We start from the raw sequence: 228,979 nt of genomic DNA on the forward strand, positions 1-228,979 counted from the left end.
TGCGAGGAACTGCTCGCGGTGCTGGACATCGCCGAGGCCGGTGACCGCGCGGTCTCCACGTACAGCGCCGGAATGAAGAAGAAGATCGGCCTGGCCGCGGCGATGATCCACTCGCCGCGGCTCCTCGTGCTCGACGAGCCGCTGGAGGCGGTGGACCCCATGTCCGCCCGCACCATTCGGCACCTTCTCGAGAGTTTCGTCGCGCGGGGCGGCACCGCGATGGTGTCGAGTCACTCCATGCCGCTCATCGAGCAGATGTGCTCGCACGTGGCCATTCTCGCCCGCGGCTCTCTGCTGGCCGCCGGCACGATCGACGACGTGCGTGCCGGCGGCACCCTCGAGGGCGCGCTGTTCGACGCGGTCGGCGGCGGTGACCAGGCGGCCGAGTTGCCATGGCTGGGCTCATGATCAGCGCGCCGGTCCGCACACTGTTGTCGTTGGATCGCGAGATACGCAGAGCAGCAACCGGATCGGGTGCCCGCATCGCGATCGTGATCACCGCGATCGCGTCGCTCGGGGCGATGTACGCGATCACGCTGAGCGCACAGCCCTCGGCGCGTGCCACGCTCGCCGCACTGTGCGCCGTGGTGGTGGTAGTCCTCACCGTCGTCGCTCCCCTGCTGACCGGAGTGGGCGATCGTGGACTCGTCCCGGCACACGTGCGCCACCTACCGGTGCGTGCCGACGTTCTCCGGAGAGCCCTCGCCCTCATCGGTGCGCGCAGCGGGGTGACCGTCTTCCTCGTCGTCGGACTCGCCCTCACGCCCGTCGCGGTTCCGGACGTCTCGCCCGTGGCACGCATCGTGACCGCCGTGATCGCCCTGCTCACCGTCGGTGTCGCGCTCGCCGTGTCCCGTGTCGCCGTCCTCCGCCTGGATGCGGCATCGCGCACTCCCCGCGGCCGCATCCTCTCGACGATCGGTGGCACCGTCGTCGCCGCGGCCGCGTACGCGGCCTTCCTTCTGCTGGGCAACGTCTCGACGTCGTTCGCCGACAACACCTTTCTGCGCACCGCGGTGCGCGTCCTGCCGACGGGATGGGCGGCGGTGTCGAGCGAGGCAGTCGACGACGGGAGGTGGTGGGTGCCCGTCCTCGTCGCCGTCGCGCTCGCCGGACTCGGCGCACTGGTGGTGCGGTGGTGGACCTCGGCGGTGTCGGCCGCGCTCGACAGCACGCCGCCCCGCTCCCGGACCGACCGCCGTCGGACGACGACGTTCCGTGCGCGTGGACCGATGATCACGGCCATCGCCGCCGAGAGCAGGTTGCTGCTGGTCGATCCGCGCCGAGTGGGACTGCTGACGATGCCGGGGGTGTTCCTGCTCGTCGGAGTCGTGCTCATGGCCACCTCGACCGACATCTACGGCCTGCAGTACGGCGCACCGATCGTGATCCTGCTGACCAGCAGCATGTTCGCCAACTCGTACGGCCTCGACGGCGCAGCGGCGTGGCGCGTCACGTCGGTGCCGGGTGTGGCGCGACGCGTCATCGACGCGCGTCTCGTCATCGCGGCGGTGGTGGCCGTGGTGTTCGGCGCCGTCGGGACTGTCCTCGGTCGCCTCGTCGGCGATCCGTCGCCGCGCACTCTCCCCGTGGCGGCCGCCGTCGTCATGGCCGCGTCCCTGGCCACCGCCGCGGCCGGCGCCGTGCAGTCGGCGGCCAGCCCGTACGTCGTCGCAGGACAGACCGCGGGGAGCGCGTTCAATTCCCGCGGGTCGATGACCGGCCGTGCGATCGGGTGGACGCTCGCCGTGATGGCCGGGGGTGCCCTCCTGTGCCTGCCGGGCGTCCTGATCGCGCTGGCCCTCCCGGGCGTCCTCGTCTGGCTCGCGCCCGTCGTCTCCCTGCTGCTCGGCGGATGCATCGTGGTGGTGGCCCGGCGTCGAGCCGTCGCTCTGGTGACCAGCCGCGGCCCGGAGATCTTCGCAACCGTCAGCGCCTGATCACGATTCCGTGCACGATGTGGTCCGGGGAGCCGAGAGCGAGGAACACACAGGCATGACCATGCACGAACCGTCGACGCACGTCGTTCGCAAGACCAGCACCACCCTCGCCGACGGTCGAGAGTTGCTGTACTTCGACGACTCCGAGCCCTGGGTGTCCGGGGAGAAGACGCGGGACCTGGTGGACACGCGCCCCCTCCCCGCGTCGGAGTCGTTGTCGCAGATGCGACTCGACGTGCTCACCGGCGACTGGGTGGTCATCGCCGCGCAGCGGATGGACCGCACGTTTCTCCCACCGCCCGACGCGTCCCCGCTCGCGCCGAGCCGCCCGGGACGCCCACCCACCGAGATCCCCGCTGCCGACTACGACGTCGTGGTCTTCGAGAATCGCTTCCCCTCCCTCGCGCAGTCGGCAGCGGCGCAGCACCTTCCGTCGCACGTCGACGGCGAGGAGCTCTGGCCGCTCGCTGCCGGCACGGGCCGGTGCGAGGTGGTGTGTTTCGCCAGCGACCCCGACGCCTCCTTCGCCTCGCTCGACCTGCACCGGGTGCGCACCATCGTCGACGTGTGGGCCGACCGCACCGAGGCACTGTCCGCCCTCCCCGGGGTGCGCCAGGTGGTCTGCTTCGAGAACCGGGGGCGGGAGATCGGGGTGACCCTCACTCACCCGCACGGGCAGATCTACGCCTACCCCTACCTGCCGCAGAGGACCGACGCGATGATCCGGCAGTCCCGGCTGCACCGGGAGCGCACCGGTCGCTCACTGCTGTCCGACGTACTGGACACCGAGCTGCGGTCCGGCCGCCGCATCGTCGTCGACACCGAGTACTGGGTGGCCTACGTACCGGCGGCCGCCCGCTGGCCCGTCGAGGTGCACCTCGCCCCGCGCCGCGCCGTTCCCGATCTCGCTGCGTTGTCGACGGCCGAACGCGACGCGTTGGCCGGTGTGTATCGCGCTCTGCTGCGTGCCGTCGACGACTTCTTCGAGGGCGTCGACGAGGTGCCCTACATCGCCGCGTGGCATCAGGCGCCCGTCGGTGCGGACCGTGACCTGGGGAGTCTGCACCTGCAGCTGTTCTCGATGATGCGATCGCCGGGGCGGATGAAGTTCCTGGCCGGATCCGAGTCCGCCATGGGCGCGTGGATCAACGACACCACACCCGAGGCCATCGCGGACAGGTTCCGGGAGGTGCTCGCGTGACCGCGTGGCTGCCGGTCGTCGACGAGGCCGAGCTCGCCGACGGTGCCGTCGAACGGTTCCGCACGACCTTCGGCGGCGAGCCGGACGGCGTCTGGATCGCGCCGGGACGAGTGAACCTGATCGGCGAGCACGTGGACTACGCGGGCGGGCTCGTCCTTCCCTTCGCGTTGCCCTACGTCACCGCCGTCGCGGCCCGCCGACGCGACGACGCAGTACTGCGGGCGGCGTCGACAGGCTCCGACATGCACTGGGGTATCGCACTGTCGGCCATCGCTCCCGGCAGCCCGGACGGGTGGGGCGCGTACGTCGCCGGCGTCTCGTGGGCGCTGGGGCTCACGATGGGCGCGGACATCGCGGTGCACTCGTCCGTCCCCGTGGGCTCCGGCCTGTCCAGCTCGGCTGCTCTCGAATGTGCTGTGGCGGTCGCACTCCGGGACCTGTTCGATCTCGACGCCGACCGGCGGGCACTGATCGACGCGTGCATCCGCGCCGAGAACGAGATCGCCGGCGCATCGACGGGCGGGATGGATCAGTCGATCGCGATGCTCGCGGAACCGGGCCACGCGCTGCTGCTGGACTGTCTCGACTTCTCCTCCCGACAGATTCCGCTCGATCTCCCGGACGCGGAGATCCTCGTCATCGACACGAACGCACCGCATCGGCTGGTCGACGGTCAGTACGGCCGGCGGCGCGCGTCGATCGAGAAGGCGTGCGCCGACCTCGGCGTGTCGACGCTGCGCGGTCTCGACCCGGAGGCGGCGGCGTCCGCGATGACCGACCAGGTGTCGGCGGCACGCGTCCGGCACGTCACCAGCGAGATCGTCCGCGTGGAGCAGGCGGCCGAACTCCTGAACGCCACACCCGATCTCGCGGCGTTGGGGGCGCTGCTGACCGCATCGCACCGATCACTGCGTGACGACTACGAAGTGAGCTCGCCGGAACTGGACTCCGCCGTCCGGGCATCGCTGGGCGCCGGCGCGTTCGGCGCCAGGATGACCGGCGGCGGGTTCGGCGGTTCGGCCATCGCCCTGGTGGACCGGACGCGCACCGAGGCGGTCGCGGACGCGGTCACCGAGGCGGCATCGGCAGCCGGGCTGCCCACCCCCACCTTCCTCACCGCCACCCCGTCCGGGGCAGCGCACCGTCAGCGCTGAGAACGCCGACCCGAGACGACGAGTAGCGCCGCACCCAGAACCAGACCGACACCCCCGACGGACCACAGCAGCACAGGTCCGCGGTCGGTGAGCCACATCAGCTTGGTGGCCGACTCGCGGGCGCGGTCGAGCTGCTCCTTCTGCCCGTCCTCGTCGAGCCCGAGGGTCGCCTTGAACACGGTGACCTCCGGAACGGCAGGGTCGCGCGCGAAGTACTGGTAGGGCTGCTCACGACCGCCGACGAGACTGCCGCTGCGCGGCTCGACGTAGATGTCGCGGACGGTGGAGTAGTACCGCTTCATGGTGATCGACTGCTCACCGAGCCCCTCGAGCCCCCACTTCGACGCGGGCAGCGTCACGGAGTTGATCGGCGACTGCGTCGTCTCGGAGAGATCGGCACCGGTGACCTGCGTGCGGAAGTGGTAGATCGGGAGCCCGTCCATCGAGATCTCCTCGACGAACTCTGCAGGGAAGCTCGTCCAGGCCGTCGCGTCGTAGACCGAGTACGTGATCGGCTGGGTGTCGAACGGGAAGCGCTGCTGATATCCGGTCCGCGGCACCGGGATGGCCGGCTTGCCGACGGTGGTCTGCAACGACGCCACCGGATCGACCGGCTGCGACGTGCGTCGATCGACGGTGACCCGGTCGACCGACGCGGTCAGCAGACCGGCATCGCCCTCCCGGTCCGCACGGCGCACGGTCGCGCCGGACTGGAACGTCACGCGATCCGCGTCGCTCGGATCCTCGGTGGTGATGAAGCGCTGCACCACCAGCGGGACCCCGGTGGCCACGGACAGCGGGCCGGGCCGCGTGATGGACGTCGCGTCGAGCACGTCGCCGCCGGTTCCCGGATCGGTGACCGCGACCGTCGTGGTGCGGATGTCCAGGGGCGTCACCGCGAGTCGATGCTCGACGTAGGTGGGCAGCATGATCGCCCCCACCACGGCCGCACTGCCGATCGCGAGCAGGACACACGCGCTGCCGCGCAGGAGGGTCGGTCGCGCCACGTCGATCACCTGCTCCCGTACTGCACGTCGCCGAGCACCGAGGCCGACGGATCGGCGGTGACCACCGGCTCCGGCCGGACGGTCTCCTCGGCAGACCACGTCAGGCCCACCACCGCGCCGGCGGACAACACCCCACCCACGAGCAGGCTGGCCACAGCCGGCACCACGACACTTCTCACAGCCACGTCCCCCACATCCGATCCTCGACGTCCAACTGTGTCATTTCGGACACCGCCCGAGGCCGTCCCGACGTTGTGAACAGTCCACGATCTGGGCGCGGACCTCTGGAGGCTCCCGTTTCGCCCGGTCGGGTCGCGGGTACAACCCGGCTCATGAACGAAACCCGGCACACGAGCGATACGGGCGGCCACGCACCGGCCGCGGCCGATCTGTCCACCGTGCAATTGGTCGAGCGCCTGACCCAGCAGGTGAGCACGCTGGTGCGCACCGAGGTGAGCAGCGCACTCGACGAGGTCAAGTCGAAGGGCACCAAGCTCGGGGTCGGCATCGGTGTCTCCGGCGCCGGCGCCCTGCTGTTGTTCCTGGGCCTCGCGACCCTCGTCGCCACCGCCGTCCTCGGCCTGGCGACGGTCCTCGACCCGTGGCTCGCGGCACTGATCGTCGCCGTCGTCCTGCTGATCGTCGGCGGCATCCTCGCCAAGGTCGGCGCGACCAAGGCGAAGAATGCCGTTCCGCCTGCACCTGCCGCCACCGTCGCCAGCGTCCAGCGCGACGTCGAGACCGTCCAGAACGCCCGAAAGGCTCACTCATGACCGACCCGAAGGACGCGTCCGAACCGCGTCACGCCCTGCGTACCGAGGCCGATGCCGAGCCGCCGTCCGTCGAGCAGCAGCGCGAGGAGCTGGCCGAGACCGTCGAGGCGCTCGCGGCCAAGGTCGACGTGCCCGCTCGCGTCTCCGCCGCGGCCCACGAGTCGACGGAGAAGGTGCAGGAGGTCGCTCAGCAGGGCGTCTCCAAGGCACAGGAGGGTGTCGCGCAGGTGAAGGAGAACCCGCAGGTCGCGGGCATCTCGCTCGCCGGTGCGCTCGCCGCCGTGGTCCTCGTGGCCCTGGTCCGCCGTCGTCGTGCGCGCACGGCGCTGCGCCGACAGAGCGTCCTCGACATCCTGGCCGGCCGATGACCAGCACGTCGAAGGCGTTCTACAAGCCGCTCTCCCTGGCCACGAGCATCGTCGGTGGCTTGGTCGCCGGACAGATCTTCAACCAGATCTACAAGCGCGTCGGCAAGAACGACGCCGAGATGCCCGATCCGAAGGATCTCTCACGCACCAACCGTGAGGTCCTGATCGCCGCAGCGCTGCACGGTGTCGTGTACGGGCTGGTCAAGGCCGGGGTCGACCGCGCCGGCGCCAAGGGATTTCGCGCACTCGCCAAGGAAGACCCCAAGTGACGATCATCAGAAGGAGCCTTTCGTGACCGAGAACCAGGGTGCAGCCTCCGAGGCGCGCAGCGACTTCGTCGACAAGATCAAGGGCCGGGCCAAGGAAGTGGCCGGCGCCGTGACCAACAACGACGAACTCGCCGATCGCGGACGGCTCGAGCAGGCGGAGGTGGAACGCCGCCGCGAGGCCGAGGCCACCGAGACCGCCGCCGCCCTCGAGATCGAGGAGGCGCAGCAGGACATCGCCGAAACGGAGGCCGAGGCGGACGTCGCACGGCAATCCGTCGAGGACCGTACCGACGCGTCCGAGGCTGCGGCGCAGAACGACCGGCTCCGTGCGCACACGACGGCGGAGGCCGACGCGATGCGTGACGCCGAGCAGGGTCGCGTCGCCGCCGAGGCACAGTCGGAGCGGCGCATCGCCGAGGCCACCAGCGAGCGGCAGCAGGAGGAGGCCCGTGCGGCCGACGAGATCTCCGCTGCGCGAAGCGAATACGACGAGAAGCTCGACGAGGCCGACGCACTGGAGCAGGAGGCGGCGCAGGCACGTGAGCGCGCCGCCCGGGCCGAGCGCGAGGCCGCGTCGACCGACACCGAGGAGACCAAGTGAGCCTGTCCCTGCCCCGCCGGATCCTGCGACTGCAGTACTCGATCGCGCGACTTCCGTTGCAGGCGTTCGAGTCCACCGTGATCAGTCGGCTCGACGCCGAGGGTCCGGTCCGTGCGACGTACCAGCAGATCGTCGGAGGCATCGACGCCACCGCGGGTGCCGTCCTGGGTGACGAGGACCTCGCGCGGCGCGGCCAGAAGATGCGCAGCGCGGCCGCGGATCTGGAGAAGGCCACCCGTCTCGAGGCACAGGCCCGCGAGAAGCGTGCACAGGCGACGCGCGAGACGCAGAACAGGGTCGACGAGGCGACGACGCGGGCGAAGAAGGCTCGCGAGACCGCCGAGGAGAAGGCGACCGACGCGGCCGACCAGGAGATCGAGAACAAGGTGGCCGCTGGCAAGAAGGCCGCCGCACGACTCGAGGACCGCAAGTCGCGCGCCGACGACATCGCCGACAAACGGATCTCGGCGGCCGAGGCCGAGCGTGAAGCGAAGCTGTCGGAGGTCGAACGCCGCGAGGCCGAGGCCAAGGCTCCGCGCACCGAGGAGATCGAGGACGCGGCGGAGAAGCTCGAGGACGCCGCCGAGAAGCGCGACGACGCCGAACGCCTGGCGGACGTCGCGGAGGCGTCGAAGGACAGCTGACACCGCCCGTCGACTCACCGTCTGCCCCCGACAGTCACTGGACTGCTCGGGGGCAGACCACTCGACGGGGCCGACAGTGAGACGATGGCGGACGTGAGCACATCAGACACGACGCCGCGCCAGGCCGGCCAGCGCACGCTGCGCCCGCTCGAGCAGTCCGTCAAGCTGCAGAACGTCCTCTACGAGATCCGTGGACCCGTGCACGCCCACGCCGCCCGTCTCGAGGCCGAGGGCCACCGCATTCTGAAGCTCAACATCGGCAACCCGGCGCCGTTCGGCTTCGAGGCACCCGACGTCATCGTGCGCGACATGATCGCCGCGCTTCCCACGGCGCAGGGGTACTCCGAGTCCAAGGGCATCATGTCGGCCCGCCGCGCCATCGTCACTCGCTACGAGCTGGTCGACGGCTTCCCGTTCCTCGACGTCGACGACATCTACCTCGGCAACGGCGTGTCCGAGCTGATCACGATGACCATGCAGGCGCTGCTCGACGACGGCGACGAGGTCCTCATCCCGGCGCCCGACTACCCGCTGTGGACGGCGATGACGACGCTGTCCGGCGGCAAGGCGGTGCACTACCGCTGCGACGAGGAGAACGACTGGAACCCCGACCTCGCGGACATCGAGTCGAAGATCACCGATCGCACCAAGGCGCTCCTGGTCATCAACCCGAACAACCCGACGGGTGCGGTGTACTCCAAAGAGGTGCTGCGGGGGATCGCGGCGCTGGCACGCAAGCACAGCCTGTTGCTGCTGGCCGACGAGATCTACGACAAGATCCTCTACGACGGTGCCCAGCACGTGTCCATGGCGACGATGGCGCCGGACCTGCTGTGCCTCACCTTCAACGGTCTCTCCAAGGCCTACCGGGTGGCCGGATACCGCGCGGGCTGGCTCGCGATCACCGGACCCAAGGACCACGCCGCGGGCTTCCTGGAGGGCATCAACCTCCTGGCGTCCACTCGCCTGTGCCCCAATGTGCCTGCGCAGCATGCCATTCAGGTCGCACTCGGTGGCCACCAGAGCATCGGGGACCTCATCCTGCCGGGCGGGCGACTGCTCGAACAGCGTGACGTCGCGTGGGAGGGACTCAATGCCATTCCCGGCGTGAGCTGCGTCAAGCCGCGCGGTGCGCTGTACGCCTTCCCGCGCCTCGATCCCGAGGTGCACGAGATCCACAGCGACGAGAAGCTGGTGCAGGACCTGCTGCTGCAGGAGAAGATCCTGGTGGTGCAGGGAACCGGCTTCAACTGGCCCGACCACGATCACCTACGCATCGTCACGCTGCCGTGGGCCCGCGATCTGCGCACGGCGATCGAACGGTTCGGCAACTTCCTGTCGTCGTACCGGCAGTGACCGTCAGGGCGTTCGTCGAGGCGTTGCCGAAGGTCGAGCTGCACGTCCACCTCGAGGGGTCGATGTGGCCGAGCACGCTGAAGGCGTTGGCCGACAAGCATCAGGTCGAGGCCATCCCGCGCACCGAGGACGCGCTGCGGGAGTGGTTCGAGTTCCGCGACTTCCCGCACTTCATCGAGGTGTACCTGACGTCGATCGGCGTGCTGCGCGATCCCGAGGACTTCGCGCGGCTCGCGTACGACAGCCTCACCGCGCTGGCGGCGCACGACGTGCGGTACACCGAGATGCACATCAGTCTCTTCGGGCACCTCATGCGTGGGGTGGACGCGGCGGCGGTGTTCGAGGGTGTCGAGGAGGGCCGGCTGCGTGCTGAGGCCGAGACCGGCATCGTCGCGCGCTGGATCCCCGATTTCCCCGGTGACTTCGGTACCGATGCGGCAAACCGCACCCTGGACGCCGTGCTGGCGCATCGCGTCGACTCGATCGTCGGATTCGGCATCGGGGGCATCGAGGTGCCGCGGGCGGAGTTCGCCGACGTGTTCGCGCGGGCGAGCGCGGCGGGACTGCACTCGCTCCCCCACGCGGGCGAGACCGGCGGGCCGGACAGCATCTGGTCGGCGCTGCGCGATCTGGGGGCCGAACGCATCGGCCACGGCATCGCCGCGCTCGGCGACCCCGAGCTCGTCGCGCACCTGATCGAGCACCGGATCCCGCTCGACGTGTCCCCCACCTCCAACATCCGGACCCGCGTCGTCGAGTCGCTCGACGTGCACCCGCTGCCGGCCATGATCGACGCGGGGCTGACCGTGACGCTCAACAGCGACGACCCGTCGATGTTCGGCACCGACCTCACCACCGAGTACCTCGCCGCGCACGGCATGGGGCTGGACGCGTCGGCCCTGCGTTCGCTCGCCCTCGCGGGGGTGGACGCGTCGTACGCGGACCCGGACCTGAAGGAGCAGTTGCGGGCGGAGATCGCGGCGGTCGAATTCCCGGAGGCCTAGGGGCGCTGCACGTCCTCCAGCCACCCGCACCCCTCCCCGCAGGCTGCAGGGGGTGTGCGCCTCACGGAACCCGCGCAGCACGGCGTGCCCGTGTTCCCGCGGGCGTTCCAGGTTCCCGCGGATGCTGCAACACCTACGAGAACCCGGAACCCCTACGGGAGCGCCGGCACCACCGCACGCCCTCCAGCCACCCACACCCCTCCCCGCAGGCCGCAGGGGGTGTGCGCCTCACGGAACCCTCGCAGCACGGCGTGCCTGCATTCCCGCGGGTGTTCCAGGTTCCCGCGGATGCTGCAACACGTACGAGAACCCGGAACCCCTACGGAAGCGCCGGCACAGTCCCTGACCTGCACTTGGTGTGACGCGCAGTGCCATACACCGCGCTGTGTGACACAACACAACGTCTCGGGCACATTTTTCAACCCCGTGATGATCGAACCGTGCGTTCGCGGGTATGTTCGTACATGAGCCCTTCGGGGTTCCGAAAGCGCCGAACGGCCCCCCACCCCCCCGGTGGGCCGCTCGGTCGGTGGCGGGGGACACCCCCCCTGCTTCCCCGCCACCCGCTTTCGTCCCGCGCCGCTCGCGCCCACATTTCCTTCTCCGCGTCACCGTTAGTGTTGGCGTCGTGACACACGGCCACGGACACAGCTCCGGTCCCGCCCCCATCGGGAAGATCGCCGCGAGACTGGTGCTCGGCATCCTCGCCGTCGTCGGCATCGCCGCGATCGTCGGCGTGGTGCTGCTGTGGCCCAGCGATCGCACCGTCGAGGTGCCGGCACCGTTCCAGAGTGCGACTGGCGGCGTCGTGGCCACCGAGTACGGCACCGTGGTGTCGCAGGACATCGGTCCGTGCGGCAGTTCCTCCAACGGGCGCGTCTTCAGCGGCGCCCCCACTCCGCCCACCGTCTCCGGTTTCGAGTGCAATCGCAGCATCGTGTCGATCGACACCGGCGTGAACGAGGGCACCCGCACCCTGCTCGAGGTGACGCCCGGGCCGGGCACGCCCGATCTGCGCGTCGGCGAGGAGATCCGCCTCGTCCGCGGCACCGACGACAGCGGAACCGCGATCTACGGGTTCGACGACTACTCCCGCACCACACCGCTGCTGCTGGTGGTCGCGGTCTTCGCCGTCGTCATCTGTGTGATCGCGCGGTGGCGCGGGCTGCGCGCACTGCTCGGGCTCGGTCTCGCGCTCGGAGTGCTGGTGGGCTTCGTGCTCCCCGCCATCCTCGACGGCCGGTCCGCCATCCTGGTCGCCCTGGTCGGCGGCACCGTCATCCTCTACGGCGTGCTGTATCTGGCGCACGGGCCCAATCTGCGCACCAGCTCGGCGCTGCTCGGCACCGTGGTGTCGATGGGCGTCGCCGCGGGACTGTCCGAAGCAGCCATCAGGCTGACCCGGGTGACCGGTCTGTCGGAGGAACAGAACACCGACGTGCAGGCCTATCTCGACCACGTCAGCATCACCGGGCTCCTGCTCGCCGGGTTCATCATCGGGTCGCTCGGTGTGCTGAACGACGTGACGATCACCCAGGCGTCGGCAGCCTTCGAGCTCGCAGCGCTCGATCCCGGCGCCACCCGACGGTCGATCTTCACGTCCGCGATGCGCGTCGGGCGGGACCACATCGCCAGCACCGTCTACACGCTCGTCCTGGCCTACGCGGGCGGCGCGCTGCCGCTGCTGCTGCTCTTCAGTGTCGCCGGCCGCTCGTTCGGCAACGTCCTGACCGGAGACGCGGTGGCCATCGAGATCGTCCGCTCGTGCGTGGGCGGCACGGCCCTCGCGCTGTCCGTTCCACTCACCACCGCGATCGCCGTGATGCTCGCCCGGCCGCCCCGCGGACGCGCCCCCGTGAGCGGTCGGCACTCCGCGCGCTGACACCCCGGCACGGCGTCGTCAGTCGTCTCACGGTATGTATTTGTCACAAAAACATTCTCGTGTATTGTTTTCACTGGGTTCGGGAACCTACGCGTCTGTTCATCGCAGAAGCAAGGCACATCGACACATGTGAGGAACATCGAATGAACACACTGACCGTCGAGGACATCGACCGCATCCGTGAGGTTCTGGGCAAGTACGGCAAGCTGCCCGTCACCATCGCGTCCGTGGGCAACGAGGACGATCTGTACGACGCCGGCCTCACCTCGCACGCCAGTGTGAACGTGATGATCGCGCTCGAGGACGAGTTCGATGTCGAGTTCCCCGACCGCCTGCTTCAGAAGTCCACCTTTGCCAGCGTCGCGGCCATCGCCGACGCTGTCGCCGAGCTGGCCTGATCACCATGACGACACTCGAGGATTTCCCCGCCGGCGCCCTCGTCGACTCCACCCCCACTCCGCTGCCCCTGGACGAGGTACTCGCGGTGGTGCGTTCGCACGCCGATGCCATCGACCGGGAAGCCCGCTTCCCCACCGAGTCGGTCGACGCGCTGCGTGCCGGCGGCCTGCTGTCCGCGTCCATCCCCTCGTCGCTCGGCGGCGGCGGCTACAGGCTCAGTGAGCTGGCGGCTGTGTCGCGCGCGCTCGGTGGTGAGTGCGCGTCGACGGCCATGATCTTCGCGATGCACCACACCCAGGTGATGAGCCTGTCGCGTCACGGCCTGACGTCGGATGCCATTCGCTCTCTTCTGCGTCGCATCGTCGACGAGCAGCTCCTCGTGGCGTCGGCCACCACCGAGATCAACATCGGTGGCGACGTCCGAACCAGCGGGTGCGCGGTGGAGTACGACGGCGACCGCTACACGCTCACGAAGAACGCCCCCGTCATCTCGTACGGCGAGTACTCGGACGTCGTCCTGGCGACAGCACGGCGCTCGGTCGACAGTGCCCCGAGCGACCAGGTCCTCGTCGCCTGTCAGCGAGCGGACCTCACGCTCGAGAAGACCGGCACCTGGGACACCATGGGCTTCCGCGGCACCTGCAGCCCCGGCTTCATGCTGCACGCCTCCGGAGACGCCCAGTGGGTCCTCCCCGACAGTTACGGTGACATCTCGGCTCGCACGATGCTGCCGACCGCCCACGTCCTGTGGGGCGGCGCCTGGCTGGGTATCGCCGACGCCGCTGTGCGGAAGGCTCGCAAGTCGGTGCAGAAAGCCGCGCGCAAGACTCCGGGTGTCACTCCTCCGGCCGCCGCACGTCTGGCCGAACTGCTCGTCGTGCACCAGCAGCTCACCGACACCGTGTTCCGCGCGGGCGACACCTTCGACGCGATCGCCGACGACGCCGAGGCCCTCGGCGCGATCGGTTTCGCACTGCAGATCAACAACGTCAAGGTCACCGCATCGAACCTGCTCATCGACATCGTCGCGCGCGCACTACTGATCTGCGGCATCGCCGGCTACCGCGAGGACAGTGAACTGCGCATGAGCCGCCACCTCCGCGACTCGCACGGTTCCGCGATCATGGTGAGCAACGAGCGCATCCTCGGCCACAACGCCCAGCTCTCGCTCGTCTACAAGGGGATCTGACCATGACCTCCACACTCGACCGCGACGTGGTCTCCGATCTCGATCTGGCCCGTGCCGATTTCCGCGATCAGCTCGTCGGCGCCGGTCTCCTCGTCCCCAGCTCCCTCGACGGTCTGTACGGCCGCTCGGGCGAGTTCGAGGACATCATCGATCTCATCGACTCCAAGGTGAAGGCCGCAGGCGCTGCCGCACACGGAAATGCGCTGCGCCGCTTCCGATTCCCACCGGTGTTCCCGCGCGACGCATTCGAGAAGACCGATTACATCGCCTCGTTCCCCAACCTCACCGGCGCCATCACCACCTTCTCCGGCGACAACAAGGCCCACGCCGAGCTGCTCGCGGCACGGTCCGAGGGCAAGGACTGGGACCACTGGCTCGAGTCCGCCGGCACCATGCTGGTGTCGGCCGCGTGCCACCCGTCCTACTCCATGCTCACCGGTCAGCTTCCCGACGGCGGCACCATGCTCGACGTCTACGGGTACTGCTTCCGGCACGAGCCCGCCGTGGATCCTGCTCGCATGCAGGCGTTCCGGATGCACGAGTTCGTCCAGGTCGGCACCCCCGACCAGGCCGTCGAACACCGTGAGTCGTGGATCGAGCGCGGCATGACGGTGCTGGCCGACCTCGGGCTCGACGCCTCCCCCGTCATCGCCAACGACCCGTTCTTCGGTCGCGCGGGACGCATGCTGGCCGCGAACCAGCGCAACGAGAACCTCAAGACCGAGCTCGTGGTCCGCCTCTACGGCGACCTGGACGAGGGCACCGCGGTGGTCTCGTGCAACTGCCACCGCGACCACTTCGGTCAGACCTTCGACATTCGCACCGCGGACGGCAACGAGGCCCACAGTGCCTGTGTCGGTTTCGGTATGGAGCGCATCGCCCTCGCGATGGTGCGCACACACGGCCTGGACACCTCGCGGTGGCCGGGCAGCCTCCGCCTCTCCTGACGGAGCTCGGGGGGCTCACTGACCGGTTCGGGCCTGGGTTGAGGGAGGTCCGAACCGACGGAGGCGAGAGCGCGTCACCGATTCTCGATGCGCGCTCTCGCCTCCGCATTGAGTGCACGCACGTGACCGGACGGTGTCTTGTCACCGGACCCGGACGGCGTGAGCGGAATTCGCCGTGTCGTTCCCGGCGCCAACGAGAACCAATTGTCCTGCGGCAGCCATCCGTCCATGTCCAGGCACACGTACTGTGCCGCGAAACGTGTGCTCACCTCCACGTGTCGCCGGCCGGCATCGTCGATGTCCGCGGTCGCTGCGAGTCCGATGTCGTTCTGCCGCGGCACCATCGGACCACCCACGAGATGCACACTCTCTGCGACGAGCCCTGTCGTGCCGTCGGAGAGGGTCGCACGGATCGCGTCGAAGGTGCGCACTCCGAAGCGATGTACATGGGTGGCGTCGGTGAAACGACCCACCATCTCGTCTGCGCTCACGACGACACTCCCGCGCGCCGGAACCGTGATCTCGCGGTGCCCCTCCGCTGCCACGACCCCGCTGCGAGTGTGCGCCGAGACGGACAACGTGAGGGCACGCGCAGACTCGCTGTCGTTCACGGCCTCGAGTCGCAGCCCGTCCATCCCCTCGTCCGTCATCAGGATGGTCACCGGCCGGGCCGCGCGCGCAAGAGCCCACCACGGGGCCTTGGGACGACCGGCCACGTCCGTCAGTCCCCAGCCCGCGCCGGGAGCAGTGTCGCGGTACGTCAGTACGAGGGCCCCGTGGCACTGCGACGCCGAGCTGCGCCAGAACTCGTACGCGGCGCTCACCGCCTCACAGATCGCCGCACGCCCGAAGTCCAGGTACAACTCCGGATCGTCGCGACGAATCGAGGCGGGATCCACACCGAACACCGTGCGCACGTAGTGGTCTCGGACATCCTCGAAGTCCCACGACGATCCACGGTCGCGCGGGACCGCGGCCTTCCAGACCGGATGATGCCCGGCGACGGCCGCTGATCCGAACATGTCGTCGACTGCACGACGCTCGGGTGGCACGGAGAACGCGAGTGATTCGGCGGCGAAGCGCACCCCCGCCCGGCGCAGATCCGACAGCGGTTGCAGGTAGCCACCGACGCCGAAGTAGTGCGCCACGCCGCTTCCCACGTGGGTGGCCAGCGGACCCCCGTACGGAGTGGACGGCACGTACGCCAGCTCCGGTCGCTCGTCCTCCACGATGCCGGGAACCACGTCGTCCAGTAGCGCCATGACGAAGTTCGGGGCCTCGAGACCCACCATCGTCGGCTGCTGATGCGTCTCGCTGCCGCCGCTGAGCACCGCCAGTGACGGATGATGCGAGGTCGACAGGAGGAGGTGTCGCACTTCCTCCGTCACCAGTTCGGTGAACTCGTCCGTCTCCGGTGGGTCGATGGTGGTCACCATCAGGTCCTGCCACACCAGGATGCCGCGGCGTGAACACGCGTCGAAGAAGGCGTCGTCCTCGTAGACCATCGTGCCCGTGCAGCGGAGCATGTTCAGCCCTGCCGCCACCACGGAGTCCAGGGCGGCCTCGAGCGTCGTGGGATCGTTCTGCAGACTGCGGACGTCGAGCGGCACCCAGCACGCGCCGCGACAGAAGACCGCTACACCGTTGACCGTCAGCTCCCCGGATACGACATCGAAGGCGACTGAGCGGAAACCTGTGCGACACAGCATCTCACCGTCGACCCGCACCTCGTACAGATTCGACTCACCGTGCGTGTGCGGCCACCACGGTGTCACCCCGTCGACCGGGAACGTCGTGTCGACCGCTCCGTCGGCACCTGCAGTGACCGATCCGGTCGTGTCCGCGACGGACACCGAGAAGCGTTCGCCTGGTCGTGCGGTTCCGCGTACGCGGAGGACGGCGCCGTCCTGGACGAGGGTGCCGGTCACCCGCAACGCTCGTCGGTCCGGGTCGGTGACGTGGACCGCTCGCCACGGCCCGACCGGTGCGGGCGCACCCACGAACACGGGCGCCCGTCCGAGCGCCGACGTCCTGATCCAGCGCAGAGACTGCCGATCCAGCATCGACGACCGCCACCGGGCACGGGGCCGCCGTGGAGTGCTCACAGCGTCGAGAGCTCGGAACGCCAGATCGAGGCGCACGGATCGAGCTGCCTCACCGCGGATCTCGACGTCCACCGGTACGAACATCGACTCGCTCCGGACATGGAGCTCGCCGTCCACCCACACCTCGGCACGCGTCGCGAGACCGTCGAACGTGATCAGGGTCGTTCCGGCCGGGAGGTCGACGGTCGTGCCGTACCACCAGTCGCGAGCGTCGAGCACCGCGTCGACCTCAGGCCCCAGAGCGGATGCGACCGTACCCGGGACCACGGCGGGAGTGGGATCGCCGAGCACGGCGGACGGTGCCTCGAACGCACCTGCGGCCGAGCCGATCACGGTCCAGGAGCTCGACGCGACAGGGTCGTACCGCACCTCAGGCATGTAGTGCGGAGGCCAGCGTGTCGGTGGCGTACTGCCACGACTGCGCCATCTCGTGCAGCGCGCCGGTCACGTCCACCGCGCGCCCCCGAGCGGCGCGCGCCATCTTGAACTGCACCGACTTCGCCCCGGCGGCGACGTCGAGGAACGGAGCCACGGCGGCATCGCTGCCGGCCACGCCTCGGGACTCGAGGTACCGAGCGAGGTCGGCGCCGAGTTCTGCCGTGAATCCGCACTGGCGCAGGGTTCCGAACGACCAGAGGTGGAACTGCTCGGGACCGGCCTGCTGGATCCACGGAATGTCCGCCTGCACGCGGTCACCGAGAGCCGCGACAGGATTCCGGCGTGGCCGACGCGCGACGTGGGACCGTGCGACCGCGAGATCGATGTCGTCGTGAGTGGCGCCGAGTGCCAAGCGATCCCGGTCGATGCCGATGCGTTCGATGTAGGGCGGCAACGGAACCGGGGCATCGAGCGACAGGACGCGACGGAAGTCCTCGCCCTGCACGACGTGGTAACCACTGTTGTGGAAGTACTCCATGCGCTCCACATCGGTGTCGACGACGACCGGAACGATGGTCGTCTTGGAACTCTCGATGTGATAGTTGATGCCGTCCGTGTCGGGCAGGAAGTAGGAGTCCACCTCCACCGTGCAGAGAACACCGTCCTCGAGGTTCTCGACGATGTGCTGCCAGAACGGCTTCCAGACATTCATCTCATCGATGCGTATTCCGAGGAGAGCGCGCATGTCCTCGGGCTGAAACTTGACGAAGTCCCACTGCCGACCGTCGAAGTCCGTACTCAGGACCACGGCCATGGCAGGAATCGGATCCGCCTTCAGCGCGTGCACCAGCTCGATCCACAGATCGACGTAACAGTTGGTCTGAGACCAGATCCGATCACCGCGATGAACGGGATGCGGAACGTGCTGCGCTGCGTCCGCGCCCAACGAGGCGGACATCGAGGAAGGCGTGGTGGTACCGGTCATCGGCGATCTCCTGAGGTGGTCGCTGCACTCTAGCCGCTCAGAACCCCGGAATGGGCAGCTGATCGAAGATCGGCGGGACCGTGAGTTCGAAGGGATTCGTACGTGTGGTCGGCGTCGGGACCTGCACCGCGGCGCTCGGGGCGGCCGATTCCGTGGTGGGGTCGAGAGGCTGGTCGACGGTGGGGATCCGCGTGGAGGTCCGCGGCGGGACGTACGCGGGCTCCTCCTCGTCGTCGATCAGGGGCTGTGTGGTCGTCGGCTCGGTGGTGGTCGTGGTGATGCGCGGAGCGGGCGTGGTCGTGGTGGGCTCCGTCGTCGTCGTGGTGACGGCCGGAACGGCGTCGGCGACAGTGGCGGGCGCGGCCTCGACCTCGACACCGGGGCGAACCACGGCCCACAGCACACCGCTGGCCACGGCGAGAACGGTCAGCACCATCGCGGCAGCGCGGGGAAGGCGCATCGAGGACGGTGTCGAAGGCGGCGTCTCCCCACCCACGGCCGGCGGATCCAGGTCTTCGATCGGAGACGCGGGGCGGTCGGCGACGGTGTGGAACGGACGGGTCGGCGAATCATAAGGGCTGCCCGCAGGTGCCGACGGGACCGTGGAGACCACGTCGTCGACGATGTGGGCGAGTTCGATGGCCTCGGTGTCGACGCTGTCCGATTCCGATCGAGAGAACGGCAACGGCTCGAGGACTCCGTCGACCGTGTCGGTCTCCTCGCGCGACGACCCCGGGGTGGGGGGCTGCTCGAGCGACGACGACGACTGCCGTGCCGTTCCGGGCTCGATCGTCGGTGCATCCTCGCCCAACCACCCGGCGACGCTCAGCTCGGTGGTGTCGTCGGGTGACGGACCGAGCCCCGCCAGCAACCCGGCTCCCTTGGCGACCACCGCCTCGGGCTCGTCCGGGACGACGACCGGAACGCCGACACGGCTCTCGAGGGCATCGCGCAGAGCCGGCATACGCGCGGTCCCGCCGATCAACACGACGACGTCGACCGGGCGTCCGCACCGGTACGCAGCGTCCGTCACCATGTCGGCGCATGCCGCGATCGTCGCGCCCGAGAGTGCGTTCAGCTGGTCTCGGCTCATCAGTTCGATCGCACCGCCGGACGCACGCGCGAGCACGCTCGTCGACAGAGACTCCTTCACCGATCGAGCGAAGGTGACCAACTCCCGTTCAGCGTCCTCGGATCCGGGGCGATCGACGATCTGGGCGTCGAGCAGATGATCGACCACGATCCGATCCAGGGCTCGCCCGGCACCAGCGGAGGATCGTTCCGTCTCGGTGCGACGTCCGGCCTCGGTGTCGACGATGGTGACCGACGTGCCCGTCGCGCCGGCGTCCACGAGTGCGAGAGTCCGGTAACCGTCGGCCAGCCAAGCGAACTCGACGAAAGCGAGTGCCGCGCGCGTGTCGTCCACCACGGCGACGGTCGAGTCCTCGACCGCAGCGGACACCTCGGCCAGCCGACTTTCGGGAACCGCGACCGTGGCACGCACGCAGTCGCCGTCCGTCGGCAGAGAGCGAACAGCGTCTCGGACGTCACTCGCCGTCGGGCGTTCGACCGTGTCGACGACCCTCATCTCGAACGCGACCGTCCCGGCCTCTATCGCATCGGAATCCGTCCGCACGAGACGAAGCGCGGCGGCTCCCACACTGATCCCGTACACGGCAGTCATGCCTCAGCCTCTCCCTGTCACGAGATCGTGGTCCCTGCTCGGCCGACTTTCGACTGTGAACACCCCGCGGTTTCGGCCCGACAGTACCAATCCGGGCATGGGAGGACCAGCGCGGACCGGCGACGACGTGCCGTGCGGCACCCGATTGCCGGTGACGTCCGCGGAATAATGAAAGAAACATCGTCGTTCGGTATGTTTGATTGACGATAGAATACCGTCAGACTGCTTGGTCCAGGAGCGAAGGGCATACCGATGACTCGACACGCGTTCACCACGCACGAACCCGTGCGATCGTCGACCGACCACGTTTCCCGCCCTGTCGGCCTCACCGCGGTGCAGGCGACCTCGGCGCGACAGGCGAGCAGTCAGGCCGTCCGGACCGTCGACACGTGGTTCGGCCCACCCGAGAGCTCCCTGTTCGGCAGCATGCACATTCCTGTATCGGGGACGGCGCGCGGCGCGGTCGTCATCTGCTCGCCCATCGCGCGCGAGCACATTCCCACCTATCGCGGACTACGCCAACTCGCTCAGCTTCTCGGTCGAGCCGGGTTCCTCGTCCTACGATTCGACTACCGAGGGCTGGGCGATTCGGCGGGAATGCAGTCCGACCCCGAAGCGATGGACGGGTGGCTCGACAGCGTGCGCGAAGCTGTCGACCACGTTCGGTCCTGCGTCGACGCCCCGGTGTCCGTCGTCGGAGTTCGGGCGGGAGCACTCCTGGCATCTCAGGTCCTCCGGGACATCGAGCCACTCGCCTCCCTCGTCCTTCTGGACCCGGTGATCTCCGGCCGGCGCTACGTGCGGGAGCAGAGGGCTCAGTACAGCGTCATGGTCGGCGAGGACGTCGCTGCGGACGGGCGAGTCTCCTTCATCGGTGGATCGTTCGCCCAGGACACCGTCGATCGACTCTCGTCCATGTCGCTCGACGGCGGCATCGCCGCCGCCGCGGCACCTCGTGTTCTCGCCGTGGTCCGGGAGGCGGACAGGACAGGAAAGGCGGTGACCGGACTCCTCGCTGCATCGGGAGCGAGCTGCATCACCTCCTCGCGACTCGAGACCTTCGTCAACCCGCCTAGTTTCGTGTTCTCGGTTCCCACCACCGTCTTCTCCGAGATCGCGGAGTGGGTCTCCGTCGGAGCATCGGATGTTCGTGCCCCCGTCGACGTGGCGGTCCGACACGACGCCGCAGTGGGGCTCACCGCGGACGGTGCGCCGGTGATCGAGACGATCGGGTACCGGGGACCGGACCGTCTCCTGTCCTTCGCCACTCACGCGGCGGGCCACCGCGCGGAGGACGGGGTGGTCGTTCTGCACCAGACTGCCGCCGAGCACCGAATCGGTCCCGCTCGACTCTGGGTGGAGGGCGGTCGGTTGCTCGCGTCCCGCGGAGTGGGCGCGTTGCGCTACGACCGTCGCGGAACGGGCGACAGCGGTGACGTCGCGTCGGAGGAGTCGACGGCACCCACGTCGGCCGACGCGCGCGACGACGTCCGGCACGTGGCCGAGAGTGTGGAAGCACCGGCGCAGGCCACGGTGCACGCCGGCATCTGTTCCGGTTCGTGGCACTCGGCCTTCGCTGCCCGTGAGAACGGCGCCGCCGCGGTGGTCATGATGAACATGGCGAAGTGGTCGTTCCGCAACACGAGGGTGCCCATCAAGGCCGCACACGTCGACGCGCTGGATTCCGCGATGGTGACGAGACTGTTCCACCTCGCCCGCGCAGTGCGGAACAGGGTGCACGCCGTGCGTGACACGCTGCCGGACCCGGGCTGGCGAGCGCTCGGTGCCATGGGGCTGGTCAACGCGCCCGAGGTCGTGCTCGGACCACTCGCCGCCGGCGGTGCGCGAACGGTCACGCTGTTGTCGCCCGAGGACACGGCGCTCTTCGAGGCCAGTCGCGGTCGTTCTGCTCTGCAGCGGCTCCGCCGACGCGGGCTGCGACCCGAGGTGGCGATCTTCGATCGTGGGGACCACTCGCTCTATCACCGTGATCTCCGAGAGACCATGTTCGAGCATCTTCTGACCGTCGTCGGCGACACCGTCGGCGGCGCTTCCCCCACCCCTTTCACCTCCGCGGCGCCGCTGGGCGCCGAGAAACTCTGATATGACACCCCGTTCCCACCGGACCCTCATGGTTCTCGCGCTCGCGATGCTCACCGCGACGACGGCCGCCTGCTCGTCCGAGGCGCCGGCCGCACCCGCAGCGCCTGTGCAACAACCACTCCCGACCCTGGACGGCGACACCGCCGCCCAACGGGGAACAGTGATCTCCTCCGAGCCGGTGGAGGACATCGATCCGTCGATCACGGCAGTGGGCGCAACGGCCACCCGCATCGTCTACTGGTCGACATCGGGCCTCGACGGCCGACCGACCGCGGTGTCGGGAATCGTCTTCACGCCGGATGCACCCGCTCCGAACGGATCCCGCCCCGTGGTCTCCTTCGGACACGGCACGACGGGCGTCACGGCGGACTGTGCACCGTCCGCCTATCCAGATCTTCTGGGATACGCGTCCACCATCGTCCCTCTCATGAAGCTGGGTTACGTGGCCGTCATGACGGACTACCAAGGGCTCGGATATCAGGGGCCGGGGTCCTCCCCCGTTCACCCCTACCTCGAACCGAACACGAGTGCGTACAACATGATCGACGGCGTGCGCGCAGCACGCGCGGAGACACCGGTGGCGTCCGACACATGGGCTGCGATGGGTGTGTCGCAGGGCGGCCAGGCAGCGTGGTCAGCGGCCGAACTCGCCGACTTCTACGCCCCCGAGCTGTCGTTCGTCGGCGCCGTCGCCCTCGCTCCCGCACTGGACCTCACCGAACAGGGAACCCTCGCGTCGTCACGCTTCATGACGCGTGACCAGCAGGTCGGGTTCCCCTTCCTCGTCTCGGGCCTCACCGCTGCCGTGCCGGACGCAGTGCCGGCGGACTATCTCCATGGCGTGCTCGCACAGGATTCGTCCTCCTGGACGGCATGCATGGCCGACACCGCCGCTCTCGCCCGCCGCGCGGACAAGATCCAGTACATCAACCCGTCGGACACGGTTCCGTCGACGGCAGAGGCGGCCGATCGCCTCGAGAACTGGCTCGGCGAGATCGAACTGCCGAGGCGATCAGCAGCCGGTCCCATCCTCGTCGTCAACGGCGATCAGGACGAGACCGTCAAACCACAGTGGGTGGCCGGTGCGATCGACAAGGCCTGTGCGATGGGCTACTCCGTGGATCACATCGTCCGTCAGGGCCAGGGTCACGACAATCTCGACCCCGGCGCGGAGACGGCGATCTGGTTCGAAGCACGGTTCCGCGGCGAACCGCCGGCAGCGGACGTGTGTGCCTGAGTCACTTCCTGCTGCTCGTGACCGTGTAGTCCAGCGTCTGTACGTACGGGTTCGCGACCACCGTCTGAGACGAGGAAACGGACTGCACCGTCAAGCCGTTCCGCCTCATCACGACTCTGACGTTGCCGGGAGTCAGGGGCGCCGTGCAGACACCCACCCCAGCAGGCACGGTGCAGGTGGTGGTCGCCGAGCCCACGGTGATGCTCACCTGTGCGGGGGACGTGACGAACGAGAGCGCCTCCACCGTGTCCCTCGCAGGACTGCTGCCCTGCCGTAACGTCATGAGTCTCGTCTCGGGGAACGAGGGCTTGGCGGACGCGAGCTGGGTGCGGTGCGACACGAACAGTCCGATTCTCCGGATCGCCGGGTAGCTGCCGTACTTGTATCGGACGAGGTAGTAGGCGCTGATGTCGAGTGGGCCCCAGGCGTGCCGCACCGACGGTGCGAAAGTGGCCCCCTCGCTGTAGTCGTTCCACGTGGTGAGCTGAACCCACTCGCTGTTCGTGGAGATGGCGATGTCCCAGGTGTTCCGGAGATTCGTCGTGTTCTGCGCTTCGTCGTAGATGCTCTGATTCGGCCGACTGTCCTGGAAGGACACCGGTTGCATCCAGATCTTGCCGAGCGAGCGGACCCTGTTGGCGATCGCCACCGGGGAGTACGGATTCGTGTTCGACGTGGGGTTGAACGCAGGGTTGCGGCCACCCCAGTTCGACATGCCGTAACTGATCGATGCGAAGGCGTCGATGTTCGACGGGGCATCGAGAAAGGTCGGAACGAACGCCACGGTGATTCCGTATCGGTTCCGCATCGACGTGAGGAAGCTCGACCACCAACTCGCCGGCTTGCGCTCGGCATAGAACGGCGACACCACGAGGCGGCCGTCCGAAAGCTTGTACGTACCCGGCAATTTCGCGTACTGGGCCAACTCGTCGGCCATTCCGTCGGGCGTGAGTGCGCCGAGCTCACCGTTCATGTCGGGCATCAGCACCACGGAGAACTTCCCGCCCGTCTGACCCGCCACGTCGATCAGCTGACGCGTGACGGGTGCGATCGGATTGGTGCTCGACGACCTGACCAGGATGTCCACGGTGAATCCGTCGATGCCGCGACTGCGTGCGTCGCTGACTTCCTGCCGGAGATCCTGAATCTTCCAGTCGCTCCCACTGCGGGGAGCGCGTGGAATCGGACGATCGCGGAGAAAACCCCCGTAGGCGGCATGCTTGTTGTTCTCACCGTTGGGATTCAGGTATTGAGTGGCGTAGTAGTCGGAGGCCGGTGCCGCATTGTCTATAGACACCGGATATGGAGGGAAGTAATGGGCGAATACTTTCTTCGGGCTCGCGGACGTGGGTATGTCGACGGGCATTGCCGGTGCCGAGTAAGCCGTCGCGATCACGTCTTGATCCGAGGTCGGTACGTGATCCTCGGTCGGCAGTACGAGGCTGACCACCAGCATCGCAGTCGCAGCAACCAGCACGGTCGGTCGCATTCCGCGCGGCCATCGCCCGTCGAGACCTGCGCGGACGCTGTTCCGAACGGTTCGGTCACGCATCGTCGGAACCTGCGTCGAACAACCACGCCACTGTGCTCATGAAATGCAACTTAGCGCGCAGGAGCGCTGCGCATTAATGACACGCACATATTCGAAAAAGGCGTCAGTTCTTTTTTTCACCGCCTGCACGAGACGGCCATGCGGAAACTAGCGCCGACTGGATACCGCGACGTAGTCAAGGGACTGCACGTCGGGCGAAGATTCGACGACGAACGGCGAATCCACACGAGCGACGTCATTTCCGTCGCGGTCGACGATGACGGACACGTCGCCCGGAGCGAGGGCCGCTGTGCAGACCCCCACGCCCGCGGGGACCGTACAGGTCGTCTCCCCCGCGGATGTTCGGATGGTCACCGAGGCTTCGGATGTCGCGAACACGAGAGCTTCCACCTCGTCCGACGCCGGCGTACCACCGGAACGCAGGACCATCGGTGCCGCCTCGGCCGATCGAGTCGGTGCGCCGACCAGCTGCGTGCGATGGGTGAGGTAGACGGTGTCGCGCACGATCGCAGGCGGATCACCCGCCTTGAACCACCACAGCCAGTACTCGGAGATGTCGAGGAAGGACCACCCGTGCCGCACGCTCGGCGCGAACGACGTGCCTTCGCTGTAATCGTTCCAGGTCACCAGTTGCACCCACTCGGCGTCACCGGCCATCGCGTTCTGCCAGGTCGCGCGGAGGTTCTCGGTGTTGGACGCTTCGTCGAAGATCGATTGGCTCGGCCGAACGTCCTGCACGGACACGGGTGCCATCCACAGTTTGCCCAGTCTGTGCGCTTCCGCGGCCTGACCCAAGGGAGACTGCGGGCCGGCGTCGTCGGACGGATTGAAGGCAGGGTTTCTGGCACCCCACGACGACAATCCGTACGAGACTGACGAATACGCGGCGAGATCGGTGCTCGAGTCCACGAACACCGGAACGAGTGCGACCTTCTGACCGTGTCGGGTCGCCATCGCCGCGCCGAAGTCTTCCCACCACTGCGGCGACTTCGCCTCCGCCCGGAACGGACTGATCACGATGGAACCGTCGACTCGGAAGGCCGACGGATACAGCGCGAGCGCCGCCATCTCGTCCGCCAGTTCCACAGGAGAGAGGTCGGCCAGCACCCCCGACATGTCGGGCATCAGCATGATCGAGAACGCCGGGTCGACCGCATTCGCCGCCGCGAGCAATGCAGCGGGTCGAGAGGCCACCGAGAACGACCCGGTCTCCATCGGCGCGAGTACATCGACCGAGAAGCCGTCTATTCCCGCCGAAACGGCCTGTCGCACTTCGTCCTGGAGATCCTGATTCACCCAGTCGGCCTCGGGACGGGGTGCTCGCGGCAACGGTCGGTCCCGGAGGAAACCGCCGACGTCCGCATACTTCCCGTCCTCACCGGCCGGATCGAGATAGTGCGTCGCGTAGTAGTCCTCGGCGGGGTCGACATTGTCCAACGAGATCGGGTACGGCGGAAAGTAGTGAGCGAAGACCTTCTTGGGGGAATCTCGCTCGGCGGGGACGTCGAACGGCAGGGTCTGATCCGGTGTCGCGTCCGGCGCACCGACCACGGTCGCGCCGTCGAGCCCGGCCGGGCCGTCGACCGAGATCGCCGTCGAGCATGCCGACGACGACGCGGACAGGACGATAAGGGCGACGACGAGAAGACGCCGTCCGACCGGACGACGCCGTCCGGACACGAGGGAGCCGAGTGTCACCGCGATCTACCGCGTGCCCGCCCGGAAGCGGCGACCGGCTGACCGTTCGCTGCGCGGGATCGAGGTGCTCCACGACGCGTGATCTGCCGAGTGGTCGTGGTCTCGTCCTCGCTGCCGCTCTCGTCACGGGTGTCGTCCGGTCCGTCGCCGAGGGTGTCCGACGGCGCCTCGTCGCTCGACGACGCGGAGACAGCGACATCCTGTTCGCCCGACGTGCTGACGACGTCCTTATCGACGACATCTGCGGACCTGGGCGCGGGTGCCTCGGACGCCGCCGGGAGCGCCGCGCGGGGGAACGGGCGAGACGGGACGTGGCGCCGCACCGGGGCCGCCGGCGCCCACTCCATCGCGGACGGCACAGCACCGGCCTCCTCGGCGGTGACAGCCGGGAACGGATCGGTGATCGCGTCCTCGACCTCGCGATTCGCCGAGAAGCGGTCGTGATCGGAGACCCAGCGATCGTCTTCGCGGCGCTCCCGCGCCACCCCGTCGGCCGAACGGCGGACGTCGTCACGTACGACGTCGTCACGGCCGAACACACGATCGGCCGGGGTGTGGTGGTCGACCTCCGTTCGCCGGGTACGGCTCACAGCGACCGGCGACTGTTCCGGAATCGAGGTGTGAGAAGGGGCGACTCGTGTCGGCGCGTTCGACACGGTCGTCGCGGACGAACCCGTCTTCGCGACCAGCACCGTCCCGTACAGGGTGCCACCCGTCGACCGCAGGGCGCGCGCGGCAGTGGAGACCTGCGCGGCGGTCGATGCACCCTCCCGGACGACCACCACAGTTCCGTCCACGTCGTGCGACAGCACCGCAGCATCGGCATAGGCATCGGCGGCAGCGGCAGCGACGACGACGTGGTCGTAGGTGCGTGCGAGTTCGGCGAGAACGGTGCGCATCAGATTCGCGGCGATGTCCTCGCCGGGAGTGGACGACGCCGAACCGGCAGCGAGGAAGGACAGGCGTCCACCGGCAACGGTGGTCACCGCGTCCTCGACCATGATCGCACCCGCGAGCACATCGGTCAGACCGACGGCAGCATCCGGTGCTCCGACGTACCGGTGCAGTGACGCCTCGCGCAGATCTGCATCGACGAGTACCACCGTCCTCCCCGTCTCGGTGAGCAGAAGCGCCAGTGTCGCCGCCACCTCACGCGACGCCGCGGAATCACCGACACCGGTGACGACGAGCGACTCCTTCTGCTTGTCCGCGTCGACGAACTGCACGGTCGTCCGCAGCTTGCGCGCACTCTCGGTGTACCCGTCCGTCGAGTTCTCGGGCAGGCTGATGAGCGTCGAGCCGCGGGCCGAGTCGGCAGGCAATCGTCCCAGGACCGGTGCGCCCGCGGCCTCGGACAGCGCGTCGACAGACCTCACTCGCTTGTCGAGGCGGCGGCGCAGCCACACGACAGCGCCGGCGAGGGCACCGCCCGCCACGACGCCTGCAGCGAGATTCGTCGTGCTGCTCGGACTCGTCGGGGCAGCAGGGGCCTCGGCTGCCGTGATGACGGTGACCAACGAGCTGGGCTGGCCGCCGCCGGTCGGGTTCTCCAACTGGCCGACGAACTGCGCGAAGTTCGACGCGTAGGCGTTGGCGATGTCGGCGGCTCGCGTGGGACTGCCGTCCACCACGTCCACCTGCAGGAGCACGGTCTTCTCGACTGCGGCCGCGGTGACCTTGGACGCCAGCTCGCTCGGCGTCAGACCGAGCGAGAGGTCGTCGTTCACCTTGACGGCGAGGTCGTCGCCCGTGAACAACTGCGCGTACGTTCCTGCGCGCTGCTGGGAGAACAGGTCACCCTGATAGGCACCGGCCGAATCGCCCGCGGCGGGTGAACCGATGAAGAGCACCGTGCTCGCCGTGTAGGACTTCGGCATGGTGGCGGTGAGCATCAGCGCGAGTATCGCGCCGACGACTGCACCCAGCGGCACAGCCCAGACGAGCGTATTCACGCGAAGCTTCTTGATGAGTGTGCTCATCGGGTCACCGTTCCTGTCTGCACCGCGGTCGGCGCGTCCTGGTCGTCGTGCGGAGCGAGGTAGCCGAATCGTGCTCGGGTACCTCGGGAATGAGTGAGAACAGTGCCGGCGACATCCACGCCGACCGCTCGCATGTCTGCGACCGAGCGCACCAGATCGTCGATGGACGTCCTGCCGGCAGCGGCCGTCAACACCGTCGTGTCCGCGAGGCGAGCGACGGTGCGGGCATCGTCGAAGCGGCCGGCGTCGGGCGAGTCGACGAGAACGACGTCGTAGCGCGAGCGGAGGTCGTCCAGCAGTTCCGCGAAGCGTCGGTTCTCGAGAAGTCGTGCAGGTTCGGCCGGGTGCACCCCGCTCACGAGATGCGCGACACCGTCGACGGAGGTGAGTGCACGTGCGAGAGAGAGCTCCCCCAACACCACTCCGCTCACACCGCCGCTCGCGGCTTCCGGTCCCGTACTGCGGAAATCGGCGTCGACAATCACCGCCGATCGTCCTGCTCGTCTGTACGCGGCGCCCAGTCCCGCGACGGTGGCGGTACGTCCGACTCCGGATCCCGGTCCGGAGACCACCAGGACACCGGACGGCGCACGCCGCGCCAGGTAGTCGAGGTCGTACCGGAACTCGTCGAACGCCGCCTCGTCGGTGACGTGGGGAATGGTGGCGAGAACGGGGCGACCGGTCGCGGCGACGATCGTCTCGGCGTCGTCCACGGTTCGCCGTGACCGCTCGCGCACGACCATCGCCGACAGACCCAGGAGCAGACCCACCGTGACACCGGCGACGAGCGTGAGTGCCGTGTGGGGAGACGACGGTTCCGTCGGCACCGTCGCGCTGCCCACGGCCACGGGCTGCACGGTGGCCACGCGGAGGCCGGCTGGGGTCTCGAGAGTCTCGATGTCCTCCGTGAGTTGCTCCGCGGCTGCGACGGCCATGTCCCGCGCGGTGTCGGGTGACGCGTCACCGGCGGTGACGTCGAGCAGAACGGTGTCGGGGACCACCCGTACATCGAGATGCGCGGCGACCGCCGACGGCGACACCGAACCTCCGAGTCGTTCCGACACGCGCTGAGAGAAGTTCATGTCCTCGATCAGACGCACGTAGGTCTGCGCACGTTGCCGGGTGAACTCGTCACCCTGGTAGGGACTCGAATCCGAATTGCCCAGGGTCGTCGGACCGCCCCACCCGGGCGTACCGAGGAAGAGCTGCGACGTGGAGCGGTAGACGGTGTCGGACGTCAGGAGGATTCCGACGGCGACCAGGAGCCCGAGAAGCACTCCGGCGACGACGGTCGTCCAGCGCTTACCGACGGTGGCGGAGAACGAAGCGATGTTCACTGGGGTCCTTCCGGTGCGGTGAGGTCGCCGAGGCCGAGTTCGCGGAGATCGCGCTCGAGCACGCCCGCGAGATACGCGTTGCCGACCGCGTTGGGATGCACCCTGTCCTCGATCTGCATCGAGGGAATGTCGACGTTCGCGTACCACCCACGCGCGACAGGATCGAGGACCTGCCCGCCGACCTTCGCCGCGATCGCGTCGATGCCGGCGACGAGTTCGTCGTAGTTGTCGTACTTCTCGGGGGACATGAACGTGGGCACGATGATCACGATCCTCGCGTCCGGCCAGCCTTCGCGAAGATCCGAGACGTAGTCGTCGATCGCCCCGATGAGGACGTCGAACGGCACCTCGAGATCGTTTCGTCCGGCGTCGACGATGATCGCATCCGCGTCGAAGGTGGCCTTGTCGAAGTCGAGTCGGGCCGGAAGCCGGCTGGTGACGCCCTGGTACTCGGCGGCGCCGTCGTCGAGGAACCCGGTGCTGCCCTCGGCGTCCACGTTGCAGGCCCACCCCATGCGCAGGCAGACGATGCGGGCGTAGGAGGCGTTGTCGATCCGGCCCACACCCGCGGTGTAGCTGTCGCCCACCCAGAGCGCGGTGGTCGCTCGGCTCGGCGCGAGGGAGGCCGACGTCGACGTCGACGTCGCACTCGATTCGGTCCCGGACGGTTCAGCGGCGCCACGTGCGAAGAGCACGCCCGCCGCGGCCACGGTGACGATGGCGAGAAGTACGACGGCTCGGACGTCGCCGCGCCGAAGGGCCGACCGCGTCATGCCTTGTTCCTTCCGGTTCCGGTGACGAACAGGGCACACGCGATGATGACGAGAAGGTATGACATCGCCTGCAGCAGTGAGCCTCTGAGTAGAATGATGGCGTAGAACGGCAGAATGCAGGCCAGCACCGTCGGTGCGCGTGCCGTACGTAGCGAGATCTCGATACGGCGATCCTGCAGTCCCGCGACGAGGCCGAACAGCAGCATCCCGATCACGAGAATCGGGAACCCTCCGTTGATGTACAACTCGGCCCAGAGTGGCGCCGACAGATTGTCCACGGGGTAATTCCGACTCTGCGCCAGGAGCACGCCCGTGTCGGGTGCCTTGTCGGCCCAGACGGACCGCGGCACCCAGAAGAAGAGCACGCCCAGGGCCTGGTCGCCTCCGGTGTCGCCGTTGTTCTGGACGTACAGCACCGTGTTGTTGATCTGCGCGAAAGCATCGTAATCCGGAGACGTCAACGACTCCAACGGATTCGATGTCTTGAACTGGGCGGACGAACTGTAGCGGAAGGCATCGGCCAGGGGGAAGACGAGCACGAGCGCGGCCACTGCCAGGATCGCGACGACGCGGAACCGGGCGCGGGTGGCGAACAGTCCGAACAGCGCTGCGACCGCGAGCGCCCCGGTGCCGAACAGGTAGCGCGCGTTGGAGATGGGATTGAGAGTGACGCACAGAGTCGCGCCCAGCAGGATGATGATCGGGAGGAACGCGCGTTCCTTCACCGTCATCGTGTCGTAGTACTTGACCACGGCGATGAACGCGACCAGCAGCGACATCATGGCGCCCGCGGCGATGATGACCGCGGTGGTCGACTGTCCGAGCGATCCTTCCGCCTGCTCGGTCACGGCGGTGCGGCTCGTGAACAAGGTGCCGAGGCCGATCCGGCTGATGTAGTACGCGTTGAGAGCGAGCGCGACGACCGCCAGGGCCACCGCACGAAGCGGGTCGATACGTCCGGCTCCGCGCTCCCCGGTCACGATGGGCGGGAGCTTGGGCCACACCAGTCGCGCGACCACGAGACCGACGCAGAAGAAGACCAGGCCGGTGACGACGATGACCATGGCCTTGATGTCCAGGGACGGATCGAGACGCGGCGTGGTGGGCGGGTTCTGCTCCAGTCGCAACTGCGCAAGAGGGGCCAGCCCCAGGAAGACGTAGGTGAACATCCAGAAGGACATCTCGATGAGGCGGCGACGGCCCTCACCGATGATCCAGGCGTAGCGGACTCCGGCGATCGTGGTCACGGCGAGGGCGCCCATCCACACCGGGCGATGCGGAGTCGGCGTGAAGCCGATGACGACGACGGGCACCAGCACGACCATGGACGCCGCCACCCAGCACGCCAGGAGCGGAGCACCGAGCCGGCCGCTCGACATCGTGGCGACGGCGGGGCGCAGTCGGCGCGTGGACGGGGCGGTCATGACCGCGACTCCGCGTAACCGCGGGCGGCCAGTGCGGTCGCAGGCACGGGGCGACGCTCTGCGGCGACCTGTCGAAGTTGCTTCCGGTACACCTCGACGACCAGACACACGGCCATCACGGTGGCCGACAGAGCGAGCCCGATCGCCACGCCGGCGGCAGTGCGGAAGATCGCCGCTGCGCCCGTGCAGATGACGATGCCGAGCAGGCTCTGCACGATGCGGTACTTCAGGAGTTCGGCGGACGCTCCACGCGACCGATAGAAGTTGTAGACGCCGGCGATCCAGCAGATCGCGGCGTATTCCAACCCGAGGAACGGCAGCACCTGTGTCGCCTCGGCCCACGAATCACCCAGCAACAGGCGACCCAGGAACGAGGGGACGAACGGTGCCAGGAATCCGATGGTGGCGGCGAGGGCGGACGTGATCCATGCGGCGTAGCTCAGAGTGCGCCAGATCTGCTTGGCGCTGTGCCCTGCCCGCACGGCCTCGGGGATGACGATGAGAGGCAACGAACTGATGAGGACAGCGAAGGGCCCGAGGACGGTGACCGCGCCGCGCAGTGATGCGGCGGCGACGGTGCCGATGAAGATGGTGGAGACCGACACGATGAGGATCGCGGCGATCTGATCCACGCCGCTCTCGAAGGCGAAACGCGTTCGGTGCTGCCAGAATTCGACCCACCACGTCCGGAGGCCACGGAACGTCGGGCGAATACCCGTGCGCCAGGCGAGCTGCAGAAGGGCGAGTCCACCTGCGATGGACCAGAACCAGATCATCTCGGGGATGACCAGAGCGGTCGGCGAGATCCACGTCGTGACGAGTACTGCACCAGCACCCACTGCCCAGATCGCGTCGCTGACGAACGCCGATTCCGGTTCCCCCAGGGCCATGGAGACGAACCGCAGGACATCCTGTGCGAGCACGAGTGGAACGGCTGTCGCGTAGGCGATTCCGACCTGGGGCTCGTCGAGGGCGATGGACACCACGAGGGCGACGACACCGACCACCGCACCGAACAGGAGCGCCGAACCGAGACCGCGAGACCCTTCACGCAGGATGTCCTCACGCGACTCGCCGCTCATGAGCAACAACGGTGTGCCCAGGGCACCTCGGACGAGTCCGATGGCAGCGGTGACGATCGAGAAGACGAGGACCGCGGCACCGAATGCCTGGACCGAGGACGGACCGGCCATCGCGAACAGAATGACAGCGTTGCTGACGCTGGAGAGGACCTGGTCCCCTGCGCTGGCGATCACCCGAAACTTGAGCCCAGCCATGTTGACACCGCCCCTCGACGTGTTGGACGACGAATCACCGACTGATGACCCGCCTACACCCCGACGATGCGTACCGGCAACCTGATCACTGCCTCGAAAGAAGACTACAGGATTGTTTATGGCTATGCATAACTGCCCTCGGTCGGCACAGCCGTGATCGGCGAACTCGACGACGCGTGGTCGTGCCGGTCGAAGGACCAGGACCACGTGACCCGACACCCCACTCGAGCAGCGTTGACGACCAGGGCTGCGAGCACGCGATCTCGATCGACGAGTCCACCGCGATGCGACACTGTCAGATCCGCGGTTCCGCCGAAGTCCCGCGCGTTGAACGCGAGCACACCCAGATCCGGCGTCTGCAACCCCGTGACGTGGACGGCATCCCCGTCGGACCGGACGACGGACTGGCCCGCGGGCACGCGGTAGTAGGACATCGAGGTGGCCAGGGTGGCGCTCGACACGGACGGCCGCGACGTCGTCATCCGCGCGCCGAGTCCGAACAGCCTCGAGGCTGCCGCACGCACCACCGGTTCCGCCACACGCAACCGAGCGGCGATCGAGGCCGCGCAGCCGCTCGGGTCGTCACGGGACCAGTCCGCGACGAACGGCACATGACTCACCGCGTTGCCGCCCGTACCGGACAGGGCGGGCGAGTAGGAGCGCAGATCCGCGATGACGTGGTTCATGACGCCCGCCGGAAGTGCGAGGTCTCGGAGGATCGAGCAGTACAGCAGAACCGACGGGATCTTGGGCGCCGACACCGTCTCGATCGTCACGCAGATCGCGAAGACCGCGTTCGGATCTGCCGGTCGCGTCACGGAACTCGGGGACATCACCGCGTCGGTCGACCGCCCTCGCACGATGGTTCGCGCCGCCGTGGCCACTGCTCGCGGGCGTGACGCAGCGACCTGAGCCGCGGCGCCGAGGAGGCGGAGACCGGTGAGCGCACGTTCGTCCGTGAGAGGCGGTGGAATGGGGAGCGTTCGACCACCGATCGCGAGAGACAACCGTCGCACCTTCGGAAAGAAGACCGTCTCGTCTCCGAAGAGGTGGCTGTAGACGACGCGGACGTGCCGGGCGCCGATCACCACGTGCACTGTCGCGTGGTCGAAGGCTCCGTCGGCGTCCGGACGGTCGCCCCGCCGCACGAAGTCAGCGATCGCGCTCTCGCGGAAGCCGTCCCGGGTCAGCGTCAGCTCACCGGCGTCGAGCGCGTCGTGGACGGCATCCGTCAGGGGCAGAACGTCGAAGTCACCGGTGGCGACCATCCATCGCACCGCCGGCTGGTGGCCGGGAGCGAAACACGCCTCCGCCCACGCCCTGCCGACACTCGTCACGGCACCGAGGTCGACGTCTCCGTACAGCGTCTCGACCTGGCAGCAGAATTTGCCGGCCCACGGATCGGCGGTCATCGCGCACACCGAGGCGTGCCGTGCGCCCCACTCCGAGATGTCATGACGATTCCCCTGTCCTTCACGTGACGGACCACATATCAGGCAGCGGGCCGTGTTGCGCCCGCGTTCCCGAACCGACGGGTCTGATGGAAACACTTTAACAACTGAGTACGGCGGTTTCACAGTTGTCCTGAAACCGATAATCTGGTTCAATGGCTCGAAACCGACTCGGGGACGGTTTCGCAAGCAACCTAGACCCGGAGGTGCAGTATCAGTTCGCCGCAGCGGGAGTGGACAGCACTCCCCGACATCCGTACCGAGCCGCGAGACGGCGCCGAGGCCTTCGAGGCCCAGCCCCTGCGCGTCACGATTCTGGGTATCAACTACGCGCCCGAGACGACGGGAATCGCGCCTTACACCACCGCGCTCGCGGAGGGCCTCGCATCGCGCGGACACCGGATCGACGTCGTCACCGGCATGCCCCACTATCCCGAGTGGCGGATCGCGGACGGGTACGACCAGTCCTCGTCCGACGAGCAGATCAACGGCGTCGACGTGCACCGTCGACGCCACCTCGTTCCGGATCCGCCCACCCCCAAGGGCCGCGTCAAGATGGAGGCGAGCTTCGGAGCCCGCTCCGTGCGAAGCGGCTGGAACAGCCCCGACGTACTGCTCTGTGTCAGTCCCACTCTCATCTCGACCGCCATGGCGATCACCCGTGCGCGCCTCTCACCGCGTCGGCCCGCTGTCGGTGTGTGGGTCCAGGATCTGTACAGCCTCGGCGTCGTCGAGACCGGCGCGATGGACGGCCGCGGAGCACGCGCCGCCGCCCGCTTCGAGTCCGAGATCCTCCGTGCCGCGGACGGCGTGTCGGTGATCCACGACCGTTTCCGCGACCACGTCACCAGCAACCTGCAGGTCGATCCGGCCAAGGTCGAGGTGATTCGCAACTGGACTCACATCCAGCCGATGGGCACCATCGACAAGGAGGCCGTACGCCGGTCGTTCGGGTGGGCCGAGGACGAGACCATCGTCCTGCACTCCGGCAACATGGGCGCGAAGCAAGGACTCGAGAACGTCGTCGAGGCCGCGCGGTTGGCGGACGCGGAGAGCCGACGTGTTCGATTCGTCCTCATGGGTGACGGCAATCAGCGCCCCCAGCTCGAGGCCGCCGCCGTCGGCGTCTCACGTCTCCAGTTCGTTCGGCCACTCCCGGACCTCGAGTTCCGGTCCGCACTCGCCGCCGCCGACGTGCTCCTCGTCAACGAGAAGCCGGGCGTGGCCGAGATGGCCGTTCCCAGCAAACTGACGTCCTATTTCACCAGCGGCAATCCTGTTCTCGCCGCGACCGACCCCACGAGCACGACGGCGCACGAGATCCGTGCGTCGGGGGCCGGAGTTCACATCGGGTCGGGGGACCCCCGAGAGCTTCTCGACACCGCTCTCGCGATCGGCTCGGACGACGTGTCGTCCCGCCGGTTCGGAGACGCCGGACGCAGGTACTGCACCCGCGTGCTCTCCGAGGACTACGCCATCGACCGCTACGAGGGGTGGCTTCGTCGGCTCGCAGCCGCACGCCGCTCCCCGGCCCGCACCGAAAGTGTTATCAGCTCATGACGAAGATCGGAACCGGAAAGCGCGCCCTCATCACGGGCATCACCGGACAGGACGGCTCCTACCTGGCCGAGCTCCTGCTCGCCAAGGGATACGAGGTGCACGGAGTCGTGCGTCGCTCGTCCTCCTTCAACACCTCTCGCATCGATCACATCTACGCCGACCCGCACAACCCGGACGCGAAGATGTTCCTGCACTACGGCGACCTCAGCGACGGTGCCCGCCTCGTGACGTTGCTCATGCAGATCCGTCCCGACGAGGTCTACAACCTGGGTGCGCAGTCCCACGTGCGCGTGAGCTTCGACGAGCCCGAACACACCGGTGACACCACGGGTATCGGCTCCATCAGACTGCTCGAGGCAGTGCGTCTGGCAGGCCTGGACTGCCGCTTCTACCAGGCGTCGAGCTCCGAGATGTTCGGTGCCACACCGCCTCCGCAGGACGAGACCACGCCGTTCCATCCGCGCTCGCCCTACGGTGCCGCGAAGGTCTACTCCTACTGGGTCACGCGGAACTATCGCGAGGCCTACGGGATGTTCGCTGTCAACGGCATTCTGTTCAATCACGAGTCACCCCGCCGCGGGGAAACTTTCGTGACGCGCAAGATCACCCGCGCAGCAGCTCGCATCGCCGCCGGCATGGAGAACGAGCTCTACCTCGGCAACCTCGACGCCATCCGTGACTGGGGTTACGCACCCGAGTACGTCGAGGGAATGTGGCGAATGCTGCAGGCCGACACTCCCGACGACTACGTCCTGGCGACCGGCGGTAACTTCTCGGTCCGTGACTTCCTCGTCGCCGCGTTCGAGCAGGTCGGTCTCGACTGGGAGCAGCACGTCAGGTTCGACGAGCGCTACCTTCGACCCTCCGAGGTCGACGCCCTCATCGGTGACGCGAGCAAGGCGGAACGCGACCTGGGCTGGAAGGCCACGGTGCACACCCCCGAACTGGCCCGCATCATGGTCGATGCGGATGTCGCAGCACTCACGCACGAGGGCAAGCCGTGGATCGATCGCCCGTCCCTCCCGGACTGGAACAGGTCGTGACCACCGGACCGAGCAGTGTCGTGCCCGGTCCGCTCGATCGCGACGAACCGCTCTACATCGCCGGCCACCGCGGTCTGGTCGGATCGGCTCTCTGGCGCCGTTTCGAAGGTGAGGGTTTCACGTCGCTGATCGGACGGACGTCGTCCGAGCTCGATCTTCGTGAGCGCGACCAGGTGTTCGAGTTCTTCTCCGCGACTCGTCCCCGCACAGTCGTTCTCGCTGCCGCGAAAGTCGGCGGCATCCTCGCCAACGACACGTTCCCGGTGGACTTCCTCTCCGAGAACCTGCGCATCCAGGTCAACGTCCTCGACGCAGCGCTGGCCCACGACGTCGAACGGGTTCTGTTTCTCGGTTCCTCGTGCATCTACCCGCGATCGGCGCCACAGCCGATTCGCGAAGAATATCTGCTCACCGGCACGCTGGAACCGACCAACGATGCGTACGCCATCGCCAAGATCGCGGGCATCCTTCAGGTGCAGTCGGTGCGCAAGCAGTACGGGTTGCCGTGGATCTCCGCCATGCCGACCAACCTCTACGGCCCGGGAGACAACTTCTCGCGTTCCGGATCGCACGTCATGCCCGCACTGGTGCGTCGTTTCGAGGAGGCAGTCGCCACGGGGGCCGAACAGGTCACGAACTGGGGCAGCGGGAGGCCGCGTCGCGAGTTCCTGCACGTGGACGACATGGCATCGGCCTGTCTCCACCTGCTCGAGCACTTCGACGGACCGCAGCAGGTGAACGTCGGCACGGGCGTCGATCACACCATCGCCGAGATCTCGGACCTGGTAGCGGCCGCGGTCGGGTACAACGGTGACGTGAACTGGGACACTTCGAAGCCGGACGGCACACCGCGCAAGCTGCTGGACGTCACGACTCTCACGGAGTCGGGGTGGGCGCCGTCCGTCGGACTCGCCGACGGAATCGCCGGCGTCGTCGACTGGTACCGCACCGCGGGCCGTGCCGACGCCGTGCGGTCGTGAGTGCGGCACCTCTGCGTCGATCGCTGGCCGGCTTCACCGGCCGAGGCTACGACAAGGGCGCAGGACCGCTGAAGCAGATTCTCTGGCTGGCCGTGTCCGGGACGGTACTGACGCGATGGTGGTGCCCCGGTTCGGTCCGGGTCCGCGTTCTCCGGGCGTTCGGTGCCACCATCGCCGACGGAGTGTTGATCCGGCACCGCGTTCGCGTTCACTGGCCGTGGAAGCTGACGGTGGGGCGCGATTCATGGATCGGCGAGGACGTCTGGATCCTGAACCTCGAGCCCGTCACGGTGGGTTCCGACGTCTGCATCTCGCAGGGCGTGTTGCTGTGTACCGGTAGTCACGACCGCCGGTCTCCTACCTTCGAGTTCGACAACGCGCCGATCGAGATCGGCGACGGGGCGTGGATCGCCGCGCGAGCCACGGTGTTACGCGGAGTCACCATCGGATCCGACGCCGTCGTCGGGGCCACGGCTCTGGTCACCGCGGACGTCGCAGCGGACGCTGTCGTCCTGGCACCGAACGCGGTGATGCGACCGTGAGGATTCTTCACGTCGTCACACTGATCTCACCGGACGGCGCCTACGGCGGGCCGGTGCGAGTGGCGGTCAACCAGGCACGCGAGCTCAGGGCACTAGGCCACGACGTCACCATCGCCGCCGGCACCCGCGGCTTCGACGTGGCACCCACCGAGCAGGACGGCGTGCCGGTCCGCCTCTTTCCGGTCCGTGCGATACTGCCGGGCGCGGGCTTCGCGGGCCTGTCGTCCCCAGCCATGGTGACGTGGTTCCTGCGCCACGGCCGAGACTACGACGTGGTCCATGTGCACCTGGCGCGGGACCTCGTCACGCTGCCGATCGCGCGCATCGCTGTCGGCCGATCGCAGCGGCTGTTCACACAGACTCACGGCATGATCGACCCGACCGACAAGATGTTGGCGCGGCCGATCGATGCTCTGCTCACGCGTCCGGTACTGCGCCGCGCCTCCGGGGTGTTTCACCTGACGGATCACGAGAAGCGCGACGTCGAGGCGGTGGCGAACACCGACCTCGACTTCATCCGTCTCGCCAATGGTGTTCCCGCCGCGGAACGTCGACGGAAATCCGGTGAGGCCCCGCCGCATGTGCTCTTCCTCGCTCGACTTCAGGCTCGTAAACGCCCCGTCGATTTCGTGAACGCGGCAGTCGCCGTCCTGGCTGAGGGCCACACCGCTCGCTTCACCCTGGTCGGACCAGATGAGGGTGAAGGCGATGCGGTCGCCGCGCGCATCACCGACGCCGGCGTGAGCGCTTCCGTCGAGTGGCGCGGTCCGCTGCCACCACACGAGACGCTGGAGACCATGCGCACGGCCGACCTCTACGTGTTGCCGTCCGTGGACGAGCCCTACCCGATGTCGGTTCTCGAGGCCATGTCCGTCGGCGTACCCGTGATCGTCACCGACACCTGTGGTCTCGCCCCCCTGATCGCCGAGAACGCGTGCGGCGCAGTGACGAACGGCACTGTTTCCGAGCTCACCGCGGCGATGTCCGCGCTGCTTGCGGACCCCCCGACGCTCCGCACAGCGGGCGAGAACGCCTTCCGGACGGTCCGGGAGACCTCCGGCATGGCCTCCGTCGCTCAGACGCTCGACGCCGCGTACTCACGCGACGGCGCACCCGCACCCTCGCCGTAGACTGACCGGGTGCTGCAGAGGAAGTCGCCCCGGCGCCGTCGCCGTCGGGTGGCGCTCACCGTTGTCGGCGCCGTCGCCGTGGCCACCGCCGTCGGCTGGGAGCCTTACGTGAGCCCGCGCGTCGATCAGCCCACTGCCGCGGACGCCATCGTCGTTCTCGGAGGCGCCCACGACGGACGTGAGGAATTCGGCCTCGAGTTGGCAGAGGACGGCTATGCGCCGCAGGTGGTGTTCTCGGATCCGTACACCGCACGAGGTGTCGGTTCCTACGGCGATCCCGACTACATGAGCGATCTGTGCAACGGCACCTACGACTTCACGGTTACCTGTTTCGTTCCGGACCCGTCGACCACCCGCGGTGAGGGACGAGAGATCCGCCGGCTCGCGGAGGAGCAGAATTGGAAACATGTTCTGGTCGTGACGTTCCGGCCCCACGTGTCGCGCAGTCGGTACATCCTCGACAAGTGCTGGGACGGTGACCTGACCGTGCTCGCGAGCCCGACCGAGCTCCCCTGGTGGGCGTGGACGTGGCAGTACGTCTATCAGACAGCGGGATTCGCACGCGCGGTGTTCGAGGACTGCTGACAGCCCTTCGCACACGGAGTCAGTAAGCGCCTTCGCTGCCGAACACCGCACGCACGGTCTTCACGATGATCAGCATGTCCTGTGTCATGGACCAGTTCTCCACGTACGAGAGATCCAGGCGCACAGATTCTTCCCACGTGAGGTCGGATCGACCACTCACCTGCCACAGGCCGGTCACACCGGGGCGCACCAGCAGACGCCGACGCACGTTTCCGTCGTACGTCTCCACCTCACGGCGCAACGGCGGACGCGGACCGACGACGCTCATCTCGCGACGGAGCACGTTCACGAACTGCGGCAACTCGTCGAGGCTGTAGCGGCGTAGAACTCGGCCGACACGCGTCACTCGCGGATCGTGCTTCATCTTGAACAGCACTCCCCCCTCGCTCTCGTTGCGCGCGAGCAGGGTGGCCAGATGCTTGTCGGCGTCCACCACCATGGTGCGGAACTTGATCATCTGGAAGGGGTTACCGTCCAGTCCCATTCGCTCCGACTTGTAGAAGATGGGGCCGCGAGTGTCGATCTTCACGGCGAGCGCGATGGCGAGCAGAACGGGCGACACGAGCAGGAGCGCGAGAGCCGAGAAACACATGTCGAAGGCGGTCTTGGTGAAGCGGGTGGCTCCCTGGTAGCGCGGCTTCTGAACATGGAGGAGTGGAAGGTCGGCGACCGGCTGGAGGGTGAGCCGCGGACCTGCGATGTCGGCGACGCCGGGCGCCACCACCAGATCGACGCCGAACGGGTCGAGTTCCCAGAGCAGGCGCTTCATTCCTTCGGCACCCAGATGCTCGGTCGCGGTGACCGCGATGACGTCGGCGCCGGTGGAATGCATGGCAGCGATGACGGCGTGCTCGTCACCGAGTACCGGAATGCGGTGACCGTCGACGTCGAGGGACCCGGCGCCATTGCTGGACGTGGCCACACCGTGCCCGGGCACACAGGCACCCACGACCCGGCAGCCACTCGACTCGTCCCGCTCGAAGGACGCCGCCATGGATGTGGCGGCGCGGTGCGAACCGACCACGAGCACCGAGGTCGTGAACAGTCCCGACGCCTTGTGTCGTCGTGCCCACCCCCGCCAGACGTGCCGACCGATCAGCAGGCCGACGGCGCCGAAGGGAAGGGCGATGGCCAGGTAGCCGCGTGCGAAGTCGATGCGGAACAGCAGAGACAGGATCGCGACGACACCGAAGAGTCGCATGGTCGCCGAGAGGATGCGTCGATACTCCTCTGCCCCGGTCCCGATGATCTGCGTCGACCTGGCTCCGAAGATCACCAGGAAGGCGGACCAACCGACCACCAGAAGCAGCGACACCGTGACGTAGTCGATGTCGACGGACGCGGCCATGAGCGACGAGTTCTCCCCGAACCGCACCACGTGTGCGAGCGCGACGGAGAGGACGATGACCGCCAGATCGGTCAGGGCCACACGGCGCCGGTAGACGGCTTGCCAGTGGGCCCGTGACGACGGTGCGACCCGAGGGAAAGGCACGGTGACGCGAGAGTAGTTCGGCTCGTCGGTCGTTCTCGACACGGCAGGACGAGGGATCGACACACCTCTGACACTGCTTCGTTCGTCAACGCTGGTCACGCACGACACCGCCTCTGGCTCGAGTTCCGCCGCCGACGCGCCCCGCAGCGCAGCCACCGGTCGGAAGAAGACCGGATACCGAAGATGATATCACGCAAGATACTTTCGGTTTGTTTTCAGGCCTCAGAGAAACCGACCGAGAGGTGTGACTCGGAGTCAGAACCCGGGGATCAGACCCGGCGGGATCTGGATGCCGGGCGGCAGCTGCACACCGGGGAGACCCGGGATGGTCGGCGGAGCAGGCGCGGGAGCAGGCGCCACGTCGGGAACCTCGGCGGCCGGAGCGGGCGCCTCCACCGGAGCCGGAGCGACCGGGGGAACGGTGGTGGTGGTCGGCGGCACCGTGGTGGTGGTCCGTGTGGTGGTCGCCGTCGTCGTGGACGGTGTGTCCGAACTCGACGTTCCCGCCTGATCGGCCGGCGTGACGTCGGCGGTGGACTGCGACGGCGTGGCGCCGTATCCGAGCGCGAGCCCGACGGCAGCGATCACCGCGAGACCGACGGCCGCGATGAGCGGCAGCCGTGGGCGTGACGAACGCTGTTCCGGCGCTGCGGAACCGGACCCGGAGAGCCACGAGGGAGTCTCCGCCGCGCGCGGATCCGCCACGTCGGGGCGATGCTCCGAGTCGCGAGCCGCATGGTCGATGTCGCGCGCGGAGTGCTCACGGCTCTCCACGTCGCTGTAGGCCATGGTCTCCGCGGACGGTGCGCTGAGCGCCTTCTCCGGCGCCGGTGCGTCCGGCGTGCGCGGCTCGACCGGCCCGGCGACCACGGGAGCGGACACCAGCGGTGCCGCGACGGTCGGAGCGGGAGCAGCGGGACGAGGGGCGGCCATCGGGACGGGACCGGAGTTCGACTGGCCGTCCACGGGAGTCGCGGACAGTGCCGCACCCTTCGCGGCGACCAGCTCGGGCTCCGCGGGCGTGATGGTGGGGAGACCGACCCAGCCCGCGAGCGTCGCCCGGACCAGGGGGATGCGGGATCCGCCGCCGATCATGACGAGAGCCTCGACGGGGCGGCCGGCGCGCGTGATGACATCGCGGGTGAGCCGCGCGGACTGCTCGATGGGGACGGCGACCATCGACTCGAACGCCTCGCGGGACAGCAGGATGAGCCCGCCGATACCCGGCAGGCACACGGCGCCGCTCGAGGAGAGCTGTTCCTTGGCCACGCGGCACCGGAGCTCGAACTCGCGTCCGTCCACGTCGTCCAGGCCGCTCTGCTGGCGGCCGATCTGGTTGTCGCGGATGGTGGCGTCGAACATGTTGCCGCTGACGGCGAAGCTGCGCTCGGAGGCGAGCACCTGCCCGTTGTCGAGGTCGACGACGGTGACGCTGAGACCCGAGCTGCCCAGGTCGTACAACCCGACGACGTGGAGCCCGTCGAGGTCGCCCGTGGACCGCAGGAACTGCACGGCGGCATGCACTTCGGGGACGAGGCGGTAGTTGACGATGTGCTGGCGGGCCATGGCCCGGGCGACGGCGCCGGCCTGCGCGTCGTCGCGGTAGGCGACGCCGGTGGCGGAGATCGACTCGGGGTCGGCGGGGTCGGCGAGGATGACGCCGATGGACTCGGCCGCGAGCTGCTCGGCCTGGTCGAAGGTGGTGTCGATGGCGCGGTGACGGAAGGCGGCCTCGACGCCCGCGCGCAGCCCCTGAACGGGCCTGGCCAAGCGCACGGCACTGGTGCCCACCGACACTCCCAGTACTGTCATGAGCCGCCTTGTCCGGACCGATGTACCGCACGACGAGCGCGTGCGATCACAGAGTGTAACCAGGCCGCGCCATCGCCGTCACATCGGCTGTTATGACCTGACAAACGGGGTAGGCGTCCACTTTGTCCGGAGGCCGGTCACGCGTAGGGCATGCGGGCGGTCTCCGGATCGCCGAACGTGACCGCTCGCTCGCGTCTGGTTCCCGAGGCGAGGGTCGCGGCCCAGTTGATCAAGGTGCCGGCACGGTTGCGTCGACCCGAGAGGAACGCGATGTGGATCGCGCCCCACGCGGCCCACCCGGCGAAGCCCGAGAGCTGGATGGGGCCCGCCTGCAGCAGGGCGTGCCGACGCGCGATGTAGGCCGCGCTACCGAGGTCGTGGTACTTGAACGGCGACGACGCGCGCGTCCCGTTCTCGATGGTCTTGGCGATCATCGCGCCCGCGTGGCGGCCGCCCTGCATGGCGACCTCCGCGACGCCGGGCAGATCGTTCAGCGCGGCCACGTCGCCCACGACGTACACGGTGGGGTGCCCGGCGACCGAGAGGTCCTTCTCCACCGGAATGCGTCCGCCGCGTGCCTGCGTGACGCCCAGTGCCGACGCCAGGGTCCCGGCGAAGGGCACCGCCTCGACGCCCGCGGTCCACAGCACGGTGTGGGTGTCGTAGGTCGTCTTCTGCTTGTCCGACTTGCGGGTGACCTCGATGTGGTCGGCCGTCACGTCGGTCACGTGGACCCCGAGGTGGGTCTCCACCCCGATGTGGTCGAGGGTCTTCTGAGCCTTTGCCGACAGCGTGGCGTCGAACGACTCGAGGACGCGGTCACCGCCGTGGAACAGCAGCACCCGCGCCTCGCTCGGGTCGATCGAGCGGAACTCGTGCTCGAGGGCACCGACGGCGAGCTCACGGATCTGACCGGCGATCTCCACGCCGGTGGGGCCGCCGCCGGACACCGCGAACGTGAGCCACGGCCGACGCTCCTCGGGAGTGGGCAGCGACTCGGCCATCTCGAACGCGCTGATGAGCTTGCGGCGGATCGCGAGCGCGTCGTCGACGGTCTTCATGCCGGGCGCGTACTTCGCGAACTCCTCGTTGCCGTGATAGCTCTGCCGCATGCCGGCGGCGAACACGAGGTAGTCGAAGGGCAGCTCGAACGTCGACCCGTCGATACGCGACGCGGTGAGCCGGCGCTTCTCGAGATCGATGCCCGACGCCTCTCCGAGCGCGACGTGGGTGTTCTTCTGTCGACGCAGGAGGTGCCGCAGCGGCGAGGTGATGGATCCCTCGGACAGCAGGCCGGTGGCGCATTGGTAGAGCAGCGGTTGGAAGACGTGCGAGGTGCCGCGGTCGATCACGGTGACGTCGCCGTCGATGTGGCGCAGTCGCCGGGCGGCGTACAGCCCGCCGAATCCGCCGCCGACGACGACGACACTCGGGCGCTGTCGTGAGAGTTCATCAGCCATGCTCGAAATCCTGCCACGCGAGGCCGCGGTGCTGTAACGAAGCGGGGCGTCGTCACGAACCTGTGAGTAGGTTTACCTTTCACCATTCTTCCCAGCCGAGAGTTGCCAGTCGATGTTCCGTGTTGTGGGCGAGTGGTGGAGTCGACCCTTCGACTACTCCGCGATGCCCGGTTACATGGCGCAGCGCGGACTGCAGCGGCCCTACCGCCGCATGATGGCCGCAGTGGTGCTCATGGTGGTGCTCGCAGGTTCCCTGCTGCTCTTCACCAGCGGGGCACCTCCCTCACCTGCCGCCCGCGCCGTGTTCATCGCCTGCCTGGTCACGGGCGCCGTGTCGGCGCTGCTGTGGCTCCGCGGGACGTGGCCGTCTCGTCGGCAGTCCCTCGTCTTCCTGTTCGGCGACGACGTGGCGCTGGTGGTGGGGCTGTCGATGCTGGCCGACGTGCAGGCCTCGTTCACCGTGTCCGTGGTGTTCGCCCTGCTCGGCATCTACTGCGGCTACTTCCACTCGATCCGCACGCTCGTGGCACACATCGCGCTGACGGTGGCCGTGTCGCTCTACTTCTTCGGCTCGGCCGCCGCGGAGGGCGACAGTGACGTGGCGTACCTGTCCGTCCTGCTGGTCGTGCAGCTGGCACTGTTCCTTCTCGCACCGCTGCTCTCGCAGATCCCGCTGTCGAACCTGCGGGACGACGCGTACCAGTCGGGCACCGATCCACTGACCGGGGCGCTGAACCGTCGGGGGCTGAGCGCGGTGGTGCACGCGCCGCTGCTGGCTGCGGCACGTCACGACGAGGTGGTGGCGATGATGGTGATCGACCTCGACAGGTTCAAGTCGGTCAACGACCGCGTGGGCCACGAGGGCGGCGACGAGGTGTTGCGACGGGTCTCCGAACGGTTGCAGACCAGTACGACCACCTGGGCATACGTCGCCCGTCTCGGCGGCGAGGAGTTCTGCATCGTCGGGATCGTGCCGTGGGCGGAGATGCGGAACCGTCTCGACGACGTCCACGCCGCCGTCCGGTGCGACGCCGACGAGGTACCCGTCACGGCGAGTGCCGGAGTCGCGTGGATCCCCGGCAGCCGGTGGACCCGCGACGCCGACGACGTCGAGTTGCTGATCCGCCGCGCCGACCGTCTGATGTACGAGGCGAAGCGCGCGGGAGGGGACAGCCTGCGGTTCGACGACCAGGCGTACACCACGACGGACAACGCGCGCACCTGACACCGGGGCGGACCTACACTCCGCTCATGCATGTCCTCTACGTCTGCACGGGCAACATCTGCCGCTCCCCCACCGCGGAACGCTTGACCGCCGCGTTCGCCCGTGACCTGAACCTGGACGTGACCACCGACAGCGCCGGCACTCGTGCCGTGATCGGGCACGGTGTCCAGGCCGAGGCGGCCCGCGTTCTCGAGTCCCTGGGCGGAGATCCCACCGGGTTCGTGGCCCGCCGACTCACCCCGACCATCGCGTCCGGGGCGGATCTGGTGCTGACGATGACCTCGCGGCACCGTGACGAGGTGCTGACGGTGGCGCCGCGCAACCTCCGCCGCACGTTCACGTTGCTCGAGGCGGCGGAGTTTGCGCGACGCACCGGGGTGATCGACCCGGCCGCGTGGGTCTCGGAGCGCGCGGCGAACCCGGTGACACAACTCGACATCATGGATCCCATCGGTCAGTCGACCGACGTGTACGAGCGGGTGGGCGACGCCATCTCGGAGGCGCTCGGTCCGTTGTTCGAGCTCTGGGGCGCTCGCTGATCGAAGTTCGGACTGCCACCCGCCGTCTCCCCGGCTACGGTATGACTCGGCTCGAGGACACGGGCGGAAACGGAGCGCGGAGACCATGCGTGAGAGAGCTGCCGTCGCCGTCGTGATGGGCATCGCCGCGGTCGCCCTGGCCGGCGGGCTCACCGTCGCTGCCGCCGGCGGGGTGTTCGACGCGGACGTCCGACGGGTCTCTCCCCCACCCATCGACGGCACGGTCGCCGTCGTGGGCAGCCTGACCTACGCGCCCACCATCGAGGTGCCGCCGTCCCCGACGTGGCAGATCGCGCCCGTCACCACACCCCGGCCCACCACCACGCCTCCGCCGACCACCACCGCGGCCACGACCGCCGACGAGCCGACCACCACGACGAGGCGCACCCGCACGTCCACGACGACCACCACCGACGCGGACGACGCCGAGTCCGGGGACACGGACTCGGGGGACAACTGACAGTGCCGCGTCCCCCGGTCACGAACGTGGTGCACACCCGGAATACTTCCGCCACGGACGCCGTTACTTCCACCGACGGTGCTCGATCCCAATGCCCCGGGTACCAACCATCAGCCGCTTCGAGCGGCCACCTGCCGAGAGGCGCACTGGCGGGCACCGTCGCCTATGACAAAGCCGCAGACCCCTGGTCTGCGGCTTTCGTCGTTCACACGGTGCGGGTTCGAGCAACCCACCCCTGTCAGGACTGATACGGACGGCGAGGCGGCGGACGCATCGTCGACCGGCTCGGAACCTGCTCGGCCTCGTACCCGATCCCGTTGCCGTTGCCGTTCGCGTTCTCGGCCTGACGTCGAGCCGCTCGACCGCCATGGCTCCGAGTCGGCTCGTAGCGAGGCGCGGGGTAGGCCTCGGGGGCGGGTGCCGGGGTGGGCTCCGGCCCGGGTTCGGGGACCACGACCGGTGCTGCCGGCCGCACCGCGGCGGACGGAGCGTCCTGACGAGCGACCGTGGTGTCGGTCTCGTAGTAGTGGCGGTAGTCGTAGTCCCGCTTGCCGCGCGAGGGGGCCATCGTGAGGATGACGCCCAGGATCGGGGCACCCACCTGCGTCAGATTGCCCAGTGCACGGGTGAGTTCGTCCCTCTTGGTGTGGCCGTGGCGTGTCACCACGATGGCGCCGTCGGCATGCGCGGTGATGACGGATGCGTCGGTGACGGGGAGCAGCGGCGGTGCGTCGACGACGACGTAGTCGAAGCTCGCGCGCAGCGTGTCCATGACGGTGCGCGCCGCCTCGGAGCCGAGCAGCTCGGACGGGTTGGGCGGCAACGGCCCCGAGGCGAGGACGTCGACACCGTGAAACTTGGTCGGCTGCAGCACTTCCTGTACATCCGCCTGTCCCGACAGCACGGTGGAGAAGCCGACGGACCCGACGAGGCCGAGGTACTTCGAGACACGGGGACGACGGAGATCGCCCTCGATGAGCGCCACGTGGTGGCCGGCCTCGGCGAGGACGAGCGCGAGGTTGACGGCCGTGGTCGTCTTGCCCTCGGCGGGCACGGCGGACGTCACGACGATGACGCGCGGCGGGGAGTCCACCTCGAGGAACTGGAGGTTGGTGCGCAGTTCACGGAACGCCTCGGCGGTGCCGGAGGACGACTCGGCGAACGAGAGCGCCGCCTCCTCCTTGATGGTCTTGTCGAAGGGCACGACGCCGACGACGGGAACGCCCGAGAGATCGGCGAGGGCGGTGCGGTCCTTGATGGTGTTGTCGAGCCGGTCGCGGATCACCGCGAGCGCGATGCCGAGCAGCAGGCCGACGGCGACACCGAGAGCGAGGTTGCGCGTGGTCTTCGGTGACACGGGACCCGCAGGAACCTGGGCAGGTTCGACGACGCTGACCTTCGCCAGGGCAGCTCCGCCACCGGGGGGCGTCTCGAGATCGTCGACGAAGCCGACGAAGGTCGCGCCGATGCCGTTCGCGAGGTCGCGAGCGGTGGTGGGATTCGCGTCGGAGACACACGTGTCGATCAGCACGGTGTCGGGCGAGGACGTCGTGCGGACCTTCGACGCCAGCGTCGACGGGCTCATGGAGAGGCCGAGGCTGTCGATGGTGCGCTGCGCGACGCTCTCACCGCCGAGGAGCTGTGTGTAGGAGGCGACGCGCTGCTGCGACGCCAGGTTGCCCTGGTACACCTCGGTCACCGAGGACGACGACGAGCCGGTGGAGACGTAGAGGCGGGTGCACGCCTCGTACACGGGCGTGGACACGAGTGAGAACACCAGCGACGCCGCTGCGGCGATCACCGTGGTCAGAACAATCACGATCCACCGCGCGCGGAGAATTCTCACGTAATCAGATATCTCCACCGAGACGACTCCTCACATCGATGACGGCCGGACCGAGCACCCGGACCACACATCTGGGGCAAACTTCTGGACTCACCTTAACCATGTCGTGACCATCGAGCATCTCGAGAACGGGGCGAAAGCTTCGCTCCGGTTTTTACGCGATAAATGTGAGAAACACCGATTTCCGAAATCACGATCGAGTTCGTGAGCACTGCATACTTCGGCCTGCTCCGCTCGCCGTGTGGCACAGTTCACCACGTGACCAAGCTCGACCGCACCGATGCTCGCCTGTTGCTCGCGCTCTGCGACATCCCTCGCGCCACCGGAGTCCACCTCGCCTCGGTCCTCGGACTGGCTCGAAACACGGTTCAGGCCAGACTCTCTCGTTGGGACGACTCACATACTCTCGCGCCGATGGACCGGCTCGTCTCCCCTCGGGACCTGGGTTATCCCCTCCGCGCGTACGTGGGCGCAGTGACGGACCAACACCGCCTCGAGGCGGTCATCGATCGACTGCGGGACATCGCCGAGGTGACCGAGGTGGTCGGTGTCTCGGGCGGAGCGGATCTACAGATCGGCGTCTCCGCCGCGGACGCCGACGATCTGTATCGCGTCGCCGGGCTCATTCTCGCGGTTCCCGGAGTCGAACGCACGACGGTTTCCGTCGTGATGCGCGAAGCGATTCCCTATCGCACACGCCCGCTGATCGAGCGACTCGCGCGAGAGCACGACAATTCCTGATTTCCGCTCCTGTTACGTGCGCGCAAAACAAGGATTCAGCCCGACGGAAGCATGCAACCGCCCCTCGACGCAGGTTCCACGCTGATACCGTCCGACAGGTGATACGCCCAGGTTCCGGCGGCCGCAGTCGTGGTCGGTCCCGGGCACCCTTGACCGACGTCGTGCGTCGCCGTATCGCTGTGCTGATCCCGACGTTCGCCGTCCCCGGCATCCTGACGATGTTCAGCGCCGCCGGCCCGGCCGCCGGTGCCCCGCGTATCGCAGCCATCGCCGTCCTGCTGTCCACTCTTCCCGTGGCCGCAATCGTCGCCACCGCTCGCAAGTCGTTCACCTGGTGGCGCCGGGCGCGCACCCAGCGCGCCGTCGCTCTGGCCTTCACCGTCTACGCCGACGTGGGGACGTCGACCTTCCTCCTGCTGTGCAGCAGTCACGCTCTGGGTCTCGCCGGGTGCGCCCTGTTCGCGGTCATCAGCTCGTACGTCGCCTTCTTCGGCGGACGCGCCACCGTGGTGGTGCACCTGGTGCTGACCACCGTCGTGATCGGCTGGATGACAGCACTGGTCCTGCGCGAGCAACCGATCGGCGCCATGGCCACCATCGCCGCGGCGACGAGCATCTGGCTGGCGGTCAACGCGACCATGTCCATCGTCAGCACCACCTCGATGTCCCTGCACCGGCACCTCGAGCGTCAGATCGACAGCGCCCGGACCGACCCGCTGACTGGACTGCTCAACCTGCGCGGCCTGGAGGTGCAAGCGAAGCGGCAGCTCCGCGGACGGTCACAGGTGGGATTCCTGCTCGTCGACCTCGATCACTTCAAGTGGGTCAACGATCATCACGGGCACATCGCGGGCGACGGGGTGCTCGCGCTCGCCGCGCAGCGCCTGCGCGATCACCTGGGTGACCGGGCAGTGGTCGCCCGACGCGGCGGCGAGGAGTTCCTCGTGGTGCTCGACGCGCAGTCCACCGGTCTGCACGCTCTCGCCGAATCGATCCGGCTCGCGCTGTCCGACGCGTCCGACCTCATCCCGGTGACGGTGAGCATCGGGGTCTCGTGTCTCGACACCACGCGAATGACGGCGGCCCCGATCGCGTCGACCATCAACCACGGCATGCACCTCGCGGACATCGCCATGTATCGAGCGAAGGCGGCGGGCCGCAACACCGTGGTGGTCTACACGGACTGACGCCCGCACGGTTTGCCGTCCTCCTCCTCGGGTAGCTCGCACGCGAGCCATCACCCGACGACGAGAGGACCGTCCCATGGCCGTCAATCCGATCGAACTGCAGAAGCACCTGGCCGGCGCCGACTACCCGGCGTCGCCGAAAGACCTGGCCGATCTCGCGAAGAGCAACGGAGCGGACGACGACGTGGTCGACGCACTGTCGTCCATGCCCGACGACAGCTACGACGGACCCGACGCCGTCAGCGCCGCCATCACCGAGAAGTAGGTCAGGAGTCGAAGCGCCGGGGCGGCACCGGGCTCGTCGGCAGGTAGATCAGCTCCGATGATCCGATGTCCGCCGGCGCGACGTTCTGCGCGGCGATGATCGCGGCGGCGTGCTCGCTGTCCGTGGTGCCGTGCGCCCGCGCCAAGCGGGACAGCCGAGTGCGTGCCGCCGACGTGGAGTCGTCGAAGAATTCGGCCAACACACCGGTCGCACCCGAGATGGTGGCCGCGCCGCTGAGCACTGCCTGCACGGCGGCCGACGCGTCGACGCGTCGCATCTCCGACGCTCCGGTGGTGAGGGCCAACGCCGTCAGGTCGGCGAGCATCTGCCCCAGCTCGTCCGGACGCTGGGTCCCCCACGGCTCGGCGGTGTAGACGGCCAGGGCGCCGAGTCCGACGCCCAGGGCGACGACCGGATACGCCCGTACGGCGCCGACGCCGCTCTCCTCGGCAAGTGCGCGGTACTGCTCCCACCGGCTGCTTCCCGCCGCCGAGGCGTCGCCGATCATGGCCACGGCCGTTTCCCGGGCACTGGTGCGGACGGGACCGGACGTGAAGAGCCGCTCGTCGGCGGCCGCATTGCCGACACTGGCGGTGGCCACGGCGTGCAGCGCATCGCCGTCCACCAGGGAGATGACGGCGATGTGTGCGCCGAACCCGGTGAGTGCGGTGCCCGCGATGCGCTCGAGGAGGGCGGGCAGGTCGAAGCGAGTGATCAGCGTGGCGGTGATGTCGGCGAGGGCGAGCCGAGTGGGCGTCGTGTTCACCGGGGACCTCCGTTGTCTCGTTCGTCTCTCATGCTGATCCGACGGGCCACGACGTCGGCGGCGACCTCGGTGACGCTGCGCCCCCGTGCGAACGCGTGCGCGCGCAGACGATCCATCGCCACATCGGTGGTCACCGCGAGTTGCACCGCGATCATGCCCGCCGCCACGTAGACGTCGGCGCGGCTGTACGGGCCGGCGCCCTCGATGGCGGCGACGTCCTCCGATGCCAGAGCATCCTCCGGGGTGGCCGCCGCGTCGTCGGTGTCGTCCGGGCTCACGTAGTGCCCGAGCATCGTACGCGCGATCGCGACAGCGCACATGCGGGCCGCGTCGTGCTCGACGTCGGTCAGGTCCACGGGCGTCGAGCGGTAGAGCTCCAGGACGCCGAACGACGACGCGCCACCCAGCAGCGGGTAGGCGTACATCCCGCGAGCGCCCAGCGTGGCCGCGCCCTGTCCGAAGATGGGCCAGCGGGCCGCGGAATCGGGCGAGCGGATGTCGCCCACCCGCACAGGCTCTGCGGAGCGATGCGCGTCGATGCACGGGCCTTCGCCTACGGTGAACTGCAGTTCGTCGAGCTGCTGCGAGAGGGCGTCCGTGGCGAAGACGAGTTCGCGCACGTCGTGCGAGGTGCCGAGAAGCGCGACCGCGGCACCGTCGACACCCGTCAGCCGCACCGACGTCTCGGTGACGTGGCGGATACCGGTGAACGAGGATGCACCGTCACGTGAGGACCCACGACGATCGTCGTCACGGGTGGGGTCGTCGGGCATGGAATCCACGAGCGAACCTCCTCCGGACGCCCGGTGCGCCTCGCATTCAGTGTCCCACGCGCAGTGTCCCGGACGCGGAATGCGCCTCCTACTTTCCGATCCCGCTGCGCAGCAGCTTCCACGGGACGGCGGCAGACTCGAGCTGCACCGCGAGGCTCATCTTGGAGGTGCCGTCGACGCGCTCCTCGAAGCGGATGGGCACCTCGGCGATGCGCAGCCCGTGCTTGATGACGCGGTAGTTCATTTCCACCTGGAAGGCGTAGCCGTTGCTGCCGACGGACGCGACGTCGATGGTGCGCAGCGTCGATGCACGCCAGGCCTTGAAGCCGGCCGTCGCGTCCTTGACCTTCAACCGCAGGATCGCGTTGACGTAGAGGTTGGCCCACTTCGACAGCGCCTTGCGGTGCCACGGCCAGTCCTCGGCGACGGCGCCGCCCGGCACGTAGCGCGATCCGAGCACCACGGCGGCGTCCGACTCCTGCAGGCGCTGCACCATGCGCGGAATGGCCTCGCACGGGTGGGAGAGATCGGCATCCATCTGTACGACGATGTCCGCCCCCTCCTCCAGCGCGCGCAGGATGCCGGCGACGTACGCGCGGCCCAGCCCGTCCTTGGTGGTGCGATGCAGAACACTCACCGGGATGGCGGCGGAGGTGGTGAGCCCGTCCGCCACGTCGCCCGTCCCGTCCGGCGATCCGTCGTCGACCACGAGGACGCCGAGGTTCTTCATCTGCAGGTCGGTGAGCATTCCGACCAGCTTGGGAAGGTTCTCGCGCTCGTTGTACGTGGGTACGACGACGGTGATGCGGGGGTCAGCGGAGGCTTCGGACACTGTGGAATGGTGATGGATCGGCCGGTAGATCGCAAGAACCGGACATCCGCGTCGTCACCATGTGGCGTCAACCGGGGAACCGAGGGACCTGTCCCCATACGTCCGACCCCGTCCACCGTCCCGTTTCGCGCTGTAGAGAAGGTGATCGGCGCGATCGAGGCAGTCGTGGATGTCCTCGTCGACACCCAGCATCGCCCAGCCGGCGGAGAACGTCTGCTCCTCCGGCATGACAGCGATCAGCCGGGTCAGGATCGCGGTGACGCCCTCGGGGCCGCCACCGGGGACCGCCATCGCGAACTCCTCGCCGCCCCAACGAGCCAGCACGACATCAGGACCGAGCATCCGTGTCGCGGCGTCGGCAAATCCGACCAGCAGAGCATCCCCGGCGGCATGGCCATGGGCGTCGTTGTAGGACTTGAACAGGTCGAAGTCGAGCATCGCGAGAACCAACGATCTTTTCCCGACCAGCGACTGCACGCGCTCACGCCATCCTCGACGGTTCAGCAAGCCGGTGAGGCCGTCGGTCATCACAGCCTGCGCGAGGGCGTCTTCCTTGGTGCGACGGTCGGTGATGTCGTGGATCACCGCCATCGTCCAGACGGTTCCGTCGGCGGTGACGACACTGGTCGTCGACACCCATCCCCACCGGATCTCACCGTCGGGGCGCAGGTACCGCTTCTCTACCCGCAAGATTTCGCCTCGCCGGTCGGCGTCGGCCGTGAGCTGCTCCATGCCGACATGCTGGGCGATGTCGTCGGGATGAGTGAACCCGCGTGAGGACAGTCCCGCGATGTCGTCCCACGAGCGACCGACAAGACGGCAGTAGGCATCGTTGGCCAGCACCAGCAAGCCGCACTCGTCCGCCAGCGCCATGGGAACGGTGCTGGCGTCGAACATCGCCTGGTACGTGCCCTCGTCCACCTGCCGAGAACTCATGTCACGAGCGTACGCAGGTCAGAGCCGTCGTCAGGTCCTCATCGCCCGGACGGCCGCCAGAGCGGTCGCGCCGACGAAGCCCCAGATCGCGACCGGTGCGCCACCGGTGACCATCAGCGTCATCGTGGTGCAGAAAAGAAGGACCGACAGGGCCGCCCAGATCCGCGCGTCGACGCGAGACGCCCTCACTTACGACCCTTACCCTTGTGTCCGCGCGTGACCTGATCGGGGTCGGCCACCGCTCGACCCGTGACCACCCGGTCCTCACACGACGTCTCTCCGCCTCCGATCTCGCCCACCAGTCCGCCGATGGCGGCGCCGACCGCGACACCGAGAGGACCCCCGCCGGCGCCGAGCATTCCGCCCACGCTCGCTCCGCCCATGGCGCCGGTGAGCATCCCGGAAGAGCACTCGTCGACGGCCGTCTCGAACGACTCGACGACATCCAGTAACGGATTCGACGTGGTCGATGCACTCGCAGTTCCCGCCCCCGCAACCGCTGTCGCGACCGCTACGAGCGTGGTGCCGACAATGCGCCTTGTGATCAAGATGTCCCCCGACGTCGTGGGGAACCGACCGTCGGTCCCCCTGCGACGTCAAGCAGAACAGCGGGGTGGGCGGGAGTCCATGACGCGGGCGCACGAACTGTGTTGCCGTACATGCACGCACGGCAACCTGCACTTAGGATGACAGCGTGCAACGGTGGAAAGCGGGAAGTGTCGCCGTCGTACTCTTCGCTGCTTCGTGCACCCCGGCGACATCGCCCGATCCCGCCCTGCCACCGGTGCCGGTGTTCGACGCCGACCTAGCAGCCGTGACCGCCGCCTTTCTGGACGCTGAATCTGCAACGGTGCCCTCACCGGCCGACGCGATGACCTCGATCACCGATGCCGGGTTCAAGGCCGTGCGGGTCACGGTCCGGTGGTCATCGGTCGAACCGGTCCGAGGTGAATTCGATTGGGAGCGCGTCGACGCAACAATTCACGCCGCTCGCGATAGCGGCCTCGCGGTACTCGGTGTCGTCACGTGGGCCCCGTCGTGGGCAGTGCCGCCCGACTATCGGGCCACAGCCCATCCCGCACCGTCGGATCCCGCAATGTTCGCGGACTTCGCTGCTCGTGCGGCGGAACGGTTTCGGGGCTCCGTACAAGCGTGGGAGGTGTGGAACGAACCCAATATCTCTGCGGCCTTCGGCCCGAACGTGGATCCGGAGAAATACTGCCGCATCCTCACGGCCACACACGACGCCATCGAACGCGCCGATCCGGATGCGACCGTCGTCGCCGGAGGAACATCACCGGCCGTCGACTCGACGTCGACCCTCGCACCCGCCACCTTCGTTCGCGCGTTGTATCTCTGTGCAGCAGGGTCTTTCGACGCAATCGCGATGCATCCTTACAGCACACCCGAATTGTTGAGTGCCACCACCGCATGGGGATCCGCTGCCGATATCGCAGCCGTGCGAGCGGTCATGGTGGAGAACGGTGATGACGATGCACGCATCTGGTTCACCGAGTTCGGCGCACCGACCGCAGCGTCGTCACCTGGTGTGTCCGACGCTCGGCAGGCCGAGATCATCGGTGACGGCGTCGCGTACCTTCGATCCCTCGACTTCGCCGGCCCCACCTTCGTCTTCGATTTCCAAGATCTGGACAGTGGCCAGGCGAACCCCGAGTACAACTACGGCATCCTGCGTTCGGACGGCGATCCGAAGCCGAGCGCGTCCCTGCCTACCCGGTGACCGACGACGGTGTGGAGATGTCCACCGGCCGTGCCGCGACGAGGGTTGCTCCGGGTGGGACATCGCGAGTGACCACCACATTGGGCCCGATCCACGCACCGTCACCAATGGTGATGCCACCGGCAACGACCGCCCCGGTCGCCACCGTCACATCGTCTCCGATCGTGGGCCGCCCAGTGGTGGAGTGCCCGATCGTCACATTCTGATTCACCCAGAAGTTCCGCCCGATGGACGCTGCGTCGACGATCGTCGATCCTCCGTGGTGCACGAACAGTCCTGGACCGATCGGCCCCGGAACGAGGACGAGTCCGGTCTTACCGGGGTACAGGCGTCGAAGTAACCGCCTGACGATGAACGGGGCGGCCGCCAACCTCAGATGTACCACCGACCGGAACTCGGGGAGAGCGCCGACGAGGTACGCGAAACGATCCCGAGCGGTCAACCCGAGCAGGGAGGGTACGGCCACGCTGACGATCGCACGATCGACATCCGACGTCACCACGTCACTGGGCACGTACGCGTCGACCGCGGCCCGGAGAGCAGCGGAGTAGATTCTGGCAGCAATGAGGAGCGCGCGTTTGTCTTCCGTGTAGACCATGTCGCTAGTGCCTTTCCGACTGTGACATCCGCATTCCGAGCAGGCCGTCCGCCCACTCCCCGATTCGAGAAACTCCGACCGAGCGAGACAGCGCGCTGTCGGCGAATCCTCTGCCCGACAGACCCATTCGAGCGCTACCCGGTGCGTCGCTCGCCATGTCGATGACGGCGGCGAGCAATGATTCGGGATCTCCCGGGTCGATCCTCCGGCCGGCGCCGGACAGCTCGATCTGCGCACTGGTGACCGAGTCTGCAGATGTAGCAGCCAGGACGGGTGTGCCGCTGGCGAAGTAGGTCGTCAGTTTGCTCGGCACCGCCATGTCCGTGAGGGTCGGCAGTTCGTTGACCAGGAGAACGTCGGCCGCCGCCAGCGACGCGCGGAATTGGTCGTCGGGAAGCGGCCGAAGAAATGTCATCGTGTCCACGCCGTCCCCGCTCCGTTCCAGCGCCTCTCGTTGATTCCCGTCGCCGACCAGGTAGAAGTGCACATTCCGTCTGCGGTCCCGCGCCACGCGCGCAGCATCCACGACGGTGTGCAGACCTTGCTTGACGCCCATGTTGCCGGCGTGCACTGCGATCACGGCGTCCTGCGACCATCCGAGCATGCGTCGTGCCTCGACGCGCGACGGCCGGTCGACGTGGCGTTGGTGGTTCCAGTTGGGTACGACGGACACGCGCTCTCTGTGCACGCCGAGACTGTCGACGACGTGCTCGGCGAAACGTTCGTGAATCACCGCCACACCGTCCGCGGCACGGAACACAGCGCTCTCCACAGCCGAGATCGCCGCCGCCGCCGCCGTCCCGCCCGAGCCGGTCTGCACGATCCCACGCCCGTAGAGGTCCTGCACCCAGACACCTATCCGCGGGCGCGCGCTCCGGGTACGCAGATACGCGACCACGCAGGCCGATGTCAGCAGTGCTGGTGTCACGCAGATGACCAGATCTGCGCCCGACAGGTCGGCATCCGACGCTCCACGGACGTCGTTCATCACCAGTCGGCGTCCCACGGACAGTTCCAGCCGACTGCGCCCGGTGAGCGACGGGCGCGCCGGAACGTGATGTCTGACGCGGGTCACCTGGACGCCGTTGATCACTTCGCGGATACGGGGGCTGCCGTATCTCGGGTCCGCTGCCCACCGCGGGTAGTGCGGAAAACCGGTGCACACGCGGACGTCGTGGCCGGAGGACGTCAGGTGCTCTGCTGCGTCGGCGGTGTACGGCGCGATACCCGTCACCTCCGGCCGGTAATTGACTCCGACGAGTGCGATGCGCACGGTCACCCCCGGCGTTCTCTGATGTCGAATCGGCCGCGCCGCCGCTCCCACAAGTCATCTGTGGACGCCATGCGGCGAGCGGGGTTACCCGCGACGACGGTGTCCGGTTCGACGTCGCACGTCACGACCGAACCCGCCCCGACGATGGCGCCGGCCCCGATGGTCACTCCGGGAAGCACTACCGTGCCGAGCCCGACGAAAGCCTGCTCACCGATGACGATGGGTGACGCACTGAACAACTCCTGATTCTCGGGGAGCATGCCACGGCGCTCCGACACCCGATCGAGCGAGAAATCATGCGTCAGCAGGACGACGTTCTCCGACAGCACACATCGGTTGCCCAGGCGGATAGCTCCCGGCCCGAACATGTCGAAACGCACGCTCGGCGATATCCACAGCGGACGCCCGTCGTGTTCGACCCCGGCCCGATCCATCAATCGCACAACGAGTTTCATGTACGCGGACTGGTGGAATTTCGCGAGTCCGCGAAACAAGGGGAGAACTGTCAGCGGGAAAGCCATCACACCACCTCCGGGCGTCGTGCGAGCAGAGCCGGGGCTCGGCCGAGCCCCGGCAGTAGTTGACATACGCACACCGCCACTGCGGTGACGATCACGACGGCCGGCGCACCACCACTCGGCGCGAGCAGAATCGCTGCGGCCGAGGTCGTGACCGCCATCGCTACGAGGCACCACGCTTGCCATCGCGCCTCACTGGCCTGGATGAGGAGGACACCGGTGGGGAGATGTGCGACCTGGACTACCAGGAGGACGGCGAATGCTGTTGCCAGGCTTACAGACACCTCGATCTCGGAACCCGACAGGACACGGGCAGCGAACGGTGCGAGCGCAACGAACGGGACGGACGCCAGCACCGCGGACACGGCGAACAACGCGACGCACTTCTTCCACAGCGCAACGAGTTCGGGTACCGACGTGCGGGAGGCGAAGATGGGCCACAAGGCGGCTCCCGCGGTGGAGAAGACGGCCCAGACCACACCGTAGAGCTGAGCAGCGAGTGCATACGCGGACAACTCCATCGGTGTCGACAGATGAGCGAGTACCACTCGCTGGGACTGCAGTCCGAAGGGAACGCCGACGCTGATGACGAAGAGCCAGAACGACCCCTGCAGAAGAGTCCGTGTGCTCGGCCGCCGTGTCGACCGATCCTCGGCGGCGATACCCAGGATGGACCGACGTCCCAACAGACGGAAGACCCAGACCGTGCCTGCCACATTCACCAGGAACGCACCGAGCAGTGGTGGCACGACGAACCAGATGCCTCGTACCCCGGCAGCGTAAGCCGAAGCGACGAGGATCAGTCCGGACACGGACATACACATCGTCACTACCACCGAGTGGTGATTCCGTCCGGAACCGATCAGCAATCTCAGGTTCAGTGCGGCGGGAACGGTCCACGCCCACACGATGACGGCGACCGTGATCGCCCACCGATCCTGGGGCCCTGTACGGATACCGAGGAGCGAACCCCACGCGTCGAGGGCAGCGATGACGCACGCCAGGAGGGTCAGTCCGACTGCGACGAGAGCGAGCACCGAGTACGCCCGGCGGACGACGGCATGAGCATGCGCGTCGTCAGGCAGGTTCGTGCTCTTCGACACCGCAGTGGTGACCACCGCGCCGATGCCGAGGTCCGCGAACGGCAGCAGCAGGCCCACTGTCGTGATCAGTGACACCAGTCCGTAGACCGCCTCACCTGTGGACCGAACGACGATCGCGGTCGACACGAGTCCACAGACCGCGATGACCGGTGTCCCGGCTATACGGAAACCTGTGCTGTAGAACAGGGATCGGCGCTCGGATTCCAGCAGGCCTGCCGATCCGGTTCCGGATCGTGCACTGGTCATGTCAGATCTCCGACGCCGTGCGCGGCGGGGAGGAACGCGAGAGGCTGGCACGGTTCGCCGTGACGGCCGATCGGGCCGCCAGCCCGACTCGCGCACGCGTTTCCACGACTCGGGACACCAGTCGCGATGCACGGCGTCCCCCGATGGGGTACCACTCGACGGTGTCCCACATACGACGCACGTCCGCGTAGTGCTCGCGCAGTCCACGCACCGTCCCCGCCCCGGTCGTATCGAAGTCGCAGAGGACGTCGTCGACCACCAGTGGTGGGGTGTGCAGCGACGCGGCGAGCATGAGTAGTTGATCGGCTGCGATTCCGAACTGTTCGTCGTACGAGCCGACAGAGGCGAGGACATCGCGCCCGAAGAAACTGGCCTGATGGGGAATCGGGCGAGTGCCCAAAGCGAATGCGGTGCGGTCGAACGAGGTCGTGCGCCAGACGTCGTGCCCACTGTGGGGAGGTATCAACCGTGCCGATCCGAAGCCCCAGCACGTGCGGGCTCGAGCGACCGACCCCAGGGCGGACGCGATCTCGGACAGCACACCGGGATGCGAGAACGTGTCCGACGAGTGCAGGAACCAGACGACGTCTCCACTCGCGAGCGCCGATCCGATGTTCATGGCCGGGTAGCGACCACCGTCGGGCTCGGACCTCCACTGCCGAACGGCACTGTGCTGCAACATAGCTTCGACCCGCGCACCGCTTCCACCGTCCACGACGATGTGCTCGACGTGGGGGTAGTCCTGCTCCGCGGTACTGGCGATGGTGCGCCGGAGACCGCCCTCGTCCTGGTAACTGATCGTGACGACACTGAACGTGACAGCGTCGCCGGGAGGTCCGGTCACCCGACTCGCCTGCCCATCGGTGCGACGACGACGGCCAATTTCGCCATCGCGTACAGGTACGCCATGGGCCCTGGACGGCCGTGTGTGATCCCGTGTCCGATGGCCGACACGACGCCGCTGGCCGAATGTGCGGACGCTGCGGCCGTCACTGCGCTGGTCAGGAAGTAGTCGCCGCGGGTCCGAGGCGAGCTGGACCCCAGATGTGTGTCACCCCAGTCGATATAGTCGGCGGTGCGGTCGTCGAACGAGCGCGACACCGAGTCCGATGTCACGGTATAGATGGTGTAGCACTCCGCGATCTGTCGGATCACCAGGTCGTCGAACGTCGCCTGGAGTGTCATCAACCATGTGGGTTCGTCGTGCACCGCGTCTCCGATCGAGTCCAGCGGCACCTCGAGCGCAACGTCCCGCGGGAAGCACAGTGTGGACGACTGCAGCATTCCGTCGCCGAAGAACAACGTGGAGCGGCGGAACAGATAGTCGGCCACTGGTTGCGCCGGTCCGATCACCGTTCTCGGCCATACCTTCTCGCGGCGACCGACGCCACGAACGGCTGCGCGGCACGCGACGATCCACCGGTCCGAGCCGGTGGCGAGTCCCTCCGCGACTTGACGTTCCAGTTTGTACGGATGCCACAGATCGTCGTCGTCCAGCAAGGCGACTATGTCTCCCCTGGCCGCCCGGATCCCGACCTGCCGAGACGCGGATGCGCCGATGCGTTCCGGGACGGACACAAGGCGGATCGCTGGGTGGACGGGCAAGTCCAACCCGACACGGTCGTCGTCGGCGATCACGACGATGACCTCGTCAGGTGGGCAGGTCTGGTCGAGCGCGGACTCCACCGCGCGACGGACGGTGGGGCGACCGATGGTCGGAACTATCACGCTGACGGTCACTGTGACTCCTCGAGTAATCGATGCCGGCCCGTGTAGACGGGCTCCACCGGTGTGGGTGCATGCGGACGCGGAGGCCGCGTGAGCGATGGTCGCGACGAGATGTGGGGCGGGGCGGACACCCGTACTCCGCGGCGTCGAACGGTGAGACGGACAGCGAGGCAGGCGACGACGGCGCATACCGCGGCGAGGTTGTAACTCCACGGTGAGAACGCCAGGTCCCATGCCGACTGGAAGCCGACCGTGATGACGAGAGGCATCCACCGTCCGGCCTCGAGTGGTCCGGACGCGAGAAGCACGGCGGCGAACAGCAACCACACCGGGAAGAGGACGGCCAGCACGCCGCCTTCGGCCCAAGATCCAAGAATGATCGAGTGGAGTGACACGGAACCGTTGGGGAGTCGCCAGAGATATTCGATGGGGTAACTACGGGCGAAACCGAGCTCACTCGCGAAACGACGCGCGGCGGCGAAGGTCGTGGAGTCGATCCGGTCGGCGTTGCCCCATCCCAGCAGTGGTCGCGCCGCGATGGCGGTCAGTGACAGCGGCGGCTCGGTACGTCCCGCCAGAAGCGGTGAGACATGCGCAGTGGCCTGCAGCTCGACTTTCTCCTGGAGCTTCGAACCCAGAGTGCCGTTCGCACCCAGGGACGTGATGACCACGGAGAACGCGATACCTGCTACTGCAAGTGCAACGGCCGTTCGGACTCGCGACATCGGGCCCCGTCGACCGCGGCAGAGCACCACGACGGCGGCCAGAACGCAGATCAACGCATGGGAACGGTAGTTGAGCAGGACACTCGCCCCCGCGAGACCGGTGAGGGCCAGGACGGACCACCACGGTCTCACGGTTTTCGATGCGATCACGTAGAGAAACAGAACCGTCATCGGAGGTGCGAGGCCGTACTTCCAGATGTCTGCCAGCGATCCACCGGTGGTGAGATCGGTACCGAGGACGACGTAGAAGCCGACGGTTCCCAGGCTGATACCGGCCAGAAGCGCCAGGATCTCGTCCAGGGACGACGCCAACACCGATATGCCCACGATGTACAACGCCACTGCGGGAAATACCAACATCGTTTGGTTGGTGGGACTGGTGCCATTGACTGCTGCGGACACTGCATAGCCGACGCTTCCCAAACCGACAAGCACGATCGGAACGAAGGATCGCGGTGTCGGCCACCGCATCAGATACATACCGGAAATGGCGATGCACACCACGGAGAAACCCGTCGCACTGATATTGACCAGCGGCCACACGGCGGTGCTGCCCAGCATGATCAACACGCCACGGGAGCGAGCAGCGACTCGGAGTGTAGCCGGCTCCGAGACGGGCAAGGGCACGTCACTCTCCCGGCCGACGCTCGTACGGCACGCCGATTGTGGTGTGCCGGTAGTTATCGTCTCGACGCCGGACAGTTCGACGACGGGCATCGGGGTGGCAGTCGCGGTGTCCGTTGCCGTCATCTCGTGCACCCCCCGTTGTCCGATCCTCCTGGGCGGACACAGCCGACCTGCCGAGAAACATACCTCCGTAAAGGGTCAGGGGTGCAGGTGAATCAGAAAGGAGTACTTCCATTAACAGGCAACTCGAACAATGGCATTAGGCTGTTTTCCACGGGGCCGCCCGACTTACCCGGTAAGAGCGCGGACAGTGCGACCCGGATTCGATCGAATGTCCGTTAAATCAGCGGCAGTGCGTCACCTCGTGACGTCCGCCCTGCAAACCGCCCGGTTTTCGATCGGTGTGAATCACACCTCGAGCGGAGGTCCGACGACTTTCTTGGCGACTGCGGGCACCCCGGCGTACAGGGTGTTCGCCTCGCAGTCTCTGGTGACGACGCTGCCGGTGGCGACGACAGCCCCGTCCCCTATCGTCACTCCTGGAAGCACCGTGACATTGGAGCCGATCCAGACGCCACGACCGATGACGATCGGTTCGTTGCGGGCCGCTCCGAAACGCGTGAGGCCTGTACCGATGTCGTGGCCACAGGTGACCAGCATCGAGCGGTACCCCAGTCCTGATCCGGCACCGATGGAAATGGGTGCACCGAGGTCGAGGAAGCACCCGTAATTGATGATGGACCGAGGTCCCATCGTCAGACCGGACCAGCTCCCGAGGAAGCATCCCGGGTTGATGATGGCGCTGGAATGCACGTCGTGTCCGGTGGCCCGGAGACCCTGCACGCGAGCGCGACGAGGAACCAGCGGACTCGCCAGAACTGTGTTCAGGTAGAAGTCTCGGGGCAGAGGTGCGACTTCGTCGGAGAAAACCGCTGAAATGGCGGATCGGGACGGTAGACCGGTCATGGCGACACTTCTCTCGAGTTCGATGGTCGGCAGTTCACGGCCGATCATGCAGCATGAGAGCGCGTTTCGAGGACCGACCGTACCGGCCGCCGGTACATCGACTCACTCGCGAATGGTGTCCATGTGCTCACGGAACCAGTCGACGGTCGCGCTGATGCCCCCTTCGAGACCCACCGCGGGTGACCAACCGCTCGCCCTCAGGGTCGAGACGTCCAACAGCTTTCGAGGCGTTCCGTCCGGCTTCGTCGTATCCCACTCGATGTCACCGGTGTAGCCGACGGCGTCCGCCACGATGGCGGCAATCTCTTCGATCGTGTGATCCACACCCGTGCCGACGTTCACCTGCTGGGGCCCGTCGAAATGCTCGAGCAGGTGCAGGCACGCCGATGCCATGTCGTCCACGTGGAGGAATTCTCGACGCGGGGTACCGGTCCCCCAGTTGGTCACTGTGGCGGCATCGTTGCGCCGTGCTTCGTCGTACCGTCGGATCATTGCCGGCAGCACGTGCGAGCCCTTCGGTGAGAAGTTGTCACCCGGTCCGTAGAGATTGGTGGGCATCGCCGAGATCCACGGGAGACCGTGCTGCCGCCTCACAGCTTGGATCTGCAGGATGCCGGCGATCTTGGCGATGGCGTACGCGTCGTTCGTCGGTTCCAGCAGCCCGGTCAGCAGAGAATCCTCGCGGATCGGCTGATCGGCGAACTTGGGGTAGATGCAGGACGACCCCAGGAAGAGCACCCTCTGCACCTTGTGCTCGAGCGCGGCGTCGAGAACGTTCACCTGGATCTGCAGGTTCTCGCTGAGGAAGTTGACCGGGTACGTGCTGTTCGCCATGATGCCGCCGACCTTGGCGGCAGCAAGAATCACCACGTCCGGCGTCGACTCGGCGAAGAAGTCGAACACTGCCTGACGGTTCTTCAGGTCCAGCTCGGACGACGTACGGCCGACGAGGTCGGTGAATCCCTGGTCCTCGAAGTGGCGCCAGAGTGACGATCCCACCAGCCCCCGATGACCGGCTATGTACACCGTCGAAGAACGATCGAGGGCGGTCGGCACGAAGTCGAGCGGCTCTTCAGGCATACGTCGTCACTTCCAGTCGGGGAGCGCAGGTGAGTCGATCCACGGCCGCCCCTCGTGCTCCAGAGCGGCAATGTCTGCGTCCACCATGATCTTGGCCAGTTCGGGCGTGTGCACCGAGGCTTTCCAACCCAGCTTACTTTCGGCCTTGCTCGCATCTCCCACGAGCGCGTCCACCTCGGTGGGCCGGAGGTAGCGCTCGTCGAACTTGACGTGCTTCTCCCAGTCCAAGCCGGCATGTTCGAACGCGGTGGTGAGGAAGTCGCGCACGCTGTAGTTGCCGCCGGTGGCGAGCACGAAGTCCTCCGGCTCGTCCGCCTGCAGCATCCGCCACATGCCCTCGACGTACTCGGGTGCGTAGCCCCAGTCGCGGATGGCATCGAGGTTGCCCATGTAGAGGTACTTTTCGGTCCCGGCTTTGATGCGGGCGACCGCACGCGTGATCTTCCGCGTGACGAACGTTTCGCCTCGGCGAGGCGACTCGTGATTGAACAGGATGCCGTTGACGGCGAACAGGCCGTACGCCTCGCGGTAGTTGCGCGTCACCCAGTAGGAGTAGACCTTCGCCGCTCCGTAGGGCGACCGCGGGTAGAACAGCGTGTCCTCGTTCTGCGGCGGCGGCGACGCACCGAACATCTCCGAGCTCGACGCTTGATAGAAGCGGCACTGCACGCCGGCCAGACGGACCGCTTCGAGAAGGCGGATGGAACCGATGCCCGTGGTGTCACCGGTGTGCTCGGGCTCGTCGAAGCTCACCCGCACATGCGACTGAGCGCCCAAGTTGTACACCTCGTCCGGGCGAATCTCCGACATCAAGGTCACCAGCCGGGCACCGTCGCTCAAATCACCGTAATGAAGGAACAATTTGGCGTCCGGATCGTGAGGATCCACATAAAGGTGGTTGATTCTCGAGGTATTGAAACTAGACGACCGCCGAATGAGCCCATGGACGACATAGCCCTTGCTCAGCAGCAACTCGGCAAGGTAGGAGCCGTCTTGCCCGGTGATTCCCGTTATCAGAGCAGTTTTCACGACAGTTCCCCTACTGTTTCAAGCGGCATATGACGCATAATCTTAATCACGACAGCAACTTTCAGGCGACTCGAGCGACGAAAATCTATTGCCTGCCGCTGTTTAGGAACCGCTACCGAGCACCATGCCTCGAGTAGCGAGCCACAACCGGCCAGACTATTATCACCTCACACAGTAACGAGGTCGTGATAATCGAACGTGCAGGTCGATTGCGCGTCAGGGGGTTCGACAGTGTCCACAGCGAAAAGCAATACAGATACAGCCACAGCGCGAGTCTCCGTCGGCTCCGTTCCTTTCGAGGTGACCTCGCTCACAAAAGCCACCTCAACGGTGATGACCCTCGCACGTAACCAGGCTGCACAACCTATTCGCCTAGCTAACGCATACTGCGTCGCCGCAGCCAACAGTGACGACACTTACATGGATGTTCTTCGAGGTCCCGGTATGAACTTTCCCGACGGGTCCCCGGTGGTGTGGTTCATGCGACGGACCAAAGCAGGGGGACAACGTCCGGGACGAGTCCGGGGACCCTCACTCTTCGCTCAGTGCTTGGACGAAGGCCGAGAGCACGGCGTGAAGCACTTCTTCGTCGGGACGACTACTTCCACTCTCGAGCTGCTGCAGTCTGAGGCGCAACGCAGGTATCCCGGAATAGAGATCACTGGCACCCACGCTCCCAAGTTCGCACCGGTCAGTAACGAGATGATCCGAGAGATCGCCGACGAAGTGAACGCTCGGGAGTCTGACATCGTGTGGATTGCGATGGGAACGCCCAAGCAGGATTTTGTAGCAGCTGCCCTGGCGCCCCTCGTCAACAAGCCCTGTATCGGAGTAGGCGCGGCATTCGATTTCATCGCCGGGACCAGCAAGGAAGCACCGATTTGGGTTCAGAACAGTAGTTTCGAATGGCTCTATCGACTACTTACCGAACCTAGGAGACTCTGGCGTCGTTACCTGTTCGGTAACGTCCGCTTCGTGCTCGCCGCATTGCGATCAAAAAGATGAGGATTGCGGTCGTTCACAGTTTCTATCGATCCGACAACCCCAGTGGTGAGAATACGGTGGTGCGGCTGCAAGTCGCAGCCCTCGAACGCGCAGGCCACGAGGTGGCTTTAATCACCAAAGACACCGACGACTATTTGGACAGGCGTTCATATCCCGCAATCGCAGCCCTGACAACCGCAACCGGTGTCGGGCCAGACCCCTCCGCACAACTAGCAGCGTTCGCTCCCGACGTGGTTCACGTCCACAATCTTTTTCCTAATTGGGGAACGCGTTGGGTCAGGAAATGGCGCGGACCGATTATCGCAACTCTTCACAATTACAGAACTGTTTGTTCCAATGGTCTCTTGTGGCGAGACGGCCACGACTGTCACGATTGCCCCACACGAGGCTCCTGGAATTCGCTCAGACACCGGTGCTATCAAGACAGTTTGGTTGCCACACTGCCGTTGGCTGTTGCCACGCGCGGCCAAGGCAAGCACTCCGCTTTGTTGGAAATCTCATCCAGAATACTGACACTCAACGCAGACGCGTACTCTTTCTACAGCGATCTACTCGGAGGCGAGCGAGTGAGGTTACTGCCAAACTTCACCGATGCCAGGTCCTCTGCACCTGCTGCCGGAAAAAACGGATTCGTCTTCGTGGGCCGCCTCACCGAGGAGAAAGGAATTCGCCAACTTCTGCGTCAGTGGCCCAGCGACAGAAGACTGTCAATAATCGGTACCGGGCCCGAAGAAGAATCGATCCGAGAAACCTACCGTCATCACTCGAACATACAACTACTGGGTCGTCTCGACCATCAGGCAACGATCGACCATGTTTCGCGAGCTTTCGCTCTGGTCATTCCGAGTCTATGGACTGAAGGACTCCCAACGGTTGCGCTCGAAGCGCTGGCGGTCGGAACACCCTTGCTTCTGTCGAATAAGATCTCGGCAGCAGGCTTGCTTACGTCCGGAGGTGCCGGCGTCATATTCGGTATCGACGATGGGCGAGACGACCTCGCGCGAGCGCTTGAACGACTGATAAGCGGGTCAGAAAACTACCAAAACGCGGCATCGCGATTACACGCTAACTCATATTCCAGCTCGACGTGGATCGAGTCGATCGAACTCATATATCGCGAGGCAGTTCGTAGCAATTCGACAACAAGACACTCGCACTAGTATCGAACGTTCACAGACCGATTCGCATACGTACTATTACGAAGTACCGCGAGCCAAACCCTGGATTCCAAATCTTTCAGCGTTGCGACTCTATCGGTCGCGCCGGATTGCCGACGACAGTAGTTCCGGCCGCAACGTTTCTGGTGACAACACTTCCGGCCCCGACCTTTGCGCCGGAGCCGATCGAGATGCTGCCAATTATCACCGCATTGGCTCCTACCTCGACGTCATTTCCGATCGACGGCGACCCACCGCTAGCAGAAGTATTCCCGATGGTCACGCCGTTTCTCAAAATCAGCCCGCTTCCAAGCACGGCCTGGTCGTTGACAACTAGCCCGACGCCATGAAAGATCACCAAGCCGATTCCGACGCGGGTCTTCGGCCGCAATTCGATACCGAACACCATCTCAGTCACGGCGCGATAGAAAATGGTGGCTATTCGCCCGAGTAATCGGGGACGTTCGCGGTCCACAATAAGACATTGGCACACCCGTAGAAAAACAACCACGATGAAAGATTTGGGTTCACGGAGGTTAGCTCTCCCTTCGAGAGCAATATAATTCGGCAAGGTACTCCAAGTCGGCCACACACCAGAAGCTTCTGCCTCGACACTCAACTGAGAAGATATGCGTTCGTTCAGACCACGCTTGATCCAACTCACTGCCGCGCGCACCACCATCTTCGGGGACGCGGCAGGGACGCGCGTGACATGAGCGGACTTATCCGACCGGCTCACCGCGTCCGGACCATGACGGAGACGAGCAAGCTCGGCATACCGCTCGTTCTTGAGGACATATGAGAACGATACTGGTCGCTCGGTCCTGTAACGGACACCAACAGTCGGCAGGCAGGCAAACGCCTGATCGCCAAGCTTCAAGAAAAGCGCGTAGTCCTGCGCCCGCCGGCAGTACACGTCGTACCCCCCGCATGCCTCGACAGCTTTGGCCACAAACATTGTGGAAGGGTGCGGAAGCGGAATCTTTCCCGCCCGAACACGAGCGGAAATCTTGTCAGAATCAGTCGGCCACACTGACCGGACCGGACCGCCCCATGGACCGAATTCTTCGAGTTGCATCGCAACTGCCACGAGCGCTTCGTCGCCGTTCAGTGTCTCTACCTCTAAGGCGAGTCTATGCGGCAACGACACATCGTCAGCGTCCATGACAGCCAGATACTCACCTGTCGACATATCGATAGCGAGGTTTCGAGCCGTCCCTGATCCAGAATTTTGCTCCATCTTGATCACTTTGATTCTCGAATCCGCTTCTTCATAACGACGCGCGATCTCGAGGGAGTTGTCAGTTGACGCGTCATCCACAATGAGGAGTTCCCAGGCGGAATACGTCTGGGCAAGGATGGAATCGATCGCTTCGGTCATGTTCAAAGCGCCATTGAAAACCGGCATGATAACACTGACCAGCGGCGAAACACTGTTCTTGGTTTCGTTCATTTCAGAAACACCTTTGCTACTTCGTCCCACATCGCACCGACTTGATCTGCCAAGTTATCCGCTCGAATTTGCAAATCGGACTCGAAATCACCTGCATCGAGTATTTTCAACAAATCTAATGACACCTGCGGATCGGATGGATCACATTGCCACTCAGCCACCCCGAAAGCCTCCAGTGCGGCAGCATATTTGTGTGACCAACTGTGAACCGCCACCGGTGTACCGGATGACAATGCGCCTAGCATGGCGTGGTATCGACCTGACACCACCAGCCTGGCGCGAGCCAGTCTCTCCTTGACCTGCCAACCGGATTCGTTGTCGACGATCTCGATGTCCACTTCATTCGAAACAGCTTTCAACAGTTCCAGATCGCTCGGGCCCTCATGTAGGAGGCCAACTACCGACATGCCACGCTCAGCGCCCCAGCGGGATACGCCAACCAACGTTTGCACATACTCGGATCGCCCCACCACACGGGTGAGGTTCCAGTTGGGAACAAGCACTAGCTCGTCAGTCCGAGAGATCGTCTTCTCATGACGGACGCCAAGTGTGATGTCGACGCAAGAACCTATCGAGGCACTTGTACCGAGCTCAGTAAGGTACTGCTGCGACTTCGCGTCACGGGCGTAGACGTTCGAGCACTCCCCAAGGACACGTCGGGCCGCGTCGACCATACCCACCTTGTCGAAAGACCCGAACGCCTGTGGCAACATCACGACCGGACCGCTGATGCTGTTCCACAGGCCGAACTTCTTCTCCAACCAATGTGCAGTATCCACTCCCCACGGGTCCCCTAGAACAAACCCGGAGACGTCAAGCACGCCCGCGAGCCCGCGCGCCGTACAGTAAGACGATGTAGACGCACCGGGAACCAAACGCTCGAGCTTCGAGAGTCGCGGATTCCCGACGTACTCGATTAGCCCCAATTCTTTCCTTATAGACGCGGCAACTTTTCCTACAGTAACGGCGGGTCGCAGGCCCCAGTCGATAACTCGCTCGGCAGCGCTCCTTAAAAGTTGCTCGGCTCCCCTATTCGACCGAGCCGGATCCTTGATTTCGATCCCGTGTATAAGGATGACGCCTGCACTCATAACCACTCCACCACGTTCTCAACCGACCGCTTGTGACTTCTCGGTACCAGTTGCCCTTCCTGGGCATAACCGATGGCAATCAGCATGACGACGCGTTCGTCTTCGTCAAGGTCCAAGAGTTTTTGGATTGCGATATTTTTGTCCTCCAGCTCGGGCCAATTGATGCAGCAGCTACTGAGCCCGCTCGCCTCCAGAGCGACAATGAATCCGGCCGCGAATAAGCCACCGTCGACGAAGATCGCGTGCCGGTCTCTTTGGTGCTCGTACCCACGATGCTGGCCGACTATCACGCCGACAAGAGGTATCTGGTCGGCGAAGCCGGCCGTGCCCATAGGGACCGCTGCCACTTTCCCTCTCAAGTCATCATCTTCTAACAGGAAGAACCGAAAGCTCTGACGGTTGCACGCACTCGGACCCATCAGCCCAACCTCGACCGCCGACATCACAGTTGCTCGATCCACCGGCTTGGGCTCGAACCAACGAACTGATCGACGGTGTGCGGCCACTTCCCTCACAACGTCGAAGGCAGCAGTCTCCCTCCATGGACGGTACGGAAACGGCCTTAACTGACTGCCGTCCACATCGACAGAAACTCGGTCTGCGCGCGAAGCCCACAGTTCGCGCGCTTTCAATATTTCTACGCGTTGCGACTTTGCTGTCACCGCAAAATATTCGTCAAGCACATCTCGCACCCACTTCGATTCGCCTGGGTCTGCACCCGACGAGTCGATCGCAATTGCCGTCCTTGTCGCCGGTAGAATGTAGTCCGTCGCAAAGGAATCTCGCAAGTTCGGTTGACTAAGACCCTTCTCGATACGATGAATCGATCGACGAAGAAACATTTGGCCTGAGTGCGATACCACTGCGTTTCTGTGTGCTTGCCTTCCTGAAGCCACAGCTTTTTGCTCGCCGGAGAAGTCACCGGAGAAGCCGAAGTACAACTTTGGGCCGGCCGCCCGGAGCCCGAACTCGGATACCTGAGACGCCACCTTACGTCGGATCGGGCCCAAACGACTTCTCAGAGCGCTGATGTACTTATTCCTCGCCACTTAGGACCTACTTTCCACTAGCTTCTCGGCGGCCCGATCGCTCGCATTCCTACTCACTACACTCAAGAGTGATGCTGAAAGCATGAATCGACCCTGACGTGTCGCACCCAGTCCGACAACTACAGACCCGTAGTATGCCAGCAAAGTTGCTATAACCGCACCCCACAACCCCAGCTTCGGGACCAATACCAAGGCTGCACAAATTGATATGAGCACGCTCAAGGCATTTGACATAAAACTAAGTCGGAAGGCCGATTCGATGACCATCAGCTTGCTGACCAGTTGCCGATAGAAGATTATGATCAGGGTCGCGGAGTAAACGATTGAGAGTTGGCTCGCAATCCGAAATTCAGGACCGTATAAAGCCATGATTAAGAACGGGGAAAGAGCCGCGGAGGTGAGAGCCGCGACGACGCCCACGACGGACGTCAGTTTAGCATTCCTGCGGATGGCGTCGCCGTACGTTTTCGCCTTCAGAGAATTGGCCGACAAGTCGCGCAACGCTAGCGTTCCAACAGAGGCTGCCACGATCGAGGCCGCCTCGACGAGGCGGCTCGCTGTTGAGTACTGACCAGCTGCGTCATTCCCTAGCAGGGCCGCCACTAGCAAGACGTCAACCCTCATACCTAGGACGGCGACGATACTGGAGATCCACAAGAGCCGGACTCGTACAAGCTCGTTGAAGCCTCCGTGAAGCGCCTCTAAATTAGGCGTCAAGGACATAACCGGAACAAAGCGTGACAGGAGCATTACAAGAGAACTCAGACACATCTCCAATCCTTGCAAGATCAGCACGGCATCCAAATTTCCCCACAGTGCAAACGCAATCTTTGGCACTGCTAGCACCAGAACTACCAGTGACCGCCTGGTCGCAAGAGTTGAGTAGCGTCCAACGCTCGTGAAGATCAACTCCCCTACGTCGTACGTACCGACTGCGTATCCGACGAAAAAACATATCAAAGCTAATCTTGTCAGGGAGCCGTCGAAAACAAGCAGTACATAAAGCATGAATGCAGAGGTAAAGCACAATGGGAGCAACATCACACGGGCCGCAGAGATCACCCGCACAACGGGCAGCCACTGCGATGGCGATGCAGTCACCAGTTTGTGCAGAGCAGCACCTGAGATGCCACCTACAGCAGCAGATTGAGCAATTGCGACGAACGCCAACAAAACTGAAAACTGTCCTACAGCAGTTGGTCCACCTACCTGAGATCGTCCAAGAGCGACAGTAACTGCCAAAATGCTCACGACACGGAGCAAAGTCGGAACCGACAGCAAAGCTGTGTTGCCTAAAAATAGGGAAAATTTCTTCACAAACCGGAGTCTCATGACACGGCATCCGCTCGGGTCAAGGTTGCACCGCCGAACGAATAGCAATCATCAAGTGGTGATGAAGCAAGCGGGGTTCCATTTGGACGAGCGGAAGCCGCTCGTGCTGCTGGGCCTGTCGCGTCGACGACCCGTCTGTTGTCGCCTTAGCCATCACGCACACGCGACTATGCTACTTCAGCCAGATCGGTGATGCCCGGCGAAGGGACGTGCGTGATTGACTGGAGACCAATACGAGTTTGCGCCGATATGCCCGGAACCAGGGGTTAAATAGGGTACTTTCCCGTTTTTGTGTCCGATGAGTTGTGACCTCTACCTATACGATCAACGTGCAGGTGCTCGCACGCCCCCACCACTTAGGGCAGACAACCACTCCGACCACCAGGTTTCCGAGCGCGACAGCCAGCGCCGGGTTACAACCGGTTTGGTACAAGTTCCTACCATCATTGCTTGTTAAACCTGTGACACACAGTCCTCCAGGAATGACGCATGCGACGGATGCGCGTAATGCGTTGAATCGATTTGAATGTCGAACCGCCCTGCATGAAGTGATGATGTGGTGATTTTCACATTTGTTGGCCGCGCTTTGCGTCTGAACGGACCGAAGTTGCGGTTATGGTCCACGGTTCGAGATGTCACGACGCTCGGCGCGCGCAGACGGGTCAGCGTAAGGCAGAATGCCAACGCTAAACGGATCACGGGAAACCAGTGGGGGATCGGCGGCGTCGTGGCGGCGGTGCTGGTGCTGCTGGGTGGCGGCGCTCCCGCGATCGAGGACCGAAACGCGACAGAGTCGACGCCGTACTCCGTCTCACAGGAAACGGCCCCCGAACCTCCCTGTTTCACCGGACGATTCGCGGGTGTTGTTTCTTGGAGATTCGTTGACCGACGGAACCGCCACCACAGACAAGACAACCCTCGGATTCGCGCCGCGTCTCGCGGCACTAGAAGGCTGGAACGACTACCGCGTGGACGGCGTTGCACTTTTCGGGTTCCTTTCACCCGGCATCAGCGAAGAAGCTCACCGCAACTTCCGGGATTGGCTGCAGCAGATGTATTTCACCATGTCCTACGCACCGAACGCCATCATCTTTCAGGCCGGCGCAAACGACAAGCCTTACCCGCCGGAAGCCTTACAAGCTATAGTCATCGAAACTGTTAAGGTCGCCCACAAATACTTCCCGGACGCTGGATTAATCCTCCTTGGACCCATCACGTCATCGCCGGACCTGACCGCGGTCAACGACACCTATGCGCGCAGCGCATATGAAGCCGACATCCCGTACGTCGATGCGAAGGGCAAGCCGATCACCGCGAGCAGTGAACGTGCACGGCTGATCAGCGCCGACGGCTGGCACCCGAACGATGAGGGTCACCAGGTCATCGCCGAGACACGCGTCGCGTGGATCGCAGAGTTCGAGAAGCGCCAGTAGCCGAGCCGTGACCGCTCACTCAAAGTTGATTGCACTCACTCCTGTGCTGCGTCGAAGGCGGACGAGCGATATCACGGCTCAAGCTAGGACTAGTTAGTGAGAGTTGACGCCAGATGGTGTCCCCATCACCTGTCATGCCGTAGCCATGGCACCGACTGGGGAAGATCGCAGGCGCTTGGGCAAGGGGTGAGCCATCGACAATCCAACCAGGACCCCCACGGGGAGCATCACAAAGGGATATATCAACACGTTATCGGTGCACGCGACGGCGAGAACGCCGAGTAGAGAGAGCACAGCTGCCTTGTGTACAGGCCCCGGCAAGCGTTGCGCACGCCGCCAAACCGCCACCGTGATGAGCACCAACCCGACGGCGAACGGCACAAATCCGATGAGGCCGAAGTCGTGCAAGATTCGTAGGTACTCGTTGTGAGGATGGGCGATGCGGTCGAACCTCGCCGAAATGAGTGAGGACGCGGAACCAGGCCCCTTGCCGAGGAGCGGCGATTGCTGCCAGGAGTCGGTCGTCATCTCCCACAGGACTGTGCGTCCAGAGGTATTGAGGTCAAGACCTCCAGCGGAGTATGCCGCATCACCTTGCAAGAAGCGATCGCGAAGTGGGGCCCATGTGGTCACGAGCACGTACATCAGATAGGCCATCGGAATAGCGACAGCTAGAAGTTTCGCGAGTCGGTTTTGCGCCGCGGTAAACAGGTAGGAAACCGGTACCAGGACAACGGCCACGAACAAAGCTGTCCTCGACAGGGTTAGCGCACACGAAGCGATCAAAAGGAAGGGCAACAGGCGGTCGAAAGTGTTTCGTCTGGGCAGTGCCAGCGCGATGCCTGTGAACACGACAAGGACGAGCGCCACTGAGCGCGGGCCGTAAACTTCTACTCCGACGAGGGACTGTGCTGCGGTGACCGCGCCGACGAGCATGGCGATGCGGCGCAACCACTTTAACGTCGACGCTGTTGTTCCAGCCGAACACAGTGCACCAGTTATCGGGATCGTCGCGATGAAGATGACGTACACCGCCACGTTCTGCAGACCATCGGCATTTGGTCGAAGTGCGAGCAGACCGACTGCTGCCACGACGAACACGACCATGACGATCGGTAGCGAACGTTCGTCGAACCGTTCGGGCATGTAGGGCTCGCGAGTTGCGGACTCCCCCGTAGGAGGTCGAGAGCGCGCTCGTGTGGCGATGAGCAGAGGCGCCGTCATCAAAAGAGACGCCGCCAGGCCCAACGTGGCGGCCCCCGATGCGCTGAGCGGGCCCAGCCGCACAGATGTAGGGATGTCAACAACGAGCGCCCACGCCAATGCCACAAGGATGATGACGGGCATTCGCGGCTTCAACATCGGTGGCGCACTCACTGGGAGAAAACTACCCGCTGCGCCACCCATCCGCGCGCTAGGCGATCGAGCCGCGCAACGTACTCGCGAACGCCGTGTGGTCGACGTACTGCGACTACCCGACCACACCACGACTCCAGGTATGAACCCCGCGATGCTCAGCAAGCGGATGCGGCGACGATCGACCGGAGGTCGAACGCCATCCACACACTCGTGGCAGGGAATAGAAGGAGCCGTTGATTCCGATATAGGTCAGTGCATTGGAGGCGTACTCGAGCTCGCGACGCTGGGCGTAACCCCGCGGGGTAGAGGTCGCGCCGCCAGCCCGCATAACGCCGCCCGGAGATGCCGATGCGGAGTTCCATCGACTGCCCTCGTCCTTTCGGCATTGTCAGCAGACACCCGTACGCCGGGCTGCAACACACTAGTCAAATGGGATCGAGGGTCGCGGAGTCGATAGTGGCCAGGCGGCCCAGCCGTCACGAAGTGAGACGTAGCTCGGGTCGAGTGTCAGCCTGACCTACCTCTCGTACACAGCGCTCTCGTTCAAAGCAGCGCACTTCTTCGAGGTCGGCGGTTCAGGTTAGGGGTCGGTCGGAACGAGGATGGTCATCAGTGTCGGGGAGCGCAAATCCCCGCGGGAGATGCCGGTCGGTCACTGACCCCGATCCTGACTCGACTGTGGGAGCGCAACGCAGCCACCAGTGTGTTACCTACCGGTCACCGACGCTACACATCGCGAACGCGTCCTGGTCCGGGTCCGGGCATCACTCAGATTGTGGGCGTCCTCGATGCGATGGTTTACGACTAAGGCCAAAGCCCGATGTTCCTCAGCCAGTCGCACGAGCAGGCGGCCCGACGTGGACGGCGCGGTACAAATCGAGTGTGACGGCGGTGATCGACCGCACTTCTGGTGTAGCCCGATCGCGATCCTCCTGAACCCGCATACAAGCCTGTGGGACAGAGGCGGCGTACGCCATCAGCCACCAGCTACGGCTTCGGCAGCTGGCGCGTCTGGCAGCGCGGAAGCGGTGGGGCAGCTCGACCTCTACCGCGCCTTCACCTACGACTTGAGTGGGGTGGCCGCGCTGATGCTGACGGATGGACTGCACGCGATTACGGGCGGGTTCGACGTGGCGGCGAGGGCGGCGGCCCGAATGATGGGCATCGCAGCCTGACCTACTGGCTGGGCTCGAACTCGGCAATGCGGGTCGCCAGCGCTTCGGCGATCATCTGGTGGCCCGCATCGTTCGGGTGCCACCCGTCCGCGATGCTCAGCTCCTTCGACCGCTCCTTCGAGATGATCGGGTTTCGGTTCACATCGATGTAGACCGCAAACGTCTCGGCAGCCGCACTTGAATACGCGCTGTTGACCTTGTTCAGCGACGACCGGTAGGACATCGGGCCGACCAGCACGATCTGTGTGTTCGGCCAATAGCCCCTCGTCTGAGTAATGGTGTCGCGGACGGCATTGAACAGCGGACCCGAGTCGTATCGCGAGTCGTTCAGCCCACCCTGGAAGATCACCAGATCGGGCGCGGGCTCACCCGCCTCGTACGCGCGCTGGATCCGCTCGGCGTACGTGCGATGAGATTCCTCGTTGACGCCTGGCCGTAGGAACCCGGTGAGTCCGATACCGTCGACCCGGTAATTCGTCCACCCCTCGATGCCGGCCAGTCGGGGTGCGAAGCCTCGCGTCTTCTTGTCGTCAGCGCCGTGTCCCTCGGTGAAGGAGTCACCGACGAACAGCACGCGCGGGTTCGGTGGCAGCGTCAGCGACGGGCGCGCGGTGTTGCCAGGGAGCGTGGCCGGGTCGATCGTGGCGGGAGCTACGTTCGCGACCTGTGCTTCGGCCTGGGCGTTTCGGTGGGAGTCGTACGCGAGTCCACCTGCGATCGCCGCGACCAGGAGAGCGACGACGCCGCAGACCGCGATGACTTTTGTCCGTTCGCTGATCCCACCGTCGCCCGACCGCTTGCCCACATTCACCATGCGGGTCATTCTGCCGCACTGGACTGCTCTATTGCTCGGCGAGACCGTCCGCGGGGGGATGCCAGAAGTTCGCTGACAGATCGCGCTACGACCGACCGAGTTCCCATCACGCCTAGATACCGGGTATTGAACTCCCGTCGAGTCACTCTGCCGATGGCGCGAAGACCATAGAGCGGCCCTTCGTAGGAAACGGGATCTTGAGAGTCAAGGAGGAGGTGCATCTAGTGCAACTCGTGCTTGGAAAGCACCATCTCTTTGTCGGTCGACGGGCGCTTGAGGTGTACCCCGCCGTGAAAGTTTGCGCCTAACGCGATCAAGTCCTCTACAAAAATACGATGGCCCGAAAGCGTTCCAACCTGGTGTCTCTCCCATCCGTCTGTGGACAGAGTGACTCTGTCGCCAGTACTCAGCCGGTACTCCACAGGGACTTGATCCCTGGGCCTGCCTAGTTCGTCATATAGCAGGCGGTCAGCGGACCCATTCGAGAAATAAGAGTTGCGCGAAGGCTCGAAGGAAGTAGCCTCAAACGCCAATCTGCCCCTCCGGTCGGTTCTTTGGGCCAAGAGAGTCTCCACATGTTGATAGACATTGGCTTGCTCGAGAAGGAGCTGTCGAAGCCGAGCGCGGAGCCGGGTGGCATCCGGCAAAGTCAGACCTGGCGCGCAGGAGAGCCTCTCAATCTCGGCAACAAGGTAGACGAATTGGCTGTAGGTGTAGTCGACCCACATCTCGGCAGTTTCGGCATCGAGATCCGTCGGTTTGGGTGCACGGCGCATATTCAATGCGCCATCCTGCAGGCGCGTGCGGACGCATCGCTACCGAACGCGTTCCGCGCAAAACACTAGATATTTGCCTCAGGACACCACCTCAGGGCCCTTCGAGAACCCTTTCCAGCGGAACGTTCTAGATCGTGATGCCGCGTGACGCGCCGAGGCCGGTGATCTGTAGCCAGATGGTGTCGGCGAGGAAGGTGTCGAGCACCGACCGATTGCTTCTGCGCGCGCCAGGTTCTCACCGCCCCGACACAACCGGTGATGAGACTGGACAGCCACGGCGCGACCAAACGCAGGTCGTCGTCACCCAGGTCCGCGCCGACCAACGCCAGGAAGCCGCCGACTGCCACCTCGATCTTCTCGGCGACACGGGCGATCGTGCTCTGCAGAGCGACTCCGACGAGCCGGTGACGTTCTGTTCGACGACGTACGCCCAGGTGGGATGGGCCACCACCCAGCGCACGTACGCGTCGACCACTCGTTGCACCACCGAGCGCGGCAGGCTCTCGAATGTCACCGACGCGGTCAGGGTCTGTTCCAGCTGCCCGCAGATGGTGCGCTGGATGGCGACGTCGAGGTCAGCGCGGTCGGCGAAGTAGCGGTAGATGCCGGTGCGATGGATGCGCGCTTCGTCGGCGATTCGCCGCGCCGTGACCCACTCCCCCAGGTGCACACCCTGCTAGACGCGCGCGCAGCAGTTCGAACCTATGTTCTATTTCTGTCGGTGGGTCGCGGTAGCTTAAGGCATGTTTTCGGGGGGGAAACGCAGGGGATGGTCGTTGTGACGACGGCTCCATCGGTGACCCCGTTCTCGCTCAGCTCATCGCCGAGCAGGAAGATCTGACGCGCCGCATCGCGGCGTACGGCACTCGACATCTCGAAACAGCGGACCGTCTAGCCCTGCTCGTGCGAGACGAGAAGGTGACGCGGGCGCGTCTGGGTCAGGCCCACGTGTGGCTCGCGGAGCTCGTGCAACAGCGCGGCTTCGAGGAAGTCGGGGCGCGCAATGCCGATGCGCTCGCTCGAGTCCTCAACATCGATCGAAAGGCCGCCTCCGCGCGCCTGTCGGTCGCCGCCCAGCTCGGCAACAGGACCACCCTGCTCGGCGACGTCATGGAACCCGAGCTGCCCGCCACCGCTGCGGCGCTGCGCGAGGGTGCCATCGACCCGGCCCACGTGAAGGTGATCCGGAAGTTCGACAAGAATCTCCCCGCCGCTGTGGATGCAGACACCCGCGCCCACGCAGAGCGTCACCTGGCCGACGCGGCGCGCGAGGTGCGTCCCGCAGAACTCACCTCGCTCGCCGAACGCATCACCGCGCACATCGTCGAGGAAGGCGAGTTCGAGCTCCCGCCGGAGCGCGTCCGCAAGCGCGGCATTTTTATGGGCAAGCAGGACAGCGACGGGATGCGCAGCGGCAGGTTCGTGCTCGATCCCGAGACCGCGGCGTACTTCGATGCCTACAACAGCAAGTACGCGTCGCCCGGGGTGGGCAATCCCGAGGACACACGCGCGCCCGTCATCGGAGAACCGGACGACGAGACCCGCAAGCACGACACCCGGACCACACCGCAACGACGGCACGACGCCCTCAAGCTACTGCTACGCGACACACTGTCCTCCGACGATCTCGGCAAGCACCGCGGTGTGCCGGTCAAGGTCATCATCGTCGCCCGGCTCGAGGACCTGATCCGAGGCACCGGACTGGCCACCACCGCAACGGGTTCCACCATGCCGATCCGCGACGTCATCCGCATGGGGTCGCACGCCGACCAATACCTCGCTGTCTTCGGCGACGACGACGGCAGACCACTGCACTTCGGCCGCACCCGCCGCATCGCCAGTGAGGACCAGCGCCTCGTCCTCATGGCCACAGACCGCGGATGCACAGCACCGGGGTGCGATCGCCCTGCCGTCGCCACCCAGGCGCACCACATCCACGAGTGGCAGGACGGCGGGCCCACAGACATCGAGTCGCTCACCTTCGTGTGCGACATGCACCATCCGATGGTCCACGACGGGGCACTCGGATGGTCCACCACCACAGCGCCACCAGGCCATCCCTACGCCGGGCGCACTCTGTGGCACCCGCCTGCCCTCATCGACCCGTCGAGGACGGGCCGGGTGAACCACTATCACCACCCACAGGACTATCTGTGGGAGGACGACGAGCCGGCGGCATGAGTCATCTCGATGAGCCGCAACGCATCCCACGGCGCGAAGCCCTTCGCGTCGTTGTCGAAGTAGACGTACACGTCTCGCTTCGCAGCGCGCCACTCACCGAGGCGCTCGGCCCACCGGCCGAGCGCCTCGTCGGAGTACCCACTCGTGTACAGCTCCGTATCGCCGTGCAGCCGGACGTAGACCACGTCGCTGGTCACCTCGGTGAGCATCGGGAACTTCCCGGCCGAGTCGGCCACGACGCACCCGATGTCGTGTGCCCGCATCAGCTCGTAGGCCTCGGGTGAGTCGAAGCTTGGATGCCGCACCTCGAGACAGTGCCGCAGAGGCCGGTCCTCGTCGACGTCCAGGAACACGCGGTCGACGGCGAGCTTGTCGTCGTGCTTCTCCCCCAGCCGGGCTGCCTCCGTCGTCGACCGCGGCAGCAGCGCGAAGAAGTCGGCCATTCTCGTGGCGTCGAAACGGAATGTGGCCGGCAGCTGCCACAGGATCGGCCCGAGCCGTGGCCCCAGCGCGAGAACACCCGACGCGAAGAAGTTGCCCAGCGCGGCGTCCACCCCGACAAGCTTCTTCATGTGCGTGACGAACCGCGGACCTTTCACCGCGAACACGAACCCCTCAGGTGTTTCGGCACGCCAGCGCTGGTAGCTCGACGGCCGCTGCAGGGAGTAGAACGAGCCGTTGATCTCGATGGAGGTCAGGGCACGCGAGGCGTACTCCAGCTCGCGGCGCTGTGCTAGCCCCGCGGGGTAGAAGTCCCCCCGCCAGCCCGCATAGCGCCAGCCGGAGATGCCGATCCGGAGTTCCATCGACTACCTCCGTCCTTGTGCCGTGGTCAGCAGTTACCCGCACACCGAGCTGCGACACATGGTCCGGGTGCGGTCACGGTCGCGGCGGCCAGGCGGCCCAGCCGTCGGGAAGTGCACTGAGAATGCGGTCCGCGGCGTCGAGACGTGCTGCGGGGATACCGTCGGAACCGGTCCTCCCCGAGCTCGCGCCGTCGGGAAAGGTGAATGCGTACCCGACCATCGGACGGAACCCGCGCTTCACACTCTCCTGATAGCTGCCGTTCACGACCGCGAACACCTGACGCTCGAGGCCGTCGGCTTCGTCCTGCCAGGTCGAGTCGCACGCGTCGCACCCGCAGCTCGGGAAGTAGAAGTCGTGCAGCAGACCAGCGTGCACTGCGATCCCCGGGTACGGGGTGAACACCAGCGTCAGAGGTGCGCACGTCGACGCGTTCGGCCGAACGCGGACTCCCCGAACCACGTCACGATTCGGACGAATCAAGTCCGCCACCGCCTCCGGACCCTCGTCGATCTCGACGTCGTAGGTGTCGCGTAGGTGCTCGATGAGGGCATCCGCGATCACATGAAGTGGCGCATAGCGTTCGGGGTGTTCGGTCACGGAATACGCACTCTCCGGCGGAGAGTCGGCCCACAGGTTTCCGTACTCGATCTTCCGGCCGTCGGAGTCGCGGAACACCTGCTCGTCGATCGTCGGTCGTACATACGAACTCACGTCAGTCATCCTGTCTCGCTGCGAGCAGTCCGATCGGCGCTACTGCCCGGTCGGTGCGGGGATCGCGCCATACGGCCTCGCCGTCGACGACCGTCGGCCACAGCAGACGCTTCTCTTCGACGGGCCACTCGACCCACGGCGGGTACCCCGCGAGTTCGGTCTGCACGATGTCCGCGATGACGACGGTCGCCTCCGCGAGGGACAGATCCATGTGCAGGTCAACCGTGTACCGCGATACCGAGCGTCCTCTCGTCGACGTTGCTCGCCTTCAGGCGTGGGCGAGGGCCGCTGGAGTTCACGCCGAGTCCGACGACACCCGTCTCGTGGAGCGAGAGGGTCCACCGAAGTCTGTCGAGGTCCAGGTGCGCACCGGACCGGCGCCAGTGCAGGTCCGACCCCACCGCGACACACGCGTCGACCATCTGGGTGGGCGCACCCATTCCGGAGTCGGGGAGCAACGGCAACGTCCACTCGTCGATGTACTCGAGATCGGGGCCCCACATCGGTCCAGTGTGGCAAGCATTCCGGTGCTCGGAAAACTGTTTTTCACGATCCCGCCGACACCGTACGGTTCGGTGCATGGACGAGGTCGTGACCCGACGGAAGAACCAGCCACCGCCCCGACATGTGGTCTTCGACGATCTCGCGCATCCGGGTCGAGAGACCAGACGACCGTGGTTGCACCTGCTCGACGACGAGACGCTTCCGCGCGTCATCGAGTCCGAGCCGCCGTCGCTGATCGTGTGGTCGTCGCTCTGGCCGGCGAGACCCGATGCCCGTATTCGATTCGACCTGGCCGACGATGGCGCTGGGACGAACCTCCGGTGGACCTTGCTTCTCGACCCACCGCGCCCGGACGACGACGCCGTTCGTGGCTTGCGCAAGCGCATCGACAGGCTGATCAATGGCAACCTCCGCCATACCTACGGCCAGTAGCACTCAGGCGAATCGACAGATCAAGAACTGCGACTCCGACATGAGCCGATAAGTGAGCCGCGCACCAGTTATCGCTTCGCACAGCGCAAATGACGACGCCAGGTAGTTCGCGTCGAGGGCTGGATCGTCCTCGGGCCCGCGATCAAGGTCGAAGCCACCCACCTGTTCCATCAGTGGCAACACCGCATCAGGATCGTTGCCCTGACGGGAGTCCGCGAACATGTGCTCGAACATGGTCACCAACGCTCCGTCACGATAGAACCGGAAGTGACTGGCAGCGAGGTTGCCGTCGACGCTGACCGCGACTCGGCCAGTCGACAGGCTTTGCTTCGCGTCGTCGTCGAGGTAGCCATAGGGTTCGTACAGAACGACCGACTCGCCGACCTGGAGTACACCGCCGATCAGATCCCGGCCGTTGTCCCAAGCAAGATCACAGAGCGCGCCCAAGTCGCCTGTGCTCGACTCGGTGACTGCCGGAAGCCCTGCGAGAACGTCGTCCACAGTGGCAGGCGAGAACACCGACAGGCAGAATCCTTCGTCGAGCAGGTAAGGGTCGTCGACGGTGATCCACGCGTAATCAGCGGAGCGCACGTTCGTCATTGCTGCAATCTACGTCGCAACCGAGGTCAGTTGCAGTCGGCACACGCGGCCGCGGCCTAGTTGGCGTCCAGCACCCGCTCCAGCGGCACGTTCGGGATCGTGATCCCCCGCGACGCGCCGAGGCCCGTGATCTGCAGCCAGATGGTGTCGGCGAGGAAGGCGGCGAAGGTGTCGAGATCGACCGAATCCTCCTGTGCGCGCCACGTTCTCACCGCGCCGACGCAGCCGGAGATGAGGCTCGACACCCAGGGTCCGACCAGGCGCAGGTCGTCGTCGCCCAGATCGGCGTCGACGAGGGCGAGGAATCCGCCGACGGCCACCTCGATCTTCTCGGCCACGCGGGCGATGGTGCTCTGCAGCGGTGATTCGGACGATCCGGTGACGTTCTGCTCGATGACGTACGTCCAGGTGGGGTGGGCCACGACCCAGCGCACGTACGAGTCGACCACCCGTTGCACCACCGAGCGTGGCAGACCCTCGAGTGTCACCGACGCCGTCAGTGTGTGTTCCAGCTGCTCGCAGATGGTGCGCTGGATGGCGACGTCGAGGTCAGCCCTGTCGGCGAAGTAACGGTAGATGCCGGTGCGATGGATGCGCGCCTCGTCGGCGATCTGCTGCGCCGTGACCCACTCCCCCGGATGCACGCCCCGCTCGAGTACGTCGAGGGCAGCGGCGATCACCTGACGGCGGCGGTCGGCGTTGTGCTGATCCCACCGTCGCCTCCGGCCGTCACCGGAGGTGGTGCGCTCGGTGCTCATCGCACCGAAGCATCTCACGTACGCAGTAGTCTCCGCGGAGCCCTGACGTTCACACGTGCCGCGACGGCCTCCTGATCGAGCCGATCGACGATCTTCACGCGCGGCCGACCGTTCCGTCGACCGAGAGCGAGCTCCTCCGCATCCAGCCGGCGCCATGCCGCCAGGTCACCCGCCCGCGGGATCGCCGCTGCGATCAACTCGTCGGGCGTGTGGTGCGGCTCGGTGATGTCGGAGTCCAGGTGGTCGAGCACCGCCTCCACCGTCTCCTGCGCGCAGGTCTTGTTCGTGCCGATGAAGCCGCGCGGACCGCGCTTGATCCACCCGACGACGAACACACCCGGCGCCACCCGCCCGCGATCGTTCGGCACGGTGCCCGTGCGCTCGTCGAACGGGAGCCCGGGCAGACCGACACCGCGGAAGCCGACCGACCGCACCACCAGGCCGGCGTCGAGGACGTACTCGTCGGACGTCGGGACGGCGACGACGGCACCGTCAGCACCCTCGACCAGGTCGTTACGGGCGACGCGGACGCCGCTCACCCGGCCGTCCTCTCCCAGGATCTCCACCGGCGACACCGCGAACGTGAGCACGATGCGACGGCGCGTGGCGCCCGTCGATCGCGGCCGAGCAGCCAGCTCCGCGAGCAGGCGACTCCGCTGATCGTCACCCTGCAGCTGCGCAGGATCCGCCTCGACGATGACGTCGACATCGGTGAGTGCCGCGAGACCCATCAGCTCGGGCACGGTGAAGGCCGCGTCGGCCGGTCCGCGTCGGCCGAGGATCTGCACCTCTCGGATCTGAGAACCCCGCAGCTGGTCGAGAGCGTGCGGCGCGATGTCCGTTCTCTCCGAGAGCCATTCGGTGTCACGGGTGAGCATGCGCGCGACGTCGAGGGCGACGTTGCCGTTGCCGACGACGACGGCGCGCTCGTGATCGAGCGTGACGGCGGCGTCCCGATGGTCGGGATGGCCGTTGTACCAGCCGACGACGTCGGTGGCCGCCACGGAGCCCGTCAGGTTCTCACCGGGAATGCCGAGCGTGCGGTCGGACGACGCGCCGACGGCGAACACCACCGCGTGATAGACCGACTGCAGCTGCGCCACAGTGACAGTCGTTCCCACCTCGGCGCCCAGCACGTAGCGGAAGCCCGGCTCGTTCTCGATCGCCTCGAAGAGGTCGGTGACCTTCTTGGTGGTCGCGTGGTCGGGTGCGACGCCGTGCCGCACCAGGCCGTGCGGAGTGTGGAGCTTGTCGTAGACGTCGACCGACGCCACCTCGGGATGCTTGAGCAGCTCGTCCGCGGTGTACAACCCGGCAGGCCCCGCACCGATCACCGCGACGCGGAACGGGCCACCGCGGCGCAGACGGCGTTGCGGCGCAACGAGAGCCAGCGGAGTGCGGTCCGCGTGCGGAGACCGCTCGAAGTACTCCGCGTTGAGGGCCGCGTACGGAGCCGTCTCGATGGTCAGCTTCGTGTCGGGGACGATCGCGCCCACCGGGCACGCCGTCACACAGGCACTGCATCCCACGCATGTCGCCGGGTCGATGAACAGCATGTCGGTGGTCCCGAACCCGGGCTCACCCGGCGCGGGGTGGATGCAGTTGACCGGGCACGCGAGGACGCAGGACGCGTCGGCGCAGCACGTCCCGGTGACGACGTGGGGCATCGAATCAGGCCGCGGCGGAGGCGGGCTCGCTGCGGAACCGCGACGGGCGTCCGTCGATACGCAGACTCGTCCACAGACGCTTCGAGACGCGGTTCATCAGGCCCATGTCCTCGGACAGCTTGCGGACGTCACCGAACATGTCGCGCAACGTCTTCGCGGAGGCCTCGTTGTCCCACCACACCTCACGCACCACCTCGGGCGGGATTCCGAGCTCGCGCTGCACCTGCTTGCTGGGCTTCATGATGACGTCGCACAGCACGCGCATGATGATCGGCGTCGCGATGGACATCGCGAACCGCTGACGTCGGGACAGCTTGGGCGCGCGGTGCTCCAGGTACTGGTGCGCGAAGCCGATGTGCCGCGCCTCCTCGGCGACGTGGATCTGCATGATGCGCGTCATCAACGGGTGCTGCGATGCACCGGCGCGGAGGATCGACTTCTGCGCGTGGTCGATGGGCTCCTCGCCGGCCAGCACTCCGACGAAGAAGCCGAACGGGAGCGGGCCCGCGAAGAGGGGAAGAAGAGGGCCGGCCTTGCGGAACCACCTCGGGCCACCGGGCACGGCGACCCCGATGCGGTTCACCAGCTCCTGGAACATCTGGGTGTGGTGGCACTCCTCCGTCGCCTCGTGCGTGGAGTAGCGGAACTCCGGCGAGCCGTTCGGGAGCCGCAGCGCGTAGTTCATGATGCCGGCGATGAGCACCTGCTCGAACTGCAGACCCACCTTGAGGATGTTGGCCTGCCGGTACATCCCGACCGCGATCTGCCGATCGAGAGGCAGCGACCGGTACCACTCGGTGTTGCCCAGCGGATCGGCTGCCGGGAGCACCCAGCGGGGATCGTCGGCCACGATCGCGTAGTGGGGGTCGTCCCAGGGGATGTCGAGGAATGCATCGAAGTGCTGGTGAACGGACGCTTCGGACAGGGTGCGCAGCGTCTGCTCGTACTCGGAGCGCGTGTCGGATGTGATCGTCATGGCGTGAACCTCCGTGAGTGCCGGGCCGACTTGGTGCGACAGGCTGTTGCAGTAAAAGTTACTGCAACTCGGTGTACCACGCAAGCGTTGAGCCGTCGCGAATTGGTACAACGAACGTTGTCATCGTGGCCGAAATCAGGCCATTCTCGGTTGTTGCATTCACTCGGCATCTATTCTTCGATCATCGGGTACCGTTTGCCCGTCCTTGCGAACCGCAGCTCCGAATACCGGGAACTCGACCTGTCCTTCTCCTCACTGCCGCATCGTTCGTCGGGGGTCGACGCGGCTCGACGAACGAGAGTGTGTGTTGCCCGTACGTCCGATCCCGACCGCTGACCACGCCGCGGCACGCCTCGAGTACCCGAGCGTGCCTGCGATGCGTCTCGTCGTGTTGACGCTGGTCATCATCGTGGGCCTGGCCGGGATCACCTGGGGTCTGTCACCGCAGTTCGACAGGACGTCCTTCGTCATCGTCGCCGTGGCGGCGCTGACCACTCTTCCGTCCGCGTTGCTCATCTACCTCTACGGGCGAAATCTCCGCTACTCGATCCCTTTCGTCGTCTACGCCGACATCGGCATCACCGTCGTTCTGTTCGCCTCCCGCTCGCCGTTCGACGCCCTTCCCGGCGTTGTCCTACTGATGCTGGTGTCGTTGTTCGCGGGTGTGTACGTCTCCGGGCGGATCCTGGCGGCCCAACTGGCCTTCGCCGCAGCGATCCTCGTCGTGCTGTCTGTGCTCTCGGTACACGACGGAGTCCCCGGCTGGCTCGTTCTGTCTCGAGCGCTCACCCTGCTCACCGCGGTCATCGTGCCGATCCTGCTCAAGATGCACGTCGACTTCCTCACCGACAAGCTCGAGAACAGCCGACGCGACAGCGTCAGCGGCCTGCTCAACCGACGCGGCCTCGACGGCGCCGTCGCCCGGTTCGATGTTCCCCGCGGAGTCGAGCAGACGCTGGGCGCGGCCGTCGTCCATCTCCGGGACTTCGTGCAGATCGAGCGACGCCTCGGCCGCGCCACGAGCCACGACCTGGTCGCCGAGACGTCGAGTCTCCTCACGGACGCGTTTCCCGACGCCATCGTCGCCCGGACCCAACCGGGCGAATTCGCCTGTGTATGGCTCGGTTCCGCGGACGACGTGGCCGAGCGGCTCGCCGCGGCACGCGTACTGGTGGAGTCGACCCGCCTGCGCAGCGCCACCGTCAGCATGACGTGCACCAGTTCCACCGTGCCGGTCGACTACCGCACCACCGTGACAGTCGCGCTCGGCAAGACCCTCACCGCCGCCGCGTTCCTGCAGTACGGCGACGCCGTGGCTCCGCGCAGCAACCACCACGTCGCCGAGCTGATCGCGGACGGCGGGCCCGCCATCGTCTTCCAACCCGTGCTGTCGGTGTCGACGGGTCGGGTCATGGGCTACGAAGCGTTGTCCCGCTTCCCTTCCGGGCACGGCACCACCCAGAGCTGGTTCCTCGACGCGGCCGCCGACGGCCTGCAGATCCCGCTGGAGCTCGCCGCTGTCCGACGCGCCGTCGCGGCGTCCCGAGACCTCCCGACCGACGTCTTCCTCGCCGTCAACGTCTCGGCGACCACCATCGTCGCCACCGACCTGGTACCGATTCTCGACGAGGCCGCCGAGTGCCGACGCGTCGTCGTCGAGATCACCGAGCACGACCTGGTCAGCGACTACACCGCACTCGGCGCCGCCCTCGATCATCTGCGCGACGAGGGCCTGTCCATCTCCGTCGACGACGTCGGGGCCGGCTACTCCGGTCTCCGTCAGCTCGTCGAGATCAAGCCCGACGTCCTCAAGCTCGACGCCTCGATCGTGCGCGGCATCGACACCGACCCCATGCGCCGCGCCGCCGCCAGCGCCCTCACCACCTTCGCGGCCGCCATCGGTGCGGAATGCGTGTACGAGGGCATCGAGACGCCGCAGGAGCTGGAGTCGGCGCGCAGCCTCGGTGCCGACATGGTGCAGGGGTTCCTGCTGGGGCGTCCCACCTCCACTCCGATCCTGAGCCGTCAGGACGGCATGAACGCCCTCTGAGCGGGTATGGCCAGGCCATGACGACACCCGGTTCCGACTTCGTTCCCCGCACCGCCGTCGTGACCGGCGGCGACTCCGGCATCGGCCGCGCGGTGGCCGTCGCGTTGGCCGGCGGCGGCCTCGACGTCGGGGTGACCTACAACCGCGACCGCGAGGGCGCCGAGGCCACCGTCGCGGAGATCCGCGCGCTCGGGTGCAGCGGGTTCAGTGCCCACATGGACCTGACCGACCTCCCGGGCGCCCCGTTCGCCGTCGACTCGCTGGCCAGTGAGCTCGGCGGGATCGACGTGCTGGTGAACTGCTCCGGCACGGGGACCGCCACCTCGTTCCTCGACCTGGACTTCGACTCGTGGCGCACGGTGCTGTCGGTGGACGTCGACGGCGCGTTCCTGTGTGGACAGCACGCCGCACGGCTGATGGTGGAGCAGGGCCACGGCGGGCGCATCGTCAATGTCACCAGCGTGCACGAACACCTGCCCAAGGTCGGTGCGGCACCGTACTGCGCCGCGAAGGCCGGTCTCGGCGGACTGACGCAGGTGATGGCGATCGAGCTCGCGCAGTTCGGCATCACGGTGAACTCGGTTGCGCCGGGCGAGATCTCGACACCGATGACCGGTCAGACCGACGAGAACCCCGAGAGCAACCCCCGGCCGGGTGTCCCGCTCGGGCGTACCGGCGACGCACGGGAGATCGCCTCCGTCGTCGCGTTCCTCGCCGGCCCGACGTCGTCGTACATGACGGGCGCCTCCCTCGTCGTGGACGGCGGCATGGCCCTGATGGGGCCGCAGGCCGTCCAGTTCGTGAAGGACGACGCCTGGCGGAGCGTGTGACGTCCGATGGCCCTGCACTGCAGGGCCATCGGGGTCGTCAGGTGCCCTTGACGTTCATGATCTGGCGGAGCTCGTGGAGCACCGTGACCAGATCGCGAGCATCCTCCATCACCACGTCGATGGACTTGTAGGCATCGGGGATCTCGTCGATGAACTCGGCCGAGTCCCGGTACTCGATCCCCACCATCCGCTCACGCAGGTCGTCCTGCGTGTAGCGCTTGCGCGCCTCGGCCCGGGAGAACCGCCGACCCGCACCGTGCGGAGCCGAGTGCAGACCGCTCGCGCTGCCCTTGCCCTCGACGACGTACGACCGCGTTCCCATGCTGCCCGGAATGATGGCCCGCACACCCTCGGCCGCGTGGACGGCGCCCTTACGGGTGAGCCACACGTCCTTGCCGGCATGCTTCTCCGGCCGGGTGTAGTTGTGGTGACAGTTGATTCGATCCGACTCGACACTCGTGTCGGTACCGGCCCGATGCACGAACTGGTGCAGGAACCGATCCATCATCTCGGCCCGGTTGAGGTACGCGAACCGCTGCGCCCACGTCAGATCCGCGATGTACCGATCGAACTCGGGCGTGCCCTGGGCCAGGTACGCGAGGTCACGGTCGGGCAGCTGGATCCACCACTTCTCGCACATCTTCTGCGCGATCGCGATGTGCTTCTTGGCGATCTTGTTGCCCACCCCTCGCGAACCCGAGTGCAGGAACAGCCACACCCGGTCCCGCTCGTCGAGACACAGCTCGATGAAGTGGTTGCCACCACCGAGAGACCCCAGCTGCTGACGCCACTTCGGCGAGTGCGACAGGTCCACCCCGCTCTTCTCGGCCAGTTCCTCGAGCTCCGCGGTCTTGGCAGCGGTGAACTCGAAGCGGTCGAGGTGCCCGTTGTAGTTGCCGGGCGAGAGGGGGATGACGCGCTCGACGTCCTGACGCAGCTGCGCCAGGTCGAGGTCAGTGATGTCGCTGTGAGTCAGCGTCGTCTCGACGCCGATCATCCCGCACCCGATGTCGACGCCGACCGCGGCGGGGATGACCGCGCGCAGTGTCGGAATGACCGTGCCCACAGCGCTTCCCATTCCAGGGTGCGCATCGGGCATCAGGGCGACGTGGGGGTGGATGAACGGCATGGCCGCGGTGCGACGCGCCTGCTCCAACGTGGCGTCCTCGATGGCCGAGGCCCAGTTGAGCAGCCGCGTTCCCGCGCCTGTCGGTGGCATGGTGATCTCCTTCGTCGTGTTCGGTGAGGTCCGAACGGTACGTGGAGTCGACGACCATCGCGACGTATTTAGTTGTGTGCCTGTCAGGCTCGCCGTTCGAGTCGCACGAACACGTCCTTCATCTCGCGTGTTCCGAGGTCGGGGCGATCGATGTCCACCACGTGGAAGGTGAGGGCGTCACCGCGAGGCACGACGAGGTCCGGAAGCGTGGGATCGCTGAAGCCGATGCGGATCTCGTCCCCCACGACGTGCAGGGTGTCGACCAACGAACTGCGCCGCATCACGACACCCGAGACGTCCTCGGTACCGTGGTCGACGAAGCGCGGTCGGCCGTCGTCCAGAGTCAACAGAGTGGCGGCCGGACCCGTGAAGGAGAGCACCGCACCCGGCGCGGGCACCACAGCCACAGGACGTCTGTCTCGGGACCGAAACTTCACTGTCGTCACCTCGGCTGGCTGAGCGGCGACGCCCTCGGCGCCACGTCCATGACACCAGAGCCGTGAATGGATGTCAGTACTTTCGGCCACTATCTCAGCAGTTTGTCAGCCCCGTGCCGGTTTGTGGCGCTCACTATGGTGAGCAGGTGACCCCGGCATCCCCCTACGACGCGATCGCACCCGACTACGCCGCTGCCTTCGCCGACGAGCTCGGCTCGCGCCCCTTCGACCGCGGATTCCTGTCGTCGTTCGCTCGCTCGGTGCGGTCGTCGCGCGGCACGACGGTGCTCGACGCCGGGTGCGGGCCCGGCCAGGCGGCACGCGAGCTCGCGGGTACCGGCCTCGACGTCCTGGGCCTCGACGCGTCGAAGGGCATGATCGCCGCAGCATCGGGGCCGGCCTCCTGGGTGGTGGGCGACATGACCGCGCTCCCCCTGGCCGACGGTTCTGTTCACGGCGTGTGCGCCTGGTACTCGATCGTGCACACCCCCACCGCCGATCTGCCCGCTCTGTTCTCCGAGTTCCGCCGCGTCACCGTTCCGGACGGCTGGCTGCTGCTGGCGTTCCAGACCGCAGCACCCACCCGCGAGCTGCGCACCGCGTTCGGGCGGGACGTGCACCTCGACTACCTCCGCCACGACGTCGACGAGGTGCAGTCGCTGCTCATCGACAGCGGGTACGTGCTGCACCGGGACGCCGTGCGATCCGCTCACGACACGGAGACGGCGGCGCAGGCGTTCGTCGTCGCGCGGGCACGCGATCACCTCGTGGAGCCGCCGCCGCGGGGGTGTTGATCGTGGATGTCAGACCCCGGTTTCCGGGGTCCTGGTTCCACTATTGCTCCCGGGATCCCCGGTGGGCCCACGACCGTCCAACAGTGCGTGGACGAACTGGACAGATTCGCTGGTCGGCACGACGGCGTCATCAGCCGGGCGCAGGCCCTCGCACTGGGACTGTCGTCCACCGCGCTCGAACGCCGCGTGTCCGCAGGACGCTGGACCCGCATGGCGTCGGGCATCTACATGCCGGCAGGTCAACCGGTCACCCAGCAGGCGATGGTGCGCATCGCGGTGCTCCGATGCGGTCGCGGAGCACTGGCGAGTGGACCCACCGCCGCGTGGTGGCTCGGCCTGCTCGAGCGGCCGCCCGCCCACTCCTGGGTGACCATTCCGCGTGCTCGGCGCTACCTCGATCGGTCGGTCACCGTGCGACGACGCGACGTTCCCGCAATCGACGTGGCGGTGGCCCGTGATCTTCGCGTCACCGGCCTCGCTCTGACTGTGCTGGAGACCGCGGTGATCCTGGAGGAGGCACGGCCCGGCGACGGAACCCAGTTCCTCGACCGAGCACTGCAGACCCGCACGTCACTGGACCGGCTGCAGAGTGCCCACGCTCGCAACCCTGGACGTGTCGGCAGCCCTCGCGCCGCGGCGATGCTCGTGCACGCGGCGACCGGCGGCGAATCCGAGGCGGAGCGAATCTTCCTTCGACTGCTGCGCACCTTTCGCATCACGGGATGGGAGTGCGCCGTGCGATCGTGCGGCTACGTGATCGACGTGGCCTTCGTCGACCGGCGGGTGGCGATCGAGATCGACGGCTGGGCGTATCACCGCACGGCCGAGCGCATGGCACACGACGCGGTGCGTCAGAACGCGCTCGTGAACGACGGCTGGACGGTACTCCGGTTCACCTACCACCGGCTGATTCGGGAGCCCGATGCCGTGATCGCCGAAGTGCGTCGAGCACTGCGTTGATAGTGGAATCGGCGCCCCGGATTCCGGGGTTCAGATTCCACTATCGAACCCCGCGCCGACTCCGCAACAGGATCACCGCGAACGCCGGCACACCCACGAGCGCCGTCACGACCCCCACCGGAATCTCCTGCGGTGCGAAGACGCTGCGCGCCAGGGTGTCCGCCCACACCATGAACACGGCACCGATCGCCATGGACACCGGCAGCACGCGGTGATGGGCGGTGCCGACGAGTATGCGAGCCGCGTGCGGGATGACCAGCCCGACGAATCCGATGGCTCCCGCCGACGCCACGATGGTCGCGGTCATCAGCGCAGTGACTCCGAGCAGCACGACGGACAGGCGGAGCATCGAGACCCCGAGCGCGCGGGCCGTGTCCGATCCCAGCGTGACCGCGTCGAGCGACGGCGCCGCCACCACGCACGCCACCGCCCCGATCCCCACGGCGCCGGCGCACACCGCGACATCGCTCCACCCGGCACCGGCGAGCGAGCCCAGCAGCCAGAACAGCACCCCGCGCGTCTGCTCGGCGTCGGCGGAGGACAGCACGATGAACGAGGTGAGGGCCGAGAACAACTGCGTACCGGCCACTCCCGCCAAGATCACCGGCCCAGTTCCACCGCCGGCGCCGGTGGCCAGCATCATCACCAGCACGAAGGACACGAGAGCACCGACGAAGGCGCCGGTCGACAGCGACAGTGCGCCCGCACCCACACCGAGCACCGCCACCGACACGGCGCCCGTCGAGGCACCGGACGAGATGCCGAGAACGAACGGATCCGCCAAGCGGTTACGCAGCAGTGACTGCATGATCGCACCACACAGCGCCAGGCCGCACCCGCAGATCACCGCGAGAAGTGCACGGGGAAGCCGCAGTTCCCAGACGATGCCGTCCTGGATGCGGCTGACGTCCGCCGGCGGGCCACCGAGATGCGCGACGACGACGGCGACCACGTCGGGCACCGTCACGTTCGCCGGGCCCAGCGCGATGGACACCGCCACCGACGCGACGACCGCCAGCAGCGTGGCCACGACCGCCAATGCCGGTCGCACCCTCACCCGTTCGACCACTCCTGCAGTGCCGCAGCCACTTTCTCGATACCGTCGATGGTCCGGATCGACGGATTGAGGTCGGCACCGTTCACGACGATGTAGCGCTTGTCGATCACCGCCTGCATGCGACTCGTCACCGGGTTGCTCTCGAGGAATGCGATCTTGCTCGCCAGCGCGTCACCGTCGATGCTGCGCCGGCTGAGGTCGGCCAGCACGAGTGCGGAGGGGTTGCGGTCGGCGACACTCTCCCAACTCACCTGCGGCCATTCGTCCTTCGTGTCCGCGAAGACGTTGCGCACGCCCACCGCGTTCGAGATGACACCGGACGCTCCGCAGCACCCGGCCATGTAGGGAGCAGTGGTGTCGGCGAACCAGTACGCGAGCGACGCCTCAGACACCGGCGTGGATGCCGCGTCGTAGCGCGTTCGCAGCTCGTCGACGAGAGCATCCCCTCGGTCGCGGACATCGAAGATCGCCGCGAGATCGCGCACCTCCTCGAACACCGTCTCGATGCTCAGTGGCTCGTCCCGGGCACCGTCAGCGTTGACGCTGGTGGCCGACTTGCCGATGCAGTCCGTCGGCGACAGGTAGGTCGGGACGCCGAGGGCATCGAACCGGTCGCGGTCCGCGACTCCACCCTCTCCCAGCGTTCCGCCGAACGACGCGGTGACCAGATCGGGCTCGGTGTCCAGCACCACCTCGAGCGAGGGCTTGTTGTCCGCCAGCCGAGGAACCTGCGCGTCGGCGTCCGCGAGGTCGGCCCGTACCGGGTCGGTCCAGGTGGCGGTACCGACCATCCGATCTTCCAGCCCGAGGGACAGCAGGATCTCGGTGGATCCCTGGTTGAGGGAGACGGCGCGCTGCGGCGGCGCGTCGATGGTGACGGTGCGGCCGCAGTTCTCGAGGGTGACGGGATAGGTGCTTCCGGCCTCGGCCGCAGCCGTCGTGGTCGGGCCGGTGGAGCATCCTGTGGCGAGGAGGCCGACTGTCGTGACGACAGCGGCGATCGCGAGGCGTGGGGTCATGTTCGGTTGTGCCGTCCTGCTGGGAGCCCGTGCGCGGAGCTTCGAGGGTGGTGCCGGACAGCAAGCGATCGGACTTCGAGCCGAAGCTCGTCACCGTTGCGCGCCAGTCCCGGAATCGCACCGGGTTCCCTCGCTGAACGACTGTTCGGATGTAGCCTATCCCTTTGCCCGCTCGTACACCCCGACCCACACGCCTCGGAATCTGAAGGTGCGATCGGGTTCGGTACCGGGAAAGCACGTCTTCGATACGTCGATCTGATCGGACCGCACCAACTCCCATGTGACGGCGCCTGATTCCGCACACCCGCCAGCCGCCAGGCGCGAGCTGTATCTCTCTACAGACAGTCGGGTCGCTTCTTCCGACGCTCGGACTGCATCGCCCGGTGTCACCTGCCCGTCCAAGAACTCGGCGACGTCTCGGTACGCCACAAGGTGGCCGTCGGAGGACCGGACATCGGCTTGTTGCGGAACCCAGAGAATCAGCAGACCTGCCGTTGCAGCAATGGTGATAGTCGTCCCAAGTCGGCGCCACACGATCACGGCTGCCAGCACATAGAACGGGACCATCCACACCACGTATCGCGCGCTGAAGATGTGCGTCGTGTGGCCTACCAGCCAAAGCAGCACCGGCGCCGACAACGGTACGAGCAACCATCCCAGCGTCCGGCGGCGGTCACGTCGACTCAGCGTCCAGGCTGCGAACCCGACGCAACTGACGATCAAGAGGATCGTGGGGCGATCTCCACCCAGAAGAATCTTCTCGGCATTCTGGAGTCGCCGATAGCCACCTTTCGGAATCCACCCGATGACGCCGGATTGGAAGTGCCCGATCACGGCCAGAGTGCACCCCACGATCACCGCTGGCGCGAGCGCTCCGATGAAGGCACGATTCGGAACACGTCGGCTTCTGGCGAACAGCACATGAGCGGCGATGATCATGAGCCCGACGATGTGACCTGCACCCACCGAGGCCAGCACCACGGAGTAGCAGACCCACCACCGACGACTGCCGCGCTCTGCGGCCTCGTGTAGTAGCAGTGTCGAGAGGACGACCCCGGCGACAACGAACGCGTACACCCGTGCTTCTTGGGCGTACCTGGTCATGGATGGCGCCGCGATCACCAGAAGCACCGCCACGACTGCGCCGAGTGAGTCCACGTACTTGCGTGCCAAGAGGTAGAAGGCAGATGCGGCAACACCGATAGCCAGAACAGAAGGAAAACGGAAAGCGGCATCGGAAGTTCCGAAGACAGATGTGAACGCTTCGATACCGAAGTAATACGGTGCCATCACGGCATCCAACTGTCGAATGACATCCACGATGCCTGAAAAGCCGCGTGCAGTGTGCTGTGTCGTCGAGACCTCGTCCGCCCACATGGATGCTGACGACAGCCGCCAGGCGTTCCAGGCGACAGCAACTACGAAGACAACCGCGACTTCGACGGCGCGGGTTCTTCGCTGCTTCTCCACCCTCACGTCAGTTATCACCATGCTCATGATGCCTGACCGATCGGTACGGAACTCGTCGTGTCCATGCATTCGCCTAGCGCGGCTCCATCCGAACCACGTACCCGTCCTCACCGAACTGCGCGAGATCGGGCCGATAGATGTCCACGACGTGGAACGTGACGTCCGCGTCCGCACCCACGATCATGTCCGGAACGGACTTGTCGGAGAAGTCGATGCAGACCCGGTACTCGTCGGGCCACAGCGTGTCGACCGGAGCGCTCCGCCGTGCCTTCCGCCAACCGGGGAACTGTCGAGTTCGCGTCGGCCAGGTTCGCCCGCACCGAGTCGGTCCACGTGGCCGTGCCGACCATCCGATCGGCCAATCCGAGGGACAGCAGAATCTCCGTCGATCCCTGGTGCAGCGACACTGCGCGCTGAGGAGGGGCGTCGAGGGTGATCGTGCGGCCGCAGTTCTCGAGTGAGAAAGTGGTCGCCGGCGGTGGTCGCCGGGCCGGTGGTGCATCCAGTGGCGAAGACGCCGACTGTGAGGACAGCGGCAATCGCGAGGCGTGCGGTCATGTTCGGTTGTGCCGTCCTGCTGGGAGCCCGTGCGCGGAGCTTCGAGGGTGGTGCCGGACAGCAAGCGATCGGACTTCGAGCCGGAACTCGTCACCGCTGCGCCAGTCCCGGAATCACACCGGGTTTCCTTGCTGAACGACTGTTCGGGTACGACTGCAGAGGCTCGAGCGCTGTGGTCGCACGGGTGGCCCGGTGCCACATCTGAGGTGGGCGGCCGAGAATCAGGAAGGAGTCAGCACCTGTTTCACTTCCGTCACGAGGGTCGGAGCAAGCGTCCTGGCAAAGGTTGCCGTGAGGTGCGACTCCGCGTCTCGGTAGACGATGACATTGCCGATGACTGAAGGGCACAGATCAGTCGTGCAGTAGTACTCCGTCAGATTTATCAAGGACACTGAAGGCACCCGCGCAGCGGCTGCGATCAGGGGATCGGGCCGCGACAACGCCTCGCGAGTCGGGGTGCCGCACTCCGCGACCGTGTCCCGCCCGAGGCTCACTCTGGTCAAGCATTCCAGTGATTCGGGGCTGACTGCGGGATTGTCTGCTATCACGGCGATCCGGCTGCCGGCGGCTGCGACTGGCGTCCAAGCGCGCTCGTACGACTCTGCGGCAACACCGAGCTGCCCGCCGTATTTACGGCTCGATGTTGTCAGAACCAGGTCGTACTGTTCGGTGAGCAACTGAGACTGAATCTCCTTCATGGGGACCGCGCAGTCACCTTTGCTCTGGTCCTGCCACTGACATCCCCACCCCACGAAGCTGGTCAATCGCCATTTCTCCGACACGAGATACGGGGCTAGAGCGGGAAGCAGCATTGCGGCGTGCGAGTCACCCACCAGTGCGATCCGAATTGCGTCGTCGCCCTCGTAGCCGTAGGTGCATGACTTCACGCCTGCACCCTCTTTGCGGAAGCATTCGTATGCTCCCTGGGTGTCATTAGCGAACCGGTCGACGCCCGGTTGCAACGTGATATCCGAGTCTCGCATCGCGCATCCACTTGTAGCCACCATCGCAGGAGCACCGAAGCACGGGTCCGCCTCGGCCGACGGCGCAATCGATTCGACGACGAGACGTTGGCCTGCCTGAGATTCACCGGACGCACCTTCGTCGAGTTGGATCACCGCAATAGACGCCACGATGACCGCGGCCGCGATGACCCCGACCACTCCCCATGCCGTAGGCGAAGTGCCGAGGCCCCGGTCATCCTTCGCTTGGTGACCCCTCTGAAGCCAGGTCGACTTGCGTATCGGGTCCTCGTAGAACCTGTAGGTCACCGCGGTCAACCCCACCGCGATGATCAGAGCTGACCCATAGAACACCGGGCCTTTCGGAATGACCGTCAGTAGCAGGATGATTACGGGCCAATGCCACAGGTACAAGGTGTAACTGGTGTCACCGAAGTATCGGATCAGTGGATTCGTCAGAAGTGTCATGCCTCGAACCCGTGCACCATGGAAGGACGCGATAACTATCGCTGTCGACACGACCGGAAGGGCAGCCCACGGCGCAGGGAACTGAGCCGTGGAATCGATCAGGAACAGCGATGCAGTCACGCCGGCTACACCGAGATATGCGAGAGCCGGGCGCATGGCCGACGGGATCCACAGCAGCCAGGGCCCGGCGATCGCGATGAGAGCACCGACGCCGAGTTCCCACACTCGGGTGAAAGTCGAGAAATAGGCGGCATTCGGGTCGACCGCGGACTGGTGCATCGACCATGCGAAGGATACCGAGACCACGGCAAGCATGAATGTGAACAAGCCGCTTTGTCGTGCCCGGGCCTTGCCCCTGCGTTCCAGGCGGCGAGTCAGTGCGAAGATCAGCACCAGCATTACCGGCCAGACGAAGTAGAACTGTTCCTCGATGGACAGCGACCAATAGTGCTGGAGCGGTGACGGGGGTCGACCCTCCTGGAAGTAGTCGGTGCCGACCGCCTCGAAGCGGATGTTCGCGGCGAATACGGCCGCGTAAAGGGCATCGAGCAGAGTCTCTTTGGCTCGTACCGCGGGAAAGAGGACGAAGGAGGCGACGGCCGTCAGGACAAGAACGAGCATTGCGGACGGAAGGATGCGCTTCGCTCGCCGAACGTAGAAGTGCTCGAAGGACAATTTTCCGGTGGTGCTGCGTTCACGAATCAGCAACCCTGTGATGAAGAATCCGCTGAGCACGAAGAATACGTCTACGCCGACGAAACCACCTGACGGCCAGCCGAACAAATGGTCAGCGAAGACCGCCAGGACGGCAAGCGCACGCATACCCTGTAGGTCCGGCCGCCGCCCACCCACCGAGTTCATCCGCATCTCTCTGCTCGCACCAGCGTATGCAGAATCATCGAGCGAAACGGTGAATGCCCCTTTCGGCGATCGTCCCGTACGACCGGTTTCTTCATGAGTCGAGTCATGGCCCCGAGACGGGCGACTCCTGCGATGTGACCGCCGGGCGTTCTCCACCGACTACTGCGCGTACTTCACGACGGTCACGCCCGTGAACTCGACGATTTCTACCGGACTTCGGTCTGCCGGGCACGAACTCGCTTTTGCGTAGTCCGCTCCACGCACGAGTTCCCACGTCACACCGCGAACCAGCTCGGCACAATCGACTGCTCGCAATGTCTCGCTGTAACGCTGGACAGATTGCCGCGTACGTAGATCGTTCGATCGGATCACGTCGGTAGGACCGGCGTTCTCGTCGAGGTATCGCACGGCGTCTCTGTAAGCGGCGGTGTGACCGTCGGGTGCCCGCACATCCAGTTGGACCGGAACCCACACGACGATCATGCCGGCGGCACAGATCAACGCGAACGTCCGTCCGAGACGCGACCACACGATCACCGCGGCGAAAAGGTAGAAGGGAACAACCCACAGCACGTAACGAACGTTGAAGATATGAGTCACGTTGCCGGCAACCCACAGAACGAGCGGCATTGCCATGATGACGATCAGCCACGACAGCGTTGCACGGCGATCCCGGTCCACGGCAACCCATACAGTGAAGGCTGCACCTGACAACAGCAGAACCATCGCCGCGATACCACCACCGGCCAACAACTCCAGCGCCACCTGAAGCCGCCAGACCCCACCCTTCGGTATCCACTCGATGACTGCCGTCTGAGTGAGTCCGATGCCCGCTATCAGCACACCGAGCAAGATCCCGGGCGCAACGGCCGCCGCCAGACTGCGCCAGGGAACACCACGACCGACCGCCAGGACCAGGTGGGACGCGATCACCATGAGTCCGAGAAAGTGTCCCGCCGCGACTGCCACGAGCACGACCGAGTACGCCACCCACCAACTGCGCTGACGGCGCTCCAACGCCTCGTGCAGCAGCACCGTGGCTACCAGAACGACAGCAATGACGAAACCGTAGACCCGTGCTTCCTGCGCATATCTCGTCATTGACGGAGACGCGATGACGAGGGCTGCCACTATGCACGATTCGACGGGGCCGACGTATTTTTCGGCCAAGAGAAAAGCAGCGACCGCGGCCACACCGACAGCGACGACTGACGGGAACCGATACGAAGCGTCCGAGGTACCGAAGACCGAGGTCCACGATTCGATGAAGAAGTAGAAGGGCGCCATCACGGCGTCCTGGTTCCGAACGACGTCGACGATCCCCGACGGCCCGCTTCGTGTGGTGGATACCGTTGCTAGTTCGTCGGACCACATCGACGGAGAGGACAACCGCCATGCGTTCCAGACGACCGCGAACCCGAAGATCGCAACTACCGCGGCCAACCGTGGCGTGGTCCGTGGTGGCGCTTTCTCTACGGTCACGAATGAGATGATGCCGTAACAATCGGTCGGTTCCAACTTGGTGGGAGTTCACAAACACTGTGGTGCTTCTCTTCGGCCGACGTAGTCATGTTTGTCGACCTCGGGTCGGTAACATCCGACCGATCGGTACGGCACTCGTCGTGACCGTGCATTCGCCTAGCGCGGCTCCATCCGCACCACGTACCCGTCCTCGCCGAACTGCGCGAGGTCCGGCCGATCGATGTCCACGACGTGAAACGTGACGTCCTCGTCCGCACCCACGACCATGTCCGGAACCGACCTGTCGGAGAACTCGATGCGAAACCGGTCCTCCTCGGGCCACAACGTGTCGACCAGAACGCTCCGCCGAGCCTTCTGGCCTGCGACATCGACGTACCCGATGTCGACGAACCGCGGTCTGGAGTCCGCGAGCTCGATCAGGAGAGAGACCGGGCCGGTGAAGGTGAGCACGGCACCGGGAGCCGGAACGACCATGGGTGCCGAGTGGGAGCGACCGAATCCAGGGAGTCTCACACCCGGCTTTCGTCACACATGTCGGCGAGGATTGTCGGGATTTATCACAATCAGATCTCGGTCACCATCACCTCGTGGGAGCGAGTGGCGCGTCACCGTCGACGTCGTGCGCGTGCTCGACATCCTCCTCGACGTCGGCCACATGAATGGCATGGCCGACTCGGACGCCGAGAACGACCGACACCACCATCCAGACGGCCACGAAGCCGATGACGAACCACCACATGTCACGAAGTGTTCCACCGATACCGGCGACCGAACCGCCTGCGAGGACGCGACATGGTCACGGTATCCGCTCAGTTCACATACGGAATGTTCACGAAGCTGGGGTTCGCGGGGTCGAGTTGCACGTGCTGAGGTGCCAGCGCGGAGTCGACGAGCATCGGCCCCAGTGGCAGGTAGCGCGGCACGCTGGCGGCGTAGACGTCGATGCGGATCCGGTGGCCCGGCGCGATCACGGCGTCCGTGGGGAGCAGGTTGATGTCCACCGTGGTCGGGACGCCGGGCACGAGCGGCTGCCGGCTCGCGAGCGTGAGCGCCGGCTTCGCGTCGACGTAGTCGCCGTTGGCCGAGCGGGTGCTCTTCGCCTCGTCGATCTGGCGCAGCGATGCGGTCAGAGCGCCGTGGCTGATCGGGGTGGACGTGCCGTCCGGCGCGACGTCGTTCATCGTCGCGGCCCAGAAGCCGTCGGGCCGATCGAGCACCGTGTTGAGATGCAGGTTGGTGGCACCCGAGATCTGAGTGGGCTTCTCGGCCGGCGCGCTGGTGAAGGTCAGCGCCTCGGCCTCGTTGAACCGGGAGTCCTTCGTGCACACGGACCCCAGGATCGCCGCCGCACCCGCCGTACCGACCGCGGCGTCGCGGGAACAGACCCCGCGCAGCCCGGGAGCAACGGTGAGGCGCGCGGTGTCGGACGTCGGCGACGAGGACAGCGTGCCGTCATGGAGGCTGTGCCCGGCGGTGCCACTGGGGGCGGCGGAGAGGTAGGTGCGCTGCGACTGCGCTCCGGCACGGGGGAACTGATCGGTGGTGGTCCACCCGCCGCCCTGCTGGAACAGCGTCACGGGGCCGTACTTCTCGACACCGTTGTCGACGCCCTTGAGCCAGTGGTCGAACCACGCGCGTTCGAGTGCATCGAGCCGCGGCGGGTTGCCCGGGCGTCCGAAGCCCGCGCCCGGATTGACGTGGTACCCGTCGCCCATGATCAGCTGCTTGCGTCCGGGCGCGACCGGGATGTCGTTGTAGATGCGCGGCTCGCTGTTGGTGAAGATGTCGTGCCAGCCGCCGTAGACCATGGTGGGTACCTCGATCTGCGACAGATCCGCCGAACGGTCGGCGTAGAACTCGCCGTCCTGCGCGACACCGAGTGTCTCGGGCCGGATGTCGGCAATGGTCGGCGCCGTGAAGGCGTTGGCGAGTTCGGGGATCAGGATCGCCGGATCGGCCAGTCGATCGGCGAGCCACCGAGTGTCGAACTGCCCCTGCAGGATCGACTGCACGTTCGGGACGAACTTCAGCACGTTGACCAACGTGAGCCACAGCGGCATGAACCCGACACCCAACGCGCCGCCGGTACCCACGATGTCGCGCAGCAGGTCGTTGCCCGGCTCGACCGGGAAGATGGCCTTGAGCGCCGGCGGACGCAGCGCCGCGGCCTGCACGGAGTTGATGGCCGAGTAGGAGATGCCCGACATGCCGACCTGACCGTCCGACCAGGACTGCCGGGACGTCCAGTCGATGATCTCCGCCGAATCCTGTTGCTCGCGTGGACCCAACACGTCCCACGTGCCCTGCGAGAACCCGGTGCCGCGGGCATCGACGATCACCTGGGCGTAGCCGTTCTGGACCAGGTTTCGGTTGACGGCGAAGATGCGCAGGCCCCCGCCGTCGACCGCCTGCGTGAGATCGGTGATGCCGTCGAACGGCGTACCCGCGAAGTTCAGGCTCGCGAGGAAGTCGAGCACCGGCTCGCTCACTCCGGGAATTTGCTGGATCGAGTCGATCAGGTTGCCCACGAGCTTGGTGTACGGCGTGATGTTCAGGACGGTCGGGAGGTCGGTCTCCACCGGGCGACCGGACGCATCGGCGGGCCGGTAGATGTTGGCCTGCAACACCGTTCCGTCACTCATCGTGATGGGGACGTCCCAGTCGATGGCCACCTGCGGGTACTGCGGCGGCGCATCGGCCGCGGCGGTCCAGGCGACGGCGTCCGCGCCGCCGGTGGGATCCGCCGTGGCCGGCACCGCGGTACCGGATGCGACGAGGAGGGCGACGAGAACGCCCGAGATGACCGTGGAACGACGCCGCACACGAGCCCCCATACTCTGATCGGCACCCTCCCCTGTGATGGGCGCCACTAACCTACCGGACGGTAACCTACGGTCACGGAAAGGTCAACGACCATTCATGCACCGAACAACAAGAAGAGACCGAGGAAGGTGTACAGCACCATCACCAGCATCAGTGCCAGTTCGCCGAGCAGCGCATCCTTCTTCGGTAGGAGCCGCAGAGCCGCGTCGTGCGCCAGTGTCACTCCGACGATGTGCCCGATCACCACGCACAGCACCGTGATGGACGCGACCACCGACGGGTGCGAGGACAACGCGTAGTTCACCGACGCGTCCGCGATGCCGAGCGGATTCCATCCTCGGTCGAACGGATCGAACAACGTGAAGACGCTCTGCTGACCTTTCTCTACGAGATAGGTGAGGTAATGGGCGAAGAAGTACCCGACGACGATCGGGATCAGCGAGTGCGCCAGCAAGCCGGGCAACTGCGCGCGACGCTCCCTCGTCACACCGCCGGTGGTGCGCGCCGCGAGCCAGAACACGGTGCCCACCAGTGCGACACACGCCAGCACACCGGCCGTGCGGATCAGCACCGGGTCACCGAGGTCACGCGCGAACGACTTCCAACTCGGCGTCTGCGCCAGCGAGTCGAACGCGGTGGAGCCGAGCAGCGTGGCCGTCACGGCGACGGTTCCGCGTCGTACGGGGAGGGTGGCGGCGCCGTCGAGCGGGTTGCGCACCACGAGGGCGCGTGACTCCCTGTCGCGCGCCAGGATCGACAACCGCGCCACGGTGTCGCTGAACACCTCGAACGGATCCGCGCGCGCGAACCACTCCTCGCCGAAGATCAAGGCACCGCCGAGCAGGATCACCACGTACAGCAGACACCAGGTACGCACGGCGGCGACCGAACCGGGATCACTCGACGCCAGTTCGAGCCACACGAAGGCCAGTAGGCCCAGCACCGCCGGGACCACCCCGATGCCGTCGGGTAGGGTCCGCGGCCGGCGTTGCGGCAGAACGCGATACAGCGCACGGACCGGGGACACGATGCGCCAGACCGGCCCGAAGACCAGCGATGCCGGGACCAGTCCGACCCACACCAGCACGTAGAACACGCCGAGCAGAGCGTTGGATGCATCCTGCGGACCCAGCACCGACGCCGAACCGACCCACACGGCCAGCGCAACCGACGCGGCGCCGACGACGCCCCGGAACGCGGCAGCGTCCACGAGTCGCGCCAGCGGCGTCCGGACCAGGTGTCGATCGGGCGTCAGACGCGGAGTCTTCCACGCCAGCAACAGGACCGCGAAGGATGCTGCCAGCGCCCAGGCACCGCCGATGAGGGCGTACGTCACCGGGATCGGCAGGTCGGTCGACCCGCCGAGACCGTGCGCGAGGAGCTCGCTGCTCACGACCGGACGAGCACCGTCGCCACGGTGACGTCGGCCTCGTGCAACTCGATGTCGACCGAGCCCGGCACGTCGACCGTGAAGCGGAACTGCTGATCGTCACCGACCGCCACCGGGAAGCTGTGCTCCGGAACGGAATGCACGTGGATCTCGTCCTGCGCGTCGCTGGACACGGTCACGAGGATCTCCTCGCCGACCTTGCCCTCGAGACGCTGGTCGACCGGGGTGACCTCACCGCCCGCGATGGAGACGTCGAGCGTGGTGGTGGGCGTGATGCGTGGGACGTCGGACGCCGCTACGGACGTGGCCGGTGTCGAGGAGACCTGCTCGGGCGTCGCCTCGGTCTCCGGCTCCGCCTGCGAGCACCCCGCCAGCGCCAAGGCCGCCAGCCCGACTACCACTGCACGCATGCCGATTGCCGACCGGCCTCCGGCCTTCCCGCTCACGCCGTGTCCTCCCTCTCGTTCGCATCCTTCAACTCGTTCTCGGCGTTCTCCGCCCGCTCGGCCCGCCGGTCGCGCACGACGATGACGATCACCACGAGAGCGATGAGCACTGCGGGGATGACGGCCGGAAGTGCCAGCACGACAGAGTGATCCGCGAGGTACGTCACGTTCGGATCGGGCGTCATACGCGACTGCGCTCCTTGCTGCCCTTCGTCGCGGTGTTGCCGGGGGTGGCCAGGCTGATGCGTGCGGCGCCCCAGGACAGCGACCAGATGAGGGCCAGCGAGCAGGCCAGCACCACGAGGCACGCCGCCGTGAACAGCCATGCCGGGTGGTCGAACGAGCGCTCGCGCTGCAGCAGCTTGGTCTCGTACTGGAATTCGCGGGTGAACTCGGTGGTCGCGGGGACCTCCTCGGCGCCGATGCCCTCGTCCGCCGCCATGAAGATGGGCGCACCGGCCATGGTGCGGCCGTCCTGGATGCGCAGGAACGTCTTCCACGTCCCGTCGACCGGCATGGCACGCGTGGAGCGGTACTCACCCGGGCCGGTGCGCTCGAGGTTGTCGACGACGAGTCCGTGCAGCGAGTCGCCTGCGCCCTGCCAGGCGAGGATGGAGACCCACTCGGGATCGTCGGACACCAGGTCGCTCGGGTCGATGCTCACCGTGGCGGTGACCATGCGGAAGCCGTCCTCGCGGGGAGCGTCGGTGAGACTCACGGTCGCGCTCGCGCCCTGCGGAACGTCGATCATCAAGCCGTTGGCGACGCTGCCGCCGAGCACCAGCACCATCGCGACGACGATGAAACGCCGGACGGCGGGACGCGGGAGTCCGTCACCGCTGAGCGCCTGCGCGAAGAGACCCGCGGTGAGACCGACGACGAGGCCGGCGGGGATGCAGGTGGCGAGCGCCTCGACCCACATGCTGTTCGGCCACGGGTAGAGGAAGACGGCGTCGACCCACATGGACTCCAGGTACAGGCCGACGGTGCCCACGGCGACACCGGTGACGGCACCGAACAGGAGGCGGCGGTGGACGAGAGTGGTCAGACCCATGATCTCGACGACCACGGCCATGCCCAGGTAGAGCGTGAACACGCTGTGCGGCTCACCGAGGACGGGACCGACGATCAGCGCCGTGATCTCGCGGATCACCGCGGCGAAGGCGACGGCGAACAGAGCGGATCCGCGGCCCACCATCAGGCGGGCGGCGATGAGCGCGAAGGCGCCGGCAGCCGTCATGAGCAGCGGCTGGAAGACGAGGCGGAACTGCTCGACGCCGAAGTCGTACTCGATCTGGAAGACGGACAGGCCGATGACGAGACCACCGAAGGCGGAGCTGCGCATGAACCAGGTGATGATCGAGCGCTTACGCGAGTCGACGGCCTGCGCCGGGTCCGCCTTCGTCTCGCCGTCGGGCTCACCGGCGGTGGCGGCGGTGGTCACGGCGGTGGAGGCCATCGCGACGCGACCCTCGTGCTCGAGCAGCAGCACGCCGACGAGCGAGAGCCCGGCCCCGCCGATGAGCATGAGGTGCGTCGGTCCCCACAGCGTCACGTCCTGGCCGAACATGCGGTGCCAGATGTCGTCGAGCGGGAAGCCGATGAGCGCGTACAGGCCCGAGCCGGCGATGAGCAGCCCGCCGGTGGGGGCGTACCAGGTCCGGGTGATCTTGATGGCTGCCGGACCGGGCTTCTCGTCGCGCGGCAGGATGATCGCCAGCGCACCGGCGATGAACAGGAAGAACAGCCCCACCAGGATGAAGTAGTGCGCCGGGTTGGCCAACGGGCCCTCGTCGCGACCACGTCCGATGTGCAGGCTGACGTCCCAGATGAAGCCGAAGAACGCGGTGAGGATCGTCGAGATGAACATGACGAGCGGCAGCGCCACCCACCCGGGGCGGTGCAGCTTCTCGCCCGCGTAGTCCGCGAGGCGCTGCAGCCACGTGATGCGCCTCGTCCGGTGCATCACGGCCAGATACAGCAGGAACAGCGAGATGACACCGGCTGCCGCGGTCATGCCGAAGACCTGATCGAGCGCGGCGCCGCCACCGGCCGGCGCCTGTGCGATCAGGTTACTCGAGGTAACACCTACATTGTTCACGCATCGGATTATGTCTGTAACCGGGCGTCAACACCAGAGCTACCCGAAAGTAATTTCTCGGGCACTCTCACGTGCCGCGCGCGGCGGTCGTCGCTGCTCTATCGTCTGCGCATGGACGTCGAACTCCGGCACAACCCCTCCAACACCGTCGCCCGATGCCGCCTCGCGCCACGGGAATCGCTGAACACCGAGGGCGGAGCGATGCTCGCGTGTTCGGCCGGTGTGGACATCCGCAGCAGCACCCCGGGCGGATTCCTCGGCGGACTCAAACGCAGCGCGCTGAGCGCCGGATCCTTCTACGTCACCACGTACACGGCACCGGACCAGGGCGGCTGGGTCGACCTGGCCGGCAAGCTCCCCGGCGACGTCATCACCGTCGACGTCGCCGACGGGCAGGAGTGGTTCGTGGGCCACGGTTCGTGGCTCGGCAACTCCCCCGACGTCACCGTCGACCCGCAGTTCGGCGGAATGAAGCAGATGTTCGGCGGCCAGGGCGCCTTCGGCTACAAGGCGTCGGGACGCGGGCACGTGCTGCTGGGTGTGTACGGCGCCATCGACGTCATGGACCTCGGTCCCGGGGAACGCGTCACCATCGACACCGGTCACGTGGTGGCGTACCACCTCGCGATGACGTTCGACGTGCGTCGAGCGGTACAGGGGAAGACGATGCAGACGCTGAAGTCCGGCGAGGGGCTGGTGTTCGACTTCACCGGTCCGGGCCGCGTCCTGCTGCAGACCAGGAACCCTCGCGAACTCGAACGGCTCATCGACGAGAACCGGCCACGCTCGAGCTGATCGTGGAACTCAGACCCCGGAATCCGGGGTTCGGACTCCACTATTCGCGGTGTAGGCCCGCCAGCCGCCGAACTCGGTGATGTCGGTGCCCGCCTCCGCCGCATCGGCGGCGCACATGAAACCGACCACCTCCCGACCGTCGGACAGCGTCACCGATCCCAGGCCCATCGGTGCGGGCAGCCCGGCCAGGAACGTGCCGAGGTGCGCCGGGGCCATCCGATACAGCTCGCCCGCGATGGAGGCGCTGCCGCCGCGCACCAGTCCGGGCTTGGGCGGCGTGGTGCCCAGATCGACCAGGCGGTAGTCGGCGGAGGTGCTCACCTCACCGACGAACCGCGCACCACGCTCGACCAGCTGACCGTTCAGCGGGAACCCTCGCAGGTGCGCGCCGACGACGAGCACGTCCACTCCGCCCTCCACGAGTACCGCCGTGTCCTGATCCGCCATCGCGGCGCCGATGTCGAGCAGTACCTGATCGGTGAACGCGGGGCCCACGACCATGACGCCGAAGGGATCCCCCGCCGTCGTGCGCGCACCCGGCACCGCGACGGCCGCCATGTCGAGAAGGTTGCAGAAGTTGGTGAACGTACCGAGCCTGCGATTGATGCCGAGCGGATCCGCCTGTACCGCAGCGATGGTGGGGTGCTCGGTGGTCGTCGGCAGCACCAGGCCGTCGAGCCCGTCGAGAATCGACGCCGCGTGCGCCTTCGCCGCCAGCAGCGTCGAGAGGTCGTCGACGTACGCGTGCGCTGCCGGATCCTTCGCGCCCAGCACGATGCGGGAGACGGTCGGGTCGGCGTGCTCGGGCGTTGTCGACAGGAACTCGCCGACCGCCGCGTAGCGCTGCGCGACGATCGCCCCGTCGTACAACAGCACGGCCGCGTCCAGCAGCACGGAGATGTCGACGATCTCGTGGTCGATCCCCACAGCGTCCAGTCCCGACACCGTGCGCTCGAACGCCTCCGCGTACTCGGGGCACAGCGCGCGGAGATCCTCGGTGCGTGGAACGGCGACACGGCGGCGCGGCGGGGCCGACAACGGCACCGTCGCGGGCCACGCACGACTCCGCGGATCCGCCGAGTCCGCACCGATCATGATCGCCATGGCTGCTGTGGCCGTGGTGATATCGGTGGCGAAGACCGTCACGGCGTCGTAGTCCACGCACGCCGGGACGACGCCGGTGTTCGGCACCAGTCCCAGCGTCGGCTTGATGCCCACCAGGGACGCGAAGGCCGCAGGAACTCGGCCCGACCCTGCCGTGTCCGTTCCGAGGGCGATGTCCACGATGCCCAGCGCGACCGCGGTCGCGGAGCCGGAACTCGAGCCGCCCGAGATCTTCTCGGGGTCGTGCGCGTGCCGCACCGCGCCGTACGGGCTGCGCGTTCCCACGAGTCCGGTGGCGAACTGGTCGAGATTGGTCTTGCCCAGCACCAGAGCGCCGGCGGCGCGGAGTCGCGCGACCACGGTCGCATCGACGTCCGGGGTACGCGAGAACTCGGGGCACGCCGCCGTCGTCGAGAGACCCGCGACGTCGATGTTGTCCTTGACCGCGAGCACGGTCCCGTACAGCGGCAGGCTCTCGTCCAGACCGGCGGCCTCCGCGAGGACGTCCGCCTCGTCGCGCAGCGTGATCCACACCTCGGGGCGGTCGACCTCGGCAATACGCTTGTACGCGAGCAACACTCGGTCGGTGGCGGTCGTCATCATGCTCCCTGTGCTGTGGTGAGGGCGAACTCGCCGGCCGCGGACCAGGCATCGCGCTCGATGCCGAACGCCTCGGCCTGCTTCTTGCGGAACTCGGCGATGGAGCTGTCGTTCTCGGCCAGGAACTCGTCGTGGTCGGCCAGAGAGAAGGTGCCGTCGGTGATCTCGACACCCGCTCCGCGCCCGGCCGCGAGATCGGCGCGCATGTCGGCGAGTTCCTCGGTGCTGACGGGGTACCAGGAGATGCGGTCGAAGAAGCGCAGCAGCCAGGGCGTGCCCTCTTCGAACCCCTTCGTGGTCAGAGGATGACGGTGGTTCCAGACCTGCGTGGTGCGACCGACGAACTGGTAGCCGCCGGGTCCCTCCATGCCGTAGATGCACAGATACGCGCCGCCGATCCCCACGGCGTTCTCCGGTGTCCACGTGCGGGCCGGGTTGTACTTCGTCGTGACGAGGCGGTGCCGTGGATCCAACGGAGTCGCCACCGGCGCACCGAGGTACACGTCGCCCAGGCCCAGCACCATGTACTCGGCATCGAAGACCGTGTCGTACACGTCGTCGACGGACTCGAGCCCGTTCATCCGGCGGATGAACTCGATGTTCCACGGGCACCACGGCGCGTCGGAGCGTACGCCGTGCATGTAGCGCTGGATCGCCTCGCGCGTGGACGGGTCGTCCCACGAGAGCGGCAGCCGCACATGCCGACTGGGCACCGTGAGCTCGGAGGTGTCCGGCAGCGCGTCCTCGGCCTCGAGCAGCAGATCGAGGAGTTTCGCAGTCGGCAGCACGTCGCGGTCGACCTTCACCTGCAACGACCGGATACCGGGCGTCAGATCCACCAACCCGGCGGGGGCGATGGCCTCGACGGCCTCGTGCAGCGCGTGCGCGCGGGCCCGCAGTGCCAGGTCGAGGGACATCTCGCCGTACTCGACCAGGATGTTGTCGTCACCGGAGCGTCGGTAGGTGACCGGCGTCGCGCCGTCGCGGCGCGCGATGACACCGTCGTCCCCGTCGCCGCCGCGCGAGAACACCACGGGCAGGCCGGCGCGCCGGCCGACACCCAGCGTGTTCTTCGAGGCGGCCGCAGCGGCCTCGAGCGCGACGAAGCGCACCGTGTCGCCGGGGCGCAGCTGACCGAGCTTCCAGCGATCGGCCGCGACCACCGTCACCGGGCACACGAAACCGCCCAGGCTCGGGCCGTCGGGACCGAGCAGGATGGGGGTGTCGCCCGTGAAGTCCAGCGCCCCGACCGAATACGCGTTGTCGTGGATGTTCGACGGGTGCAGACCCGCTTCTCCCCCGTCGGTACGCGCCCAGTCCGGGCGGGGTCCGACCAGCCGCACGCCGGTGCGATCGGAGTTGAAGTGCACCTCGTAGTCGGTGCCGAGAATGGTGTCCATGTCGGTGCGGGTGAAGAACTCGGGTGCGCCGTGCGGGCCCTCCGTGACGGCGAGCTGCCACGAGTGCGTCAGCGCCGGAACGTGTTCCATCGGCACGGGTGCGGGCGTGCCGGTCGCGCGATCCGCCGGGGCGAGGTCGTCGCCCGCCTGCAGCACACGGCCGTCGAGCCCGCCGAACGTCCCGAGTGTGAAGGTCGACGCACTGCCGAGGTACTCCTCGGCCAGGACGCTGCCGCGGATCGCGACGTACATCCGCAGACCGGCCCCGGACACCGCACCCACGTCGAGCACCCCGCCCGCGGGCACCGTGATCGGTGTCCAGCGCTCGGCGGGCTCGCCGTCGACCGTGACGGGTGCGTCCGCACCGGTGACGCACACGACGGTCTCGTCGTCGAAACGCAGTGCCGGACCGCTCATCGTGGTCTCGAGCGCCGGCGCTCCCTCCGGGTTGCCGACGGCGACGTTGGCCAACCGCAGCGACAGGTCGTCCATCGGCCCCGACGGGGGTACTCCCACCTTCCAGTACCCCACCCGGCCGGGCCAGTCCTGAATGGTCGTGAGCATGCCGGGGCGCTCGACGCGGATGCTCATGCGGGCCGCGTCACGATCAGACGAACCGGTGTCGGGTCGAAACCGTTGCACGGGTTGTTGATCTGCGGGCAGTTCGAGATCAGGACCAGCGAGTCGATCTCCGCGCGCAGCGCGATCCGCTTGCCCGGCGCGGACAGTCCGTCGACGATGCCCAGGCTGCCGTCCGCGTCGACCGGGACGTTCATGAAGAAGTTGATGTTGGAGACGATGTCGCGCTTGCCCAGACCCCACCGTGACCCCTCGAGCACGAAGTTCTCGACACACGCGTGCTGGTGCTTGGTGTGGTGGCCGTAGCGCAGCGTGTTCGATTCCTGCGAGCACGCACCGCCGATCGTGTCGTGATTGCCCACCTCGTCGGCGACGATGGTCATCATCGGCCGGGACTCGCTGTCGCGCAGAACAGTTCCCGTGGTGAGGTAGACGTTGCCCTGGCCCACCATGGTGGCCGGTGCGCTGTAGCGGACGGTGTGGTCGTCGGCGCCGTAGACCAGGGTGTCGACGGCCTGGTTGCCCTCCAGGTCGAGGATGGTGAGGACGTCGCCGGCGCGCACGACGGCGGACCACGGGCCGCGGGCAGGTGCGACCTCGTCGAGGATCACCCGGCCGGCCACCAGCGCCAGTTCCTGTACTGCTGCGGTCATTTCGAGCCTCCTGCTGCGTACGTGTCCTCCGTGTTGGCGACGGCACGGAGGTATTCGGGGTCGGTGTTCGGCAGCGCGTCGAGATCCTGCGGCGACGGCCAGGCCAGCACCTCGAGGGACGTGGTGTCGAAGGTGGGCGACGGATCGATCGGGTGCGCCGTGTTGGCGATGCTCACGATCACCGGTAGGTGCAGGATCAGGTCGACCTCGCGGCCGGCACCCGCGGAACCCGTGCTACGGAGCGCCCCGTCGGGATCGACGGTGACGCCGTGGAAGAAGCTGAGTGTCGGCGGCACATCGCGGGGACCGAGGCCGTTCTTCAGGGCGGCCAGGATCAGCAACTCGCGGCCCGCGGGCGACGCCGAGTACGCGCTGCCGTCACCGTACTTCGCGGTGTTGGTGAGCAGCGTCGTCGTACCGCACAGTGCGTCGTGGTGTCCGGACGAGTCGGCCAGCACAGTGGCGAGCACCCGCCCCTGGTCGGACAGCAGCGGATGACCCACCCCCATGTACGCCTGCCACGGCACCTTGACGGTGTCCGCGGTGTTGAGGCGTTCCCACGGTGCGTCGGCACGGTGCAGCAGGACGTGCGCGCAGGCCGCTCCGTCGATGTCGCGCAACCGGACTCGGGTTCCGCGCTGGAGCACCTTCGTCGTGTACCGCCCGCCGGGAACGGTCTCGGCCCAGACGAGCGACGCGGCATCGGTTCCGGGAACCTCGTGCGGCCACAGGGAGGGTGGGACCACCGGCATCGAGTCGGTGATCTCCCGAGCCTGCGACCGGGCGTGCTCGCGGGCGGCTGTGGTGGTGGCGGTCATGCGGACACTCCTGTGGTGACGGGGTTGGGGTGGGCCTTGCCGCGCGGGAAGCACAGCGCACCGACGGCGACGACGGCCAGCACGGTGAGGGGCGCGGCCCAGCGCAGCAGCGGGAAATCGCCGGAGGGGTCGTAGATCTCGGGGCGCGGCCAGGACAGGTTGACCACCATGGCAGCGCCGTAGACGACGGCGAGAAGGTTGACGGGCAGTCCGAGTCGGCCGAGCGTGAACAGCGGCTTGCCCTCGGAGTCGACCTTCGGGGCGCCGGTGGTGTTGTGCGGCCAACCCTTCAGCCGCTGGAGGAGCAGCGGCACGGTGACCATCATGTAGGCGAGGTAGATCAGGACGATGCACACACTGGCGAGGGTGGAGAAGATCGCCGCGTTACCGACGTTGACCACGAGCACCAGGACGCAGCCCAGTCCGATCACGACGGCCGGGGCGATGGGCGTGCCCGTGGTCTTGTTGACAGATCCGAGAACACGGGACGCGGGGAGCCGGCCGTCGCGGGCCATCGAGAACATGAGCCGGGACGCGGCGGTCTGAACGGCCAACGTGCAGATGAGGATCGCGATGGCCACGTCGATCAGAAGCACGGTGCCCCACGGGGACGAGAGCACGGAGTTCAGCACGTACGGCAGACCCTGCGTCGCGAGTTCACCGTCGGTGAGGCTGGGTGCCGCCATGAGCGCACCGATGATCATGAGCCCGCCGCCCAGCGCGGAGACGGACAGCGCGAGACGGATGGTGCGCGGTGCGACCCGACGGGGATTCTTCGTCTCCTCGGCCAGTTCGCCGGCGGAGCCGAATCCCACCATGACGTAGGCGGCCATGAGTCCCGAGACGATCCACGCCCCGATGTAGCCGGAATCGACGGGCACGCCGCCGGTGTCGAACACGACGTCCGGTCCGCGCTGAGCATGAGTGAAGAACACGCCGATCACCGCGATGACACCGACGATCTCGCACGTCACGCCGATCGAGTTGATGCGCGCCATGGCGTTGACACCGATGGAGTTGATGGTCGTGGTGATCACCAGCAGCGCGGTGCCCAGCACGACGGCGTTGGTGGCGCCGTCCGACGAGGTCAGTGCGGTGTCGGTGCCGACGATCTGGAAGCCGCTCCAGACGTTCGGCAGCACCACCTGCAGTGCGATGGCGGCGGCGGAGGCCGTCACGATCTGCGCGATGATCATGAACCACCCGGCGAACCAGCCGGTGATCTCACCGCCGACGCGGCGTGACCACTGGTAGATGGCCCCGGAGATGGGGTAGCGCGCGGCCAGTTCGGCGAAGCACAGCGCCACCATGAACTGGCCGACGAACACCACCGGCCACGCCCAGAAGAACGCCGGGCCGGCGAAGCTGAAGCCCAGGCCGAACAGCTGGAAGATCGTCGTCAGGATCGAGACGAACGAGAAGCCCGCCGCGAAGGACGCGAACTTCCCCAGCTTGCGATGCAGCTGTTGTTCGTACCCGAACTCGAGGAGATCGTCGGAGTCGCCGTCCGCGTGACGGTCCGACGGGGGTGGGAGCACGGCCTGGCTCATGGGTGTTCTCCATCGACGGGAGGGGTGTATCTGTCGAGTGATAGTTAATCGGACGCAGCGGCCGCGGTGGTGTCCGTGATGTATCGAGATGTTGCGAGTGCGTTACGAGCTCAGGGCGCGCAGGAAGAGGGGGAGGAAGGGGCGTGCGGACGGTGCGCCGGCCTGGCGGAACGGTGCCGAGTCCTGCGATGCGGCGATCCAGTCCCGCCGCTCGACGTCGGTCAGATCCAGCCGGAACCCGGTCGGCGCGACGAGCAGATGCAGCAGCATGGTCGCGGCCCGTCCGTTGCCCTCACGGAAGGGATGCACCTGATTGAGGTCCGCGTAGGTGCGGCTCAGGAGGTACGCGAGCTCCCCCCGGTCGGCGGCCGCCCAGTCGGCGCTCAGGATGGTCTCGTGCACGCCCATGAGGCCGTCCCACACGACGGAGCACCTCGCGAACGCGGTGCCGTTCTTCGACAGTTCCACGGTGCGCACGTCGCCTGCCCACACGTAGACGTCCTGGAAGACGTAGCGGTGCACGCTCAGCAGGCGGTGCACACCGACAGCGCCCCCGAGGTCGGCCCGCCCGGTGTGACAGCGGACCAGACGGAGTGCCGTGAGGATGCTCTCCGCGCGGTGCAACGCGGCCGCGTCGACGATGCCCAGCACGTTGCGCAGCGTCGTCGACCCGGGCAGCAGGTACGGGGTGTGCCGCGGACGCAGTGCCGCCCAGCGTGATTCACGCCTCGGTCCGTCGCCGACGAGCCCCTCGCGCACCGACGGCAGCACCGTCTCGCCGCGACACTCGGCGACGAGGAGTGCCAGGTCCGCCGGCGTGGGACGCCATCCCTCGAGCCGTTCGGCGGCGACGGCCTGATCGACGGCGTGGCACTGCTCCGGGGTGAGCCCGGCGAACGTGTCGGGATGTTCCTCGGACGGCCTCATCGAGCCAGGTACGCCGAGGCGCGTTGCACGCCCGCCACTTCCCGCGCAGCCGCGTCGAGCAGGCTCCGGTCGAGGGGCGTGAGGTCCGACGGGCGCACCAGGTCGTCGACGGGGCGGCCGTCGCGCAGTGCCTCGCACTGGTGCCGCAGCCGGATGCGCTGGACGACGTCGAACGATTCCGCGAGCACCGCGGCGTCGTCCTCGGACAGCACCTGCGCTCGAGCACCGTGCTCGAGCCGAGCCGGCGTGCCCACGGCGTCGTGCCCGGCGGAGACACCGGCCCAGCGCGCGATGTCCACGATGGGAGTCAGGATCCCCGCCTTCACGTCCATCGTGTCCGCACGACGGAAGAGCTTGTCCCGCAGCGTCACCCGCGCCTTGATCGTCGTCGCCTCACGCAACATCAGCAGTCGCGAGTGAGCGGCGTCGGCCAGCGCGGCGCGCGCGGGCTCCGCCGGTGTCCATCCGCCAGGCACCACCGGACGCGTATCGAGCGCGAGCGAGAGCATCACCACACCGGTGTCCTCGTACGGATCGGCCACCCAGCCCGCCACCGCGTCGGACCACTCGTCGACCGTCCGCACGAAGCGCGGCGACGCGGCACTCGCGTGATGGGGATCGGCTGCGAGACCGCAGCGTTCGAGTACGGCGTGCACGTCCGACCCCATCGGGGACGGGCCGCCCACCCGCGCCGTCTCGACATCGGACGACGGGACCGATTCGCGCCGAGCGACGCTTCCGGAGACGAGCCAGGTGGACGCGTCGTCGCCCAGCAGTTCGGCGGCCCGGCGCACGGTGGCCGTCACCACGGACGACCGCACCGCCGTCACGTCGGCCGACGGGACGCGAGAATCGTTCAGCGACAACGTCACCGAGGACAGGCGCCCGCAGGCCTCGACCAGATCGTCGACACTCGCTGCGCGCTCCACCGCGGTGCGCAGCGCTGTGCCCGCACGCAGCGCCGGCGAGAGCAGATCCTGTTCGAGGGCGATACCGAGCACGCCCCCACTCGCGTCGAGCACCACCAGCCGGCGGACACCCGCGGCGAGCGCGACGGCCGCCGCCTCCGCGACGGGCACCTCGGCGTCGACGGTGACGGCCGGAACGGACGCGACGGCCGACACCGGCGCCGCGGTGCTCAGGCCCGCGGCGATCACGCGTCGGCGGAGGTCGCCGTCGGTCACCACGCCCCACACCGAGCCCGGGCACTGCACGACGAGGGTGCTCGACCGCGCCCGGGTCATCGCGTCGGCCGCCTCCGCGACGGTGATGTCGGCTCTGCCGATCGGGACACCGCGACGCGTCAGCGCGCTCACCGGGGAACGCCGACGCGAGGAGGTCACCCGGCCACGTTAACCCCGACGGCTCCACTGTTCCCGGTGCACGGCGTCGGACAGGGGCCGACGCGGACGCCACCCGAACCGCTCGAGGTCCGGAATCTGCTGGAACTCCGTCACCGGCCCGACACACAGCCACGCGACGGGCCGCACCGCGTCGTCGCCGGCCAGGCCGATGACGTCCCGCAGCACCGCCTCGTCGTAGAACGACACCCACCCGACGCCGACGCCCTCGGACACCGCTGCGAGCCACAGGTTCTCGATGGCGAGGGCCACGGAGAGCAGTCCCGTGTCCCGCACCGTGGCCCGGCCCAGGACGTGCTCACCACCGCGGGAGTCGTCGTACGTCACGACGATGCCGGTGCCACTGGTCTCGATTCCCTCGACGCGGATCGGGTCGAAGGTCTCGGCGCGGTCGGCGGGCAGTGATGCCGCGAAATCGGCGCGGCACTGTGCCACGTGCGCGGCGAATCGACCCAGCGTCTCGGGGTGTCGGACGATCACGAAGTCCCACGGCTGGGTGTTCCCGACGCTCGGAGCCCGGTGGGCGGCGGTGAGGATCCTGGTGAGGACGGCGTCGTCCACCACCTCACCGCTGAACTCACTGCGGACGTCCCGACGTGCGGCGATGGCGTCGTACACGGACAGGTGCTCGGTGCTCATGTGGTGACCGTGCCAGAACACGCCTAGTGTCGACACCACTCGGTGCGTCCGAGTCTCGAGACAACGGGGGGGCGTTTCATCGTGGGTTCGACACCCGGCACCACGCCACCGCCCGGTAGAGGTCAGCTCACCCGCGCCGTCATCCTGCGCGCGGGCATCGCCTTCATCGACGACAACGGCGCGCGGGATCTGACGATGCGCCGACTCGGCGGGCGTCTCGGGGTCGAGGCGATGGCGCTCTACCACTACTTCGGTGGCAAGGAAGAACTGCTCGACGGCATCGTCGACCAGGTCATCGACGATCTGGGGAGCGACCCGCAGGTGCTGATGAAAGGCGCCTCGAGCTGGCAGGACTACCTGCAGCGGCTGGCGCACGGCGTGCGCCGGATGGCTCTCGAACATCCCGAGGTGTTCCCCCTCATCGCGACCCGGCCCAACAGCGCACCGTGGGTACGGCCCCCGCTCCGCAGCGTCCGGTGGCTCGAGAACTTCCTCTCCAGCTTGAAGGAATGGGGATTCGACGACGCGGCCGCGGCCGCCGCGTATCGCTCGTACACGAGTTTCCTGCTCGGACAGCTGCTGCTCGAGGTCTCGGCGCAGGGAGTCTCGATCGGTCCGACGGACCCCAACGATCCCGACGATCCGCGCGCCACCGCCCAGCCCGGAGACGACATCGACCCGACGGAGTTCCCCACCGTGGTGCGGATGAGGGCGGAGCTGGCGCGCGATCTCGGGCTGCCCGAATTCGAGAGGGCGCTCGAGGCCCTGCTCGACCGACTCGCCGCCACCCTGCCTCAGGCGGACGGGTAGCGCAGCTTGGCGCCCGCCTCGACGATGTCCGCAGCGAGTCTGTGCAGCGGACGATTGTTGTTCTGCGACAACTTCGAGAGCATCTCGAACGCCTGGACCGAGTCCACCTCGAACCGCTCCATCAGCATGCCCTTGGCCTGACCGATGATGTCACGGGACGCGAGACCGGACCGGAACTGCGCTTCCTTCTGCAGACTCTGCACCGCGATGGCGGCGTGCGCCGCGATCGCCGTCGCCACGGTCAGGCTGTCCTCGTCGAACGCCGCGGTCGACGAGGAGTACAGCGTGAGCACTCCCAGCGTGCGCTCGTGCATCGCCAACGGAAGGGCGGCCAGCGCCCGGACACCGACGTCGTCGGCCACCTCCGCCAGATCGGGCCACCGATGCACCGGACCGGCGACGACGGCAGCGAGGTCCACGTCCGCCTCGGAGGACCGATGCAGCAGATCGACGGTCGGTCCGTCCCCCGGCCGCCTCTGCACCCGGTCGAGTGCGGACGCGATGTCGCTGCTCGTGCGGCTGGGCTCCGCAGGCCCCGATACCTCGGCCGCCAGCCGCACCGACGCGTGATCCGCGGCGTCGATCAGATCGACCGACACCGCGAGGACGTGATCGAGAACCTCGTCGATCGTCCGGACCTGGCGCGACCCGGCGAACTCGCGCGCCAGCTCGGCCAGAGTGCGCACCAGATCGAGGTGCTCGGAGCTCGGCGGCCGACCGTCGTTGCTCATGTGTGGTGCTGATCCCTTCGGTTCTCTCATCATCCGTCGTCACTCGGTCGTCGCAGACCGGACGACAAAAGGCGACACCCACCAGTGCCGACGCCTACTGCTGGACGCCGGGCGGGGTATCGCCTTCCGCGCAACTATAACCGGACACCCCGACAGCGGTACGGTGGTCTCGCACTCCGCGTACGGGTCGTCGAGTGATGAATCGGCGAAGGCGGGAGATGCGGGAATGACCGACAGCGCGGACACCACGGCCGAACGACGGGCGTTGGCCCTGTTGGCGGAGGCCCTGACAGACCTGGACAGTGCGCTCGCCGTCTCCCACACGGCCGACGGCGCGCTCGACACGATCTGCGCGCGCGTCGTGACGGCGATTCCCGACGCCGACGCAGCGGGCGTCACTGTCTTCCGCCGCGGCAGGCCGCAGACCGCCGCGAGCACCGAGACGTTCGTCCTCGAGGTGGACCAGGCCCAGTATCGCAGCGAGCAGGGACCGTGCATCGAGTCGGCGTTGACCCACGAGGTGGTGCGTGCCGATCTCGACGACGTGTCCCAGCGCTGGCCCGTGTTCGCGAAGGCGATCGATCACCTCGACGTCGCGAGTTTCCTGTCCGCGCCCGTCACCTCGGGCGGTGCCCTCAATCTCTACAGCCACACCGGCCACCGGTTCGATTCCGTCGACGAGTCGGCGATGCGGGTGTTCGTGCAGGCCGCCCAGTCGGCCCTGACAGGAGCGGAGAACTCCGAGCACGCCGCCAGGCAGGTCGAGACCTACGCCGCCGCGATGGAGTCCCGCGCCGCGATCGAGCAGGCCAAGGGCGCCCTGATGCTGGGACTCAACGTGTCGGCCGACAAGGCCTTCGACCTGCTGCTCTGGCGCTCGCAGACCACGAACATCAAGGTACGGACTCTCGCCGAGCAACTGGTCCGCGACATCGGCTCGCTCGGCGATGCACCGGACGCTCTGTCCACCGAACTCGGCAAGCTGCTGATGACAGCACACACGCGCGTGCCGGCGGGTCAGGTCACTCCGGCCGAGTAGTGCGCCCCGTGTGGCGGGAACGAGCCCGGTCAGCTCAGGGCATCGATCACCGCACGCGCCCGATCTGCGAGCGAGGTCCGTGAGCGGCGGGCGTCGGTGACGAGCAGGTCGGTCGCGGGGCCGATGGCGAGACCATGGGTCTCGGCGAGCACACCGATGGCCTGATCGATCACGGCGGCGTCCTCGAGGACCTGCTGTCGACGCGTCGCCTCGACCGACAGGCGCACGTCGCCCTCGGTGTCGACGCTGACGGCCAACGCCGCCAGATCCGCGACGGCCTGAACGAACGCCGCCGCGTGACCCGGTGCCCGCCACGGCCCCGACGTGTGGACCACGACGGCGCCGATGACCCGGTTCGCGATCCGAGCCGGGTAGGCACGCATACCGCCGATGCCGGCCGCACGCGCCTCGCGGGCGTGGTCCTGCCAGCGCCCCGGAGCGTTCTCCAGATCGTCGAGCAGCACGGCCGCGCCGGTGCGCACGCACATCGCCACCGGTCCGCCCACGGACAGCGATCGGTCGAGCAACCCGGTCGAGGCCGCAGCGACCAGGTCGAGGTCGACCGACCCGGACCCGTCGAACACCACCGACACCTCAGCGGCCCGCAGGGCCTCGCGGGTGCGGGTGGCGAGGAGGTGGAGCAGATAGGGGGCGTCGACCCCGGCGGCCAGATGGCCCGTCAACTCGGCGAGGACGACGACGGGCGACGGCACGTCGGTGTCACCGACGGGGCCGGTGCCGGGCGGATCGAAGGTGGGCGGGAAAGTCACGACGGCTGTCCTTTCGTCGTCGAGTCCGACGCGGTGTCGTCGGTGGAGAAGCGCACCTTGCGCTCGACCACCTCGCGGGCGATGTCGTCGACGGGGCGTCGGGCCGAGTACGCCGCGGCGCGCAGCCGGGCGAGCGCCTCGGTCGGCGACACCCGCATCTGCACCGTGATCATGCCGACGGCCAGATTGACGTAGGGCCGGGTGCGATGGTCGCCCAGCGGCGAGTCGTCCGAGGCGTCGCCGAGCGACTGTCCCGCGCCGAGGCCGGGCGCGAAGGCTTCCAGCAGGCTGATGGCTGCCGCGTCCGCGGTCAGCTGGGCGACAGCGGCGAACTCGTCGCTGAGTTCACCGACGGATGCGCGATACAGCTCGAGCACGCCGAACACGGTGTTGCCGCCGCGCAGCGGGAAGGCGAACAGAGCGGCCGCGCCCCCGTCCGACGCGTCGGCGGCGAATCCGGGCCAGTGCTCCTCCGCCTCGCTGTCGAGATCGGCGACGAACACGGTCCGGCCACGGTGGAAGGCGTCGACGCAGGGACCCTGACCGGTGGTGAACTGCAGTTCGTCGAGGTACTGCGACACGGCGTCGGTGGCGTAGACCAACTCGCGCGTGGTGCCGCTCATGACGGTGATGGCGGCGCCGTCCACCTCGACCAACTGCACGACACTGCGGCACAGATCGGCGATGTCGGTGATGGACAACGGTGCGTGCGCGTCGTCGTCACCACCCGATCGCGTCGTCATGACCTGCACTCACTCCTCGTCGATCGACGTCCACACCGTTGTCCGCGACCCGAGGAATGCCCCGTGTGCCGCGAGTCAACCCCAGCGACAAGTCTGGACCGCGCGGGCGACCGGCGTAGAGTTTTCCCGCACCGTTGCACTCGTGAACGGGCGAACAGGCGAACGACCGAGAACACGGAGACCCATGACGAGCGACCCGGAGCAGTCGTTGCATGAACGCATCCGTGCGGCCGCAGACGAGCTCGTACTGCTCGAGCGACTCGGGGCCGTGGTCACCGAGCGCATCCGGCTGTCCCTCGATGCGCGCGCCGCGATCGATCTCGCCGTGGGTGCACCGATGGTGCGGCACGGATACGAGGCACCTGCCGCGGTCGCGCGACTGGCGTCGACGGCGTCGTCGCGGTCCGCCACGATGCCCGAGATCGCCGCCGAGGTGCTCGCGACCATCCGATGAGCGGTCGACTCAGTACGCGCCGTCGCTGCCGACGACGGCCTTGAGGGTCTTCAGCACGATGAGCAGATCACCTGTCATGGACCAGTTCTCGACGTAGCTCAGGTCGAGGCGCACCGATTCCTCCCAGGACAGGTCGGAGCGGCCACTCACCTGCCACAGGCCCGTCAGACCGGGTTTGACCAGCAGCCGGCGGCGCACGTCGCCGTCGTAGGTCTCCACTTCGCGGCGCAGCGGCGGCCGCGGGCCCACGATCGACATCTCGCGGCGCAGCACGTTGAAGAACTGCGGCAGCTCGTCGATGCTCAGCCGCCGCATCACGCGGCCGACCTTGGTGACACGCGGATCCTCGCGCATCTTGAACAGGACGCCGCCCTCGCTGTCGTTGAGCGCCAACAACTCCGACACCCGAGCGTCCGCGTCCTGCACCATCGAGCGGAACTTGATCATCTGGAACGGTGTGCCGTCGAGGCCCATGCGCTCGGATCGGTAGAACACCGGACCCTTGCTGGTGGCCTTGACGAGAAGGGCGGCGAGGAGGAACAGCGGGGCCACGGCGACGAGGGCGACCACGGCGAACACCATGTCGAACGCCGTCTTCCCGAAGCGGCTCGCACCGTTGTACTGCGGCTTCTCCACGTGGATGAGCGGGAGGCCGGCGACCGGCCGCATGTGCAGGCGCGGGCCGGCGACGTCGACGACGCCGGGAGCCACGACCAGATCGACGTTCTTCTTCTCGAGGTCCCAGACCATGCGGCGGATGCCCTCGTGGCCGATGTGGTCCGTCGCGGTGACGGCGACGGTGTCCGCGCCCGTGGCCTCGATGGCATCGAGCACGTCGTTCTCGTTGCCGAGGACGGGAATCTCGAGACCGTCGACGGACAGCTGATCCTCGGTGACCGACTGGGTGCGCGGCAGGCACACCCCGACCACGGCGTAGCCGGCACTCCCGTCGCGGTTGAACGACCGCGCCATGGAGAGGGCCGAGCTGTGACTGCCGACGATGACGACCGACGTCTGATAGTCGCCGCGACGACGTCCGCGAGCCACGTGCTTGCGGAAGAGCCACCGCGAGACCAGGAGCCCGATCAGCCCGACCGGCAGTGCGATGGCCAGGTAGCCACGCGCCAGTTCGAAGCGGAAGAGCAACGAGATGATGGCCACGAGCCCGAAGAGGCGGAAGGTGGCGGACAGCAGACGCCTGTACTCCTCGGCTCCCCCGCCGAGCACACGCGGCGAGCGGGTGCGGAAGATCGCGAGGAATGCGATCCACGTCAGCGCGAGGGTGACCGAGACCAACGTGTAGTTGAACGCCGCGCGCGGTACCTCGAGATCCGGCCGACCGAAGCGCACCACCTGTGCGCAGGCGACGGCGGCGACGACGACGAGCACGTCGGTCACCCGGAGCCGGTCCATGTACGCGCGCTCCCAGTCGCGTCGCGAGGTCGCCCTCCGCGATCGCCGAGCCCGCGGCAGTGCGACGTCGCGGCGCTCGGCCGACTCGCTCTCCGCCGGGCTGGGAGCAGACACGTGTACCTCGTTCCGTTCGACTGGATCCGCCTGGGACTCGACCGCTGATTCGTGTATCAGGGCAGTCGGTAGCTTATTGCCTTCCCGCAAGGCTCGCTCAGACAACCACAGTGCGGTGAATCACACGGTGAGTTCACACAGATTTAGCGTGTTCGAACGACACGATTTCAGAGGACCCTCAGGCCATTTGTTTGCGGCCGCTCACGAAGAAGACGATCCGCGACGCGACATCGATGATCTGGTCGGCGTAGCGCTCGAAATACCGTCCCAGCAGTGCGATGTCCACGGCATTCATCACGTTGTGCCCGTGATCGTCCGCCGACACGGTGTCCACGACCGTTGTCTTCAGAGAATCGACCCGATCGTTCTGTGAACTCAGACAATCGATACGCCCGAGATCACTCGTACGCAGTGCGTCGACTATTCGACCGGACATGTCGAGACACAATTCGCTCATCTCACGAAACTGCGGCATCAGATGATCGGGAACGATCGGCTCGGGAAAGCGTCGGCGTGCGGCTTCGGCGATGTGCACCGCGAGGCCGACCATCCGTGAGAGGTCACTGCTGATGCGCACGGCCGAGAACACTCGGCGGAGGTCCGCCGCGACGGGTGCCTGCAGCGCCAGTACGGTGACAGCCTGATCCTCGCAGCGGGCACCGAGTTCTCCGAGTGCCTCGCCGCGGGCGATGACGGACTCCGCAGCCTGCAGGTCGCCGTCGAGCAGAGCGATGCTGGCGTCGCGCATGGCGGTCTCCGCCGCCTGCGCGAGAGCGCACAGATCGTCGTTCAATCCCTCGAGTTGAGCTGTGTACGCGTTGCGCATGATGTCCCCGATTCTGGCCGTCCCGCCGACGCGTCCCGGAGGACGCGACGATGGGGAGTACCCACGAGAGCGCCCCCTAATCGAGCAGAGAGCGAACATCGCGCGCGGGCACCGCACGAGAGTAGAGAAATCCTTGGACGCGAGTGCACCCAGTATGGCGGGCGGCCGCGACCTGGTGGTCGCTTTCGATTCCCTCCACGACCAGGGCACGGCCGGTGTCGACCGCGAATCCGGCCAGTGCACGGACCAACGAGTCGCCCGCGGCTGTACCGAGCGTGCGCGCGATGCCAGCGTCGATCTTGAATCCGTCGACGGGGAAGTCGACGAGGCGTTCGAGCGACGAGAAGCCGATGCCGATGTCGTCGAGCAGCACCCGGAACCCGACGGCCTGCAGGGCGCTGACGAACTCGTGGGCCCGCGCCGGACGTGCGTGCGACACGGTCTCGGTCAGTTCGAAGACCACGCGCGCCGCCGGCACCGCGGACGCGGCGACGATCTCGATCAGGTGGCGCACCGCGTCGGGGGCCGCGAGATGCCGCGCGGACAGGTTGACGTGCAGGTCCATCTCGGGAGCGTCGACCATCCACCGCTCGAAGTCGACGAGCGCGCGGACGAGGACCGCGTGGTCGACGTCGATCTCGAGGTCGCTGCCCTCGATGGTGGGCAGGAAGTCCGCGGGACTCACCATCGACGGCGCAGTGGTGCCGTCGCCCGGACGCGTCCAGCGGGCGAGAGCCTCGACCGCGGTGACGGCGCCGGACGACACGTCCACGATCGGCTGATACCAGGGGGTGATCTCGCCCCGCTCGATCGCGGCCGCGACAGCGCGGACGCACCCGGTGGTCTTCGCACGGCCGTGACCACGCAGCGCCTCGAGATGGGTCTCGACCACCCGGCCGAACTCGGTGAGGGTGGTGACCGTGTACTCGTTCGCGGGGTGCGGCTCGGTGTCCAGCACACAGAGGGTGCCGATGATCAGCCCCTCGCGACCGCGGAGCGGTACCGCGACGTAGGACCCGAGGGACAGGGCGTGCAGCGCCTGCGCGGTGGCTGCCCGGACCGGATCGTTCGAGAATCGGTCGAGGCCGGAGTCCGAGACCGCGACCGGCGCCGCCGACGCGACCACGTGCTGACAAGCAGTGTCCGAGCGCGGCAGTGTGTGCGGGAACGGTCCCCCGTGCTGAGCACGGGTGTACTGCACGTCCTCGTCGAGGATGTTGAGCTGCGCGGCGGAGAATCCCAGCGTGGTCGCCGCGAGAGTGGTGAGGGTCTGGAGCGTGGGGTCCGTGGCCGAGAAATCGACATAGTGCCGCGCCGACTCACTCTGGCGCCGGAGTGCGCTCCTCGGCATGACGTGTCCGTTCTACGAGGCCACCGTCGGATGGTTCCGACGTGGCGTGTCCCGACACCGTGACCCCCCGGATCGTCAGTGATTCGTACCTGTTCCAGCCCCGTATCGTTCACGGGCAGGAAAAAGTTTCATCCATTCCACAGTCGAGTCATCGTACAAGCCGTCAAACAGGCACGACGCCGGGTATCGGAGGTTCGGCCGTAGTATCACCGAATGACAGCAGACGGGCCCCTGACCGGGTCGGACTGGAACGCACGCGAGCGGCACGAGACCGAGACCGAGCGCCTCGACCGCAACTGGTCGAACCTCCTGCAGGAGCTGCGCGTGGTGCAGACCGGTATCCAGTTGCTCACCGGCTTCCTGCTCACCCTCCCGTTCCAGGCCCGGTTCCCGGAACTCGAGACGTACGAGCAGGCCGTGTACCTCGTGACGCTCGGAGCATCGGTCACCGCCACCATCCTTCTGGTCGCGCCGGTGGCTCTGCACAGGATCCTGTTCCGTCGACGGGCACTGCGTCAGCTCGTCGACCACGCGAACCGGTTCGCTCTCGCCGGTTTCGTCCTGCTGGGCATCGCGATGTCCGGCGTACCGCTGCTCATCTTCGACCTGGTGGTGGGTCCCACCGCGGGCATCATCGCGTGCGCAGTGGCGGCCACCCTGTTCGTCTCGGTCTGCCTCGTACTGCCCGTGTCGTTGCGCCGCCGGCTGGGTCCGGTGAACGATCGGTCCGATTCGACCGAGTGATCTCGACCATGGATGTGCAAAATCTGCGCGCAGTGGGTACAGGGGTTCCATGATCACCGACGTCGCCGACGACATGCCGGTCACCGACCGTGATGACGCGACCCGCGATCTGATCCTGCAGGACATCCCCGCCGAGCCGCGGGCGCTGACCGGTGTGCGTACGACGGTGCTCGCATGGCTGCGCGACCGAGGCCTCGACGAGGACCTGTGCCAGGACATCACCCTGGCCACGTACGAGGCACTGGCCAACAGCGTCGAGCACGCCTACGAGCGCTCCGCGGACACCGTGGTGCGCACCGTCGGACTCGAGGTGCGTACTCCGCGGGCCGGCGAGGTGACCATCGACGTGACCGATCGGGGATCCTGGGTCGACAACGGCAACGATCCGCGCCGAGGTCGAGGGCTTCCCCTCATTCATGCGCTCGCGCACGAGGCGTCGGTGGATTCCTCGGAGGACGGCACGACCGTCCGGATGCGGTGGAACGCGGCCTGACGGTCAGACCAGTGCGTGCCGCGACTGCGTCGTCACCGCGGGCACCGGTTCCGACCGCGTCGGTACCACCGGCAGCGGCGCGCTGAACGGAGACTCCGACCGCCGTGCGGCGAGGAGGGCAGCCCCCGTCGCGGCGATGGACTGCGGATCCTGCGGCATCACCAGAGCGGAACCCCACTCGCGCGCGAACACACCGCGCAGCAGAGGGAGGTTCGCCGGTCCGCCGGCCAGCACCACGGCGTCGACACGATGCGCACCCCGGCGCACCACATCGCTCACCCAGTCGGCAGCCTCGGTGACGTAGTCCAGCATCAGCCGGTCCACCGTGGTCCGCCAGACGTTCACAGTGCCCCCGACGAACGGTCCGCCGACGCGCACGACGCGATGCAGGGCGATCATCTCCATCGCCCACTCGACGCCCTCGGTCAGTAGCTGAGAGTCGTTCGGCGACAGCGGTTCCGCTGTGCCGTAGGCAGCCAGGAGGTGCTCGCGGACACTGTCCGCGAAGGCGCTGCCCCGGTAGCGGTCGGTCCACGTCGCATCCTTGACGAAGCCCGTGGCCACGTCGACGACGGACACCGACGTACCGCTCTTCCCCATGTCGACGACGGCGATCGTGGATCCCGACTCGACCAGGCCGCGCATTCTCAGATACATCAGCTGGGCGCCGAGTTCCGAAGCGAGACGGACACATCCGCCGGTGTGCACGGACAGGGAGATGGTTCCCACGCGTGACCGGGGCTCGTCCGGAACCACCAGCACGGCGGTCTCACGATCGGCGCCGTGGCGCGCACAGACCGAATCCACCACGTCGACAGCGGCTTCCAGTCGATCACGACCGCGTGCCACCGTGACGGACTCGGTACCGAGCAACGCACGGCCCATGGGATCCATCACCGCGGCTCGTATCGCCGACGCTCCGAGGGAAATTCCTACCACTGCTCGCATGACCCGCCCCGTTCCTGGTGTTCCGCGACGAAGCCTAGGCGCTCGAACAGGGAAAAGGTCGGTTCTCAGTGGCTATTGGCAAAGTTTGGTTGGTTTCACTAGTAACCGGGGCGTCACTCGACCGACGCGGTACCGGACGTGTCCGGCGTCGGGTCGGGCTCGGACGGCTGGCTAGGCGGCTCGGAATCCGTCGGCGGCTCGGACGACGAGCCTCCCGTCGATCCGGGTGTCTCGTCGCCGCCGGAACCACCGCCCGTACCGGTGCCGGGGTCGGTACCACCCGTGCCGGTTCCGCCGCCGCTGGTCGATCCGCCACCGGTGGAGCCTCCGCTGGTCGATCCGCCACCGGTGGAGCCTCCACTGGTCGAGCCTCCACTGGTCGAACCACCGCTCGTGGAACCACTGGTCGTCGATCCACCGCTCGAGGAACCACCGCTCGTCGATGCGCCGCTGGACGGCGCCGCCGACGAGGTTCCCGGTCGCGTGGTCGCGGCACCGGGTGCGGCGGGCACCGACACGGCTCCGTTCGGCTGCGTGACACCGGGGCGGATGCCGGTGAGGGCGTCCGCGGCCGTGGTGCCGCCGGGCACGGGTGCCGGCACGGCCGTGGAGCTCGATCCGGCGGGCGCTGCGGGATTGGGAGCGATACCGGTGCCCGCCTCGGCCGAGTCGGTGGCCGACGTGGACAGGGGTTCCGCGACACCGGCAGCCTCGGGAGCCCGCGGTCCCGTCACGGCCCAGACCGCGAACGATCCGGCCAGGACGGCGGCAGCGACTCCCGCACCCACGACGGCGAACCCTCGGCGCGTCTCGCGTGAGGACGCGTCGACCGGCTCGGGCAGCACCACCGGGATCGGACCGGTGATCGCGTCGCCCGCGTCGTGGTCGGCCCACAGCGCGACGGCGACCGCCGGTTCGAGGGACGGATCGACGTCCACCGCGTCGACGACGACCACGTCGCGAACGTGACCGTCGCGCAGCGCGGACTCGACGGGCTCACGCAGATGCGGCGACTCGAGGACGACGGCGGCACCGGTGAGCAGCAGATCGGCGCGGGCAGCCCGGAGCCGCATGACACCGATGGACGTCGCGACCGCCGCGGCCACCTCGGCCGGCGACCCGGTCTGCATCGGGATGGTGCGCTCGTCGACCGGACCGAGCCGAGGCAGCTCGACGTCGACGAGAGCCGCCGTCACCTCGTCGCTCGTCGCCGAGATTCCCAGCACGATGTGCATGTCGTCGTCGTCCGCCTGTTCGTTCTCGATGATGCGTGGTCTCGTACGGTCCCGCCCGATGGATCAGTGCGCCGTGGTGGGCTGGGCGCTGGTTGCCGCGGGCGTGGTCGTCCGAGTCGTCGTGGACGTCGGCGACGGAGCCGCAGATGTCGTCGTCGTGCTGGTGTTCGAGTTCGGCCGCCGTGTCGTGGTGAGCTCCGGCGTCTCCTCCGGCTCGTCCTGTACCGCGGTGGAGGGTGCCGGGGCGGGCGTCGGGCGCTGGGAGATCGAGGTCGACGGCGTGACGCTCGACGGTGCTGCGACGGGCGTCTCCGTGGACGGCGCCGGCGCGGCGGTGGCGCTCGACGACGCCGCCGAGGGCGAGGCCGGCGCCGCGTCGACGCGCGGGGCAGTGCTGGGCACGGTGGTGGCAGTGGGCGTGGCGTCGACGGACGACGTGACGACGACGCGATCCGTCGCCTGCACGGCCTCGGTCTCCGACCGTCCCGACGCGCCGGCGGCCGCGCCGAGGGTGACCGCGGCGACGAGCGCCGTGGTTCCCACCACGACACCAGCGCGGGACCGACGTCGCCGCGTGGAGCGGGCGCGTCGAGGAGCACCGGTGACGACGCGCGGCGTGGGCAGCGGTGGTCGAGCGGTCTCCGGCTCCGGCGCCACCTCGGGTTCCGGAGTGTCAGCCGGCTCCGCCGCTGGGGTGGAAACCGGCTCCGCCACCGTGGTGAAGGCGGCCGTGACCTCGTCGTCCGCCGGCGGCGCGGCGACGACGGGCAGCGGCACGGCGTCCACGGCGGGGGGCACGACGGTGGAGAGATGTGCGGCGCCCATCGCCGCGAAGAACTGCGGCCAGCGCGGCGTGATGACGGGGACCGCGACGCGGGCGGCGATGTCGCGGCGCACCGACGGGATGTGCGCACCGCCGCCGACCAGGAGCACGGCGTCGGCTCCCCGGGCCACGGCGTCGTCCACGAGGTCGACGAGCATCGCGGTGGGCTGGGCGATGAGAAGTTCGAAGTCGGTGCGGCGCAGGCGAACCGAGTCGGTGACGAACGGCCCCGACAGGTCGACCGCACGCTCGTCGGACAACATCTCCTTGGCCGCGAGACTGTCTCGGGCCAGAGTGCGCACGGCCGCGGGGCTCATCTTCTCGGCAGCACCGAAGGTGGTGGACAGGTGATCGGTGACCGCGGCGTCGATCGCGTCACCGGACAGTTCCGTGATGCCCACGCTCGAGTACAGGTCACCGGTCTGCGTGTCCAGGACGTGCACGCGCGTGCCGACCCGACCGAGGTCGACGATCGCGAGGGTGCGAGCCGAGTCGACGCAGCCCTCCATCCGTGCGGCGGCCAGCAGCGCGTCGCACTCGGCGACGAGTCGGACTCCGCCGGGACCGTAGGTGCTCTCGGGGTCTCCCCCAACGGCGATCACCGGCGCGTCCGGACCCACGCACAGATCCGCGGCCATCTCGAACGCTGCCGCAGCTGCCGCGGACAGAGGATGGTCGGATCCGGTGGCGAGCGAGCGCGCCTCGACGACCCGGCCCTCCGGGTCCATCACGACTCCGCGCACGCACCCGGTGCTCATGGAGACACCGAACGTTTCCGTCTCGGTTCGCATCATGGATCACCACCATCGGCTGTCGGAGTTTCAGACAGACCGATAGTAGAGCGTCAAACCGGGCATAGCAACGTATACGACGGCGAAAACCGACCGTAGGTCTACTGGAGAAAGTTCAAATAAGCCTTCGACGGGGTCGGACCGCGCTGTCCCTGATACTTCGATCCCAGCGCTGAGCTGCCATAAGGATTGATCGCCGGACTGGAGAGACGGAACAAGCAGAGCTGCCCGATCTTCATGCCCGGCCACAATGTGATGGGCAGATTGGCGACATTCGAGAGCTCAAGCGTGATGTGTCCGCTGAAGCCCGGATCGATGAAACCCGCCGTCGAGTGTGTGAGAAGTCCCAGCCGGCCCAGACTCGACTTGCCCTCCAGTCGCCCCGCGAGATCGTTCGGCAGGGTCGTCAGCTCGAGCGTCGACCCGAGCACGAACTCGCCCGGATGCAGAACGAACGGCTCCCCCTCGGCGGGCTCCACCAAGGTGGTCAGCTCGTCCTGCTGCAGCTTCGGATCGATGTGGGTGTAGCGCGAGTTGTCGAACACCCGGAACAGCCCGTCCAGGCGCACGTCCACACTCGACGGCTGCACCATCGCCTCGTCGAACGGTTCGATGCCGAGCGTTCCGGCATCCACCTCGGCCTTGATGTCGCGATCGGAGAGCAGCACGCACAGAGACTATCGACCGAGCCCGCCGAGGCCACCCGGGCGCCCTGCTAATCTTCAGGGCAGCACCACCGGCCGATGTAGTTCAATGGCAGAACATCAGCTTCCCAAGCTGAATACGCGGGTTCGATTCCCGTCATCGGCTCCACGTCTCCCCTCGCCGCCGGGCGATGGTGGAACCCAGACCCCGGATTCCGGGGCCCACATTCCACGATCCAGGCCCGCGGTCGTCCCACTGTGTCCAGCGACACGCGTCGTTCCTGGTCAGGCTGGGTACACCTCCGCGCACACCCCCTCTCCCCCCGGAAACGAGCACCTCCATGACCGAACGCGTCGTCTCCGCACGCCTCGATGTCGACATCACGGCCGCCAGCACCCTGGAGTTCCAGATCGCCGTGGCACCGCATCCCGGCGCGCAGGTCGCCGAGACCCTCTCGTTCGTCCTGGACGGGAAGACGGTCGAGGCCCGCGAGGTCAGCGGAGCCCACGGCAACCGGATCCACGTCCTCGAGGCGCCGGTGGGCAACCTGCAGGTCTACTACGACGCGACCGTCACCGGGAACGCGGAGCCGTCCCCCGTCACGGATCTCGATCGCTCGGTCTACCTCCGTCCGAGCCGGTACGCGGAGGCCGACAAGTTCTTCGGCTTCGCCGCCACGGAGTTCGGCAGCGAGTCGGACGACGCGGTGCTGTTGTCGGAGGTGTCCGACTGGGTCGGCCGTCGACTGCACTACGTCCCGGGGAGCAGCGATCCCATCGACGGTGCGGCGGACACGCTGCTCGCCGGTGCCGGCGTGTGCCGTGACTACGCGCACCTGGTCGTCGCGATGCTGCGCGCGCTGAACGTTCCGGCTCGTCTGGTCGCCGTCTATGCACCCGGATGCGACCCGATGGACTTCCACGCCGTCGCGGAGGCCCTGGTGAACGACACCTGGCACGTCGTGGACGCGACGTGCCTCGCACCTCGGTCGACGCTGGTCCGGATCGCGACCGGACGCGATGCGGCCGACACCGCGTTCCTCGACAACCACAAGGGTTCGATCACGCTGAACAGCTCCACGGTCACGGCCGTGGCGACCGACGGCCTGCCGAAGGACGACATCCACGAGCTGGTCTCCCTCACCTGATCCGGCGCATGCGTCGGTCGCCTCCTGCGTCGTCGGGTTACTGTGACTCGACGAATCAGGAAGCGAGACGCACATGAGCATCGAACGAGATGCAGCGTTCACGGGTGGGCGAGGGACGGCGGCGGACCGGAGTACTGACTCCGACGATGCCGTCGAGCGGCTGACGACGACGCCGAACAAGGATCCGTTCTACCGCTCCCCCGCCGGGTTCGAGAAGGCCGAGCTGGGGGCCGTGCTGCGGTCGCGCCGTGTCGAGATCGCCCTGTTCGGCACCATCCGCCAGCGCGTGTCGGCATGGCAGCTGCTCTACCGGACGTCCGACATGCACGGCGAACCGCGCACGGGTGTCACCACGGTCCTGCTGCCGGCCGGCGCGGTTCCGGGTCGGAGCAGGCCGCTGCTGTCCTACCAGTGCGCCATCGACGCCGTCTCGGACCGCTGCTTCCCGTCGTACGCGCTGCGGGACGGAGCACACGCCCACGGCGCCGTGCCCCAGTTCGAGCTGCTCATCATCCTGTACGCGCTGCGCCGCGGGTGGGCGCTGTCCCTGCCGGATCACGAGGGCATGGACGGCCGCTGGGGTGCACCGATCGAACCCGGATACTGCACTCTCGACGGCATCCGCGCCGCCCTGTCCTTCGCACCTCTGGAGCTCGACGACTCGGCGCCCGTCGCACTGTGGGGGTATTCGGGCGGCGGGCTGGCCACGTCGTGGGCCGCCGAGGCCGCGGACGAGTACGCGCCGGAGCTGAACGTCGTCGGTGCCGCGCTGGGCTCGCCCGTCGGTGATCCCGCGTCGGCGTTCTCCCGCCTCAACGGCACGATCTTCGCCGCGTTGCCCATCATGGTGGTCGAGGGTCTGCGCCGCACCTACCCCGATCTGGACCGGACGATCCGCGATCACGTCGCGCAGCCCGGCATGACCATTCTGTCCTCGCTCGAGCGCAAGACCACGGTGCACGCCGTTCTGACGCTGCTGATGCACGACCTCGAGCGCTACACCGACATCCCGCTCGCCGACGTCATGGCGACCCCCGAGCTGGTGCAGATCTTCCAGGACATCCAGCCGGGCAAGTCCGCACCGAGCTTCCCGCTCCTCATCATGCAGGCGGTGCACGACCCCATCATCGCCGTCGACGACGTGGACGGGCAGGTGGAGCGGTACCGCACCGCCGGCGCCCACGTGACGTACGTGCGCGACCGGCTCAGCGAGCACCTGTCGCTGCACCCCATTGCCGCACCTGCGACGCTGAACTGGCTCGCCGATCGCATCGCCGACCGCCCGGTGCCCCCGAACACCACCGAGACCGTGTGGTCCTCGGCCCTGTCGGTGTCAGGTGTCCGCGGGCTGCTCGGGCTCACCGTCTCGACCGGTCGCGCTCTGCTCGGCCGGGTCCGCTAGGCGGTCGTCGCCGGAGTCGCGGCGCGTCGGCTCGATCCCGAAGTCGGGTGGCCCCGACGCCTCCGCGAAACCGGACGGCTCCGAGTGCTTCTCGTCGGACGTCGACATGATCACGCCCCGAGCTTGTCGATCATGTCGTTCAGCGCGGTGGCCGCCGTCTCGAGTCGCTCGGGTGACCGGTCGTCTCCCAGTTGCTCGACGAGTGCCGCCTTGGTGGTCACCAGAACGGCACCCGAATCGTCGTCGGTCATCGTCAGTTCACCGTCCCGCATCACCAGCAGCGTTCCGTCGGGTGCGTCGAGCACGCCGCGCACCGTGTCGCTCGTCATCGTCATCGTGTCCATCCTCCTGTCAGGGTGTTGCCTCGTGACCGCGCTTGCCGTGCGTGCGTCGATCCTCCTTCATCTCCGCCTCGAAGACGTGACGGCGGCCGTCCATCAGGTCGTCGCGGATCCGGCGTTCGTGCTCGCGCGCGGTGGTCCAGTACCCGTCGTCGAAGTCCTCGACCATCTGGAACGTCCACCGACCCTCGATGACGTTGCGGCCGATCACCTCTCGCTCCAGTGCGTCCGCTGCGTCACCGTGCCCGGCGTCGCGGAGCTCGTCCGCGGCAGAGCCGAACTGGAGATCGGCGTGGCCCATCAGCTGGTGGAACGTGTACAGGTGGCCGCGGGCGCGTTCCACCCACTCGAGGGCCTCCGAGACCGAACCGACGGCGGACACCGTGGCATCGTCGGACCCGTCCGGACGGTGGTGGTCCGTCAGCATCTTCTCGCGATCATCGCTCATACCTGCTGGTTACCCGTCCGGCAGTCACGACACACACCCCAGAAGAAGACGTCGACGCCGTCGATGTCGAAGTCGTCGTCCTCCGGCTCGGGAGCGCGTCGACGCACATCGGAGGTGAGGGCCGTGTCGAACACTCGGCGGCACTGCCGGCACATCAGATGGTGGTGGTCGTCGCCGTCGACCCGAAGTTCGTACAGCGCGGGCGAATTGGCGGGCTCGATGCGCCGCAGCAGGTCCACCGACACGAGTGCGTCGAGGTTGCCGTAGACGGTCTGCCGCGACATCCCCTGGCTCTTCAGCGTGCGAGCCACGTAGCCGGCGTCGACGTGTGGGTGCCGCGCCACGACGTTCAGCACGCGAAGGCGCGGGCGGGTCACGCGCAGCCCGCGCTCACGCAGTACCCGACGCCACTCCTCTTCCGACGAGACGACCGTCGGCTGTTCCCTGGTGTCCACGACGCCGGAGTGCCCCCGCAGGGCGCCGTGAAACGTCCGGGCCGTGTCAGTCGTCGCGACCCCGGTCCTCGGTGGTGGACGCACGGATCTTGCGGCGATGGCTGGTGTCGCAGAAGGGGTAGTTCTTGCTGCGTCGACACGCGCAGAGAGCCACCATGAAGCGGTCGGACCGCACGCGGGTGCCGTCCTCCATCTCCACGTCGACGGGCCCCTCCACCATCACCGGCCCGCCCGGAACCACCCGGACGAGCCGTGCTGCGGGAGCAGCGTCAGGCGCGTCGGGCACGGACGACCACCAGTTCCTCGGAGCGCCGACCCGGCTGCAGGGCGCCCGTGGCCTCGAGCCACTCGGCGCGCGCGTGCATGACGGGACCGAACGCGATGCGACGGCGAGCTACCACGTCGACCGTGGTGCCGGACCGCATCAGACGCTCGATCGTGCGGTCTACACCGGCGAACTCGGACTGCACGATCAGCATGGTGCCGCCCGGAGTGAGGAGATCGAAGGCATTGTCGCACAACGGGTCCAGGACGATGCGACCGTCGGCGCCGGCGTCCCACGCACGGTGCACACCGCGCCCCTCCGGCGCGGTCGGCGACGGTACGTACGGCGGATTGGAGACCACGAGGTCGAACGGCGCCTCGGCGAGGGCGTCGATGAGCGTGCCCTGTCGCGCATCGACCTCGACACCGATGCGCTCGGCGTTGTCCAGGGCGCACGCGACGGCGCGAGCATCCAGGTCGTAGGCGAGCACCTCACGTGCACCGAGACACGCAGCCTGGAGTGCGAGCACTCCGGTACCCGTACACAGATCGAGGGCACGCGCACCCAGGGGCGACGCCGCCACCGCCATGACCTCGCAGAGCAGTCTCGAATCGTCCTGGGGGGCGTACACACCGGGGTGTGCACGCACCATGCTGATCGTGTCGCGATGAATCGTCGTCACACGAGAACCTTCCGTCGGCGCAGATGCGCTGGCAGCATCTGCCGCCTTTCTTCAGGAATGGCATTCCCGAACGGACGCGATTCAAACGCGGGACCGGCGCGTCACCACCTCCGAGCGATGATGGAGACGATGCGCGGAATCTCCTCGTCGGCAAGCGGTTCGACCCCGATGACCACCTGGCGGGTGAGCAGACCGTCCACGGACATGGCGAACAGTTCCGCCGACGCCACGGTCGCGGGGTAGCCCGCCTCGCTCATCTTGGACGACACCAGGCCGACGAACGCGGCCAACTGGGCGTCGAACGCCGCCTTGAGTTCGGGCCGCACCAGACCCTCGCCGAGAAGGTGGTGCCGTGCGACGACGCGGCCGCGATGCTCCTCGCTGCACATGTCGCGGACGAACCCGACGACGGCGTCGACCACGGCGTCGTGATGCCAGGTGTCGAGTGCGAAGTGCCGACCGGCGACCTCGAGATCTCTCCGGAACACCTCGTCGAGCGCCAGCGAGAGCAGGGTTGCTCGATCGGGCGCGTGATAGTTGACGGCGCCGGCACCGAGACCGGTTGCCTGATCGACCGCACGATGAGTGAACCCACGGGGACCGCGTTCGGCGAGCACTTGCACCGCGGCGGCAGAGATGAGTGAGCGCCGACTTCTGGGCTTCTCCACCGTCTCACCATCACTCATTGGTGAGATGTTACGGCCCTGACGTGCCGGTACCACCATCACCGGTCACGGTCGGCTCACGATGATCGCGCCGGCGGAACGGGCTGATCGAGCCCGCTCCACCGTCCCCCGACTGCCGCGTCACGATCATGACAGGCGTTGAGGGTACACCCGTCTCGGCACGTCCGCTCGTGCTTGACACCGGGGTCGCCGGCGTCTTTTCTGTACAGATGTTGAGGAATCGGGCCATGAGTCGTCGCGGGATGTTGGGAGCGGCCGCCGTCGCCGCGGGAGCGGTCACGGTGGGGATCGCCCCGCGCGTCCGCGCAGCGCCGACACTCCCCTCGGCGGCCTGCGCCGTTCGCTACCCCGGCTACCGCGGCGCCGACTTCGCGCTCCCGTACGCCCGCTACATGCAGGCCCGGACCGCCCCCGCGCCGCAGGTCGTGACCGACGCCTTCGCCGGCCCGGCGCTACCGCCGGGAGCGGTACCTCGGTTCGAGGACATCACGCGCGATCTCGGCCCGACCGGGACGTCCGCCGTGGAGACCGGGTACGGCCAGGGCGCCGACGGGGTGGTCTTCGTGGCAGTGCGCACCGTCATGCCGAGAGTCACTGCGGCCATGTGGGACTGGTGGTTCGGGTGGCACTCCAGCGAGGCCGCGCGCTACAAGCTGTGGCATCCCGACGCGCACCAGTTCGCCGCCCTGGACACCGACCTCACCACCGCCGACCTCACGGACCGGCAGAAGTACATCGGCAACACCACCTACGTCGACGAGTACGTGGGGCCGAAACTGCAGCAGCTCGGGATCAACTTCCGAGACCCGGTGGCGCACGGGTTCACCGTGCCGTCGGATCAGACCATCGTCTTCGGCCGCGTCGGGAGCAGCATCGCCCCCGTGGACCTGGGGTGGCTCGCCCACCAGGTTCGCCCGATCGAGGGCGGCGCCGAGATGCGCAGCCGGTTCCACCTGAACCTCCGCGGCCTGCACGTACCGAACGTGACGCAGGCCGCGTGTGCGGTGGCCCGTGGTGCGTCGGTCGATCCGACCGATCTGCAGCTGAGCCTCGACCTCGGTCGTGATCTGCTGATGCACTGCGGGCAGGAGATGAACCACCTCGCGGCGTTCCTCCCCGAACTGCACGCCGAGTTCTCGTGACCCGGCACCTCAGCGAGCCGACTCGGACCCCTTCTCCACCAGCTGGACCGACAACCGGCCGATCGGGGTGTTGGAGTCCTGGGACAGCCTGGTCAGCAGGGTGAAGGCCTGCTGGGCGTCGACGCCGAAACGCTCCATGATCATGCCCTTGGCCTGCCCGATGACGTCCCGGGACGCCAGGGCCGAATGCAGTTGATCCTCGACCCGACCCGCTGTCAGAGCGATCGCGGCATGGGTGGCGAGCGCCTCCCCGACCATGATCGCGTCGTCGGTGAAGGCTCGGGGCTCGAACGCGAACAGGTTCAGGGCACCGAAGGTGTCGCGGTGGGTGAAGAGCTGGAAGGAGAGCGAGCTCCGCACGCCCTCCGCCAGGGCGATCGGCGCATACTTCGGCCACCGGGTGTCGGTGGTCAGATCGTCGGCCCGCACCACCGCGGTGGTGGTCGCGGCGTCCAGGCACGGGCCCTCCCCGAACTCGATCTGAGCCGCGTCGAGCCGCGGCGGAAGAGACGACGTGGGCCCGTGCGAGGTGAACGACGACCTGCCCGAGATCGCCACCACGTCGGCGGCGTCCGTTCCGGGAACCAGATCGAGGGCCGCCTCGGTGACCCTGCGCAACGTGTCGTCGAGATCGGTGTGCGCCGTCAGGTCGCGAGCGAACGCCGCCAGCGCCGACGCGATGTCCGACGGCTCCCGTTGTCGAGACGCGTTCATCCGACCTCCTCGAGCAGCAGCGGGCATGACACTCGGCACAGATTGACCGCGACCGGGGACGGGTAAACCAGGATCACTCACTCGAAAGGCATGTCTTGCGCATCCTGGTCACCGGGTCCACCGGCTACATCGGCTCACGTCTCGTTCCCATCCTGCTGGGCGACGGTCACGACGTGCTCGCCGCCATGCGCGACGACAGCAAGGCGTCCTCCTTCAGCTGGGAGGACGACGTGACGCCGGTCCACTTCGACATCACCGACGAGAAGTCCATCGACGCCGCGCTCGAGGGTGCGGACGCGGTCGTCTACCTCGTGCACTCGATGGACGACGGCGACTTCGTGACCAAGGATCGCGAGGCCGCGCAGGCCGTCGCGCGCGCCGCGGAGAAACACGGCGTGGGCCGCATCGTCTACCTGTCCGGCCACGTGCCCGACGACGACGAGGACCTCTCCGACCACATCACGTCCCGCCTGCAGGTCGAGGAGGTGTTCCTCAACTCGTCCGTTCCGGCGACGGTGTTCCGGGCGGCCATCATCCTCGGGTCCGGCTCCACCTCGTTCGAGCTCGTACGCAGGATGGTCGAACGGCTCCCGGTCACCCCCGTGCCGAGCTGGATGGTGAAGAAGGTGCAGCCGATCGCGACGACCGACGTCCTGCACATCATCGCCGCCGCTCTCGGGGACGAGCCCATTCCGGGGTCGTACGACATCGGCGGGACCGAGGTGCTCACCTACCCCGAGTTGCTCACCCGCTACGCGACCATCGCCGAACTGTCGCGGCCCCAGTTTCGCGTGCCGCTGGTTCCCACACCGATCGTCGGGCGAGCCGTCGCCGCCATCACACAGATGCCGCCCGGCACCGTGATCTCGTTGGTGGACAGCCTGCATCACGACATGATCGTCCGTCGCGGCAACGCGGCCACGGACACGTTCGCGCACGCCGTCGACTCTCTCGTGGGTATCGACGAGTCCATCAGGCGGTCGCTGACGGTCAGCTCGCACGACGGCACCGACGCCGAGGGCACCGCCGACCCGCAGTCCGCGGCGGACACCGACCCCTCGTGGGCCGGCGGCGTCGTGTCGATCGGCCGAGACGGACGGGTGCGTCACGACGTGTCCGGACGATTCTCGCGAGCGCTGTTGCACCCGCGTTCCTGAGGCGGGACCAGGATTCCCGGTCGGGAACGCGGGTACCCGGCCGGTATGACTTCGTCGAACGGCTCGATCGACCAATACACCATGAGAGACCCGCGTACCGCCTACCCGACGCCGGATCGCGAGGGGCAGCAACCGATCTCGCATCCCGGGCTGACCGAGGACATGCGGACCACCCCCGACCACGGGGAGTCCACCTACCGCGGATCGGGGCGGCTCACCGGTCGGAAGGCACTGATCACCGGAGCGGACAGCGGCATCGGCCGCGCCGTCGCCCTGGCGTTCGCGCGCGAGGGCGCCGACGTCGTGCTGTCGTACCTCGAGTCCGAGGAGCCCGATGCGCGCGAGACGGTGCGGCTCGTCGAGGAGGCCGGCCGCCGGGCCGTCAGCGTCCCCGGTGACATCCGCGACGAGGCGCACTGCGACGCCCTGATCGACACCGCGGTGCGCGAACTGGGTGGTCTCGACATTCTCGTGAACAACGCGGCGTTCCAGATGGCCCAGAGCGGCGGTATCGCCGACATCACCACCGAGCAGTTCGACCGCGTACTGAAGACCAACCTGTACGCGTTGTTCTGGTTGTCCAAGAAGGCTGTGGCCGTGATGGATCCGGGCTCGACCATCGTCAACACCTCCTCCGTCCAGGGCGTGAGCGCCTCACCCGAACTGCTCGACTACGCCACCACCAAGGCCGGCATCATCAATTTCTCCAAGGGGCTCGCGAGCGACGTCGCCCAGCAGGGCATCCGCGTGAACGTCGTGGCACCCGGACCCATCTGGACACCGCTGATCCCGGCCACGATGCCGTCGGACAGTGTCGACGGTTTCGGCGACCAGGTGCCGCTCGGACGTCCGGGACAGCCCGCGGAACTCGCACCCGCGTACGTGTTCCTCGCCTCGGGCGAGTCCAGCTACATCACCGGGCAGGTCATCGGCGTGACCGGCGGTTCCCCGATCACCTGAGCATTCCCGCATCCGCACGACACGAAAGGCACATCATGAGAGCAGTGACCTGGCACGGCAAGCGCGACGTCCGCGTCGACAACGTCCCGGATCCGACGATCCAGGATCCGACGGACGCCATCATCGAGGTGACGTCCACCAACATCTGCGGCTCCGATCTGCACCTCTACGAGGTGCTCGGGCCGTTCATGAACGTCGGTGACATCCTCGGCCACGAACCGATGGGCATCGTGCGCGAGGTCGGCAGCGCCGTGTCGACGCTGGCGGTGGGCGACCGCATCGTCGTCCCGTTCCAGATCTCGTGCGGCTCGTGCTTCATGTGCGATCAGTCGCTGTACACCCAGTGCGAGACCACCCAGGTACGCGAGACCGGTATGGGCGCAGCACTGTTCGGCTACTCCGAGCTCTACGGATCAGTGCCGGGCGGCCAGGCGCAGTACCTGAGGGTGCCGCACGCCGACTTCACCCACATCAAGGTCCCGGAGGGCCCGAGCGACGAGCGATTCGTCTACCTGTCCGACGTACTGCCCACCGCGTGGCAGGCCGTGCAGTACGCGGGGGTGCCCGAGGGCGGCTCGCTGACCGTGCTGGGCCTCGGTCCGATCGGCGACATGGCGGCACGCATCGGCACCCATCTCGGATACCGCGTCATCGGCGTCGACCGCGTACCCGAACGGCTCGAGCGTGCCCGCGCTCGCGGCATCGAGACGGTGGATCTCCGGGCCCACGGCGGGCAGGTGGGGGACGTCGTCCGCGAACTGACCGACGGCCGCGGTACCGACTCGGTCGTCGACGCGGTCGGAATGGAGGCCCACGGCTCACCGGTGGCGAAGGCCGCGCAGCAGGTGGCGGGTCTGCTCCCGGACGCCCTCGCGAAACCGTTCATGGAGAAGGCCGGAGTGGACCGCCTCGACGCGGTCTACTCGGCGGTCGACATCGTCCGCCGGGGCGGCACGATCTCACTGTCCGGCGTGTACGGCGGCGCGGCGGATCCGATGCCGATGATGACCATGTTCGACAAGCAGATCCAACTGCGCATGGGTCAGGCGAACGTCAAGAGGTGGGTCGACGACATCATGCCGTTGCTGACGGACGACGATCCGTTGGGCGTGGACGATTTCGCGACCCACACCCTGCCGTTGACGCAGGCGCCGCACGCCTACGAGATTTTCCAGAAGAAGCAGGACGGAGCCGTGAAGATCATCCTGCGTCCGTGACGAGCGGGTCAGCTCGCGAGCGGCTCCGGTTCCACCGAAGCCACGACCGGCACGAGACGGGTGAGGCCGAGGACACCGAGAGTGCGCCGCACCCGAGGTGACGGCGAGATCACGACGTCGATCGCGGTCGGGGCGTCCGACAGGACGTCCTCGATCGCGGTCACGCCGGCCGAGCTGAAGAACCGGACGTCGGTGAGGTCGACGGTGACGGGGCCGTCCGAGACGGCCGCTCGGAGGCAGCGGGTCAGGTCGCGCGCGGTGACGAGGTCGACGTCGCCACGGACGGCGACGATGCGGCGGCCGTCGTGGCCTGCGTGGACGACGACGTCGAACGGGCTGGAGGAGTGGTGGGAAGGAGCAACCGTGGTCATCATGTTCCTTCTGCGGCGCTGCTCGGACGCGGTGTCTCGCACCGGTACCGTGGGTGTAGCGAAGGGCCCTGGGCTGGACCGCCTTGCAGATAATTTTGATCGATCGACATCGCGGTTCGGCGAACCGGAACATCACGATCAGGTCACGGTGGGTAACGGAATGATCACGGCGCCGGGCTCGCCGAGCGGGTTCATCAGACTGTCCTCATGAACCCCCGCCCTCTCGCCCGGTTCTCGGACTCGGTCGCCACGTTCACGGGACGCTCGTCTTCCGACTACGGCGCGTTGCATCGCTGGTCGGTCGACGAGCCGGAACAGTTCTGGGCCGGCGTCAGCACCTTCTTCGACGTGCCGCTCACCGGTCACGAGTCCGTCCTGTCCCCCTCGGAGGACCCCCGCGTGTTCAGCGGGCGGCAGTGGTTCCGGGGTGCCCGCGTGAACTACGTGGATCGCGTACTGGCGTGGTGCGACCGGTCACCCGAGTCCGTGGCGATCATCGACGACACCGAACCGGGCGGGCTCGGCACCCGCACATCGTCCTACGCGGAACTGGCCGAGCAGATCTCCTCGATCGCCGCCGCGCTGCACCGCCTCGGCGTGCGGAGCGGCGACCGGGTGGCCGGTTACGTCCCGAACACGACCGAGGCCGCCGTCGCGTTCCTCGCCACCGCCGCACTCGGCGCCGTCTGGACCTCGTGCGGGCAGGACTACTCCGCAGCCGCCGCGGTGGACCGGCTCGGACAGCTCGAACCGACGGTGTTGGTGACCGCCGACGGCTACCGCTTCGCCGGTGTGGACCGCGACCGCCGGGACCAGGTGGCGGTACTGCAGGCCTCGATTCCCTCCCTGCGCGCGGTGATCGCCTTCTCCCGACTCGGCACCGACGTAACCGGAGCCGTCCGATGGGACGATCTGCTCGACGAGGGGCGCGGTGGCCCACGGGTGCTCCCCGAGCCTGTCCCGTTCGACCACCCACTGTGGGTGCTGTTCTCCTCCGGCACCACCGGGCGCCCCAAGGGCATCGTTCACGGACACGGCGGTGTTCTGCTCGAGCACCTCAAATCTGCTGCGCTGCAGTCGGACATGACCGAGGACGACGTGTTCCTCTGGTACACCTCACCCAGCTGGATGATGTGGAACTACCTGCTGGCCGGGCTGCTCGTGGGCTCGACCGTCGTCTGCTACGACGGCAGCCCCGGCCATCCGGACGCCGGCGCACTGTGGGAGCTCGCGGCGCGGCACCGCGTGACCGTGCTCGGCACCAGTCCCGGGTACCTCCTGCACTGCGAGAGTGTCGGGGTCGAACCGGCTCGGGCACAGGACCTCTCGGCACTGCGCATTCTCGGGGTCACCGGGTCGGTCCTCCCCGCCGCGGCGCACGGCTGGGTGGCGGAGCACGTGGGGCGGTCGGTGCACCTCGCGCCGGTATCGGGCGGCACGGACGTCGTCAGCGGATTCGTGGGAGCGCCCACCGGGGTGCCCGTGGTCCCCGGCGAGATTCCTGCCGTGAATCTCGGTGTCGCTCTGGAGGCGTGGAGCGACGACGGAACCCCGCTGGTGGACGAACCGGGTGAGATGGTCATCGTCGCGCCGATGCCGTCCATGCCCGTCGGGTTCTGGAAGGACCCGAGCGGTGACCGCTACGCCGACGCGTACTTCTCCACGTTCCCCGGCGTCTGGCGGCACGGCGACTCGATCACCGTGACCAGCAGGGGCAGCGTGGTGATCCACGGACGATCGGACGCCACGCTCAACCGCAACGGTGTGCGCATGGGCAGCGCCGACATCTACGGCGTGGTCGAGCGTCTGCCCGGCATCGCAGAGAGTCTCGTCGTGGGTCTCGAACGCCCGGACGGCAGCTACTGGATGCCGCTGTTCGTCGTCACGTCCGACGACGTGGAGCTCGATGACGATCTGCGCGAACGCATCTCGGCGGCGCTGCGGAGGGAGGCCTCGCCGCGTCACGTCCCGGACGACATCATCGAGATCCGCGCCGTGCCGCACACGCGGACCGGGAAGAAGCTCGAGATCCCGGTCAAGAAGATCCTGTCGGGTGCGGACCCGTCGACGGTGGCCGATCCGGAGTCGGTCGACGACCCCGACGCGCTGCGCTGGTTCGCGGCGCTGGCGCCGGGGTCCTGACCTGTCGGCTCAGCTCAGCGTGGCGCGCAGCGCGTCGACGGCCGAGACCGGCTCACGCTCGAGCAGTCGAGTCAGATCTCCCGACTCGGTGTCGAGGTCGCCGCGGGCGATGCCCGCGTCGGCGCTCGCCAGCATCTGCGCGACGGGCGCGGGCAGTCCCGCACCCTCGAGCGCGCCGATGTGCTCGTCGGTGCTCAGATCCTGGTACTCCACCGGCGCGCCGATGATCTCGGAGATCGCACCCGCCAGACCCTCGTACGTCAGACGCTCGCCGCCCAGCTCGTACACGGCGCCCGCCTGGTCGTCGGCGATCAGCACCGCGGCCGCGGCCGCCGCGTAGTCGGCCCGAGCAGCACCGGCCACGACACCCGACCCGCCGCTCCCGATGATGGCGCCGGTGTGCTGTGCCTGGCCGATCGACGCCGCGTAGTTCTCCCAGTACCACCCGTTGCGCAGCAGCACGGACGGCACGGAGGATGACGCGAGGCGCTGCTCGGTGGCGACGTGCTCGGGCGCGAGACTGATGCCGCTCGTCGGCGCCTTCAGCACACTGGTGTACGCGATGAGCGAGACACCGGCCGCCTCGGCGGCCTCGATGACGTTGGTGTGCTGCGGGATTCGCTTCCCGGGCTCGGAACCCGACACGAGCAGGAGCTTGTCCACCCCGTCGAGAGCGGCGCGCAACGCAGCGGGATCCGCGTAATCGGCGACGCGGACGACGACACCGCGCGCCGCCAGGTCGGCGGCCTTGGCCTCGTCGCGCACCACGGCCACGATGTCGCCCGCGGCGACCCCGTGATCGAGGAGCGATCGAATCACTGCGCTGCCGAGTTGTCCGGTCGCGCCGGTCACCGCTGTCGTGGTCATGAGCATGTCTCCCTGGAGAGTGAGCGTCGTCCGGCGCACCACGAGGGTGTGCCGCTGCGACCGATCCGGCCGTCGGCACCAATATGCACTTACTGTTCGTGCAGTGCAACATTCCTCGTAATCACTTACGGACCAGCTGGTAGGATGGCACTCGTGCCCGACACCGACCCGACACTCGAAGCCGACGTGTTCTCTCGCCACTGCTCGTCCCGCGACACGATGCAGGACATCACCAGTCGCTGGGGCCTGCTGGCGCTCGCCGCGCTGCACGAGGGGCCGTACCGGTTCGGAGCGCTTCGGCGGCGCGTGGAAGGGGTCAGCGAGAGGATGCTGTCGCAGACACTGCAGCGGCTGGAGCGTGACGGGCTGATCACCCGCACCGTGCTCGAACAGATTCCGCCCAAGGTGGAGTACGCCCTCACCGACCTCGGGCGCGAGACGGCGACCCGGCTCGTCGGCCTCATCGAGTTCGTCGAGTCGACGCTTCCGACCGTGACGGCCGCGCGCGCCGAGTACGACGCGCGCGGCACGGACGGGGTCTAGCTGGTTCCGCGGCCCGTCTCGGACTGCAGCTTGTCGATCATCTCGGACGCCTGCGCCTTGGTCAGGTCCGACGGCACCTCTTCGCCGGCCTCGCGGGCCAGCGTCTCGAGGTAGCTCAACTGGGGGCCGGTGGGCGGCTCGTCGCCGGTGACCCAGTCGGACGGATCCTTCTCCGCGCTCTGGTCGACGTCCGCATTGCCTGTCTTGGTGGTGTCATTCGCATCGCTCATACGTTCGACTGTACCCACGAGTACCTCCGCGCAAACCGACGCGAATCGGCGAGCGGGCAGCCGCCGAGCGCGCCGATCGAGATTCATTCCGGTTTACTCCGTAAGAAACCGATCCAAGTCTCGCGTTTCACAGAATGTTTTCAGTTCGAGGTGCTACAAACGGAATCGTGATAGTCGTCGTGGTCGTCGGAGTGGTGTGGCTGCTGGTCGCCGCGGGTGCCGCAGTGCTGCTCGGACGCGCCGCATCGCGCGGGGACCACGAGGAACTCGGCTCCGAGCTCCAGTGGGACATGGCCGAACTCGATCACGAGGTCTTCGGCTCCCGCTGACTGGCCGACCATTCTCCGTCGGCCGCCCCAAGTCACAGCACGACGGCAGAATAATCCCCGTCGGTCGGTTTCAGGGATTGGTACGCGAACGCAATTCGGTCGATCGCAGCCTCCAATCGATCGGCACCCTCCGTGTACGGCAGGCGCACGTGGCGCTCGAACGCCCCCTCCACCCCGAACCGCGGCCCCGCCGCCAGCGCCACCCCGTGCGCCGGCGCGATCGCGGCGAGAGCCGTGGACGCCGCGGCAGGCATCTGAACCCACAACGACAGGCCGCCCGGCGCCGGGTCGTACGACCAGTCCGGCAGGTGCCGCGCCAGAGCCGCCGTCAGTGCATCCCGGTTACCACGGAGTTCCGCGCGGCGGGGAACCAAGATCTCCTCGTGCCGCTCGATCAGTGCCGCGCACGCGAGCTGATCCATGATCGGCGTGCCGATGTCGACGGCGGCCCGCGATGTCGCCAAGCGAGAGATCAGCGACGGCGACGCCCTGATCCAGCCGACCCGCAGACCACCCCAGTACGCCTTCGACGCGGACCCCACGGTGACGACGGTGCCGGGATGCCCCACCGCCGCGACCGGAGCGGGCGGCGCCTCGTCCAGCCACAGGTCGGCCATCGACTCGTCCACCACCAGCGTGGTGCCGGTCCGGCGGGCGTTCGACGCCAGTTCCGCGCGGCCGGCGACATCGAGCAGAGCACCCGTCGGATTGTGGAAGTCGGGCAGCACGTACGCCATTCGGGCCCCCGTCTGCACCGTCGCGTCACGAATCGCGTCGAGGTCCCACCGCCGCGACGAGCGCGCCGATCCAGGGGACGAGTACTCCCGCGGCCTCAACGGAACGGGCACCGCGCGCGCCGCAGTTCGTCGAATCGCCTCCAGCGCATTGGGATACGTCGGGTGATCGACCACCACCCGGTCACCTGGCGACACCAGCACCTCGAGCAGCAGCCGCCAGGCCTGCTGCGCGCCGGACGTCACCATGATCTGGTCCGGCGACGTGGGCAGCCCCCGCTCGTCGTACCGGCGAGCCAGGGCCTGCCGCAGTGTCGCGAGACCGACCGGCTCGATACCGTGACCCGTGTAGTAGGCCGGAAGTGCCTCCAGCGCAGCGGCGTACGCCTGTGTCACCTCGTCGGACGGGGCGGTGACGGCGGCATGGGTCAGATCGATCACCGACGCCGCCGCGCGGGCCGGCCGCCCCGCCAGGGTGGTCCGCGGCAGTGCGACCGTGCTGCGGGAACCCTGCCTGCTCAACAGGTACCCCTCGTCACGCAGTGCCGCGTACGTGTTGGTGACGGTGGTGCGGGACAGCGACAGGGCTCCCGCCAGATCGCGCTCACTGGGCAGGGCGACGCCCAGGGGGATGCGGCCGTCGTGCACCAGGAGCCGGATCCCGTCGGCGAGTGCCCGGTAGACCGGCCGGTGCCGCCCCGACGGCCGCCAGTGCCCGAGGTCCCGCGAGAGAGTCGACGCACCGATCACGCGAGTCACCATGAGGTCCAGTATCCACCTCGGTGGACACCGGGGTGCAGTCCAGTTCAGGCGGTGCGGACGGATCCCATGAGGAATGCCCCGGTACCCGGGAGCCATCCGACGGTGCCGTTCTCGAACACGTTGTAGCGGCCGTGGCCCGTCGGAGTGCGCTTCTCATCGGTGAGCGGGTAGCCGAGCGATCCACTCGGGCCGCCGTGCGCGAGGTACCAGGCGAGGATGTCGCCGTGCACCTCGTGCGCGCCGCCCTCGGGGAGCGCGAAGACCATGGCGTGCTGGAACTCGAGCATCCCACCGCCGCGCGGCCCCAGCATCAGCTCGCCGACACGGTCACCGATCCACGAGTGCTCGAAGCTGAAACGCTCGAACTGGCACTGGAAGACCTCGAGCCCGACGTAGGTGCTGTCCATAGCGGTCCTCCACTGACCTGCTCTCGCCGAGAGGGGGATCCGTTTTGTTCCACCTCATAGCGAACCTGAGCCACAGTATGAGCCATCCTGGCGTTATCGTCACGCCATTTGTGATATCTCGACCGTGTCAGGACAGGATGTCGCGCCGCACGATGGTCTGGTCACGGCCCGGACCGACACCGATGTACGACATGTACGACCCCGAGAGCTCCTCGAGACGCAGCACGTACCTCTGGGCGTTGACGGGCAACTCCTCGAAGGTCCGCGCCCCCGAGATGTCCTCCCACCACCCGGGCATCTCCTCGTAGATCGGCTTCGCGTGATGGAACCCGGTCTGCGTCATCGGCATGTCGTCGTGACGCACGCCGTCCACGTCGTACGCGACGCAGATCGGGATGGTGTCGAGCGAGGACAGTACGTCGAGCTTGGTGAGGAAGTAGTCGGTGATGCCGTTGACGCGCGTGGCGTACCGCGCGATGACGGCGTCGAACCAGCCGGTGCGCCGGGCGCGGCCGGTGGTGACACCCACCTCGCCGCCCTGCTTGGCCAGGTACTCGCCCGACTCGTCGAACAGCTCCGTCGGGAACGGGCCCGAGCCGACGCGCGTGGTGTACGCCTTCAGGATGCCGAGGACGGTGGTGATCCGACCCGGGCCGACGCCCGAACCCACGGCCGCGCCGCCCGCCGTCGGGTTGGACGACGTGACGAACGGATAGGTGCCGTGATCGACGTCGAGGAGCGTGCCCTGCGAACCCTCGAGCAGCACCGTCTCGCCGCGCTCGAGCGCCTGGTTCAACGCGAGCCGGGTGTCGGCGATGCGGTGCTTGAAGCCCTCGGCCTGGCCGAGCACCTCCTCCACCACCTTCTCCGACTCGAGGGCGCGCCGGTTGTAGATCTTGGCGAGCACCTGGTTCTTGAATTCCAGTGCGGCCTCGACCTTCTGGGTCAGGATCTTCTCGTCCAGGACATCCGCCGCGCGCACTCCGACGCGGGCGATCTTGTCCTGGTAGCACGGGCCGATGCCGCGTCCGGTGGTGCCGATCTTGCGGGCACCGAGGAAACGTTCGGTGACCTTGTCGATGGCCACGTGGTACGGCATGATCAGGTGCGCATCGGCGCTGAGCAGCAGTTTCGACGTGTCCACGTCGCGCTTCTCGAGGCCGTCGAGTTCGGTGAGCAGCACACCTGGATCCACGACGACGCCGTTGCCGATCACGTTGTTCACACCGGGCGAGAGGATGCCCGACGGGATGAGGTGAAGCGCGAACTTGTCGCCGTTCGGCAGCACCACGGTGTGGCCGGCGTTGTTGCCACCCTGGTAGCGCACCACCCACTGCAGTCGCTCGCCGAACAGATCCGTGGCCTTGCCCTTGCCCTCGTCGCCCCACTGGGCGCCGATGAGGACGATTGCCGGCATGTGTTGCTCCATCACTCGGGTGGACAGCCGGACCATCCCGGGCTGTGGCACGTGTCGGAACGCACTTCGTGACGTGCGCAACGCGCACCGACCATGACCGGTGACACAGTGTACCGCCCGAGACGACACGTGCCGCTCACAGCCGACCGCACACCGTACTGCCTGGTCTTCTGTCGCGGCGGCACGGTCAAAGCGACGCGAAATCGAGACCGGGCAAGCGCCTTCCCGCGGTCCACGACGACCGTGTCCTGATTAGGGTGGGGCAGACCCGTCCGGCTGAGAAGGAATTCGCGTGACTCCGTTCGTCTTGCAGTGCGGCAGGCCCTTGCTGCCCATCGCGCTGTCCTCGCTACCGCTCACCGCGGTACCCGAGGTGCCGTCGAAGGAGGAGTGCGACGCCCTGCTCGCCGAACTCGACGCGGTGCACGACCCCCGGCTGATCGTGCTCGGCACCGACGCCTCGCTCGCCGCCGTCCTCACCCGGTTGATGCGGCGCGACCGACTCGACATCGAGCTCGCTTACGTCGCCGAGACCGCCAGCGAGGCCAGCCACCTCTTCCGCGTCGGCACCGGATCGCGCGCCGCCAAGGTCGCGCTGTCCGGCACCGCCTCCCCCACTCCCCTCATCCGTGACGACGCCGGATCGGCCGTCGTCGGACTCGCCACCGTCTCGGGGCCGTCGGGCCACCTCGTCGGCGAGGCCTACGTCGACGACACCAAGCTCTTCTCCGGTGAGGTGCCGGGCATCGAGGTCACCCCGACGCTCGAGATGCCGGGACTCCGAGCTCGGGTGCAGGGCAAGCGCGGACTGTTCCGCCGCCGCTGGATCACCGGACGGGCGATGCAACTCGGAGCCACCGCGGCGCGTCTGACGAAGGACGGCATCGACATCCCCCGCGAGACCACCAGGTCCACCATCTACCGCCACGACAAGCAGTGGTTGCTCGTACGTTAGCGCCGACTGATACTGCTGCTCAGCATCTTTCGTAGTTCTTCGGCGTCCCGTGGTCGCGATCCCGGTTCGAGCATGCCGTCCCGGACGAGGTCCGCCGCGAGCGCCAACGGCCACGGTGTCCGCAACCTGGCCCGTCCCAGCAGGTCGGTGTCCGACAGCAACGTCACCGGATCCCCCTGCACCACAGCGCCGTCCACGACCACGGCGACCGAGTGCGACCACTCCAGCGCCAGGGCCACGTCGTGTGTCGACAGCACCACGGTCGTGTGGTGATTCTCCAGGCGGTGCAGCGCGGCGAACATCTCGTCGACGCCCTGCGGATCGAGCCCGGCTGTCGGTTCGTCGAGCAACAGGATGCACGGCCGCATGGCCACGGCGCCGGCCGTCGCGACGCGCTTGCGCTCACCGTAGGACAGCTGGTGCGTCGGCCGGGACCACAGATGGTCGATGCCCATCACCTCGAGCGCCGCCTCCGTGCGGTCGCGCACCTCGTCGGTCCCCAGGCCGAGGTTCACCGGACCGTAGGCGACGTCTCGGTACACGTCGACCGAGAACAACTGATCGTCCGGATCCTGCAGCACCAGTTGCACTTCCTGGCGATGTGCCCGCAGGCCCGACCGGCTGTGGCGCAGTGCGACGTCGTCGATCTCCACCCGTCCGCCATCGGGAACGATCGCTCCGGACAGGCACCGCAGCAGGGTCGTCTTGCCCGAGCCGTTGGCGCCCAGGAGCGCCACCCTCGCCGCGGCGGGAACGCTCAGGCTCGCGCCGGCCAACACCGGCGGCCCGCCCTGATACCGCACCTCGAGGTCGCGGGCGGTGAGAGTGCGGTGGCTCATGCGCGATGCCCCAGCAGGGACAGCGCCACCACGGCTCCCAGCACCGCCACGACGGTCACCAGGAAGCTCGGCGAACTGCGCTGCCGGTCGACCGGATCCGCCGAGACCGCGTCGCCGAACTCGCGACCCGCCAGCCCCGCCTCGAGCCGCGAGGCCCGGTCCCACGACTTGATCAGCACAGCGGCCGTCAGCAGACCCGCGGAATGCAGTGACCGGCGCGGCGACGAGTAGCCGAGGCGGGCGGTCTGCGACTGGCGGATCGTGCGTACCGACGACAGCAGCACGAACAGGAAGCGGTACATCACGGCGGCGACGTCGATGCATGCCTGCGGTACCCGCAGCCGTCGCAGCCCGGACAGGATGTCGATCATCGGTGTCGTGACGGCCAGCAGGAGCACGGCCGACGTCCCGGCGATCGCGTGACCGGACACCTCCAGCGCTCGTCGCGCGCTGTCGGCCGTGACCCCGACACTCCAGTCCGGCGTGGCGGTCACCGTGACGGCGACGGAGACGGCGCCGAGGGCGATGAAGGCCGCCGGTGCGGTGAGCGCACGCAGCACCGGCCGGAGCGGTGTGCGGGCAGCCCCGACGGCCGCACCGAGCGCGACCACCGTGACGATCAGCGCGCCGGGCCACGGCGGGAGCAGCAGCGCGCACAGCACGAGACCCAGCGAGAGTACTGCCTTGTCCCCCACCGCGCGCGTGCGCCACGGACTGGCCCAGGCCGCGTCGTCGACCGCGAGACCCTGCACCTACGTCCGTTCGAGTTCGGTGCGGAGCGCGTCGAGCTTGCGCCGACCGCGCAGCGCCGCCAGCACGTACCCGAGGACGAGTCCACCCAGCGCGGCCTGCAGCGCGAAGAGTCCCGACTCCACCTCGCCCGACGTCGGCGAGAACACCGACTCGAACCACGGCACGTAGTCCGGGTGGTCCTCCTCGATCTTCGACGTGGCGGCCGAATCGGTACCGACGAACCGCTCCTCGTCGCCGCTGCGTCCCGCGTCGAGCATCAGCGCGGCGCCGACGATGAGGACGATCCCGAGGACGAGCAGCAGGTTGATCACGACGTTCCTACGCATCGACGGCACCCTTCTCGCGGCGGAGCACTCCGAGGTCCCGCAGCTCCGGCGTCGCCACGGTCCGCAGGACGCGGAACACCAGCACACCCAGCAGGCCCTCCGCGATGGCGAGCGGAATCTGGGTGACAGCGAAGATGGACAGGAACTTGGTGACGGCTCCGAGTACGCCGCTCTGCGGATCCGGGAACGCGAGCGCGATCTGCACCGACGTCGTGCAGTACGTCGACAGGTCGGCCAGCATCATCGCGAAGAACACCGACAGCGACAGACCACCGCCCAGCCGGCCGGTGAGACGGAACGCGGCGTACCCCACCCACGGGCCGACGATCGCCATGGAGAACGCGTTGGCGCCCAGCGTCGTCAGGCCGCCGTGCGCGAGCAGCAACGCCTGGAAGAGCAACACCACCGTGCCGAGGAACGCCATGACCGGCGGCTTGAACAACACCGCCCCCAGCCCAGTTCCGGTGGGATGACTCGAGCTGCCCGTGACGGACGGCAGCTTGATGGCGGAGAGAACGAAGGTGAAGGCACCGGCAGCACCCAGCAGCAGACGGCTGCGGGGGTTCTCCCGGACCTGGACGACGACGGCGCGAGCGCCGTGAACGACGAACGGCGCCGCGGCGCACGTCCAGACTGCCGCGTGAACGGGTGGCAGAAAACCCTCGGCGATGTGCACGAGTGGAACTCCTCAGATTGCGCGTCCGATTCGAGTCTCACGTGCCGGATCGGCGATCTGACTCACGGACGACGAGGCCCGCTCACAGTGGCGCGACCGTTCCGGATTCTCACCGGATTCCCCTCGCCAGCACGTCGCAGGTACTGACCTGCCGTGTCATGGTCGCACAGGTGTTCCGATGCCTGTCACCATCCCGACCGGCCTGCTACCAGGTGAGCTCGTCGCGGCAGGTGGCACCGTGCACCGCGGGCTCGACCTGCACGGTGGCGTGGTCCAGGCCGTAGGCCGAGAGCACTTCCTTCCCGCGGGCCAGCATCACCGATCCGGAACCGTCCGACGTGATGTGCACCGTGGCGACGTCCATGCCGGTGGTGAGGGTCCAGACGTGCAGGTCGTGGACGTCGACGACTCCGGGCAGCGCCCGCAGATCGGCCTCGAGCGCACCGATGTCCACCGACGACGGGCTGGCCTGCGTGAGGATGCGCAACGACTGGCCGGCGAGCGAGAGTGCCCGCGGCACCACCCACAGCGAGATGGCGATACCCACGACGATGTCCGCCCACGTCCAGTCGAACGCCAGGAGCAGCACACCGGCGACGAGCACCCCGACGCTGCCCACGGTGTCCGCGAGCACCTCGAGATAGGCCCCGCGTACCGCGATGGAGTCCTTCGCGTCGGCGCGGATGAGCAGCATGACGACGATGTTGGCGACGAGTCCCGCGGCGGCCGTCAGCACCATCGCGAGGCCCGGGATGTCCGGCTGGTCCCCGATGCGGCGGATCGCCTCGACGAAGATGAAGACCGCGACCCCGAGCAGCAGCACCGCGTTGGCGACAGCGGTGAGGACCTCGGCCCGGTGCCACCCGAATGTCCTTGCAGCGGAACTCGATCCGCGCCGGGCCATCGTGAGCGCGACGAGGCCCATCGACATGCCGATGATGTCGGTGAGCATGTGCCCGGCATCGGCGAGCAGGCCCAGCGAATTGATGATCAGGCCGACGGTCAGCTCGAGGGCGAAGAACGCGACGAGCACGAACCACGCGATCCCCATGCGTCGCAGCCGCCCGGTGCCGGCCTCACCAGCCGCCGGTGTGTGCGCATGTCCGTGCCCCGCTCCCATGATCGAGACCATACATGCGAATGTGTGCATATGGTGAGTCACGCTTCCCGCGGGGCTTCCGTACTCGAGGAGGGGTTGCAGCCTCCGCGGGAACACGGAACGCCCGCGGGAACCCAGAGACCTCCGGCGTCAGCGGAACGCGATGGCCATCCCGGCCGCGAGCAGACGCCGTAGCCGTTCGGGATGACGCAGGTCGTCCCACGTCCACCGCACCACATGGCAGCCGAGCGCGCGGAGGGCGTCCTCGCGCAGCTTCTCGTCGATCACCGACTGTGCTCCGCCGCGATACTTCGTCAGCCCGTCGAACTCGCCCACCAGCCGACCGTCCCAGTCGAAATCGGTGCGGGCCACGATGCGACCACGATCGTCGAGGAAGCGATGCTGCAGCCTCGGCGAGGGAATCTCGGGCCACTGCATCATCAGGGCTCGGCTCCACGATTCGCCGATGCTCTCGGTGAGAGGGCTCGCGAGGTCCACCGCGCGGCGGGCGGTGGCGATGCCGCGACGGCGCCCGAGCCGTGCGAGGCACTCCTGCAGATCCGGCGCCTCCGTGCGGAGTGCGGACTCGACAGCGCACAGCGCACGATCGAGTCCCACCGTGCACGCGATGTCGAGCGCCGTCCGCGTCGGCGTCGTGAGCTGCACACCGTCGACGGTGGTGACGTCCAGCGGGGACAGCGGCACCCGGTGCTCGGCGACCCTCCTCGTCGACGCACCACCTCCTCGACCGTCGACGCTCACGTGCACCCGGTCTCGGTCGGGAGCGAGAAGGGGGAGCCGATGCAGCGCCGCCGCGGACTCGTGACTGGCGACGGCCACCGCGGTGCGTCCCGCCATGACTCCGAGCACGCGCAGGCGGTAGCGCTCGTCTGGTGATGCCGACGCCCACTCCGAGCCGGGGCCGTAGCAGCCGCGGCTCACGCGGACCAGTTCGCCGCGCCTCACCAGACCGCGCAGCGCCGCATCTGTCACGTCACCGGTCGCGCGGCGGTGCAGGTCCATGGCGGTGAGTGTCGATCACGCGCGGACGGGGACACGCCTTCCTGTCGCCCGCCTGTGGAGCACCCTCGTCCTGTGTACCGGCAGCTCCCGCAGGGGTTCCGTACTCGAGGAGGGGTTGCAGCGTCCGCGGGAACACGGAACGGCAGCGGGAACCTAGTAGTCGAGCTCCGGCGGCACGGCGGGGTGGTCGACGGTCGGGGGCAGGGTCGCCAGCGCGGAGATCCGCGAGAGCCCTGCCACCTGGAGCAGGTCGACGACGATCGATCGGATCTGCGCGAGCACCACCACCGCGGACAGGCCGGCATCCTGCATGAGCTCCGCTTTCGCACCGACTGCCACGTGCCGGAGAACCCGCGCCGCCTCGGCTCGGTCGGGTTGCTCGCCGGGATCAGCGAGCATCATCTTCCGCACCACCTCGGTGGCCTGCGCGAGCTTCTCGACGAGGTCGACCAGTCGGGGGTCGAGAATCTCGTCGTCGCGCACCAGGGACAGGGAGCGCCTGGCGAGAACCCGGATGTTGCGCACCGCGTTGTCCAGCGGATCCGCCGTCGCGGCCAGCTCGGCCAGGCGCTGCTTGCTGTTCCAGTACAGCGGGGAGATGCGGCTGATCTCGCGCCCGCCCTTGAGATCGGTGCGCATCGCGTCGATGGCCGGTTGTGTGGCGCGCGCAGCCTTCAGTGCCTTGGCGATCGGTTCCGCGTCGTTGGCCAGGAGACCGTCCGCGACGAGTTGCAGTACCCGGCCCGACGTGGCGATGACGGTGGCCGCGTCCTTGCGTGCGCGGCGCACGGGGTGCGTCGGCACGACGGCGACGACGGCGAGTCCCACCAGACCGCCGATCAACGCGTCGACCATGCGGTTGAGTCCGCCGGCGTTGCCCGGCGGGATGAGCGTCGCCACCAGCACGGCCGACGATCCCGCCTGCATCGCGATGATGGCGCCGCTGTCGAGGAAGACCGCGGTCGACATCGCGAGCGCGACGACCAGGGCGATCTGCCACGGGCCGGTCCCGATGAGGGCGATGATCGCGTCACCGACACCGATACCGACCGTGACGCCGACGACGAGTTCGGCCGAGCGTCGCATCCGCGCCCCGAGGGACACGCCGAGCGAGACGACGGCCGCGATCGGTGCGAAGAAGGGCGTGACGTGCCCGACGACGTCCGTCGCCACGAACCACGCTATGCCCGCGGCGAGCGCGCACTGGATGATCGGCAACCCGGAGACACTCAGTCGCCGCAGCGACGCGTCGATCCGCGCGGAACCGCGGGTGCGCAGGCCGAGATGCGGGGCCGTGAATCGTGGGTAGCTCCCGAATCGGCCCATGAAGCTGGTGCTAGCCGACGCCGAGTTCGTCCGCGGCGCGCGGATCGCAGTCCTCGAGCAGGTCGAGGCAGCGGGCGTACTCGTCCGTCTCCCCGATCGACTGCGCGGCGCGGGCCAGGACGGCCACGCAGCGCAGGAAGCCGCGGTTGGGCTCGTGGCTGTACGGCACGGGTCCGAAGCCCTTCCAGCCGTTGCGACGCAGCTGGTCGAGCCCGCGGTGGTAGCCGGTGCGTGCGTAGGCGTACGCGGTGATGGTGCGGCCGTCGGACAGGGCGGCCTCGGCGAGGTAGGCCCACGCGATCGACGCGGTGGGGTGCGCCGCGGCCACCTCCTCGGGCGCCGTGTGGTTCAGCAGAGCGGACTCGGCCTCGTCGTCGCCGGGCAGCAGGGTGGGCTGGGGACCGAGGAGATCACCGAAGGAAGTCATGACGGCAGTCTCCCACGGAGCGCGCGGGAGACGTCGGGCGCTGGATAAGGTGCACGCGTGTCCCCGGATAACTCGCGCCCCGCCGCACCGCGCCGCATCGAACCCAGCGCCGCACCGAAGAAGGTGTCGACGCGCTCCGGAGGACGGCGGCGCGGACCGTGGATCGCGGCGGCCCTCGTGGCCCTGCTGGCGATCGCGGGTGTCGTGGCGTTCGCACTGCTGCGTGGCGGCACGAGCGTCACGGGTCCGAGCGACGACGAGAAGATCCGCACCTCGATCGACACCTTCACCACGGCGTTGCGTGACGGCGACCTGACCGCTCTGCGCGGCGTCACGTGCGGCGCGCTGGCGTCCTTCTACGGCGGCATCTCCGAGGTCGACTTCGCCGCGACGCACGACGCCGCCGTCGCATCCGGAACGGTGCCGGTGGTACAGAGCGTCGACACCATTCAGATCACCGAAGCGGAACCGCCGGATCAGACGACGGCGATCGCACAGGTCACCGCGCGCACCGAGGGCGCAGAGCCCTCGGCGCGCACGTTCGACCTCGCGCTGGACGGCGAGACCTGGAAGGTCTGCGCCTGACCGCGCTCGTGCGCCTCTTGCACATCCGGGGATGCGCAAGAGGCGCACGGGGGTCAGCCCGCTGACACACTCCGACCGGCGGACTTCAGGTCGTTGCACGCCTCGACGACGCGCGCCGTCATACCGGCCTCGGCCTTCTTGAGGTAGCTGCGCGGGTCGTAGGCCTTCTTGTTGCCCACCTCGCCGTCGACCTTCAGCACGCCGTCGTAGTTGCTGAAGAAGTGGCCGGCGATGGGCCGACTGAACGCGTACTGGGTGTCGGTGTCGACGTTCATCTTCACGACGCCGTACTCGAGGGCCTCCTCGATCTCGCTCTTGGCCGAGCCCGAGCCGCCGTGGAAGACGAAGTCGAAGGGCTTGGAGCCGGCAGCGAGTCCGAGCTTCTCGGTGGCGACGCGCTGGCCGTCCGCGAGCACCGACGGCTTGAGCTTGACGTTGCCCGGCTTGTAGACGCCGTGGACGTTGCCGAACGTCGCGGCCAACAGGTAGCGCGATCCGGCATCGCCGGCACCGAGCGCCTCGACCGTCTTCAGGAAGTCCTCGTTCGAGGTGTACAGCTTGTCGTTGATCTCCGCCTCGACGCCGTCCTCCTCGCCGCCGACCACGCCGATCTCGATCTCCAGGATGATGCGCGCCGCGGCGGCCCGGGCCAGCAGATCCTTGGCGATCTCGAGGTTCTCGTCGATCGGCACCGCGGAGCCGTCCCACATGTGCGACTGGAAGAGGGGGTTCTTCCCGGCGTCGACGCGCTCCTGCGACACCGCGAGGAGCGGACGCACGTAGGTGTCCAGCTTGTCCTTGGGGCAGTGGTCGGTGTGCAGCGCGATGGTGACGTCGTACTTCGCGGCGACGACGTGGGCGAACTCGGCGAGCGCGACGGCGCCGGTGACCATGTCCTTCACACCGAGGCCGGACGCGAACTCCGCGCCACCGGTGGAGAACTGGATGATGCCGTCACTGCCCGCGTCGGCGAAGCCCTTGATGGCCGCGTTGACGGACTCGGATCCCACGCAGTTGATGGCGGGAAAAGCGAACTTGTGTTCCTTGGCGCGGCCGAGCATCTCGGCGTATACCTCGGGAGTTGCGATCGGCACGAAGAAACCTCCACGGTGAGCGAACGGGGCACCCGATCAGGTGCGGTCACTAGCAGTATGTCAACCGAGGTGACGCCGGTCGCGCCCTGCCCGATCTACTCGCCGGTAGTTGCTGAGAGTTGCTCGTGAGTTGTACTACCCGCCACTCGGCGTGCGGGTATCGGCTGCTCTCGCCGGTACTGTGGGCGCTTGTGACTACCGTGGCCGCCTCCGTGACCGACCTCGCCCTGCTGCCGGGGTTCCTCGATCCCGTCAACCTGCTGAACTCGTTCGGCACCTGGGTCCTGGTCGGTCTGCTGCTGGTGGTGTTCATCGAGTCGGGCCTGCTGTTCCCGCTGCTCCCGGGCGATTCGCTGCTGTTCACGGCCGGTCTGATCGCCGCGTCGAAGAGCGCGGAGATCGAGCCGTTCGCGCCGCTGTGGGTGCTGTTGGTGACCATTCCGATCGCCGCGGTGCTGGGTGATCAGGCGGGATATCTGATCGGCAAGAAGGCCGGCACGGGCCTGTTCACGGACGACGCGCGCTTCCTGAAGAAGCGCTACATCGACGAGTCGCACGCGTTCTTCGAGAAGCACGGTCCCATCACCATCTTCCTGGCGCGCTTCGTGCCCATCGTGCGTACGTTCGCGCCGGTCGTGGCCGGTGCCTCGGGCATGCGCTACCGCACATTCATCACCTACAACGTCGTCGGCGGCATCGTCTGGGGCTCGGGCGTCACGCTGCTCGGCTACCTGCTGGGCCAGATCGCCGTCATCCGCGACAACGTCGACATCATCTTCCTGCTCATCGTCGCCGTCTCCGTCCTGCCCATCGCCTGGGAGGTCGGCAAGCGGATCGTCTCCTCGCGCCGCACCCCGCTCGGTGAGGCCGTCGACGCGTTCGACGGCAAGCTCGACGACAAGATCGAGCCGTCCAAGTGGTCCGAGCCGGCCCAGAGGTCGGACACTGCTCAGCGGTCGGAACCAGCTCAGTGGTCCGAGCCCGTCCAGCGCACCGAGCCCGCTCCGCGCGACTCGTCCTCGTAGATCGGTCCCCCGTTCATGCTTCTCGCCGGTAGCACCGTGCTCGCCGAAGGCGGCGCGATGGGATTCCTCGAATCGGCCGGGCCCACCCTGGTCTGGCTCATCGTGGTGTCCTTCGTGTTCCTCGAGTGCGCCGTCATCGTGGGCCTCTTCCTTCCCGGCGACTCGCTGCTGATCACCGCCGGTATCGGACTGGCCGCCCACGCGTCGGGCACCTCGCACGTGTGGGCGCTGTCCGCGGGCGCGTTCCTGGCCGCCATCGCCGGTAATCAGGTGGGGTACATGATCGGTAAACGCACCGGTCATCGCCTCGTGGCGCGCAAGAACGGCAAGTACGTCAACACCGCGAATCTGGAGAAGGTCAACCGACTTCTCGAGAAACACGGCTTCTGGGCGGTGCTCGTCGCGCGCTGGATCCCGTGGGTGCGGACCCTGTGCCCGATGGTCGCCGGTGCCGGTGGGATGAACCACCGCCGCTACACCATCGCCAGCACGCTGGGTGCGCTCATCTGGGCACCCGTGCTGCTGCTGATCGGGTTCTACTTCGGAGCAGTGCTCGACAAGGTGTCGTGGCTGTTCCCCACCGTGCTCACGCTGATGATCGTCTCGATCGTGGTCGGCACCATCTTCGGTCTGTACCAGTACCGCAAGGAGATGAAGAAGCCGGTGGAGACCACCGAAGTGCACGATCTCTGACGGCTGACGTTCAGCCGAGGCTGTGCGCCGCCTCCATCAACATCCAGCCGCCGAGCTGGACGGAGAAGTCGCGCTCCGGCACGGACGACGACGTGACGGTGCCGGCGCTGAACCGGGCGATCGACGCACCGAACGAGGGCAGCTTGGCGATGGCGGACCAGTCGCTCCCGAACAGCGGCAGGCCCTCGATGGACAGGCAGTTGTCCCACGCGGCCTCCGCCGACGCCAGCACGATGTCGGCGGCGACCGAGCGCGCCTCGTGGTCCTCGTCGTCGTCTCCGGGCAGCGACATCGCCACCAGCGCTAGGTACCGGGCGAGGATCCCGTTGAACAGGCCGCCGTCCCCTCCCCCGCCGCCGATGATCACGCCGTCTTTCGTGAGGTGCTGCTGCACGGCGGCGACGAGTCGATGCACGCGCTCGCGGTGCTTGTCGTCACCGAGGCTGATCGCGAGTTCGGTCTCGGCGCCGAGCACGACGCCCTGGCAGTAGGAGTAGATCGGCGTCTCGACGCGGCCGTCTGCGTGGATGCCGTCGAGCACGAGATGGGTCGTCGGATCGACGAGAGTCGCGTCGATCCAGTCGGCCATGGCCTGGGCGCGCCACAGCTTGCCGGTCCGTGCGAGCAGCACCGCCGCCGGGCCGTTGGCCGGCACGTTGAAGAAGTCGCTCTTCCTGGACCAGCGGATACCGCCCCCGTGCGCCGGATCCCAGGCGTCGAACAGCTCCGACTCCAGGGCCGCGATCGCGGTGCGATTGTCGACGAGGTGCAGACGTTGTGCTCGCTCGAGGGACAGCCCCAGCCACGCCATGTCGTCGTAGTACGAGTTGGTCCAGCCGGTGAGGTTGCGCAGCCGGTGGGTGCGCGCGATCCGGGCCAGCCGTCGTCGGCGGCGCGCCGAGGGCGCCCGCTCCTCGGCGTCGACCACACAGTCGATGAGGTGCGCCTGCCACCAGTAGTGCCAGCGGAAGAACAACCGCTCCCGTCGGACCGGCGGCCACGCCACGACACCCAGAGCCGTCCCCGGCAGTCCCCACAGACGGCGGACGTGGCGAGAGAAGACGGCCTCCTCGGCGGCGTCCGCCCTGGAGGACCACGTGTCGTGCATGATTCGATCCTGCCAGTACCCCTCGGCTCGGAAGCCGTCGGGCACGGTCACCAGGCCAGGTCGGGATCCGCGTGCTGCCGGATCCAGGCGTGCATCGTGATCCCGGCTGCGACACCGGCATTGATACTGCGGGTGGAGCCGAACTGCGCGATGGACACCGTCATCGACGCGGCGGCGCGCGCGTCGTCGGTCACGCCCGGGCCCTCCTGACCGAAGAGCAGCAGCGCATTCCGTGGGAGAACGGCAGTCTCGAGCGGGACGGACCCGGGCACGTTGTCGACGGCCACCACCGTCAGGCCCGCCTTCGCCGCGTACGCCGTCAGCGCCTCGACGGTCTCGTGATGCTCGATGTGCTGGTAGCGGTCGGTGACCATCGCACCGCGACGGTTCCAACGCCGACGCCCGACGATGTGCACCGCGGCGGCGCCGAACGCGTTGGCCGTGCGGACGACCGTCCCGATGTTGGCGTCGTGCGCGAAGTTCTCGATGGCCACGTGCATCGGGTGCCGGCGCGTGTCCAGGTCCGCGACGATGGCCTCGCGCGTCCAGTACCGGTACGCGTCGACGACGTTGCGCCGATCCCCCTCGTCGAGAAGTTCGGCGTCGTAGCGCGGATCGGTGGGCCGGGGTCCGTCACGCTCGACGTCCCAGGCGGGTGCGCCGCGCGGGTGCTCACCCCACTCGGTGGCACCCGCCTCGTCGCTGCGGTCGTTCTCGGTCAACTCAGGAATGGGACAGACGGCGGTTGACCTCGCGGGTCAGCCAGACCGGGGAGAACCGCGAGCCCATGGACAGCGCCTTGGACGGGAGCCCCACCGGGAAGTGCACCTTGTGGTAGATCCGCTTGGCGGGCTGCGTCGACTTGAAGATCGCGTCGGCGACGTCCTGCGCGGTCAGCTTGATGCCCAGCGAGCCGGTGGTGCCGGTCTGGATCCCCTTGGTCATGGCGGTCTGGACGAAGAGCGGCCACATGGCCTTCACGGCGATGTCGTGCTTGTGCCACTCGAGGTCGAGCGCCTCGGTGAGCCCGCGCACCGCGAACTTGGTCGCGCCGTACGTGGCGAGCTCGGGCTGGCCGTAGATGGCGGAGGCGGAGCACAGGTTCACCACCTGGGCGCCGCGCGTCTTCTTCAGGTACGGGAACGCTTCGAGCAGACCGTTGAGCACGCCGCCGACGTTGATGTCGAACTGCTTGCGATGCGTCTCGATGGCCTGCTCGGCGAACTGGCCCGCGATGAGGATGCCCGCGTTGTTGATGAGCACGTCGAGTCGCCCGCCCGCCGCCTCGTCGAACTCCTTGAGTCGCTCGGTGAACTGCGCGGTGTCGGTGACGTCGAGGATTCCCGTCGTCGACGTCGAGCCCTTCGCCGCGATCTCCTTCGCGAGAGAGGCCAGTCCCGTCTCGTCGATGTCGTACGCACCGACGTGGTACCCGGCGGCGGCGAACGTGAGTGCGGTGGCCCGCCCGATGCCGGCTGCTGCGCCGGTGATGAAGACAGTAGGTTGAGACATGTCTGAAGAGTAAAGGGTCGGGCTGAGCTGCAACAGAGCGGTGAGCCGAAAACTTACCGCCGAGTAGCTTCCGGCGTCCTCGGAGACGCTCACGGGAGGGATCCGAGTCGATGGACCACGAGAGAGTGGGTCGGGCGGTGGCCGTGGTCACCGCCATCTACGTCGTCGTGCTGGCGGTCTGGGCGCTCGTGCTGCTCCCCAAGGCCCCGGACGGCACCGTTCCGTATCAGATCGCTGCCCTGGTCGCGGGCTTCGGCGCGGCACTGGGACTCGCGATGATGGCTGCCGGGCGCCCCACCGCCGACGAACGCCGCATGCGCGACCACGGGCTCGAGGGGTGGGCCGTCGTCGACGAGGTACGGGAGGTCGGAGCCGAGACGGAGGTCGACCTCACGATCACCGTGCCCGGGTCGGGGTCCTACCCGGGCACTGTCCGACGCACGGGGTCCGTTCGGTACGAGGTCGGCGCGACCGTTCCCGTCGTCGTCGATCCCGACGACCGGACGCGGATCCGGTTGTGACACCGACCGACTCGACCCGGCACCACACCGTTCTCGACACCCCGGTGGGTCCTCTCACCGTCGTGCGCACCGGGACGGCGCTGTCGGGCGTCTACTTTCCCGGTCACCGTCCGGCACCGGCTCCCGGCCGGATCGGTACCGCCCGGGCGGACGGGTTCGACGAGATCCGCGATCAGTTGGCGGAGTACTTCGGCGGCCGGCGGCGCCGCTTCGATCTCGAGCTGGCCCCGGTGGGCACCGAGTTCCAGAACGAGGTGTGGGCTGCGCTCCGGACGATCCCCTACGGCGAGACGTGGACGTACTCCGCTCTGGCAGTCGCCGTCGGCCGGCCCACCTCGGTGCGAGCGGTGGCGTCGGCCAACGCCCGCAATCCGTTGTCGATCGTCGTGCCGTGCCACCGCGTCATCGGAATGTCCGGCAGCCTCACGGGTTTCGCCGGCGGCGTCGAGCGCAAACGCCTGCTGCTCGATCTCGAGTCGGGAACCCCGACGCTGTTCCCGTGAGGGAGTCGACGAGCGCGTACTGAGCGCCGGTGTAGGTCGCGAGCACCGCGACCTCGAGGACGTCGCGCAGGCGCGCGTCGGCCGTGGTCCGCCGCACGAGCACCATGCCGTCGGAGACGGTGAACAGCGTCGATCCGACGACGGCACGGGTGTCGCCGTCCGCACCGAGAACGGACATGGCACCGAGGGCGACGCCGTAGGCCATGGAGATCGGTGCAATGGTCGGGGCGCGTCTCGTGGCCAGCACGGCGCCGCCCGCCCATCCCGCCGCTCGAAGCAGAGCATGGTGCGGCCGCGCGCGAGAACCGTTGCGATGCAACAGTACCGACCAGCACCCCTGCATGACGGCGAACGACGACGCCCCCGCAGTGAACCGGCGATCGTCGTCCGGATCGATCATCGCGACGTCGCCGAGCGTCGCCGCCGAGAGCCCCGCAGCCAGCAGTGGCGAGCGGTGGGCGCCGGACCGCACCGCGAGAATCGGCATGAGGAGCGGCTTGCACACCGCCTGCACGACGGGTCGATGCGTGGCGGCACCGACGATGGTGCCCGCCGCAGCGACGGCGTAGGCCAGGGTCGTGGCCCTGCGGACCAGCGTGGCGGACGACCCGGACGGCATGCGGACACCGTAGCCGACCCCACACTGGATTTCGATAGTTAGCTTATGTAACGTTAAGGGAGTGCAGACCACGGCGATGCGAACCGACGAACTGCGGACACTGCTGTCCGAACTGGTCACCACGACCTCGCGTTTCACCCGGCTCGCGGCCTCGGTCGCGCCCGCGGAGCATCCCCGTACGTGGTCGCGCGCGCTCTCCCTGCTCGACGAGTACGGCGCGATCCGGATCAGCGAGTTCGCCCGCCTCGACCGATGCTCGCAACCCTCGGCGACGGCCCTGCTGCGCACGCTCCACGAGAACGGTCTCGTCGACCGCATGACGGATCCGACCGACTCCCGCGCCGTGGTCGTGTCGATCTCGGACCACGGACGCACTTGGCTCGCCGACTCGCGTCGCGCCATCGGCGACGGACTGCTCCGCCACCTGGGCGAGCCCGATCCCGACCAACTCCGACGCATCGTCGAGGGCCTCGACGACCTGCGCTCGGTACTCAAGAACACAGCACGAAAGGAACACCCGTGACGACGATCGAGGAGAAGAAGGACGCGTCCCAGCCGAGCCTTCTGCAGCAACCGAAGGCCGTGTGGGCAGTGGCGTTCGCCAGTGTCATCGCCTTCATGGGGATCGGCCTCGTCGATCCCATTCTCAAGCCCATCGGCGAACAGTTGAACGCGACACCGTCGCAGGTGTCTCTTCTGTTCACGTCCTACATGCTGGTGACGGGCGTGGCGATGCTCGTCACGGGCGTCGTCTCGTCGCGCTTCGGCCCGAAGAAGACACTGCTGGCCGGTCTCGCGATCATCATCGTGTTCGCCGCGCTCGCAGGCTCGTCGAGCACCATCACCCAGATCGTCGGGTTCCGCGCCGGCTGGGGACTGGGCAACGCACTCTTCATCGCGACCGCCCTGGCGACGATCGTCGGCGCCGCGAGCGGTGGCGTCGCGCGGGCCATCATCCTGTACGAGGCCGCACTGGGCATCGGCATCGCCACCGGCCCGCTGGTCGGCGGCGTCCTGGGCAGCATCAGCTGGCGGGGCCCGTTCTTCGGCGTCGCCGTCCTGATGGCCGTGGCCGTCGTGCTGCTCGTCGTCATGCTGCCGGAGGGCGAGAAGCCCACGCACCGAACCTCTCTCGCGGACCCCTTCCGCGCACTGCGGCACCGCGGGCTGCTCACGGTCGGCATCACGGCACTGCTGTACAACTACGGATTCTTCACCCTGCTCGCCTACACGCCGTTCCCGCTCGACCTCGGCACCTACGCGATCGGCTTCATCTTCTTCGGCTGGGGACTCGCGCTCGCGGTGGCCTCGGTGTTCCTCGCACCGCGCCTGCAGCGCCGGTTCGGGACGCTGAACATGATGATGTTGGCGCTGCTCCTCTTCGCAGCCGACCTCGCCGCGATGGCTCTGTTCACGGAGAGCAAGCCGGTTCTGATCGTGTGCGTCGTCCTCGCCGGACTGTTCCTCGGCGTCAACAACACCCTCATCACCGAGACCGTCATGATCTCGGCGCCGGTCGAACGGTCGACCGCCTCGGCGGCCTACAGCTTCGTGCGGTTCGCCGGCGGCGCTGCCGCCCCGTACCTCGCCGGCAAGCTCGGTGAATCCAATGTGCACGTGCCGTTCTGGGTGGGCGCCGCCTGCACCTTCCTGGCCATCGGCGTCCTGGCGACCGGTCGGAAGGTCCTCGCACACGTCGACGACCACGACCCCGCTCCGCACAGCGTCGACGAGGCGGCAGCACTGACCGTGGGCGACTGACCAGGGAAAACCGAATCACACCAGTCACATTCACCGCATGAAAACCATCTGCACCAAAGGTCACACTTCGATGACGAAGTAACTCTGAAGTAAAGGTCTAGGCGGACCGGAAGGTACGTTCTGTTCGGTCGGGGGACGCGTACACCATTCTTCACCGCTTCTCGGATACGGCAGGAATGCCGTCTTCGGTATCGAAAGGCCATTCATGTCGGACAAGTCCATCACCCGTGCCCGCAGGACGCGGCTCGCTGCAGCAGGCGCCGTGCTCGCCGTGTCGCTGGCTGTCGCCGCACCCGCCGTGGCCGTCGCCCAGCAGGATCAGCCGGACAGCTCGGAGAGCAGCGAGTCCTCCACGAGCACCACCACCGAGGCTCCCGCCACGTCGAGCACCGAGCAGGAACCCTCGGCGACGGATGCGCCGCCGGTCACCACCGTGCCCACCACCGCTCCCCCGGCCCGGCCGCTGCCGCAGGTCACCGGTTCCGTCGTGGTCGACGACGAGGGCAACTCCTCCATCAAGGTCGACATCGACGCGAAGCTGACCGAGGACGAGAAGAAGGCACTGCAGGTGGCCAAGGACGCCACCAAGGCCGCCGTCGACGCCATCAAGAAGGCGCAGGCATTCCTCGACGACGCCATCGCCGCAGCGCAGGGCGGCGACGCCGCTGCCGAGGCCGAGGTCGACGAAGCGAAGGCCGAGCTCGAGGCATCCAAGGCCGAGGAATCGGCGTCGGTCGCCGAGCAGGAGAGCATCGTCGCCGCCGGTGTCGCCGCCAAGGCGCAGGAAGAGGCGGACGCCGCCAAGGCTGCAGCGAACGAGGAGAAGAGCAAGGCGGACGCCGCTCAGGCCGAGGCCGACGCTGCGAAGGACAAGGCCGACGAGCTCGAGGGCGACGCTGCCGCGGATCCGACCGAGGCAGAGGCCGCGCGTGCGGACGCCGATGCGAAGGCCGAGGCCGCAGCCGCCGCGCGCACCGCCGCGGAGGAGGCCACGAAGGCCGCCGAGGAGTCGTTGACGGCCGTCGGTGACGCGTTCGCGACGCTCGACGCCGCCAAGGTCACCACGGCGATCCAGGCCGCGTATGCGAAGGCGTCGACGCTCTTCGCCGCTGTCGTCAAGGCAGCGACGACGCAGGTGGCCGCCACGGTCGCCGAGGAGAACGCGAAGCGGCTCGAAGCAGCCGGTGACGCCGAGGCGGCAGCAGCAGCAGCCGAGGCCGCCGCAGCAGCGAAGGCCGAGGCCGAGGCAGCTGCGAAGGATGCCGCGGACAAGAAGGCCGCCGACGAGGCTGCCGCGGAGAACGCCGCCAAGGAGACCGTCACGGTCGAGGTCGGCGACGAGAAGAAGGAGGACGTCGAGGTCGCGACCATCGACTCCACCACGGTCGAGGTCACCGCCTCCGGAATCCGTCTCATCGGCTTCTACGTCGACGGCCCGACGCGCACGTTCAAGGTGGTCGACTACTTCACCGACGACGAGGAGGGCAACGTCATCGTCGCCGGCGAACTGCCGGAGATCGGTCTCGTGTCGTCCGAGTCGAGCCTCGCGGGGTCGGATCAGGCGAGTGCCTCGAACGACGAGGGCGGACTGCCCGTCGCCGCGATCGGCACCGGCGTGGCCGTCGTCGCCGTCGCGGGTGTCGGTGCGTTCGCACTCTCGCGTCGCAAGGGCACTCGCTCCTGACGACCGAGCGCGTGGGTGCGGGGGCTCTCTCGGCCCCGCACCCACGCGCTCTCGGCGTTTTGGGATGATGAAGACATGCCGACACTCGCCTACGTCATCGCCGGATCCGAAGCCACGGGAGGCGCCGGCCTGCAGGCCGACCTCAAGACGTTCGAGCGGCTCGGGGTCTACGGCGTCGGCACCATCACCTGCATCGTCTCGTTCGATCCGAAGGCCGGGTGGGGCCACCGTTTCGTCCCCATCGCGGGACCGGTGATCGCCGACCAGATCGAGGCGGCGACGGCTGCCCACTCACTGGACGTCGTGAAGATCGGCATGCTCGGCACACCCGAGACCGTTGCCACCGTCGCCGAGTCGCTCCGTCAGCAGCCGTGGCGACACGTCGTCGTGGATCCCGTCCTCATCTGCAAGGGCCAGGAGCCGGGCGCGGCGCTGGACACGGACAACGCCCTGCGCGCCGAGATCCTCCCGCTCGCGACCGTCGTCACGCCGAATCTCTTCGAGGCGCAGACCCTGTCGGGAATGGACTCGATCGAGTCCGTCGACGATCTGTCGGAGGCCGCCCGCCGCATCGCGGACCTCGGACCGCGCTACGTGGTGGTCAAGGGCGGCGCGGGTCTGCCCGGCGACGAGGCCGTCGACGTCCTGTTCGACGGCACCGACGTCTCGGTGTTCCGTGCGCCGAAGATCGGCGAGGAGCGCGTCTCCGGAGCCGGCTGCATCTTTGCCGCCGCCATCACCGCCGAGCTGGCGAAGGGTTCCGCGGTCCAGGACGCGGTGGCCACGGCCAAGGACTTCGCGCACGCCGGCATCGTCGGCCGCGTGACGACGAACGCGCCCTTCACCGCCGTCGGCTGGCAGTAGAGCTCAGAGGTTCAGGTCGCCCAGACCGAGGAGGGACCGGTACTCGAGACCCTCGGCCGCGATGACCGCGTCGGCGCCGGTGGCGCGGTCCACCACCGTCGCGACGCCCACCACGACGGCACCGGCGTCACGCAGAGCCGCGACGGCCGTGAGCGGGGAGTTGCCGGTGGTGGTGGTGTCCTCGACGACCAGGACCCGTTTGCCCACGATGTCCGGGCCCTCGATCTGGCGCTGCATACCGTGGGCCTTGGCCGCCTTGCGGACGACGAACGCGTCGATGGGACGGCCCGGCGCGTGCATGACCGCCAAGGCGACGGGGTCGGCACCCATGGTGAGTCCGCCCACGGCGTCGAAATCCCAGTCCGACACCAGTTCTCGCATGAGCTGCCCGATGAGGGCACCGGCGCGGTGGTGCAGCGTCGCACGGCGGAGGTCGACGTAGTAGTCGGCTTCCGTGCCCGACGACAGCGTCACCTTCCCGTGCACGACGGCCAACTCGCGGACCAGTTCTGCCAGTTCGGACTTCTCGGTAGCTGCCACGAGCAGTGAATCTATCGGGTGCGCTCAGGCGGCGTGCTGCGGCGCCCGCAACCACGCCGTGTCGGCGTCCGCGGTCTCGGCGAACACAGCGGGCGCCCGGACGCCCAACAGCCGGACGACGGGTCCGGACAGCGGCGAGTCGGCGAGCGAGGCCAACGACGAGGCCTGCGTGTTGTACACGCGGACGGCCCCGGCGACGCGATGTTCGATGCGATCGAGTTCCGTTGCGGGCGAGCTGAAGTCCCACCCGAGAGGCCCACTGGCCCGACCGTCGAAGAGCACCTCGTGCAGCGCGACCGACAGCGCGTTCTCGGCGCCGGCCCGGGCGCCGAGCTCGGCGCGCCGATCCCGCATCATGGCCGACAGCGACCGCGCTCCGACGAGTTGGTTCACGGCGGCGCGGTCGAGATCGGCGTCGACGGCAGCGCGCACGAGATCGGGGATCACGGCCCGTCGTCGATCGAGCTCGATCTCGAGCAGGTTCAGTCCGGCAGCGACGGAGTCGGCCGACCGACGTGTCCGCCGGACGACCGACACGATCCAGCCGATACCGATGATCATCACGAACGCCACCAGGGCCACAACAGTCACACCAGAAACATAGCGCCGTCGAGTATGAACGTCGACCCGAGGTCGAGGGTTCGTCTCGGCCGTTGGAGCTTACGTGCGACCGCGCGCGCTGCCGACCAGGGAGACCACGCGTCGAGCGATGGTACGGGGCACCAGACGCGATACCGAAGTCAGTGACTTGTACTGAAGCCCAGGCACACTCAGCACGGTGTTCTTCTCCAGGTCGGCGAGCGAGGCGTCGACGACCTGGTCCACGGAGAGGTACATGAACGACGGAATCGACGACATCTCGATGCCGGCGCGCTCGTGGAACTCGGTCCGCACGAAGCCCGGGCACAGAGCCTGGATGCGGACGCCGGTGCCGGCGAGACCGCCCGCGAGACCCTCGCTGAACGAGACGACGTACGCCTTCGACGCGGAGTACGTGGAACCGCGACCCGACATCAGGCCGGCGACGCTGGCCACGTTGATCACCGAGCCCTTCGCACCCGCGATCATCGACGGCAGCGCCGCGCGGGTGAACTGCATGACGGCGGTGACGTTGACGTCGAGCTGCGACTGCAGCAGCGCGGGGTCCGCCGTCCAGAACTCGCCGGACGTGCCGAAGCCCGCGTTGTTGATCAGGACCTGCACGCCCTCCTGCAGTCGGGCGACCACGGCAGCGCGGCCCTCCTCGGTCGCGAGGTCCGCGCCCAGGATCTCCGACGAGGTGCCGTACGACGCGCGTAGCTCGTCGGCCAGTGCCTCGAGCCTGACGGTGTCGCGGGCGACCAGGACGAGGTCGTGGCCACTGGCGGCGAGACGGCGGGCGAACCCGCCGCCGATGCCGGACGTCGGACCGGTGACGAGGGCGATGGGCCGCGGTGTTGGAGTCGACATGCGCACGAGACTAACGGGTGAGGTTCCTCACGGCAGCACGTGGCTGATGAAACGATCAGTCGTCGCGTCCGGGTGCTGCGCGGCGTCGCGAGGGCGGCAACACGTGCAGAAGGCCGGACAGGCGGGTGACGGCGTCGATCGCGGCGTCCCAGTCGCGTCCCGAACTGCCCACCGGAACGGTGCCCAGCGTCCACGGACCCTCGCTCCACAGCAGCTGCACCACATCGGGCACCGAGTGCGTGAAGGCGACCATGCGCTGGTCACAGACTCGCCGTGCCACGTCGAGGTCGGTCGCGAAGATGATGCGCGGACCCAGCGAGCCGAGGAGCTGCATGTCGGCCTCCTTCGGCGGCGGCGTCGTGCGGGACCGCAGATCGAGGTCGACGTCGGATCCCACCTCGCGGCGCACCGCCACGACGGTCGCGGCGTCCTCGAGGTCGAACAGGACGAACTCCTCGCCGCGTCGCACACCCTCGACCACGTCGACGGCACCGAGGAACTCCTGGTTCGCCATGGCCGCGCGCGAGAAGGTCGACGGCAGGTCGGGATCGGCGGGAACGTAGTGGTAGCCCTGCGCTTTCGCCCAGATCTGACGCACCCGGCCCTGCTGTCCGCGGCGGGCGCGATCGATGTACAGCAGTGCCACCGCACCGAGGAGTGCGATCAGAGCAAGGCCGAACCACATCGCTGTCATCGCTCTCCACTGTACTTTTCCCGGGGCACGGCGCCGTCGTCGGCCCATCGTGTCATTACCCGCCGGTATACCCGTGGGTAGCGCATCGCCACAGGTCAGTGACCGATCACGACCCTTCCGGGCGTTGGTGAGATGTACTCGCCAGTACGCTCGTGGACCGTCACACTGGCTCGGAAGACACTTTCCCTTCGAGACGGCGGAGCGCATGTTCACACGCATAGCAGTAGTCAACCGAGGCGAAGCAGCTGTTCGCCTCATCCGAGCGGTACGCGAGCTGAACAACGAATCGCGGTCCGCCGAGCCTCTGCGCGTCATCGCTCTGCACACCGACGCCGAGCGGAAGGCGATGTTCGTCCGCCAGGCCGACGAGGCCGTCACGCTCCGCAAGACGGGCGTGCAGAACCCCTACCTCGACTACGTCGAACTCGAGCGCGCACTCGTCGAGGCCCGCGCCGACGCCGTGTGGGTCGGCTGGGGCTTCGTCGCCGAGGACCCGACCTTCGCCGACATCTGCGCTCGCCTGGGCATCACGTTCATCGGCCCGTCCGCTGCCTCGATGCGCCTGCTCGGCGACAAGGTCGAGGCCAAGATCCTCGCCGAGAAGGTGGGCGTCCCGGTCGCGCCGTGGAGCGGTGGTCCCGTCGAGACCCGCGCCGATGCACGTCGGCACGCCGCCGCCATCGGTTATCCCCTGATCATCAAGGCGCGCAGCGGCGGTGGCGGTCGCGGTATCCGCAAGGTCTTCGCCGAGGACGAGCTCGAGCTCGCACTCGAGCGCACCCAGGGTGAGGCCGAGCGCTCGTTCGGCGACCCTGTCGTCTTCCTCGAGCGGCTCGTCACCGAGGCGCGCCACGTCGAGGTCCAGGTCATCGCCGACACCCACGGCAACGTGTGGGCACCCGGCGTCCGCGACTGCTCGATCCAGCGTCGCAACCAGAAGGTCATCGAGGAGTCCAGTTCGGCCGTCCTGACCCGGGAGCAGGCCGACGAGCTCCGCGCCGCCTCCGCGGAGCTGGTCCGCGCCGCCGGGTATCACGGCGCCGGCACGGTGGAGTACCTCTACCAGCCGGAGCAGAAGATCTTCACGTTCCTCGAGGTCAACACGCGCCTGCAGGTCGAGCACCCCATCACCGAGGTGACGACGGGCCTCGACCTAGTCAAGCTGCAGATCCTCGTCGCGGGCGGCCACGTGCTCGAGGGCGACTGCCCGACCGAGTTCGGTCACGCCGTCGAGGCACGACTCAACGCCGAGGACGCCGACAACGGTTTCGCACCGGCGCCCGGCACCGTCCGGTTGCTGAAGTTCCCGCTCGGATCGGGCCTGCGCGTCGACACGGGCATCGCCCAGGGCGACGTCATCCCGCCCGACTACGACTCCATGGTCGCGAAGGTGATCGCCTGGGGCCGTGACCGTTCCGAGGCCCTCGCCCGGCTGCGTACGGCGCTTCGCGAGACCACAGTCGTCATCGACGGCGGCACCACCACGAAGTCGTTCCTGCTCGACCTGCTCGACCGCGAGGAGCTCATCGACGCCACTGCCGACACCGGCTGGCTCGACCGCACCGGCGCGGGCACCGCGGAGGGCCCCACCCGCGTCGCCGACGTCGCACTGATCGCCGCGGCCGTCGACGCCTACGACGCGGACGAGGCCCGTGAGCGCGCCAAGTTCCTGCTGTCCGCCCGCGGCGGCCGTCCCCGCGCCAGCCACGACATCGGCCGCACGGTCGAGCTCAACTACCAGGGCCAGGGCTACCGCCTGACCGTCGGCCAGGTGGGACCGCACCGCTACCTGGTCGCGGTCGACGACCACGAGATCACCATCGACATCGAGCGGCTCGGCACCTTCGAGCGTCGCGCCGAGATCGACGGCACCCGCTACTCCGTCGTCACCGTGCCCGGCCCCGCCGGATATCTCGTCGAGGTCGACGGCGTGAGCCACCAGATCAGCCAGGACGAGGCCGGCCTGGTGCGCGCACCTGCCCCCGCTGTCGTCGTCGCCGTGCCGGTCGCCGTGGGCGACGAGGTCGAGGCGGGACAGACGCTCGTGGTCCTCGAGGCCATGAAGATGGAGACCGCGGTGCGCGCCGCCTCGGCCGGCCGGGTGAGCGAGGTGCTCGCCGTCGTCAACGCACAGGTCGACAACGGCGCGGCGTTGCTGCGCGTCGACCCGATCGGTGAGACGGCCGCCGCCTCCACCACCGCCCGGGTCGAGTTCCGCTCGCCGTGCGGCGACGCCGACCGCGACGACCGCATCGACGCACTGGCCCGTCTCGACGAACTGCGGGCTCTCCTCAGCGGATTCGACGTCAGTGCGTCCCGTGCGCTCGCCACCATCGCCGAGTACGACGCTCTGCGCGGGGCACTCCCGCGCAAGGACGGCGAGCTGGTCCGCGCCGAGCTGGACCTGCTCACCACCTTCGCCGACATGTGCGAGCTGACGCGTAACCGTCCGACCATGGACGAGGAGGGCACCGACGAGCGCGTCCACAGTCCGCGCGAGCACTTCCACGCGTTCCTGCAGTCGCTCGACGCCGACGTCCAGGGCCTGCCGGACGAGTTCCGCGACAAGCTGGCTCGCGCACTACGGCACTACGACAAGAACGATCTCGATCGCGGCACCGATCTCGAGGAGGCCGTCTACCGACTCTTCCTGGCGCAGCAGCGCATCGAGAACCAGGTCCCGGCCATCGCGGCGCTCCTCGATCGGTGGATCGCCGACCCGTCGGTCGCCCCCGACGCGGACAGCGCCGTCGGTGAGGTGCTCGACCGCCTCGTCGTCGCGACCCAGGTGCGGTACCCGGTGATCGGCGACGTCGCCCGCAACCTCCGCTTCCAGTTGTTCGACGAGCCGCAGATCCGCAAGGCGCGCGAGCAGGTCTACGACGGTGTCCGCGGCAGTCTGCAGTACCTGGCCGAGCGGCCCGACGCCGATGATCACCAGGAGCGCATCGACGCCCTGGTCGCCACGGAGGAGCCGCTCGTCGAGCTGCTCTCCCAGCGCATGTCCGACCCGGGCGCCCTGCTCGAGGTGATCACCCGCCAGTACTACGAGATCCGTGACTTCGAGGACGTGAAGGCCTTCGATCGCGAAGGGCAGCACTATGTCTCGGGCACCTTCACCCTCGTCGGCGGCAAGGTCAACCTGCTCTCGACGATGACCGATCGCGCCGGCCTCTCGTCGACGCTGGTGGCGCTCACCGAGACCGCGGGGCCGGCACCCGAGAACCTCGCGGTGGACCTGTACCTCTCGTGGCCGACAGCTCCCGAGGACGGCGACCAGGTGGTCGAGGAGCTGCGCACCGAGATCGCCGCACACCCGGCGACCACGTCGTGGCGTCGCGTCACGGTCACCGTCTTCGGACGCGGCACCGGCATCTCGCGCCAGGTGACGTTCCGGCCGCAGGCAGGCGTTCTGACAGAGGACGTCTCGCTCCGCGACCTGCATCCGCTCACCGGTCAGCGACTGGACCTGTGGCGCCTCAAGAACTTCGACGGCACCCGCATCCCCTCCGCACCCGGCACGTACCTGTTCGATCTGGTGGCGAAGGACAACCCCAAGGACGAGCGACTGGTCGCCCTGGCCGAGATCCGCGACGCCGCAGTGCAGTTCGACGCCCAGGGCAACGTGGTCTCGGTTCCCGCCATCGAGCGCACGCTCTCCGCGTGCCTCGACGGCATCCGCCGCGCCCAGGCTCGCCGCGGCAACCGCCGCCTCGACCACAATCGCGTCGTCCTCTACGTGTGGCCGGTGCTGAACCTGCCGCTCGACAAGCTGCGCATCGTGGCCCGGCATCTCGCGCCGCTCACCGTGGCCGCCGGTCTCGAGGAGATCACCATGATGGCCCGCGTCGTGGTGCGCCCCGGCGCGGAGCCCACCATGCAGGCCCTGCGCTTCTCGTACCGGCCCGGTACCGGAGTGGTCACCAAGATCACCGACCCGCCCACCGAGCCCATGCGCCCGCTGGACACGTACACGCAGAACGTGCAGCGCTCGCAGGCACGCGGCACCGTGTACCCGTACGAGCTGATCCCCGTGCTGACCAAGCGCGACGGTTCCTTCGTCGAGTACGACCTGGACGAGTCCGGTGCGCTGCAACCCATCTCGCGGCCGTACGGTCAGAACACCGCGGGCATCATCGTGGGCCTGGTGTCCACGCCGACGGCGCTGTACCCGGAGGGCATGACCCGCGTCGCCCTGTTCGGCGATCCGACCAAGGCGTTGGGCACGGTGGCCGAGGCCGAGTGTGCGCGCGTCGTCGCCGCGATCGACCTGGCCGAGGAGATGAACGTCCCTGTCGAGTGGTTCGCGCTCTCCTCAGGCGCGACCATTTCCATGGGCAGCGGCACGGAGAACATGGACTGGGTGTCGCGGGCTCTGCGCCGCATCATCACCTTCACGCAGGCCGGTCACGAGATCAACGTGATCGTCGCGGGCATCAACGTCGGCGCGCAGCCGTACTGGAACGCCGAGGCCACGATGCTCATGCACACCAAGGGCATCCTGGTGATGACGCCGGAGAGCGCGATGGTGCTCACCGGCAAGCAGTCCCTGGACTACTCCGGTGGCGTCTCCGCGGAGGACAACTTCGGCATCGGTGGCTACGACCGCGTCATGGGCCCCAACGGGCAGGCGCAGTACTGGGCTCCGAACCTCGGAGCTGCGTGCGACGTTCTCTTCGCGCACTACGATCACGCGTATCGCGCACCGGGAGAACGCTTCCCGCGCCGCACCACGACCGTCGACCCGGTCGACCGCGACGTGCGGACCTACCCGCACGTCCACCCGTCGAGCGACTTCAAGACCGTCGGCGACATCTTCTCCTCGGCCACCAACCCCGAGCGCAAGAAGCCGTTCGACATCCGCACCGTCATGCGCGCCGTGGTCGATCAGGACCACGCCGTGCTCGAGCGATGGGCCGACATGGCCGACGCGGACACGTCCGTCGTCTTCGACGCCCACCTCGCCGGTTACCCGGTGTCGGTGATCGGCATCGAATCGCGTGCCATCTCGCGCAAGGGATGGTTCCCGTCCGACGGCCCCGACCAGTGGACGTCGGGAACGCTGTTCCCCCGCTCGTCCAAGAAGACGGCCCGTGCGATCAACGCAGCCAGCGGCAACCGCCCGCTGGTGGTGCTGGCCAACCTGTCCGGCTTCGACGGGTCACCGGAGTCGCTGCGCAACCTGCAGCTCGAGTACGGCGCCGAGATCGGCCGTGCCATCGTCAACTTCGACGGACCGATCGTGTTCTGCGTGGTCTCCCGGTATCACGGCGGCGCGTTCGTGGTGTTCTCCGGAGCGCTCAACGAGAACATGGAGGTGCTGGCCGTCGAGGGATCGTTCGCGTCCGTCCTCGGTGGTGCACCGGCCGCAGCAGTGGTCTTCACGCGAGACGTCAACAAGCGCACCGCATCCGACCCGTCCGTCCGCGATCTGGAGGCACGCATGAACTCCTCCGAGGACGACACGGAGCGGGCCCGGTTGCAGGTGGAGCTGTCGGCCACCCGCACCGCGGTGCGCTCGGAGAAGCTCGGTGAGGTGGCGTCCGAGTTCGAGGCGGTGCACAACATCGAGCGAGCGCGGACCGTCGGTTCGGTGCACCACATAGTGGCGGCCGCCGAACTGCGCCCGCAGATCGTCGCGGCGATCGAGCGCGGAATGGCCCGCCAGGCCTGACCTGATCGACAGAGAGACACCCTCCCCCGCGTGTGCGGGGGAGGGTGTCTCTCGTTCGGTGGTGTCGGTCGACGCCCCGGCGTCAGTTGAAGCCGATACCGGCGCTGACGATGACCTCGGCGGTGATGGACCCGTCGGCCAGCGGGGTGCCCTGCACCACGATCGAGGTGCCGGGCGCGAGGTCCGCCACCGTGGCAGCGCCGAGCGCGAGGATCTGCGTGTTCGCGTTCGTCACCACGGTGACGGTGGACCCGCCGATCCCGTCCATGACGATGGTGGTGCCGTCGTTCGAGATGATCGTGCCCACGGAGGCCCCCTGGGACCCCAGCGCCTCCCCCACTCCCCCGGGAATCTGCTCCAGACCCGGCAGCGAGCCGAGCGGCGGGACACTCGTCGACGGCGGCGCCGTGGTCGTGGGCGGGGCGGAGCGCGGCGTGATGGCCGGCGCCGCGGTGCGCGAGGACGACGTCGAGTCGTACAGCAGATAGGCCCCGGTGCCGATGAGTGCGATCACGACGAGCGCCGCCACGACGATGAGTGCGGTCTTCGGACCGCGCGGGGGCTTGCTGTCGCCGTTCTCGAGGAAGGGCGCCTCGCCGTACTGGTTCTGCTGGTACTGGTTCTGCTGGTACGGGGGCTGCTGGTACTGGGGATAGCCCTGTGTCGGGTAGCCCTGCTGCGGCGGATAACCCTGCTGTGTCGGGTAGCCCTGAGTCGGATACTGCTGCTGCTGGGGGTAGCCCTGCTCGTACGGCGGTTGCTGGGCGTACCAGTCGCCTGCCGGGAGCGCCTCGGTCGGGTTGTAGCCGGACTGCCCGTAGGCCTGGCCCGGATCCGACGTGTGACCGGGAGTGCCGAGGTACTCCGTCGGCTGGTCGCGGTCGCGAGCCGAGTCGTCGTTGTCGCGCGGTCCGGTCGGCGTCGTCATGACCTCAGGATAGTCCCCGAAAAGACCGGGCAAATCGGACGAGATGTGCCGTGCGCCGGGCACCGAACCGACCGTTGTGATCGACTCGGAAGGTTCGCATCTCACGAGGAGAACTGACATGTCGATCGACAACAAGGACGCGGACCCAGTCAGCGCGACCGGACAACCCGGCGCTCTGGGAACCAGTCTGAAACCACGTCACATCACCATGATCTCGATCGCCGGTGTCATCGGCGCCGGACTGTTCGTCGGATCCGCGACCGCGATCAACCTGGCCGGCCCCGCCGTGCTGTTGTCGTATCTGTTCGCCGGCATCCTCGTCGTCCTGGTGATGCGCATGCTCGGGGAGATGGCGACCGCCAACCCCGACACCGGATCGTTCTCCACGTATGCGACCCGCGCGCTCGGCCACTGGGCCGGGTTCTCCGTCGGGTGGCTCTACTGGTGGTTCTGGGTGCTGGTCATCCCGGTCGAGGCCACGGCCGGTGCGCTGATCATGTCGTCCTGGATCGGCGGTGACCAGTGGATCTGGGCGCTCGCCATCACGCTGATCCTCACCGTCACCAACCTGCTGAGCGTGGGCAACTACGGCGAGTTCGAGTTCTGGTTCGCGCTCATCAAGGTGGTCGCGATCATCGGGTTCATCGCGCTCGGCGTGCTCGCGATCCTGGGTCTGCTGCCGGGCAGCGACGTCAGCGGGGTGTCGCACCTGTGGTCGGACGGCGGGTTCATGCCCTTCGGCTTCGGCGCCGTCATCGCCGCCATGCTCACGACGATGTTCTCGTTCATGGGCACCGAGATCGTCACCATCGCCGCCGCGGAGTCGCCCGATCCGAAGAAGGGCATCACCCGCGCGGTCAACTCGGTGATCTGGCGCATCATGATCTTCTACCTCGGCTCGATCTTCATCGTCGTCGCCCTGGTGCCGGCCGCGGAGCTCGACGCCGAGACCGGCTCGTACCAGTTCGTGTTGGGGCAGATGAACATTCCGCACGCTGACCGCATCATGGACGTCGTCATCCTCACCGCCGTCGCCTCGTGCCTGAATTCCGCGCTGTACACGGCGAGCCGCATGCTGTTCTCGCTGTCCGAGCGTGGGGACGCCCCCGCGGCGGTACGCAAGGTGTCGAGCCGCGGCGTGCCCTACGTCGCCGTACTGGCCTCCACCGCACTCGGATTCGTGGCCGTCGTCGGCAACTACGCGCTGCCGGAGAAACTGTTCGGGTACCTGCTCGCGACCACCGGTGCCGTGGCTCTCTTCGTGTACCTCGCCATCGCGGCCAGCCAGTTGGTGTTGCGGCGCACGCTCGACCGGGAGGGTCGCCGGCCTCCAGTGCGCATGTGGCTGTATCCGTGGCTGACGTATCTGGCGATCGGCTTCATCGTCGTCGTCCTCGTGATGATGGTGATCATGCCGGAGCAGCGGACGGCCATCGGCTTCTCCGCGGTGCTGGCAGCGGTCACTGTCGTGGCCGGTGTCCTACGTCAGCGACGCGTGACCGCCGCCGAATCCGCGCGCGTCTGACAGCCCCGCCACCGTCGTTCAGAACGGTGGCGGGTCGTCGATCGCTGCGGCTTCTCGAGCTCGGCGGTTGCGTGCGCGTTCGGCGCGTCGCCGCGCATGAACGGCCGCAAGGCGAGTGCGTCGTCTCGTCGGTGGCGACTCGGTCCCGGGCGGCGGGTGCACCACCGGGTCGCCGAAGGTGACGTCGGCCAGTTCCGGGTGGAGGTCGTATCCGTTGTGAGCCGGACCGGGAACGGTGCGACCCTCCGGGGTGGTGACGGTCGAGAGGACTCTGCCGGGTAGCTCCGGATCGGGGTACTGATCGTCGAGGAAGTCGGTGAACGTCTTCAGAGTGTGGTGAAAGCGGCACTTGCCGTTGAGATTCACCGCCGTGGTCTGTCCACCGGCGGCCGGGTCGTCGTGGTCGTACTCGGTGACGTGGTCAAGGTCCGCCGTCACCGCCGGGTTGTTGCATCCAGGCCACGTGCAGTACTGGTCGCGGGCACGGACGAACGTCTCGAGTGCCGCGCTGGGCCGGTACGGGTCGGCCGGCTGATGGGCTGCGGGCGTCGCGTCCATCGGTCGACGCACGGCATCGGAACGGTTCGCCAGATCCCGCAGGTGGTCGGGCGAGATGACACCGTGACCGTGCAGGAAGCCGGAGCGGCCGGACGTGTCGGGGGCTGCACCTTCCGGGCTCGTTGCAGCTGGGGTGGCCGCATCCAGGGTGGCCGCGTCACCGACCACGTGCACGACGACGGTGGTCGCGCTGATCGAGTCGGGGTCGGTCTCCGTGTGTGTGCACGTGGGATCGCCGCACTGACAACCGAATCCGGTGCCGGTGACGAGCGCGAACAGTGCGTCGGACGCGCGAGCGTTGCGGCTGCGCGGATCGCGCGAGCAGACGTTCGCAGCAAGAGCCTCGACACGGGTTGCGACGAGCAGCGCGTCCTCGGCCGCCAGGGTGGCACCGACGGCCGCCATGCCGTCCGGAGCGTTCTCGACCCAGAAGGAGCGATTCTCCTTCGCCTTGATGCGCCTCTCGCGCACCGCATCAGGATCATGACGATGAACGATGCAGTCGACCATGTCCCGCAGCCGGGTGTCGGACCACGAACGGCGACGCCGAAGGGCGGCAGCGATCTCGGCGTCGACCTCGTCGGCGTAGTCGCGGCCGTCGACCAGATCGGTACGAGTGACGATGGTGTGCAGGTGTTTCGGCGCGAGCAGCCCGTCCCGCAGGCACTCTGCGACACGCGGCAGGCGATCGCGCAACACGAGGGCGCGAAAGAGAATGCCGTCGGCGGCACCCTGACTGACGGACAGCACGGTGGCGATGCGGGCGGCGCACTGCGTCGCCGCGTCCAGGCGTCGGCGGTCCGAGGCCTCGACCGGCGCGACGATCAGGGCGTAGAGGTGCGCGGCCGCCCGGTAGCGAGTCCACTCCAGGAAGCCGAGGCCGGCGGTCGCGTGAACGACGGTGTCCAGAGCCTCCTCGATCGACGCATCGGTCAGCGCCACCGGAAGGCCCATGGCCTCCGGATCCTGCTGCGCCCACCCCGACTCGAACATGTGTGCGAAGATAACAGGAGCCACCGACACCGTCAGGAATGTCGACGAGCGAGGTCTGCCGCGAGTTCAGCGACACGTGTCCGCGCCTCGCGCGGCTCCACCACCTCGAGATGATCGGCGAACTGCAGCAGTTGCCGTACCCCCTCGATGGTCGAGTATCTGATCGACATCTGCGTCCAGCCGTCTCCGGCGGGCTCGCTCGCGGTGATGCGCGATCCGAGCACACGGTGGGCGAGATCCGTTCTGTTCGAACGGAGACGAGCCGCGACGATCACGTCGCCAGGCGCCTCCACCGCCGCGGACAGCTCGGACCACACACCGCGCAGGCCGACGGAACGATGGTGACTCGACTCGGCCGTGACCTCGTACCCGTCCAACCGCGCCAGTGCGAACAGCCGTCCGCGCCCACCGACGTCGGCGACCAGATACCACCGTCCGGCCTTCGCGGCGAGACCGTACGGATCGACCACCACCGCTTCTGCCTCGAGCGCTCCGCTTCGCCTGTAGCGCAGAAGGAGTCGGCGGCCGGAACGAAGGTCTAGTGCCAGATCACCGACGTTCACGACGTCACGACCGGGTGCGAACCAGCTCGTGTTGTCGACGACGACCAGCTCCGCGAGACTGCGGCTCGCCGCCTCGACGCCTGCTCGACGCGCCGCGATCTTGCGCATCGCCATATCGTGCGTCCCGGTCACACCGAGTCGCTCACGCTGCTCCTCGTCGAGACCGGCGAGCGTCACCGCGTCCATCTCTGCCGGCTCGAGGTACGACGCATTGAGTCGTGCCCCCGGCAACAGCACGATCCCGCCGTGCCGTCCGCGCTCGGCGTACACCGGCACCCCGGCGGCCGACAGGGCATCGACATCGCGCAGCACGGTGCGCCGACTCACCTCGAGACGTTCCGCGAGTTCACCCGTGGTGATGCGGTGCCGGGTCTGCAGCAGCAGTAGAAGGGCGAGAAGTCGGGACGACGTCATGACAGGAATTGTGCGCCGAATAGGTGACAGCTTCTGGCAGGTATGGCGCGCTTCATGGAGTCCGTCATCCACCTCACTCACACAGGAGCGTCCTCGTGCCCGCACCCAATCTGTTTCTCGTCTACGTCACCGACATCGACCGCGCGACCGACTTCTACAGTCGGCTGTTCGACATCGAGGCGACCTTCCGCAGCCCCCGCTACGTCGCCTTCGACGCGGGCGGAACCGTCACGTTCGCTCTGTGGAGCGGGCGCCCCGACCATGCGCACTCGGCCACTCCGCGGACGTCCGAGATCGGGGTGATGCTGCCCGGCCCGGCGTCGAGGATCGACGACGTGTTCCGGGACTGGTCCACGACGGCCGGACTCGTCGTCGTCGAATCGCCCCACGACGACGTGTTCGGTCGGACGTTCGTGGTCGCCGACCCGGACGGCAACCTCGTCCGGGTCGCCCCCGTCGACTGACCGAGCGTGACGGCCACCACACTCGATTGACCGTGACGCAGCGACACAGTTACCTTCTGTCCACCTTCTATGCGCTACCGCATAGAACCGACGGAGCGGGGTTCCATGGCACTGCATCAGGCACCACCCACCACCTCGCTGTCAGGGCGAGGCCGCGCGCTGGCGCTCATCGTCATCTGCGCGGCCGAGTTGCTGGTGGTCCTCGACAACACCATCGTCAACGTCGCGCTGCCGTCCATCGGCGTCGAGCTCCAGACCTCGATGTCCGGCCTGCAGTGGGTGGTCGATGCCTACACACTGACGTTCGCCGGCTTCCTGTTGGCGCTCGGGCACTTCGGCGATCGGTACGGACGCCGCCGCGTCATGATCATCGGCCTGCTCGGGGTGGCGGCACTGTCGGTGGTGGGGGCGCTGTCGAGTGACCTCGGCCAGGTCATCACGGCACGCGCCGTCATGGGCGTCTTCGCGGCGGCAGTGTTCCCGGCGACGCTGGCCATGATCATCACCATCTTCACCGACCCCCGCGAGAAGGCACTGGCCATCGCCGCCTGGACGGCCATGGCCGGCTTCGCCATCGCGATCGGTCCGACCGCGGGTGGCTATCTGCTGGAACACTTCTCGTGGCACTCGGTCTTCTGGATCAACGTGCCCGTGGCACTCGTCGTGGCCCTCGCCGCTCGGGTTCTGGTCCCGGAGTCGCGCGCCGAGCACGTCGGCCGCTTCGACGTCGTCGGACTCGTGTCCTCACTGGTGGCGATCACGGCACTGGTGTGGACGATCATCGAGGCCCCGCATCGCGGATGGCTGTCGGCCACCTCCCTCGCCGGCTACGCGCTCTCCGCTGTGGCGATCGCCGGCTTCCTCGTGTGGGAGAAGCGCACGGCCGCTCCGGTTCTCGATCTGACTCTGTTCGCGAACCGTCGCTTCTCGCTGCCGGCCCTGTCGATCGCCGTCGGCTACTTCTCCATGTTCGGCTTCCTGTTCATGATCACCCAGTACTTCCAGGGCGTCCGCGAGTACTCACCGCTCGAGTTCGGCCTGCACTCACTGCCGTTCGCGGTGGCCGTGGGCGTGGGCGCACCGATCGCCACGCTGATCGCTCAGCGCTTCGGTGCCACCGCCGTCATCGTGCTGGGACTGCTCATCGTCAGCACGGGGATGGCCATCGCCGGCCAGACCACCGTGGACACGCCCTACGTCGGCCCGGTATTGCTGTCGATGGTCCTCATGGGGCTGGGACTGGCCGTCGTCCAGGGACCCGCGACCGACTCCATCATGTCCGCGGTCGACCTGGACGGCGCAGGCGCCGGGTCGGCGGTCAACGACACGACACGCGAGATCGGCGGCACACTCGGTGTGGCGGTACTGGGTTCGATCGTCGCCTCGGTCTACTCCGCGCGGGTCACCCCCTTGGTCGATGCGGTGCCCTCGTCGCTGATGACGGACGGCGAGAAGGGTTTCGCGTCCGAAACCGTCATCGCGGTGATCGAGATGGCGAAGCGTCCCACGCCGTCGCTGTTCGAACAGCAGAAGGCGGAACTGATTCTGGCGATGAAGTCCGCAAGCCTCGAGGGATTCCAGTTCGCCTCGTACGTCACGGTGTCCGCGTGCCTGGCGTGCGCCGTGGCCGTCGCGATCTGCATGCCGTGGAAGCCCGCCGCCGACTCGGTTCTGGCCGCAGCACGAACTCGCCGCCGGTAGTCTGACGTCGGAGTGTGCTGATTCCCAGCGCACTCCGGCGCCGCAGACCGTCGAAACGAGTCGTCGTGAGATCACAGCGGATCAGTCCTGATCCGGTTCTGTCGTTTCTCGCGTTGACGCCGAGACCAGCAGAACGATCTCGCGCCGTCATCGCGGGCATCACGGTGCTCGTCGGCGTCGCCGGCCTGCTGCTCCTGCCCTCCGACGCCCTCCGACCGGGCGGCGCGGTGTGGATACTTCTGTTCTCCGCCACGACCGTTCCCGTCGCGGTCGCCTGGTTCACGACCACGCGTCCGAGGCACTTCGAGACCGCCTACGTCGTCTACTCCGACGTCGGCGTACTCACCGTCGTGACGATGTACGACTCCGCATTCCTGTCGATGCCGGCATGCGCCGTACTGGTGCTGGTCTCCCTGTTCGCAGCGGCGTTCACCGACACCCGCACTCTCATCCTGCATGTCGCCTTCTCCTGCGGCTTGCTCGTCGTCCTCGCCGCCGTCTCGGTCGAGCAGGGAACGGAGATCTGGCTCGTGCTGTCACGCACCCTCGCGCTGATGAGCATGTTCGCCACACCCTTCGTGATCCGCATGTACGTCTCCTACCTCCGCCGACAGGTCGAGGCCTCGCAACGCGATCCACTCACGGGGTTGCTGACGCGACGCGGGCTCTACAACCGGGTGACGTCGCAATCGCAGTCCGTGCAGAGTCGCCGCACCGCTCTCGGCGTCTTCGTCGAGATCGCCGACTTCGCGGACGTCGAGCAGCGTTTCGGCCGCGGCTCGGGCCGGGAGGTGCTCGAGGAGATCGCCGAGCGGCTCACCACCGAGGCTCCGGCGGACGCCGTCGCGGCACGGTTGAGCACCTCGCAGTTCCTGTGTGTGCTTCTCGTCGGCCCGGACGGTTCCGCCGATCGCGCGATGCGGGATCTGGCCACCGGACTCGAGAGCACCCCTCTGCGCAGCGCACCGGTCACGGTCCTGACGGGCTCGGTGGCGGAGACCGTCGACCCGCATGCCGACGTGGGCACCACGCTGCACCACCTGATGACGCGTGCGGAGGCGACGATGCAGCGTCGCCACGCCAGTCGGGCGTCCGCGTCGGCGGACCTGCGCGACCGCATCGCGGCGCTCATCGCGTCGGGCGGCCCGAGCATCGTCTTCCAGCCCGTCTGCACCACCGACACGGGAGCCGTCGTCGGCTACGAGGCGTTGTCGCGATTCCCCGACGGGTACGGCTCACCGCAGACGTGGTTCACCGACGCGTCGACCGTCGGCCTGCGCGTGGACCTCGAACTCAGTGCCATCCACGCGGCGATCACCGCGTCCAGCGTGCTGCCATCGGGCGCCTTCGTGGCGGTCAACACCTCGGCGGACACCATCCTGTCCAGCGATCTCGCCGCGGACCTGATCGGGCGCGGAGACAGGGGCAGACGCTGGATCGTGGAGGTGACCGAACACGACCGCATCGACGACTACGACGGGATGGGCGTCGCCGTCGAGATGTTGCGCTCGGCGGGCGTCCTCATCTCGGTGGACGACGTGGGAACCGGCTACTCGGGCCTGCGCCAACTGGTGGAACTGCGTCCCGGCGTGGTCAAACTCGACGCCTCGATCGTGCGCGGCATCGACACCGACCCCATGCGTCGTGCCGCCGCCGTCAGCATCGTCACGTTCTCTCGGGAGATCGGTGCCGTCTGCATCTTCGAGGGCGTGGAGACCGCCGAGGAACTCGCCACGGCGCGCGAGGTGGGAGCGGATCTGGTGCAGGGATACCTGCTCGGCCGCCCCGCACCCGCCTCGGAACTGCTCGTGAGGGACACCCCCCACCCGACTTCTTGATGACAATGATTATCATTACGGCATGGCACCTCTGCTCCCCGTCACCGTCCTGTCCGGCTTCCTCGGCGCCGGCAAGACCACCATCCTGGAACACGTGCTCGCGAACCGGCAGGGTCTCAGGGTCGCGGTCATCGTGAACGACATGAGCGAGATCAACATCGACGCGAGGCTCATCGACGGGTCGGTCACCGGGTCGACCACGCTGGTCCGCACCGAGGAGCGGCTGGTCGAACTCACCAACGGCTGCATCTGCTGCACGCTTCGCGACGACCTCATCGAGGCCGTGGGCACGCTGGCGTCGGCAGGCGACATCGACTACCTGCTGATCGAATCGACAGGTGTCTCCGAGCCCATGCCCGTCGCGGCATCGTTCGACTGGGTCTTCGAGCCCCGAGGGTTGGAGCCGCAGAGCGATGCGCCCGTCAGCCTCGGCACCCTGGCCCGCCTGGACACGATGGTGACGGTCGTGGACGCCTCCACCTTCCTCACGGAGATCTCCCGCGGCGACACACTCGACGACCGTGAGCTCGATGTCGCCGAGGGTGACGAGCGATCCATCTCGGACCTCCTCGTGGACCAGGTGGAGTTCGCCGACATCGTGCTGATCAGCAAGACGGACCTCGTCTCCGACGCTCTCGCCGGAGCCACCGACGCCGCCGTGCGACGGCTCAATCCCCGCGCCGAGGTCGTGCGCACGATCAACGGGGTCATCGACCCCGCCCGAATCCTCGACACCGGTCTCTACGACCCCGAGGCCGCGCTACTCGCCCCGGGCTGGGACGACGAGCTCACCGGCACCCACGTGCCGGAGAGCGAGGAGTTCGGCATCTCGAGCTTCGTCTACACCGCCGACCGGCCGTTCCACCCCACGCGCTTGAACCGAACACTCGACCGGTTGCACGATGTGTTGCGAAGCAAAGGTTTCTGCTGGATCGCGTCGCGACCGGACCGGGCGGCGGTGTGGTCGCAAGCGGGCCCGAACCTCACCATCGACGGTGCGCAACCGTGGTCGGAGATCGACGTTCCGGCCGGCCAGGAGATCGTTGTCATCGGAGTACGACTACGCCCGGACATGGTTCGTGACCTTCTCGACACCGCACTGCTGACAGACGCGGAGGTGACAGCGGGTCCGGACGCCTGGAGGGGCTATCCGGACCCGTTGCCCGAGTGGACGATCGATGTTCACGTGCACGGTTGACGCGTCGATCTCAGCTCAGCTCGAGCGTCGCGCCGCCCTCCGACGTGTCCACCGTGACCGTGTCACCGTCGACGACCTTGCCCGCCAGCAACAGCTTGGCCAACTGATCGCCGATGGCCTGCTGGATGAGTCGACGCAGCGGCCGGGCGCCGTATTGCGGGTCGTAACCCCGTACGGCCAACCAGAACCGGGCCGACGGCGTGACGTCCAGCGTGAGTCGACGAGTCGACAGGCGGCGCTGCAGTTGCAGCAGCTGGATGTCGACGATGGACTGCAATTGCTCCTCGCTCAGGGCGTCGAAGACGACCACGTCGTCGAGCCGGTTCACGAACTCCGGCTTGAACGCGCTGCGCACCGCCGCCATCACATGGTCCCTGTCGCCACCCGCACCGAGATTCGAGGTGAGGATCAGGATCGTGTTGCGGAAGTCCACCGTTCGGCCCTGACCGTCGGTAAGACGGCCCTCGTCGAGCACGGCGAGCAGGATGTCGAACACGTCCGGGTGCGCCTTCTCGACCTCGTCGAACAGCACCACTGTGTACGGCCGACGACGCACGGCCTCGGTCAGCTGACCACCGGCCTCGTACCCGACGTATCCGGGCGGGGCACCGACCAGTCGAGCCACCGAGTGCTTCTCGCTGTACTCGCTCATGTCGATGCGGATCATGGCACGCTCGTCGTCGAACAGGAAGTCCGCCAACGACTTCGCGAGTTCCGTCTTGCCGACGCCCGTCGGTCCGAGGAACAGGAACGACCCGGTGGGCCGGTTCGGATCGGACACCCCGGCACGAGCGCGGCGCACCGCGTCGGACACGGCCTGGACCGCGTCGTCCTGACCGACGACACGCCTGCCCAGCTCGTCCTCCATCCGGAGGAGCTTCGCCGTCTCACCCTCGAGCATCCGGCCCGCGGGGATACCGGTCCACGCCGCGACCACGTCGGCGACGTCGTCCGGGCCGACCTCTTCCTTCAACATCACGTCACCCTGGGGAACGGTGGCCGCGGTCTTCTCCGCGAGCTCCTTCTCCAGCGACGGGATGCGTCCGTAACGCAGCTCCGCGGCCTTGCCCAGATCACCGTCGCGCTCGGCCCGCTCGGACTCGCCGCGCAGCGCTTCGAGCTGCTCCTTGAGGTCGCGCACCGAATCGATGGCGTTCTTCTCGTTCTGCCAGCGCGTGCTCAGTTCGGCCAGCTTCTCCTTGCTGTCCGCCAGCTCACCGCGCAGCTTCTCGAGACGGGTCTTCGACGCATCGTCGGTCTCCTTGGCCAGCGCCATCTCCTCGATCTCGAGTCGGCGCACGACACGCTCGATCTCGTCGATCTCGACCGGACGCGAGTCGATCTCCATGCGGAGGCGGGACGCGGCCTCGTCGACGAGGTCGATGGCCTTGTCCGGCAGGAACCGTGAGGTGATGTAGCGATCCGACAGTGTGGCGGCGGCGACCAGGGCGGAGTCGGTGATGCGCACACCGTGGTGCACCTCGTACCGCTCCTTGAGGCCGCGCAGGATGCCGACCGCGTCGTCCACGGACGGCTCACCGACCAACACCTGCTGGAACCGGCGCTCGAGTGCGGCGTCCTTCTCGATGTACTTGCGGTACTCGTCGAGCGTCGTGGCGCCCACCAACCGCAGCTCACCACGCGCGAGCATCGGCTTGATCATGTTGCCCGCGTCCATGGCGGACTCGCCCGTCGCGCCCGCACCGACGATGGTGTGCAGCTCGTCGATGAACGTGATGACCTGGCCGGCCGAGTTCTTGATGTCGTCGAGCACGGCCTTGAGCCGCTCCTCGAACTCACCGCGGTACTTGGCGCCCGCGACCATCGATCCCAGGTCGAGCGACACGACGGTCTTGCCGCGCAGGCTCTCCGGGACGTCGCCGGCGACGATGCGCTGCGCGAGGCCCTCGACGATCGCGGTCTTGCCGACGCCGGGCTCACCGATGAGCACCGGGTTGTTCTTGGTACGGCGCGAGAGCACCTGCACCACACGACGGATCTCGGTGTCGCGACCGATGACCGGATCGAGCTTGCCGCTGCGTGCCGCCTCGGTGAGGTCGGTCGAGTACTTCTCCAGAGCCTGGTACGTGGCCTCTGGGTCCGGGCTCGTGACGCGGGCACTGCCACGCACGGTGGTGAACGCCTCGCGCAGCGCCGCCGGTGTCGCCCCGTTCCTCTGGAGCAGCGTCGCGACATCGGAATCGCCCGTCGAGAGTCCGACCACCAGGTGCTCGGTCGAGACGTACTCGTCGTCGAGTTCGGTGGCCAGCTGTTGGGCGGCGGTGATCGCGCCCAGCGCGTCACGTCCGAGCTGCGGCTGGGTGGTGGAGCCGGTGGCCGACGGCATGCGGTCCACCAGTGTCTGCGCCTGCGAGCGGATCGCGCTCGGGTCGACGCCGACAGCCTTCAGCAACGGCGCGGCGATGCCGTCCGTCTGGTCGAGCAGTGCGACGAGCAGGTGAGCCGGCCGGATGTCCGGGTTGCCCGCTGCGGATGCCGACTGCAGTGCAGCGGTCAACGCTGCCTGGGTCTTCGTGGTGGGAGTGAACGAGTCCACCGGTCACCTTCCTTCGGGTCGAACGGGTGTGTCGACGAGAACAACCTTAGTCGACTTGAGTCTATTCCGCTCAAGTTTGTTGACGCCGCACCACGCAGGAGGGCGCCGCCCAGCGCGCTGGCCGTGACCGGACACGACCACTACTCTCGGACACACCACTCGCGCACGAACCCGTCACCCGCCACGACTATCGAAGGTGCCCATTGCTGGACCCGCAGGCCCTGGCGCGAGTGCGCGCCGGAGTTGCCTCCGCGCTGTCCGACGACGGCGCGGACACCGTGGCCGGCGCCTTCTACGCTCGGCTGTTCGCCGAGTACCCCGATTTCCGCGGCTTCTTCCCCGCCGCCATGGATCAGCAGCGGCACCGCCTCCTGCGCGCCGTCGACCACGTCGTCCGGCACCTCGACGACCGCGACTTCCTGCCCTTCCTGCATCAACTCGGGCGTGACCACCGCAAGCACGGCCTGACCGGCGCGCACTTCCTCGCCGCCCAGAACGCGCTGGTCGACGCGTTCCGCACCACGGCGGACCCGGACGTCTGGACAGACGAGACCGACGGGGCGTGGCGCCGCGTGGTGTCGATGATCTGCAACTCGATGGCCGTCGGGGCCGACACCGAGGACCTGCCGCCGTACTGGGGAGCGACGGTGGTCGAGCACCATCGCGTGCTCGACGACCTCGCGATCGTGCGCCTGCAGACGGACGCCGACATTCCCTTCGCCGCCGGCCAGTACCTCAGCGTGCAGATCCCGCAGCGTCCACGGATGTGGCGGTACCTCTCCCCCGCGATCGCACCCAACGACTACCGCGGCATCGAGTTCCACGTCCGGCGGGTGTCGGCCGGCTGGGTGAGTCCGGCCATCGTCTCGGAGACCACGGTGGGCGATCGCTGGCTGCTCGGGCCGCCGCTGGGCGGACTCAGTGTGGACACGTCGCCGGGCAGCGAGGACGTGCTCATGATCGCGGGTGGCACCGGCATCGCCCCCCTGCGTGCGCAGCTGATGGACATGGCGATGCGGAGCCGTAATCCGCGGGTGCATCTGTTCGTGGGCGGCGAGTATCCGAGCGACCTCTACGACCTGGACACGCTGTGGAACCTGGCACGCACCAACCCGTGGCTCACCATCGTGCCGGTCGTGGAGCAGCCCGAGGAGCCGTGGTGGCGGCCCGGTCCGGCACGCGAGTTCCCGCCGGGCATGAATCACACCATGGTGGGCAAGCTCGGGCAGGTGGTCACGCGGTTCGGATCGTGGGCCGATCGGCAGATCCAGGTGTGTGGATCACCGTCGATGGTGCGCACCACCCTGTACGCACTGCGCAAGGTGGGGACGCCGATGCAGAACGTCCAGCACGATCCCCTGGGTCAGTGAGGGTGCGCGTGCGCCAGGCGGCGTAGCGGCGGCACCGTCTGCGGCGGCTGCTTGCGGGGCGGGAGCACGCTCAGCAACCGGGTGGTCGACGCGGTGACCTCGGCCACGGCGGTCTCGAAGGCGTCCCGGTTCGCGTCCGACAGTGTGCGGAGTCCGCTGACCTTGCGCACGTACTGACGCGCGGCCGCCTCGATCTCCTCGTCCGTCGCCGCAGGCTCGAGGCCGCGCAGTTCGGTGATGTTTCGGCACATGCGAATCACGGTAGACCGGGCGCCGTCCGAGGGGAACACCCGAAGAGCTTTACGCTGTACAGGCACCGCGTCGGATAATGTCCACCAATTCAAGCTTCGTGCAGTTTTCGATCACCGTGAATTCATCTGTTCAACCGATTGCGCGCTGATCGGAAAGCGCATTTCCCAGCATCCGCTCGGGCGCCGACAAACCACCCCAGACGCCGTACGGCTCACCGGCGGCCACCGCGTAATCACGGCACCGCATCAGCACGGGGCACTGCTCGCAGACCCGTTTGGCCTGCTCCTCGCGGGCTGTTCTCTTATGTCCCCGTTCACCTTCCGGATGGAAGAAGACGGCAGAATCCATACCGCGGCACAATCCGTTCAACTGCCACTCCCACGTCGTGGCAATCGGCTCGGGTAACTGGACGGGCTTCGACATGACGCTCCTCGTTGTTCGCCTCGTATGCGACGTCACGCTCTCAGTATTACATTACGAACAATCGTCCAAAAAGTTAATGCGAATAGTCGTGACACACGATTTCCAGTCATCGCGAGTCACAGACACCCTCGCGGCCGCTCCTCGGACCTCTCTCCCCGATGAGGCGAGCAGGGCCCCCGTCGCCTAGGTTTGACCGAGTGAGAAGCCCCGGTCACCGTCCAGGTCGTGCGCTGTGAGCGCTGTGGACCTCCCCCTCGACCTTCGCCGCGCCCTCGTCGGCGTCGCGCGGGTGCCGAGACTGCTGGTCGCCTCCGACTACGACGGCACCATGGCGCCGTTCGTCTCCGACCCGCAGAAGGCGTTTCCGCTGCCCGAATCGGTCCGCGCACTCCGCGCTCTCGCCGGTCTCGACGGCACCCAGGCTGCTGTGATCTCGGGGCGCGCGCTGCGTGACCTGGCGATCCTCTCCCGCCTGCCCGTCGAGGTCCAGCTCGTGGGCAGCCACGGGTCCGAGTTCGACGCCGGCTTCGTCACCGAGCTCGGTGGCGAGGCGACGGCACTGCTCGAGCGCGTGGTCGCCGAGCTCCGCACGGTCGCGTCCCGCGGCGCGAACATCAGCGTCGAGACCAAGCCCGCCAGCGCCGCTCTGCATGTGCGCAACGCCGACCCCGAGGCCGGACAGCGCGCCCTCGACGAGGTCCGTGCGGGCGCAGCCACCTGGGACGGCGTGCAGGTCACCGAGGGCAAGTCCGTGATCGAGCTCGCCGTCATCGCGACCGACAAGGGCCAGGCCCTCGACATCCTGCGGCACCAGGGCGGCGCCTCCGCCGCCGTCTTCTTCGGCGACGACGTCACCGACGAGAAGGCGTTCCGACGGCTGCACGGGCCGGACATCGGCGTCAAGGTCGGCGACGGTGAGTCGCTCGCCGGCTACCGCGTCGACACCCTCGAGCAGGTGGCCGCGGCGCTCGCGTTCCTGTTGGAGGAGCGCCGCACCTGGCTCTCCGGTGCGGACGCCCCGCGCATCGAGCGTCTCACCATGATGGCGAGCCCACGATCGGTGGCACTCCTGACGCCCGAGGCCGGCCTCACGTGGCTGTGTCACCCCGAACCCGACTCCGCCGCCGTCTTCGCACACCTGCTCGGCGGCGACGAGGCGGGCCACTTCACCGTCGGCCCGCTGCGTCCGTCCCTCCCGCTGAGCCAGCAGTACATCGACAGCACCATGACGGTGCAGACCCGCTGGGCCAGCCTGCAGGTCGACGACTACCTCGCGCACGACGTGCCGAGCGATCGCACCGACTTCACCCGCGTGATCACCGGCAAGGCGAAGGCCGTGGTCACGTTCGCGCCGCGCCCCGAGTTCGGGCAGGCACGCGTCCGGCTCGAGGCCGAGGACGACGGCCTCCGCGTGTTCGGCACCAACGACCCGATGGTGCTGCGCGCGCCGGGCATCACCTGGACCGTCACCAGCGAGCACGGCCAGGAGACCGCGCGGGCGGAGATCGATCCGTCCACCGGTCCCGTGATCCTCGAATTGCGCTGCGGGACGTCGGATCTGGGCCCGTCCGAGGTGCCCGAAGCCGAGCGTCGCGCCGAGGCCGAGTCCTACTGGCACGACTGGGCGGCCGGATTGACCCTCCCCCAGCTCAAGCCCGATCTGATGAAGCGGTCCGCGCTCACCCTGCGCGGCCTGGTGCACGCCGACTCCGGGTCGATCATGGCCGCGGCCACGACGTCGCTGCCCGAGGAGATCGGCGGTGTCCGCAACTGGGACTACCGCTACTGCTGGCTGCGCGACGCGGCCCTGACGGCGTCCGCGCTGGTGTCCCTGGGCTCGCTGTCCGAGGCGGAGAACTACCTGCACTGGGTGCACGACGTGCTCGAGACCGTCCCCGGACCGGAACGCCTGCACCCGCTCTACACGCTGTGGGGGCAGTCGCTGCCTCCCGAGGCCGTCATCGACGCCCTGCCCGGGTACGCGGGATCCCGCCCCGTGCGGGTGGGCAACGCGGCCAACCAGCAGGTGCAGCTCGACGTCTTCGGGCCCATCGTCGATCTCATCGCGACACTGGCCCGCGCCCGCACCGCGAGCGGCGTCACCGCGAACGCCGAGGTGCTCACCGATCAGGACTGGGACCTGGTGTGCGCCATGGTCGACGCCGTCGAGCGACGCTGGTCCGAGCCGGACAACGGCATCTGGGAGATCCGCGGCAACCCGCGCCACCACGTCTACTCCAAGGTGATGTGCTGGCTCACCGTCGATCGCGCCATCACCCTGGCCGAGGCGTACGGCCGCGAGGCGCAGCTCGGCTGGAGCACGTTGCGTGACGTCATCCGTCGTCAGGTGCTCGACAAGGGCTGGAGCGACGAGGCGCAGTCCTTCACGGCCGCGTACGGCGGAACCGATCTCGATGCGGCCACCCTGCACATCGGCCTGTCCGGTCTCATCGATCCGAGCGACCCGCGCTTCGCGGCGACGGTCACCGCGACCGAGGCCGAATTGCGCAGCGGCGCCACGGTGTACCGCTACCACCACGACGACGGCCTCCCCGGCGGCGAGGGCGGGTTCCACCTGTGCGCCGCCTGGCTCGTCGAGGCGTATCTTCTGATCGGGCAGCGACTTCCGGCCGAAGCGCTCTTCACCCAGCTCGTCGCCGCGGCAGGCCCGACGGGCCTGCTGAGCGAGGAGTACGACCCCGTGGCCGAGCGCTCGCTGGGCAACCACCCGCAGGCCTACAGCCACCTCGGCCTGCTGCGCTGCGCACAGCTGCTGGCCCGCTAGCCGGTCCGCACCGGGCCGAGCGTCACCCCGGCGAGCAGATGCGTCGGGAGGTGCTCGGTCCGGTCCACCCCGGAATGGCTTACGCCCAGCACGATCTCACCGACGAGCCGACCCTTCTCGAGGACCGGCTGCTGGACCGACGTCAGGCCGATGCGGCGCGCCTCGTCGACCCCGTCGAAACCGGTGACCGACATCTGTTCGGGTACCGAGACACCCTGTGCGGCACAGTGATCGAGCGCACCCAGAGCCAGCACGTCGGACGTGCACACCAGCGCGGTGGTGTCCGGCGCCGCCCGGAGCGCCTCGGCGGCCGCCGACCGTCCGGCCTCCCGCGTGTGGTCGAAGCGCTCGACGATCACGATGTCGGGATCGACGCCGGCCGCGATCATCGCGTCGCGGATGCCGGCGAGACGCTCGCGCTGGACGTGGAAGGTGATGCCGCTCCGGCGTTCCGGATCGACGAGTCCGTCGTGCCGGTCGCGGCGCAGCCGCATGCAGACCACGCTGATGCGAGTGTGGCCCCGCGCGAGCACCTCCTCGGCCATCCGTCGCATCGCCACCCTGTCGTCGATTCCGACGAGCGAGGTGTCCTCCGCGTCCCGAGGCTGGTCGCACACGACCGTCGGCAGATGACGGTCACGGACCGCCGTCAGGTGCGGATCGTCGTCGGACACCGAGTAGACGACGAATGCGTCGACCCCGGCCTGCTGCACGACGGCCGCGGCGTCCTCCGGCGTCGAGGCGGGCCCCGCGGGAATGAGCAGCAGACCGCGTCCGGCCCGCTCGCACGACTCGGCGAGGCCGGTGAGGAACTGCACGGCGGCGGGATCGGAGAACGAGTAGCTGAGCGCCTCGGTGAGGACGAGCCCCACCGCACCGGCGCGCCGGGTGCGCAGCGAGCGGGCGACCGGATCGGGCCCCGGATAACCGCGGGCCCTGGCCGCGTCGAGCACACGTTCCCGCATCTCGGGTGAGAGCTGGTCCGGGCGGTTGTAGGCGTTGGACACGGTGGTGCGCGAGACGTTCAGTTCGGCGGCCAGCGACGCGAGCGTGGCCATCCGTCGCGGTTCCGTCGACCTCGCCATGAAGAGACGGTATCCGGTCGGGGTCGCGCACGTCGGCTCCGGCACGGTTTCGCCGTCGGGGTGGTGGGGCGGTAAGGTCACGACAACGGTTTCCATTAACGATAACGTTCGACCGACCCAGGAGCACCCCTCGTGTACGCACCCGCCCGAATTCCCCTCCGCACGCTCGTCACCGCCCTGGGTATGACCGCCCTGACGGCGACCGCCCTGGTGGGATGCAGCTCAGACGACACCGCGACGGCCGAGTCCGGTCGGCCCACCGTCGTCGCGTCGACGAACGTGTGGGGCTCGGTCGCCGAGGCCGTCGTCGGAGACCGAGCGGACGTCACGGCGATCATCTCCGATCCGTCCGCGGATCCGCACTCCTACGAGGCCAGCCCCGGCGACGCCGCGGCACTGTCCGAGGCCTCGCTCGTCGTGTACAACGGCGGCGGCTACGACGAGTTCGTCGACGACGTGCTCGGCTCCGCGGGCGACGTGCCCTCCGTCGACGCGTACTCGCTGCTCGAGGGGCACGCGGACGACGCCGACCATGCCGACGAGGCGGGTGCCCACGACCATTCGGGCGAGACCAACGAGCACGTCTGGTACGACCCGGAGATCGCGGCGGCCACCGCCGAGGCGATCGCCACCGAACTCGGTAAGGTCGACCCCGACAACGCGGCCTACTACACCGAGAACGCCGAGGCGTTCCACGACGACATCCACGAGATCACCGACATCACGGATCGCATCGCCCAGCAGAAGCCGGGCGCACCCGTCGCGCAGACGGAGCCGATCGCGCACTACCTGCTGGAAGGAGCCGGGGTGGACGACAAGACCCCCGAGGACTTCGAGGACGCGATCGAGGAGGGCAACGATCCCTCGCCCGCCGCTGTCGCCGCGACGCGTGACCTGTTCACCGGCAAGGGCGTCGACGTGCTGGTCTACAACATCCAGACGGAGGACGCCGTGACCGAGGACGTGCGCCGCATCGCCGAGGAGAACGGCATCCGCGTCGTCGAGGTCACCGAGACCCTGCCCGCAGGGCAGGACTACGTCTCCTGGCAGCGCACGGCGGCGCAGGATCTCGCCGACGCGCTGGGGGTCGTGTGACCGCTGTCCGACTGACCGGAGCCACCCTCGCCTACGGCGACCGGGTGCTCTGGTCCGATCTCGACCTCGAGGTCGCACCGGGCGAGTTCGTCGCCGTGCTGGGCCCGAACGGCTCCGGCAAGACGTCCCTCCTCAAGGTGCTGCTCGGGCAGGCCCACCTCACCGCCGGCACCGCGACCATCGCCGGCGGTCGATCCTCCGTCGGCTACATCCCCCAGCAGAAGGCCATCGACGAGGGCGTTCCCCTGCGCGGGCGCGACTTCGTCGGCCTCGGGTGGGACGGACACCGCTGGGGCATCGGCTTCCGTGGGCGCCACGCCCGTCGCGAGGCCGTCGACATCGCCGTCGCCTCCGTCGGTGCGGACGCGTTCGCCGACGCGCCCCTGGGGCAGATGAGCGGCGGTGAGCAGCAGCGGCTACGCGTCGCGCAGGCACTCGTCGGCGATCCGGACGTGCTGCTCTGCGACGAACCGCTGCTGAGCCTCGACCTCGCCAACCAGCAGGTCGTCGCGCACCTGATCGACCAGCGTCGGCGCTCGCACCGCACCTCGGTGGTGTTCGTGACGCACGAGCTCAACCCGATCCTGCCGATCGTCGACCGGGTGGTCTACCTCGTCGACGGCAAGTTCCGCATCGGCACCACCGAGGAGGTGATGACCTCCGAGGTGCTCTCCGAGCTGTACGACACCGACGTCGAGGTCCTGCGCGTCCGCGGGCGGCTGGTGGTCGTCGGTACCGGCGACGCCATGGACGCCCTCGGGAGCGCCGGCGGCATGCACCACGTGGACGAGTCGGAGTAGGCATGGACAAGGTTCTCGACGCCCTGAGCAAGGCATTCGACTTCGGTACGACGGCCGATCTCCTCACCTACGACTTCGTGCAGCAGGCGCTGATCGCCGCGGCGATCCTCGGTGTGCTCGCCGGGGCGCTCGGCCCCCTCATCGTCAGTCGACAGTGGTCGTTCGCCGTCCACGGCTCGTCCGAGCTGTCCCTCACCGGTGCGTCCGCGGCGCTGCTGGTGGGGTTGGCCGTCGGGGTCGGCGCCATCCTGGGATCCGTCATCGCGGCGGTCCTGTTCGCCCTGCTGGGCCGTCGTGCGCGCGAACGCGACTCCGTCATCGGCGTCATCATGAGCTTCGGGCTCGGCCTGTCGGTCCTCTTCCTGTGGGCGTATCCCGGCCGCACCGGCACCAGCTTCTCGCTGCTGGTCGGGCAGATCGTCGGTGTCGGCAGCACGGGTCTCGGCCTGCTGCTCGCGGTGGCGCTCGTCGTCATCGTCGTGCTCTTCGTGGTCTACCGGCCCCTGCTGTTCGCCAGCACCGATCCCGAGGGCGCCGAGGCGCGCGGCGTACCGATGCGACTGCTGTCCATCGTGTTCGCGATCCTCGTCGGTGTCGCGTGTGCGCTCGGCGTCCAGATCGTCGGCGCCCTGCTGGTGCTCTCGCTCCTCATCACGCCCGCGGCAGCGGCGTCCCGCGTCACCGCCAACCCCGTCACGGCGACGTGGCTCTCGATTCTCTTCGCCGAGGTCGCGGCCGTCGGCGGCATCCTTCTCTCGCTCGCTCCCGGGGTGCCGGTCTCGACCTTCGTCACCACCATCTCGTTCGTCATCTACCTCGTCTGCCGGGCGGTCGGTCGACGCACACCGTCCCGCACCGTCGTCCACGCCTGACCCGATACGCTCTTGTGGATGGTCGATCTGAACTCCGATCTCGGCGAGGGCTTCGGCACCTGGACGCTCGGTGACGACGCGGCGATGCTGCGTGTGGTCACCAGCGCCAACATCGCGTGCGGCTTCCATGCGGGTGATCCGGCCACGCTGCTGCGGACGTGCGCCGACGCCGTCCGGTCCGACGTGCGTATCGGCGCCCAGGTTGGGTACCGGGACCTCGTGGGCTTCGGCAGGCGCTTCCTCGACATCACCGCGGAGGACCTGCGCGCCGACGTGATCTACCAGATCGGGGCTCTCGACGGCCTGGCCCGCTCCGTCGGCGGACGCGTGCGGTACGTCAAACCACATGGAGCGCTGTACAACACGATCGTGCACCACCGAGTACAGGCACAGGCGGTCGTCGACGCCGTCGCCGCGTACGACCCCGGCCTGCCCGTCCTGGGGCTGCCCGGCTCGGCCTTCCTCGAGATCGCCGCGCGGGCGGGCCTGCGGACCGTCACCGAGGCGTTCGCCGATCGCGGCTACACGGCAGCGGGAACCCTCGTCTCCCGCCGCGACCCCGGTGCGGTCCTGTCCGACGTCGACGCCGTGGCACGACGCGTGCTGCGGATGGTCACCGAGGGCGTCGTGGACTCCGTCGACGGGGTGACGGTGCCGGTGAACGCCGAGTCGGTGTGCCTGCACGGCGACACCCCCGCCGCGGTGGACATGGCACTGGCCGTGCGTGCGGTGTTGTCCCGCAACGGCGTCACCCTGACCCCGTTCGTGTCGTGAGGATCGCCCCGGCGGGCGACCGCGCCCTGCTGGTCGATCTCGACGACGTCCGCACAGTCGCGGCGCACCACGCCGGGTGGGCCGTCGGGCACCCGGGAATCGCCGAGATGATCCCCGCCGCCGCCACCGTGCTGGTGATCCTCACCGAGGACGCGGAACCCGCACGGGTGTCGGCGTGGCTCCGCGAGACGCCACCGGCGCAGGTGCTCGGCCGCTCCGGTGAGACGATCACGATCGACGTCCGATACGACGGGCCCGATCTCGACGAGGTCTGTGCGACAACGGGACTGGACATCGTCGCCGTGCACATCGGTCAGGTGTGGACCGCCGCGTTCTGCGGCTTCTCCCCCGGCTTCGCGTACCTGGTCGGATCCGATCCGTTGTCGATCCCGCGCCGCGCCGATCCGCGCACCTCGGTGCCGGCGGGATCCGTGGCGCTGGCCGGCGAGTACACCGGGGTGTACCCGACCTCGTCGCCCGGCGGGTGGCAGATCATCGGCAGCACCGACGCGGCGCTGTGGGACGTGAACCGGGACGACCCCGCGCTGCTCGCGCCCGGCACGCGCGTGCAGTTCCGCGCGGTGACGTGATGCTCGAGGTACTGGCGACCGGGCCGCTGACGACTGTGCAGGACCGCGGACGCACCGGGTGGTCCTCGCTCGGTGTCGGCACGTCCGGCGCAGCCGATCGACGCTCGCACGACGCAGCGAATCGGTTGGTGGGGAACATGATCGACGCCGCGACGCTCGAGGTGACGCTCGGCGGACTGGTGCTGCGCGCACGCACCGAGGTGGTTCTGGCGGTCACGGGGGCTCCGACCCCGTTCACGGTGGACGGCGTACCGCAGGGGCACGGCGCCGTGGTCGTGGTGGGGTCGGGCGCCGAGATCCGCCTCGACTGGGCACCGGTGGGACTGCGCACCTACGTCGCCGTCCGCGGCGGCATCGACGTGCCCCGAGTTCTCGGGAGCCGATCGACCGACTCCCTGTCCGGCATCGGACCCGAGCGAGTGGCGCCCGGCGCCCTGCTGCCGATCGGTCACGACGCCGAGGACTGGCCTCGGGCGGACATGAATCCGTACCCGTTCGAGCACCGGACGACCCTGCGGGTGATTCCCGGCCCGCGCGCGGACCGGTTCACCGACGACGCGCTCGACCTGCTGCTCGCTCGAGCCTGGACGGTGGGAACGGAGTCCGACCGCGTCGGCATGAGACTCGAGGGCGCCGAGCCACTGTCACGATCCCGCGAGGACGAACTCCCGAGCGAGGGCATGGTGACCGGCGCACTGCAGGTACCGCCGTCGGGACTGCCCGTGCTGTTCCTCGTCGACCATCCGGTGACCGGCGGCTACCCGGTGATCGCCGTCGTGGCGTCGGCGGATCTCGGATCCGCGGCGCAGTGTGCGCCGGGACAGACGATCCGCTTCAGTGTCTGATCATCGGGAGACAGGAACGGCGATCTCGTTGCGGCGGCGGAACGACACCGTCCAGGGCGGGTCGTAGAACCAGGACATCGGCTCGCCGGTCGTGTCGATGCCGCGGGACTTCAGGATCTCCAGCAGCTCCGTGGTGCGCTCGGCCACGGCCTGCGCACCGCGGTCACCGCTGAACCGCAGCACCGCCACCGTCTCGGTCGGCACCTCCACCAGGCGCACCCGATCATCCTTCGGCGCCGGGAGAGTGTCCATCGTCCATCGCGACGGCATGAAGAAGCGGACCACCCATCCCTCGTCGCTCGCGGCGCGCGACACGGGTGCGGTCATCGCGATGGTCTGCCCGCGCGACGCCGACTGGGCAACGGGAGCCGTCATCGCGATCGAGTCGGATCTCCGATTGCCCCCGAAGATGTACCCGGCCAGCCGACGGAAGCCCTCGTTGCGCGCGCGTTCCTCGTCGGCGTCCACGACGGTCTCCGCCGCGATCCGGGGTTCGTATCGGCGAATCTCGACGGCCCCCGTGAGCGCCTCGGTGGTGTGGGGTGGTTCCTCGGTACCCACACGAACCCCCACGATTCCCAGTGCGGCCTCGGCCACCTGTGTCACCGTCGTCCTCAGCCGCTCGATCATGACTCGACGGTACGCGCGGACGAGCCCCACCCCGGTCGCGCTCGACCTAGGGACCCTGGCGCCACCACGCGACGACGTAGAGCACCATCGCCGTCACCAGACCCGCCACCACCCACAGCACCACGGTGTAGTCGACCCACGACCCGATCGGCGGGGCGCCGGGGAACAGGTTGCGGATGGGCAGCACCGCGAAGAGCGTCACCGCGAACCACGTCATGATCGGCGGCAGGAACTGCTTGCGGCGGCGCAGCGTCTGGATCGACACGAACAGCGTGCACGACGGCAGGACGACGAGCACGACACAGATCGCGATGTCGAAGATCGTGGTACCCACCGTGCGCGCGACGCGGATGTCGAAGGCCTGCGCCGACGAGGAGTCGATGTCGACGGCCTCCACCGCCCAGGACGTGAGCGAGTCGGTCACCACGATCTCGGCGGGTACGGGCTGCCGGTCCGCGCCGGCGCCGGAGAACACCCGCACCTGGATCGACGACGCGTCGTAGGTGTCGAACGGCCATCGCCGGATGTCGCCGTCCGCGTACAGGGAGACCGGGAGCGGGCCCACACGGGTCCCACTGGGGAACGTCAGGGTGCCGGCGCTCGCGGTCGGCGTCACGTCGACGATCAGGTCGTCGACCAGGTTGCCGTCGGCATCGGTCAACTCGGTCCCCGGATACACGGACACGCGGGCGTCGAGCGAGAAGTTCTCACCGGAGACGGTGTCCACGTCGAGGTAGACGAGCGCGGCGTCGGGTGCGGCCTCACGGAGGTCGGGGCCGTTCGGCGGGCTTCCCAGCGCGTAGGTGAGCACCACCGCGACGTACGCGGCGATCACCACGGCCACCAGGACCACACCGCGCACTCTGCGACCCGCCGCTGTCATGGACAGATGATGACAGGACTCAGGTCTGCGCGTGCGGTTCCACGACGTCGTACTCCGCGCAGAGGAACGCGCCGTTGCGCGCGAAGTCCACGAGTCGGAGATCGAACCGACGCGGGAACAGCGGCCTGCCGGCACCGAGGGTGACCGGCGCGATCGAGACGACGATCCGATCCAGGTGTCCGGCCGCGGCGAACTGCGCTGCCAGATCACCGCCACCCACGATCCAGACGTCCTTGCCGTCGGCCGAGTCCTCGATCGCCGGCCACAGGTCGGCCACGTCCCCCGCAGCGAATCGAACGTCGTGCTCGGAGTCCGCGAAGTCTCGATGGGTCACCACCCACGCCGGCATGTCGTACGACCACGCCTCCCCGGTCGACTCGTTGTGGTCGAGGACCCAGGCGTAGGTCGTGGCCCCCATGACGATGGCGCCGATGGCCGCGATGAAGTCGCCGTAGTTCATCGGGCCGTGCTCGTCGATGTCCTGACGGAAGAGCCACTCGAGAGAGTCGTTCTCGTCGGCGAGGTAGCCGTCGAGGGTGCTGGCGGTGAAGTAGGTGGTCCTGGTCACAGAGCGATTCTGCACCCGACCACCGACACCGATCGCGCTTGCGGCCGGGCACGTTGCGGGGGGTGTGCACACCCTCTCCGGTGAGCGCACACACCTCACTGCCAGCTGCAGAGGGTGCGCGGTTCAGGCAACGGGTGTGCGCACCCCATCCGACCCAGACTCGAGCTCAGCTGCCGGCCCCGTTCATCGAGTCGGTCCGCGTCCACTGAGCCGGGTTCAGCCCCGGCGCTGCCGCGCGATGCCCGCGAGCACGACTCCCGCTGCGACGGACGCGTTGAGCGATTCCACCGGACCGGCCATGGGGATCGACAGGATGCTGTCGCAGTTGTCGCGGACGAGGCGGGACAGACCCTTGCCCTCGGACCCGACGACCACCACGATCGGCCCGGTGCCGTCGAAGTCGTCCAGCGAAGTGTCACCGTCGGCGTCGAGACCGACCACCATGACGCCCTTGTCGGCCCAGTCCTTCAGCGTCCGAGTCAGATTGGTAGCACGGGCGACGGGGAGACGCGCTGCCGCTCCGGCACTGGTGCGCCACGCGACGGCCGTGACACTCGCGCTGCGTCGCTGCGGGATGACCACGCCGTGCCCACCGAATGCTGCGACCGACCGGACGACGGCACCGAGGTTGCGGGGGTCGGTGATGTTGTCGAGAGCGACCAGCAGCGGCGGCTCCTGACGCTGGCGCGCCTGCGAGAGGAGATCGTCGGGGTGGGCGTACCGGTACGGCGGCACCTGGAGCGCGATGCCCTGGTGCATGCCGTTGGCACTCATCCGATCGAGATCGGTGCGGGAGACCTCCAGGATCGAGATGCCCTTGTCCGCGGCGATCTGGACGCTCTCCTTCAGCCGATCGTCGGCCTCGGTGCCCGACGCGACGTACAGCGCCGTCGCCGGCACTCCCGCGCGCAGGCACTCCAGCACCGGGTTGCGGCCCAGCACGTTCTCCGGACCGTCCTCGGTCTTGCGGACCGGCGGACGGCCGCGACCCGAACCGGACGCGTCCCGGCTGGTCGGCCGTGCGCGCCGGGCGTGCTTGGTGCGCTCGGCCGCCGGCGGGGTCGCGCCGCGGCCCTCGAGGCCCTTGCTGCGCTTGCCGCCGGACCCGACGGTCTGGCCCTTCTTGGTGCCGGTCTTGCGCACCGCTCCGCGTCGACTCGAATTGCCTGCCATTACTTCTCCGTGCCTTCCGGCTGTGCGATCGACCATTCCGGGCCGTTCGGGGTGTCGGTGACCTCCACGCCCGCGCGGGCGAGTCGGTCACGAATACGGTCTGCCGTCGGCCAGTCCTTGCCTGCCTTGGCGGCGCTGCGCAGCTCGAGGTCGTCCGCGATGAGCAGATCGAGCGCCGCCCGTTCCGCCGACGCGTCGGCCGAGCCGGACGCCCAGTGCGGATCGAGGGGATCCACGCCGAGGATCGACGTCATGGCGCGGACGGACGACGCAGCCTCGACGGCCTCGTCCAGCTTCCCCGCGGCCAACGCACTGTTGCCCTCGCGGCGGAGTCCGTGGATCTCGGCGAGCGCCTTGGGCACCGAGAGATCGTCGTCGAGCGCCTCGGCGAACGCGGGCGTCCAGGTACCGATCGGCACCTCGCCCGCGCGCTCCGCGGTCTTCGTCACGAACGCCTCGATGCTCCGGTACGCCGATGCCGCTTCCTGCAGTGCCTCGGCCGAGTACTCGAGCATCGACCGGTAGTGCGCGCTGCCGAGGTAGTAGCGCAGTTCCTGCGGACGCACGGTCTCGAGCATCGTCGGGATGGAGACGACGTTGCCGAGCGACTTCGACATCTTCTCGCCGCTCATGGTGACCCAACCGTTGTGCAGCCAGTACTGCGCGAAACCGTCCCCCGCGGCGCGGGACTGGGCCAGCTCGTTCTCGTGGTGTGGGAACACCAGATCGAGTCCACCGCAATGGATGTCGAACGCGGACCCGAGGTAGGTCTCCGCCATCGCGGAGCACTCGATGTGCCACCCGGGCCGGCCGGGTCCCCACGGGGTGGGCCACGACGGCTCGCCGGGCTTGGCCGTCTTCCACAGCGTGAAGTCGCGCGGATCGCGCTTGCCCGCACCGACGCTCTCACCCTGGTGGACGTCGTCGAGCCTGTGCCCGGACAGAGCGCCGTACTCGCCCCAGCTCCGCACGTCGAAGTAGACGTCGCCGGCGGCCGCGTACGCGTGACCCGCGTCGATCAACCGACCGATCAGCTCGACCATCTGCGTGATGTGACCCGTGGCGCGCGGTTCGGCCGACGGGGGAAGCACACCGAGGGCGTCGTAGGCCGCGGTGAAGGAGCGCTCGTACGTCGCCGCCCACTCCCACCACGGACGGCCGGCGTCGGCGGCCTTGTTCAGGATCTTGTCGTCGATGTCGGTGACGTTGCGGACGAAGGCGACGTCGTAGCCGGCGGCCGTCAGCCACCGCCGAAGGACGTCGAACGCGACGCCGCTGCGCACGTGACCGATGTGGGGATGCCCCTGGACCGTGGCCCCGCACAGATACACCGAGGCGTGTCCGGGGGCCAGCGGAGTGAACTCACGCACGGCCCTGGTCGCGGTGTCGTAGAAGCGCAGGGTCACGACGGCCGATCCTACCGGGGATTCGACTCGCCCTGTACCACGCGAGCGTCGTCCGGGACCGCACTCTCCAGCACGAGAGCGGTGGCGATCGCGGCCACACCCTCGCCGCGGCCGGTCAGGCCGAGCCCGTCGGTCGTGGTGGCCGAGACGGAGACGGGCGCCCCCAGGATGTTCGTGAGCAGTGTCTGCGCCTCCACCCGACGTGGGCCGACGCGCGGACGATTGCCGATGACCTGGACCGCGGCGTTGCCCACGCGCATCGAGTGCTGCGCGAGCAGTTCGCGGACGTGCATGAGCATGGTGGCGCCGCTGACGCCGTCCCATTCGGGGCGACCCGTGCCGAACACCGAGCCCAGATCTCCCAGACCGGCCGCGGACAGCAGCGCGTCGCAGAGTGCGTGCGCCGCGACGTCGCCGTCGGAATGCCCGGCACAGCCGTCGGCGTCCTCGAACAACAGTCCGGCGATCCAGCACTCACGCCCCACCTCGACGGGGTGGACGTCGGAACCGATCCCTACGCGCATGGTCTCCCTCTCACGACTGTGTCCGGCGGGCGACGAGTGCGCGAGCCAGGACCAGATCCATCGGGGTGGTGATCTTGAAGGCCTCGGCGTCGCCGACGACCGTGTGCACGTCGACTCCCAGACGTTCGACCAGGCCGGCGTCGTCGGTGGCCGTCTCGGGAAAGGAATCGTAGGCACGCCTCAGGGTCACCCCGTCGAATCCCTGCGGCGTCTGCACCGAGCGCAGCGTGGCCCGGTCGACCGTTCCGGTGACCACACCGGCGGCATCGACGGACTTCATCGTGTCGACGACGGGCAGCACCGGCACCACGGCCGACGCGCCGGCGCCGACCGCCTCGACGACGCGGGTGATCAGGCTCGGCGGCGTCAGGCAGCGTGCGGCGTCGTGCACGAGCACGATGTCCGCCGCACCGGCCACTGCCAGGCCGGCCCGCACCGAATCGGTGCGCTCGGCTCCGCCGACGACGACGTCGACCGGCAGGACGCAGGACTCGACCAGACGAGAGGTCGTGTCCTGCAGAATGTTCGGGACCACCACCACGACACGAGAAAGGGCGCCGGAGGCCGACAGGCCGTCCAGCGCCCACTCGAGCAGAGTGCGTCCCGCGAGTTCCACGAACGCCTTGGGCATGTTCTCCCCGAGGCGTACGCCCGATCCGGCTGCCGGAACGAGCGCGACGACGTCCGTCACACGCGCGTCAGGACGCCGCGGCCAGAACCTCGTCCAGCATGGAGTCCGCCCTGACCTCGTCGGTTCCCTCGGCGAGTGCGAGCTCGCCGACCAGGATCTGACGTGCCTTCGCCAGCATGCGCTTCTCACCAGCGGACAGGCCGCGGTCCTGCTCACGACGCCACAGATCGCGCACGACCTCGGCCACCTTGTTCACGTCACCCGACGCGAGCTTCTCCAGGTTGGCCTTGTACCGGCGCGACCAGTTGGTGGGCTCCTCGGTGTGCGGCGCGCGGAGAACCTGGAACACCTTGTCCAGACCCTCCTGGCCGACGACGTCCCGGACACCCACGTACTCGGCGTTGTCGGCAGGAACTCGAACGGTGAGATCACCCTGGGCTACCTTGAGAACGAGATATTCCTTGGCCTCGCCCTTGATGGTGCGTGTCTCGATATTTTCGATCAGCGCCGCTCCGTGGTGCGGGTAAACGACGGTGTCTCCGACCTTGAAAATCATGTGTTCGGTGCCCCTTTCGATATGGCCAGTTTAACACGCCTCCGATCCGGGGTCGTTCCAACGGTGCAGGTCAGGGGCACAGGGCTGGTGGGGCCGCTCTTGACAGGGGGCGGGATACATGTATCGAGCAGGCTGTTCGGCCCGCTCCGGCACCGACTGGCGTCACCCGATCCACACGTCCGGACGGCGAACTACTACGCTGCGTGGTGGTGGCCGCCCGTCGGCACAACTCTCGATGACGACCAGTGGAGGACGACCAGTGACCGCATCTACCGCCCGGATCCGGCCGGCCCGAGTCGCGACCGGCGTCGCGCTCGCTCTCGGCACGGTGATCAGCCTCTCCGCGTGCAGCGCCGGGCAGATCTCCCAGACGGCGACGCAGGTCGCCGCGGTCAACGGTAACGGCGCGGACCAGGGCACCGTCTCCCTGCGCAACGTGCACGTCGCCTACCCCTCCTCCGACGAGTTCGTGCTCGAGCCCGGTGGCCGCGCGGAGCTGATCTTCACGGCGATCAACACCAGCGAGACCACACCGGACCGCATCACCGGCATCGAGACCGAGGGTGCGGCCGAGGTCGTCGTCACCGGTGCCACCGGTGGCACCTCCATCGAGATCCCGGCGCAGGCGTCCGTCGCGTCCGGAGTGCCCGCGGACCAGGACCCCACCGCCCCCGAGGGGTCGCAGTCCATCACCGCCGTGATGGAGGACCTCTCCGAGAACGTGCGCCCCGGACTCACCGTCCCGGTCACCTTCACGTTCCAGCAGGCCGGCGACGTCACCGTCAGCGTGCCCGTCGATCCGGGCCCCGTCACCCCGCGCCTCGACGACGAGGCCAACGGCTGACGGTCCCCCGTCGGCCGAGCATTCCTGTCGGTAGACACCTCTAGTCTTCGCGAGTGGCCAAGACTCGTACCAGTTATCGCTGTTCGGCCTGTCAGCACACCGTGGCCAAGTGGGTCGGCCGCTGCCCCGAGTGCGAGACGTGGGGCTCGATGGACGAGGTCACCCTCCTCGCCTCCGTGTCGTCCCGCCCGGGTGCGAGCGCCGTTCGGGCGGGCGGCGCGTCGATGATCCCGACGTCGCCGGCACTTCCGCTCACACAGGTCTCCAGCACGTCCTCCATCGCCCGTCCCACCGGGGTCGACGAGCTCGACCGCGTGCTCGGCGGCGGCATCGTGCCCGGCTCGGTGGTGCTGCTCGCGGGTGAACCGGGAGTCGGCAAGTCCACCCTCCTGCTCGAGGTGGTCAAGCAGTGGGCCGAGCGCAGCCCGCAGGACATCGCGCTCTACGTCACGGGTGAGGAGTCGGCGGGGCAGGTGCGTCTGCGCGCCGACCGGACGGGCGCCGTGCACGAGCGCGTGTTCCTCGCCGCGGAGAACGACCTGGCCACCATCTTCGGCCACGTCGACCAGGTCGCGCCCACCCTCGTCGTCGTCGACTCCGTGCAGACCATGCAGGCGTCCGACGTGGACGGCGTCATCGGCGGCGTCACCCAGGTCCGTGCCATCACCTCGGCGCTGACGTCCCTCGCCAAGGGCAGCGGCACGGCCGTCATCCTCGTCGGCCACGTCACGAAGGACGGCGCGGTCGCCGGGCCGCGCTCGCTCGAGCACCTCGTCGACGTCGTCCTGCACTTCGAGGGCGACAAGCACTCCACCCTGCGCATGGTCCGGGGCGTCAAGAACCGCTTCGGCGCCGCCGACGAGGTGGGCTGCTTCGAACTCCGCGAGGGCGGCATCCACGGCGTCAGCGATCCGTCCGGCCTGTTCCTGCACCACCGCGCCGACTCGGTCCCCGGCACCGCCGTCACCGTCACGATGGACGGCAAGAGGGCCCTGCTCGCGGAGGTGCAGGCACTCGTCGCGCCGTCGCACATGCCCACGCCCCGCCGGGCCGTCAGCGGTCTCGACGCCTCCCGGGTGTCGATGATCCTCGCGGTCCTCGAACGTCGCTGCGGCGTGCAGCTCAGCAGCCGGGAGGTCTACGCCGCCACCATCGGCGGTATGCGGACCACCGAGCCCGTCGTCGATCTCGCGTTGGCACTCGCGGTCGCCTCCGCGGCCCGTGACACCGCCCTGCCCCCGGGAATGGTGGTACTCGGCGAGGTGGGGCTGGCCGGAGAGGTCCGGCGCGTGGTCGGCGTCGACCGGCGCCTCGCCGAGGCCGCGCGGCTGGGGTTCACCTCCGCGATCGTCCCGTCCGACCAGCGTCGCGGCGTGAAGGACGACACGGCCGGAGATCCACCGGGCATGCGGGTCGTCCGGGTCACCGACGTCGCCGGCGCGATGCAGGGAGCCTTCGAGCGACGACGGAAGTAGACCACTCGACCCGCGGACGGAACGCCGGTGCGGTGAGTACCGGTACCCTGACTCTGCACCACCGGCAACCGGGAACGACGTGGGAGGGGGACCAGTGACCGACACCGTGACGACTCCGGACATCTCCCTCGGCTTCCCGGTACCCCACTCGTCCCTGCGTGACGCCATCGCCGACCTCGCCCCGGGCACCACGTTGCGCGACGGTCTCGAGCGCATCCTGCGCGGCCGCACCGGCGGACTGATCGTCCTCGGGTACGACGAACAGGTCGAGAGCATCTGCGACGGCGGCTTCGATCTCGATGTCGAGTTCGCCCCCACCCGGCTCCGCGAACTGTCCAAGATGGACGGCGCCGTCGTGTTGTCCACCGACGGTTCGCGCATCGTCCGCGCCAACGTGCAGCTCGTCCCCGACCACACCATCCCCACGGTCGAGTCCGGTACCCGCCACCGCGCCGCCGAGCGCACCGCGATCCACACCGGCTATCCCGTGGTGTCCGTCAGCCAGTCGATGAGCATCCTCAGCGTCTACGTCGGCGGAACCCGGCACGTCATCGAGGGTTCCGCGACCATCCTGTCCCGCGCCAACCAGGCCGTGGCCACCCTCGAGCGGTACAAGGCGCGCCTCGACGAAGTCAGCCGCCAACTGTCCGTGACGGAGATCGAGGACTCGGTGACGTTGCGCGACGCGCTCACCGTCGCGCAGCGTCTCGAGATGGTCCGGCGCGTGTCCGTCGAGATCGAACAGAACGTTCTCGAGCTCGGTATCGACGGGCGCCAGCTCGCCCTGCAGCTCGAAGAACTGGTGGGCGACAACGACTCTGCGCGCCAACTCGTCGTCCGCGACTACCTCGCCGGCAACGACACACCCACCACCGCGGCCGTCGAACGCTCCCTCGCGGCACTCGACCGGCTCACCGACGTCGACCTGCTCGACCTCACGGTGATCGCTCGTGCCTTCGGCTACCCCGGCACCATCGAGGCGCTCGACGCACCGATGAGTCCCCGCGGGTACCGGTTGCTCACCCGCGTTCCGCGGCTGCAGTTCACGCAGATCCACCGACTGGTCGGGCACTTCGGCACCCTGCAGACACTGCTGGCCGCCACCGCAGCCGACCTGCAGTCCGTCGAGGGCATCGGTGGGTTGTGGGCCCGGCACATCAGAGAAGGCCTGTCCCGCATGGCCGAGGCCAGCATCTCGGGGCCGTTCGACTAATCGGCCGGCCTCCGGCCTTCCCGTTCGATTGATCGGCCGGCCTCCGGCCTTCCCGTTCGACTGATCGGCCGGCTCCCGGCCTTCCCGTTCGATTAGTCAGCCGGTCTTCCCGGAGGGGTTTCGTGTTCGCGCTGCGACTGCAGCACCTGCCGGAACGCGGAACTGCCGCGGGAACCGACCTCGCTGAGGCGGAACGGACGTGCGCTACGTGATGTTGAACGTCTCCGGCGCGCTGCGCAGCTGGCCGAGCTGGCCGACCACGCTGTATCCGCCGGGTCCCACCGGGTTCCGCGGCGCCGCGCACCCGGGCTCGGAGGTGGTCGCGGACCACTTCACGGCGAACGGCGCCTGCTCACCGGGCTGCAGCGTGCGGATGTCGGGAGTCGTGGTGGGGAAGCAGTCGACGTTCGACCAGAGTCGCTGACCCTCCAGCGTGTAGACCAGCACCTGCTGCAGACCCGAACCCAGATCGCGCTCGCATGCCGAGGTTCCGATGTTGGTGACGACGACGGTGAACGCCGGCTCCTGCCCCGCGGGGTAGGACGGCTGATCGGGCGAGGCCTTCACGGCGAGAGACTGATCCGTGCACTGACCGGGAGCGACGGGCGCAGAGGACGTCGTGGCGGACGTGGACGTCGCCGACGACGAGGACGCGGCGTCTCCGCCTCCGCCGCCACCACCGGAACCTCCTGCCGGAGCTGAGCCTCCGGTCGCGGACGCGTCGGGGCGGTACGTCGTGGCAGCGGACGGTGCGAGCGAGGCGGATGCCGCGGTGGACTCGGAATCCTGCGACCCGCCACCGGCGAGCGACACCACCAGCCACACCACGAGTCCGATGACCACCACTGCGCCACCGATCGCGAGCGCGCGGCGTCGCCAGTAGATCTCGGGAGGCAAGGGTCCGTTCGGCTCGAGCACAGGTCAACCGTATGTGCCGACGCGGTGACCGAGCGGCACCTACTACGGCGTGTCGCTCGCCGTCGCCGACGAGGTGAGCAGATCACTCGCATCGGTGCGGTCGGTCGACCCCATCTCGACGTGTCCGATGTCGCCCAGCGCGCCCTGGAACTCCACCTTGCCCTCGGCCAGCTTGTACGTGAGGCCGACGATGGCGAGTTTTCCCGCGGCGACGCGCTTCTCGAGGATCGACGACCGATCGATCAGCAGCTTTCCGGTCTCGAGGACGTGGCGCGCCTCGACGTCGTCGGCGCGCGTGTACCCCAGTCGGTGGGCGTTGAGGACGGACGGCGTGACCCGCTCGACGATGTCGCGGATGAAGCCACCGGGGACGGTGCCCTCGTCCAGCGCGTTGATGGTCGCCTTGACGGCACCACAGCTGTCGTGGCCGAGAATGACGATCAGCGGCGCTTCGAGGACCTCGGCGCCGAACTCCAGGGAACCCAGAACGGCCGAGTCGACGACCTGGCCGGCCGTGCGGACGACGAACATGTCGCCGAGGCCCTGGTCGAAGATGATCTCGGCTGCCACCCGGGAATCGGAGCACCCGAAGACGATCGCGGTGGGGTGTTGACCGTCGACGAGCGACGCGCGGTGATCCACCCCCTGGCTGGGATGCTCCGGGCGGCCGTCGACGAAACGGCGATTACCCTCGACGAGTGCGTTCCATGCTGAGCGGGGACTCGAATTAGGCATGGCCTCATTGTTACCGAAACATGAGTCACCCGCCGGTGGCGGCCCCGACTTCCGGGAAGGATCACAGACATGGACAGCGAGGTTCTGGTCTCGTGGTACCGACGCGAGGCCAGGGATCTGCCCTGGCGCCGTAGCGGTGTCAGCGGGTGGCAGATCCTGATGAGCGAGATGATGCTGCAGCAGACTCCGGTGGCGCGGGTCGCTCCGATCTGGGTCGAGTGGGTACAGCGATGGCCGGTGCCGTCCGCCATGGCCGCGTCATCGCGGGCCGACGTCCTGCGGGCCTGGGGCAAGCTCGGCTATCCCCGTCGCGCCGCACGCCTGCACGACTGCGCCGCCGTCCTCGCCGAGCACCACGGCGACGAGACGCCGTCGGATGTCGAGACGCTGCTGACCCTGCCGGGTGTCGGGGCGTACACCGCGCGCGCCGTCGCCTGCTTCGCCTACGGGCAGCGGGTCCCCGTCGTCGACACCAACGTGCGGCGCGTCGTCGCCCGTGCGGTCCACGGCCGCGCCGAGCCCGGAAACCCCAGCACCACACGAGATCTCGCAGACACCGAGGCCTTGCTACCCGAGGACGTCGCCACCGCGGCCACTCTGTCGGCGGCACTGATGGAGCTCGGCGCCGTCATCTGCACCGCACGCAATCCCGCCTGCGCGGACTGCCCGCTCCCGTCGTGCGCGTGGGTCGAGGCCGGTCGGCCGGCGCACGACGGACCGCCGAGGAAGGTGCAGAAGTTCGCCGGAACCGATCGGCAGGTGCGCGGAAAACTGATGGACGTACTGCGCTCCACGATGGGTCCGGTGGAGAAGTCCGAGCTCGATCTGGTGTGGACGACCGATCCCGGCCAACGTGACCGTGCCCTGAACTCGCTACTGGTCGACGGGCTCGTCGAGCAGACGTCCGCCGGCGCCTTCGCGCTCGCCGGGGAGGGCTCGTAGGAACGACTCGACAGCGCGCCGGTACTCCCCCGGCCGATCGTCGTGCACCAGATGCCCGGCGCCGGCGACCACCTCGTACGTCGAGTCGTGATGCAGTGCAGCCATTCTCGCCATCTGACCCGCTGGAGTGACCGTGTGCTCCGCCTCGAGCAGCAGCGCGGGAGCACGCACTGCTCGCCACTCGTCCCAGAAGTCGCGTCGTCCCCATTCGTCCGAGATCGCCGCGAACGTGTCCACGTCTCCGTGCAGGTGCAGCCCGTCCGGCGTCCGCTCGAAGGAGTCGAGGAAGTACTGCCCCGCGACGTCACCGAAGTACGCCAGAACCGCGGCCTCGTCGGGGAACGGCTGGGGCCACGCACGGATGACGGCGGCCCACCCGTCGGAGGTGCGACCGCGGAAGTCGGGAGCCATGTCCTCGACGACGATCCCGCGCACCCGCTCCGGTTCGCGCGCCGCGAGGCACCACGCGTGGAGCGCGCCCATGGAGTGACCGATCAGGATCACGGACTCGAACGGCGCCAGCGCCTCGCGCAGCTCGTCGACGAACGCCTCGGTGGTGAGGGTCGCCGGAGCAGCACGCCCGTGTCCCGCCGCCCGGGCGGCGAGCACGTGGCCGTGCTCCCGCAACCAGGGCACCTGCCGCCGCCACGTGTCCGGGCCGCCCATCAGGCCGTGCAGCAGCACGAGGGGCACTCCGGAGCCGCCGTGGTCGTCCAGCATCGCTCGACCGTAACCGTCGCAGGTAGCCTCGGGTCCATGCCAGTGGTCAAGATCAACGCCATCGAGGTGCCCGAGGGCGCCGGCCCCGAACTCGAGAAGCGCTTCGCCGCCCGCGCCGGATCGGTCGACGGCTCACCCGGTTTCCTCGGTTTCCAGCTGCTCCGCCCGGTCAAGGGCGAGAGCCGCTACTTCGTCGTCACGCAGTGGGAGGACGAGGAGTCGTTCCAGGCCTGGTCGGGTGGACCGGCTCGCGAGGCCCATTCCGGTGAGCGGGCGAAGCCGGTCGCCTCGGGTGCCTCGTTGCTGGAGTTCGACGTCGTCCTGGACGTTCCGGCCCGTCGAGACGGACCGGCCGACCGGTAAACCCGGACATGACTGTAGGTAAGGTCGGTTCTTCACGGCAGTTCGAGCCACAGCAGTTCGAGCGGGAACGAGGTCGGCGACACATGCCCACGTCACGCAGGTACGCCATTCTGGCCGCTGCCGTCACCGCGACTCTCACGCTCGCCGGATGCTCCGCAGGCGTCGATCCGCTGCTCGAGTCGGGAGCCGCGCGCGGCGACGGATCCACGACGGAACCCGCCGACACGACCGCTGCCCCGGCCGCCGGCGCGCCGATCACGGCGGTCACCGACACCGTCCTCGGTTGGATCACGACGCCGGACCCCACCACGCTCGACCCGGCCGCGATCGACTCCTTCGCGGCGCCCGAGCTGGCGCAGGCACTGGCTCAGGTCGGCGGGCTGCTCGGTCCCGTCGCGCAGATCCTGGCGAGTGGCCCCCTCACCGTGGGCGAACGGACCGAGGACGGCCTCGAGTCCACCGTGCAACTGAGCACCGGCCGGAACGCGCCCGTGACGCTACGACTGCGCGCCACCGAGGACGGCCTGCTGTCCGGGATCCAGGCTCTGCCCGACACCGAGGGCGTCGACTCCTTCGCCTCGTCGGACGCCGCGCTCACCGCTCTCGGTGCCCGCACGTCCTACGTCGCCTCCCGCGTCACCGACGGCACCTGTACTCCCGTTCACAGCCTGAACGCGGACGACTCCCTGCCGCTCGCCTCCGTCGCGAAGCTGTACGTGCTCGGCGCGGTCGCGCGGGCCGTCGACAACGGGACGCTGTCGTGGGACGAGCAGTTGACCGTGACCGACGCACGCAAGTCGGCCCCGTCGGGACAGTTGCAGTTCGCTCCCGAGGGAACACCGGTGACGGTGCGCGAGGCGACCGACGCGATGATCGCGATCAGCGACAACACGGCCACCGATCTGCTGATGGATCGCATCGGACGGGACGCGGTCGAGTCCGAGGTCACCATCATGGGCGCCGCGAATCCTGCGGCGCTGACGCCCTTTCCGACGACGCGCGAGTTCTTCGTGCTCGGGTGGGGACGGCCGGACCTGCGGGCGCAGTGGCGCGACGCCGACACGCAGACCCGCCGCGACATCCTGGCCGGTATCGAGAATCGCACCATCGACAGCGAACCCGTCGATCCGGTGACCGCCGACCTCGACTACCAGGGCATCGCGACGAGGCCCGGTACGCCGGACGGAGTCGAGTGGTTCGGCAGCGCGAACGACATCTGCCGCGCGTACGCGGCGTTGATCACGGGTCCGCAGAGCGACGTCGTGCGCCAGGTCCTCGCGCTGAACCCCGGCGCCGAGGTCGATCCCGCTCGCTGGCCGTACGTGGGCTACAAGAACGGCAACGCCGCGGGCGACGTGGCGGGGTCCTGGCTCTTGACCGACGCTCGGGGACAGGACTGGGTGGTGGCCACCCAACTGCAGTCCGACGAGGCGATCGGCCCCCTGGACAACGCCTACGCGTTCGCCGTCGTCCAGGGGACGTTCGAGCTGTTGCGTTAGCTCTCGAGAGCGGCGTCGAGCGTGATCTCGACGCCCGTCAGGGCCTTGCTCACCGGGCAGGTCTCCTTGGCGTTCTGCGCTGCCTTCGCGAAGCCGTCGGCGTCCAGACCGTCGACCTCACCGCGCACCGTGATCGTGATGCCGGTCAGCTTGAAGCCGACCTCGTCCGGTCCGAGCGACACCTCGGCGGTGACGTCGAGGCTCTGCGGAGTGCCACCGGCCTCGGCGATGACGGCCGAGAGCTGCATGGCGTAGCAGGACGAGTGCGCTGCGGCGATGAGCTCCTCGGGGCTGGTGGTGCCGCCCGCGTCGTCCGCCGCACGCTTGGGGAACGACACGTCGTACGTGCCGACCTTCGAGCTGGAGAGCTCGACCTGTCCCGAGCCTTCCTCGAGTGAACCGTTCCATGCTGTCCGTGCTGTACGAGTAGGCATCAGCCATCCTTGTCGCTGGGGAACTCTTGACTCGTTCAGAGTATCCAGCGGCTGTCGACTTCGAACCGATGCCAGGTCAGACGCTCGGGTCGACGGCGATCACCGCAAGGACGTTGCCGGACGGGTCGGTGAACCACGCGATGTCCGGGCCGTTCCCCCGCATGACACCCTTGTCGTCCTGCGGTGCCCCGTCGTATCGGACGAACTCGACACCTCGCGCTGTGAGGTCGGCGACCGTGGCGTCGATGTCACGCGTCGGGATGTTCAGTACGGTGTGCGTGGCCGGTACGTGATCCGGCTTGGGGTAGGCGAGCATGCTGGTGCGTCGGTCGATGCGAATCCAGGAAGTACCCATCTCGGACGGCAGCACGCGCATGCCCAGGACATTGCGGTAGAAGCGCGTGGTGTCCTCCATGTCTCGGACCGCGATGCCGGAGAACGGCGTCGTCGGAGCGCCCATCTGCGCTTCCATCTCGTCCCGCAGACGGACCAGCTGGATCCAGTTGCCGTCGGGATCCTTCGCGGTGGCGAACAGGTCCCCGTCGCGGCTCTCGAGGGGACTCACCCACTCGCCGCCGAGCGCGTCGATTCGACCGGCGACCGCCTCCGGGTCGTCCGGTTCCACGTTCAGGACGACGCGCGCACCCTCTCGATTCGGGCCCGTCACGTCGTCACGCTTGTCGAACATGACGAAGAAGCCGTCGAGGTCGATCACGGTGTACGGGCCCATCGACATCGGCGGCGCCTCGAACACCTCCCCGTACCACCGGGCGAGCGCTTCGGGATCGGGGCTGGACAGGAGCATCGAGTTCACGGTTGCAGTAGCCATACCGGTACAGACCGGGCGGTGCGGCCGAACTCATCGCGAGAGACACCACGAACGCAGAACGGGCGGGACCCGTGAGGGTCCCGCCCGTTGCCGTGCGTACGTACTACTCGGAGCTCTCGCCCGACTTCGCCAGGTCGACGGTCAACTCGTCGGGAAGGCTGATCGGCTTCTTCTCGCCGCGGAAGGTGAAGACTGCGTCCTCGCCCTGTCCTTCGCCGTCCCAGTTGTCGACGTCGACCAGCACGATCTGACCCGGCTCGATCTCGCCGAACAGGATCTTCTCGGACAGCTGGTCCTCGATCTCGCGCTGGATGGTGCGACGCAGCGGACGCGCACCCAACACCGGGTCGAATCCACGCTTGGCCAGGAGCGCCTTGCCCTTGTCCGTGACCTCGATGGCCATGTCCTTGTTCTTGAGCGCAACCTCCACCCGCGCCAGCATGAGATCGACCATCTGGATGATCTCGTCCTTGGTGAGCTGGTGGAAGACGACGATGTCGTCGATGCGGTTCAGGAACTCGGGGCGGAAGTGCTTCTTCAGCTCGTCGTGCACCTTGAGCTTCATGCGCTCGTAGTTGGAGCCACTGCCCTCACCCGAGGAGAAGCCCAGCCCGACGGCCTTGGAGATGTCCGACGTACCGAGGTTCGAGGTGAAGATCAGCACGGTGTTCTTGAAGTCGACCGTACGACCCTGACCGTCGGTGAGACGGCCGTCCTCGAGCACCTGCAGGAGCGTGTTGTAGATCTCCTGGTGAGCCTTCTCGATCTCGTCGAACAGCACCACGGAGAACGGCTTGCGGCGCACCTTCTCGGTGAGCTGGCCACCCTCTTCGTAGCCCACGTATCCGGGGGGCGCACCGAACAGACGCGATGCGGTGAACCGGTCGTGGAACTCGCCCATGTCGATCTGGATGAGCGCGTCGTCCTCGCCGAACAGGAAGTTCGCCAGAGCCTTCGACAGCTCCGTCTTACCCACACCGGACGGGCCGGCGAAGATGAACGAGCCGGACGGACGCTTCGGGTCCTTCAGTCCTGCGCGGGTACGGCGGATGGCCTTCGAGACCGCCTTGACCGCCTCGACCTGGCCGATGATGCGCTTGTGGAGTTCGTCCTCCATGCGCAGGAGACGCGTGGTCTCCTCCTCGGTCAGCTTGAACACGGGGATGCCGGTCCAGTTGCCCAGGACCTCGGCGATCTCGTTGTCGTCGACCTCGGCGATGACGTCGAGGTCTCCGCTACGCCACTGCTTCTCGCGCTCGGCGCGCTGCGCGACGAGCTGCTTCTCCTTGTCGCGCAGGTTGGCGGCCTTCTCGAAGTCCTGCGCGTCGATCGCGGACTCCTTCTCCCGACGAGCATCGGCGATCTTGTCGTCGAAGTCGCGCAGGTCCGGCGGCGCCGTCATCCGACGGATGCGCATGCGCGCGCCCGCCTCGTCGATGAGGTCGATCGCCTTGTCCGGCAGGAAGCGGTCGTTGATGTACCGGTCGGCCAGGGTCGCGGCCGCCACGAGCGCGCTGTCGGTGATCGAGACGCGGTGATGCGCCTCGTACCGGTCGCGCAGACCCTTGAGGATTTCGATCGTGTGATCGACCGACGGCTCGCCGACCTGCACCGGCTGGAAGCGACGCTCGAGGGCCGCGTCCTTCTCGATGTACTTGCGGTACTCGTCGAGCGTGGTGGCACCGATGGTCTGGAGCTCACCACGAGCGAGCTTCGGCTTCAGGATGGAGGCCGCGTCGATCGCGCCCTCGGCAGCACCCGCGCCGACGAGCGTGTGCAGCTCGTCGATGAACAGGATGATGTCGCCGCGGGTGTTGATCTCCTTGAGCACCTTCTTCAGGCGCTCCTCGAAGTCACCGCGGTACCGGCTGCCGGCGACGAGCGAGCCCAGGTCCAGCGTGTAGAGCTGCTTGTCCTTGAGCGTCTCGGGAACCTCGCCGTTGACGATCGCCTGCGCGAGGCCCTCGACGACGGCGGTCTTGCCGACGCCGGGCTCACCGATGAGCACCGGGTTGTTCTTGGTACGGCGGCTCAGCACCTGCATGACGCGCTCGATCTCCTTCGCGCGTCCGATGACCGGGTCGAGCTTGCCCTCGAGTGCGGCCTGCGTGAGGTTGCGGCCGAACTGGTCGAGCACCAGCGACGTGGACGGTGTGCCCGCCTCGCCGCGGCTGCTGCCGGACTCGCTGGGCTCCTTGCCCTGGTATCCGGACAGGAGCTGGATGACCTGCTGGCGCACGCGGTTGAGATCGGCGCCGAGCTTGACCAGCACCTGCGCAGCCACACCCTCGCCCTCACGGATGAGGCCGAGCAGGATGTGCTCCGTGCCGATGTAGTTGTGTCCGAGCTGCAGCGCCTCACGCAGGCTGAGCTCGAGGACCTTCTTGGCACGCGGAGTGAACGGGATGTGCCCGGACGGTGCCTGCTGGCCCTGGCCGATGATCTCCTCGACCTGGCTGCGTACACCTTCGAGGGAGATCCCGAGCGACTCCAGAGACTTCGCCGCCACGCCTTCACCCTCGTGGATGAGACCCAGCAGGATGTGCTCCGTGCCGATGTAGTTGTGGTTGAGCATCCGGGCCTCTTCTTGGGCCAGGACGACGACGCGCCGTGCGCGGTCGGTGAACCTCTCGAACATCGCTCTCCCTCACACTGATGACGGGGCAGGCGTCGGACCCTCTAGTCCGAACCTCGAGCCCGACTCTCACTCTAGTTGCCGTGACCTTCGAGTGCCGCTCCGCCGGGGAAGTTCATCCGACGGCGAACGGTGGCTCCCACGCCCTCGGCGCGTCCATCGGGACGACACCGGCACCCTTGTATGCAGTCACAACGCACTGCACCGGAGATTCGTTACCACGAGCGACAGCGGATTCACCGTTCCCGCCTTCGCCCGCAGCGAACGGCCTACTCCTGATCGGCACCCACGGCAATGGGTCGGCGTGATGAGACGTGACGGACATTCCGCCCATCCATTGGAGTCATTGTCATTCAATCGAATGACAATGACTCCGACAGACAGGACAGAATCACGAAGAAAGTTCCCAGGCCCGCACGATCTCGGACGATATGCGGCCCCGCGCGCTGATCTCGAAACCTTGCGTGCGCGCCCATTCCCGTATTGCAGCACTGCGCGCCCGATCGGCCGCTCCGCGTGTCCGCGTGCCCCCGGACGAGCTCGCGGCCGACCCTCCCCCGGTCGTCCGCGTCGACACCCGCCGCGCGTGCTGGATCCACTGATCCATGACTTTCCGCAGCTCATCGGCGTTCGAGTTGGACAGATCCAACTCGAACCACGTGCCGTCCAACCCGATCGACACCGTCTCGTCAGCCGGCACGTTGTCGACGTCGTCGACCAGCGTGACCGTCACCTTCTTGACCATTCGACGCATTCCCCCCTCCGAACACAGCGACACTTTTCGCCGAGCAGGATCGATAGTAGCGCGCATTACCGAGGCCTTGCAGCGTACCGAGTGGAATGTTCCATTCGGGCGTCAGCCGCGGTCGGGACGCACCAATGGAAAGAGGATGGTCTCGCGAATACCCAGCCCTGTGAGCGCCATCAGAAGGCGGTCGATGCCCATTCCCGTACCCGTTGTGGGCGGCATCGCGTACTCCATGGCGGTGAGGAAGTCCTCGTCGAGGACCATGGCCTCGTCGTCGCCGGCCGACGCCAGCCGGGCCTGATCGACGAAGCGCTCGCGCTGCACGACGGGATCGACGAGCTCCGAGTAGCCGGTGGCGAGCTCGAAGCCCCGCACGTAGAGGTCCCACTTCTCCACCACACCGGGGATGCTGCGATGGGCCCGGACCAGAGGCGACGTCTCCACGGGGAAGTTGCGGACGAACGTCGGAGTGTGGAGCTGGTCCCCGCAGCTGTGCTCCCACAGCTCCTCGACCAGCTTGCCGTGGCCCCACCCCTTGTCCGTCGGCACGGCGAGACCCACCCGATCGGCCAGCGCACGCAGGTCGTCCGGGCTTGTCTCCGGTGTCACCTCGATACCGACGGCGGCCGACAACGACGGGTACATCTCGATGGTGGTCCACTCGCCCGCGAAGTCGTACGCGGAACCGTCCGCGAGGGTGACCTGGAGCGACCCGTACACGGCCTGGACGACTTCCTGCACGAGCTCGCGCGTCATCACCGCGGAGTCGTCGTAAGTGCCGTAGGCCTCGTACGTCTCGAGCATCGCGAACTCCGGGGAGTGCGTGGAGTCGATGCCCTCGTTGCGGAAGTTGCGGTTGATCTCGAAGACCCGGTCGATGCCGCCCACGACCGCCCGCTTGAGGAACAGTTCGGGAGCGATGCGGAGGAACAGGTCGATGTCGAGCGCGTTCGAGTGCGTCGTGAACGGTCGGGCCGCGGCGCCGCCGTGCAGCGTCTGGAGCATCGGGGTCTCGATCTCCAGGAATCCGCGGCGCTCGAGCCCGTCACGCAGTGCGCGCAGCGCGGCGACGCGGCGGCGGGCGTTCTCCCGCGCCTCGGGACGCACGATGAGGTCGACGTACCGCTGGCGGACGCGGGACTCCTCGTTCATCTCCTTGTGGGCGACGGGCAGGGGCCGCAGCGACTTGGACGCCATCTGCCACTCGTCCGCCATGACGCTCAGCTCGCCGCGTCGGGAGCTGATCACCTCGCCGTGCACGAAGATCATGTCGCCGAGATCGACGTCCGACTTCCACAGCGCCAGCGCGTCCTCGCCGACACCGGCGAGGGAGATCATGGCCTGGAGCTGCGTGCCGTCCCCGTCCTGCAGCGTCGCGAAGCAGAGCTTGCCGGTGTTGCGCAGGAAGATGACGCGACCGGCCACCCCCACCTGCTCGCCGGTGTGCGTGTCCGGCTCGAGCGCGGGATGCGCAGCCCGGACCTCGGCCAGCGAGTGCGTCCTCGCGACCGACACCGGATACGCCTCGCGCCCGGACTCCAGCAGCCGGGCGCGCTTCTCGCGGCGGATGCGCACCTGTTCCGGGGTGTCGTCGGTGGGAACGGCGGCGGGGTCGGTGTCTGCTCGTGGTGTCTCGGTCACGACTGCCCAGCCTATAGAGAGGTCAGTGCGCGACGAGAGTGCGCCCTTCGCGCAGGCAGTGCCGTGCGCTCCCCACGACGCCGGTGAGCCCGGCGTCGACGATGGCGCGGTACCCACCGATGACGTCGGACGCTCGCGTGAGCCCCAGTTCCTGCAGCGCCGCGGCGGCCAGCGAGGAGGTGTAGCCCTCGGAGCACAGCACGATCCACTCGACGTCGTGATCCACCGCGATGGCCAGGCGTGCGCTGCTCGTGGGGTCGCACCGCCACTCGAGGACGTTGCGCTCGACGGCCAGTGCCCCCGGCATGGTCCCTTCCAGCGCGCGCTGCGCCTGGGGGCGGATGTCGACGAGTACCGCGCCGCGCGCGACGGCATCGGCCAGCTCGGAGACGTCCGTGCGGCGGTACGTGGACCGTGCGCGCTCGAGCATGTCGTCGATGCTCGATCGGGTGGTGGGTCGAGTCGTCATCACGCGTCTCCCTCGGGCAGGTCGGTCAGGACGGACCGGGTGCGGCGCAGAGCACCGCGCTCGCCGATCTCGTAGTAGGACATGGCCGTCAGCGGCGGCGAGTACGCGTGCACGCTCAGTGTCGGACCGCTCACGGTCACCGGGTCCGATGTCGGGGCCGGTGCGTGGGTGACGTCGTGGACCCACCCCAGCGGGAAGGACGCCTGATCACCCGCGTCCAGGCGGCGGTGATGCAGACCCTCACCGTTCCAACGGTATTCGCTGAGCGAGCCGCTCAGGACGGTCAGCGCGCCGAGCGATCCGGCGTGGTCGTGCAGTTCGGTGGACTTGTCCGGCACCCAGCTGATGAGCCACAGGTCGACCAGATCGTCCGAATGCAGACGGGCACACCACCGTTCACCGGCTGGGAACACTCCACCGGGCGGGAGGAGCGCATCATGGCGACCGTCGAGCACGTCCGCCGCACCTTGATCGGTGAGGCGCAGCAGATCGGCGGGACGCAGAGAGGTGGGGGCGACAGCAGAGAGCGAGAGCACGACAGGACTCCAGGGAGGTGTGATGACAGTCAGGGCAGGCGTCAGCCCTGACAACACTCCCGAGCACCCGTGCGATCAGTCACCCCGAAAGTGTGGCACACCGTTCGGCAGCGCGCCACCTCGACCGTCGTGGCCTCGATCAGCGGCGACGGGCCTGATTGCGCTCGTAGACCAGCCGCAGTCCCGCCAACGTGAGGTCCGGCTCGATGCGATCGATCGACGAGGAGTCGTCCATGACGAGCGACGCCGTGTCGCCGGTGGCCACCACGACGACGTCGTCGCCGTCGAAGCCGGGCACCTCGCGGCACACCCGATCGACGATGCCGTCGACGAGGCCGGCGAACCCGAAGATCGCACCCGACTGCATGGCCTCGACGGTGTTCTTGCCGAGAACGCCTCGGGGCCGGACCAGTTCGACCTTGCGCAGCGCCGCGGAGCGGGACGCGAGCGCGTCCATGGAGATCTCGAGTCCGGGTGCGATCGATCCGCCCAGGAACTCCCCCTTCGCCGACACGACGTCGACACACGTGGACGTCCCGAAGTCGACGATGATGCACGGGGCGTCGTACAGGTGGTGGGCCGCGAGGCTGTTGACGATGCGGTCGGCGCCCACCTCTTTCGGATTGTCCACCAACAGAGGCACTCCCGTGCGCACACCGGGCTCGACGACCACGTGCGGAACGTGCGACCAGTACCGCCCCAGCATCGTCCGGAGCTCGCGCAGCACCGACGGGACCGTCGAGAGCGCCGCGACACCCGTGATGGTCTCCACGTCGGGACCGAGGAGACCGCGAAAGGTCAACGCGAGCTCGTCCGCCGTCATCGACGCGTCCGTCCGCATCCGGCGTTGCCGCGTGAGCCGCGCGTGGTCACCGCTGCCGGTGAACACGCCCAACACGATGTTGGTGTTGCGGACGTCGACGGTGAGCAGCATCAGACCGAGACCGTGTCACGCGTGTCCGCGGTGAGTGTGCGCGGCGAGATCAGTCCGGAGCCGGCCGGGCTGTCCGCCGGATCGGAGCCAACCTGGACGGGGCGGTTGTCGGCGTCGACGAACACCACGTTCGGCGCGTACTCGGCGACCTCGGCCGGATCGAGGATGCCGTAGGCGATGATGATCACCAGATCACCCGGGTGCACGAGATGCGCTGCGGCGCCGTTGATCCCGACCACTCCCGAACCACGCTGCCCCGCGATGACGTAGGTCTCGAGCCGAGCACCGTTGTCGATGTCCACGATGGTCACCTGCTCACCCTCGAGCAGCGCGGCGGCGTCGAGCAGGTCCTGATCGATGGTCACCGACCCCACGTAGTGCAGATCGGCGTGGGTCACGGTGGCGCGGTGGATCTTCGAGGTCATCATCGTGCGGAGCATGGTGGGTCCTTACCTGTCTGGAGCCGGGCGGAGTTGCGGGCAGGCCGGTCGAAGTGGAGTCAGGAGTGGCCGAGATGGCGTTGTCCAGCTGCGGATTCCGGATCGCGACCCTGGAATCCGGTACCGAGAGCGACGCCCACGTTGTCGAGCAGGCGCGTGGTGCCCACGCGGGCGGCGACCAGCAACCGGCCGTCTCCCTCCTCGGGTGCGTCACGGAGATCGGCTCCGCGTACCTCGAGGTAGTCGACGTCCACCTCCGGCACCGTGTCGAGCACCGACTGTGCCGCCGCCAGAACGGCATCCGAACCACCCTCGGCAGCATGGGTGCCGGCGATCAGCGCTGCCGACAGGGCCACCGCGAGGGACCGCTGGTGCTCGTCGAGGTACCGGTTGCGCGAGGACAGGGCGAGACCGTCGGACTCGCGGACGATGGGGACGCCGCGGATCTCGACGTCGATGTTCAGGTCGCGCACCATCTGGTCGATGAGGACCAGCTGCTGGTAGTCCTTCTCCCCGAAGTAGGCCGTGGTGGGTGCGACGATGCCGAGCAGCTTCGCGACCACCGTCAGCATCCCGGCGAAATGGCCGGGCCGCGAAGCGCCTTCGAGTTCGGCACCGAGCGGACCGGGGTGCACCGTCGTCCGCGGACCGTGCGGGTACATGTCCTGCACACTCGGGACGAAGGCCAGTTCCACCCCGGCTGCGCGCAGCACGTCCAGGTCGGCGTCGAGGGTGCGCGGGTACGCGTCGAGATCCTCCCCCGCCCCGAACTGCAGCGGGTTGACGAAGATCGACACCACGACGACAGCGCCGCTCCGCTTCGCCATCTCCACGAGCTGGACGTGACCGGCGTGCAACGCACCCATGGTGGGCACGAGCGCGACTCGGCGTCCCGCCGAGCGCAGGGCACGGGTGACCGACCGGACGACATCGGGTGCGTGATGCACCGTCAGTTCACCCGGTGTGTACGCGCCGTCGAGTGCACTCACGGCTGCCTCCTCATTCGTTGTCCCGCAGGACGTTCATCACGGTGTCGTCCGCGCCGGCCCGCTCGGCCGTACGCAGTGACATCGCGCGATAGCCCGCGGCGATCCGCGGGTCGAGATCGGTCAACGCATCGAGATGCCTGGACACCGTCGCCCCGTCGCCGCGCGCCACCGGACCGGTCAACGCGCCCTGTCCGCTGCGCAGCACGTTGTCCAACGCCGCCGACAGCAGTGGCGCCAGAACCCGCTCCGCCACACCACCGGGACGCTGTTCCACCGGCTGTTGGCCGGGAAGTTCCTCGTGGGCCAACGCGTCCCGCAGCGCGTCGAGGGCGTCGACGACCAGAGTGATCAGGTGATTCGACCCGTGGGCCAGCGCCGCGTGGTACAGCGTGCGCGCCTCCTCGGGCACACCCACGGGCTCGCCGCCGATCTCGAGCACCAGTCCCTGCGCGATCGCGAGGCCGATCTCGTCGGCCGCCGTGATGCCGAAGCACGCGGTCGCCAGACGGTCGGTGTCCTCGGGTTTGCCGCTGAAGGTCATCGCGGGGTGCACGGCCATCGTCACCACTCCTCGGCCCGCCAGCGGCGCGAGGATGCCGACACCGTTGGCGCCGGACGTGTGCAGCACGAGAGTTCCGGGCGACACCGCATCGGTGCGCGCCAACCCGCGGACCAGCGCGTCCAGTTCCTGATCCGGCACCGCCAGGATCAGCAGTTCACTGCGCCGCGCCACATCCGTGGCCGGCATGATCTCCGCGTCGGGGAGGCGGGTCTCGGCGCGGCGCCGGGACGCGTCGGAGACGGCGGCACAGCCGAACACGACGTGGCCGACGCGTTCGAGCGCCTCACCCAGCGCGGTACCGACCCGGCCTGCGGACACGACACCGACGGACAGGCGCGCCGGGGCGGGGTCGGACGTGACTCGATCGGGGGACAAGAAGGGTCCTCTCGGGGATACAGTTCCAGTCCCGCTCGGCGGGTACCGGACTCATCGACGCCCACACTAGTGTCCGGCGTCGACCGACCGCCATGCGACGCCGGTCACACCCGCGGCGCAGATCTCACTCGGCGAAGCCACTACTCGGCACGGCGGCGCCGGCGACCCGATCCTGTCGACGCGTCCGCGGTGCCCATCCCCGCGAGGATGTCCGCGACGGAGCGCCCACTCGAATGTGCTCCCGACCCTGCGTCGACCGGTGCGTCGGACTCGTCGTCCGGATCCGCAGCGCGTCGTCGACCGCCCGACTGCACGGGTGCGACGGGCGCGGGTTCCGGAAGCTCGGGCTCTTCCGGCTCGGGTTCGGGCTCGACGTCCAGGGTCGGCAGCGGATCGGGTTCGGGCTGCGGCTCGGGTTCGG

At 67.8% G+C, this 228,979-nt stretch carries 224 protein-coding genes, 1 tRNA gene, 3 pseudogenes and 2 riboswitches (2 of these 230 only partly in view); of the genes and pseudogenes, 88 read left to right on the forward strand and 140 right to left on the reverse strand.

All coding sequences use genetic code 11. From position 1 onward, the window contains the following. The 4 genes in view from HQ306_RS18285 to galK are tightly spaced (at most 55 nt apart) and all read left to right on the forward strand, a layout consistent with a single transcriptional unit that may run on beyond the window. On the forward strand, positions 1 to 408 hold the 3' portion of the coding sequence (locus HQ306_RS18285) for an ABC transporter ATP-binding protein (RefSeq protein WP_222633027.1). The gene continues 366 nt to the left of window position 1, outside the view; 408 of the gene's 774 nt are visible here — the last part of the coding sequence; its start codon lies off the left edge, out of view; it ends in the stop codon at positions 406 to 408. After that, positions 393 to 1,940 carry a hypothetical protein gene (locus tag HQ306_RS18290; protein WP_222633028.1) on the forward strand — a complete coding sequence of 516 codons (1,548 nt, stop codon included), beginning with the start codon at positions 393 to 395 and terminating at the stop codon, positions 1,938 to 1,940. The genes HQ306_RS18285 and HQ306_RS18290 overlap by 16 nt, the downstream gene beginning before the upstream one ends. A 55-nt stretch (positions 1,941 to 1,995) precedes the next feature. After that, entirely contained in the window at positions 1,996 to 3,141 is a 1,146-nt protein-coding gene (galT, locus tag HQ306_RS18295; RefSeq protein WP_222633029.1) for a galactose-1-phosphate uridylyltransferase, read from the forward strand. Next, a complete protein-coding gene (gene galK / locus HQ306_RS18300) occupies positions 3,138 to 4,295 on the forward strand; it encodes a galactokinase (protein WP_222633030.1) in 1,158 nt (385 codons plus the stop codon). Before galT ends, galK begins: the two co-directional genes overlap by 4 nt. Here galK and HQ306_RS18305 read toward each other — a convergent pair. Together HQ306_RS18305 and HQ306_RS22675 are read right to left on the reverse strand one after the other, a co-directional pair. After that, positions 4,286 to 5,302, reverse strand: coding sequence for a DUF3068 domain-containing protein (locus HQ306_RS18305; RefSeq protein WP_162246758.1), 1,017 nt, complete (start codon positions 5,300 to 5,302; stop codon positions 4,286 to 4,288). The two genes, galK and HQ306_RS18305, sit on opposite strands and share 10 nt — an antisense overlap. 5 nt (positions 5,303 to 5,307) lie before the next feature. Then, positions 5,308 to 5,487: a DUF2613 domain-containing protein gene (locus HQ306_RS22675; RefSeq protein WP_235579024.1), complete on the reverse strand. Its 180-nt coding sequence runs from the start codon at positions 5,485 to 5,487 to the stop codon at positions 5,308 to 5,310. Between the two features lie 147 nt (positions 5,488 to 5,634). Between HQ306_RS22675 and HQ306_RS18315 the strand changes: the two genes are divergently transcribed. From HQ306_RS18315 to HQ306_RS18365, 11 genes are all read left to right on the forward strand, one after another. After that, a complete protein-coding gene (locus HQ306_RS18315) occupies positions 5,635 to 6,075 on the forward strand; it encodes a phage holin family protein (RefSeq protein ID WP_222633031.1) in 441 nt (146 codons plus the stop codon). Then, positions 6,072 to 6,443 (forward strand): DUF3618 domain-containing protein, encoded by a 372-nt coding sequence (locus HQ306_RS18320; RefSeq protein WP_222633032.1) that lies wholly within the window; start codon positions 6,072 to 6,074, stop codon positions 6,441 to 6,443. Before HQ306_RS18315 ends, HQ306_RS18320 begins: the two co-directional genes overlap by 4 nt. Next, positions 6,440 to 6,712 carry a DUF4235 domain-containing protein gene (locus HQ306_RS18325; protein ID WP_027506952.1) on the forward strand — a complete coding sequence of 91 codons (273 nt, stop codon included), beginning with the start codon at positions 6,440 to 6,442 and terminating at the stop codon, positions 6,710 to 6,712. The genes HQ306_RS18320 and HQ306_RS18325 overlap by 4 nt, the downstream gene beginning before the upstream one ends. A gap of 22 nt (positions 6,713 to 6,734) precedes the next feature. Continuing rightward, a complete protein-coding gene (locus tag HQ306_RS18330) occupies positions 6,735 to 7,313 on the forward strand; it encodes a hypothetical protein (RefSeq protein ID WP_056443995.1) in 579 nt (192 codons plus the stop codon). Then, positions 7,310 to 7,957 (forward strand): hypothetical protein, encoded by a 648-nt coding sequence (locus HQ306_RS18335; protein ID WP_222633033.1) that lies wholly within the window; start codon positions 7,310 to 7,312, stop codon positions 7,955 to 7,957. Before HQ306_RS18330 ends, HQ306_RS18335 begins: the two co-directional genes overlap by 4 nt. A gap of 84 nt (positions 7,958 to 8,041) precedes the next feature. Further along, positions 8,042 to 9,313, forward strand: coding sequence for a pyridoxal phosphate-dependent aminotransferase (locus HQ306_RS18340; protein ID WP_027506955.1), 1,272 nt, complete (start codon positions 8,042 to 8,044; stop codon positions 9,311 to 9,313). After that, a complete protein-coding gene (add, locus tag HQ306_RS18345) occupies positions 9,310 to 10,317 on the forward strand; it encodes an adenosine deaminase (protein WP_222633034.1) in 1,008 nt (335 codons plus the stop codon). Before HQ306_RS18340 ends, add begins: the two co-directional genes overlap by 4 nt. Before the next feature lie 628 nt (positions 10,318 to 10,945). Then, positions 10,946 to 12,199 carry a YibE/F family protein gene (locus HQ306_RS18350; protein ID WP_222654660.1) on the forward strand — a complete coding sequence of 418 codons (1,254 nt, stop codon included), beginning with the start codon at positions 10,946 to 10,948 and terminating at the stop codon, positions 12,197 to 12,199. A 143-nt stretch (positions 12,200 to 12,342) separates the two neighbouring features. Then, positions 12,343 to 12,597 (forward strand): acyl carrier protein, encoded by a 255-nt coding sequence (locus HQ306_RS18355; RefSeq protein ID WP_222633036.1) that lies wholly within the window; start codon positions 12,343 to 12,345, stop codon positions 12,595 to 12,597. A 5-nt stretch (positions 12,598 to 12,602) separates the two neighbouring features. Next, positions 12,603 to 13,787 (forward strand): acyl-CoA dehydrogenase family protein, encoded by a 1,185-nt coding sequence (locus HQ306_RS18360; protein ID WP_222633037.1) that lies wholly within the window; start codon positions 12,603 to 12,605, stop codon positions 13,785 to 13,787. 2 nt (positions 13,788 to 13,789) lie between these two features. Next, the gene (locus HQ306_RS18365; RefSeq protein WP_222633038.1) at positions 13,790 to 14,734 is read left to right on the forward strand and encodes an amino acid--[acyl-carrier-protein] ligase; all 945 of its coding nucleotides are present in this window, start codon (positions 13,790 to 13,792) and stop codon (positions 14,732 to 14,734) included. A 74-nt stretch (positions 14,735 to 14,808) separates the two neighbouring features. Here HQ306_RS18365 and HQ306_RS18370 read toward each other — a convergent pair whose 3' ends face one another. From HQ306_RS18370 to HQ306_RS18380, 3 genes are read right to left on the reverse strand one after another with little or no spacing between them, the layout of a single operon-like run. After that, positions 14,809 to 17,217, reverse strand: a complete 2,409-nt coding sequence (locus HQ306_RS18370; protein ID WP_222633039.1) for a hypothetical protein — start codon at positions 17,215 to 17,217, stop codon at positions 14,809 to 14,811. Then, entirely contained in the window at positions 17,210 to 18,202 is a 993-nt protein-coding gene (locus tag HQ306_RS18375) for a DUF1839 family protein (protein ID WP_261770067.1), read from the reverse strand. The genes HQ306_RS18370 and HQ306_RS18375 overlap by 8 nt, the downstream gene beginning before the upstream one ends. 37 nt (positions 18,203 to 18,239) lie before the next feature. Then, on the reverse strand, positions 18,240 to 19,886 hold the full coding sequence (locus tag HQ306_RS18380) for an Hsp70 family protein (protein WP_222633040.1): 1,647 nt from the start codon (positions 19,884 to 19,886) through the stop codon (positions 18,240 to 18,242). A gap of 252 nt (positions 19,887 to 20,138) precedes the next feature. On the opposite strand from HQ306_RS18380, the gene HQ306_RS18385 reads away from it, so the two are divergent. Both HQ306_RS18385 and HQ306_RS18390 read left to right on the forward strand, forming a co-directional pair. Beyond that, positions 20,139 to 21,989, forward strand: a complete 1,851-nt coding sequence (locus tag HQ306_RS18385; RefSeq protein ID WP_222633041.1) for a serine aminopeptidase domain-containing protein — start codon at positions 20,139 to 20,141, stop codon at positions 21,987 to 21,989. 1 nt (position 21,990) lies between these two features. Next, complete coding sequence (locus HQ306_RS18390; RefSeq protein WP_222633042.1) at positions 21,991 to 23,226, forward strand: lipase family protein; 1,236 nt, start codon at positions 21,991 to 21,993, stop codon at positions 23,224 to 23,226. Between the two features lies 1 nt (position 23,227). Here HQ306_RS18390 and HQ306_RS18395 read toward each other — a convergent pair whose 3' ends face one another. From HQ306_RS18395 to HQ306_RS18430, 8 genes are all read right to left on the reverse strand, one after another. Next, positions 23,228 to 24,523 carry a glycoside hydrolase family 71 protein gene (locus tag HQ306_RS18395; RefSeq protein ID WP_222633043.1) on the reverse strand — a complete coding sequence of 432 codons (1,296 nt, stop codon included), beginning with the start codon at positions 24,521 to 24,523 and terminating at the stop codon, positions 23,228 to 23,230. Between the two features lie 402 nt (positions 24,524 to 24,925). Next, positions 24,926 to 26,476: a glycoside hydrolase family 71 protein gene (locus tag HQ306_RS18400; RefSeq protein WP_222633044.1), complete on the reverse strand. Its 1,551-nt coding sequence runs from the start codon at positions 26,474 to 26,476 to the stop codon at positions 24,926 to 24,928. Continuing rightward, the gene (locus HQ306_RS18405; RefSeq protein ID WP_222633045.1) at positions 26,473 to 28,455 is read right to left on the reverse strand and encodes a polysaccharide biosynthesis tyrosine autokinase; all 1,983 of its coding nucleotides are present in this window, start codon (positions 28,453 to 28,455) and stop codon (positions 26,473 to 26,475) included. The genes HQ306_RS18400 and HQ306_RS18405 overlap by 4 nt, the downstream gene beginning before the upstream one ends. Then, positions 28,452 to 29,792, reverse strand: coding sequence for a polysaccharide biosynthesis tyrosine autokinase (locus HQ306_RS18410; RefSeq protein WP_222633046.1), 1,341 nt, complete (start codon positions 29,790 to 29,792; stop codon positions 28,452 to 28,454). Before HQ306_RS18410 ends, HQ306_RS18405 begins: the two co-directional genes overlap by 4 nt. Beyond that, a complete protein-coding gene (locus tag HQ306_RS18415) occupies positions 29,789 to 30,565 on the reverse strand; it encodes an SGNH/GDSL hydrolase family protein (RefSeq protein WP_222633047.1) in 777 nt (258 codons plus the stop codon). Before HQ306_RS18415 ends, HQ306_RS18410 begins: the two co-directional genes overlap by 4 nt. Beyond that, positions 30,562 to 31,989 carry an oligosaccharide repeat unit polymerase gene (locus HQ306_RS18420; protein ID WP_222633048.1) on the reverse strand — a complete coding sequence of 476 codons (1,428 nt, stop codon included), beginning with the start codon at positions 31,987 to 31,989 and terminating at the stop codon, positions 30,562 to 30,564. Before HQ306_RS18420 ends, HQ306_RS18415 begins: the two co-directional genes overlap by 4 nt. Next, on the reverse strand, positions 31,986 to 33,266 hold the full coding sequence (locus HQ306_RS18425; RefSeq protein ID WP_222633049.1) for a hypothetical protein: 1,281 nt from the start codon (positions 33,264 to 33,266) through the stop codon (positions 31,986 to 31,988). Before HQ306_RS18425 ends, HQ306_RS18420 begins: the two co-directional genes overlap by 4 nt. A 122-nt stretch (positions 33,267 to 33,388) precedes the next feature. Next, positions 33,389 to 34,678 (reverse strand): hypothetical protein, encoded by a 1,290-nt coding sequence (locus HQ306_RS18430; RefSeq protein WP_222633050.1) that lies wholly within the window; start codon positions 34,676 to 34,678, stop codon positions 33,389 to 33,391. Between the two features lie 387 nt (positions 34,679 to 35,065). Between HQ306_RS18430 and HQ306_RS18435 the strand changes: the two genes are divergently transcribed. Genes HQ306_RS18435 through HQ306_RS18460 form a run of 6 tightly spaced genes read left to right on the forward strand, consistent with a single transcriptional unit; the run spans position 35,066 to position 40,557 of the window. Then, positions 35,066 to 36,277, forward strand: coding sequence for a glycosyltransferase family 4 protein (locus HQ306_RS18435; protein WP_308115514.1), 1,212 nt, complete (start codon positions 35,066 to 35,068; stop codon positions 36,275 to 36,277). After that, positions 36,274 to 37,320 carry a GDP-mannose 4,6-dehydratase gene (gene gmd / locus HQ306_RS18440; RefSeq protein WP_222633051.1) on the forward strand — a complete coding sequence of 349 codons (1,047 nt, stop codon included), beginning with the start codon at positions 36,274 to 36,276 and terminating at the stop codon, positions 37,318 to 37,320. The genes HQ306_RS18435 and gmd (HQ306_RS18440) overlap by 4 nt, the downstream gene beginning before the upstream one ends. Next, the gene (locus tag HQ306_RS18445) at positions 37,317 to 38,300 is read left to right on the forward strand and encodes a GDP-L-fucose synthase (RefSeq protein ID WP_222633052.1); all 984 of its coding nucleotides are present in this window, start codon (positions 37,317 to 37,319) and stop codon (positions 38,298 to 38,300) included. Before gmd (HQ306_RS18440) ends, HQ306_RS18445 begins: the two co-directional genes overlap by 4 nt. Then, positions 38,297 to 38,842 carry a DapH/DapD/GlmU-related protein gene (locus HQ306_RS18450; RefSeq protein WP_308115506.1) on the forward strand — a complete coding sequence of 182 codons (546 nt, stop codon included), beginning with the start codon at positions 38,297 to 38,299 and terminating at the stop codon, positions 38,840 to 38,842. The genes HQ306_RS18445 and HQ306_RS18450 overlap by 4 nt, the downstream gene beginning before the upstream one ends. After that, on the forward strand, positions 38,839 to 39,972 hold the full coding sequence (locus HQ306_RS18455) for a glycosyltransferase (protein WP_222633053.1): 1,134 nt from the start codon (positions 38,839 to 38,841) through the stop codon (positions 39,970 to 39,972). Before HQ306_RS18450 ends, HQ306_RS18455 begins: the two co-directional genes overlap by 4 nt. A gap of 9 nt (positions 39,973 to 39,981) precedes the next feature. Further along, positions 39,982 to 40,557 (forward strand): YdcF family protein, encoded by a 576-nt coding sequence (locus tag HQ306_RS18460; RefSeq protein ID WP_307096218.1) that lies wholly within the window; start codon positions 39,982 to 39,984, stop codon positions 40,555 to 40,557. Between the two features lie 19 nt (positions 40,558 to 40,576). Here the strand turns inward: HQ306_RS18460 and HQ306_RS18465 are convergent, their stop codons facing one another. From HQ306_RS18465 to HQ306_RS18475, 3 genes are all read right to left on the reverse strand, one after another. Beyond that, positions 40,577 to 42,049 carry a sugar transferase gene (locus HQ306_RS18465; protein ID WP_373425246.1) on the reverse strand — a complete coding sequence of 491 codons (1,473 nt, stop codon included), beginning with the start codon at positions 42,047 to 42,049 and terminating at the stop codon, positions 40,577 to 40,579. A gap of 255 nt (positions 42,050 to 42,304) precedes the next feature. Then, positions 42,305 to 43,861, reverse strand: a complete 1,557-nt coding sequence (locus HQ306_RS18470; protein WP_222633054.1) for an Hsp70 family protein — start codon at positions 43,859 to 43,861, stop codon at positions 42,305 to 42,307. Between the two features lie 137 nt (positions 43,862 to 43,998). Continuing rightward, complete coding sequence (locus HQ306_RS18475; protein WP_222633055.1) at positions 43,999 to 45,321, reverse strand: NAD(P)/FAD-dependent oxidoreductase; 1,323 nt, start codon at positions 45,319 to 45,321, stop codon at positions 43,999 to 44,001. Between the two features lie 112 nt (positions 45,322 to 45,433). Between HQ306_RS18475 and HQ306_RS18480 the strand changes: the two genes are divergently transcribed. The 3 genes from HQ306_RS18480 (at position 45,434) to HQ306_RS18490 (ending at position 47,545) form a co-directional block, all read left to right on the forward strand. After that, positions 45,434 to 46,546: a GGDEF domain-containing protein gene (locus HQ306_RS18480; RefSeq protein WP_222633056.1), complete on the forward strand. Its 1,113-nt coding sequence runs from the start codon at positions 45,434 to 45,436 to the stop codon at positions 46,544 to 46,546. 26 nt (positions 46,547 to 46,572) lie between these two features. After that, the gene (locus HQ306_RS18485) at positions 46,573 to 47,085 is read left to right on the forward strand and encodes a low molecular weight phosphatase family protein (protein ID WP_222633057.1); all 513 of its coding nucleotides are present in this window, start codon (positions 46,573 to 46,575) and stop codon (positions 47,083 to 47,085) included. A gap of 85 nt (positions 47,086 to 47,170) precedes the next feature. Continuing rightward, the gene (locus tag HQ306_RS18490; protein ID WP_222633058.1) at positions 47,171 to 47,545 is read left to right on the forward strand and encodes a hypothetical protein; all 375 of its coding nucleotides are present in this window, start codon (positions 47,171 to 47,173) and stop codon (positions 47,543 to 47,545) included. A 238-nt stretch (positions 47,546 to 47,783) separates the two neighbouring features. On the opposite strand, the gene HQ306_RS18495 is transcribed toward HQ306_RS18490, so the two are convergent. Beyond that, a complete protein-coding gene (locus HQ306_RS18495) occupies positions 47,784 to 49,409 on the reverse strand; it encodes a polysaccharide biosynthesis tyrosine autokinase (protein ID WP_222633059.1) in 1,626 nt (541 codons plus the stop codon). 240 nt (positions 49,410 to 49,649) lie between these two features. Between HQ306_RS18495 and HQ306_RS18500 the strand changes: the two genes are divergently transcribed. From HQ306_RS18500 to HQ306_RS18510, 3 genes are all read left to right on the forward strand, one after another. Next, the gene (locus tag HQ306_RS18500; RefSeq protein WP_222633060.1) at positions 49,650 to 50,132 is read left to right on the forward strand and encodes an Lrp/AsnC family transcriptional regulator; all 483 of its coding nucleotides are present in this window, start codon (positions 49,650 to 49,652) and stop codon (positions 50,130 to 50,132) included. 149 nt (positions 50,133 to 50,281) lie between these two features. Next, positions 50,282 to 51,319: a diguanylate cyclase gene (locus HQ306_RS18505; RefSeq protein WP_222633061.1), complete on the forward strand. Its 1,038-nt coding sequence runs from the start codon at positions 50,282 to 50,284 to the stop codon at positions 51,317 to 51,319. Between the two features lie 76 nt (positions 51,320 to 51,395). Continuing rightward, complete coding sequence (locus HQ306_RS18510; RefSeq protein WP_222633062.1) at positions 51,396 to 51,584, forward strand: DUF2795 domain-containing protein; 189 nt, start codon at positions 51,396 to 51,398, stop codon at positions 51,582 to 51,584. Position 51,585: 1 nt separating this feature from the next. Here the strand turns inward: HQ306_RS18510 and HQ306_RS18515 are convergent, their stop codons facing one another. The 6 genes from HQ306_RS18515 to HQ306_RS18540 all read right to left on the reverse strand — a co-directional run bounded on the left by HQ306_RS18515 (position 51,586) and on the right by HQ306_RS18540 (position 55,289). Further along, the gene (locus tag HQ306_RS18515) at positions 51,586 to 52,350 is read right to left on the reverse strand and encodes a GAF domain-containing protein (protein ID WP_222633063.1); all 765 of its coding nucleotides are present in this window, start codon (positions 52,348 to 52,350) and stop codon (positions 51,586 to 51,588) included. After that, positions 52,347 to 53,123 (reverse strand): GAF and ANTAR domain-containing protein, encoded by a 777-nt coding sequence (locus tag HQ306_RS18520; protein ID WP_261770101.1) that lies wholly within the window; start codon positions 53,121 to 53,123, stop codon positions 52,347 to 52,349. Before HQ306_RS18520 ends, HQ306_RS18515 begins: the two co-directional genes overlap by 4 nt. 88 nt (positions 53,124 to 53,211) lie before the next feature. Beyond that, positions 53,212 to 53,955 (reverse strand): polyprenol monophosphomannose synthase, encoded by a 744-nt coding sequence (locus HQ306_RS18525; protein WP_056444345.1) that lies wholly within the window; start codon positions 53,953 to 53,955, stop codon positions 53,212 to 53,214. A gap of 54 nt (positions 53,956 to 54,009) precedes the next feature. After that, complete coding sequence (locus HQ306_RS18530) at positions 54,010 to 54,891, reverse strand: sensor domain-containing diguanylate cyclase (protein WP_222633065.1); 882 nt, start codon at positions 54,889 to 54,891, stop codon at positions 54,010 to 54,012. Between the two features lie 30 nt (positions 54,892 to 54,921). Further along, positions 54,922 to 55,080: a hypothetical protein gene (locus tag HQ306_RS18535; protein WP_222633066.1), complete on the reverse strand. Its 159-nt coding sequence runs from the start codon at positions 55,078 to 55,080 to the stop codon at positions 54,922 to 54,924. Next, positions 55,077 to 55,289 carry a hypothetical protein gene (locus tag HQ306_RS18540; RefSeq protein ID WP_222633067.1) on the reverse strand — a complete coding sequence of 71 codons (213 nt, stop codon included), beginning with the start codon at positions 55,287 to 55,289 and terminating at the stop codon, positions 55,077 to 55,079. Before HQ306_RS18540 ends, HQ306_RS18535 begins: the two co-directional genes overlap by 4 nt. A gap of 452 nt (positions 55,290 to 55,741) precedes the next feature. Between HQ306_RS18540 and HQ306_RS18545 the strand changes: the two genes are divergently transcribed. Then, positions 55,742 to 56,632 carry a cellulase family glycosylhydrolase gene (locus HQ306_RS18545; RefSeq protein ID WP_308115508.1) on the forward strand — a complete coding sequence of 297 codons (891 nt, stop codon included), beginning with the start codon at positions 55,742 to 55,744 and terminating at the stop codon, positions 56,630 to 56,632. On the opposite strand, the gene HQ306_RS18550 is transcribed toward HQ306_RS18545, so the two are convergent. From HQ306_RS18550 to gmd (HQ306_RS18595), 10 genes and pseudogenes are all read right to left on the reverse strand, one after another. Continuing rightward, positions 56,622 to 57,230: a serine O-acetyltransferase gene (locus HQ306_RS18550; protein ID WP_261770069.1), complete on the reverse strand. Its 609-nt coding sequence runs from the start codon at positions 57,228 to 57,230 to the stop codon at positions 56,622 to 56,624. The genes HQ306_RS18545 and HQ306_RS18550 overlap by 11 nt on opposite strands. 4 nt (positions 57,231 to 57,234) lie before the next feature. Then, the gene (locus HQ306_RS22680) at positions 57,235 to 58,503 is read right to left on the reverse strand and encodes a glycosyltransferase family 4 protein (protein ID WP_222633068.1); all 1,269 of its coding nucleotides are present in this window, start codon (positions 58,501 to 58,503) and stop codon (positions 57,235 to 57,237) included. Positions 58,504 to 58,505: 2 nt separating this feature from the next. Continuing rightward, positions 58,506 to 58,883: a DapH/DapD/GlmU-related protein gene (locus tag HQ306_RS22350; RefSeq protein WP_307096247.1), complete on the reverse strand. Its 378-nt coding sequence runs from the start codon at positions 58,881 to 58,883 to the stop codon at positions 58,506 to 58,508. A 140-nt stretch (positions 58,884 to 59,023) separates the two neighbouring features. Continuing rightward, positions 59,024 to 60,370 carry a lipopolysaccharide biosynthesis protein gene (locus HQ306_RS18565; protein ID WP_222633070.1) on the reverse strand — a complete coding sequence of 449 codons (1,347 nt, stop codon included), beginning with the start codon at positions 60,368 to 60,370 and terminating at the stop codon, positions 59,024 to 59,026. Between the two features lies 1 nt (position 60,371). Beyond that, positions 60,372 to 61,214 (reverse strand): glycosyltransferase, encoded by an 843-nt coding sequence (locus HQ306_RS18570; protein ID WP_222633071.1) that lies wholly within the window; start codon positions 61,212 to 61,214, stop codon positions 60,372 to 60,374. Further along, a complete protein-coding gene (locus tag HQ306_RS18575) occupies positions 61,211 to 62,110 on the reverse strand; it encodes a glycosyltransferase family A protein (protein WP_222633072.1) in 900 nt (299 codons plus the stop codon). The genes HQ306_RS18570 and HQ306_RS18575 overlap by 4 nt, the downstream gene beginning before the upstream one ends. Continuing rightward, positions 62,107 to 63,384, reverse strand: a complete 1,278-nt coding sequence (locus HQ306_RS18580; RefSeq protein ID WP_222633073.1) for a hypothetical protein — start codon at positions 63,382 to 63,384, stop codon at positions 62,107 to 62,109. Before HQ306_RS18580 ends, HQ306_RS18575 begins: the two co-directional genes overlap by 4 nt. 551 nt (positions 63,385 to 63,935) lie before the next feature. Beyond that, a pseudogene (locus tag HQ306_RS22785) lies at positions 63,936 to 64,035 on the reverse strand (DapH/DapD/GlmU-related protein); the annotation flags it as partial. A 483-nt stretch (positions 64,036 to 64,518) separates the two neighbouring features. Beyond that, positions 64,519 to 65,496, reverse strand: coding sequence for a GDP-L-fucose synthase (locus HQ306_RS18590; protein WP_222633075.1), 978 nt, complete (start codon positions 65,494 to 65,496; stop codon positions 64,519 to 64,521). Between the two features lie 6 nt (positions 65,497 to 65,502). Then, complete coding sequence (gene gmd, locus HQ306_RS18595) at positions 65,503 to 66,525, reverse strand: GDP-mannose 4,6-dehydratase (protein WP_222633076.1); 1,023 nt, start codon at positions 66,523 to 66,525, stop codon at positions 65,503 to 65,505. A gap of 420 nt (positions 66,526 to 66,945) precedes the next feature. On the opposite strand from gmd (HQ306_RS18595), the gene HQ306_RS18600 reads away from it, so the two are divergent. Continuing rightward, complete coding sequence (locus HQ306_RS18600; protein WP_261770106.1) at positions 66,946 to 67,530, forward strand: WecB/TagA/CpsF family glycosyltransferase; 585 nt, start codon at positions 66,946 to 66,948, stop codon at positions 67,528 to 67,530. Beyond that, positions 67,527 to 68,690 carry a glycosyltransferase family 4 protein gene (locus HQ306_RS22790; RefSeq protein WP_222633077.1) on the forward strand — a complete coding sequence of 388 codons (1,164 nt, stop codon included), beginning with the start codon at positions 67,527 to 67,529 and terminating at the stop codon, positions 68,688 to 68,690. Before HQ306_RS18600 ends, HQ306_RS22790 begins: the two co-directional genes overlap by 4 nt. 76 nt (positions 68,691 to 68,766) lie before the next feature. On the opposite strand, the gene HQ306_RS18610 is transcribed toward HQ306_RS22790, so the two are convergent. The 4 genes from HQ306_RS18610 to HQ306_RS18625 all read right to left on the reverse strand — a co-directional run bounded on the left by HQ306_RS18610 (position 68,767) and on the right by HQ306_RS18625 (position 73,597). After that, positions 68,767 to 70,140: a glycosyltransferase gene (locus HQ306_RS18610; RefSeq protein ID WP_222633078.1), complete on the reverse strand. Its 1,374-nt coding sequence runs from the start codon at positions 70,138 to 70,140 to the stop codon at positions 68,767 to 68,769. Continuing rightward, complete coding sequence (locus HQ306_RS18615) at positions 70,137 to 70,901, reverse strand: polysaccharide pyruvyl transferase family protein (RefSeq protein WP_222633079.1); 765 nt, start codon at positions 70,899 to 70,901, stop codon at positions 70,137 to 70,139. Before HQ306_RS18615 ends, HQ306_RS18610 begins: the two co-directional genes overlap by 4 nt. A gap of 326 nt (positions 70,902 to 71,227) precedes the next feature. Continuing rightward, a complete protein-coding gene (locus tag HQ306_RS18620) occupies positions 71,228 to 71,914 on the reverse strand; it encodes a nitroreductase family protein (protein ID WP_222633080.1) in 687 nt (228 codons plus the stop codon). 366 nt (positions 71,915 to 72,280) lie between these two features. After that, positions 72,281 to 73,597: a hypothetical protein gene (locus HQ306_RS18625; protein WP_222633081.1), complete on the reverse strand. Its 1,317-nt coding sequence runs from the start codon at positions 73,595 to 73,597 to the stop codon at positions 72,281 to 72,283. 692 nt (positions 73,598 to 74,289) lie between these two features. Between HQ306_RS18625 and HQ306_RS18630 the strand changes: the two genes are divergently transcribed. Then, the gene (locus tag HQ306_RS18630) at positions 74,290 to 75,045 is read left to right on the forward strand and encodes an SGNH/GDSL hydrolase family protein (RefSeq protein ID WP_261770070.1); all 756 of its coding nucleotides are present in this window, start codon (positions 74,290 to 74,292) and stop codon (positions 75,043 to 75,045) included. Between the two features lie 132 nt (positions 75,046 to 75,177). Here the strand turns inward: HQ306_RS18630 and HQ306_RS18635 are convergent, their stop codons facing one another. Next, positions 75,178 to 76,191: an O-antigen ligase gene (locus HQ306_RS18635; protein ID WP_222633083.1), complete on the reverse strand. Its 1,014-nt coding sequence runs from the start codon at positions 76,189 to 76,191 to the stop codon at positions 75,178 to 75,180. A gap of 1,241 nt (positions 76,192 to 77,432) precedes the next feature. Between HQ306_RS18635 and HQ306_RS18640 the strand changes: the two genes are divergently transcribed. Beyond that, complete coding sequence (locus HQ306_RS18640; RefSeq protein ID WP_222633084.1) at positions 77,433 to 77,579, forward strand: hypothetical protein; 147 nt, start codon at positions 77,433 to 77,435, stop codon at positions 77,577 to 77,579. 1 nt (position 77,580) lies between these two features. Here the strand turns inward: HQ306_RS18640 and HQ306_RS18645 are convergent, their stop codons facing one another. After that, positions 77,581 to 78,402 carry an SGNH/GDSL hydrolase family protein gene (locus HQ306_RS18645; RefSeq protein WP_222633085.1) on the reverse strand — a complete coding sequence of 274 codons (822 nt, stop codon included), beginning with the start codon at positions 78,400 to 78,402 and terminating at the stop codon, positions 77,581 to 77,583. 566 nt (positions 78,403 to 78,968) lie between these two features. On the opposite strand from HQ306_RS18645, the gene HQ306_RS18650 reads away from it, so the two are divergent. Both HQ306_RS18650 and HQ306_RS18660 read left to right on the forward strand, forming a co-directional pair. After that, a complete protein-coding gene (locus tag HQ306_RS18650) occupies positions 78,969 to 79,238 on the forward strand; it encodes a hypothetical protein (RefSeq protein WP_222633086.1) in 270 nt (89 codons plus the stop codon). 834 nt (positions 79,239 to 80,072) lie between these two features. Then, on the forward strand, positions 80,073 to 81,350 hold the full coding sequence (locus HQ306_RS18660) for an HNH endonuclease signature motif containing protein (RefSeq protein WP_222633088.1): 1,278 nt from the start codon (positions 80,073 to 80,075) through the stop codon (positions 81,348 to 81,350). On the opposite strand, the gene HQ306_RS18665 is transcribed toward HQ306_RS18660, so the two are convergent. From HQ306_RS18665 to HQ306_RS18680, 4 genes are all read right to left on the reverse strand, one after another. Further along, positions 81,317 to 82,156: a DUF72 domain-containing protein gene (locus HQ306_RS18665; RefSeq protein WP_222633089.1), complete on the reverse strand. Its 840-nt coding sequence runs from the start codon at positions 82,154 to 82,156 to the stop codon at positions 81,317 to 81,319. The genes HQ306_RS18660 and HQ306_RS18665 overlap by 34 nt on opposite strands. A 73-nt stretch (positions 82,157 to 82,229) precedes the next feature. After that, positions 82,230 to 82,868, reverse strand: a complete 639-nt coding sequence (locus HQ306_RS18670) for a DUF6226 family protein (protein WP_222633090.1) — start codon at positions 82,866 to 82,868, stop codon at positions 82,230 to 82,232. A gap of 1 nt (position 82,869) precedes the next feature. Beyond that, positions 82,870 to 83,079: a hypothetical protein gene (locus HQ306_RS18675; protein ID WP_222633091.1), complete on the reverse strand. Its 210-nt coding sequence runs from the start codon at positions 83,077 to 83,079 to the stop codon at positions 82,870 to 82,872. A 7-nt stretch (positions 83,080 to 83,086) separates the two neighbouring features. Next, positions 83,087 to 83,371: a hypothetical protein gene (locus tag HQ306_RS18680; protein ID WP_222633092.1), complete on the reverse strand. Its 285-nt coding sequence runs from the start codon at positions 83,369 to 83,371 to the stop codon at positions 83,087 to 83,089. Positions 83,372 to 83,447: 76 nt separating this feature from the next. Here HQ306_RS18680 and HQ306_RS18685 point away from each other — a divergent pair, with 76 nt between their 5' ends. Next, on the forward strand, positions 83,448 to 83,804 hold the full coding sequence (locus HQ306_RS18685) for an SRPBCC domain-containing protein (RefSeq protein ID WP_222633093.1): 357 nt from the start codon (positions 83,448 to 83,450) through the stop codon (positions 83,802 to 83,804). Positions 83,805 to 83,807: 3 nt separating this feature from the next. Here HQ306_RS18685 and HQ306_RS18690 read toward each other — a convergent pair whose 3' ends face one another. From HQ306_RS18690 to HQ306_RS18705, 4 genes are read right to left on the reverse strand one after another with little or no spacing between them, the layout of a single operon-like run. Continuing rightward, positions 83,808 to 84,404: a DUF6461 domain-containing protein gene (locus HQ306_RS18690; RefSeq protein WP_222633094.1), complete on the reverse strand. Its 597-nt coding sequence runs from the start codon at positions 84,402 to 84,404 to the stop codon at positions 83,808 to 83,810. Positions 84,405 to 84,460: 56 nt separating this feature from the next. Continuing rightward, positions 84,461 to 85,162, reverse strand: a complete 702-nt coding sequence (locus HQ306_RS18695; protein ID WP_222633095.1) for a TetR/AcrR family transcriptional regulator — start codon at positions 85,160 to 85,162, stop codon at positions 84,461 to 84,463. A gap of 14 nt (positions 85,163 to 85,176) precedes the next feature. Next, positions 85,177 to 86,829 carry an FAD-dependent oxidoreductase gene (locus HQ306_RS18700; protein ID WP_222633096.1) on the reverse strand — a complete coding sequence of 551 codons (1,653 nt, stop codon included), beginning with the start codon at positions 86,827 to 86,829 and terminating at the stop codon, positions 85,177 to 85,179. Between the two features lie 4 nt (positions 86,830 to 86,833). Beyond that, positions 86,834 to 87,805 carry a diiron oxygenase gene (locus tag HQ306_RS18705; protein ID WP_027506362.1) on the reverse strand — a complete coding sequence of 324 codons (972 nt, stop codon included), beginning with the start codon at positions 87,803 to 87,805 and terminating at the stop codon, positions 86,834 to 86,836. 376 nt (positions 87,806 to 88,181) lie between these two features. Between HQ306_RS18705 and HQ306_RS18710 the strand changes: the two genes are divergently transcribed. Next, complete coding sequence (locus HQ306_RS18710) at positions 88,182 to 89,855, forward strand: bifunctional diguanylate cyclase/phosphodiesterase (protein ID WP_222633097.1); 1,674 nt, start codon at positions 88,182 to 88,184, stop codon at positions 89,853 to 89,855. Between the two features lie 17 nt (positions 89,856 to 89,872). Continuing rightward, positions 89,873 to 90,685, forward strand: a complete 813-nt coding sequence (locus tag HQ306_RS18715; RefSeq protein ID WP_222633098.1) for an SDR family oxidoreductase — start codon at positions 89,873 to 89,875, stop codon at positions 90,683 to 90,685. Between the two features lie 37 nt (positions 90,686 to 90,722). On the opposite strand, the gene HQ306_RS18720 is transcribed toward HQ306_RS18715, so the two are convergent. Then, positions 90,723 to 91,904 carry an RtcB family protein gene (locus tag HQ306_RS18720; protein WP_222633099.1) on the reverse strand — a complete coding sequence of 394 codons (1,182 nt, stop codon included), beginning with the start codon at positions 91,902 to 91,904 and terminating at the stop codon, positions 90,723 to 90,725. Between the two features lie 83 nt (positions 91,905 to 91,987). Next, positions 91,988 to 92,311: a hypothetical protein gene (locus tag HQ306_RS18725; RefSeq protein ID WP_222633100.1), complete on the reverse strand. Its 324-nt coding sequence runs from the start codon at positions 92,309 to 92,311 to the stop codon at positions 91,988 to 91,990. A 176-nt stretch (positions 92,312 to 92,487) separates the two neighbouring features. Here HQ306_RS18725 and HQ306_RS18730 point away from each other — a divergent pair, with 176 nt between their 5' ends. Then, entirely contained in the window at positions 92,488 to 93,135 is a 648-nt protein-coding gene (locus HQ306_RS18730) for a class I SAM-dependent methyltransferase (protein WP_222633101.1), read from the forward strand. A gap of 87 nt (positions 93,136 to 93,222) precedes the next feature. Beyond that, on the forward strand, positions 93,223 to 94,095 hold the full coding sequence (locus HQ306_RS18735; RefSeq protein WP_308115510.1) for a type IV toxin-antitoxin system AbiEi family antitoxin domain-containing protein: 873 nt from the start codon (positions 93,223 to 93,225) through the stop codon (positions 94,093 to 94,095). Between the two features lie 40 nt (positions 94,096 to 94,135). Here the strand turns inward: HQ306_RS18735 and HQ306_RS18740 are convergent, their stop codons facing one another. The 9 genes and pseudogenes from HQ306_RS18740 to HQ306_RS18775 all read right to left on the reverse strand — a co-directional run bounded on the left by HQ306_RS18740 (position 94,136) and on the right by HQ306_RS18775 (position 104,728). Beyond that, positions 94,136 to 95,152: an iron ABC transporter permease gene (locus HQ306_RS18740; protein ID WP_222633103.1), complete on the reverse strand. Its 1,017-nt coding sequence runs from the start codon at positions 95,150 to 95,152 to the stop codon at positions 94,136 to 94,138. Next, positions 95,149 to 96,171, reverse strand: a complete 1,023-nt coding sequence (locus tag HQ306_RS18745; RefSeq protein WP_222633104.1) for an ABC transporter substrate-binding protein — start codon at positions 96,169 to 96,171, stop codon at positions 95,149 to 95,151. The genes HQ306_RS18740 and HQ306_RS18745 overlap by 4 nt, the downstream gene beginning before the upstream one ends. A gap of 41 nt (positions 96,172 to 96,212) precedes the next feature. Then, positions 96,213 to 96,332, reverse strand: a riboswitch (cobalamin riboswitch). Continuing rightward, positions 96,328 to 97,668, reverse strand: coding sequence for a glycosyltransferase family 39 protein (locus tag HQ306_RS18750; protein WP_222633105.1), 1,341 nt, complete (start codon positions 97,666 to 97,668; stop codon positions 96,328 to 96,330). It overlaps the preceding riboswitch by 5 nt. A 242-nt stretch (positions 97,669 to 97,910) precedes the next feature. Then, a pseudogene (locus HQ306_RS22365) lies at positions 97,911 to 98,199 on the reverse strand (ABC transporter substrate-binding protein); the annotation flags it as partial. Between the two features lie 221 nt (positions 98,200 to 98,420). Then, complete coding sequence (locus tag HQ306_RS18755) at positions 98,421 to 100,451, reverse strand: acyltransferase family protein (RefSeq protein ID WP_374197710.1); 2,031 nt, start codon at positions 100,449 to 100,451, stop codon at positions 98,421 to 98,423. Between the two features lie 198 nt (positions 100,452 to 100,649). Next, a complete protein-coding gene (locus tag HQ306_RS18760) occupies positions 100,650 to 101,864 on the reverse strand; it encodes a glycosyltransferase family 39 protein (RefSeq protein WP_222633107.1) in 1,215 nt (404 codons plus the stop codon). 264 nt (positions 101,865 to 102,128) lie between these two features. After that, positions 102,129 to 102,446, reverse strand: coding sequence for a hypothetical protein (locus tag HQ306_RS18765; RefSeq protein ID WP_222633108.1), 318 nt, complete (start codon positions 102,444 to 102,446; stop codon positions 102,129 to 102,131). Positions 102,447 to 102,552: 106 nt separating this feature from the next. Next, positions 102,553 to 102,711, reverse strand: coding sequence for a hypothetical protein (locus tag HQ306_RS18770; protein ID WP_155957071.1), 159 nt, complete (start codon positions 102,709 to 102,711; stop codon positions 102,553 to 102,555). A 70-nt stretch (positions 102,712 to 102,781) separates the two neighbouring features. After that, entirely contained in the window at positions 102,782 to 104,728 is a 1,947-nt protein-coding gene (locus HQ306_RS18775) for a CocE/NonD family hydrolase (protein ID WP_374197711.1), read from the reverse strand. Here HQ306_RS18775 and HQ306_RS22795 point away from each other — a divergent pair. Continuing rightward, a pseudogene (locus tag HQ306_RS22795) lies at positions 104,682 to 104,813 on the forward strand (hypothetical protein); the annotation flags it as partial. The gene HQ306_RS18775 and the pseudogene HQ306_RS22795 sit on opposite strands and share 47 nt — an antisense overlap. 76 nt (positions 104,814 to 104,889) lie before the next feature. Here the strand turns inward: HQ306_RS22795 and HQ306_RS18780 are convergent. The 4 genes from HQ306_RS18780 to HQ306_RS18795 are packed head-to-tail and all read right to left on the reverse strand — an operon-like array spanning position 104,890 to position 108,732. Further along, a complete protein-coding gene (locus HQ306_RS18780) occupies positions 104,890 to 106,188 on the reverse strand; it encodes a hypothetical protein (protein ID WP_222633110.1) in 1,299 nt (432 codons plus the stop codon). Further along, positions 106,185 to 106,595 (reverse strand): hypothetical protein, encoded by a 411-nt coding sequence (locus HQ306_RS18785; protein WP_222633111.1) that lies wholly within the window; start codon positions 106,593 to 106,595, stop codon positions 106,185 to 106,187. The genes HQ306_RS18780 and HQ306_RS18785 overlap by 4 nt, the downstream gene beginning before the upstream one ends. 32 nt (positions 106,596 to 106,627) lie before the next feature. Beyond that, positions 106,628 to 106,816 (reverse strand): hypothetical protein, encoded by a 189-nt coding sequence (locus HQ306_RS18790; protein ID WP_222633112.1) that lies wholly within the window; start codon positions 106,814 to 106,816, stop codon positions 106,628 to 106,630. Further along, the gene (locus tag HQ306_RS18795) at positions 106,813 to 108,732 is read right to left on the reverse strand and encodes a hypothetical protein (RefSeq protein WP_222633113.1); all 1,920 of its coding nucleotides are present in this window, start codon (positions 108,730 to 108,732) and stop codon (positions 106,813 to 106,815) included. Before HQ306_RS18795 ends, HQ306_RS18790 begins: the two co-directional genes overlap by 4 nt. 111 nt (positions 108,733 to 108,843) lie before the next feature. On the opposite strand from HQ306_RS18795, the gene HQ306_RS18800 reads away from it, so the two are divergent. Beyond that, entirely contained in the window at positions 108,844 to 109,527 is a 684-nt protein-coding gene (locus HQ306_RS18800; RefSeq protein WP_051613494.1) for a TIGR00266 family protein, read from the forward strand. A gap of 9 nt (positions 109,528 to 109,536) precedes the next feature. Here HQ306_RS18800 and atzF read toward each other — a convergent pair whose 3' ends face one another. The 8 genes from atzF to bluB all read right to left on the reverse strand — a co-directional run bounded on the left by atzF (position 109,537) and on the right by bluB (position 119,158). Continuing rightward, the gene (atzF, locus tag HQ306_RS18805) at positions 109,537 to 111,231 is read right to left on the reverse strand and encodes an allophanate hydrolase (RefSeq protein ID WP_261770076.1); all 1,695 of its coding nucleotides are present in this window, start codon (positions 111,229 to 111,231) and stop codon (positions 109,537 to 109,539) included. Continuing rightward, positions 111,231 to 113,222 (reverse strand): 5-oxoprolinase/urea amidolyase family protein, encoded by a 1,992-nt coding sequence (locus HQ306_RS18810; protein ID WP_222633115.1) that lies wholly within the window; start codon positions 113,220 to 113,222, stop codon positions 111,231 to 111,233. Before HQ306_RS18810 ends, atzF begins: the two co-directional genes overlap by 1 nt. Beyond that, on the reverse strand, positions 113,219 to 113,863 hold the full coding sequence (locus HQ306_RS18815) for an urea amidolyase associated protein UAAP2 (protein ID WP_222633116.1): 645 nt from the start codon (positions 113,861 to 113,863) through the stop codon (positions 113,219 to 113,221). Before HQ306_RS18815 ends, HQ306_RS18810 begins: the two co-directional genes overlap by 4 nt. After that, a complete protein-coding gene (locus HQ306_RS18820) occupies positions 113,860 to 114,681 on the reverse strand; it encodes an urea amidolyase associated protein UAAP1 (protein WP_222633117.1) in 822 nt (273 codons plus the stop codon). The genes HQ306_RS18815 and HQ306_RS18820 overlap by 4 nt, the downstream gene beginning before the upstream one ends. Further along, a complete protein-coding gene (locus HQ306_RS18825; RefSeq protein ID WP_222633118.1) occupies positions 114,678 to 116,231 on the reverse strand; it encodes an amino acid permease in 1,554 nt (517 codons plus the stop codon). Before HQ306_RS18825 ends, HQ306_RS18820 begins: the two co-directional genes overlap by 4 nt. Positions 116,232 to 116,333: 102 nt before the next feature. Then, positions 116,334 to 117,158 carry a Fic family protein gene (locus HQ306_RS18830; protein ID WP_222633119.1) on the reverse strand — a complete coding sequence of 275 codons (825 nt, stop codon included), beginning with the start codon at positions 117,156 to 117,158 and terminating at the stop codon, positions 116,334 to 116,336. Next, positions 117,155 to 118,501, reverse strand: a complete 1,347-nt coding sequence (locus tag HQ306_RS18835; protein ID WP_222633120.1) for a putative nucleotidyltransferase substrate binding domain-containing protein — start codon at positions 118,499 to 118,501, stop codon at positions 117,155 to 117,157. Before HQ306_RS18835 ends, HQ306_RS18830 begins: the two co-directional genes overlap by 4 nt. Positions 118,502 to 118,510: 9 nt before the next feature. Further along, positions 118,511 to 119,158, reverse strand: coding sequence for a 5,6-dimethylbenzimidazole synthase (bluB, locus tag HQ306_RS18840; protein ID WP_222633121.1), 648 nt, complete (start codon positions 119,156 to 119,158; stop codon positions 118,511 to 118,513). 81 nt (positions 119,159 to 119,239) lie between these two features. Here bluB and HQ306_RS18845 point away from each other — a divergent pair, with 81 nt between their 5' ends. Further along, the gene (locus HQ306_RS18845) at positions 119,240 to 119,968 is read left to right on the forward strand and encodes a TetR/AcrR family transcriptional regulator (protein ID WP_235579020.1); all 729 of its coding nucleotides are present in this window, start codon (positions 119,240 to 119,242) and stop codon (positions 119,966 to 119,968) included. On the opposite strand, the gene HQ306_RS18850 is transcribed toward HQ306_RS18845, so the two are convergent. Next, positions 119,953 to 120,699, reverse strand: coding sequence for a GAF and ANTAR domain-containing protein (locus HQ306_RS18850; RefSeq protein WP_222633122.1), 747 nt, complete (start codon positions 120,697 to 120,699; stop codon positions 119,953 to 119,955). The two genes, HQ306_RS18845 and HQ306_RS18850, sit on opposite strands and share 16 nt — an antisense overlap. A gap of 226 nt (positions 120,700 to 120,925) precedes the next feature. On the opposite strand from HQ306_RS18850, the gene HQ306_RS18855 reads away from it, so the two are divergent. Further along, the gene (locus HQ306_RS18855) at positions 120,926 to 121,738 is read left to right on the forward strand and encodes a GAF and ANTAR domain-containing protein (RefSeq protein WP_222633123.1); all 813 of its coding nucleotides are present in this window, start codon (positions 120,926 to 120,928) and stop codon (positions 121,736 to 121,738) included. A gap of 29 nt (positions 121,739 to 121,767) precedes the next feature. Here the strand turns inward: HQ306_RS18855 and HQ306_RS18860 are convergent, their stop codons facing one another. Further along, a complete protein-coding gene (locus HQ306_RS18860) occupies positions 121,768 to 122,508 on the reverse strand; it encodes an ANTAR domain-containing protein (RefSeq protein ID WP_222633124.1) in 741 nt (246 codons plus the stop codon). After that, complete coding sequence (locus HQ306_RS18865) at positions 122,505 to 123,251, reverse strand: GAF domain-containing protein (protein ID WP_056443790.1); 747 nt, start codon at positions 123,249 to 123,251, stop codon at positions 122,505 to 122,507. The genes HQ306_RS18860 and HQ306_RS18865 overlap by 4 nt, the downstream gene beginning before the upstream one ends. Positions 123,252 to 123,435: 184 nt before the next feature. On the opposite strand from HQ306_RS18865, the gene HQ306_RS18870 reads away from it, so the two are divergent. Further along, complete coding sequence (locus tag HQ306_RS18870) at positions 123,436 to 123,705, forward strand: ANTAR domain-containing protein (RefSeq protein ID WP_222633125.1); 270 nt, start codon at positions 123,436 to 123,438, stop codon at positions 123,703 to 123,705. A 9-nt stretch (positions 123,706 to 123,714) separates the two neighbouring features. Here HQ306_RS18870 and HQ306_RS18875 read toward each other — a convergent pair whose 3' ends face one another. From HQ306_RS18875 to HQ306_RS18885, 3 genes are all read right to left on the reverse strand, one after another. Next, a complete protein-coding gene (locus HQ306_RS18875) occupies positions 123,715 to 125,118 on the reverse strand; it encodes a sugar transferase (protein ID WP_037186361.1) in 1,404 nt (467 codons plus the stop codon). Between the two features lie 292 nt (positions 125,119 to 125,410). Further along, positions 125,411 to 126,058, reverse strand: a complete 648-nt coding sequence (locus HQ306_RS18880; protein WP_222633126.1) for a PhoU domain-containing protein — start codon at positions 126,056 to 126,058, stop codon at positions 125,411 to 125,413. A gap of 76 nt (positions 126,059 to 126,134) precedes the next feature. Further along, positions 126,135 to 127,409, reverse strand: a complete 1,275-nt coding sequence (locus HQ306_RS18885; protein WP_222633127.1) for an EAL domain-containing protein — start codon at positions 127,407 to 127,409, stop codon at positions 126,135 to 126,137. A 213-nt stretch (positions 127,410 to 127,622) separates the two neighbouring features. Between HQ306_RS18885 and HQ306_RS18890 the strand changes: the two genes are divergently transcribed. Both HQ306_RS18890 and HQ306_RS18895 read left to right on the forward strand, forming a co-directional pair. Then, positions 127,623 to 128,153 (forward strand): DUF6328 family protein, encoded by a 531-nt coding sequence (locus HQ306_RS18890; RefSeq protein WP_222633128.1) that lies wholly within the window; start codon positions 127,623 to 127,625, stop codon positions 128,151 to 128,153. Positions 128,154 to 128,202: 49 nt separating this feature from the next. Beyond that, positions 128,203 to 128,646, forward strand: coding sequence for an ATP-binding protein (locus tag HQ306_RS18895; protein ID WP_222633129.1), 444 nt, complete (start codon positions 128,203 to 128,205; stop codon positions 128,644 to 128,646). A 3-nt stretch (positions 128,647 to 128,649) separates the two neighbouring features. Here HQ306_RS18895 and HQ306_RS18900 read toward each other — a convergent pair whose 3' ends face one another. From HQ306_RS18900 to dcd, 4 genes are all read right to left on the reverse strand, one after another. Next, positions 128,650 to 129,594, reverse strand: a complete 945-nt coding sequence (locus HQ306_RS18900) for an Hsp70 family protein (protein ID WP_156380600.1) — start codon at positions 129,592 to 129,594, stop codon at positions 128,650 to 128,652. Positions 129,595 to 129,707: 113 nt separating this feature from the next. Continuing rightward, positions 129,708 to 130,829, reverse strand: coding sequence for a hypothetical protein (locus tag HQ306_RS18905; protein WP_222633130.1), 1,122 nt, complete (start codon positions 130,827 to 130,829; stop codon positions 129,708 to 129,710). 63 nt (positions 130,830 to 130,892) lie between these two features. Then, positions 130,893 to 132,446, reverse strand: coding sequence for an Hsp70 family protein (locus HQ306_RS18910; RefSeq protein ID WP_222633131.1), 1,554 nt, complete (start codon positions 132,444 to 132,446; stop codon positions 130,893 to 130,895). Positions 132,447 to 132,544: 98 nt separating this feature from the next. Then, complete coding sequence (gene dcd, locus HQ306_RS18915) at positions 132,545 to 133,111, reverse strand: dCTP deaminase (RefSeq protein WP_027506388.1); 567 nt, start codon at positions 133,109 to 133,111, stop codon at positions 132,545 to 132,547. Positions 133,112 to 133,182: 71 nt separating this feature from the next. On the opposite strand from dcd, the gene HQ306_RS18920 reads away from it, so the two are divergent. The 3 genes from HQ306_RS18920 to HQ306_RS18930 all read left to right on the forward strand — a co-directional run bounded on the left by HQ306_RS18920 (position 133,183) and on the right by HQ306_RS18930 (position 135,637). After that, a tRNA-Gly gene (locus HQ306_RS18920) sits at positions 133,183 to 133,256 on the forward strand. A 172-nt stretch (positions 133,257 to 133,428) separates the two neighbouring features. After that, entirely contained in the window at positions 133,429 to 134,235 is an 807-nt protein-coding gene (locus HQ306_RS18925; protein WP_027506389.1) for a transglutaminase family protein, read from the forward strand. Between the two features lie 73 nt (positions 134,236 to 134,308). Next, positions 134,309 to 135,637 (forward strand): lipase family protein, encoded by a 1,329-nt coding sequence (locus tag HQ306_RS18930; protein WP_222633132.1) that lies wholly within the window; start codon positions 134,309 to 134,311, stop codon positions 135,635 to 135,637. Between the two features lie 110 nt (positions 135,638 to 135,747). Here HQ306_RS18930 and HQ306_RS18935 read toward each other — a convergent pair whose 3' ends face one another. The 6 genes from HQ306_RS18935 to HQ306_RS18960 all read right to left on the reverse strand — a co-directional run bounded on the left by HQ306_RS18935 (position 135,748) and on the right by HQ306_RS18960 (position 138,514). Next, positions 135,748 to 135,972, reverse strand: a complete 225-nt coding sequence (locus tag HQ306_RS18935; RefSeq protein WP_027506392.1) for a hypothetical protein — start codon at positions 135,970 to 135,972, stop codon at positions 135,748 to 135,750. 16 nt (positions 135,973 to 135,988) lie between these two features. Next, the gene (locus HQ306_RS18940) at positions 135,989 to 136,426 is read right to left on the reverse strand and encodes a hypothetical protein (RefSeq protein WP_027506393.1); all 438 of its coding nucleotides are present in this window, start codon (positions 136,424 to 136,426) and stop codon (positions 135,989 to 135,991) included. Continuing rightward, positions 136,423 to 136,881 (reverse strand): Fur family transcriptional regulator, encoded by a 459-nt coding sequence (locus HQ306_RS18945; RefSeq protein WP_308115511.1) that lies wholly within the window; start codon positions 136,879 to 136,881, stop codon positions 136,423 to 136,425. The genes HQ306_RS18940 and HQ306_RS18945 overlap by 4 nt, the downstream gene beginning before the upstream one ends. Positions 136,882 to 136,927: 46 nt before the next feature. Continuing rightward, positions 136,928 to 137,101 (reverse strand): CDGSH iron-sulfur domain-containing protein, encoded by a 174-nt coding sequence (locus HQ306_RS18950; RefSeq protein WP_082544411.1) that lies wholly within the window; start codon positions 137,099 to 137,101, stop codon positions 136,928 to 136,930. A gap of 49 nt (positions 137,102 to 137,150) precedes the next feature. Continuing rightward, positions 137,151 to 137,828: a methyltransferase gene (locus tag HQ306_RS18955; RefSeq protein WP_308115512.1), complete on the reverse strand. Its 678-nt coding sequence runs from the start codon at positions 137,826 to 137,828 to the stop codon at positions 137,151 to 137,153. A gap of 101 nt (positions 137,829 to 137,929) precedes the next feature. Next, on the reverse strand, positions 137,930 to 138,514 hold the full coding sequence (locus HQ306_RS18960; RefSeq protein WP_027506396.1) for a TetR/AcrR family transcriptional regulator: 585 nt from the start codon (positions 138,512 to 138,514) through the stop codon (positions 137,930 to 137,932). A 227-nt stretch (positions 138,515 to 138,741) separates the two neighbouring features. On the opposite strand from HQ306_RS18960, the gene HQ306_RS18965 reads away from it, so the two are divergent. Continuing rightward, positions 138,742 to 139,656, forward strand: a complete 915-nt coding sequence (locus tag HQ306_RS18965; protein WP_222633133.1) for a DAPG hydrolase family protein — start codon at positions 138,742 to 138,744, stop codon at positions 139,654 to 139,656. Between the two features lie 9 nt (positions 139,657 to 139,665). Here the strand turns inward: HQ306_RS18965 and HQ306_RS18970 are convergent, their stop codons facing one another. Then, positions 139,666 to 140,370 carry a GAF and ANTAR domain-containing protein gene (locus HQ306_RS18970; RefSeq protein ID WP_222633134.1) on the reverse strand — a complete coding sequence of 235 codons (705 nt, stop codon included), beginning with the start codon at positions 140,368 to 140,370 and terminating at the stop codon, positions 139,666 to 139,668. A gap of 95 nt (positions 140,371 to 140,465) precedes the next feature. On the opposite strand from HQ306_RS18970, the gene HQ306_RS18975 reads away from it, so the two are divergent. The 3 genes from HQ306_RS18975 to HQ306_RS18985 are packed head-to-tail and all read left to right on the forward strand — an operon-like array spanning position 140,466 to position 143,704. Beyond that, the gene (locus HQ306_RS18975) at positions 140,466 to 141,527 is read left to right on the forward strand and encodes an NAD(P)H-binding protein (protein ID WP_222633135.1); all 1,062 of its coding nucleotides are present in this window, start codon (positions 140,466 to 140,468) and stop codon (positions 141,525 to 141,527) included. A 45-nt stretch (positions 141,528 to 141,572) separates the two neighbouring features. Continuing rightward, positions 141,573 to 142,487, forward strand: coding sequence for an SDR family oxidoreductase (locus HQ306_RS18980; RefSeq protein ID WP_222633136.1), 915 nt, complete (start codon positions 141,573 to 141,575; stop codon positions 142,485 to 142,487). Positions 142,488 to 142,522: 35 nt separating this feature from the next. After that, entirely contained in the window at positions 142,523 to 143,704 is a 1,182-nt protein-coding gene (locus tag HQ306_RS18985; protein ID WP_027506400.1) for a zinc-dependent alcohol dehydrogenase, read from the forward strand. An 8-nt stretch (positions 143,705 to 143,712) separates the two neighbouring features. On the opposite strand, the gene HQ306_RS18990 is transcribed toward HQ306_RS18985, so the two are convergent. Then, the gene (locus tag HQ306_RS18990) at positions 143,713 to 144,075 is read right to left on the reverse strand and encodes an STAS domain-containing protein (RefSeq protein WP_056443708.1); all 363 of its coding nucleotides are present in this window, start codon (positions 144,073 to 144,075) and stop codon (positions 143,713 to 143,715) included. 207 nt (positions 144,076 to 144,282) lie between these two features. Here HQ306_RS18990 and HQ306_RS18995 point away from each other — a divergent pair, with 207 nt between their 5' ends. Further along, a complete protein-coding gene (locus HQ306_RS18995) occupies positions 144,283 to 146,217 on the forward strand; it encodes an acetoacetate--CoA ligase (protein WP_222633137.1) in 1,935 nt (644 codons plus the stop codon). Between the two features lie 9 nt (positions 146,218 to 146,226). Here HQ306_RS18995 and HQ306_RS19000 read toward each other — a convergent pair whose 3' ends face one another. Further along, on the reverse strand, positions 146,227 to 147,084 hold the full coding sequence (locus tag HQ306_RS19000) for an NmrA family NAD(P)-binding protein (protein WP_222633138.1): 858 nt from the start codon (positions 147,082 to 147,084) through the stop codon (positions 146,227 to 146,229). Positions 147,085 to 147,228: 144 nt separating this feature from the next. On the opposite strand from HQ306_RS19000, the gene HQ306_RS19005 reads away from it, so the two are divergent. Then, a complete protein-coding gene (locus tag HQ306_RS19005) occupies positions 147,229 to 147,627 on the forward strand; it encodes a helix-turn-helix domain-containing protein (protein WP_222633139.1) in 399 nt (132 codons plus the stop codon). On the opposite strand, the gene HQ306_RS19010 is transcribed toward HQ306_RS19005, so the two are convergent. After that, entirely contained in the window at positions 147,624 to 147,857 is a 234-nt protein-coding gene (locus HQ306_RS19010; RefSeq protein WP_027506404.1) for a DUF3072 domain-containing protein, read from the reverse strand. The two genes, HQ306_RS19005 and HQ306_RS19010, sit on opposite strands and share 4 nt — an antisense overlap. Positions 147,858 to 148,024: 167 nt before the next feature. On the opposite strand from HQ306_RS19010, the gene HQ306_RS19015 reads away from it, so the two are divergent. Then, entirely contained in the window at positions 148,025 to 148,186 is a 162-nt protein-coding gene (locus HQ306_RS19015; protein WP_222633244.1) for a hypothetical protein, read from the forward strand. 32 nt (positions 148,187 to 148,218) lie between these two features. Here HQ306_RS19015 and HQ306_RS19020 read toward each other — a convergent pair whose 3' ends face one another. The 3 genes from HQ306_RS19020 to HQ306_RS19030 all read right to left on the reverse strand — a co-directional run bounded on the left by HQ306_RS19020 (position 148,219) and on the right by HQ306_RS19030 (position 151,506). Then, positions 148,219 to 149,682 (reverse strand): PLP-dependent aminotransferase family protein, encoded by a 1,464-nt coding sequence (locus tag HQ306_RS19020; RefSeq protein ID WP_222633140.1) that lies wholly within the window; start codon positions 149,680 to 149,682, stop codon positions 148,219 to 148,221. 44 nt (positions 149,683 to 149,726) lie between these two features. After that, on the reverse strand, positions 149,727 to 150,089 hold the full coding sequence (locus HQ306_RS19025) for an LGFP repeat-containing protein (protein ID WP_051613506.1): 363 nt from the start codon (positions 150,087 to 150,089) through the stop codon (positions 149,727 to 149,729). 127 nt (positions 150,090 to 150,216) lie between these two features. Then, complete coding sequence (locus HQ306_RS19030) at positions 150,217 to 151,506, reverse strand: adenylosuccinate synthase (protein ID WP_027506406.1); 1,290 nt, start codon at positions 151,504 to 151,506, stop codon at positions 150,217 to 150,219. Positions 151,507 to 151,798: 292 nt separating this feature from the next. Between HQ306_RS19030 and HQ306_RS19035 the strand changes: the two genes are divergently transcribed. Further along, the gene (locus tag HQ306_RS19035) at positions 151,799 to 152,461 is read left to right on the forward strand and encodes a hypothetical protein (protein ID WP_027506407.1); all 663 of its coding nucleotides are present in this window, start codon (positions 151,799 to 151,801) and stop codon (positions 152,459 to 152,461) included. On the opposite strand, the gene HQ306_RS19040 is transcribed toward HQ306_RS19035, so the two are convergent. From HQ306_RS19040 to HQ306_RS19075, 8 genes are all read right to left on the reverse strand, one after another. After that, positions 152,458 to 153,300: an energy-coupling factor ABC transporter ATP-binding protein gene (locus HQ306_RS19040; protein ID WP_222633141.1), complete on the reverse strand. Its 843-nt coding sequence runs from the start codon at positions 153,298 to 153,300 to the stop codon at positions 152,458 to 152,460. The two genes, HQ306_RS19035 and HQ306_RS19040, sit on opposite strands and share 4 nt — an antisense overlap. Then, positions 153,297 to 154,052 carry a cobalt ECF transporter T component CbiQ gene (gene cbiQ, locus HQ306_RS19045; protein ID WP_222633142.1) on the reverse strand — a complete coding sequence of 252 codons (756 nt, stop codon included), beginning with the start codon at positions 154,050 to 154,052 and terminating at the stop codon, positions 153,297 to 153,299. The genes HQ306_RS19040 and cbiQ overlap by 4 nt, the downstream gene beginning before the upstream one ends. Next, complete coding sequence (locus HQ306_RS19050) at positions 154,053 to 154,379, reverse strand: energy-coupling factor ABC transporter substrate-binding protein (protein ID WP_222633143.1); 327 nt, start codon at positions 154,377 to 154,379, stop codon at positions 154,053 to 154,055. After that, positions 154,372 to 155,055, reverse strand: coding sequence for an energy-coupling factor ABC transporter permease (locus tag HQ306_RS19055; protein WP_204869804.1), 684 nt, complete (start codon positions 155,053 to 155,055; stop codon positions 154,372 to 154,374). The genes HQ306_RS19050 and HQ306_RS19055 overlap by 8 nt, the downstream gene beginning before the upstream one ends. Positions 155,056 to 155,088: 33 nt before the next feature. Continuing rightward, positions 155,089 to 155,218, reverse strand: a riboswitch (cobalamin riboswitch). Between the two features lie 42 nt (positions 155,219 to 155,260). Then, the gene (locus HQ306_RS19060) at positions 155,261 to 156,175 is read right to left on the reverse strand and encodes a cation diffusion facilitator family transporter (protein WP_222633144.1); all 915 of its coding nucleotides are present in this window, start codon (positions 156,173 to 156,175) and stop codon (positions 155,261 to 155,263) included. 129 nt (positions 156,176 to 156,304) lie between these two features. Then, positions 156,305 to 157,177, reverse strand: a complete 873-nt coding sequence (locus tag HQ306_RS19065) for a hypothetical protein (protein WP_222633145.1) — start codon at positions 157,175 to 157,177, stop codon at positions 156,305 to 156,307. A gap of 153 nt (positions 157,178 to 157,330) precedes the next feature. Further along, positions 157,331 to 158,503: an aromatic acid exporter family protein gene (locus tag HQ306_RS19070; protein WP_204869801.1), complete on the reverse strand. Its 1,173-nt coding sequence runs from the start codon at positions 158,501 to 158,503 to the stop codon at positions 157,331 to 157,333. 10 nt (positions 158,504 to 158,513) lie between these two features. Further along, complete coding sequence (locus HQ306_RS19075) at positions 158,514 to 158,930, reverse strand: DUF3151 domain-containing protein (protein WP_027506413.1); 417 nt, start codon at positions 158,928 to 158,930, stop codon at positions 158,514 to 158,516. A gap of 57 nt (positions 158,931 to 158,987) precedes the next feature. Between HQ306_RS19075 and HQ306_RS19080 the strand changes: the two genes are divergently transcribed. Next, positions 158,988 to 159,515, forward strand: a complete 528-nt coding sequence (locus HQ306_RS19080; RefSeq protein WP_222633146.1) for a hypothetical protein — start codon at positions 158,988 to 158,990, stop codon at positions 159,513 to 159,515. Positions 159,516 to 159,568: 53 nt separating this feature from the next. Here HQ306_RS19080 and fbaA read toward each other — a convergent pair whose 3' ends face one another. Next, positions 159,569 to 160,609: a class II fructose-bisphosphate aldolase gene (gene fbaA / locus HQ306_RS19085; protein WP_027506415.1), complete on the reverse strand. Its 1,041-nt coding sequence runs from the start codon at positions 160,607 to 160,609 to the stop codon at positions 159,569 to 159,571. A gap of 191 nt (positions 160,610 to 160,800) precedes the next feature. On the opposite strand from fbaA, the gene HQ306_RS19090 reads away from it, so the two are divergent. Both HQ306_RS19090 and HQ306_RS19095 read left to right on the forward strand, forming a co-directional pair. Next, positions 160,801 to 161,634 (forward strand): VTT domain-containing protein, encoded by an 834-nt coding sequence (locus HQ306_RS19090; protein ID WP_308115513.1) that lies wholly within the window; start codon positions 160,801 to 160,803, stop codon positions 161,632 to 161,634. Between the two features lie 15 nt (positions 161,635 to 161,649). Beyond that, on the forward strand, positions 161,650 to 162,327 hold the full coding sequence (locus HQ306_RS19095; RefSeq protein WP_051613508.1) for a DedA family protein: 678 nt from the start codon (positions 161,650 to 161,652) through the stop codon (positions 162,325 to 162,327). Between the two features lie 10 nt (positions 162,328 to 162,337). On the opposite strand, the gene HQ306_RS19100 is transcribed toward HQ306_RS19095, so the two are convergent. Genes HQ306_RS19100 through HQ306_RS19110 form a run of 3 tightly spaced genes read right to left on the reverse strand, consistent with a single transcriptional unit; the run spans position 162,338 to position 164,947 of the window. Next, positions 162,338 to 163,435 (reverse strand): glycoside hydrolase family 76 protein, encoded by a 1,098-nt coding sequence (locus HQ306_RS19100; protein WP_222633147.1) that lies wholly within the window; start codon positions 163,433 to 163,435, stop codon positions 162,338 to 162,340. Between the two features lie 47 nt (positions 163,436 to 163,482). Continuing rightward, on the reverse strand, positions 163,483 to 164,157 hold the full coding sequence (locus tag HQ306_RS19105) for an RNA methyltransferase (RefSeq protein WP_261770079.1): 675 nt from the start codon (positions 164,155 to 164,157) through the stop codon (positions 163,483 to 163,485). A gap of 1 nt (position 164,158) precedes the next feature. Beyond that, positions 164,159 to 164,947, reverse strand: a complete 789-nt coding sequence (locus HQ306_RS19110) for an SDR family oxidoreductase (RefSeq protein WP_027506419.1) — start codon at positions 164,945 to 164,947, stop codon at positions 164,159 to 164,161. A 110-nt stretch (positions 164,948 to 165,057) separates the two neighbouring features. Between HQ306_RS19110 and HQ306_RS19115 the strand changes: the two genes are divergently transcribed. Together HQ306_RS19115 and HQ306_RS19120 are read left to right on the forward strand one after the other, a co-directional pair. After that, positions 165,058 to 165,468 (forward strand): hypothetical protein, encoded by a 411-nt coding sequence (locus HQ306_RS19115; RefSeq protein ID WP_027506420.1) that lies wholly within the window; start codon positions 165,058 to 165,060, stop codon positions 165,466 to 165,468. Further along, positions 165,465 to 165,971, forward strand: coding sequence for a methylated-DNA--[protein]-cysteine S-methyltransferase (locus tag HQ306_RS19120; RefSeq protein WP_222626475.1), 507 nt, complete (start codon positions 165,465 to 165,467; stop codon positions 165,969 to 165,971). Before HQ306_RS19115 ends, HQ306_RS19120 begins: the two co-directional genes overlap by 4 nt. Here the strand turns inward: HQ306_RS19120 and HQ306_RS19125 are convergent. Continuing rightward, positions 165,892 to 166,590 carry a lysoplasmalogenase gene (locus HQ306_RS19125; RefSeq protein ID WP_222633148.1) on the reverse strand — a complete coding sequence of 233 codons (699 nt, stop codon included), beginning with the start codon at positions 166,588 to 166,590 and terminating at the stop codon, positions 165,892 to 165,894. The two genes, HQ306_RS19120 and HQ306_RS19125, sit on opposite strands and share 80 nt — an antisense overlap. Before the next feature lie 76 nt (positions 166,591 to 166,666). Between HQ306_RS19125 and HQ306_RS19130 the strand changes: the two genes are divergently transcribed. The 4 genes from HQ306_RS19130 to thiD all read left to right on the forward strand — a co-directional run bounded on the left by HQ306_RS19130 (position 166,667) and on the right by thiD (position 170,899). Next, a complete protein-coding gene (locus tag HQ306_RS19130; protein ID WP_056444311.1) occupies positions 166,667 to 167,113 on the forward strand; it encodes a MarR family winged helix-turn-helix transcriptional regulator in 447 nt (148 codons plus the stop codon). Beyond that, positions 167,110 to 168,351, forward strand: a complete 1,242-nt coding sequence (locus tag HQ306_RS19135; RefSeq protein WP_081821365.1) for an MFS transporter — start codon at positions 167,110 to 167,112, stop codon at positions 168,349 to 168,351. Before HQ306_RS19130 ends, HQ306_RS19135 begins: the two co-directional genes overlap by 4 nt. Before the next feature lie 205 nt (positions 168,352 to 168,556). After that, positions 168,557 to 170,035, forward strand: coding sequence for a hypothetical protein (locus HQ306_RS19140; RefSeq protein ID WP_222633149.1), 1,479 nt, complete (start codon positions 168,557 to 168,559; stop codon positions 170,033 to 170,035). Positions 170,036 to 170,110: 75 nt separating this feature from the next. After that, on the forward strand, positions 170,111 to 170,899 hold the full coding sequence (gene thiD, locus HQ306_RS19145; protein ID WP_222633150.1) for a bifunctional hydroxymethylpyrimidine kinase/phosphomethylpyrimidine kinase: 789 nt from the start codon (positions 170,111 to 170,113) through the stop codon (positions 170,897 to 170,899). 3 nt (positions 170,900 to 170,902) lie between these two features. Here thiD and pyrE read toward each other — a convergent pair whose 3' ends face one another. From pyrE to HQ306_RS19165, 4 genes are all read right to left on the reverse strand, one after another. Further along, positions 170,903 to 171,439, reverse strand: coding sequence for an orotate phosphoribosyltransferase (pyrE, locus tag HQ306_RS19150; protein ID WP_037186299.1), 537 nt, complete (start codon positions 171,437 to 171,439; stop codon positions 170,903 to 170,905). Between the two features lie 24 nt (positions 171,440 to 171,463). Continuing rightward, complete coding sequence (locus HQ306_RS19155) at positions 171,464 to 172,030, reverse strand: hypothetical protein (RefSeq protein ID WP_222633151.1); 567 nt, start codon at positions 172,028 to 172,030, stop codon at positions 171,464 to 171,466. Between the two features lie 69 nt (positions 172,031 to 172,099). Beyond that, positions 172,100 to 172,888: an SDR family oxidoreductase gene (locus HQ306_RS19160; protein ID WP_204869786.1), complete on the reverse strand. Its 789-nt coding sequence runs from the start codon at positions 172,886 to 172,888 to the stop codon at positions 172,100 to 172,102. A 55-nt stretch (positions 172,889 to 172,943) separates the two neighbouring features. Further along, complete coding sequence (locus HQ306_RS19165) at positions 172,944 to 173,573, reverse strand: hypothetical protein (protein WP_056444305.1); 630 nt, start codon at positions 173,571 to 173,573, stop codon at positions 172,944 to 172,946. Positions 173,574 to 173,787: 214 nt separating this feature from the next. On the opposite strand from HQ306_RS19165, the gene HQ306_RS19170 reads away from it, so the two are divergent. After that, entirely contained in the window at positions 173,788 to 179,256 is a 5,469-nt protein-coding gene (locus tag HQ306_RS19170; protein ID WP_222633152.1) for a carboxyl transferase domain-containing protein, read from the forward strand. A gap of 82 nt (positions 179,257 to 179,338) precedes the next feature. Here the strand turns inward: HQ306_RS19170 and HQ306_RS19175 are convergent, their stop codons facing one another. Beyond that, positions 179,339 to 180,184, reverse strand: coding sequence for a hypothetical protein (locus tag HQ306_RS19175; RefSeq protein WP_222633153.1), 846 nt, complete (start codon positions 180,182 to 180,184; stop codon positions 179,339 to 179,341). 118 nt (positions 180,185 to 180,302) lie between these two features. Between HQ306_RS19175 and HQ306_RS19180 the strand changes: the two genes are divergently transcribed. Further along, positions 180,303 to 181,709: an amino acid permease gene (locus tag HQ306_RS19180; protein ID WP_027506428.1), complete on the forward strand. Its 1,407-nt coding sequence runs from the start codon at positions 180,303 to 180,305 to the stop codon at positions 181,707 to 181,709. 18 nt (positions 181,710 to 181,727) lie between these two features. Here the strand turns inward: HQ306_RS19180 and HQ306_RS19185 are convergent, their stop codons facing one another. Next, positions 181,728 to 183,260, reverse strand: a complete 1,533-nt coding sequence (locus HQ306_RS19185; protein ID WP_222633154.1) for an HNH endonuclease signature motif containing protein — start codon at positions 183,258 to 183,260, stop codon at positions 181,728 to 181,730. 32 nt (positions 183,261 to 183,292) lie between these two features. Continuing rightward, positions 183,293 to 184,237, reverse strand: a complete 945-nt coding sequence (locus HQ306_RS19190) for a YafY family protein (RefSeq protein ID WP_222633155.1) — start codon at positions 184,235 to 184,237, stop codon at positions 183,293 to 183,295. A gap of 95 nt (positions 184,238 to 184,332) precedes the next feature. Here HQ306_RS19190 and HQ306_RS19195 point away from each other — a divergent pair, with 95 nt between their 5' ends. The 4 genes from HQ306_RS19195 (at position 184,333) to HQ306_RS19210 (ending at position 189,438) form a co-directional block, all read left to right on the forward strand. After that, the gene (locus tag HQ306_RS19195; protein WP_222633156.1) at positions 184,333 to 184,701 is read left to right on the forward strand and encodes a VOC family protein; all 369 of its coding nucleotides are present in this window, start codon (positions 184,333 to 184,335) and stop codon (positions 184,699 to 184,701) included. A 105-nt stretch (positions 184,702 to 184,806) separates the two neighbouring features. After that, a complete protein-coding gene (locus HQ306_RS19200) occupies positions 184,807 to 186,402 on the forward strand; it encodes an MFS transporter (RefSeq protein WP_222633157.1) in 1,596 nt (531 codons plus the stop codon). A 65-nt stretch (positions 186,403 to 186,467) separates the two neighbouring features. Continuing rightward, the gene (locus HQ306_RS19205) at positions 186,468 to 188,240 is read left to right on the forward strand and encodes an EAL domain-containing protein (protein WP_222633158.1); all 1,773 of its coding nucleotides are present in this window, start codon (positions 186,468 to 186,470) and stop codon (positions 188,238 to 188,240) included. A 22-nt stretch (positions 188,241 to 188,262) separates the two neighbouring features. Beyond that, the gene (locus HQ306_RS19210) at positions 188,263 to 189,438 is read left to right on the forward strand and encodes a GTP-binding protein (RefSeq protein ID WP_222633159.1); all 1,176 of its coding nucleotides are present in this window, start codon (positions 188,263 to 188,265) and stop codon (positions 189,436 to 189,438) included. A 10-nt stretch (positions 189,439 to 189,448) separates the two neighbouring features. Here HQ306_RS19210 and clpB read toward each other — a convergent pair whose 3' ends face one another. Continuing rightward, positions 189,449 to 191,995 carry an ATP-dependent chaperone ClpB gene (clpB, locus tag HQ306_RS19215; protein ID WP_222633160.1) on the reverse strand — a complete coding sequence of 849 codons (2,547 nt, stop codon included), beginning with the start codon at positions 191,993 to 191,995 and terminating at the stop codon, positions 189,449 to 189,451. Between the two features lie 206 nt (positions 191,996 to 192,201). Between clpB and HQ306_RS19220 the strand changes: the two genes are divergently transcribed. Then, entirely contained in the window at positions 192,202 to 193,365 is a 1,164-nt protein-coding gene (locus tag HQ306_RS19220; RefSeq protein ID WP_222633239.1) for a globin domain-containing protein, read from the forward strand. Here HQ306_RS19220 and HQ306_RS19225 read toward each other — a convergent pair. Both HQ306_RS19225 and HQ306_RS19230 read right to left on the reverse strand, forming a co-directional pair. Next, positions 193,359 to 193,616 (reverse strand): DUF2277 domain-containing protein, encoded by a 258-nt coding sequence (locus tag HQ306_RS19225; protein ID WP_027506433.1) that lies wholly within the window; start codon positions 193,614 to 193,616, stop codon positions 193,359 to 193,361. The genes HQ306_RS19220 and HQ306_RS19225 overlap by 7 nt on opposite strands. A 130-nt stretch (positions 193,617 to 193,746) precedes the next feature. Then, positions 193,747 to 194,040: a WhiB family transcriptional regulator gene (locus HQ306_RS19230; protein ID WP_027506434.1), complete on the reverse strand. Its 294-nt coding sequence runs from the start codon at positions 194,038 to 194,040 to the stop codon at positions 193,747 to 193,749. Positions 194,041 to 194,272: 232 nt separating this feature from the next. Here HQ306_RS19230 and otsB point away from each other — a divergent pair, with 232 nt between their 5' ends. Further along, positions 194,273 to 196,825, forward strand: a complete 2,553-nt coding sequence (gene otsB, locus HQ306_RS19235; RefSeq protein ID WP_222633161.1) for a trehalose-phosphatase — start codon at positions 194,273 to 194,275, stop codon at positions 196,823 to 196,825. Here otsB and HQ306_RS19240 read toward each other — a convergent pair. Beyond that, positions 196,822 to 197,910: a LacI family DNA-binding transcriptional regulator gene (locus HQ306_RS19240; RefSeq protein WP_056444302.1), complete on the reverse strand. Its 1,089-nt coding sequence runs from the start codon at positions 197,908 to 197,910 to the stop codon at positions 196,822 to 196,824. The two genes, otsB and HQ306_RS19240, sit on opposite strands and share 4 nt — an antisense overlap. Positions 197,911 to 198,093: 183 nt before the next feature. Here HQ306_RS19240 and HQ306_RS19245 point away from each other — a divergent pair, with 183 nt between their 5' ends. The 6 genes from HQ306_RS19245 to HQ306_RS19270 are packed head-to-tail and all read left to right on the forward strand — an operon-like array spanning position 198,094 to position 202,886. Next, positions 198,094 to 199,005 carry a metal ABC transporter solute-binding protein, Zn/Mn family gene (locus tag HQ306_RS19245; protein ID WP_222633240.1) on the forward strand — a complete coding sequence of 304 codons (912 nt, stop codon included), beginning with the start codon at positions 198,094 to 198,096 and terminating at the stop codon, positions 199,003 to 199,005. Beyond that, positions 199,002 to 199,805: a metal ABC transporter ATP-binding protein gene (locus HQ306_RS19250; RefSeq protein ID WP_222633162.1), complete on the forward strand. Its 804-nt coding sequence runs from the start codon at positions 199,002 to 199,004 to the stop codon at positions 199,803 to 199,805. The genes HQ306_RS19245 and HQ306_RS19250 overlap by 4 nt, the downstream gene beginning before the upstream one ends. A 2-nt stretch (positions 199,806 to 199,807) precedes the next feature. Beyond that, entirely contained in the window at positions 199,808 to 200,677 is an 870-nt protein-coding gene (locus tag HQ306_RS19255) for a metal ABC transporter permease (RefSeq protein WP_027506439.1), read from the forward strand. A gap of 18 nt (positions 200,678 to 200,695) precedes the next feature. Continuing rightward, a complete protein-coding gene (locus tag HQ306_RS19260) occupies positions 200,696 to 201,451 on the forward strand; it encodes a LamB/YcsF family protein (protein WP_374197689.1) in 756 nt (251 codons plus the stop codon). A 2-nt stretch (positions 201,452 to 201,453) separates the two neighbouring features. Beyond that, entirely contained in the window at positions 201,454 to 202,041 is a 588-nt protein-coding gene (locus HQ306_RS19265; protein ID WP_374197690.1) for an allophanate hydrolase subunit 1, read from the forward strand. Further along, positions 202,041 to 202,886 carry a biotin-dependent carboxyltransferase family protein gene (locus tag HQ306_RS19270; RefSeq protein ID WP_056443610.1) on the forward strand — a complete coding sequence of 282 codons (846 nt, stop codon included), beginning with the start codon at positions 202,041 to 202,043 and terminating at the stop codon, positions 202,884 to 202,886. The genes HQ306_RS19265 and HQ306_RS19270 overlap by 1 nt, the downstream gene beginning before the upstream one ends. On the opposite strand, the gene HQ306_RS19275 is transcribed toward HQ306_RS19270, so the two are convergent. The 8 genes from HQ306_RS19275 to HQ306_RS19310 form a co-directional block, all read right to left on the reverse strand. Continuing rightward, entirely contained in the window at positions 202,887 to 203,516 is a 630-nt protein-coding gene (locus HQ306_RS19275) for a heme-binding protein (RefSeq protein ID WP_222633164.1), read from the reverse strand. It abuts the gene before it with no gap. Positions 203,517 to 203,562: 46 nt separating this feature from the next. Further along, positions 203,563 to 204,399 (reverse strand): DUF4436 domain-containing protein, encoded by an 837-nt coding sequence (locus HQ306_RS19280; protein ID WP_056443607.1) that lies wholly within the window; start codon positions 204,397 to 204,399, stop codon positions 203,563 to 203,565. 19 nt (positions 204,400 to 204,418) lie between these two features. Beyond that, positions 204,419 to 204,967, reverse strand: a complete 549-nt coding sequence (locus HQ306_RS19285; RefSeq protein ID WP_222633165.1) for a dihydrofolate reductase family protein — start codon at positions 204,965 to 204,967, stop codon at positions 204,419 to 204,421. A 216-nt stretch (positions 204,968 to 205,183) separates the two neighbouring features. Further along, positions 205,184 to 206,140, reverse strand: coding sequence for a 23S rRNA (guanosine(2251)-2'-O)-methyltransferase RlmB (gene rlmB / locus HQ306_RS19290; protein WP_027506446.1), 957 nt, complete (start codon positions 206,138 to 206,140; stop codon positions 205,184 to 205,186). Beyond that, on the reverse strand, positions 206,140 to 207,546 hold the full coding sequence (gene cysS, locus HQ306_RS19295) for a cysteine--tRNA ligase (RefSeq protein ID WP_027506447.1): 1,407 nt from the start codon (positions 207,544 to 207,546) through the stop codon (positions 206,140 to 206,142). Before cysS ends, rlmB begins: the two co-directional genes overlap by 1 nt. Before the next feature lie 11 nt (positions 207,547 to 207,557). After that, complete coding sequence (gene ispF / locus HQ306_RS19300) at positions 207,558 to 208,070, reverse strand: 2-C-methyl-D-erythritol 2,4-cyclodiphosphate synthase (RefSeq protein WP_027506448.1); 513 nt, start codon at positions 208,068 to 208,070, stop codon at positions 207,558 to 207,560. Between the two features lie 10 nt (positions 208,071 to 208,080). Then, entirely contained in the window at positions 208,081 to 208,761 is a 681-nt protein-coding gene (gene ispD, locus HQ306_RS19305) for a 2-C-methyl-D-erythritol 4-phosphate cytidylyltransferase (protein ID WP_222633166.1), read from the reverse strand. 7 nt (positions 208,762 to 208,768) lie between these two features. Beyond that, positions 208,769 to 209,257, reverse strand: coding sequence for a CarD family transcriptional regulator (locus tag HQ306_RS19310; RefSeq protein ID WP_027506450.1), 489 nt, complete (start codon positions 209,255 to 209,257; stop codon positions 208,769 to 208,771). A gap of 259 nt (positions 209,258 to 209,516) precedes the next feature. Here HQ306_RS19310 and HQ306_RS19315 point away from each other — a divergent pair, with 259 nt between their 5' ends. From HQ306_RS19315 to disA, 3 genes are all read left to right on the forward strand, one after another. Beyond that, on the forward strand, positions 209,517 to 210,101 hold the full coding sequence (locus HQ306_RS19315; protein WP_027506451.1) for a hypothetical protein: 585 nt from the start codon (positions 209,517 to 209,519) through the stop codon (positions 210,099 to 210,101). 53 nt (positions 210,102 to 210,154) lie between these two features. Continuing rightward, positions 210,155 to 211,576: a DNA repair protein RadA gene (gene radA, locus HQ306_RS19320; RefSeq protein WP_027506452.1), complete on the forward strand. Its 1,422-nt coding sequence runs from the start codon at positions 210,155 to 210,157 to the stop codon at positions 211,574 to 211,576. 121 nt (positions 211,577 to 211,697) lie between these two features. Further along, entirely contained in the window at positions 211,698 to 212,789 is a 1,092-nt protein-coding gene (disA, locus tag HQ306_RS19325) for a DNA integrity scanning diadenylate cyclase DisA (RefSeq protein ID WP_056444293.1), read from the forward strand. A 204-nt stretch (positions 212,790 to 212,993) separates the two neighbouring features. Here disA and HQ306_RS19330 read toward each other — a convergent pair whose 3' ends face one another. Together HQ306_RS19330 and HQ306_RS19335 are read right to left on the reverse strand one after the other, a co-directional pair. Then, the gene (locus HQ306_RS19330) at positions 212,994 to 213,707 is read right to left on the reverse strand and encodes a hypothetical protein (protein ID WP_222633167.1); all 714 of its coding nucleotides are present in this window, start codon (positions 213,705 to 213,707) and stop codon (positions 212,994 to 212,996) included. Positions 213,708 to 213,749: 42 nt separating this feature from the next. Further along, positions 213,750 to 214,442, reverse strand: coding sequence for a carbonic anhydrase (locus HQ306_RS19335; RefSeq protein WP_051613514.1), 693 nt, complete (start codon positions 214,440 to 214,442; stop codon positions 213,750 to 213,752). Between the two features lie 69 nt (positions 214,443 to 214,511). Here HQ306_RS19335 and HQ306_RS19340 point away from each other — a divergent pair, with 69 nt between their 5' ends. Beyond that, a complete protein-coding gene (locus HQ306_RS19340) occupies positions 214,512 to 215,384 on the forward strand; it encodes an A/G-specific adenine glycosylase (protein ID WP_222633168.1) in 873 nt (290 codons plus the stop codon). Here the strand turns inward: HQ306_RS19340 and HQ306_RS19345 are convergent. After that, positions 215,316 to 216,104: an alpha/beta fold hydrolase gene (locus tag HQ306_RS19345; RefSeq protein WP_222633169.1), complete on the reverse strand. Its 789-nt coding sequence runs from the start codon at positions 216,102 to 216,104 to the stop codon at positions 215,316 to 215,318. The two genes, HQ306_RS19340 and HQ306_RS19345, sit on opposite strands and share 69 nt — an antisense overlap. Before the next feature lie 36 nt (positions 216,105 to 216,140). On the opposite strand from HQ306_RS19345, the gene HQ306_RS19350 reads away from it, so the two are divergent. Both HQ306_RS19350 and HQ306_RS19355 read left to right on the forward strand, forming a co-directional pair. Beyond that, on the forward strand, positions 216,141 to 216,467 hold the full coding sequence (locus HQ306_RS19350; RefSeq protein ID WP_027506456.1) for an antibiotic biosynthesis monooxygenase: 327 nt from the start codon (positions 216,141 to 216,143) through the stop codon (positions 216,465 to 216,467). An 83-nt stretch (positions 216,468 to 216,550) separates the two neighbouring features. Beyond that, entirely contained in the window at positions 216,551 to 217,966 is a 1,416-nt protein-coding gene (locus HQ306_RS19355; protein WP_222633170.1) for a serine hydrolase, read from the forward strand. Here HQ306_RS19355 and HQ306_RS19360 read toward each other — a convergent pair. The 12 genes from HQ306_RS19360 to HQ306_RS19415 form a co-directional block, all read right to left on the reverse strand. Then, entirely contained in the window at positions 217,963 to 218,400 is a 438-nt protein-coding gene (locus tag HQ306_RS19360) for an OsmC family protein (RefSeq protein WP_027506457.1), read from the reverse strand. The two genes, HQ306_RS19355 and HQ306_RS19360, sit on opposite strands and share 4 nt — an antisense overlap. Before the next feature lie 76 nt (positions 218,401 to 218,476). Then, positions 218,477 to 219,229: a VOC family protein gene (locus HQ306_RS19365; RefSeq protein WP_222633171.1), complete on the reverse strand. Its 753-nt coding sequence runs from the start codon at positions 219,227 to 219,229 to the stop codon at positions 218,477 to 218,479. Positions 219,230 to 219,332: 103 nt separating this feature from the next. Continuing rightward, positions 219,333 to 221,867, reverse strand: a complete 2,535-nt coding sequence (locus HQ306_RS19370) for an ATP-dependent Clp protease ATP-binding subunit (protein WP_027506459.1) — start codon at positions 221,865 to 221,867, stop codon at positions 219,333 to 219,335. 388 nt (positions 221,868 to 222,255) lie between these two features. Continuing rightward, positions 222,256 to 222,609 carry an Lsr2 family protein gene (locus HQ306_RS19375; protein WP_222633172.1) on the reverse strand — a complete coding sequence of 118 codons (354 nt, stop codon included), beginning with the start codon at positions 222,607 to 222,609 and terminating at the stop codon, positions 222,256 to 222,258. 111 nt (positions 222,610 to 222,720) lie between these two features. Then, positions 222,721 to 224,253: a lysine--tRNA ligase gene (gene lysS, locus HQ306_RS19380; RefSeq protein WP_222633173.1), complete on the reverse strand. Its 1,533-nt coding sequence runs from the start codon at positions 224,251 to 224,253 to the stop codon at positions 222,721 to 222,723. A 22-nt stretch (positions 224,254 to 224,275) separates the two neighbouring features. Further along, on the reverse strand, positions 224,276 to 224,722 hold the full coding sequence (locus HQ306_RS19385) for a rhodanese-like domain-containing protein (RefSeq protein ID WP_027506462.1): 447 nt from the start codon (positions 224,720 to 224,722) through the stop codon (positions 224,276 to 224,278). Further along, the gene (locus HQ306_RS19390; protein WP_235579015.1) at positions 224,722 to 225,258 is read right to left on the reverse strand and encodes a cysteine dioxygenase family protein; all 537 of its coding nucleotides are present in this window, start codon (positions 225,256 to 225,258) and stop codon (positions 224,722 to 224,724) included. The genes HQ306_RS19385 and HQ306_RS19390 overlap by 1 nt, the downstream gene beginning before the upstream one ends. A 139-nt stretch (positions 225,259 to 225,397) precedes the next feature. After that, a complete protein-coding gene (locus HQ306_RS19395; protein WP_222633174.1) occupies positions 225,398 to 226,192 on the reverse strand; it encodes a type III pantothenate kinase in 795 nt (264 codons plus the stop codon). Continuing rightward, positions 226,192 to 226,632 (reverse strand): aspartate 1-decarboxylase, encoded by a 441-nt coding sequence (panD, locus tag HQ306_RS19400; RefSeq protein WP_222633175.1) that lies wholly within the window; start codon positions 226,630 to 226,632, stop codon positions 226,192 to 226,194. The genes HQ306_RS19395 and panD overlap by 1 nt, the downstream gene beginning before the upstream one ends. Positions 226,633 to 226,691: 59 nt before the next feature. Beyond that, entirely contained in the window at positions 226,692 to 227,621 is a 930-nt protein-coding gene (panC, locus tag HQ306_RS19405; protein ID WP_027506466.1) for a pantoate--beta-alanine ligase, read from the reverse strand. 10 nt (positions 227,622 to 227,631) lie between these two features. Continuing rightward, positions 227,632 to 228,558 (reverse strand): Rossmann-like and DUF2520 domain-containing protein, encoded by a 927-nt coding sequence (locus HQ306_RS19410; RefSeq protein ID WP_222633176.1) that lies wholly within the window; start codon positions 228,556 to 228,558, stop codon positions 227,632 to 227,634. Between the two features lie 140 nt (positions 228,559 to 228,698). Beyond that, positions 228,699 to 228,979: the 3' portion of a DUF6779 domain-containing protein gene (locus tag HQ306_RS19415; protein WP_222633177.1), read on the reverse strand. The gene runs 841 nt beyond the window's last position; the window shows 281 of its 1,122 coding nt (coding positions 842–1,122); its start codon lies off the right edge, out of view — the gene reads right to left on this strand; the stop codon is at positions 228,699 to 228,701.

The sequence above is a fragment of the Rhodococcus sp. BP-160 genome (assembly GCF_019836205.1).
In the GTDB taxonomy this organism is placed as follows: Bacteria; Actinomycetota; Actinomycetes; order Mycobacteriales; family Mycobacteriaceae; genus Rhodococcoides.

Bases quoted from the DNA above. Each gene is read 5' to 3' on its own strand.
- HQ306_RS19165 (WP_056444305.1), bottom strand. From the start codon at position 173,573: ATGTGGTTCGGCCTTGCTCTGATCGCACTCCTCGGTGCGGTGGCACTG.
- HQ306_RS18965 (WP_222633133.1), top strand. From the start codon at position 138,742: ATGAGTCGTCGCGGGATGTTGGGAGCGGCCGCCGTCGCCGCGGGAGCG.
- HQ306_RS19060 (WP_222633144.1), bottom strand. From the start codon at position 156,175: ATGGGAGCGGGGCACGGACATGCGCACACACCGGCGGCTGGTGAGGCC.
- HQ306_RS19180 (WP_027506428.1), top strand. From the start codon at position 180,303: ATGTCGATCGACAACAAGGACGCGGACCCAGTCAGCGCGACCGGACAA.
- HQ306_RS18430 (WP_222633050.1), bottom strand. From the start codon at position 34,678: ATGACCGCCGATCCGTGGGCCGGCAAATTCTGCTGCCAGGTCGAGACG.
- HQ306_RS19175 (WP_222633153.1), bottom strand. From the start codon at position 180,184: ATGACGACGCCGACCGGACCGCGCGACAACGACGACTCGGCTCGCGAC.
- HQ306_RS18750 (WP_222633105.1), bottom strand. From the start codon at position 97,668: ATGAGCATGGTGATAACTGACGTGAGGGTGGAGAAGCAGCGAAGAACC.
- HQ306_RS18820 (WP_222633117.1), bottom strand. From the start codon at position 114,681: ATGACCGCCACCACCACAGCCGCCCGCGAGCACGCCCGGTCGCAGGCT.
- HQ306_RS18695 (WP_222633095.1), bottom strand. From the start codon at position 85,162: ATGAGCACCGAGCGCACCACCTCCGGTGACGGCCGGAGGCGACGGTGG.
- galT (WP_222633029.1), top strand. From the start codon at position 1,996: ATGACCATGCACGAACCGTCGACGCACGTCGTTCGCAAGACCAGCACC.
- HQ306_RS18680 (WP_222633092.1), bottom strand. From the start codon at position 83,371: ATGTGGGGCCCCGATCTCGAGTACATCGACGAGTGGACGTTGCCGTTG.
- HQ306_RS19005 (WP_222633139.1), top strand. From the start codon at position 147,229: ATGGCACTCGTGCCCGACACCGACCCGACACTCGAAGCCGACGTGTTC.
- HQ306_RS18630 (WP_261770070.1), top strand. From the start codon at position 74,290: ATGCCAACGCTAAACGGATCACGGGAAACCAGTGGGGGATCGGCGGCG.
- HQ306_RS18290 (WP_222633028.1), top strand. From the start codon at position 393: ATGGCTGGGCTCATGATCAGCGCGCCGGTCCGCACACTGTTGTCGTTG.
- HQ306_RS18530 (WP_222633065.1), bottom strand. From the start codon at position 54,891: ATGAGTTCTCGGCAGGTGGACGAGGGCACGTACCAGGCGATGTTCGAC.
- HQ306_RS18385 (WP_222633041.1), top strand. From the start codon at position 20,139: ATGACTCGACACGCGTTCACCACGCACGAACCCGTGCGATCGTCGACC.
- HQ306_RS19225 (WP_027506433.1), bottom strand. From the start codon at position 193,616: ATGTGCCGAAACATCACCGAACTGCGCGGCCTCGAGCCTGCGGCGACG.
- HQ306_RS18760 (WP_222633107.1), bottom strand. From the start codon at position 101,864: ATGTGGTCCGACGAACTAGCAACGGTATCCACCACACGAAGCGGGCCG.
- HQ306_RS18770 (WP_155957071.1), bottom strand. From the start codon at position 102,711: ATGTGGTGGTTCGTCATCGGCTTCGTGGCCGTCTGGATGGTGGTGTCG.
- HQ306_RS19170 (WP_222633152.1), top strand. From the start codon at position 173,788: ATGTTCACACGCATAGCAGTAGTCAACCGAGGCGAAGCAGCTGTTCGC.
- HQ306_RS18645 (WP_222633085.1), bottom strand. From the start codon at position 78,402: ATGACCCGCATGGTGAATGTGGGCAAGCGGTCGGGCGACGGTGGGATC.
- HQ306_RS19240 (WP_056444302.1), bottom strand. From the start codon at position 197,910: ATGGCGAGGTCGACGGAACCGCGACGGATGGCCACGCTCGCGTCGCTG.
- HQ306_RS18635 (WP_222633083.1), bottom strand. From the start codon at position 76,191: ATGCCCGAACGGTTCGACGAACGTTCGCTACCGATCGTCATGGTCGTG.
- HQ306_RS19255 (WP_027506439.1), top strand. From the start codon at position 199,808: ATGGACAAGGTTCTCGACGCCCTGAGCAAGGCATTCGACTTCGGTACG.
- HQ306_RS18700 (WP_222633096.1), bottom strand. From the start codon at position 86,829: ATGCCCCACGTCGTCACCGGGACGTGCTGCGCCGACGCGTCCTGCGTC.
- HQ306_RS19365 (WP_222633171.1), bottom strand. From the start codon at position 219,229: ATGGCTACTGCAACCGTGAACTCGATGCTCCTGTCCAGCCCCGATCCC.
- HQ306_RS18715 (WP_222633098.1), top strand. From the start codon at position 89,873: ATGACGACACCCGGTTCCGACTTCGTTCCCCGCACCGCCGTCGTGACC.
- HQ306_RS18950 (WP_082544411.1), bottom strand. From the start codon at position 137,101: ATGGTGGAGGGGCCCGTCGACGTGGAGATGGAGGACGGCACCCGCGTG.
- HQ306_RS18580 (WP_222633073.1), bottom strand. From the start codon at position 63,384: ATGCTGGGCAGCACCGCCGTGTGGCCGCTGGTCAATATCAGTGCGACG.
- HQ306_RS18405 (WP_222633045.1), bottom strand. From the start codon at position 28,455: ATGAGCACACTCATCAAGAAGCTTCGCGTGAATACGCTCGTCTGGGCT.
- HQ306_RS19370 (WP_027506459.1), bottom strand. From the start codon at position 221,867: ATGTTCGAGAGGTTCACCGACCGCGCACGGCGCGTCGTCGTCCTGGCC.
- HQ306_RS19185 (WP_222633154.1), bottom strand. From the start codon at position 183,260: ATGTTCGAGTCGGGGTGGGCGCAGCAGGATCCGGAGGCCATGGGCCTT.
- ispF (WP_027506448.1), bottom strand. From the start codon at position 208,070: ATGCGCGTAGGGATCGGTTCCGACGTCCACCCCGTCGAGGTGGGGCGT.
- HQ306_RS19350 (WP_027506456.1), top strand. From the start codon at position 216,141: ATGCCAGTGGTCAAGATCAACGCCATCGAGGTGCCCGAGGGCGCCGGC.
- HQ306_RS18415 (WP_222633047.1), bottom strand. From the start codon at position 30,565: ATGACGCGGTCGGCCCTTCGGCGCGGCGACGTCCGAGCCGTCGTACTT.
- HQ306_RS19000 (WP_222633138.1), bottom strand. From the start codon at position 147,084: ATGACCACGACAGCGGTGACCGGCGCGACCGGACAACTCGGCAGCGCA.
- HQ306_RS18830 (WP_222633119.1), bottom strand. From the start codon at position 117,158: ATGAGGCCGTCCGAGGAACATCCCGACACGTTCGCCGGGCTCACCCCG.
- HQ306_RS18420 (WP_222633048.1), bottom strand. From the start codon at position 31,989: ATGACCGCCCCGTCCACGCGCCGACTGCGCCCCGCCGTCGCCACGATG.
- HQ306_RS19270 (WP_056443610.1), top strand. From the start codon at position 202,041: ATGCTCGAGGTACTGGCGACCGGGCCGCTGACGACTGTGCAGGACCGC.
- HQ306_RS18885 (WP_222633127.1), bottom strand. From the start codon at position 127,409: ATGCCGAGGAGCGCACTCCGGCGCCAGAGTGAGTCGGCGCGGCACTAT.
- HQ306_RS18900 (WP_156380600.1), bottom strand. From the start codon at position 129,594: ATGCGAGCAGTGGTAGGAATTTCCCTCGGAGCGTCGGCGATACGAGCC.
- HQ306_RS18745 (WP_222633104.1), bottom strand. From the start codon at position 96,171: ATGACCCCACGCCTCGCGATCGCCGCTGTCGTCACGACAGTCGGCCTC.
- HQ306_RS19375 (WP_222633172.1), bottom strand. From the start codon at position 222,609: ATGGTCAAGAAGGTGACGGTCACGCTGGTCGACGACGTCGACAACGTG.
- HQ306_RS18380 (WP_222633040.1), bottom strand. From the start codon at position 19,886: ATGACTGCCGTGTACGGGATCAGTGTGGGAGCCGCCGCGCTTCGTCTC.
- HQ306_RS18590 (WP_222633075.1), bottom strand. From the start codon at position 65,496: ATGCCTGAAGAGCCGCTCGACTTCGTGCCGACCGCCCTCGATCGTTCT.
- HQ306_RS18370 (WP_222633039.1), bottom strand. From the start codon at position 17,217: ATGCCTGAGGTGCGGTACGACCCTGTCGCGTCGAGCTCCTGGACCGTG.
- HQ306_RS19345 (WP_222633169.1), bottom strand. From the start codon at position 216,104: ATGCTGGACGACCACGGCGGCTCCGGAGTGCCCCTCGTGCTGCTGCAC.
- HQ306_RS18710 (WP_222633097.1), top strand. From the start codon at position 88,182: ATGCGTCTCGTCGTGTTGACGCTGGTCATCATCGTGGGCCTGGCCGGG.
- HQ306_RS19010 (WP_027506404.1), bottom strand. From the start codon at position 147,857: ATGAGCGATGCGAATGACACCACCAAGACAGGCAATGCGGACGTCGAC.
- HQ306_RS18610 (WP_222633078.1), bottom strand. From the start codon at position 70,140: ATGAACGAAACCAAGAACAGTGTTTCGCCGCTGGTCAGTGTTATCATG.
- HQ306_RS18485 (WP_222633057.1), top strand. From the start codon at position 46,573: ATGCATGTCCTCTACGTCTGCACGGGCAACATCTGCCGCTCCCCCACC.
- HQ306_RS19360 (WP_027506457.1), bottom strand. From the start codon at position 218,400: ATGCCTACTCGTACAGCACGGACAGCATGGAACGGTTCACTCGAGGAA.
- HQ306_RS19115 (WP_027506420.1), top strand. From the start codon at position 165,058: ATGGACCACGAGAGAGTGGGTCGGGCGGTGGCCGTGGTCACCGCCATC.
- HQ306_RS19260 (WP_374197689.1), top strand. From the start codon at position 200,696: ATGGTCGATCTGAACTCCGATCTCGGCGAGGGCTTCGGCACCTGGACG.
- HQ306_RS19140 (WP_222633149.1), top strand. From the start codon at position 168,557: ATGTCGGACAAGTCCATCACCCGTGCCCGCAGGACGCGGCTCGCTGCA.
- HQ306_RS18510 (WP_222633062.1), top strand. From the start codon at position 51,396: ATGGCCGTCAATCCGATCGAACTGCAGAAGCACCTGGCCGGCGCCGAC.
- HQ306_RS18985 (WP_027506400.1), top strand. From the start codon at position 142,523: ATGAGAGCAGTGACCTGGCACGGCAAGCGCGACGTCCGCGTCGACAAC.
- HQ306_RS18890 (WP_222633128.1), top strand. From the start codon at position 127,623: ATGACAGCAGACGGGCCCCTGACCGGGTCGGACTGGAACGCACGCGAG.
- HQ306_RS18935 (WP_027506392.1), bottom strand. From the start codon at position 135,972: ATGACGATGACGAGCGACACGGTGCGCGGCGTGCTCGACGCACCCGAC.
- HQ306_RS18940 (WP_027506393.1), bottom strand. From the start codon at position 136,426: ATGAGCGATGATCGCGAGAAGATGCTGACGGACCACCACCGTCCGGAC.
- HQ306_RS18360 (WP_222633037.1), top strand. From the start codon at position 12,603: ATGACGACACTCGAGGATTTCCCCGCCGGCGCCCTCGTCGACTCCACC.
- HQ306_RS18425 (WP_222633049.1), bottom strand. From the start codon at position 33,266: ATGGCTGGGCTCAAGTTTCGGGTGATCGCCAGCGCAGGGGACCAGGTC.
- HQ306_RS18980 (WP_222633136.1), top strand. From the start codon at position 141,573: ATGACTTCGTCGAACGGCTCGATCGACCAATACACCATGAGAGACCCG.
- HQ306_RS19025 (WP_051613506.1), bottom strand. From the start codon at position 150,089: ATGGACAGCACCTACGTCGGGCTCGAGGTCTTCCAGTGCCAGTTCGAG.
- HQ306_RS19065 (WP_222633145.1), bottom strand. From the start codon at position 157,177: ATGGACCTGCACCGCCGCGCGACCGGTGACGTGACAGATGCGGCGCTG.
- HQ306_RS19075 (WP_027506413.1), bottom strand. From the start codon at position 158,930: ATGACTTCCTTCGGTGATCTCCTCGGTCCCCAGCCCACCCTGCTGCCC.
- HQ306_RS19395 (WP_222633174.1), bottom strand. From the start codon at position 226,192: ATGCTGCTCACCGTCGACGTCCGCAACACCAACATCGTGTTGGGCGTG.
- HQ306_RS18810 (WP_222633115.1), bottom strand. From the start codon at position 113,222: ATGAGCATCCGCGTCGAGCGCCCCGGCATGCTCACGACCATTCAGGAC.
- HQ306_RS19100 (WP_222633147.1), bottom strand. From the start codon at position 163,435: ATGCACGACACGTGGTCCTCCAGGGCGGACGCCGCCGAGGAGGCCGTC.
- HQ306_RS18340 (WP_027506955.1), top strand. From the start codon at position 8,042: ATGGCGGACGTGAGCACATCAGACACGACGCCGCGCCAGGCCGGCCAG.
- HQ306_RS19095 (WP_051613508.1), top strand. From the start codon at position 161,650: ATGCTTCTCGCCGGTAGCACCGTGCTCGCCGAAGGCGGCGCGATGGGA.
- HQ306_RS18665 (WP_222633089.1), bottom strand. From the start codon at position 82,156: ATGGAACTCCGGATCGGCATCTCCGGCTGGCGCTATGCGGGCTGGCGG.
- bluB (WP_222633121.1), bottom strand. From the start codon at position 119,158: ATGAGCACCGAGCACCTGTCCGTGTACGACGCCATCGCCGCACGTCGG.
- HQ306_RS19020 (WP_222633140.1), bottom strand. From the start codon at position 149,682: ATGGTGACTCGCGTGATCGGTGCGTCGACTCTCTCGCGGGACCTCGGG.
- HQ306_RS19245 (WP_222633240.1), top strand. From the start codon at position 198,094: ATGACCGCCCTGACGGCGACCGCCCTGGTGGGATGCAGCTCAGACGAC.
- atzF (WP_261770076.1), bottom strand. From the start codon at position 111,231: ATGACGACCGCCACCGACCGAGTGTTGCTCGCGTACAAGCGTATTGCC.
- HQ306_RS18910 (WP_222633131.1), bottom strand. From the start codon at position 132,446: ATGATGCGAACCGAGACGGAAACGTTCGGTGTCTCCATGAGCACCGGG.
- HQ306_RS18970 (WP_222633134.1), bottom strand. From the start codon at position 140,370: ATGAACGCGTCTCGACAACGGGAGCCGTCGGACATCGCGTCGGCGCTG.
- HQ306_RS19070 (WP_204869801.1), bottom strand. From the start codon at position 158,503: ATGGGCCGATTCGGGAGCTACCCACGATTCACGGCCCCGCATCTCGGC.
- HQ306_RS18895 (WP_222633129.1), top strand. From the start codon at position 128,203: ATGATCACCGACGTCGCCGACGACATGCCGGTCACCGACCGTGATGAC.
- HQ306_RS18720 (WP_222633099.1), bottom strand. From the start codon at position 91,904: ATGCCACCGACAGGCGCGGGAACGCGGCTGCTCAACTGGGCCTCGGCC.
- HQ306_RS18550 (WP_261770069.1), bottom strand. From the start codon at position 57,230: ATGGTCTACACGGAAGACAAACGCGCGCTCCTCATTGCTGCCAGAATC.
- HQ306_RS18905 (WP_222633130.1), bottom strand. From the start codon at position 130,829: ATGCACATCGTGCTGGGAATCTCGGCGACGAGCGACGAGGTGACGGCG.
- HQ306_RS18375 (WP_261770067.1), bottom strand. From the start codon at position 18,202: ATGACCGGTACCACCACGCCTTCCTCGATGTCCGCCTCGTTGGGCGCG.
- HQ306_RS19280 (WP_056443607.1), bottom strand. From the start codon at position 204,399: ATGACAGCGGCGGGTCGCAGAGTGCGCGGTGTGGTCCTGGTGGCCGTG.
- HQ306_RS18480 (WP_222633056.1), top strand. From the start codon at position 45,434: ATGTTCCGTGTTGTGGGCGAGTGGTGGAGTCGACCCTTCGACTACTCC.
- panD (WP_222633175.1), bottom strand. From the start codon at position 226,632: ATGCTCCGCACGATGATGACCTCGAAGATCCACCGCGCCACCGTGACC.
- HQ306_RS18930 (WP_222633132.1), top strand. From the start codon at position 134,309: ATGAGCATCGAACGAGATGCAGCGTTCACGGGTGGGCGAGGGACGGCG.
- HQ306_RS19190 (WP_222633155.1), bottom strand. From the start codon at position 184,237: ATGACGTCGTCCCGACTTCTCGCCCTTCTACTGCTGCTGCAGACCCGG.
- HQ306_RS19210 (WP_222633159.1), top strand. From the start codon at position 188,263: ATGGCACCTCTGCTCCCCGTCACCGTCCTGTCCGGCTTCCTCGGCGCC.
- HQ306_RS18995 (WP_222633137.1), top strand. From the start codon at position 144,283: ATGAACCCCCGCCCTCTCGCCCGGTTCTCGGACTCGGTCGCCACGTTC.
- HQ306_RS19160 (WP_204869786.1), bottom strand. From the start codon at position 172,888: ATGTCGACTCCAACACCGCGGCCCATCGCCCTCGTCACCGGTCCGACG.
- HQ306_RS18855 (WP_222633123.1), top strand. From the start codon at position 120,926: ATGACCGACAGCGCGGACACCACGGCCGAACGACGGGCGTTGGCCCTG.
- HQ306_RS18880 (WP_222633126.1), bottom strand. From the start codon at position 126,058: ATGCGCAACGCGTACACAGCTCAACTCGAGGGATTGAACGACGATCTG.
- HQ306_RS18800 (WP_051613494.1), top strand. From the start codon at position 108,844: ATGGACGTCGAACTCCGGCACAACCCCTCCAACACCGTCGCCCGATGC.
- HQ306_RS19040 (WP_222633141.1), bottom strand. From the start codon at position 153,300: ATGAGCCACCGCACTCTCACCGCCCGCGACCTCGAGGTGCGGTATCAG.
- HQ306_RS18355 (WP_222633036.1), top strand. From the start codon at position 12,343: ATGAACACACTGACCGTCGAGGACATCGACCGCATCCGTGAGGTTCTG.
- HQ306_RS18870 (WP_222633125.1), top strand. From the start codon at position 123,436: ATGACGAGCGACCCGGAGCAGTCGTTGCATGAACGCATCCGTGCGGCC.
- HQ306_RS18790 (WP_222633112.1), bottom strand. From the start codon at position 106,816: ATGACGCCCGATCCGAACGTGACGTACCTCGCGGATCACTCTGTCGTG.
- HQ306_RS18490 (WP_222633058.1), top strand. From the start codon at position 47,171: ATGCGTGAGAGAGCTGCCGTCGCCGTCGTGATGGGCATCGCCGCGGTC.
- HQ306_RS19200 (WP_222633157.1), top strand. From the start codon at position 184,807: ATGGCACTGCATCAGGCACCACCCACCACCTCGCTGTCAGGGCGAGGC.
- HQ306_RS18390 (WP_222633042.1), top strand. From the start codon at position 21,991: ATGACACCCCGTTCCCACCGGACCCTCATGGTTCTCGCGCTCGCGATG.
- HQ306_RS19275 (WP_222633164.1), bottom strand. From the start codon at position 203,516: ATGATCGAGCGGCTGAGGACGACGGTGACACAGGTGGCCGAGGCCGCA.
- HQ306_RS18960 (WP_027506396.1), bottom strand. From the start codon at position 138,514: ATGAGTGATGGTGAGACGGTGGAGAAGCCCAGAAGTCGGCGCTCACTC.
- HQ306_RS18685 (WP_222633093.1), top strand. From the start codon at position 83,448: ATGGACGAGGTCGTGACCCGACGGAAGAACCAGCCACCGCCCCGACAT.
- HQ306_RS18925 (WP_027506389.1), top strand. From the start codon at position 133,429: ATGACCGAACGCGTCGTCTCCGCACGCCTCGATGTCGACATCACGGCC.
- HQ306_RS18675 (WP_222633091.1), bottom strand. From the start codon at position 83,079: ATGGATCTGTCCCTCGCGGAGGCGACCGTCGTCATCGCGGACATCGTG.
- HQ306_RS18865 (WP_056443790.1), bottom strand. From the start codon at position 123,251: ATGACGACGCGATCGGGTGGTGACGACGACGCGCACGCACCGTTGTCC.
- HQ306_RS19385 (WP_027506462.1), bottom strand. From the start codon at position 224,722: ATGACGACTCGACCCACCACCCGATCGAGCATCGACGACATGCTCGAG.
- HQ306_RS18815 (WP_222633116.1), bottom strand. From the start codon at position 113,863: ATGACCGCAGCAGTACAGGAACTGGCGCTGGTGGCCGGCCGGGTGATC.
- HQ306_RS18755 (WP_374197710.1), bottom strand. From the start codon at position 100,451: ATGCGTGCGCTTGCCGTCCTGGCGGTCTTCGCTGACCATTTGTTCGGC.
- HQ306_RS19310 (WP_027506450.1), bottom strand. From the start codon at position 209,257: ATGATTTTCAAGGTCGGAGACACCGTCGTTTACCCGCACCACGGAGCG.
- HQ306_RS19340 (WP_222633168.1), top strand. From the start codon at position 214,512: ATGGACAGCGAGGTTCTGGTCTCGTGGTACCGACGCGAGGCCAGGGAT.
- HQ306_RS19230 (WP_027506434.1), bottom strand. From the start codon at position 194,040: ATGTCGAAGCCCGTCCAGTTACCCGAGCCGATTGCCACGACGTGGGAG.
- HQ306_RS19335 (WP_051613514.1), bottom strand. From the start codon at position 214,442: ATGCCTAATTCGAGTCCCCGCTCAGCATGGAACGCACTCGTCGAGGGT.
- HQ306_RS18705 (WP_027506362.1), bottom strand. From the start codon at position 87,805: ATGACGATCACATCCGACACGCGCTCCGAGTACGAGCAGACGCTGCGC.
- HQ306_RS18325 (WP_027506952.1), top strand. From the start codon at position 6,440: ATGACCAGCACGTCGAAGGCGTTCTACAAGCCGCTCTCCCTGGCCACG.
- HQ306_RS18875 (WP_037186361.1), bottom strand. From the start codon at position 125,118: ATGGACCGGCTCCGGGTGACCGACGTGCTCGTCGTCGTCGCCGCCGTC.
- HQ306_RS18565 (WP_222633070.1), bottom strand. From the start codon at position 60,370: ATGACCAGTGCACGATCCGGAACCGGATCGGCAGGCCTGCTGGAATCC.
- HQ306_RS22790 (WP_222633077.1), top strand. From the start codon at position 67,527: ATGAGGATTGCGGTCGTTCACAGTTTCTATCGATCCGACAACCCCAGT.
- HQ306_RS18520 (WP_261770101.1), bottom strand. From the start codon at position 53,123: ATGCCCGACGACCCCACCCGTGACGACGATCGTCGTGGGTCCTCACGT.
- HQ306_RS18540 (WP_222633067.1), bottom strand. From the start codon at position 55,289: ATGCTCACCGGCGCCATGGGCGGAGCGAGCGTGGGCGGAATGCTCGGC.
- HQ306_RS18825 (WP_222633118.1), bottom strand. From the start codon at position 116,231: ATGAGCCAGGCCGTGCTCCCACCCCCGTCGGACCGTCACGCGGACGGC.
- HQ306_RS19110 (WP_027506419.1), bottom strand. From the start codon at position 164,947: ATGTCTCAACCTACTGTCTTCATCACCGGCGCAGCAGCCGGCATCGGG.
- HQ306_RS18320 (WP_222633032.1), top strand. From the start codon at position 6,072: ATGACCGACCCGAAGGACGCGTCCGAACCGCGTCACGCCCTGCGTACC.
- HQ306_RS19130 (WP_056444311.1), top strand. From the start codon at position 166,667: ATGCGAACCGACGAACTGCGGACACTGCTGTCCGAACTGGTCACCACG.
- HQ306_RS18990 (WP_056443708.1), bottom strand. From the start codon at position 144,075: ATGACCACGGTTGCTCCTTCCCACCACTCCTCCAGCCCGTTCGACGTC.
- HQ306_RS19125 (WP_222633148.1), bottom strand. From the start codon at position 166,590: ATGCCGTCCGGGTCGTCCGCCACGCTGGTCCGCAGGGCCACGACCCTG.
- HQ306_RS19355 (WP_222633170.1), top strand. From the start codon at position 216,551: ATGCCCACGTCACGCAGGTACGCCATTCTGGCCGCTGCCGTCACCGCG.
- HQ306_RS19030 (WP_027506406.1), bottom strand. From the start codon at position 151,506: ATGCCGGCAATCGTCCTCATCGGCGCCCAGTGGGGCGACGAGGGCAAG.
- HQ306_RS19050 (WP_222633143.1), bottom strand. From the start codon at position 154,379: ATGCGTAGGAACGTCGTGATCAACCTGCTGCTCGTCCTCGGGATCGTC.
- gmd (WP_222633051.1), top strand. From the start codon at position 36,274: ATGACGAAGATCGGAACCGGAAAGCGCGCCCTCATCACGGGCATCACC.
- HQ306_RS18475 (WP_222633055.1), bottom strand. From the start codon at position 45,321: ATGGCTGATGAACTCTCACGACAGCGCCCGAGTGTCGTCGTCGTCGGC.
- HQ306_RS18785 (WP_222633111.1), bottom strand. From the start codon at position 106,595: ATGCGTGCAGTGGTAGTCGGGCTGGCGGCCTTGGCGCTGGCGGGGTGC.
- HQ306_RS18850 (WP_222633122.1), bottom strand. From the start codon at position 120,699: ATGAGCAACGACGGTCGGCCGCCGAGCTCCGAGCACCTCGATCTGGTG.
- HQ306_RS18690 (WP_222633094.1), bottom strand. From the start codon at position 84,404: ATGACGAACGTGCGCTCCGCTGATTACGCGTGGATCACCGTCGACGAC.
- HQ306_RS18765 (WP_222633108.1), bottom strand. From the start codon at position 102,446: ATGGTCGTTCCGGCTCCCGGTGCCGTGCTCACCTTCACCGGCCCGGTC.
- HQ306_RS18650 (WP_222633086.1), top strand. From the start codon at position 78,969: ATGTTGATAGACATTGGCTTGCTCGAGAAGGAGCTGTCGAAGCCGAGC.
- HQ306_RS18315 (WP_222633031.1), top strand. From the start codon at position 5,635: ATGAACGAAACCCGGCACACGAGCGATACGGGCGGCCACGCACCGGCC.
- HQ306_RS18365 (WP_222633038.1), top strand. From the start codon at position 13,790: ATGACCTCCACACTCGACCGCGACGTGGTCTCCGATCTCGATCTGGCC.
- thiD (WP_222633150.1), top strand. From the start codon at position 170,111: ATGCCGACACTCGCCTACGTCATCGCCGGATCCGAAGCCACGGGAGGC.
- HQ306_RS18600 (WP_261770106.1), top strand. From the start codon at position 66,946: ATGGATGTTCTTCGAGGTCCCGGTATGAACTTTCCCGACGGGTCCCCG.
- rlmB (WP_027506446.1), bottom strand. From the start codon at position 206,140: ATGGCAGGCAATTCGAGTCGACGCGGAGCGGTGCGCAAGACCGGCACC.
- HQ306_RS18470 (WP_222633054.1), bottom strand. From the start codon at position 43,861: ATGACAGTACTGGGAGTGTCGGTGGGCACCAGTGCCGTGCGCTTGGCC.